Annotated in this window: 219 protein-coding genes, 3 pseudogenes and 3 riboswitches (2 of these 225 only partly in view); of the genes and pseudogenes, 139 read left to right on the top strand and 83 right to left on the bottom strand. The window is 61.9% G+C overall.

Annotated elements, in window-relative coordinates; all coding sequences use genetic code 11:
• A protein-coding gene (locus LMTR3_RS34100; protein ID WP_065749310.1) for a c-type cytochrome crosses the window boundary here: on the top strand, positions 1–600 show its 3' portion. Its footprint begins 333 nt before the window's first position; 600 of the gene's 933 nt are visible here — the last part of the coding sequence; the start codon falls outside the window, past its left edge; it ends in the stop codon at positions 598–600.
• Between the two features lie 15 nt (positions 601–615).
• Here LMTR3_RS34100 and LMTR3_RS34095 read toward each other — a convergent pair whose 3' ends face one another.
• Complete coding sequence (locus LMTR3_RS34095) at positions 616–1,416, bottom strand: J domain-containing protein (RefSeq protein ID WP_065749309.1); 801 nt, start codon at positions 1,414–1,416, stop codon at positions 616–618.
• Between the two features lie 249 nt (positions 1,417–1,665).
• Complete coding sequence (locus LMTR3_RS34090; RefSeq protein WP_065730617.1) at positions 1,666–1,911, bottom strand: Lrp/AsnC ligand binding domain-containing protein; 246 nt, start codon at positions 1,909–1,911, stop codon at positions 1,666–1,668.
• Between the two features lie 132 nt (positions 1,912–2,043).
• On the opposite strand from LMTR3_RS34090, the gene thiD reads away from it, so the two are divergent.
• From thiD to LMTR3_RS34070, 4 genes are all read left to right on the top strand, one after another.
• Positions 2,044–2,844 carry a bifunctional hydroxymethylpyrimidine kinase/phosphomethylpyrimidine kinase gene (gene thiD / locus LMTR3_RS34085; protein WP_065749308.1) on the top strand — a complete coding sequence of 267 codons (801 nt, stop codon included), beginning with the start codon at positions 2,044–2,046 and terminating at the stop codon, positions 2,842–2,844.
• Positions 2,845–3,118: 274 nt separating this feature from the next.
• A complete protein-coding gene (locus tag LMTR3_RS34080) occupies positions 3,119–3,931 on the top strand; it encodes a UDP-2,3-diacylglucosamine diphosphatase (RefSeq protein WP_065749307.1) in 813 nt (270 codons plus the stop codon).
• Complete coding sequence (locus LMTR3_RS34075) at positions 3,928–4,986, top strand: glycosyltransferase family 4 protein (protein ID WP_065749306.1); 1,059 nt, start codon at positions 3,928–3,930, stop codon at positions 4,984–4,986. Before LMTR3_RS34080 ends, LMTR3_RS34075 begins: the two co-directional genes overlap by 4 nt.
• 53 nt (positions 4,987–5,039) lie before the next feature.
• Complete coding sequence (locus LMTR3_RS34070; protein WP_065749361.1) at positions 5,040–6,029, top strand: threonine ammonia-lyase; 990 nt, start codon at positions 5,040–5,042, stop codon at positions 6,027–6,029.
• Positions 6,030–6,100: 71 nt separating this feature from the next.
• On the opposite strand, the gene LMTR3_RS34065 is transcribed toward LMTR3_RS34070, so the two are convergent.
• On the bottom strand, positions 6,101–7,777 hold the full coding sequence (locus LMTR3_RS34065) for a caspase family protein (RefSeq protein WP_065749305.1): 1,677 nt from the start codon (positions 7,775–7,777) through the stop codon (positions 6,101–6,103).
• Positions 7,778–7,948: 171 nt separating this feature from the next.
• On the opposite strand from LMTR3_RS34065, the gene LMTR3_RS34060 reads away from it, so the two are divergent.
• A complete protein-coding gene (locus LMTR3_RS34060) occupies positions 7,949–8,983 on the top strand; it encodes an AI-2E family transporter (protein ID WP_065749304.1) in 1,035 nt (344 codons plus the stop codon).
• Here LMTR3_RS34060 and LMTR3_RS34055 read toward each other — a convergent pair.
• Both LMTR3_RS34055 and LMTR3_RS34050 read right to left on the bottom strand, forming a co-directional pair.
• Positions 8,980–10,752 (bottom strand): metallophosphoesterase family protein, encoded by a 1,773-nt coding sequence (locus LMTR3_RS34055; protein ID WP_065749303.1) that lies wholly within the window; start codon positions 10,750–10,752, stop codon positions 8,980–8,982. The genes LMTR3_RS34060 and LMTR3_RS34055 overlap by 4 nt on opposite strands.
• Positions 10,753–10,871: 119 nt before the next feature.
• The gene (locus LMTR3_RS34050; protein WP_065749360.1) at positions 10,872–11,393 is read right to left on the bottom strand and encodes a DUF1269 domain-containing protein; all 522 of its coding nucleotides are present in this window, start codon (positions 11,391–11,393) and stop codon (positions 10,872–10,874) included.
• 536 nt (positions 11,394–11,929) lie between these two features.
• Here LMTR3_RS34050 and glsA point away from each other — a divergent pair.
• Positions 11,930–12,928, top strand: coding sequence for a glutaminase A (gene glsA, locus LMTR3_RS34045; protein WP_065749302.1), 999 nt, complete (start codon positions 11,930–11,932; stop codon positions 12,926–12,928).
• Between the two features lie 55 nt (positions 12,929–12,983).
• On the top strand, positions 12,984–14,633 hold the full coding sequence (locus LMTR3_RS34040) for an MFS transporter (RefSeq protein ID WP_245320105.1): 1,650 nt from the start codon (positions 12,984–12,986) through the stop codon (positions 14,631–14,633).
• Positions 14,634–14,826: 193 nt separating this feature from the next.
• Here the strand turns inward: LMTR3_RS34040 and LMTR3_RS34035 are convergent, their stop codons facing one another.
• Positions 14,827–15,012: a hypothetical protein gene (locus LMTR3_RS34035; protein ID WP_065749301.1), complete on the bottom strand. Its 186-nt coding sequence runs from the start codon at positions 15,010–15,012 to the stop codon at positions 14,827–14,829.
• A 42-nt stretch (positions 15,013–15,054) separates the two neighbouring features.
• Between LMTR3_RS34035 and LMTR3_RS34030 the strand changes: the two genes are divergently transcribed.
• Positions 15,055–15,618, top strand: a complete 564-nt coding sequence (locus LMTR3_RS34030) for an HdeD family acid-resistance protein (RefSeq protein ID WP_065749300.1) — start codon at positions 15,055–15,057, stop codon at positions 15,616–15,618.
• 150 nt (positions 15,619–15,768) lie between these two features.
• Here the strand turns inward: LMTR3_RS34030 and LMTR3_RS34025 are convergent, their stop codons facing one another.
• Positions 15,769–17,124: a hypothetical protein gene (locus tag LMTR3_RS34025; RefSeq protein ID WP_065749358.1), complete on the bottom strand. Its 1,356-nt coding sequence runs from the start codon at positions 17,122–17,124 to the stop codon at positions 15,769–15,771.
• A gap of 76 nt (positions 17,125–17,200) precedes the next feature.
• Here LMTR3_RS34025 and LMTR3_RS34020 point away from each other — a divergent pair, with 76 nt between their 5' ends.
• Positions 17,201–18,400 (top strand): MFS transporter, encoded by a 1,200-nt coding sequence (locus tag LMTR3_RS34020; protein ID WP_065749357.1) that lies wholly within the window; start codon positions 17,201–17,203, stop codon positions 18,398–18,400.
• Here LMTR3_RS34020 and dgcA read toward each other — a convergent pair.
• Positions 18,370–19,365 (bottom strand): N-acetyl-D-Glu racemase DgcA, encoded by a 996-nt coding sequence (dgcA, locus tag LMTR3_RS34015; protein ID WP_065749299.1) that lies wholly within the window; start codon positions 19,363–19,365, stop codon positions 18,370–18,372. The genes LMTR3_RS34020 and dgcA overlap by 31 nt on opposite strands.
• Positions 19,366–19,504: 139 nt before the next feature.
• Between dgcA and LMTR3_RS34010 the strand changes: the two genes are divergently transcribed.
• The 3 genes from LMTR3_RS34010 to LMTR3_RS34000 all read left to right on the top strand — a co-directional run bounded on the left by LMTR3_RS34010 (position 19,505) and on the right by LMTR3_RS34000 (position 22,406).
• Positions 19,505–20,638 (top strand): MlaE family ABC transporter permease, encoded by a 1,134-nt coding sequence (locus LMTR3_RS34010; RefSeq protein WP_065749356.1) that lies wholly within the window; start codon positions 19,505–19,507, stop codon positions 20,636–20,638.
• A gap of 2 nt (positions 20,639–20,640) precedes the next feature.
• On the top strand, positions 20,641–21,411 hold the full coding sequence (locus LMTR3_RS34005; RefSeq protein WP_065749298.1) for an ABC transporter ATP-binding protein: 771 nt from the start codon (positions 20,641–20,643) through the stop codon (positions 21,409–21,411).
• Positions 21,412–21,521: 110 nt separating this feature from the next.
• Positions 21,522–22,406 (top strand): MlaD family protein, encoded by an 885-nt coding sequence (locus LMTR3_RS34000; protein WP_065749297.1) that lies wholly within the window; start codon positions 21,522–21,524, stop codon positions 22,404–22,406.
• A gap of 163 nt (positions 22,407–22,569) precedes the next feature.
• On the opposite strand, the gene LMTR3_RS33995 is transcribed toward LMTR3_RS34000, so the two are convergent.
• Positions 22,570–27,969 (bottom strand): apolipoprotein A-IV repeat region-like domain-containing protein, encoded by a 5,400-nt coding sequence (locus LMTR3_RS33995; protein WP_065749296.1) that lies wholly within the window; start codon positions 27,967–27,969, stop codon positions 22,570–22,572.
• A gap of 386 nt (positions 27,970–28,355) precedes the next feature.
• On the opposite strand from LMTR3_RS33995, the gene LMTR3_RS33990 reads away from it, so the two are divergent.
• Together LMTR3_RS33990 and LMTR3_RS33985 are read left to right on the top strand one after the other, a co-directional pair.
• Entirely contained in the window at positions 28,356–28,733 is a 378-nt protein-coding gene (locus LMTR3_RS33990; RefSeq protein ID WP_065749295.1) for an Hpt domain-containing protein, read from the top strand.
• 131 nt (positions 28,734–28,864) lie between these two features.
• Entirely contained in the window at positions 28,865–29,185 is a 321-nt protein-coding gene (locus LMTR3_RS33985; RefSeq protein ID WP_065749294.1) for a 2Fe-2S iron-sulfur cluster-binding protein, read from the top strand.
• A 25-nt stretch (positions 29,186–29,210) separates the two neighbouring features.
• Here the strand turns inward: LMTR3_RS33985 and LMTR3_RS33980 are convergent, their stop codons facing one another.
• Complete coding sequence (locus tag LMTR3_RS33980) at positions 29,211–29,666, bottom strand: acyl-CoA thioesterase (protein ID WP_065749293.1); 456 nt, start codon at positions 29,664–29,666, stop codon at positions 29,211–29,213.
• 157 nt (positions 29,667–29,823) lie between these two features.
• Between LMTR3_RS33980 and LMTR3_RS33975 the strand changes: the two genes are divergently transcribed.
• On the top strand, positions 29,824–30,852 hold the full coding sequence (locus LMTR3_RS33975) for an NAD(P)/FAD-dependent oxidoreductase (protein ID WP_065749355.1): 1,029 nt from the start codon (positions 29,824–29,826) through the stop codon (positions 30,850–30,852).
• A 118-nt stretch (positions 30,853–30,970) separates the two neighbouring features.
• Positions 30,971–31,579 carry a DUF2147 domain-containing protein gene (locus tag LMTR3_RS33970; protein ID WP_502686699.1) on the top strand — a complete coding sequence of 203 codons (609 nt, stop codon included), beginning with the start codon at positions 30,971–30,973 and terminating at the stop codon, positions 31,577–31,579.
• Here the strand turns inward: LMTR3_RS33970 and LMTR3_RS33965 are convergent.
• Both LMTR3_RS33965 and LMTR3_RS33960 read right to left on the bottom strand, forming a co-directional pair.
• Positions 31,576–33,561 carry an SGNH/GDSL hydrolase family protein gene (locus LMTR3_RS33965; protein WP_065749292.1) on the bottom strand — a complete coding sequence of 662 codons (1,986 nt, stop codon included), beginning with the start codon at positions 33,559–33,561 and terminating at the stop codon, positions 31,576–31,578. The two genes, LMTR3_RS33970 and LMTR3_RS33965, sit on opposite strands and share 4 nt — an antisense overlap.
• A 97-nt stretch (positions 33,562–33,658) precedes the next feature.
• Positions 33,659–34,714, bottom strand: coding sequence for a lysylphosphatidylglycerol synthase transmembrane domain-containing protein (locus LMTR3_RS33960; RefSeq protein WP_065749291.1), 1,056 nt, complete (start codon positions 34,712–34,714; stop codon positions 33,659–33,661).
• A gap of 385 nt (positions 34,715–35,099) precedes the next feature.
• Here LMTR3_RS33960 and LMTR3_RS33955 point away from each other — a divergent pair, with 385 nt between their 5' ends.
• A complete protein-coding gene (locus LMTR3_RS33955) occupies positions 35,100–35,606 on the top strand; it encodes a YciE/YciF ferroxidase family protein (protein ID WP_065749290.1) in 507 nt (168 codons plus the stop codon).
• 172 nt (positions 35,607–35,778) lie between these two features.
• Positions 35,779–38,181, top strand: a complete 2,403-nt coding sequence (locus tag LMTR3_RS33950) for an EAL domain-containing protein (RefSeq protein ID WP_065749289.1) — start codon at positions 35,779–35,781, stop codon at positions 38,179–38,181.
• 19 nt (positions 38,182–38,200) lie between these two features.
• On the opposite strand, the gene LMTR3_RS33945 is transcribed toward LMTR3_RS33950, so the two are convergent.
• On the bottom strand, positions 38,201–38,635 hold the full coding sequence (locus LMTR3_RS33945) for a hypothetical protein (protein WP_028348602.1): 435 nt from the start codon (positions 38,633–38,635) through the stop codon (positions 38,201–38,203).
• Between the two features lie 71 nt (positions 38,636–38,706).
• Between LMTR3_RS33945 and LMTR3_RS33940 the strand changes: the two genes are divergently transcribed.
• Together LMTR3_RS33940 and LMTR3_RS33935 are read left to right on the top strand one after the other, a co-directional pair.
• The gene (locus LMTR3_RS33940; protein ID WP_065749288.1) at positions 38,707–39,336 is read left to right on the top strand and encodes a hypothetical protein; all 630 of its coding nucleotides are present in this window, start codon (positions 38,707–38,709) and stop codon (positions 39,334–39,336) included.
• Positions 39,337–39,406: 70 nt separating this feature from the next.
• The gene (locus LMTR3_RS33935; RefSeq protein WP_065749287.1) at positions 39,407–40,015 is read left to right on the top strand and encodes a YdcF family protein; all 609 of its coding nucleotides are present in this window, start codon (positions 39,407–39,409) and stop codon (positions 40,013–40,015) included.
• Between the two features lie 2 nt (positions 40,016–40,017).
• Here LMTR3_RS33935 and LMTR3_RS33930 read toward each other — a convergent pair whose 3' ends face one another.
• Positions 40,018–41,358 (bottom strand): aminotransferase-like domain-containing protein, encoded by a 1,341-nt coding sequence (locus tag LMTR3_RS33930; RefSeq protein WP_065749286.1) that lies wholly within the window; start codon positions 41,356–41,358, stop codon positions 40,018–40,020.
• Positions 41,359–41,537: 179 nt separating this feature from the next.
• On the opposite strand from LMTR3_RS33930, the gene LMTR3_RS33925 reads away from it, so the two are divergent.
• Positions 41,538–41,774: a DUF1127 domain-containing protein gene (locus LMTR3_RS33925; protein WP_065749285.1), complete on the top strand. Its 237-nt coding sequence runs from the start codon at positions 41,538–41,540 to the stop codon at positions 41,772–41,774.
• Positions 41,775–42,036: 262 nt separating this feature from the next.
• On the opposite strand, the gene LMTR3_RS33920 is transcribed toward LMTR3_RS33925, so the two are convergent.
• Complete coding sequence (locus LMTR3_RS33920; RefSeq protein WP_065749284.1) at positions 42,037–42,462, bottom strand: universal stress protein; 426 nt, start codon at positions 42,460–42,462, stop codon at positions 42,037–42,039.
• A 157-nt stretch (positions 42,463–42,619) separates the two neighbouring features.
• Complete coding sequence (locus LMTR3_RS33915) at positions 42,620–43,174, bottom strand: SixA phosphatase family protein (protein WP_065749283.1); 555 nt, start codon at positions 43,172–43,174, stop codon at positions 42,620–42,622.
• 94 nt (positions 43,175–43,268) lie between these two features.
• Here LMTR3_RS33915 and LMTR3_RS33910 point away from each other — a divergent pair, with 94 nt between their 5' ends.
• From LMTR3_RS33910 to LMTR3_RS33890, 5 genes are all read left to right on the top strand, one after another.
• On the top strand, positions 43,269–44,753 hold the full coding sequence (locus tag LMTR3_RS33910; protein ID WP_065749282.1) for an NAD(P)/FAD-dependent oxidoreductase: 1,485 nt from the start codon (positions 43,269–43,271) through the stop codon (positions 44,751–44,753).
• Between the two features lie 63 nt (positions 44,754–44,816).
• The gene (gene msrB, locus LMTR3_RS33905; RefSeq protein WP_065749281.1) at positions 44,817–45,317 is read left to right on the top strand and encodes a peptide-methionine (R)-S-oxide reductase MsrB; all 501 of its coding nucleotides are present in this window, start codon (positions 44,817–44,819) and stop codon (positions 45,315–45,317) included.
• Positions 45,318–45,505: 188 nt separating this feature from the next.
• Positions 45,506–47,323 carry a flagellar hook-basal body complex protein gene (locus LMTR3_RS33900; RefSeq protein ID WP_065749280.1) on the top strand — a complete coding sequence of 606 codons (1,818 nt, stop codon included), beginning with the start codon at positions 45,506–45,508 and terminating at the stop codon, positions 47,321–47,323.
• Between the two features lie 47 nt (positions 47,324–47,370).
• On the top strand, positions 47,371–49,251 hold the full coding sequence (flgK, locus tag LMTR3_RS33895) for a flagellar hook-associated protein FlgK (protein WP_065749279.1): 1,881 nt from the start codon (positions 47,371–47,373) through the stop codon (positions 49,249–49,251).
• Between the two features lie 7 nt (positions 49,252–49,258).
• Complete coding sequence (locus LMTR3_RS33890; protein ID WP_065749278.1) at positions 49,259–51,136, top strand: flagellar protein; 1,878 nt, start codon at positions 49,259–49,261, stop codon at positions 51,134–51,136.
• Between the two features lie 69 nt (positions 51,137–51,205).
• Here LMTR3_RS33890 and flbT read toward each other — a convergent pair whose 3' ends face one another.
• Positions 51,206–51,634, bottom strand: a complete 429-nt coding sequence (gene flbT / locus LMTR3_RS33885) for a flagellar biosynthesis repressor FlbT (RefSeq protein ID WP_065749277.1) — start codon at positions 51,632–51,634, stop codon at positions 51,206–51,208.
• A gap of 291 nt (positions 51,635–51,925) precedes the next feature.
• Here flbT and LMTR3_RS39945 point away from each other — a divergent pair, with 291 nt between their 5' ends.
• From LMTR3_RS39945 to LMTR3_RS33875, 3 genes are all read left to right on the top strand, one after another.
• Positions 51,926–52,054 (top strand): hypothetical protein, encoded by a 129-nt coding sequence (locus tag LMTR3_RS39945; protein WP_283809342.1) that lies wholly within the window; start codon positions 51,926–51,928, stop codon positions 52,052–52,054.
• 150 nt (positions 52,055–52,204) lie between these two features.
• On the top strand, positions 52,205–52,570 hold the full coding sequence (gene flaF, locus LMTR3_RS33880) for a flagellar biosynthesis regulator FlaF (RefSeq protein ID WP_057843972.1): 366 nt from the start codon (positions 52,205–52,207) through the stop codon (positions 52,568–52,570).
• A gap of 17 nt (positions 52,571–52,587) precedes the next feature.
• Positions 52,588–52,953 (top strand): hypothetical protein, encoded by a 366-nt coding sequence (locus LMTR3_RS33875; protein WP_065749276.1) that lies wholly within the window; start codon positions 52,588–52,590, stop codon positions 52,951–52,953.
• Between the two features lie 7 nt (positions 52,954–52,960).
• On the opposite strand, the gene LMTR3_RS33870 is transcribed toward LMTR3_RS33875, so the two are convergent.
• The 4 genes from LMTR3_RS33870 to LMTR3_RS33855 all read right to left on the bottom strand — a co-directional run bounded on the left by LMTR3_RS33870 (position 52,961) and on the right by LMTR3_RS33855 (position 55,478).
• Positions 52,961–53,341 (bottom strand): hypothetical protein, encoded by a 381-nt coding sequence (locus LMTR3_RS33870; protein WP_065749275.1) that lies wholly within the window; start codon positions 53,339–53,341, stop codon positions 52,961–52,963.
• 158 nt (positions 53,342–53,499) lie between these two features.
• The gene (locus LMTR3_RS33865; protein ID WP_065749274.1) at positions 53,500–53,997 is read right to left on the bottom strand and encodes a hypothetical protein; all 498 of its coding nucleotides are present in this window, start codon (positions 53,995–53,997) and stop codon (positions 53,500–53,502) included.
• 18 nt (positions 53,998–54,015) lie between these two features.
• Complete coding sequence (gene flgJ / locus LMTR3_RS33860) at positions 54,016–54,354, bottom strand: flagellar assembly peptidoglycan hydrolase FlgJ (protein ID WP_065749273.1); 339 nt, start codon at positions 54,352–54,354, stop codon at positions 54,016–54,018.
• Positions 54,354–55,478: a flagellar basal body P-ring protein FlgI gene (locus LMTR3_RS33855; protein WP_065749272.1), complete on the bottom strand. Its 1,125-nt coding sequence runs from the start codon at positions 55,476–55,478 to the stop codon at positions 54,354–54,356. Before LMTR3_RS33855 ends, flgJ begins: the two co-directional genes overlap by 1 nt.
• A 269-nt stretch (positions 55,479–55,747) precedes the next feature.
• On the opposite strand from LMTR3_RS33855, the gene LMTR3_RS33850 reads away from it, so the two are divergent.
• Positions 55,748–56,161, top strand: a complete 414-nt coding sequence (locus tag LMTR3_RS33850; RefSeq protein WP_065749353.1) for a flagellar assembly protein FliX — start codon at positions 55,748–55,750, stop codon at positions 56,159–56,161.
• Positions 56,162–56,279: 118 nt separating this feature from the next.
• Here the strand turns inward: LMTR3_RS33850 and LMTR3_RS33845 are convergent, their stop codons facing one another.
• Entirely contained in the window at positions 56,280–56,666 is a 387-nt protein-coding gene (locus LMTR3_RS33845) for a winged helix-turn-helix transcriptional regulator (RefSeq protein ID WP_057843965.1), read from the bottom strand.
• 113 nt (positions 56,667–56,779) lie between these two features.
• Here LMTR3_RS33845 and LMTR3_RS33840 point away from each other — a divergent pair, with 113 nt between their 5' ends.
• From LMTR3_RS33840 to LMTR3_RS33825, 4 genes are all read left to right on the top strand, one after another.
• Positions 56,780–57,391 carry an NAD(P)-dependent oxidoreductase gene (locus LMTR3_RS33840; RefSeq protein WP_065749352.1) on the top strand — a complete coding sequence of 204 codons (612 nt, stop codon included), beginning with the start codon at positions 56,780–56,782 and terminating at the stop codon, positions 57,389–57,391.
• A gap of 199 nt (positions 57,392–57,590) precedes the next feature.
• Positions 57,591–57,956, top strand: coding sequence for an RNA polymerase-binding protein DksA (gene dksA / locus LMTR3_RS33835; RefSeq protein WP_141686941.1), 366 nt, complete (start codon positions 57,591–57,593; stop codon positions 57,954–57,956).
• Positions 57,957–58,025: 69 nt separating this feature from the next.
• The gene (locus LMTR3_RS33830; RefSeq protein WP_065749271.1) at positions 58,026–58,811 is read left to right on the top strand and encodes a 2-keto-4-pentenoate hydratase; all 786 of its coding nucleotides are present in this window, start codon (positions 58,026–58,028) and stop codon (positions 58,809–58,811) included.
• 131 nt (positions 58,812–58,942) lie between these two features.
• Positions 58,943–59,755 (top strand): hypothetical protein, encoded by an 813-nt coding sequence (locus LMTR3_RS33825; RefSeq protein WP_065749270.1) that lies wholly within the window; start codon positions 58,943–58,945, stop codon positions 59,753–59,755.
• Positions 59,756–59,759: 4 nt separating this feature from the next.
• Here LMTR3_RS33825 and LMTR3_RS33820 read toward each other — a convergent pair whose 3' ends face one another.
• A complete protein-coding gene (locus LMTR3_RS33820) occupies positions 59,760–60,185 on the bottom strand; it encodes a ClpXP protease specificity-enhancing factor SspB (RefSeq protein ID WP_065749269.1) in 426 nt (141 codons plus the stop codon).
• A gap of 433 nt (positions 60,186–60,618) precedes the next feature.
• Here LMTR3_RS33820 and LMTR3_RS33815 point away from each other — a divergent pair, with 433 nt between their 5' ends.
• A complete protein-coding gene (locus LMTR3_RS33815; protein WP_065749268.1) occupies positions 60,619–60,918 on the top strand; it encodes a hypothetical protein in 300 nt (99 codons plus the stop codon).
• 245 nt (positions 60,919–61,163) lie between these two features.
• Here the strand turns inward: LMTR3_RS33815 and LMTR3_RS33810 are convergent, their stop codons facing one another.
• Positions 61,164–61,523 carry a PRC-barrel domain-containing protein gene (locus tag LMTR3_RS33810; protein ID WP_065749267.1) on the bottom strand — a complete coding sequence of 120 codons (360 nt, stop codon included), beginning with the start codon at positions 61,521–61,523 and terminating at the stop codon, positions 61,164–61,166.
• A gap of 322 nt (positions 61,524–61,845) precedes the next feature.
• Here LMTR3_RS33810 and LMTR3_RS33805 point away from each other — a divergent pair, with 322 nt between their 5' ends.
• Positions 61,846–63,441, top strand: a complete 1,596-nt coding sequence (locus LMTR3_RS33805; protein WP_065749266.1) for an ATP-binding protein — start codon at positions 61,846–61,848, stop codon at positions 63,439–63,441.
• A 115-nt stretch (positions 63,442–63,556) separates the two neighbouring features.
• Here the strand turns inward: LMTR3_RS33805 and LMTR3_RS33800 are convergent, their stop codons facing one another.
• The 6 genes from LMTR3_RS33800 to flgF form a co-directional block, all read right to left on the bottom strand.
• Complete coding sequence (locus LMTR3_RS33800; RefSeq protein ID WP_065749265.1) at positions 63,557–63,820, bottom strand: GlsB/YeaQ/YmgE family stress response membrane protein; 264 nt, start codon at positions 63,818–63,820, stop codon at positions 63,557–63,559.
• Positions 63,821–63,863: 43 nt separating this feature from the next.
• A complete protein-coding gene (locus tag LMTR3_RS33795; RefSeq protein WP_065749264.1) occupies positions 63,864–64,316 on the bottom strand; it encodes a YidB family protein in 453 nt (150 codons plus the stop codon).
• 220 nt (positions 64,317–64,536) lie between these two features.
• Positions 64,537–65,289: a flagellar basal body L-ring protein FlgH gene (flgH, locus tag LMTR3_RS33790; protein ID WP_065749263.1), complete on the bottom strand. Its 753-nt coding sequence runs from the start codon at positions 65,287–65,289 to the stop codon at positions 64,537–64,539.
• 5 nt (positions 65,290–65,294) lie between these two features.
• Entirely contained in the window at positions 65,295–66,377 is a 1,083-nt protein-coding gene (gene flgA / locus LMTR3_RS33785; RefSeq protein ID WP_065749262.1) for a flagellar basal body P-ring formation chaperone FlgA, read from the bottom strand.
• 10 nt (positions 66,378–66,387) lie between these two features.
• The gene (gene flgG / locus LMTR3_RS33780; RefSeq protein WP_065749261.1) at positions 66,388–67,176 is read right to left on the bottom strand and encodes a flagellar basal-body rod protein FlgG; all 789 of its coding nucleotides are present in this window, start codon (positions 67,174–67,176) and stop codon (positions 66,388–66,390) included.
• 18 nt (positions 67,177–67,194) lie between these two features.
• Positions 67,195–67,959 (bottom strand): flagellar basal-body rod protein FlgF, encoded by a 765-nt coding sequence (gene flgF, locus LMTR3_RS33775; protein WP_065749260.1) that lies wholly within the window; start codon positions 67,957–67,959, stop codon positions 67,195–67,197.
• A gap of 387 nt (positions 67,960–68,346) precedes the next feature.
• Between flgF and fliL the strand changes: the two genes are divergently transcribed.
• Genes fliL through LMTR3_RS33755 form a run of 4 tightly spaced genes read left to right on the top strand, consistent with a single transcriptional unit; the run spans position 68,347 to position 71,260 of the window.
• The gene (fliL, locus tag LMTR3_RS33770) at positions 68,347–68,838 is read left to right on the top strand and encodes a flagellar basal body-associated protein FliL (RefSeq protein ID WP_065749259.1); all 492 of its coding nucleotides are present in this window, start codon (positions 68,347–68,349) and stop codon (positions 68,836–68,838) included.
• Between the two features lie 18 nt (positions 68,839–68,856).
• Positions 68,857–70,059: a flagellar motor switch protein FliM gene (fliM, locus tag LMTR3_RS33765; protein WP_065749258.1), complete on the top strand. Its 1,203-nt coding sequence runs from the start codon at positions 68,857–68,859 to the stop codon at positions 70,057–70,059.
• Positions 70,056–70,493, top strand: a complete 438-nt coding sequence (locus LMTR3_RS33760) for a DUF6468 domain-containing protein (RefSeq protein WP_028348637.1) — start codon at positions 70,056–70,058, stop codon at positions 70,491–70,493. The genes fliM and LMTR3_RS33760 overlap by 4 nt, the downstream gene beginning before the upstream one ends.
• Positions 70,490–71,260: a MotE family protein gene (locus LMTR3_RS33755; RefSeq protein WP_065749257.1), complete on the top strand. Its 771-nt coding sequence runs from the start codon at positions 70,490–70,492 to the stop codon at positions 71,258–71,260. Before LMTR3_RS33760 ends, LMTR3_RS33755 begins: the two co-directional genes overlap by 4 nt.
• A 36-nt stretch (positions 71,261–71,296) precedes the next feature.
• Here the strand turns inward: LMTR3_RS33755 and LMTR3_RS33750 are convergent, their stop codons facing one another.
• Positions 71,297–71,740 (bottom strand): hypothetical protein, encoded by a 444-nt coding sequence (locus LMTR3_RS33750; RefSeq protein WP_245320103.1) that lies wholly within the window; start codon positions 71,738–71,740, stop codon positions 71,297–71,299.
• Between the two features lie 5 nt (positions 71,741–71,745).
• Positions 71,746–71,967 carry a hypothetical protein gene (locus tag LMTR3_RS33745; protein WP_028348639.1) on the bottom strand — a complete coding sequence of 74 codons (222 nt, stop codon included), beginning with the start codon at positions 71,965–71,967 and terminating at the stop codon, positions 71,746–71,748.
• A gap of 399 nt (positions 71,968–72,366) precedes the next feature.
• Here LMTR3_RS33745 and LMTR3_RS33740 point away from each other — a divergent pair, with 399 nt between their 5' ends.
• The 4 genes from LMTR3_RS33740 to LMTR3_RS33725 all read left to right on the top strand — a co-directional run bounded on the left by LMTR3_RS33740 (position 72,367) and on the right by LMTR3_RS33725 (position 80,812).
• Positions 72,367–76,119: a tetratricopeptide repeat protein gene (locus tag LMTR3_RS33740; RefSeq protein WP_065749256.1), complete on the top strand. Its 3,753-nt coding sequence runs from the start codon at positions 72,367–72,369 to the stop codon at positions 76,117–76,119.
• A gap of 1,014 nt (positions 76,120–77,133) precedes the next feature.
• Positions 77,134–78,906, top strand: coding sequence for an adenylate/guanylate cyclase domain-containing protein (locus LMTR3_RS33735; RefSeq protein ID WP_065749255.1), 1,773 nt, complete (start codon positions 77,134–77,136; stop codon positions 78,904–78,906).
• Positions 78,907–79,009: 103 nt separating this feature from the next.
• Positions 79,010–80,323 (top strand): hypothetical protein, encoded by a 1,314-nt coding sequence (locus LMTR3_RS33730; RefSeq protein WP_065749254.1) that lies wholly within the window; start codon positions 79,010–79,012, stop codon positions 80,321–80,323.
• Between the two features lie 138 nt (positions 80,324–80,461).
• Complete coding sequence (locus tag LMTR3_RS33725) at positions 80,462–80,812, top strand: DUF1488 family protein (protein ID WP_084029972.1); 351 nt, start codon at positions 80,462–80,464, stop codon at positions 80,810–80,812.
• 33 nt (positions 80,813–80,845) lie between these two features.
• On the opposite strand, the gene LMTR3_RS33720 is transcribed toward LMTR3_RS33725, so the two are convergent.
• The 5 genes from LMTR3_RS33720 to LMTR3_RS33695 all read right to left on the bottom strand — a co-directional run bounded on the left by LMTR3_RS33720 (position 80,846) and on the right by LMTR3_RS33695 (position 86,900).
• Positions 80,846–82,240 (bottom strand): FAD-binding oxidoreductase, encoded by a 1,395-nt coding sequence (locus tag LMTR3_RS33720; RefSeq protein ID WP_084029979.1) that lies wholly within the window; start codon positions 82,238–82,240, stop codon positions 80,846–80,848.
• A 1,191-nt stretch (positions 82,241–83,431) separates the two neighbouring features.
• On the bottom strand, positions 83,432–83,755 hold the full coding sequence (locus LMTR3_RS33710; RefSeq protein ID WP_065749250.1) for a copper-binding protein: 324 nt from the start codon (positions 83,753–83,755) through the stop codon (positions 83,432–83,434).
• Between the two features lie 160 nt (positions 83,756–83,915).
• A complete protein-coding gene (locus LMTR3_RS33705; RefSeq protein ID WP_065749350.1) occupies positions 83,916–84,896 on the bottom strand; it encodes a GGDEF domain-containing protein in 981 nt (326 codons plus the stop codon).
• A gap of 223 nt (positions 84,897–85,119) precedes the next feature.
• A complete protein-coding gene (gene fliP / locus LMTR3_RS33700; RefSeq protein WP_065749249.1) occupies positions 85,120–85,875 on the bottom strand; it encodes a flagellar type III secretion system pore protein FliP in 756 nt (251 codons plus the stop codon).
• Positions 85,872–86,900, bottom strand: a complete 1,029-nt coding sequence (locus LMTR3_RS33695; protein ID WP_065749248.1) for a flagellar biosynthetic protein FliO — start codon at positions 86,898–86,900, stop codon at positions 85,872–85,874. The genes fliP and LMTR3_RS33695 overlap by 4 nt, the downstream gene beginning before the upstream one ends.
• A 435-nt stretch (positions 86,901–87,335) precedes the next feature.
• On the opposite strand from LMTR3_RS33695, the gene flgB reads away from it, so the two are divergent.
• The 10 genes from flgB to atzF all read left to right on the top strand — a co-directional run bounded on the left by flgB (position 87,336) and on the right by atzF (position 97,138).
• Complete coding sequence (gene flgB / locus LMTR3_RS33690; protein WP_065749247.1) at positions 87,336–87,746, top strand: flagellar basal body rod protein FlgB; 411 nt, start codon at positions 87,336–87,338, stop codon at positions 87,744–87,746.
• Between the two features lie 26 nt (positions 87,747–87,772).
• Entirely contained in the window at positions 87,773–88,198 is a 426-nt protein-coding gene (flgC, locus tag LMTR3_RS33685) for a flagellar basal body rod protein FlgC (protein ID WP_065749246.1), read from the top strand.
• Between the two features lie 16 nt (positions 88,199–88,214).
• Positions 88,215–88,526 (top strand): flagellar hook-basal body complex protein FliE, encoded by a 312-nt coding sequence (gene fliE / locus LMTR3_RS33680; RefSeq protein ID WP_065749245.1) that lies wholly within the window; start codon positions 88,215–88,217, stop codon positions 88,524–88,526.
• 122 nt (positions 88,527–88,648) lie between these two features.
• Entirely contained in the window at positions 88,649–88,912 is a 264-nt protein-coding gene (gene fliQ, locus LMTR3_RS33675; RefSeq protein ID WP_057855657.1) for a flagellar biosynthesis protein FliQ, read from the top strand.
• 14 nt (positions 88,913–88,926) lie between these two features.
• Positions 88,927–89,697, top strand: a complete 771-nt coding sequence (fliR, locus tag LMTR3_RS33670; RefSeq protein ID WP_065749244.1) for a flagellar biosynthetic protein FliR — start codon at positions 88,927–88,929, stop codon at positions 89,695–89,697.
• A 71-nt stretch (positions 89,698–89,768) separates the two neighbouring features.
• Positions 89,769–90,842: a flagellar biosynthesis protein FlhB gene (gene flhB / locus LMTR3_RS33665; RefSeq protein ID WP_065749243.1), complete on the top strand. Its 1,074-nt coding sequence runs from the start codon at positions 89,769–89,771 to the stop codon at positions 90,840–90,842.
• Between the two features lie 148 nt (positions 90,843–90,990).
• Positions 90,991–93,555: a cell cycle histidine kinase CckA gene (gene cckA, locus LMTR3_RS33660; protein WP_065749242.1), complete on the top strand. Its 2,565-nt coding sequence runs from the start codon at positions 90,991–90,993 to the stop codon at positions 93,553–93,555.
• A gap of 168 nt (positions 93,556–93,723) precedes the next feature.
• The gene (locus tag LMTR3_RS33655) at positions 93,724–94,710 is read left to right on the top strand and encodes a Tim44 domain-containing protein (protein ID WP_502686696.1); all 987 of its coding nucleotides are present in this window, start codon (positions 93,724–93,726) and stop codon (positions 94,708–94,710) included.
• Between the two features lie 201 nt (positions 94,711–94,911).
• Positions 94,912–95,541: a lectin gene (locus tag LMTR3_RS33650; RefSeq protein WP_245320118.1), complete on the top strand. Its 630-nt coding sequence runs from the start codon at positions 94,912–94,914 to the stop codon at positions 95,539–95,541.
• A 202-nt stretch (positions 95,542–95,743) separates the two neighbouring features.
• Positions 95,744–97,138, top strand: coding sequence for an allophanate hydrolase (gene atzF / locus LMTR3_RS33645; protein WP_065749239.1), 1,395 nt, complete (start codon positions 95,744–95,746; stop codon positions 97,136–97,138).
• Here atzF and LMTR3_RS39690 read toward each other — a convergent pair.
• The 5 genes from LMTR3_RS39690 to LMTR3_RS33625 are packed head-to-tail and all read right to left on the bottom strand — an operon-like array spanning position 97,135 to position 100,504.
• Positions 97,135–97,542 carry a Crp/Fnr family transcriptional regulator gene (locus LMTR3_RS39690; protein ID WP_245320101.1) on the bottom strand — a complete coding sequence of 136 codons (408 nt, stop codon included), beginning with the start codon at positions 97,540–97,542 and terminating at the stop codon, positions 97,135–97,137. The two genes, atzF and LMTR3_RS39690, sit on opposite strands and share 4 nt — an antisense overlap.
• Positions 97,506–97,898: a Crp/Fnr family transcriptional regulator gene (locus LMTR3_RS39685; protein WP_245320100.1), complete on the bottom strand. Its 393-nt coding sequence runs from the start codon at positions 97,896–97,898 to the stop codon at positions 97,506–97,508. Before LMTR3_RS39685 ends, LMTR3_RS39690 begins: the two co-directional genes overlap by 37 nt.
• 41 nt (positions 97,899–97,939) lie before the next feature.
• Complete coding sequence (locus tag LMTR3_RS33635) at positions 97,940–98,698, bottom strand: ABC transporter ATP-binding protein (protein WP_245320098.1); 759 nt, start codon at positions 98,696–98,698, stop codon at positions 97,940–97,942.
• Entirely contained in the window at positions 98,688–99,491 is an 804-nt protein-coding gene (locus tag LMTR3_RS33630; RefSeq protein ID WP_084029970.1) for an ABC transporter permease, read from the bottom strand. Before LMTR3_RS33630 ends, LMTR3_RS33635 begins: the two co-directional genes overlap by 11 nt.
• A gap of 11 nt (positions 99,492–99,502) precedes the next feature.
• Positions 99,503–100,504, bottom strand: a complete 1,002-nt coding sequence (locus tag LMTR3_RS33625) for an NrtA/SsuA/CpmA family ABC transporter substrate-binding protein (protein WP_065749237.1) — start codon at positions 100,502–100,504, stop codon at positions 99,503–99,505.
• A 246-nt stretch (positions 100,505–100,750) separates the two neighbouring features.
• Between LMTR3_RS33625 and LMTR3_RS38225 the strand changes: the two genes are divergently transcribed.
• Complete coding sequence (locus tag LMTR3_RS38225) at positions 100,751–101,026, top strand: hypothetical protein (RefSeq protein ID WP_141686939.1); 276 nt, start codon at positions 100,751–100,753, stop codon at positions 101,024–101,026.
• 183 nt (positions 101,027–101,209) lie between these two features.
• Here LMTR3_RS38225 and LMTR3_RS33620 read toward each other — a convergent pair whose 3' ends face one another.
• Entirely contained in the window at positions 101,210–101,593 is a 384-nt protein-coding gene (locus tag LMTR3_RS33620) for a DUF3606 domain-containing protein (protein ID WP_065749236.1), read from the bottom strand.
• A gap of 204 nt (positions 101,594–101,797) precedes the next feature.
• Between LMTR3_RS33620 and LMTR3_RS33615 the strand changes: the two genes are divergently transcribed.
• Positions 101,798–102,505: a glutathione S-transferase gene (locus LMTR3_RS33615; protein ID WP_065749235.1), complete on the top strand. Its 708-nt coding sequence runs from the start codon at positions 101,798–101,800 to the stop codon at positions 102,503–102,505.
• A 139-nt stretch (positions 102,506–102,644) separates the two neighbouring features.
• Here LMTR3_RS33615 and LMTR3_RS33610 read toward each other — a convergent pair whose 3' ends face one another.
• From LMTR3_RS33610 to LMTR3_RS33590, 5 genes are all read right to left on the bottom strand, one after another.
• Positions 102,645–103,004 carry a GFA family protein gene (locus LMTR3_RS33610; RefSeq protein WP_028348664.1) on the bottom strand — a complete coding sequence of 120 codons (360 nt, stop codon included), beginning with the start codon at positions 103,002–103,004 and terminating at the stop codon, positions 102,645–102,647.
• 16 nt (positions 103,005–103,020) lie between these two features.
• Positions 103,021–103,695 carry a methyltransferase family protein gene (locus LMTR3_RS33605; RefSeq protein WP_065749234.1) on the bottom strand — a complete coding sequence of 225 codons (675 nt, stop codon included), beginning with the start codon at positions 103,693–103,695 and terminating at the stop codon, positions 103,021–103,023.
• 280 nt (positions 103,696–103,975) lie between these two features.
• Positions 103,976–104,161 carry a hypothetical protein gene (locus LMTR3_RS33600; RefSeq protein ID WP_141686938.1) on the bottom strand — a complete coding sequence of 62 codons (186 nt, stop codon included), beginning with the start codon at positions 104,159–104,161 and terminating at the stop codon, positions 103,976–103,978.
• Between the two features lie 159 nt (positions 104,162–104,320).
• The gene (locus tag LMTR3_RS33595) at positions 104,321–104,797 is read right to left on the bottom strand and encodes a hypothetical protein (RefSeq protein WP_065749232.1); all 477 of its coding nucleotides are present in this window, start codon (positions 104,795–104,797) and stop codon (positions 104,321–104,323) included.
• Between the two features lie 84 nt (positions 104,798–104,881).
• On the bottom strand, positions 104,882–105,433 hold the full coding sequence (locus LMTR3_RS33590) for a hypothetical protein (protein ID WP_065749231.1): 552 nt from the start codon (positions 105,431–105,433) through the stop codon (positions 104,882–104,884).
• A 215-nt stretch (positions 105,434–105,648) separates the two neighbouring features.
• On the opposite strand from LMTR3_RS33590, the gene LMTR3_RS33585 reads away from it, so the two are divergent.
• From LMTR3_RS33585 to LMTR3_RS33575, 3 genes are all read left to right on the top strand, one after another.
• Positions 105,649–107,301 (top strand): fumarate hydratase, encoded by a 1,653-nt coding sequence (locus LMTR3_RS33585; protein WP_065749230.1) that lies wholly within the window; start codon positions 105,649–105,651, stop codon positions 107,299–107,301.
• Between the two features lie 34 nt (positions 107,302–107,335).
• Positions 107,336–107,779 carry a MaoC family dehydratase gene (locus LMTR3_RS33580; RefSeq protein ID WP_065749229.1) on the top strand — a complete coding sequence of 148 codons (444 nt, stop codon included), beginning with the start codon at positions 107,336–107,338 and terminating at the stop codon, positions 107,777–107,779.
• Positions 107,780–107,910: 131 nt separating this feature from the next.
• Positions 107,911–108,585 carry a DUF429 domain-containing protein gene (locus LMTR3_RS33575; RefSeq protein WP_084029969.1) on the top strand — a complete coding sequence of 225 codons (675 nt, stop codon included), beginning with the start codon at positions 107,911–107,913 and terminating at the stop codon, positions 108,583–108,585.
• A 13-nt stretch (positions 108,586–108,598) separates the two neighbouring features.
• Here LMTR3_RS33575 and LMTR3_RS33570 read toward each other — a convergent pair whose 3' ends face one another.
• The 4 genes from LMTR3_RS33570 to LMTR3_RS33555 all read right to left on the bottom strand — a co-directional run bounded on the left by LMTR3_RS33570 (position 108,599) and on the right by LMTR3_RS33555 (position 111,632).
• Entirely contained in the window at positions 108,599–108,895 is a 297-nt protein-coding gene (locus tag LMTR3_RS33570) for a hypothetical protein (RefSeq protein WP_065749228.1), read from the bottom strand.
• Positions 108,896–109,021: 126 nt separating this feature from the next.
• Complete coding sequence (locus LMTR3_RS33565; RefSeq protein WP_065749227.1) at positions 109,022–109,579, bottom strand: inner membrane-spanning protein YciB; 558 nt, start codon at positions 109,577–109,579, stop codon at positions 109,022–109,024.
• 42 nt (positions 109,580–109,621) lie between these two features.
• Positions 109,622–110,200, bottom strand: a complete 579-nt coding sequence (locus LMTR3_RS33560) for a hypothetical protein (protein WP_065749226.1) — start codon at positions 110,198–110,200, stop codon at positions 109,622–109,624.
• 28 nt (positions 110,201–110,228) lie between these two features.
• Positions 110,229–111,632: a carotenoid oxygenase family protein gene (locus LMTR3_RS33555; RefSeq protein ID WP_065749225.1), complete on the bottom strand. Its 1,404-nt coding sequence runs from the start codon at positions 111,630–111,632 to the stop codon at positions 110,229–110,231.
• 110 nt (positions 111,633–111,742) lie between these two features.
• On the opposite strand from LMTR3_RS33555, the gene LMTR3_RS33550 reads away from it, so the two are divergent.
• Positions 111,743–112,477, top strand: coding sequence for a TetR/AcrR family transcriptional regulator (locus LMTR3_RS33550; RefSeq protein ID WP_065749224.1), 735 nt, complete (start codon positions 111,743–111,745; stop codon positions 112,475–112,477).
• Between the two features lie 69 nt (positions 112,478–112,546).
• Here the strand turns inward: LMTR3_RS33550 and LMTR3_RS33545 are convergent, their stop codons facing one another.
• Together LMTR3_RS33545 and LMTR3_RS33540 are read right to left on the bottom strand one after the other, a co-directional pair.
• Complete coding sequence (locus LMTR3_RS33545) at positions 112,547–112,897, bottom strand: hypothetical protein (RefSeq protein ID WP_065749223.1); 351 nt, start codon at positions 112,895–112,897, stop codon at positions 112,547–112,549.
• 108 nt (positions 112,898–113,005) lie between these two features.
• Positions 113,006–113,608, bottom strand: coding sequence for a hypothetical protein (locus tag LMTR3_RS33540; protein WP_065749222.1), 603 nt, complete (start codon positions 113,606–113,608; stop codon positions 113,006–113,008).
• Between the two features lie 158 nt (positions 113,609–113,766).
• On the opposite strand from LMTR3_RS33540, the gene LMTR3_RS33535 reads away from it, so the two are divergent.
• A complete protein-coding gene (locus LMTR3_RS33535) occupies positions 113,767–114,465 on the top strand; it encodes an SET domain-containing protein (RefSeq protein ID WP_065749221.1) in 699 nt (232 codons plus the stop codon).
• A gap of 89 nt (positions 114,466–114,554) precedes the next feature.
• Here the strand turns inward: LMTR3_RS33535 and LMTR3_RS33530 are convergent, their stop codons facing one another.
• From LMTR3_RS33530 to LMTR3_RS33520, 3 genes are read right to left on the bottom strand one after another with little or no spacing between them, the layout of a single operon-like run.
• Positions 114,555–115,196: a class I SAM-dependent methyltransferase gene (locus tag LMTR3_RS33530; RefSeq protein ID WP_065749220.1), complete on the bottom strand. Its 642-nt coding sequence runs from the start codon at positions 115,194–115,196 to the stop codon at positions 114,555–114,557.
• A 35-nt stretch (positions 115,197–115,231) separates the two neighbouring features.
• A complete protein-coding gene (locus tag LMTR3_RS33525) occupies positions 115,232–115,522 on the bottom strand; it encodes a DUF6522 family protein (protein ID WP_065749219.1) in 291 nt (96 codons plus the stop codon).
• Between the two features lie 23 nt (positions 115,523–115,545).
• Positions 115,546–115,974 (bottom strand): RrF2 family transcriptional regulator, encoded by a 429-nt coding sequence (locus LMTR3_RS33520; RefSeq protein WP_065749218.1) that lies wholly within the window; start codon positions 115,972–115,974, stop codon positions 115,546–115,548.
• A gap of 84 nt (positions 115,975–116,058) precedes the next feature.
• Here LMTR3_RS33520 and LMTR3_RS33515 point away from each other — a divergent pair, with 84 nt between their 5' ends.
• The gene (locus tag LMTR3_RS33515) at positions 116,059–116,529 is read left to right on the top strand and encodes a group III truncated hemoglobin (protein ID WP_065749217.1); all 471 of its coding nucleotides are present in this window, start codon (positions 116,059–116,061) and stop codon (positions 116,527–116,529) included.
• On the top strand, positions 116,529–116,663 hold the full coding sequence (locus LMTR3_RS39940) for a hypothetical protein (RefSeq protein WP_283807553.1): 135 nt from the start codon (positions 116,529–116,531) through the stop codon (positions 116,661–116,663). The genes LMTR3_RS33515 and LMTR3_RS39940 overlap by 1 nt, the downstream gene beginning before the upstream one ends.
• Positions 116,664–116,792: 129 nt before the next feature.
• Here the strand turns inward: LMTR3_RS39940 and LMTR3_RS33510 are convergent, their stop codons facing one another.
• Positions 116,793–117,191, bottom strand: coding sequence for a hypothetical protein (locus LMTR3_RS33510; RefSeq protein WP_065749216.1), 399 nt, complete (start codon positions 117,189–117,191; stop codon positions 116,793–116,795).
• A 38-nt stretch (positions 117,192–117,229) separates the two neighbouring features.
• Positions 117,230–117,451 (bottom strand): hypothetical protein, encoded by a 222-nt coding sequence (locus tag LMTR3_RS33505; RefSeq protein ID WP_065749215.1) that lies wholly within the window; start codon positions 117,449–117,451, stop codon positions 117,230–117,232.
• A 281-nt stretch (positions 117,452–117,732) separates the two neighbouring features.
• On the opposite strand from LMTR3_RS33505, the gene LMTR3_RS33500 reads away from it, so the two are divergent.
• Positions 117,733–119,118 carry a tyrosine-type recombinase/integrase gene (locus LMTR3_RS33500; protein ID WP_065749347.1) on the top strand — a complete coding sequence of 462 codons (1,386 nt, stop codon included), beginning with the start codon at positions 117,733–117,735 and terminating at the stop codon, positions 119,116–119,118.
• An 8-nt stretch (positions 119,119–119,126) separates the two neighbouring features.
• On the opposite strand, the gene LMTR3_RS33495 is transcribed toward LMTR3_RS33500, so the two are convergent.
• Together LMTR3_RS33495 and LMTR3_RS38820 are read right to left on the bottom strand one after the other, a co-directional pair.
• Positions 119,127–119,336, bottom strand: coding sequence for a helix-turn-helix domain-containing protein (locus tag LMTR3_RS33495; protein ID WP_028348683.1), 210 nt, complete (start codon positions 119,334–119,336; stop codon positions 119,127–119,129).
• A 1,051-nt stretch (positions 119,337–120,387) separates the two neighbouring features.
• Positions 120,388–120,549, bottom strand: coding sequence for a hypothetical protein (locus LMTR3_RS38820; RefSeq protein ID WP_176722050.1), 162 nt, complete (start codon positions 120,547–120,549; stop codon positions 120,388–120,390).
• A gap of 168 nt (positions 120,550–120,717) precedes the next feature.
• Here LMTR3_RS38820 and LMTR3_RS37145 point away from each other — a divergent pair, with 168 nt between their 5' ends.
• Positions 120,718–120,897: a hypothetical protein gene (locus tag LMTR3_RS37145; protein ID WP_084029968.1), complete on the top strand. Its 180-nt coding sequence runs from the start codon at positions 120,718–120,720 to the stop codon at positions 120,895–120,897.
• Positions 120,898–121,205: 308 nt separating this feature from the next.
• Here the strand turns inward: LMTR3_RS37145 and LMTR3_RS38815 are convergent, their stop codons facing one another.
• Both LMTR3_RS38815 and LMTR3_RS33480 read right to left on the bottom strand, forming a co-directional pair.
• Positions 121,206–121,568, bottom strand: a complete 363-nt coding sequence (locus LMTR3_RS38815) for a metallophosphoesterase family protein (RefSeq protein ID WP_065749213.1) — start codon at positions 121,566–121,568, stop codon at positions 121,206–121,208.
• A gap of 252 nt (positions 121,569–121,820) precedes the next feature.
• Positions 121,821–122,339: a hypothetical protein gene (locus LMTR3_RS33480; RefSeq protein WP_141686936.1), complete on the bottom strand. Its 519-nt coding sequence runs from the start codon at positions 122,337–122,339 to the stop codon at positions 121,821–121,823.
• A 219-nt stretch (positions 122,340–122,558) separates the two neighbouring features.
• On the opposite strand from LMTR3_RS33480, the gene LMTR3_RS39935 reads away from it, so the two are divergent.
• The 9 genes from LMTR3_RS39935 (at position 122,559) to LMTR3_RS33435 (ending at position 137,595) form a co-directional block, all read left to right on the top strand.
• On the top strand, positions 122,559–122,687 hold the full coding sequence (locus LMTR3_RS39935) for a hypothetical protein (protein ID WP_283809340.1): 129 nt from the start codon (positions 122,559–122,561) through the stop codon (positions 122,685–122,687).
• 64 nt (positions 122,688–122,751) lie between these two features.
• A complete protein-coding gene (locus LMTR3_RS38810; protein ID WP_065749210.1) occupies positions 122,752–124,170 on the top strand; it encodes a Wadjet anti-phage system protein JetA family protein in 1,419 nt (472 codons plus the stop codon).
• Positions 124,160–124,801 carry a DUF4194 domain-containing protein gene (locus LMTR3_RS33465; protein ID WP_065749209.1) on the top strand — a complete coding sequence of 214 codons (642 nt, stop codon included), beginning with the start codon at positions 124,160–124,162 and terminating at the stop codon, positions 124,799–124,801. Before LMTR3_RS38810 ends, LMTR3_RS33465 begins: the two co-directional genes overlap by 11 nt.
• Positions 124,798–128,298, top strand: coding sequence for an SbcC/MukB-like Walker B domain-containing protein (locus LMTR3_RS33460; protein ID WP_065749208.1), 3,501 nt, complete (start codon positions 124,798–124,800; stop codon positions 128,296–128,298). The genes LMTR3_RS33465 and LMTR3_RS33460 overlap by 4 nt, the downstream gene beginning before the upstream one ends.
• Positions 128,295–129,506, top strand: a complete 1,212-nt coding sequence (locus tag LMTR3_RS33455; protein ID WP_065749207.1) for a Wadjet anti-phage system protein JetD domain-containing protein — start codon at positions 128,295–128,297, stop codon at positions 129,504–129,506. The genes LMTR3_RS33460 and LMTR3_RS33455 overlap by 4 nt, the downstream gene beginning before the upstream one ends.
• A gap of 252 nt (positions 129,507–129,758) precedes the next feature.
• Complete coding sequence (locus LMTR3_RS33450; protein WP_065749206.1) at positions 129,759–132,152, top strand: TerB N-terminal domain-containing protein; 2,394 nt, start codon at positions 129,759–129,761, stop codon at positions 132,150–132,152.
• Positions 132,149–133,483 (top strand): ATP-binding protein, encoded by a 1,335-nt coding sequence (locus LMTR3_RS33445; RefSeq protein WP_028348689.1) that lies wholly within the window; start codon positions 132,149–132,151, stop codon positions 133,481–133,483. The genes LMTR3_RS33450 and LMTR3_RS33445 overlap by 4 nt, the downstream gene beginning before the upstream one ends.
• A complete protein-coding gene (locus LMTR3_RS33440; protein ID WP_065749205.1) occupies positions 133,452–135,689 on the top strand; it encodes a DEAD/DEAH box helicase in 2,238 nt (745 codons plus the stop codon). Before LMTR3_RS33445 ends, LMTR3_RS33440 begins: the two co-directional genes overlap by 32 nt.
• Before the next feature lie 502 nt (positions 135,690–136,191).
• The gene (locus tag LMTR3_RS33435; protein ID WP_245320095.1) at positions 136,192–137,595 is read left to right on the top strand and encodes a Fic family protein; all 1,404 of its coding nucleotides are present in this window, start codon (positions 136,192–136,194) and stop codon (positions 137,593–137,595) included.
• Positions 137,596–137,677: 82 nt separating this feature from the next.
• On the opposite strand, the gene LMTR3_RS33430 is transcribed toward LMTR3_RS33435, so the two are convergent.
• Complete coding sequence (locus LMTR3_RS33430; RefSeq protein ID WP_065749203.1) at positions 137,678–137,989, bottom strand: hypothetical protein; 312 nt, start codon at positions 137,987–137,989, stop codon at positions 137,678–137,680.
• 387 nt (positions 137,990–138,376) lie between these two features.
• Between LMTR3_RS33430 and LMTR3_RS33425 the strand changes: the two genes are divergently transcribed.
• The 3 genes from LMTR3_RS33425 to LMTR3_RS33410 all read left to right on the top strand — a co-directional run bounded on the left by LMTR3_RS33425 (position 138,377) and on the right by LMTR3_RS33410 (position 139,714).
• Entirely contained in the window at positions 138,377–138,592 is a 216-nt protein-coding gene (locus LMTR3_RS33425; RefSeq protein ID WP_065749202.1) for a hypothetical protein, read from the top strand.
• Positions 138,593–138,659: 67 nt separating this feature from the next.
• The gene (locus LMTR3_RS33420; RefSeq protein WP_065749201.1) at positions 138,660–138,977 is read left to right on the top strand and encodes an LvrA C-terminal domain-related protein; all 318 of its coding nucleotides are present in this window, start codon (positions 138,660–138,662) and stop codon (positions 138,975–138,977) included.
• Between the two features lie 428 nt (positions 138,978–139,405).
• Positions 139,406–139,714, top strand: a complete 309-nt coding sequence (locus tag LMTR3_RS33410) for a Rap1a/Tai family immunity protein (protein ID WP_245320116.1) — start codon at positions 139,406–139,408, stop codon at positions 139,712–139,714.
• Between the two features lie 894 nt (positions 139,715–140,608).
• Here the strand turns inward: LMTR3_RS33410 and LMTR3_RS33400 are convergent.
• Positions 140,609–141,298, bottom strand: a complete 690-nt coding sequence (locus LMTR3_RS33400; RefSeq protein WP_065749346.1) for an IclR family transcriptional regulator — start codon at positions 141,296–141,298, stop codon at positions 140,609–140,611.
• Positions 141,299–141,362: 64 nt separating this feature from the next.
• On the opposite strand from LMTR3_RS33400, the gene LMTR3_RS40155 reads away from it, so the two are divergent.
• The 7 genes and pseudogenes from LMTR3_RS40155 (at position 141,363) to LMTR3_RS33370 (ending at position 148,308) form a co-directional block, all read left to right on the top strand.
• Positions 141,363–141,683 carry an ATP-binding cassette domain-containing protein gene (locus tag LMTR3_RS40155; RefSeq protein WP_349643834.1) on the top strand — a complete coding sequence of 107 codons (321 nt, stop codon included), beginning with the start codon at positions 141,363–141,365 and terminating at the stop codon, positions 141,681–141,683.
• Positions 141,684–141,721: 38 nt separating this feature from the next.
• Complete coding sequence (locus tag LMTR3_RS33395; RefSeq protein ID WP_349643833.1) at positions 141,722–142,231, top strand: hypothetical protein; 510 nt, start codon at positions 141,722–141,724, stop codon at positions 142,229–142,231.
• Complete coding sequence (locus LMTR3_RS33390; protein ID WP_065749197.1) at positions 142,215–142,481, top strand: ABC transporter permease family protein; 267 nt, start codon at positions 142,215–142,217, stop codon at positions 142,479–142,481. The genes LMTR3_RS33395 and LMTR3_RS33390 overlap by 17 nt, the downstream gene beginning before the upstream one ends.
• 42 nt (positions 142,482–142,523) lie before the next feature.
• Entirely contained in the window at positions 142,524–143,786 is a 1,263-nt protein-coding gene (locus LMTR3_RS33385) for a CaiB/BaiF CoA transferase family protein (protein WP_065749196.1), read from the top strand.
• A 64-nt stretch (positions 143,787–143,850) separates the two neighbouring features.
• Positions 143,851–144,678: a citryl-CoA lyase gene (locus LMTR3_RS33380; protein WP_065749195.1), complete on the top strand. Its 828-nt coding sequence runs from the start codon at positions 143,851–143,853 to the stop codon at positions 144,676–144,678.
• A 971-nt stretch (positions 144,679–145,649) separates the two neighbouring features.
• Positions 145,650–145,824: pseudogene (locus LMTR3_RS39680) on the top strand (ATP dependent DNA ligase); the annotation flags it as partial.
• 564 nt (positions 145,825–146,388) lie between these two features.
• Positions 146,389–148,308, top strand: a complete 1,920-nt coding sequence (locus tag LMTR3_RS33370; RefSeq protein WP_245320094.1) for a hypothetical protein — start codon at positions 146,389–146,391, stop codon at positions 148,306–148,308.
• Positions 148,309–148,605: 297 nt separating this feature from the next.
• On the opposite strand, the pseudogene LMTR3_RS33365 reads toward LMTR3_RS33370, so the two are convergent.
• The 5 genes and pseudogenes from LMTR3_RS33365 to LMTR3_RS33345 all read right to left on the bottom strand — a co-directional run.
• A pseudogene (locus LMTR3_RS33365) lies at positions 148,606–148,818 on the bottom strand (transposase); the annotation flags it as partial.
• 84 nt (positions 148,819–148,902) lie between these two features.
• Complete coding sequence (locus LMTR3_RS33360; RefSeq protein WP_065749193.1) at positions 148,903–149,487, bottom strand: anthranilate synthase component II; 585 nt, start codon at positions 149,485–149,487, stop codon at positions 148,903–148,905.
• Positions 149,484–150,878: an aminodeoxychorismate synthase component I gene (gene pabB / locus LMTR3_RS33355; RefSeq protein ID WP_065749345.1), complete on the bottom strand. Its 1,395-nt coding sequence runs from the start codon at positions 150,876–150,878 to the stop codon at positions 149,484–149,486. Before pabB ends, LMTR3_RS33360 begins: the two co-directional genes overlap by 4 nt.
• Positions 150,879–150,979: 101 nt before the next feature.
• Positions 150,980–151,339: a Dabb family protein gene (locus LMTR3_RS33350; protein WP_065749192.1), complete on the bottom strand. Its 360-nt coding sequence runs from the start codon at positions 151,337–151,339 to the stop codon at positions 150,980–150,982.
• Positions 151,340–151,512: 173 nt separating this feature from the next.
• Positions 151,513–152,148 carry a GntR family transcriptional regulator gene (locus LMTR3_RS33345; RefSeq protein ID WP_141686932.1) on the bottom strand — a complete coding sequence of 212 codons (636 nt, stop codon included), beginning with the start codon at positions 152,146–152,148 and terminating at the stop codon, positions 151,513–151,515.
• 311 nt (positions 152,149–152,459) lie between these two features.
• Between LMTR3_RS33345 and bioB the strand changes: the two genes are divergently transcribed.
• From bioB to LMTR3_RS33305, 8 genes are all read left to right on the top strand, one after another.
• Positions 152,460–153,455 carry a biotin synthase BioB gene (gene bioB / locus LMTR3_RS33340; RefSeq protein ID WP_065749190.1) on the top strand — a complete coding sequence of 332 codons (996 nt, stop codon included), beginning with the start codon at positions 152,460–152,462 and terminating at the stop codon, positions 153,453–153,455.
• Positions 153,456–153,507: 52 nt separating this feature from the next.
• The gene (panD, locus tag LMTR3_RS33335; RefSeq protein WP_065749189.1) at positions 153,508–153,861 is read left to right on the top strand and encodes an aspartate 1-decarboxylase; all 354 of its coding nucleotides are present in this window, start codon (positions 153,508–153,510) and stop codon (positions 153,859–153,861) included.
• Positions 153,862–153,942: 81 nt separating this feature from the next.
• The gene (locus tag LMTR3_RS33330) at positions 153,943–155,097 is read left to right on the top strand and encodes an 8-amino-7-oxononanoate synthase (RefSeq protein ID WP_065749188.1); all 1,155 of its coding nucleotides are present in this window, start codon (positions 153,943–153,945) and stop codon (positions 155,095–155,097) included.
• Complete coding sequence (gene bioD / locus LMTR3_RS33325; RefSeq protein WP_065749187.1) at positions 155,094–155,726, top strand: dethiobiotin synthase; 633 nt, start codon at positions 155,094–155,096, stop codon at positions 155,724–155,726. The genes LMTR3_RS33330 and bioD overlap by 4 nt, the downstream gene beginning before the upstream one ends.
• Positions 155,723–156,991 carry an adenosylmethionine--8-amino-7-oxononanoate transaminase gene (locus LMTR3_RS33320; protein WP_502686695.1) on the top strand — a complete coding sequence of 423 codons (1,269 nt, stop codon included), beginning with the start codon at positions 155,723–155,725 and terminating at the stop codon, positions 156,989–156,991. The genes bioD and LMTR3_RS33320 overlap by 4 nt, the downstream gene beginning before the upstream one ends.
• A 1,053-nt stretch (positions 156,992–158,044) precedes the next feature.
• The gene (locus tag LMTR3_RS38210; RefSeq protein WP_141686931.1) at positions 158,045–158,245 is read left to right on the top strand and encodes a hypothetical protein; all 201 of its coding nucleotides are present in this window, start codon (positions 158,045–158,047) and stop codon (positions 158,243–158,245) included.
• Between the two features lie 2,380 nt (positions 158,246–160,625).
• Positions 160,626–160,821: riboswitch (cobalamin riboswitch) on the top strand.
• 102 nt (positions 160,822–160,923) lie between these two features.
• Positions 160,924–163,251: a 5-methyltetrahydropteroyltriglutamate--homocysteine S-methyltransferase gene (gene metE, locus LMTR3_RS33315; RefSeq protein WP_065749186.1), complete on the top strand. Its 2,328-nt coding sequence runs from the start codon at positions 160,924–160,926 to the stop codon at positions 163,249–163,251.
• 620 nt (positions 163,252–163,871) lie between these two features.
• Positions 163,872–164,075 carry a cold-shock protein gene (locus LMTR3_RS33305; protein WP_028348719.1) on the top strand — a complete coding sequence of 68 codons (204 nt, stop codon included), beginning with the start codon at positions 163,872–163,874 and terminating at the stop codon, positions 164,073–164,075.
• Between the two features lie 418 nt (positions 164,076–164,493).
• On the opposite strand, the gene LMTR3_RS33300 is transcribed toward LMTR3_RS33305, so the two are convergent.
• The 4 genes from LMTR3_RS33300 to fixL all read right to left on the bottom strand — a co-directional run bounded on the left by LMTR3_RS33300 (position 164,494) and on the right by fixL (position 167,926).
• Positions 164,494–165,183: a helix-turn-helix domain-containing protein gene (locus LMTR3_RS33300; RefSeq protein ID WP_065749184.1), complete on the bottom strand. Its 690-nt coding sequence runs from the start codon at positions 165,181–165,183 to the stop codon at positions 164,494–164,496.
• A gap of 116 nt (positions 165,184–165,299) precedes the next feature.
• A complete protein-coding gene (locus LMTR3_RS33295; protein ID WP_065749183.1) occupies positions 165,300–165,695 on the bottom strand; it encodes a response regulator transcription factor in 396 nt (131 codons plus the stop codon).
• A gap of 85 nt (positions 165,696–165,780) precedes the next feature.
• Complete coding sequence (gene fixJ, locus LMTR3_RS33290; protein WP_065749182.1) at positions 165,781–166,398, bottom strand: response regulator FixJ; 618 nt, start codon at positions 166,396–166,398, stop codon at positions 165,781–165,783.
• Positions 166,388–167,926, bottom strand: coding sequence for a sensor protein FixL (gene fixL, locus LMTR3_RS33285; protein WP_141686930.1), 1,539 nt, complete (start codon positions 167,924–167,926; stop codon positions 166,388–166,390). Before fixL ends, fixJ begins: the two co-directional genes overlap by 11 nt.
• 186 nt (positions 167,927–168,112) lie before the next feature.
• Here fixL and LMTR3_RS33280 point away from each other — a divergent pair, with 186 nt between their 5' ends.
• The 11 genes from LMTR3_RS33280 to LMTR3_RS33225 all read left to right on the top strand — a co-directional run bounded on the left by LMTR3_RS33280 (position 168,113) and on the right by LMTR3_RS33225 (position 179,300).
• Positions 168,113–168,553: a CBS domain-containing protein gene (locus LMTR3_RS33280; protein WP_065749342.1), complete on the top strand. Its 441-nt coding sequence runs from the start codon at positions 168,113–168,115 to the stop codon at positions 168,551–168,553.
• A gap of 1,183 nt (positions 168,554–169,736) precedes the next feature.
• Positions 169,737–170,456, top strand: coding sequence for a cyclic nucleotide-binding domain-containing protein (locus tag LMTR3_RS33270; RefSeq protein ID WP_084029964.1), 720 nt, complete (start codon positions 169,737–169,739; stop codon positions 170,454–170,456).
• 403 nt (positions 170,457–170,859) lie between these two features.
• A complete protein-coding gene (ccoN, locus tag LMTR3_RS33265; protein ID WP_176722053.1) occupies positions 170,860–172,482 on the top strand; it encodes a cytochrome-c oxidase, cbb3-type subunit I in 1,623 nt (540 codons plus the stop codon).
• A gap of 11 nt (positions 172,483–172,493) precedes the next feature.
• On the top strand, positions 172,494–173,228 hold the full coding sequence (gene ccoO, locus LMTR3_RS33260; protein ID WP_065749178.1) for a cytochrome-c oxidase, cbb3-type subunit II: 735 nt from the start codon (positions 172,494–172,496) through the stop codon (positions 173,226–173,228).
• A gap of 11 nt (positions 173,229–173,239) precedes the next feature.
• A complete protein-coding gene (locus LMTR3_RS33255) occupies positions 173,240–173,404 on the top strand; it encodes a cbb3-type cytochrome c oxidase subunit 3 (protein WP_065749177.1) in 165 nt (54 codons plus the stop codon).
• A gap of 6 nt (positions 173,405–173,410) precedes the next feature.
• Positions 173,411–174,280: a cytochrome-c oxidase, cbb3-type subunit III gene (gene ccoP / locus LMTR3_RS33250; protein WP_065749176.1), complete on the top strand. Its 870-nt coding sequence runs from the start codon at positions 173,411–173,413 to the stop codon at positions 174,278–174,280.
• Positions 174,281–174,357: 77 nt separating this feature from the next.
• Positions 174,358–175,821, top strand: coding sequence for a cytochrome c oxidase accessory protein CcoG (gene ccoG / locus LMTR3_RS33245; protein ID WP_065749175.1), 1,464 nt, complete (start codon positions 174,358–174,360; stop codon positions 175,819–175,821).
• The gene (locus LMTR3_RS33240; RefSeq protein WP_065749174.1) at positions 175,818–176,339 is read left to right on the top strand and encodes a FixH family protein; all 522 of its coding nucleotides are present in this window, start codon (positions 175,818–175,820) and stop codon (positions 176,337–176,339) included. The genes ccoG and LMTR3_RS33240 overlap by 4 nt, the downstream gene beginning before the upstream one ends.
• A gap of 11 nt (positions 176,340–176,350) precedes the next feature.
• The gene (locus LMTR3_RS33235) at positions 176,351–178,543 is read left to right on the top strand and encodes a heavy metal translocating P-type ATPase (protein WP_065749173.1); all 2,193 of its coding nucleotides are present in this window, start codon (positions 176,351–176,353) and stop codon (positions 178,541–178,543) included.
• Positions 178,543–178,728, top strand: coding sequence for a cbb3-type cytochrome oxidase assembly protein CcoS (ccoS, locus tag LMTR3_RS33230; RefSeq protein WP_028348734.1), 186 nt, complete (start codon positions 178,543–178,545; stop codon positions 178,726–178,728). The genes LMTR3_RS33235 and ccoS overlap by 1 nt, the downstream gene beginning before the upstream one ends.
• Positions 178,729–178,892: 164 nt before the next feature.
• Complete coding sequence (locus LMTR3_RS33225; RefSeq protein WP_084029963.1) at positions 178,893–179,300, top strand: DUF6455 family protein; 408 nt, start codon at positions 178,893–178,895, stop codon at positions 179,298–179,300.
• 32 nt (positions 179,301–179,332) lie between these two features.
• Here the strand turns inward: LMTR3_RS33225 and hemN (LMTR3_RS33220) are convergent, their stop codons facing one another.
• Together hemN (LMTR3_RS33220) and LMTR3_RS39675 are read right to left on the bottom strand one after the other, a co-directional pair.
• Complete coding sequence (hemN, locus tag LMTR3_RS33220; RefSeq protein ID WP_065749171.1) at positions 179,333–180,685, bottom strand: oxygen-independent coproporphyrinogen III oxidase; 1,353 nt, start codon at positions 180,683–180,685, stop codon at positions 179,333–179,335.
• A gap of 305 nt (positions 180,686–180,990) precedes the next feature.
• Positions 180,991–181,086, bottom strand: a pseudogene (locus LMTR3_RS39675) (universal stress protein); the annotation flags it as partial.
• A 296-nt stretch (positions 181,087–181,382) separates the two neighbouring features.
• Here LMTR3_RS39675 and LMTR3_RS33210 point away from each other — a divergent pair.
• Positions 181,383–181,958, top strand: coding sequence for a hypothetical protein (locus LMTR3_RS33210; RefSeq protein ID WP_065749169.1), 576 nt, complete (start codon positions 181,383–181,385; stop codon positions 181,956–181,958).
• Between the two features lie 2,166 nt (positions 181,959–184,124).
• Here LMTR3_RS33210 and bluB read toward each other — a convergent pair.
• The 3 genes from bluB to cobU all read right to left on the bottom strand — a co-directional run bounded on the left by bluB (position 184,125) and on the right by cobU (position 186,123).
• Positions 184,125–184,757: a 5,6-dimethylbenzimidazole synthase gene (gene bluB, locus LMTR3_RS33205; RefSeq protein ID WP_065749168.1), complete on the bottom strand. Its 633-nt coding sequence runs from the start codon at positions 184,755–184,757 to the stop codon at positions 184,125–184,127.
• The gene (gene cobS, locus LMTR3_RS33200) at positions 184,757–185,545 is read right to left on the bottom strand and encodes an adenosylcobinamide-GDP ribazoletransferase (protein ID WP_065749167.1); all 789 of its coding nucleotides are present in this window, start codon (positions 185,543–185,545) and stop codon (positions 184,757–184,759) included. The genes bluB and cobS overlap by 1 nt, the downstream gene beginning before the upstream one ends.
• A 74-nt stretch (positions 185,546–185,619) precedes the next feature.
• Positions 185,620–186,123, bottom strand: a complete 504-nt coding sequence (cobU, locus tag LMTR3_RS33195) for a bifunctional adenosylcobinamide kinase/adenosylcobinamide-phosphate guanylyltransferase (RefSeq protein WP_065749166.1) — start codon at positions 186,121–186,123, stop codon at positions 185,620–185,622.
• 130 nt (positions 186,124–186,253) lie between these two features.
• Here cobU and cbiB point away from each other — a divergent pair, with 130 nt between their 5' ends.
• Both cbiB and cobD read left to right on the top strand, forming a co-directional pair.
• Entirely contained in the window at positions 186,254–187,195 is a 942-nt protein-coding gene (gene cbiB / locus LMTR3_RS33190) for an adenosylcobinamide-phosphate synthase CbiB (protein WP_065749165.1), read from the top strand.
• Between the two features lie 11 nt (positions 187,196–187,206).
• On the top strand, positions 187,207–188,172 hold the full coding sequence (gene cobD / locus LMTR3_RS33185) for a threonine-phosphate decarboxylase CobD (protein WP_065749164.1): 966 nt from the start codon (positions 187,207–187,209) through the stop codon (positions 188,170–188,172).
• A 10-nt stretch (positions 188,173–188,182) separates the two neighbouring features.
• Here the strand turns inward: cobD and LMTR3_RS33180 are convergent, their stop codons facing one another.
• Positions 188,183–189,631 (bottom strand): cobyric acid synthase, encoded by a 1,449-nt coding sequence (locus LMTR3_RS33180; protein ID WP_065749163.1) that lies wholly within the window; start codon positions 189,629–189,631, stop codon positions 188,183–188,185.
• A gap of 25 nt (positions 189,632–189,656) precedes the next feature.
• Positions 189,657–190,310 carry a cob(I)yrinic acid a,c-diamide adenosyltransferase gene (cobO, locus tag LMTR3_RS33175; protein WP_065749162.1) on the bottom strand — a complete coding sequence of 218 codons (654 nt, stop codon included), beginning with the start codon at positions 190,308–190,310 and terminating at the stop codon, positions 189,657–189,659.
• Between the two features lie 39 nt (positions 190,311–190,349).
• Positions 190,350–190,566: riboswitch (cobalamin riboswitch) on the top strand.
• Positions 190,567–190,656: 90 nt separating this feature from the next.
• Between cobO and LMTR3_RS33170 the strand changes: the two genes are divergently transcribed.
• From LMTR3_RS33170 to cobJ, 7 genes are read left to right on the top strand one after another with little or no spacing between them, the layout of a single operon-like run.
• Positions 190,657–191,028, top strand: coding sequence for a DUF1636 family protein (locus tag LMTR3_RS33170; protein ID WP_065749161.1), 372 nt, complete (start codon positions 190,657–190,659; stop codon positions 191,026–191,028).
• Positions 191,025–192,059, top strand: coding sequence for a cobalamin biosynthesis protein CobW (cobW, locus tag LMTR3_RS33165; RefSeq protein WP_065749160.1), 1,035 nt, complete (start codon positions 191,025–191,027; stop codon positions 192,057–192,059). Before LMTR3_RS33170 ends, cobW begins: the two co-directional genes overlap by 4 nt.
• Positions 192,059–195,307 (top strand): cobaltochelatase subunit CobN, encoded by a 3,249-nt coding sequence (cobN, locus tag LMTR3_RS33160; RefSeq protein ID WP_065749159.1) that lies wholly within the window; start codon positions 192,059–192,061, stop codon positions 195,305–195,307. The genes cobW and cobN overlap by 1 nt, the downstream gene beginning before the upstream one ends.
• Complete coding sequence (cobG, locus tag LMTR3_RS33155) at positions 195,304–196,467, top strand: precorrin-3B synthase (RefSeq protein WP_065749158.1); 1,164 nt, start codon at positions 195,304–195,306, stop codon at positions 196,465–196,467. The genes cobN and cobG overlap by 4 nt, the downstream gene beginning before the upstream one ends.
• Positions 196,467–197,096: a precorrin-8X methylmutase gene (locus tag LMTR3_RS33150; protein WP_065749157.1), complete on the top strand. Its 630-nt coding sequence runs from the start codon at positions 196,467–196,469 to the stop codon at positions 197,094–197,096. The genes cobG and LMTR3_RS33150 overlap by 1 nt, the downstream gene beginning before the upstream one ends.
• A gap of 2 nt (positions 197,097–197,098) precedes the next feature.
• Complete coding sequence (locus tag LMTR3_RS33145; RefSeq protein ID WP_065749156.1) at positions 197,099–197,830, top strand: precorrin-2 C(20)-methyltransferase; 732 nt, start codon at positions 197,099–197,101, stop codon at positions 197,828–197,830.
• Complete coding sequence (gene cobJ, locus LMTR3_RS33140; protein WP_065749155.1) at positions 197,827–198,561, top strand: precorrin-3B C(17)-methyltransferase; 735 nt, start codon at positions 197,827–197,829, stop codon at positions 198,559–198,561. Before LMTR3_RS33145 ends, cobJ begins: the two co-directional genes overlap by 4 nt.
• On the opposite strand, the gene LMTR3_RS33135 is transcribed toward cobJ, so the two are convergent.
• Positions 198,537–199,286 (bottom strand): cobalt-precorrin-6A reductase, encoded by a 750-nt coding sequence (locus LMTR3_RS33135; protein WP_065749154.1) that lies wholly within the window; start codon positions 199,284–199,286, stop codon positions 198,537–198,539. The genes cobJ and LMTR3_RS33135 overlap by 25 nt on opposite strands.
• On the opposite strand from LMTR3_RS33135, the gene LMTR3_RS33130 reads away from it, so the two are divergent.
• From LMTR3_RS33130 to cobT, 8 genes are all read left to right on the top strand, one after another.
• Positions 199,285–200,466, top strand: coding sequence for a bifunctional cobalt-precorrin-7 (C(5))-methyltransferase/cobalt-precorrin-6B (C(15))-methyltransferase (locus tag LMTR3_RS33130; protein WP_065749153.1), 1,182 nt, complete (start codon positions 199,285–199,287; stop codon positions 200,464–200,466). The genes LMTR3_RS33135 and LMTR3_RS33130 overlap by 2 nt on opposite strands.
• Complete coding sequence (locus tag LMTR3_RS33125) at positions 200,463–200,831, top strand: cobalamin biosynthesis protein (protein WP_065749152.1); 369 nt, start codon at positions 200,463–200,465, stop codon at positions 200,829–200,831. The genes LMTR3_RS33130 and LMTR3_RS33125 overlap by 4 nt, the downstream gene beginning before the upstream one ends.
• Positions 200,828–201,610 carry a precorrin-4 C(11)-methyltransferase gene (gene cobM / locus LMTR3_RS33120; protein ID WP_065749151.1) on the top strand — a complete coding sequence of 261 codons (783 nt, stop codon included), beginning with the start codon at positions 200,828–200,830 and terminating at the stop codon, positions 201,608–201,610. The genes LMTR3_RS33125 and cobM overlap by 4 nt, the downstream gene beginning before the upstream one ends.
• A complete protein-coding gene (locus tag LMTR3_RS33115) occupies positions 201,610–202,923 on the top strand; it encodes a cobyrinic acid a,c-diamide synthase CobB (protein ID WP_065749150.1) in 1,314 nt (437 codons plus the stop codon). The genes cobM and LMTR3_RS33115 overlap by 1 nt, the downstream gene beginning before the upstream one ends.
• Positions 202,920–203,648 carry a uroporphyrinogen-III C-methyltransferase gene (gene cobA, locus LMTR3_RS33110; RefSeq protein ID WP_065749149.1) on the top strand — a complete coding sequence of 243 codons (729 nt, stop codon included), beginning with the start codon at positions 202,920–202,922 and terminating at the stop codon, positions 203,646–203,648. Before LMTR3_RS33115 ends, cobA begins: the two co-directional genes overlap by 4 nt.
• Before the next feature lie 48 nt (positions 203,649–203,696).
• A riboswitch (cobalamin riboswitch) is annotated at positions 203,697–203,914 on the top strand.
• Between the two features lie 37 nt (positions 203,915–203,951).
• Complete coding sequence (locus tag LMTR3_RS33105) at positions 203,952–204,629, top strand: energy-coupling factor ABC transporter permease (protein ID WP_065749148.1); 678 nt, start codon at positions 203,952–203,954, stop codon at positions 204,627–204,629.
• A 50-nt stretch (positions 204,630–204,679) separates the two neighbouring features.
• Positions 204,680–205,429: a precorrin-6A synthase (deacetylating) gene (gene cobF / locus LMTR3_RS33100; RefSeq protein ID WP_065749147.1), complete on the top strand. Its 750-nt coding sequence runs from the start codon at positions 204,680–204,682 to the stop codon at positions 205,427–205,429.
• A 52-nt stretch (positions 205,430–205,481) separates the two neighbouring features.
• Positions 205,482–206,537 (top strand): nicotinate-nucleotide--dimethylbenzimidazole phosphoribosyltransferase, encoded by a 1,056-nt coding sequence (gene cobT, locus LMTR3_RS33095; protein WP_065749146.1) that lies wholly within the window; start codon positions 205,482–205,484, stop codon positions 206,535–206,537.
• Here cobT and LMTR3_RS33090 read toward each other — a convergent pair.
• Positions 206,532–207,110 (bottom strand): histidine phosphatase family protein, encoded by a 579-nt coding sequence (locus LMTR3_RS33090; protein ID WP_065749341.1) that lies wholly within the window; start codon positions 207,108–207,110, stop codon positions 206,532–206,534. The two genes, cobT and LMTR3_RS33090, sit on opposite strands and share 6 nt — an antisense overlap.
• Positions 207,111–208,753: 1,643 nt before the next feature.
• Here LMTR3_RS33090 and LMTR3_RS33085 point away from each other — a divergent pair.
• The 17 genes from LMTR3_RS33085 to hemN (LMTR3_RS33000) all read left to right on the top strand — a co-directional run.
• Complete coding sequence (locus tag LMTR3_RS33085) at positions 208,754–209,824, top strand: hypothetical protein (protein WP_245320091.1); 1,071 nt, start codon at positions 208,754–208,756, stop codon at positions 209,822–209,824.
• 588 nt (positions 209,825–210,412) lie between these two features.
• The gene (locus tag LMTR3_RS33080; protein ID WP_065749145.1) at positions 210,413–211,504 is read left to right on the top strand and encodes a hydrogenase small subunit; all 1,092 of its coding nucleotides are present in this window, start codon (positions 210,413–210,415) and stop codon (positions 211,502–211,504) included.
• A 22-nt stretch (positions 211,505–211,526) separates the two neighbouring features.
• Positions 211,527–213,317, top strand: coding sequence for a nickel-dependent hydrogenase large subunit (locus tag LMTR3_RS33075; RefSeq protein WP_065749144.1), 1,791 nt, complete (start codon positions 211,527–211,529; stop codon positions 213,315–213,317).
• A gap of 11 nt (positions 213,318–213,328) precedes the next feature.
• Positions 213,329–214,057 carry a Ni/Fe-hydrogenase, b-type cytochrome subunit gene (cybH, locus tag LMTR3_RS33070; protein WP_065749143.1) on the top strand — a complete coding sequence of 243 codons (729 nt, stop codon included), beginning with the start codon at positions 213,329–213,331 and terminating at the stop codon, positions 214,055–214,057.
• A 12-nt stretch (positions 214,058–214,069) separates the two neighbouring features.
• A complete protein-coding gene (locus LMTR3_RS33065; RefSeq protein ID WP_065749339.1) occupies positions 214,070–214,654 on the top strand; it encodes a HyaD/HybD family hydrogenase maturation endopeptidase in 585 nt (194 codons plus the stop codon).
• Positions 214,655–214,670: 16 nt separating this feature from the next.
• Positions 214,671–214,961 (top strand): HypC/HybG/HupF family hydrogenase formation chaperone, encoded by a 291-nt coding sequence (locus tag LMTR3_RS33060; RefSeq protein ID WP_065749142.1) that lies wholly within the window; start codon positions 214,671–214,673, stop codon positions 214,959–214,961.
• A 470-nt stretch (positions 214,962–215,431) separates the two neighbouring features.
• The gene (locus LMTR3_RS33050) at positions 215,432–216,250 is read left to right on the top strand and encodes a hydrogenase expression/formation protein (RefSeq protein WP_245320090.1); all 819 of its coding nucleotides are present in this window, start codon (positions 215,432–215,434) and stop codon (positions 216,248–216,250) included.
• Positions 216,247–216,462 (top strand): rubredoxin, encoded by a 216-nt coding sequence (locus tag LMTR3_RS33045; protein WP_065749139.1) that lies wholly within the window; start codon positions 216,247–216,249, stop codon positions 216,460–216,462. The genes LMTR3_RS33050 and LMTR3_RS33045 overlap by 4 nt, the downstream gene beginning before the upstream one ends.
• The gene (gene hybE / locus LMTR3_RS33040; protein WP_065749138.1) at positions 216,452–216,982 is read left to right on the top strand and encodes a [NiFe]-hydrogenase assembly chaperone HybE; all 531 of its coding nucleotides are present in this window, start codon (positions 216,452–216,454) and stop codon (positions 216,980–216,982) included. The genes LMTR3_RS33045 and hybE overlap by 11 nt, the downstream gene beginning before the upstream one ends.
• 137 nt (positions 216,983–217,119) lie before the next feature.
• A complete protein-coding gene (locus LMTR3_RS33035) occupies positions 217,120–218,076 on the top strand; it encodes a nickel-dependent hydrogenase large subunit (RefSeq protein WP_349643837.1) in 957 nt (318 codons plus the stop codon).
• Positions 218,069–218,410 carry a hydrogenase maturation nickel metallochaperone HypA gene (gene hypA / locus LMTR3_RS33030; protein WP_065749136.1) on the top strand — a complete coding sequence of 114 codons (342 nt, stop codon included), beginning with the start codon at positions 218,069–218,071 and terminating at the stop codon, positions 218,408–218,410. Before LMTR3_RS33035 ends, hypA begins: the two co-directional genes overlap by 8 nt.
• A complete protein-coding gene (hypB, locus tag LMTR3_RS33025) occupies positions 218,410–219,363 on the top strand; it encodes a hydrogenase nickel incorporation protein HypB (protein ID WP_065749135.1) in 954 nt (317 codons plus the stop codon). The genes hypA and hypB overlap by 1 nt, the downstream gene beginning before the upstream one ends.
• Complete coding sequence (gene hypF, locus LMTR3_RS33020; RefSeq protein WP_065749134.1) at positions 219,360–221,627, top strand: carbamoyltransferase HypF; 2,268 nt, start codon at positions 219,360–219,362, stop codon at positions 221,625–221,627. Before hypB ends, hypF begins: the two co-directional genes overlap by 4 nt.
• A 1-nt stretch (position 221,628) precedes the next feature.
• Positions 221,629–221,865: a HypC/HybG/HupF family hydrogenase formation chaperone gene (locus LMTR3_RS33015; RefSeq protein ID WP_065749133.1), complete on the top strand. Its 237-nt coding sequence runs from the start codon at positions 221,629–221,631 to the stop codon at positions 221,863–221,865.
• Positions 221,862–223,001: a hydrogenase formation protein HypD gene (gene hypD / locus LMTR3_RS33010; protein ID WP_065749132.1), complete on the top strand. Its 1,140-nt coding sequence runs from the start codon at positions 221,862–221,864 to the stop codon at positions 222,999–223,001. The genes LMTR3_RS33015 and hypD overlap by 4 nt, the downstream gene beginning before the upstream one ends.
• Entirely contained in the window at positions 223,001–224,047 is a 1,047-nt protein-coding gene (gene hypE / locus LMTR3_RS33005) for a hydrogenase expression/formation protein HypE (protein WP_065749131.1), read from the top strand. The genes hypD and hypE overlap by 1 nt, the downstream gene beginning before the upstream one ends.
• A 379-nt stretch (positions 224,048–224,426) precedes the next feature.
• Positions 224,427–225,174: the 5' portion of an oxygen-independent coproporphyrinogen III oxidase gene (hemN, locus tag LMTR3_RS33000; protein ID WP_065749130.1), read on the top strand. It continues 587 nt past the right edge of the window; only the first 748 of its 1,335 coding nucleotides appear in the window; it begins with the start codon at positions 224,427–224,429; the stop codon falls past the right edge of the window.

Raw genomic sequence — 225,174 nt, 5'->3', positions numbered from 1 at the left:
CCTGATGGCACGCACTATTTTCCGGCCTTTCCATATACGTCCTACCGGAACGCTACCGTCGACGACGTCCGCGACCTCTTTGCCTACCTGAAGACGCTTGCGCCGGTGAGCGGCAAGACACGCGATCACGACGTTCCGTTTCCATTCAACATCCGCCGCAACGTCGGCGTGTGGAAATGGTTGTTCATGGACGGAAAGCATCACGTAGCCGACGCCTCACATTCGGCGTCGTGGAAACGCGGGGCTTACCTCGTCAACGGTATGGGCCACTGCGCCGAGTGTCACAGCCCGCGCAATTTCCTCGGCGGCATCCTCGAGGTGCAACGCTTCGCAGGCGGGCCCAATCCGGAAGGAGAGGGCTGGGTCCCCAACATCACCCAGAAGAGATTGGCCGAGTGGAGCGCGAAGGATATCGCCTACTTCCTCGAAACCGGGCAAACGCCGGATGGCGACACTGCCGGCGGATCGATGGTGCGCGTTATCAAGAACACGTCGCAATTGCCGCCGGAAGATCGCGACGCCATCGCGGAGTATGTGAAGTCGCTGGCGCCGGTCGAGGGACCGCCGCAGCCGAAGAAGCAGGACGCAGAAAAGTCATGACGGCTTCGCGCGCCGTCAGGGCGTCACGGCCGCGGGCATCGGCTCCCACCTTTCCGGCAGGGTGGGCACGATCGTCAATGGCTTGCGCGGCACGGCCGTGGCGTTTTTGGTCCGTTTCAAATCCGTGGGACGTTTGGCCGACGCAATGTCGGCGAACGAGCGATCGAAATCGCCTATCCGGTACAGCACGACGCCGCGATCGAAATAGGCGGTTGCGAAGCGCGGATAGTACTGGACGCCCAAATTGTACGTGGCGAACGCCGGGACAGGCTCGAAGCGGCCGATGGGGACGGCGCCCGATTCCTTGGCTGCAGGTACTGCGGAGGCGAGCGCGACCGCTCCGCCGGTTGAAACCTCTCCACCGCGCTGGATGCGCGGTTCGTCCTGCGCCGGACCGTCGGGCTGCACGGCCGCAACTTCCTGCGCGCCGCCGGCGGTTCTGTCGGTCAGCATTTCGGCGGCGCCCGGCGGCTTTGAAAACAATCCGAACACGGTGTAGCCGCCGACCAGCACCGCGGAAATGATCGTTGCCGCCATCGTATTGGAGGCGACCTTTCGGACGGTCTCGTATGTCTGGATCGCCTTCGTGGCAGGCGGCTGCAGCGCAATGGCTAGCAACTGATCGTAGGTCGCGCGCTGCTCGGTGTCGGTCAGGATGTCATAGGCGCGCACGAGTTCCCTGAACCTCAGCGCAGCATCGGGATTGTCAGGATTGATATCGGGATGGGTCGCCTTCGCGGCCTTGCGGAATGCCTTCCGCAATTCCTCGGCGTCATCACTCGGAAGCGCTCCGAGCAAATCGTACAGCGTCCCCATGGTGGTACTCGCGACTGTTTCCCCCTCGGAATGTCCCCGCCGCGGAGCTTCCGGTTGACGACGCCCCAGATAATCAAAAATATCAAGGCGGTAGGATGATCCTCATATGGCAAAAGCATGCCATGGTTAACGTCGTTAACCCTCCGTTGCGGTGAGAAGCCCCAGCGATCGGGGGTAGCCTGAAGCGGTGCGCCCAAAACCTCCAGCCATCCGCCGGGCTGAGATAGAGGCGGGAAGGCGGGCCGATGCCTAACCCGTGCCGAACGCCTTGAAGGTGATGATGGTGTGGGTGTCCTGGATCCCTGGAATCACCTGCACCTTCTCGTTGACGAAATGGCCGATGTCGGTGTCCTTATCGACGTAGAACTTGACCAGCAGATCGTAATCGCCGGCAGTGGAATAGATCTCCGAGGCGATCTCGGCCTCCGCGAGCGCATTGGCGACGGCATAGGATTGGCCGAGCTTGCATTTGAACTGGACGAAGAAGGGAACCATCGCTGTCGTCTCCGAATTGGTTGGTCCCAATAGGCCAAAAACCGCTGATAATGGCAAGCCAGCTTGCTGCCCATGCCACGGCGCGATAGGACATTCCATGGCCTTCAACCGACGACTTGCACGAGGCTTGCGATGACGGCGCCGATCGCGCTGACCATCGCCGGCTCCGATTCTTCTGGCGGCGCCGGTATCCAGGCCGACCTGAAGACGTTTGCCGCGCTCGGCGTCTACGGCGCCTCCGTGATCACGGCGCTGACCGCACAGAATACCGAAGGCGTCAGCGGCATCCATCAGGTGCCGGCGGAGTTCGTGACCGCGCAGATCGATGCGGTGTTTTCCGATCTCGACGTCGGAGCGGTCAAGATCGGCATGGTGGCGCAGCCATCGGTTATCGACGCCATCGTCGCCGGTCTCAAGCGCTGGTCGCCGAAGCATGTCGTGCTCGATCCCGTGATGGTCGCAACCTCCGGCGACCGGCTGCTGGCTGCAGAAGCGGTCGAGTCGCTCAGGACAAAACTCATTCCGCTTGCTTCGGTCATTACGCCCAACTTGCCTGAGGCCGCCGCACTGCTCGACGAACCGGTGGCTGCGGGTGAGGCCGCCGTCGAAAGCCAGGGCAGGCGATTGCTGGCCATGGGCTGCAAGGCGGTGCTGATCAAGGGCGGCCATGGGGAGGGCGCCGAGTGCATCGACTATCTGATCGGCACGAGCGGCACCATCGCGCTGGCCGCGCCGCGCATTGCGACGAAAAATACCCATGGCACCGGCTGCTCATTGTCCTCGGCGATCGCGGCGGAGCTCGCGAAAGGCGAGGGCATGGAGACCGCCGTGCGTAACGCCAAGGCGTGGATCAGCGCTGCGATTGCGGCGGCAGATCGCTTCAGCGTCGGCCGCGGTCACGGGCCCGTGCATCATTTTCACAAGTATTATTAGCTGAACTGTCGTCCCTGCGAACGCAGGGGACTCATACGCCGCGGCTCGTCAATTGAAGCAAGCGGCTCGCTATCTTCTCCAACAATAAGCATCGGTGGTCATGGGTCCCTGCGTTCGCAGGGACGACGAAAAGGTATTGCCGAGGCCGTGTCGCTTGCCTGTCGCATCGCGCTGCTATCCGCGAGAGCCAAGGGCGCAGCATTGATTCTCGTGGGGGCTATAGGTCGCGTGAACAGTCATCGCCCTGTCACAGAAATCCGGTAGGTGCACAGATATGGGCAGTGCCTCCTTGAGTGAAGAGAGCCCCGAACGGCGCTTTCGAACCTTGTTTATCTCCGACGTCCATCTCGGAGCCCGCGGCTCGCAAGCCGATCGTTTGCTGGACTTCCTCAAAAGCCACGACGCCGACACCATCTATCTCGTCGGCGATATCGTCGATGGCTGGGCGTTGAAGTCGAGCTGGTACTGGCCGCAATCGCACAACGACTTCGTGCAGAAGATGCTGCGCAAGGCGCGCAAGGGCGCCAAAGTCATCTACGTGCCGGGCAATCACGACGAGTTCCTGCGCAACTACTACGGCACGCATTTCGGCGGCATCGACGTGGTGGAAAACACCATCCACACCGGCGTCGACGGCAAGCGCTATCTCGTCATCCACGGCGACATCTTCGATCTCGTGGTGCAGAACGCGCGCTGGCTCGCCCATCTCGGCGACAAGGCCTACGACTTCGCCATTCAGATGAATCGCCTCGTCAACTTCTTCCGCCGCATGTTCGGTGTGCCCTATTGGTCGCTGTCGCAATGGGCGAAGCTGAAGGTCAAGAACGCCGTGAACTACATCGGCGCGTTTGAACAGACGCTGGCCGGCGAGGCGCGGCGGCACGGCGCCGACGGCGTGATCTGCGGCCACATCCATTACGCCACCATCCGTGACGAGCACGGCATCCGCTACATGAATTGCGGCGACTGGGTGGAAAGCTGCACCGCGCTCGCCGAGCACGAGGACGGCCGGTTCGAGATCATCACCTGGACCGATCCGCAGCGAAGGGCGGCGCCCGTTCCCCGCGTCGCGGCGCGCGCCGCATGACGCATATCCTGGTCGCGACCGATGCGTGGCATCCCCAGGTCAACGGGGTGGTGCGCACGCTGACCGCGATGGCGGAGGCGGCCACGGGGCTTGACGTCGAGGTGAGTTTTCTGACGCCGCAATCGTTTCGTACCTTTGCGATGCCGAGCTATCCCGACCTGCGGCTGGCTCTGCCGCTTCCCGGCAAGGTCGCGCAACTGATCGAAGCGGCAAGGCCCGACAGCATACATATCGCGACCGAGGGGCCGATCGGGCTGTTGGTGCGGCGCTATTGCCGCAAGCGCGGCTTGCCGTTCACCACGAGCTTTCACACCCGGTTTCCGGAATATGTCTCGGCGCGCTCGCCGATTCCGGAATCCTGGGTTTGGTGGGCGCTACGTGCCTTCCACCGGTCGAGCCGGGCAGTGATGGCGGCGACGCCGGCGCTGGCGGCTGAGCTGCGCCTGCGTGGCTTTCGTAACGTAGTGCTGTGGTCGCGCGGCGTCGATACCTCGCTGTTCCATCCGCGCAGCGCCGATCTCTGCCTGCCGATGCCGGTATATCTCAGCGTCGGCCGTGTCGCGGTAGAGAAGAATCTCGAAGCCTTCCTCGATCTCGATCTGCCCGGTACCAAGCTCGTCGTCGGCGATGGCCCGGCCCGGATGGCGCTGGAGCGCAAATATCCTAACGCCGTGTTCCTCGGCGCGCGGCATGGCGAGGAACTGGCCGAAATCTATGCGGCGGCCGATATTTTCGTCTTTCCCAGCAAGACCGACACGTTTGGCTTGGTGCTGCTGGAAGCGCTGGCCAGCGGCCTGCCGGTCGCGGCTTTTCCGGTCAACGGTCCCCGCGACGTGATCGGCTCGGTGCCGGTTGGCGTGCTGAACGAGGATTTGCGCGCGGCCTGCCTGGAGGCGCTGCAGATTTCGCGGAAAGAATGCGTGGAATTTGCCGCCGCCCATACCTGGCAGGCCTCGGCGCGGGTTTTTGTCCATCATGCCCTCAATCTTGGTCCACTGCAGCCGGAAGGCGAGCTGGCCGAATTTGTGGCGGAGGACCCGCATTTCGCCGCCTGATATCACCTGAATCTGTATTGCCCGCCGGTCCGCTTGCGCGATACAAAGTGCGCATGACGGAAAAAGCCTCAACGGCACCGGTCGGTGCTGCAGATATCGATGCGGCGGCGCGCGTAGTTGGCCCGTTCGCGGTGCGGACGCCGCTGTTGTCGTTCCCCGTTCTCAACGAGCGCGTCGGGACCAAGGTCTTTCTGAAGCCCGAAATGCTGCAGCGGACCGGATCGTTCAAGTTCCGCGGCGCCTTCAACAAGCTGGCCTCGATCCCGCAGGACAAGCGCGGCGGCGGGGTGGTCGCATTCTCTTCCGGCAACCACGCCCAGGGCGTGGCGGCGGCGGCGCAGATCCTCAACATGCAGGCCACCATCGTGATGCCGGCGGACTCTCCGGTCACCAAGCGCGAGCGCACCAAGGGCTATGGCGCGGAGGTGGTGCTCTACGACCGCGACAAGGAGGACCGCGAAGCGATCGCCAACGGCATCGCCGGCAAACGCGGTGCGACGCTGGTCCGGCCGTATGACGATCCCTTCGTCATTGCAGGGCAGGGCACTGCGGGCCGCGAAATCGCCGAGGACATGACAGCGCTCGGGCTCGTGCCCGATATCGTGGTAGCGCCGGCCTCGGGCGGCGGGCTGATCGCCGGCGTCGCGACGGCCGTGAAGGCAAAATTTCCGCAAGCGCAGGTGATTGTCGCCGAGCCCAAGGACTATGACGATCACGGCCTGTCGCTCCGCGCCGGCCATCGCGAGGCCCATCACGCTGCCGGCCGCACCATCTGCGATGCGCTGATGGCGGCGATGCCGGGCGAACTCACCTTCTCGATCAACAGCAAGCTGCTGGCAAACGGCGTGACTGCATCCGACGAGGAAGTAGGCGCGGCGGTGGCCTATGCCTACCGGGAATTGAAGCTGGTGGTCGAGCCCGGCGGGGCTGTCGGCCTCGCTGCACTGTTGGCCGGCCGCATCGATGCCAGGGGAAAGAACGTCGTCATCGTGCTTTCCGGTGGCAACGTCGACGCGGACCTGTTCGCCAAACTGGTCGCCTGATCATCACATCTCAAACGGAAGCGGGCAGAGCATGTGCTCTGCCCGCTTTTTTGTTGTTCGGATATCCTTATTCAGCGCCTGAAGCCGCCGCCGAATGACCCGCCGAACGAGCTGCGGGACGGACTTGAGGCCAAGCGCTGGCTGAAACCTCCGCCGCCCATGCCGCCGCTGAACCGACGCGGCGCGGTGGTCATCATGGGCCTACTCATCATGGGCCTGGTCGTGATGGGCTTGGTGACCCGTATCGGATTGTTATGAATCCTGGGCGGCAAGGTCGTGATCTTGCCGACCTTGCTGCTGTTGTTGCCGGCATTGACGGGGATCGGGTTGATCTTGCCGGGCAGGGTCGTGGCCTTTCCGCCAATGCCATTACCGTTGCCGGTGAGCTTGCCGGGCAGGGTCGTGATCTTGCCCGTCTTGCCGTTGTTGATGCCATTGATCGGGTTATTCGTTGCCGTGCCCTTGGCAGGCAGCGTGATGATCTTGGAAGGCACCGGCATGTGGGCCTGGGCACCAAGATTGTGCTTGGAGATGCCGAGGATCGGTGAATTGCCGATGTTGCCCGGCTTGAACGTCGGAGACTGCTTCGCCAGATGCGTGAACTGCATCAGGGGGACGGCCTTCGGTGCGACCTGCAGCTTCAGCGCGGACTTGGCGTAGGGGCTGTTGGAATAATTGTCATGGAACGTCTTGTAGGCGAACGGCGAGTTGGCGACCACCGCTTTGTGCCACGCCGTCGCCATCCGCAGATTGCCGAGCAGCATGCGGATGTGGTCGCACAGCGGATCATGCGGGTAAAGGCGGATGAATTCCTCATAGTACTCGGGCGAGCCTTCCGAGAGCACGTAGTCGTAAGCCTGACGCACCGAACGCGACGGCAGATTCGACGCGGTCTGGATGATCGGGCGGCGATCCGGCGTGCGGCCTGCAGCGACCGCGGTATCGCCGAAGAAATAGAAGTCGGAGGTTAGCGACGAACTTTCCCACGGTGTCTGCTTTCCGGAGGTGGTGTTGTTCACTTCGAGCCGGACGCGCTTGAACAATTGCTCGATCGGCAGGTTCGGCTCGCGTGCGACATTCAGGAAAGCCGACGTATACGGGCTGTGGTTGCCGTCGCCGTCCTGCGCTTCCATGCCCGGCGCGGTCGAGTAGCCGACGATCGAGCCTCGGGGCGCATCGACGATTGCCAAACCCCGCCCGGCGTCGTTGATCTCGGGGAACGGATTGTTGCGGCAGGCATCGAGCACCACGATGCGCATCCGGCTCGGGATCGACTCCAGCGTGCCCATCACATCGACCAGCCGGACCGAATTGCCGTCAAGATCGGACGGCGAAGCGATCTTCGCATCGACTGGAAGCAGATAGTTCTCACCCGCCACCTGCACGCCGTGACCGGCATAGTAGATCATGGCGACGGTGCCGGGGCCGCGCTCGGCGACCCTGGCGGAGAAGTCCTGCACGACCTTGACCATGTCGCCGCGCGTCAGGTCCGTGGCCTGGGTGACCTCGAAGCCGGCGGAGTTCAAAAGCTGCGCCATCGACTGCGCGTCGTTGCCGGGATTGGCGAGCTTTGGCGCGATCTGGTAATTCGAATTGCCGATCACCAGCGCGACGCGCTGGTCGGCCGGCGGCGTTTGCATGCCGTTGCGGATGTCGGCGTTCGGGGCTTCGGCCAGCGCCGCACCAGCGAAGCCGAACAGGCCTGCCAGCAGGCCGGCACCCAATAGCGATGACTTAAAGCGGGACATGGCTGCCTCCTCAGGCGAGACCTCGTTGCGAGCTTTGCTGCTGGCACGCTAGGCCGGGTGCGGGCCGTCGTACGTGACCGCGGTCACGGTTGCAGCGCGCGGCACTTCCACGCTTGCCGCCGCACGATGCCGCTGACAATCTCGGGTTGCCGAACGGTCGAAGGAACCCAAATGGGCTTCGGACTAAAGACCACCACAGGAATCATCGCGGCCGTGTTGGTTACGGCGGCGCTGGCTCAGGCGAGCAGTGTGTTCGCGCCGCTTGCGGCGGCATTGTTCATCGTTGCGATTGTGTGGCCGGTCCAGAAGCAGTTGCAATCCTGGATGCCAAAACTTGCCGCGCTGGCGATCACCATCATCGCCACCGTGGCGGTCTGCCTCGGCTTCGCCTCGCTCGCAGCCTGGGGATTTGGTCGGGTAGGGCAATCACTGCTCGCCGACCTGGCGCGCTACCAGGCCCTATATGCGGCGACCGTAAATTGGCTGGACGGCCATGGCGTCTCGGTTGCGGGGCTGTGGGCTGAACATTTCAACGTAAGCTGGCTGCTGCGCGCCACGCAATATGTCACCGGACGGGTGAACACGACGCTCAGCTTCTGGGTGATTGCGCTGGTTTACGTCATGCTGGGGCTTCTCGAAGTCGAGAGCATCAGGCGAAACGTTGAAAGGTTGGATAACCGCACCGCAGCACGCGTGCTGCTCGACGGCGGCGCAGCGACCGCGGCGAAATTTCGAAAGTATCTCTTGGTGCGGACGCAGATGAGCGCGGTCACCGGCCTGCTCGTCGGGAGCTTCGCCTGGATTACCGGGCTGCCATTCGCGCTCGAATGGGGCGTGATCGCGTTCGTGCTGAACTATATCCCGTTCATAGGCCCGTTCGTTGCGACACTGTTTCCGACCCTGTTGGCGATGACGCAGTTCGAGACCTGGCCGGCGGTGCTCGGCGTATTCGTGTGCCTGAACATCATCCAATTCGCGGTCGGCAGCTACGTCGAGCCGCGGGTGGCCGGCAGCCTGTTGTCGATCTCGCCGGTGGTGGTGCTGTTTGCAATCTTCTTCTGGACGTTCTTGTGGGGCCTGTTCGGGACCTTCATCGGCGTGCCCATCACGCTCGCCATACTCACCTTCTGTGCCCAGCATCCGTCGAGCCGCTGGATTGCTGATCTGCTCGGCGGACCGGAGCCGGAGAAGCCCGGCAAGCTCTAGTCCGCTGTCTCGCCCTCGATCTCTACCCGCTCGGGCGGCAACAGGCCTAGACGCCCATCCTGGCCGGCCGTCAGGGAATGAATATAGAAGTACGTCGCCGCAGCGTCGGTCGCACCCATCACGGGCGACGGAGCGGAGATGATTTTTAGCCCGCCGCATGCGCCGATCCAGTCGATATGACGGTGGCCATGCATCACAACGGCACGATCTCCCAGCGCTTCCAATCTGCGGACGAACCAACTGCCGTTGATCAGCGCCGTCCCGATGCGCTCGGAAAATGCTTTCACCGGCATGGGATATTCCGCCAGGTGGTGGTGCAGTGCGACGATCCAGCGCGCCCGCGGAAAATGTCCGATGGCTGCCTCGAGGCGATGCGCCTGTTCGACGGATACCAGTCCGAGCGCGTTGGTGAAGGAAAAGTGGGTCTTTGCATTCGAGTTCAGGATAGCTATCCCGAGGCCATCTTCCGGTTCCGGCGGCAGGATCATCGGAAACTGGTCGTCGAAGAGGCTGCGCAGCGCGGCGACACGGCGCAAACCTCCAGACTCCGCAACGGCCGCGATCGCGTCGCGGTGCAGCGTCAGCGCCTGTTGCAGCGTAGCGGCCGGTCTTCCGTTGGCGTCGACGACATGCATCCGCTCGCCCTGCACGGCCGCCATCGCCGACAGCGTCCGGATTTGCCGCAGCCGCTTGCCGGTGCTGAACGGCAGGTCGAGCCTGGCCGGATTGGCGCGGTCGACGATGTTGACGTCATGATTGCCCGGCAACAGGATCGTGCGCGCGACAAGCTCCGGGTGGCGCGCCAGTGCTTCGAGGACTAACGCCCATTCGCTGGCGCGACCGGCGTCGGTCATGTCGCCCGTGATCAGAACGTGATCGAGCGGATTGCTGGCGTGGATGGCGGCCAGTCGCGCGAGGATTCGATGGAGCCGGCCATTGCCGCGCGGACCAGCCCGTCCGCTTTCGATGCGAAAGCCATAATGCTCGCCGATCACGTGAATATCCGACAGATGCGCAACGCGCCAAGTCCGGCCTTCGGCCGAGGCGGCATCGAACATGGCAAGATCTAGCGGTTGAGGCATGCTGGCATCGGCAAAACCCCAAACCAGCGATGCGACCGCCAGATAGCCTGCCATCAGTACGACGGCATTCGCGAGCGTGGGCACGGCGAGCCGATGCAACAGGAGCAGATCGCTCCAGTTACCAGCCCAACGCGAGGCAGGCCAGGCGAGCATCGCGATCACCGCCGCGCATGCGGACAACATGATACCGGCGCCAACCGAATTGGCGCTGCGCAAGCGCGCCCGACCGGCAGGGCTAAAGTTTTTTCCTACGATCAGTTCCGTCAGATGACGCAAGGCTTCGCGGGCAAACGCATAGCCGGGCTGCACCGCGAGTGCATTGAGCGACCAGAAATTGATCTCGGCGATCCGAAGCAGCGGGCGCCATCCGATCCATCCCACCGCGACGATCGCGGCCAGCAACAGCGCGGTGCCGATTTCGGTCAGCGCTGCAAGCTGTTCCGACAAGGTGGAAAACCACGCCGAAGCCAGCAACGGCGCCAGACCGAGCAACACCGACGGCAACAACAGCAAGACCGTCCAGGCGAACAAGAGCTTCGGCAAACTGATTTCGACCAGCAGGCTTCCGGCGATTGCCAGCAGCGACCGCTGTCCCGGACTGGCGGCATCATCCTCGATATCGCCGTTGCGCGGATCGACCAGCATATTCTCTGCGGCTTTGGTGACGTGTCGCTCGGAGATCGTCATTGCTCAATACCGCATTGAGCGGAGTGATCGGGTTCATCGGCTCGTCTCCGACACGGTATGGAGCCAGCCGCGGCATCGCTACCGCGGGCCCGACCAGCCGCGCCGCGCTTGACCGCGAGCTACGCCGCGCTGGTTTGTGGCGGCGCCTGCTCGGCACTCGCCTTGGCGAGCGCTTCGCGAAGCTTCTGCTCCTTGCTGTCATCCAGCGAGGTCTTGAGCACGGTACCGCCAGCATCCTGGATCTCGCGCAGCACCTTGTCCGCGGTCATGTTCTTGACGAGGACAAACAGCGCAGCGTTGCCGGGTTGCAGGCTTGTCGAGAGGTCCTTCATGAAGCGGTCATCGATCCCGTAGTCGGACAGCGCACCGCCGAGCGCGCCGGACGCCGCGCCGAGAGCTACGCCCAGTAGGGGGTTGAGAAAGAGCACGCCGATCAGCAGTCCCCAGAAGCTGCCCGATATGGCTCCGATCGCTGTCGTGTTGACGAACTGATTGAGCTTGACGGGGCCGGCTTCCGTCTTCACCGCAATCACGGCATCGCTGATCGTGATCAGGTATTCCTTGTGCAGTTTGAACAGGCGTTGCCGTACTTCTTCTGCCTTTGCTTCGGATGGATAGATGATTGCGATCAGATCTGACATCTTCGTATCCTCCAACTCGATGTGATGGATAGTCCGAGCCATATACGGCGCGCGAGGGATCGATACCTTTCTGCTGCAGCGAAGCAAACAACGCCACTCATCGGGAAAATCGGCCGAACAGCACGATCCCGCAGAGCCGCGGTTTGCCAATGGCACAGCTTCGCCTTGGCGGGGCACGGCATAGTTTTGACCGTATCACAACCTGCGAGCGAGCGCATCACGGTTCGCTGATCGCTCCCACCAAGCCACGACAGCGCTCGGTCAAATTGGTCGCTAGTTCGCGGAGATTTGTCGATGCGGTGGCATCGGCACTTCTCATGATTTGTCACAAAGTTGTGTAGCGGAACACGCCCGACGCAAACGTGCTTTAAGGTTGTATGATTGACTCGATGCACTTTGGAGCGTTACGCTACGTGCAAGTCATATGAAGCTGAGACGGTCGACGCAGATCGTCTATCAGCGTGTAACCCGCGTTGCCGAACGGCCCGATCATCTGCGCGCAGCATGCAGAATGTCGAGCCGGATGGAGGAGTCCGATGGACTCACCTTCGATTTCGGAATCTATAGAACGCCCTTACATCTCGACAGGACACCTGCCAGAACCCGAGTTGGTGCAGAGGTTGGTGTCCGACGCCCATCGGCGCTTCAAGTCGAATGGCGAGGGACAGAATTCGCAGGTCTATCCGGCCCTTGCCAGGGTTCCCCGCGAACTGTTCGGGATTTGCGTCGCCGGCACCAGCGGGCGTGTCTACGAGGCCGGCGACACCGGCTATGAATTCTCGATCATGAGCGTGTCGAAACCGTTCGTGTTCGCGCTGGTCTGCGAGACGATCGGCCCGGAAGAGGCGCGCACAAGACTTGGGGCGAACGCCACCGGATTGCCCTTTAACTCCCTCGCGGCGATCGAGCAGGGCGGTGGCCGCACCAACCCGATGGTCAACGCGGGCGCGATCGCGACCACAAGCCTTGTCCCCGGCCTCACGGTGGATGGCCAGTGGCAATTCATTCACGACGGGCTGTCGCGGTTTGCCGGGCGCAAGCTCGCGCTCAATGAAGAGGTGTACGCCTCGGCGTCGCAAACCAACTATCGCAACCGCAGTATCGCGCGGCTGCTGCAGAGCTACGACCGCATCTATTGCGACGCCAAGCAGGCGACCGATCTCTACACGCGGCAGTGCTCACTCAACGTAAGCGCCAGAGATCTGGCGGTCATGGGCGCGACGCTGGCGGACGGCGGCGTCAACCCGGTTACCCGGCAGCGCGTGGTGGATGCTGCGGTCTGCCACTATGCGCTGACCGTGATGATTACCGCCGGCTTATACGAGACCTCGGGCGATTGGCTCTACGACATCGGCCTGCCCGGCAAGAGCGGAATCGGCGGCGGCATCGTCGCGGTCTCGCCGGGGAAGGGCGGTTTTGGCACCTTCGCGCCGCCGCTCGATGCGGCCGGCAACAGCGTGAAGGGACAGCTCGCGGCGAAATTCCTCTCGCAGCGGCTGGGAATGGATCTGTTCGTATCGCAACCGGAAAACTGAAGCAGATGCAAAGAGCGGCTTGGTCGAGCCGAACCGAGTAGATCGAGAGGACATCATGGCGACGCACTCGATACCGATCGGAGCAATCCGGGAAGAAGCGCGGGAGTCATGGGTGCCGATGATCGCCATCGCGCTCGGCCAGATGATCATGTCCTACAACGTCGCCTCGCTACCAGTGGCGCTCGGCGGGATGGTCAAGAGTTTTGGCGTGCCGCCGACGACGGTTGCGACGGGTATCGTGGCCTATTCCATGCTGGTGGCTGGTTTCGTGATGCTCGGCGCGAAACTCGCGCAGCGGTTCGGCGCGTTGCAGGTGTTCCGATTCGCCGTCATCCTGTTCTGCGCGTCGCAGATATTGATGACATTCAGTCCCACGGCGACGTTGATGATCACAGCGCAAGCGCTCTGCGGCGCGGCCGGCGCCGTGATCGTACCGTCGCTGGTGGCGCTGATTGCCGAGAATTATACGGGACGGCAGCAGGCGACGGCGGTGGGTGCGCTCGGCTCCGCGCGCGCGGCGGCTGGCGTGCTGGCGTTCATCATCGGCGGCGTGCTCGGCACCTATATAGGCTGGCGGCCCGCGTTCGGCATCCTGATCGCGGTTTCCGCGATTGTTTTCCTGTTGAGTTTCCGTCTCAAGCGCGACTACGGCCGCCCGGATGTGCAGATTGATATCTTCGGTGTGGTTTTGGCCGCATCGGCGATCGTTCTCATCAGTTTCGGCTTCAACAATCTGAACGGATGGGGACTCGCACTCGCCACCGCCAATGCGCCATTCGATCTGCTCGGCCTTTCACCGGCCCCGATCATGATCGTTCTCGGCGTCGTGCTCGGGCAGGCATTCCTGATGTGGACGCATCGGCGTCAGGCTGTCGGGAAGACTCCGCTATTGGCGCTCGAGGTGATCGACTCGCCGGAGGAGCGCTGCGCGGTCTATGCGCTGTTTGCTGTTGTCGCGCTGGAGGCGGCGCTTAATTTCTCAGTGCCGCTGTACATTCAGATCGTGCAGGGCCGCTCGCCGCTTGCGACCGCGATTGCGATGATGCCGTTCAATCTGACGGTGTCCTTCACGGCGATGCTGATCGTCAATGTCTACGACCGGCTGACGCCGCGGCAGATCGGTCGCTACGGCTTCATGTTGTGCACGGTTGGTCTGGTGTGGCTGGCCATAGTCGTGCGCAACGACTGGAGCGAGATTCCCGTGCTGATCGGCCTGGTTCTGTTCGGGATCGGGCAGGGCTCGCTGGTCACCCTGTTGTTCAACGTGCTGGTCACCGCCTCGCCCAAGGAGCTGGCAGGCGATGTCGGGTCGCTGCGCGGCACCACGCAAAATCTGGCCGCTGCGGTTGGAACGGCGGTAGCGGGTGCACTTCTGGTCGGTCTGTTGAGTGCGATTGCGCTCAGCAGCATCGCGGCCAGCCCCGACCTGCCGAAGGAGATCCAGAGCCAGGTCGATCTCGACAACATCACCTTCGTCAGCAACGACCGGCTGCGCAGTGTGATGGAAGGAACGACCGCGACGCCGCAGCAAGTCGAAGAAGCCGTACGGGTGAATACTGAAGCGCGGCTGCGTGCCCTGAAGATCGGACTGCTGATCATGGCCGGTCTTGCACTGCTGGCGATCATTCCGGCGGGCCGGCTTCCAAACTACCTGCCGGGCGAGATACCGAGCGATGCGCCCGGCAACCGATTGAGGTCCGGCTGATCAGCACGAGCATGCGAGGAAAGGGGCGTCGCAAGAAGGAGAACAACAATGGATGCAATCGACCGTCGCACTGCGCTGCGGACTCTGGTGTGCGGTGCCGTGACCATCGGCCTGGCCACAAGCCTGCCACCAGGCGTTGCCGAGGCGGCGCCGCTCGCGGTGCAGAAGGATCCTGGAAGGAACGCCGGAGATTTCAAGCTCGAGGCTCAAGGCCCTGGCACGCGGCCGCCTGGATCACCGGCTGGACGGCCACCGGGACGGCCGCCCACGCGGCCGTCGCGTCCTCCCCCTCACTGGCATCGTCGTCGGCGTCGCCGTTGGGTCTGCTGGTGGCACCGCGGCCGTCGCCGGTGCGGCTGGCGATGGCGGTGATGGCCACGCTGCTCGAGGCTGCGATGAGACGTGAAGTGAGGAGGCTGACATGACTACAATTGACAACAGTTCGCCGATGGGCGTCACCAACCTGCCTGCGCCGCCGTTCTGGATCTGTGTTCTGCTTGGACTCGTCTTGATCCTGGCAGGCTTCCTGGTTCTCGGCGACGTCATGCTCGTCACCTTGATCAGCACCATCTTCATCGGTTGGGTTTCGATCGTCGCCGGCGCGTTCGAGATCGTCCATGCATTCTGGACCAAGGGATGGGGAGGATTCGTATGGCAGGTGCTTCTCGGCATCCTGTACATCGCCTTTGGCGTCGTGCTGGTGGGCCAGCCGGTCGCCAGTGCCCTGATCCTCACCTACGTCCTCGGCCTGGTGTTGCTGATCTCCGGATTCGTTCGCATCCTGCTCGGTGTCAGCCATTGGCGAGAGGCGGGCTGGATCATGCTGCTGTCCGGCGCATTCGGCGTATTGGCTGGCCTCGTGATCCTGACGGGATTTCCGATGACGGGCTTGTGGGTCCTCGGATTCGTCCTCGGCGTCGATCTGATATCCCATGGCATCGGGTGGTTGGCTTACGCGTGGCAGCCTACCACCCGAACCGCGTAGCTCCTCCCTGCCTACTAGAGCGAGATGGCTTTTCTTCGAATCGTTATCTCGCTCCTTTTTTTCTGTTGAGGACGTCCGGGCGATGTGGTGCCCCACTTTGCTGCGGACGCGTCATGGAAGCCGGCGCGCTTTCCAGGCGGCGCAGAGCGCTTACGAAAAGAACGCGATCTTCTCGGCTTGGCTCATGCGTCGGATCGGCGCCAGCGGATCGTTGGCCGCCGTGACCGGCTTTCGCAGCATCCCGCTCGCAATGAGGGTCGAGCCGAGCGACACTTCCACCGCTGGCACGGGCGCCGGCGCGGCGGCGGGCGGTGGGGACGGTTGAACCGTCTGTTGAACCGGCGGCGGCGCCGGCGCGGCGACCGGTTCGGGCGCCTTGGCGACGATCTTGGGAGCAATCGGCACAGGCTCCGCCAGACGGACCTGCTCGGCTATCGCTTCGGCGATCTCCACGTCGCTGATCGGATCCGGCGCGCCCATCTCCATCGCGATCATGTCGAGGACCGCCTCGTCTTGCGCATCAGCGTCCCGCGCATCAGTGTCTTGGGCGTCGGCGTTCTGGACGGAGTTGTCTTGGGCAGCAGCGTCTTGGGCAGCACCGTCTTGGGTAGCCGCGTGCCGGACGGTCGCGTCTTGCACAGCGGTATCTTTGGCCGAAGCCTCTGGAGCGGTGGCGCTTTCGGCAGCCAGCGGCGTTTCCGGTTCCGTCAGCATGGCTTCCGCCGCCGCAAGCGCGGCCTCTGCGGATGCGGCCATCGAAGCGAATGGCGTCTCGGCAGCTTCCGGTGCTTCCCGCGCGAAGGCTGGCTCGGCTGCTGGCGGCATTTCCTGCGCGGCCGGGAAGGGCGACGCCGCCTCGGACTCGGCAGCCGGCGCTGGCGACTGGTCCTCGTCCCCGAATTCCACAAGCCGGCCCTGGAGGGCGGCGAAGGCCGCGCGCAGCGCTGCTCGCGCCTCCTCGGATGAGAACTGATCGGTACCCTTTTCGATGACGGAGACCTGCGAATCGATCAGGTCGCAGATCCGCCCGTCATTGCCGATTTCCCGCAACCGCCAGGCGATTTCGCGCAGCACCCGCGCGCCCTTGCGGACCGGCGCCAGCCGCTGCTCCAGCGCGAGGCTGTCGAGTGCCTCGACTGCCGATTCTTCGGCCGCCTCGACGGCGCCGCGGATGGCGGCGAGCGCCTCGGTCAGGCGCTCTTGCGCCGCGGCAGCCGCGGCGACGGCCTCGGCCGCCTGTTGCGCCGAAAGGCCTTCCTCCCGCTGGAGGCTAGCTTCCCGCTGAAGGGTCTCTTCCCGCTGGGCGGTGAGGCTTTGCTCGATCCGCGCCACCGCGTCCAGCACCATGCGGGTGTCGGCGTTGCGGTTGCGCTTGGCGTATTCGGTCAGGAACCAGCGGCCCCGCGAAGTCTCCATGAACGCTTCGGCGATCGCAGCATAGTCCTCCTCGCTCGGCAGCGCCGCGCGTGCTGAGATCGGCGAAAGGGCGAATGCTTCGTCGGCCATGTCAAACTCTTCGCGCAAATCGGCGCGCATTGCGATAACGAAACAACACGATATTGACCGAATCGCAATTGAATTGATGCCAAGCGAATCACAAATCCCCATCGCTTCTCAAGGTGCATCGAAGCGATTCGCGACCCGAGTGGCGCTGTTTTACGGCACGCTGTTCGGCATGACCGGCACCCATCTGCCGTTTTTCACGGTATGGTTGAAGGCGGTCGGGATCGATGCGTTTTGGATAGGGCTGATCACGGCCGTGCCCCCGGTGAGCCGATTTACCACGCTTCCGGTGGTGACGGGCCTTGCGGAACGGCGGCAGGCCTTGCGCCGCGGCATCATCGTGACCGCCTTTGCCACCGCGTTGGGCTTTTTCGTGCTGGGCACCCAGCATTTGCCGGTGCTGGTGTTCCTGATCTACGCGCTGACCTGCTGCCTTTGGACGCCTATGGTGCCGCTCACGGATGCCTATGCGTTACGGGGGGTGAAGCGCTATGGCCTCAACTACGGGCCGTTGCGGCTGTGGGGCTCGGCCGCCTTCGTTTTGGGCGCGCTGGTCTGCGGCTTAATGTTCGACTTCATCGCCGCCCGAAATCTGATCTGGATCATCGCCGGCTCGGCGGCGCTCGGGGCGCTGGCCAGCCTTGCGCTGGAGCCGCTCGACGACGTCAAGGCCGTTCGCCCGGTCACGGGCGACGCGGGCGCGCTGCTGCGCGACGGCGGCTTTATCGCGATCATCGTGGCGTCGGCGCTGATCCAGGGCAGCCATGCCGCCTATTACATTTTCGCGTCGATTGCCTGGCAACAAGCGGGGTTCGACGGACTGACGATCGCCGTTCTGTGGGTGCTCGGCGTGATCGCCGAGATCGTGCTGTTCGCCCTGTCGCCGCGGTTCACCCTGCAGCCGTCGATGCTGGTGGCGATCGCGGCGCTGAGCGCGGCCACGCGCTGGGTGATGATGGCGCAGGACCTGCCGCTCGCTATCCTTGCGATCGTCCAGCTCGCGCATGCGCTGAGTTTCGGGCTGACGCAGGTCGGCATCATGGGATTGATGCTGCATCACGTGCCCGGCCACGTGATGGCGCGGGCACAGGGCTATCTGACCGCCTGCGGCGGCATCGTCGCCGGCCTCGCCTCGGTCGCGTCAGGCACGATCTACGAGACCTGGGGACAAGGCATCTATTACGTGATGGCGGCGATGGCCGCTCTCGGCGGGCTGGTGGTCTGGCTGGCGCGGGACCGGCTCGCGCGTCAGCCCCACAAGGCGGCTTCCGGCGGATAGACCAGGCTGCCATCGTAGCGCAGGCCGCCGTCGCGGTCGCGCGCCAGCAACAGGGGGCCATCGAGATCGACGAATCTCGCCTGCTGCGCGAGCAGCATGGCCGGCGCCATCGCCAGCGAAGTTGCGACCATGCAGCCGATCATGATCTCGAAGCCGAGCGCCTGGGCGGCATCCGCCATTGCGAGCGCCTCCGTCAGCCCGCCGGTCTTGTCGAGCTTGATGTTGACGGCATCGTAGCGCGTGCGCAGACCTTCCAGCGAGGCGCGGTCATGCACGCTTTCGTCGGCGCAGACCGCGACCGGGCGCTTGATGCGGGCCAACGCCTCGTCGCGCCCGGCCGGCAGCGGCTGCTCGACTAGCGTGACCCCGGCGTTGGCGCAGGCGGCGAGGAGGTATTCGAGATTGTCCGCCGTCCAGGCTTCGTTGGCATCGACGATCAATTCGGATTCGGGAGCCGCCTTGCGTACCGCCGCAATCCGCGCGTCATCGCCATCGCCGCCGAGCTTGATCTTTAAGAGCGGCCGATGCGCGGCCTTGGCGGTTGCTGCCGCCATCGCCTCCGGCGTGCCCAGCGAAATCGTGAAGGCGGTGGTGCAGGGGCGCGGCGCCGGCCGTCCGAGCAGGGTCCAGACCCGTTGGCCGGAGTTCTTGGCCTCAAAATCCAACAGCGCGCAATCCAGCGCGTTACGGGCGGCGCCGGCGGGCATCGCCGCCTGCAGCGCCGCTCGGTCCAGTCCCTTGGCAAGCGGTTCCTGCATCGCATTAAGGGCTTCAAGTGTCGCTTCCGCCGTCTCGCCGTAGCGCGGGTAGGGCACGCATTCGCCGCGCCCGGTACGGTCCCCCTGGCTCACGGTGGCGAGGACGGTGACGGCCTCGGTTTTGGCGCCGCGGCTGATGGTGAACGCGCCTGCGATGGGCCAGCGTTCGATGCTGACGGCAAGCTTTCGAGATAGGCTGGAAGTCATTTTAAAATCTGGCAATTTTCTGAACCGCAAGCTTGCCCGCCGCTACCAACTATGGCTGGTTAGGGACAGATTCGACAAGGCAATACGGCGTGCGGAACCCAAGGGATTCGCATCGGTATCGGCCGAGGGGTGGGCATTGGTGAGCGGCGACCCGACATTGGAGCGGATAGCCAGGGGCAACGGGCTGGCGCTGTGTGCAGCCGGCTCCTGGACGGCGCGCTTTGCGCCGGTGCTGGAACGAATGGTCGCCGACGCCGAGAAGCTCAGCGGCACCCGGCCCAACATCTCCATCGACGTCTCGCAGGTGTCCAAGCTCGACACGTTCGGCGCCTGGCTAATCGAGCGGCTGCGCCGCAGCCTGACCCATGGCGGCATCGAGGCCCAGATCGCCGGGCTCTCTGCCAATTATTCCAGCCTGGTCGACGAGGTGCGGCGGGTGAAGGCCGAGCCAATCGTCGAAACCGACCGACTGACGATATCCGGCATGCTGGAACAGATCGGCCGCGCCGTGGCCGGCATCGGCGGCACCTTGATCGGGCTAATCGATATGCTGGGCGCGGTGCTCACCGCGGCCGCCCATGTCCTGATTCGTCCCCGCCGCTTCCGCCTGACCTCGACCATCCATCACCTCGAGCAGGTGTGCTGGCGCGCGGTGCCGATCGTGGTGCTGATCACGTTCCTGATCGGCTGTATCATTTCGCAGCAGGGTATTTTCCATTTCCGCAAATTCGGCGCCGACATCTTCGTGGTGGACATGCTGGGCGTGCTGGTGCTGCGCGAGATCGGCGTGCTCCTGGTGGCGATCATGGTAGCGGGACGCTCGGGTTCGGCCTACACCGCCGAGCTCGGCTCGATGAAGATGCGGGAAGAGATCGACGCGCTGCGCACCATGGGGTTCGATCCGATCGAGGTTTTGATCCTGCCGCGGATGCTGGCGCTGGTGCTGGCATTGCCGATATTGGCGTTCCTCGGCGCGATGGCGGCGCTTTACGGCGGCGGGCTTGTGGCGTGGCTCTATGGCGGGGTCGAGCCCGAGGCTTTTCTGCTGCGGCTGCGAGACGCCATCTCGATCGATCATTTCGTCGTTGGTCTCATCAAGGCGCCGGTGATGGCGGCTGTCATCGGCATCGTCGCCTGCGTCGAGGGACTGGCCGTGCAGGGTAGCGCCGAATCGCTCGGGCAGCACACGACGTCGTCGGTGGTGAAGGGAATCTTCTTCGTGATCGTGATGGATGGCGTGTTCGCCATCTTCTTCGCGTCGATCGGAATGTAACCATGGTGGGTGAGATTTCCGACGCGATCATCCGGGTCCGCGACATCACCGTGCAGTTCGGCAAGACGCGGGTGCTCGACGGACTCAACCTCGACGTCAAGCGCGGCGAGATCTTGGGATTTGTCGGCCCGTCGGGCGCCGGAAAATCGGTGCTCACGCGCACCATTATCGGTCTGGTGCCCAAGCTCAGTGGACGCATCGAGGTGTTCGGCGTCGATCTCGATGCAGCGAGCGCCTCCGAGCGCCGCGGCGTCGAGCGCCGCTGGGGCATCCTGTTTCAGCAAGGCGCGCTGTTTTCTTCTCTTACCGTGCGGCAGAACATCCAGTTTCCGGTGCGCGAATATCTCAACGTCTCGCAGCGGCTGCTCGACGAGATCATGGTGGCCAAGCTCGGCATGGTGGGCCTGCGGCCTGAAGTCGCCGACCGCTATCCGTCCGAACTGTCGGGCGGCATGATCAAGCGCGTGGCGCTGGCGCGGGCGCTCGCGCTCGACCCCGAGCTGGTGTTCCTGGACGAGCCGACTTCCGGGCTCGATCCGATCGGCGCCGGGGACTTCGATGAGCTGGTACGCACCCTGCAGCGTACTTTGGGCCTGACGGTTTTCATGGTAACCCATGATCTCGACAGCCTTTATACGGCCTGCGACCGCATCGCGGTTTTAGGAAACGGTAAGATCATTGCCGCAGGATCGATTGCCGACATGCAGGCCTCACAGCATCCCTGGCTGAGGCAATATTTCCACGGCAAGCGCGCCCGCGCTGTGATGGGCTAGGGCCCCCAAAAGTGTGATCGGTTTTTCGGATCAGACCGTGCTCAAACATGAGATAAATGACGGGTCTATCGGCGACGCTGGATAGATCTGATTTCGGAGTACCTTGAATTATGGAAACACGGGCGAATTACGTCCTGATCGGGGCCTTCACGCTGGCGGTGATCGCCGCCGCATTCGGCTTCGTGCTGTGGTTTCAGAGCCTGCACACCACCAAGCAGCGCAGCCCGATCCGCATTGTATTCGAAGGCCCCGCGTCCGGGTTGCGCAACGGCGGCAGCGTCAACTTTAACGGTATCAGGATAGGGGAGGTTGTCTCGGTCAAACTCGACAATCCGCGGCGCGTGGTCGCACTGGCGATGGTCGAGAACAATGCCCCGATCCGCAAAGACACCCTCGTCGGTCTCGAATTCCAGGGGCTGACCGGCGTCGCGGCGATCTCGCTGAAGGGCGGCGAGGAGACCGCTCCTGCCGTGCCGCTCGATGAGGATGGCGTGCCGATGCTGACCGCCGATCCCGGCGCGCTGCAGGATGTCACGGAGTCCATCCGCGCCACGCTGCAGAACGTCAACCGGCTTGTCGCCGACAATCAGGAATCGGTGAAGAACTCGCTGCGAAACCTCGAGACCTTCACGGCCGCGCTCGCGCGCAACTCCGAGAAGATCGACAACGTCATGCTCAGGGTCGATGGCGTCATCGGCAAAGCCGACAGTCTCATGCTCGGGCTCAACACCATCGCAGGCGGCGCCGCCGGCGGCGAACTGAATCTCATGGTCAAGTCGATCCGCGAACTGGCCGAGGATTTCGACAAGCGGTCGGGCGCGCTGATGGCCGATGGCCGCCGCACCCTCTCCGACATTAGCCGCGCCGTGAACAATTTCGACCGCAACCCGACACGGGTGATCTTCGGCGGGGGCAGCAGCAACAGCCAGGCGGCGGCGCCGCCGCCAGCGACGGCGCCGCCGGCGAGGGCACCGAGCGGGCAGAAGCGGCAGTAGCAGGGGCGAATGGTTCGCCTCACTCTGTCATCGCCCGCGAAACCGCGCTTTCGCCCCGTTGGCTCCTAGGCGAGCGCCGCATCTTCGATTGTGGTTGAAAAACTAAACGGAGGCCGCGAGGCCTCCGTTTTCATTCGCTATTGCCGCGCGCTATTCGCAGCCCTTACCCCAGCCGTCCCGCTGCGTGCGCGAGCAGGGTGTAGACCAGCCCGGTCTCTGAGGTGAGGTGGCCGCGCAGCGCCTGCGGCCCACGATCCTCGCGCGCAACTTCGTCCAACAGCCGTTCGAACTCGGCGATATAGCGATCGACCGTCTGCTTGAAGCTGCGGTCGGCGCGATATTTGCGGGCGACCTCATCGAACGCCTTCTGGCCGGCCGGCGTGTAGAGGCGTTTAGAGAACGCCTTGCTCTCGCCGCGCTGGTAGCGATCCCACATTTCGGCGGCGAGATTGCGATCCATCAGCCGGCCGATGTCGAGCGACAGCGACTCCAGCGGATTGACCGGGGGTTGCGGCGGGCGGCCACGGGGAGCTTCGCGTCCCGTACCTGCGTCGGTGCGGTGGAGCAGATCGGACAGCCATCCGTCGCCGCGTCCGGCATCCTGGCTCACCGGACTGACCGGCGGGGCTTCGGCGCGGCGCGGGGCGGGCATGCCGAGATCCGGCGGCGGCAGCGTCGATGCGCTGCCGGCGTCGCGCATCCGCACTTCGTTGCGGCCGCCGGCGGCCGCTGCCATCACGGGCTCTTCCTGCCGTTGCACGCTGGCGCGGCCGGAAGTCACGACGTCGAGACCGCGGCCATGATGGGCGACAATCCGGTTGAGCTCGGCAAGCGCCTCGATCTGGTCGACGATCACCTTGCGCATCTGCGCGGTGTTGTCGGCCGCCTCCTGCGGCATCTCGAGCACGCCGCGGCGCAGCTCGTTGCGCGTCGCTTCGAGCTCCTGATGCATTTCGGCGGCCATCTGCTTCATGGACTGTACCATCGCAGCGAACTTCTCGGTCGACTGCTTGAACATCGCATCGGTTTCATGCGTGCTCTGTTGGTACAGATCGTTCATGGCGTCGAGGGTCTGCTGCCGCTCGTTCTCGGCCGCCGCGCGCACAGCTTCGAACTGGCGGCTAATCGCGGCCGATCCCGCGCCGGCGGTTTCCGCCACGACGCGCGCGATATCGCGGGCGCGTTCTTCCGCCGCGGCAAGCGATTCGTCGAGCAGGCCGGTGAAGCGCGACAGCCGCTGGTCGAGATCGGTTGTGCGCAGGTCGATGGTGGTCACCAGCGATTCAAGCTGCGACTTGCGGTCGGCGACCGACGTCGAGGTGGAGCGGTTGGCCTGTTCGACCACGCCGGCTGCTTCGACCAGCTCCTTGCCGTGTTTTTCGAACTCGCTCGACAGCGCGCCGAGATCCTCCAGCGCCTTCGTCGTCTTGGAGTTGAACACGGTCAACTGGTCTTCCAGCGTCTGGGTCGCGACGCCGTTGCGGGCGGTGACGTCGTTCATCGCGGATACGAAGTCGGCCACGCGGGTCACCAGCGCGCGTTCCAGCGAGTTGAGATTGTCGTGGGCGCCGGTCAGCACTTCCTGCAGCAGGATGTTGCCTTCTCGCAGCCGCTCGAACAGCGCCACCGTGTCGGTGCGCAGGATCTTGCTGGTCTCCTGCATTTCGGTGACGGCGGCGATCGATACCTGGCGCGACTGGTCGATGGCCGAGCGCGACGCCTGTTCGAGGTCCTTCAGTGACTTGGCTACCGCGCCGGTGGCGAGGTCGCCTGCGGTGGTAATCGTGCGCGCGACTTCCGAACCGTGGGTCGACATCGATTGCGAGAACGCCTGGCCGCGTGTTTCGATCGATTTCAGGGCGTCGCCGGTGACACGGTCGATGTCTGTCGTCAGTTGCGTGGTCCTGGCGCTGAGCGCCTCGACCAGCGAACCGCGGCGGCTGTCGACGATCTGCGCCAGACGGTCGGTCTGCTGCTGGACGTAGGTGACGATTTCGTCGGTCTTGCCGGTCATCGTCGAGCCGAAATTGCTGCTCGCGGCGAGTACCGAACGTTCGATATCGGCCGAGGTCGATTTGACCTTGGAGCTGACCTCGTTCGTTGCGGCGACCAGCACGCTCTGCGCGTTCTGCGCGGTGGTCTGGATGGTATCGGTCGTGCTGGCGGTAACGACGCCGAGCGAACGCTCCATGTCGGCGGCGATCGCCTTGATCTGGTTGGCAGCCTCGGCGGAGGTCGCAGAGAACGAGTTCTGGGCTTCGCGCGCGGTGCCGAGGATGGAGGCCGCAGTGTTGGTGCCGACGGAAGTCAGCGTGCGTTCGACGTCGATCGCCAGCGACTTGACGTGGTTGGCGGCTTCCGTAGACGCCGTGATCAACGCGTTCTGGGCTTCGCGTGCGCCCGACGTGATCGATTCGGCGGTGGCATTGCCGGCCATCGAGAGCGAACGCTCCACGTCGGCAGCGAGCGCCTTGACCTGGGTCGATGCGTCAGCGGACGCGCTCATCAGGGTATTCTGGGCCTCGCGGGCGCCTGCCGTAATCGCCTCGGCGGTCGCCGTCCCGACGAACGAGAGCGAACGCTGTACGTTGGCCGCAAGCGACTTGACCTGATTGGCGGCCTCGGTGGAGGCGGCAACGAGCGTGCTCTGCGCCTCGCGGGCTCCTGCGGTGACGGCCTCGGCGGTTGCCGTGCCGGCGACCGACAGCGAACGCTCGACGTCGGCTGCAAGCGACTTGACCTGATTGGCGGCCTCGGTAGAGGCGGCGACCAACGTGCTCTGTGCTTCACGGGCACCTGCGGTAACGGCTTCGGCGGCTGCCGTCCCGGCGACCGATAGCGAGCGCTCGACGTCGATGGCGAGCGACTTGACGTGGGTTGCGGCGTCGTCGGACGCGGCCACCAGCGTGGTCTGCGCCTCGCGCGCGCCGGCGAGAACCGATGCGGCCGTGGCGTCGCCTGCGGCCGAGAGGGTGCGCTCGACGTCGGCGGCGAGAGACTTGATTTGGGCGGCAGCCTCGGAGGACGCGGACACCAGCGTGGTCTGGGCGTCTTTGGCGCTGGTCAGGATCGAATTGGCCGCGCCGGTGCCCACCGCGGTGAGGGCGGCCTCGACCTCGGCCGAGGTCAGCTTGAGTTGCGCGCCGACATCGGAGGAAACCGTAAGCAGCGCCTGCTGCGCGCTGCGTGCGCCGGTCTGGATGGTCTCGGAGGTATTGACCACGAGGTTGGTCAGAGAACGTTCGGCGTCCTCGACATGCGACTTGATGCCGGAGGAAAGCATCTCGGCGCGCGACATCAGATCCTCGCTGGCCTGGCGGCCGCTGCTTTCGATCCGGCCGGCCACAGCCTCGATGCGTGAACCGAGCAGATCCTCAAATTGCGCCACGCGGGTGTCGATGTCGCCGGCGATGGCGCCGACCCTGGTCTCGACGCCGCTGGCAATGTCGCCGACGCGGGTTTCGATGCCCTGATGAATGTCCAGGAACCGCGCCTGGATGGTGTCGGTCAAATGGGCGCTGCGGCCGTCGATGGTCTCGGTGACGTTGGCAATGCGATGGTCGACCGCTGCAATCGCCTGTGCGGTGCCCTCGGTCAGCGAGGAGGTGAGCAGGGTGAGCCGCTGGTCGATCGACTGGATCGCCTGCGCCGCGCCATCGGTCAACGAGGCTGCCAGCGTGCCGAGGCGGCCGTCGATGGTTTCGGTGACGGATTTGGCGCGGGCGTCGAAGGTGGTTTCCAGCGATTTCAGGCGGCCGTCGATGGTCTCGTCGAACGACTTGATCTTGTTGTCGAGCGAAGCGTCGAGGCTGTTGACCCGGGTGCCGAGCTGGGTTTCGAACTGCAGCAGCCGCTGATCGAGGGAAGCGGTGATCTCGCCGCTGTTCGAGACCAGGCGGGTGTCGAAGGTGTCGACGTAGTTCTTCAGGTTGTCTGATATCTCCTGGGTCCGCTGGCCCATGCGCTCAACGATCTCGCCGCCAAAGGTCTTGACGGTGCGGTCGAACTCGGAGATGTGCCGCGTGATCAGCGCGCCCAGCGTGCCGCTGTCGCGGGCGAACTTTTCCGAAAGCTCCGAGCCCTGGTTCTTCACCAGCTCGTCGAAAGCGTTCATCTGCAGGGCGAGGCTGTCGTGCGCGTTCTCGGTCTGGCTGATCACCTTGGCGACCAGCGTGTTCACGGTCACGTCCAGCGCGTCGCTGGCCTTGTCGCCGGAGGTGAGAATGCGGCTCGCGAGGCGGTTGCCGGCGTCGTCGATCTTGCTGACGAGATCGCCTGAGCGCAACTCGAGTTCGAGCAAGAGCGAGTCGGAGGAATTCTTCAGGGAGTCGTGGACCTGCTCGGTGCGGTCCGAGATGCCGTCGACGATGGTCGAGGAGCGCTGCTCGAATTCGCTGGTGATGCGATCGAGGCGCTCGTTCAGCATCTCATGGACGCGATCGGCAAGATCGACGAACTCGTCATGGACGTGCCCGGTCTTGAAGTTGAGGCTGGTGGTCAGCCGCTCGGAAGCGTCGAGCACGGCACGCGTGGTCTCGGCGCTGGCTTCTTCCAGACGATCGAGCAGGTCGCCGCCGCGCTCGCCGAGCGCGAGGATCATGTTGTCGCCGGCATGGCTCAAGGCGCCCGTGATGTGCTGGCCGCGCTCTTCCAGTGCGCCGGTGATGCTCTTTGCGACCTCGTCGACGCGTGAGGCGATCGCGTCCGAGATCAGCGCGATGTCGTGGCGCAAGTCGATCTGGACGCCGGAGATGGCGCTGCGAACCTGCTCGGCCTGGCCGACCAGATTGTCGCGCTGATGGGCGATGTCCTGCAGCAGCGCGCGAATGCGCACTTCGTTGTCGCTATAGGCGCGCTCCAGCGCTGCGACTTCATTGGCGACCAGCGTTTCCAACTCGCCGGCGCGCGCGATCGCGCGCTCGACACCGTCGCCCATCGCGGCGACTTCACGGCGGATTGCCTGACCGACAGTCACCATCGAATCGGCGGCGGCCCCCTCAGGCTCGGAGAAGCGGATCGCGACCTGCGCCATCGACTGCGCGATCATCCGCATTTCCTGGCCGCGCCAGGCAAGGCTGGCGAGGAAGTAGAACAAGAGCACCGGCGCAAAGAACAACGCCGCAAGCCCGGCGAGCACCAGCACGCCGCCGCTCTGTCCGATCGCCGCCTGCAGCGAGGGCAGGAAGCTGGCGGTCAGAAGGGCGCAACCGAGCACCCAGACGCCGCCAAACACGGTGGCAAGCGTGTAGACGCTGCGGGCAGGATGGTTCTTCTGGATCGCCTGCAGAATCTGTCCGATGGTTTCGCGATCGTCGTTGGCGGCGCGGCGTGGGCCGCGCGGCTCTTCGATCGGATCAAACGCGGGCCGCTCGGCGCCTGCGCGCGTATCGAACTGCGTTTCTGAATAGGGCGGCGCGGCGGAGGGCATGATCGGCTGCGTGAGTTCGCCGCCGATCGAATTTCGGCTGGCGTCGACGGTCGTATCGCTGATGTTGAGCGCTTCCTGAATGGCGGAGAGCGCAACTTCAGTGGGATCTTTGACCTTCTTGGGATTGTTCGCCATGTGCAGTCCGAGCCCTCTTAAACTTACGCATCCGGCCGTTCTTGCAAAAATGCCCCCGCAAGCTCGAAGCCGGATTCATAACCCCCCGCGGACCGCAAGCATGCCCCCGGCAGCTTGTCCGCTACATCCGCGAACATCCTATTGGTTGAGCGATGCGAATGAAATGGCCGTGATTAACACATTCTTAATCATCCTTAATCATCGTTAACAGCTTTGTTCCTTAAGGCCTTAGGGGATACACAAATTTTTGGGATCGGGGCGGGTTGTCGGCAAAAACAAGGCAAAGTTGCGGCGCGTCCCGCGAACGTTCCGTTAACTGCTGTCGTGATTGGCTGACCAAAATGCCCTCCGGGAATCAACGCGGTAGGGGCGATCCGGACCTTGCCATGCCGCTTCATCTCGAACGGGTAGAATGGATGCCATCGCCACCGTTGGTTCCCTGCGACGGGCCGATTGATTTCGAACATCTCGACCGCATGACGTTCAGCGATGCTGGCCTCGAGCGGGAGGTATTGACGATGTTCTCGGCCCAATCGGCAAGACTGGTGCACAGGCTCACCGCCATGCCTGCGGATGCCGGCGCACTGGCGCACACGCTCAAGGGCTCGGCCCGTGCGATCGGCGCTTTTGCTGTCGCCGACGCCGCAGCCCGGCTGGAGGCGGCAATCGCTGGCGGCTCCGACGCTTCGGCGCCGCTCGCCGAACTTGGCGAGGCGGTTGCGCAGGCGCGGGCAGCGATCGAAGCGGTTCTGCATCGTTCCTGAGCGGAAAGCGGTCCGGATCGGCCAAAATCCCGGTAAAATGCTGCCTCAGGTTTTCGTCCCGACCGCTGGCGCTGCGCGGATCGACCCGTTATAGGACTGCGGGACTCCCTATTCCGGCAGCACGAGCGATCATGGCCAAAATCCACTTTGTCGACCACACGGGCGAAAAACGAACCATTGAAGTCGAGAACGGCGCGACCGTGATGGAAGCCGCGATCCGCAACGCCGTTCCAGGCATCGAAGCCGAATGCGGCGGAGCCTGCGCCTGCGCAACCTGTCACGTCTATGTCGACGAGGCCTGGCGCGAGAAGGTCGGCGCGCCGACCCCGATGGAAGAAGACATGCTGGATTTCGGCTTCGACGTGCGGCCGAACTCGCGCCTGTCGTGTCAGATCAAGGTGAGCGACGACCTCGACGGCCTCGTAGTGTCGACGCCGGAACGGCAGGCCTGAACTCCGGAAGACGTCGCCGCGCGCGTTAAGTCGGCTTTGCGCCGCGGCGAATCCAGCGCTGAAAATTGGCCAGAATCTCCGGCGTCAATGGCGTTGGCTTGCGCGTGGTTTCGTCAAGCAGCACCGAAACCGATTGCGCCGATGCAACGCATTTGCCTTCGGAGAAAACCACCTGATCGAAGGTGACTGAAGTTCGGCCGAACTTGACGACGCCCAGTCCCATTTCGATCGTACCAGGCCAGCGCAATTCAGCGCGGAAATGCATGTCGAGCCGGACCATGATCCAGGTGACGCCGTCCGGCATCAGCCCGTAGCTGCGGTCCTTCATCAGCGTGACGCGGCCGGTTTCGAAATAGGTCGCGTAGACTGCATTGTTGACGTGCTGGTTGGGGTCGAGGTCGGCAAATCTCACATTGTCCGACAAGCGGTACGGAAAATCCTCCAGACGCGGGGTCGCGTCGGGACGCAAGTGGGCATTCACGGGGCCATCTCCGAAAGTCTCGTTTCCTTACAGCCCACTTGTCGAGTGACGGCAAGGGGTTGCCGCGGCCAGGAGTGCGATATTTGGCTTTCCTGTTGCCGCTACCTTGGCTAGACAGATGCGGCATTTCGCCAGGTTCAACCGAAAAGAAGCTGATATGAGCGAAGCGATCAAAACCGATGTGCTGATTATTGGCGCAGGTCCGTGCGGCCTGTTCGCGGTCTTCGAATTGGGCCTGTTGGACATGAAGGCGCATCTGGTCGACATCCTCGACAAGATCGGCGGCCAGTGTGCCGAACTCTACCCGGAGAAACCGATCTACGACATTCCCGGCATTCCCTTCGTCACCGGGCAGGGCCTCACCGACGCGCTGCTGGAGCAGATCAAGCCGTTTGGTCCGACCTTCCATCTCAACGAGATGGTGGAGACGATCGAGAAGATCGGCGATGCGCTGTTCCGCGTGACCACCGATGCCGGCAAGGTGTTCGAGTGCAAGGTGGTGGTGATTTCCGCGGGCGGCGGTTCGTTCCAGCCGAAGCGTCCCCCGGTGCCGGGCATCGAGGCGTATGAAGGCACTTCGGTATTCTATGCCGTGCGCAAGATGGAGCAGTTCCGCGACAAGAGCATCCTGATCGTCGGCGGCGGCGATTCCGCGCTCGACTGGACGCTCAATTTGCATCCGATCGCCAAGCGCGTGACGCTGCTGCACCGGCGCGACGATTTCCGCGCCGCGCCGCACAGCGTCGAGCAGATGCGTGCACTGGTCGCGAGCGGCAAGATGGATCTGAAGATCGGTCAGGTGACGTCGCTCGAAGGCGAGGGCGGCAAGCTGTCGGCGGCGATGATGAAGGGCAACGACAACGCGGTCTCGAAGATCGAGTGCGATACGATGCTGCCGTTCTTCGGGCTGACGATGAAACTCGGTCCGGTTGCGAACTGGGGCGTCGCGCTCGAGAACAATCTGGTTCCGGTCGACACCGCGGCGTTCGAAACCAATGTTCCCGGCATCTTCGCGATCGGCGACATCAACACCTATCCCGGCAAGCTCAAGCTGATTCTGTCCGGATTCCATGAGGGCGCGCTGATGGCGCAGAAGGCGCACCGCTACGTCTATCCGGACAAGCGACTGGTGTTCCAGTACACCACCTCGTCGTCGAGCCTGCAGAAGAAGCTCGGGGTCAACTGATCTACCAAAAACGACATTCGCGGAACTTTCTCGGGGCGCACGCGCTCGCCGATCGTCACTGGAACCGTCCGCGAAATGGCCTTAGTCTGCGGCCATTCATTAGGGAATTGATCAGGTGATGACGATGCGCAAGCTGACCGTGTTTCAACTGATACTCCCGATCGTGATCGGGCTCGCGTTTGCCGGTGAAGTCGCCGCGCAGCCGGCAGAACCTTCGGCGGCCGGGCTGTGGGAGAAGGTCGAGAAGGGCAAGCCGGTCGGCTGGTTTCTGGTGGTCGATCGCAACGGCACCTTCGAAGGCGTGTTCGCCAAGTTCTTTCCTCAGCCCGGCGATGCTCCCAATCCGACCTGCTCGAAATGCGCCGACGATCGAAAGGATGCGCCGTGGCTCGGGCTCTCCTTCATCCGCGACATGAAGCGCGAGGGATTGAAGTACGAGAACGGCAACGTGCTCGATCCGCGCGATGGCAAGATCTACAAGGCCAAGATGACGCTCAGTCCCGATGGGCAGACGCTGACGATGCGCGGGTATCTCGGCATCTCGCTGTTCGGCAAGGATGAGGTCTGGACGCGCCTGCCTGATACGGCGTTGGCGCAGGTCGATCCTGCTGTCATCGCAAAATATCTGCCGGCGCATGCTGCGGTCACGAAGCAACCCGCGGCGAAGGCCCCCGCGGCGCCCAAAAAGACCACTGCGCCAGCACCGGCTCCTGCACCCGCGCGCTAATTCAATCCGGTTCTGCCTGGCGGGCGCGGCACGTCCGGTAGAACCGGTATCGGCTGCATCGGCTGCGAGGTGACTTCAGGCACCGCCGCATCGAGCTGCAGCACGGCGGCGGCGGCCGGCACGGCGGCATCCGCCATCGCGGCGTGGCCTTCGGCGCTCGGATGCACCGCGCCGCCATAGACCGCGGACAAGACGCCCCAGGTCGCATCATGAATATCGGATGGCTGCTGCGATGCCGGGAGGCCTTGCGGGTAGGTCATGGCCGCGAAGTAGCTGTCGTTGGCGTCGCGGATCCAGCGCGCGCGCGGCAGATATGCGCGGTACTCGCCGGCGCTGCGGCCGCACAGCATCGGCTGGTTGGCGGCCGTGACGAGATCGGGATCGAAGCTGTCGCCGGTCGCCGAGAAACATTGCCGGTCGAATTCGGGATCGCTTTCGGCGCGTGCGCAGAAGCCGTGGTTGGCAAAACTGGCTTGATGGCTCTCGACGAAGGTCATGCGGTCGGCGCGCGGATTGCGGCACAGGATGCCGCCCTCACAGAGCGCCAGCGCCCGCAACTGCGGCAGGAATTCGCTCTCGACGAAGTTCGACACGGCCGCCAGCCGCTGCGGCTGGGCGTTGAAGGAGGGGTGAATGTCGAAGCCGGCGCGTCCGCCGGGGCAGGGCGCGCCATTCGACAGCGTCGGATTGGCGTAGGCGGTGTAGACCACCCGCGACAGGTCGCCGCCGAGAAGCGGCTTCAGCGCCTCGCGCAGCTTGGCAAAGCCCTGCGGCAGGTCCCGCGTCATCGCACTGCGTGCGTCGTCCACCGAGGCCATCACGCCGCTGCGCCGAAACAGCGCGCGTTCGGTCGCCGTGTCCACGATGACGTCGGCGACAAGGCCGGAAAAGTAGATGTCGTTGGCGCCGATCGACAGCAGCACCAGGTCGAGCTGGCGGTCCGACTGGCGGCGTTTCGCAGCGGTGACGGCTTCACGCAGTTCGGCCAGTTGCCCGTTGACGGTGCCCTGGCACGCACCGCCCGATTTCGACGGTAGGCAGTCGCGGGCGCGCTGCGAGCCGAACAGCCCATCGGCAATGGTGGCGCCGGTGCAGGCCAGCGGCAGATAGGTCACCGCGATGTGCGGATATCGTACGGCAAGGGCCAGTGCGGTCCGGGTCTGATAGCTGTAGAGCGAACGGTGGCAGGCAGGGTTGAACCAGAGCGCGCTCTGCCGCTGCCAGACCGTCAGCAAATCGGGCGCCTCGCACGCGCGCCCGCCCTTGTAGCCCGCGCGGCTCGGCCGGTAATATTGCGAGGCCGCTGTTCCGAGGTAGGAGCGGAAGCAAAAACCTTCATCGGCGAGCGCAATGGGACGGTCCGGATTTCCCTCGCCGGAAGCGATGCTGTCGCCGAGGCCTGCGATGAAGATGTCGCGCACCGCGATCTCGGTGAAGACGCGCTGAGTGCCCTCCGAGCTGGATACGTCGGCGGTCACGACTGTGGTGCGACCGTAGCGGACCCGGAGATTGACCGGTTCGGCGCAGTCGAAGGTGGACGTTTGCGGGCCGTCGCCGTCGTCGACCGTCCAGGCGCAGGTCGCGCCGACCGGCACCGGGCCCGTCAGGCGGATCACGACCGGATGATCGATCGGCGTCAGATAGCTTTCTTTGGTGTTGTCGCGGGTGCAGGGCTCGCTGACGCGGCCCGCAAGATCGATACAGAGCCGGTTCACGGTGTTCCGCGCCCAGCCGCGGCCATCGCTCTGGATCGCCAGCACCTGCTCCGAAGCCAGCACGCTGCGGCCGCGTCCGCTTTCGGCATGCAGCAGGAAATCCCGCTCCTCGCGGAACAGGCGAAAGCGGTTACGCACCTCCCAGGAAATCTGCAGCGGCCCGTAGCCGCCGGCAGTCTGGGCTTCCGCAGCCGACGTGATCATTCCAATCAGCACGCCGGCAAGCAGCGCGGCCGACATTATCGAACGTGGGAGAATTCCAGCCATGGCGTCGTTTGACGTTAGTGGTGAGGCAGAAATAAGAGAATGAGGCAGCTCCGGCCCAAAACACCAGACGGCGCAGATAACGACGCCGTTACCGGCTTCAGGGTTGCCGGCCCTTGATCGGTTGCCGCACCCTGGCCTTGGCCGTACAGGCTTCGCTGAGCCGGCGCCGTTCCTGCCAGGGCTGCACCACGCTGAGCCAGACTTCGCGCGTCCCCATGATCGAAATCGAGATGCCGAAGGGGATCAGGAAGTAGAGGATCCGGAACACCACCAGCGTCGCCAGCAATTCTTCCCTGCCGAACTGCGGCAGCGCCACCAGCATCGCTGCGTCGAACACGCCGATGCTGCCGGGCGCATGGCTGGCAAAACCGAGCAGCGTCGCCAGGATGAATACCACCGCCAGCGAAACGAAATCGATGTGCGGCGCCATCGGCATCAACAGATACATCGCCAGCGCGCAGAAGCCGAGATCGACGACGCCGATGAGGACCTGCAGCAGCGTCAGCCGGGCGGAGGGCAACACGACCTTCCAGCCGTTCTGGCCGAGTTCGCGGCGGCCCTCACCCATCAATAGCCAGATGAAATAGGCGGCGATGCCGGCAAGGCAGCCGATCGCGATCAAGCGGTTCATGGCCGGCGGCAACAGGTCCATCGCCGACGCCGCCTCGGGATGCCAGGCCATGCCCAGGCCGAGCACGAACAGATTGCCGAGCCAGAATGTGAGGCCCGAGAGGAAGCAGATCTTTGCGACATCGATTGCCGTCAGGCCGTAGTCGGAATAGATCCGGAACCTGATCGCGCCGCCGGTAAACACGGTGGCCCCGATATTGTGGCCGATGGTGTAGCTCGTGAAGCTCGACAGCGCGGCGATGCGATAGGGCACATGGGTCTTGCCAATCGTTCGCAAGGCAAAGAAATCATAGAAGGTGAGCGTGCAAAACGCACCCACCACGCAGAGCGCAGCCAGCGCGATGCGATGCGGTGCGATTTCGGTCAGCGCAGTCAGAATGACCCCGGTGTCGACGCCCTTGAGGGTGCGCACCAGATGGGTGATCGCAAGAGCTATGATGAGAAGACTCGCGACAATTCCCAGCCGTTTCCAGCCGATCTTCTCCTTGAAGCCACGCCTGAGCGCGGTCAGCAGCCGATGCATTCATCCTCCCGGCGGGGCGGCAATACGTAAAGATGGGGCCTGTCACGACGGGTGACAGTCGACGGTCAGAGGCACCGTGCGCGAAACCCATAAGCCAAAACCGGGCCGTTGTGCAGCCCTTGACAAGCATGCCTTTTGGCGTCGTTCGCCGCCTTTGTCATACGCCATACATATGTCGCGGCGTTAACGTATTTGAGTCGCAACGAGGTCCGTTCCGCGGGCGCTTTTTGCCGCGCCGTTCCGTCCGTTCCATCGCGGCGTTTTCGCGGCTTTCAGGAACGTCCTTTTCGCAGGCAAGTTAGCCTCCAACAGCACCGAACATGAAGCACGCGCCGGCCAGCACGAGGCCTGCGCCCTGCGTGTTCCCAAATGGAGGAGAACCGCAATGGGACTGTTCACCAAAGACATCAAGACCATGAACGACCTGTTCATCCATCAATTGCAGGACGTTTACTATGCCGAGAAGCAGCTCGTGAAAGCGCTGCCAAAAATGGCCGAAAAGGCTACCGACAAGCAGCTCAAGCAGGGGTTCCTGAGCCATCTCGACGAAACCAAGACGCATGTCCAGCGCCTCGAAGAGATATTCCGCATGCATGGCGCTGAGGTGAAGGCGGCCGATTGCCCGGCGATCGACGGCATCATCGAGGAAGCCGACGATGTCGCGGGCGACATCGCTGATAAGGCCGTGCTGGACGCGGCCCTGATCAACGCCGCCCAGGCTGCCGAGCACTATGAAATCACCCGTTACGGCAGCCTGGTCGCGTGGGCGCGGCAGCTCGGCCGCAACGATTGCGCCAGCATCCTGCAGAAGACGCTCGACGAGGAAAAGACGGTCGACAAGAAGCTGACCTCGCTGGCGGAAGGCAAGGTTAACCTGCGAGCCGCAAGCTGATTCATCGCGCCATTGAGGCAAAACGCCGCGCGGGCAAGTAGCTCGCGCGGCGTCTCCGCGCTGGGCATGCCTGGCATGCCAAAAGCATTTGTTCACCATCCGGGCAACTGAACCGCGGCGGTTACGCCAAATATACCAATAGGACTGCTGTTACAGGCCTTCGGGGGTCTGTATGTACCGCGTCCTAACTTGCCTCACTTCCGAGCATGACTGGCGTCTGGTCGTGCTCGCCGGTACCATTTGCTGGCTCGCCAGCGCAGTCGCCATCAGCCTGTTTCATCGTGCCAGGGCCTCGCACGGCCGTACGCGCGCGATCTGGATCGGCCTCGACGCAGCAGTCGGCGGCTGCGGAATCTGGGCCACCCATTTCGTCGCGATGCTGGCCTACGATCCCGGCGCCGGAGCCGGATACAGCATTCCCGTTACGCTATTGTCGCTGGTCTTTGCGATAGGCATCGTCGCCATCGGTCTGTGCATTGCGCTGTCGAGCGCACGGTGGCCGGTGGTTGCGATTGGTGGCGCGGTGATCGGCGCGGGCGTCGCAGCGATGCATTATACCGGCATGGCCGCACTCGAGCTTCCGGCGTTCATTGTGTGGTCGCCCGGCATCGTTGTGGCCTCGATCGTGTTTGGCAGCGTGTTTGCCGCCATGGCGCTTCTTGTTGCCGTGCGTCGCGACAATCCCGCCCATACGGTGGGCGCCACGGGGCTGCTCACGATTGCCATCGTTTCGCATCATTTCACGGCGATGGGCGCCGTCACGCTGATTCCCGACCCGACGCTCGGGACCGACGGGCTGTCGATTTCACCGACCGCGCTTTCCTTCCTGACAGCGGTGGCGGCGTTCGCCATCCTCGGGCTGTCGCTGCTGGCGGCCATGATCGATCGCCGCGCCAAGGGCGAGCTGCATCAACAGAAAGTCCTGCTCGATACCGCGCTCGACAACATGTCGCACGGACTTTGCATGTTCGATGCCGACGGCCGCATCCTGCTATTCAACCAACGCTACGTCGAGTTGATGGACCGGTCCGGCATGCCGCTGCAAGGCCGGTTGCTGATCGACGTTCTGCGCGAACTGAAGTCGGTCGGCGAATGGGACGGCGATCCCGATGAATTCTTCGCTGCGGTGGTAGCGGATGCCAGGGCCGGCAACACCGTGACCAAGTCGATCGGCCGCAACGGACGTTCGCTCCGCGTCGTCGACCAGCCGATGAAGGGCGGCGGATGGGTCGCGACCTTCGAGGACATCACCGAATGGCAGGCTGCCCAGGAGCAGATTTCCCACATGGCGCGCCATGACGCGCTGACCAATCTGCCGAACCGGACGTTGTTCCGCGAGCAACTCGAAAAGGCGTTGCGGCTCGCCAAACGCAGCGATCAGCTTGCAGTGCTCTGTCTCGATCTCGACCACTTCAAGGACATCAACGATTCGCTCGGCCATCCGGTCGGCGATGCGCTCTTGAAAGAAGTCGCCCGCCGTCTCGGCGAATGCATCACCGAGAATGACACGGTGGCGAGGCTGGGTGGGGACGAATTCGCGATCGTGCAGTTCTGCGACGATTGCGACCCATCCGCCGTTTCCTTGCTCGCCAGCCACGTGGTCGAGAAGGTTTCGGCGCCTTACGAGATTGCCGGCCACCAGCTCGTCATCGGGGTCAGCATCGGCATTTCGCTGGCGCCGGAGGACGGCAAGAACCCCGACGAGCTCCTCAAGAAGGCCGACCTCGCGCTCTACCGCGCCAAGGAGGACGGCCGCGGCACCTACCGCTTCTTCGAGACCGGGATGGACGCCCGCGCGCAGGCCCGGCGGCTCTTGGAGCTCGACTTGCGCGCGGCGCTAGAGCGCGGAGAATTCGAAGTCTATTACCAGCCGATCCGCGATGTCGCCAAAGATGTCGTCGTCGGTTTCGAAGCGCTGGTGCGGTGGAATCATTCGCTGCGTGGCATGATCTCTCCGGCCAACTTCATTCCGCTGGCGGAGGAAACCGGTCTGATCGTGCCGATCGGCGACTGGGTGTTGCGCCGAGCCTGCCTCGACGCGGCCCAGTGGTCGCAGGAGGTCGGCGTCGCCGTCAATTTGTCACCGGTGCAGTTCAAGAATCCCAATCTGGTATCGACGGTGATGGAGGCACTGAAAGCCTCGGGCCTTCCCGCGCACCGGCTCGAGCTCGAAATCACGGAATCGGTGCTGCTGCAGAGCAGCGAGGCCACGCTCTCGGTTCTGCACGAGCTTCGCGCCTTTGGCGTCCGGATTTCGCTCGACGACTTCGGAACCGGATATTCGTCCCTGAGTTACCTGCGCAGCTTCCCGTTCGACAAGATCAAGATCGATCGCTCTTTCGTCACCGAACTGGCGACGCGCGATGATTCGATGGCGATCGTTCGCGCCGTGACCGGCCTCGGCAAGAGCCTGGGTATCGTCACCACGGCTGAAGGCGTCGAGACCGACGCGCAGTTCGACCTCTTGCGCCAGGAGGGCTGCACGCAGGCGCAAGGCTATCTGTTCAGCCCGCCGCGTCCCGCTGCCGAGGTGGAAACCATGCTATCGAAGCCACGGGCGCGGGTCGTCGCTTAGTTTCTCAAGTCTTGCTTCTTCAAGCCTTGCGCAGCGCGAAATGCGCGCCGCAGAATGCCATCACGGCGCCGAGGCATAAGGCCGCAAGGCCGGCGAGCACACCCGACACGGTCGGGACCGGGCTCGGCGCCGAGGCGGCCTGTCCGGCGCCGGCTAGGATCAGTACGCCGACTGCGATCAGGAACTGTCGCATCCGCTGCGGAATTTGGCCCGAGGCCGCGCTGTGCATCAGGTTGGCGGTAAAATAGCCGCCGGAAAAGCCCACTGTCGCGATCAGCCACCACGCGATTGCCGCGCCCGCGGGCATGAATTCGCTTGTGTCGGTTCGCCACAGGCCGCCGAGATCGAGCCCGTAACGAGCGCCCAACATGTGCACGGCCAGCGCCAGCAGCACTCCGGAAACAATCGCGCCGGCCAGGATCAGGCGACGCGGAAAATAAGTCGTATCGGCCATGGCCCGCTTGTAAGGTAAAGCCAGCTCGCGGCGCAAGCAGGCTACATTCAACTCACAACGGGATTTTTGAGTTGCCCCCTTCATTAACGGAACAGGCTACGACAGCAGGGGAGGGCACGCCCGGGACCCGCTACGTTTACAAGGCATCGCTGGTCGGATCGGCGCATCAATTCGAACTCAGGGATGAAGGGCTGTCGTGGCAGGCGAGGGGGAAGTCCGGAACCTGGCCGTATGCCGATATCGTCGCTGTGCGTCTCTCCTACCGGCCAATGTCGATGCAGTCGCGCCGCTTTCGCGCGGACATCGAACACAAAAGCGGCCAGCCCATCACCGCTTTTTCGACAAGCTGGCACACGGTCGTGCTGATGACGCCGCAGGACCGCGACTACCGCGCCTTCATCGAGCAATTGCACGCTCGCCTGAAGGCAGGCGGCACGGTCGCGTTGGTCGGCGGCATCGGGCCGATGACCTATGCCGGCGGCTGTCTGCTATTAGCGTTGGTCGCGATCGCGATCGCAGGATTGCTCGCGCGCGCAGTCGCTACCGGTGAATTCGCGGGCGCCTTGTTTCTGGTCGGGTTCGCCGCCCTGTTCGGATGGCAGATGGGCGGCTTCATCTGGCGCAACAAGCCGCGGCTCTACACGTTCGATCGCCTGCCGGAGACACTGTTGCCGCCGCTACCTCGCAATCCGGCGAAATGAAATGTGACTTCGCCGGACGCCTGACGCGCGGCATCATGACCGGACCGCTTTCGCTATCAGACGAACTGCCGTGACGGATCGAAACAGGCGATCGCCAACCGGGGCCGAAATTGCCGCGATCAACGCGCGGCATCTGATCGAGACGCCGTTGCGGCCGGCCGATCTGCTGTTCGTATTCGGAACACGCGAGGATGTAGATGCGCGCGTCGATGAAGCCTGCAGGCTGTGGCGCGACGGATATTTTCGCTGGGCGATCGTGAGCGGCGGCGTGACGCCGGGATCGGATCTGTCGGAATGCGAGGTCATTGCGGGTGCCATGATCGCGCGGGGCGTTGCGGCCGATATCATCCTGCGAGAGGACCGCGCGATGAACACCGGCGAAAACGTGATCCTTTCGCTGCCGATCATCGACGCTGCGCTCGGCCTCGCCAACATCCGCAGCGTCATCTGCCTCGGCAATACCTGGACCGCGCGCCGTTATCCGATGACGCTGCACCGGCGCTGGCCGGAAGTGGAGAAGATGCTGGTCATGGTCGACAGTTTCAAGACGCCGCGGGCGCTCTGGCACACCGACGCCGAATTCAGCCGCCGCATGCTCCGCGAATGGGGCAAGATCGAGCCGTACAAGGCGAGGGGCTTTATCGCGGAGTGGCCGGCAAGCCCGGCAGGCGACCGATAGTTCTACTCGGTCGTATCGACGTCTTCTTTCGCCGTCAGCATTCCCGACAACGTGCGCAGCGCCAGATCGAGCTGTTCGGTGCTGGGGGCGCCGAGCGCCAGGCGGACGGCGTTGGGGGCGTAGCCTGGACTTACGGCGAAGGTAGTCGAAGGCGTCAACGCGATGTCGCGCCGGGCCGCGGCCGCGACGAATGTCTGCGAGCGCCAGTGCTGGGGCAAGGTCAGCCAGAGATGGTAGGATTTGACGTTGGCCTGAACATCGAATCCGGCGAGGTATTTGGCCGCCATCTGCTGGCGCCGTGCCGCATCGATGCGTTTCAGGCGTGACAGCTCGGCAACGGTGCCATCTGCCATCAGCCGCTGTCCGGCGGCGAACGCAAATCCCGAAGCCGTCCATCCGCCCGATCGAACCGCGGACATGACGCGTTCGCGCAGCCGCGGCGGCGAAACGATGAAGCCGAGGGCAAGGCCGGGCGCCACCTTCTTCGACAGGCTGTCGAGCGTGATGCAGCTATCCGGGGCAAGCGCGGCCATCGGGGTTTCTTCGTCAAGAAAACCGTAGACCGTATCCTCGATGACGGTGAGGCCGAGCTTCTCGACCACGCGCAGCAAATCGGCGCGGCGCGCCGGAGGCATGGTCATGCCGAGCGGATTTTGAATCGTCGGCTGAACGTACAGCGCCGACAAATGCGCTTCGCGGTGAGCCTTCTGCACGGCGTCCGGGCGCAAGCCGTGCTCATCCATCGCAAGCGGCACCAGCGTCACGCCAAGCCTGACGGCGATGTCCTTGATGAACGGATAAGTCAGCGCCTCGACGCCGCAGCGGCCGCCGCTCGGCACCACTGCCGCTAGCGCAGCGGCGATGCATTGCCGCCCGTTCGCCGTGAAGACGAGTTGATCGGGTGCCGGAGACCAGTCCTCGCGGGAGAGAAACTCGGCGGAAATGGTCCGCGCGGCAAGAGTGCCTGTCGTGGTCGAGTGCCGCAACGCGAGATCGAGCACTTCGGGGCGTTCCAGCCCTGCAAGGCTTCTCGCGATCATCGCCGATTGCGTCGGCAATATTGGATAATTGACTTCCAGATCGATACGCGCGCCGCGCGGCTCTGCCGGCATGGCGATACCGCGCCGCGTCTCGCCCGAAACGAACGTACCGCGTCCGACTTCGCCGACCACCAGACCGCGGCGCAACAGCTCAGTGTAGACGCGACTCGCGGTCGAGACCGCGATCTTGCGTTGATAGGCGAAGCTGCGCTGCGGCGGCAGGCGATCGCCCGGCTTGAGCGCGCCGTTGGCGATCTCGGCGGCGACGGTATCGGCAAGCTTCAAATACTCGAACTTCGACATTATTGCACCGAGAGCAATGTTTTCCTTGCACCGAGAAATGTATCGGATCATTTTGAACCCATCAAGCCTGTGATTGCACTGAGAGGGGTGCAAGCAATCAGAACTCAATAGGTGCAAACGCTCGGAAGGCGTTTGCGTCGACGGCGGCGCTTTGCCGTGCGAAAGCAAGGAGAAGAACGATGACGACGATATCCCAGACGGCAGGTCAGCCTGCTTCCAGGAAGGGCCCGGTCGGATTTTTCGGCCTGCTCGGACGCTGGGTGAACCGCATCGTCACCTACTTTGCGCACCGCGAGGCCGTCAAAACACTAAGTGAATTGGACGATCGCGCACTCCGCGACATCGGGGTTGAACGCAGCCAAATTGAAGCGGCCGTGCGCGGCAGCATTGATCCGATGTACGGGCGGATGATGTAAGCGCGTTCGTCCTCATCGATTTGCAATAGCAGCGGCCCGGTCATCGATCGGGCCAAATTGCCTTTAAGCAGACCGGTCGCACCGGGCGGCGATCACCTGCAAGGGCCGTCGTACGTCGTGACCAAAATGACTTACCGCCTTGCGCCCGAGTGCAAGGTCGGTCCTACTTTGCATGGGGTTGTTTTCGATATTTTGTGTCCGGGCCATACGGCGTTCCGCGCGAAGCGCATCTGCACGAGATCGTTAGTGTTTTTCGCTCCAGCTAGTGCCGGACCACCAGCACCGAGCACTTGGCATAGCGCACCACATGGCCGGCGTTGGAGCCGAGAAAATAGGTCCTCATCGCCGGCCGGTGCGAGGTCATCACGATCAGGTCGGCCTTGACCGCCGCCGCCTCTTCGAGGATCTCGTGATAGATGCCGCCTTTCCGCACTGCGGTGGAAATGCGCGGCGCCGCGATGCCGGATTCCTGCGCCACGATCGCGAGCGCTTCCTCCGATGTCGCGCGCTGCTGGGCGTCGAAATCGGCCGGCACGTATTCCGCCAGCATCACCGGCGTCATCGGCAACACATTGAGCAATCGTACCGAGCCGCTCCAGGTTTGCGACAGCGTTGCGGCGGTCGCGATCGCGGGCTTGGCCAGATCGGTATCAGCCAGATCGATCGGCACGAGAATCGACTTGAACATCTGGAGCCTCCCGCTGCAGCCGTCCGTTCTGATTTGTCAGAGCCCGACTCCAGCCCTTTGTTTTGACGCGCCTTCTTTTACGCGAACTTGTTCTTAATTCGCGCGAAAACTGCATCGTGGCGAGCTTAGCACGGGAGAGCCTGGATGTCCGCGCACCTCAATCGTCCAGCGCCTGCTTCAGCAATTTAGGGCTGGTGAAGCGCACGAGCTTGCCGCGGCGGAACGCCACCTCGCTCCAGTCCTCGGTGGCAAAGTCGAGGATCGCCAGTCCCGCGGTCGGCAGGTTGTCCTCGAGCGTCTTCTTCGCCGCCGCGTCGCCGCTGCCGGCGAGCATCAGCGCCAGCTCATGCATGCCGGGATTGTGGCCGATCAGCATCAGGCGCGCGGGGTCGGTGACCTCGGCCATGCGGATGATCCGCAGGAGCTGCGTCGGCTCGGCGCCGTAGAGTTCATCGAGCAGTTCGACCTGCGGCTTCGGCGGCCGTTCCCGCACTGCATCCTTAATCGCGTCGCGTGCGATTTCCCAGGTCTGCCGCGCCCGCACCGCGGTCGAAACCAGAACGGCGTCGGGAAAAGGCGGATGCCGGCCGATCCAGGTTCCGATCGCGACGGCATCCCGCCGGCCGCGCTCGTCGAGTCGGCGGTCGTGGTCACGGCCCGAAGGCGCGTCGTGTTCGGTCTTGGCATGACGCAGCAGCATCAAACGGCGCATTGGCGCGATCTCGATTCGGTCTTAGTCTGGACTAATCTACAAGCTCATGTCTGGGACGAGGTGACAAGCGCTGCAGCCGGCCGTAAGAAACGCCATGCCCGAGACTTTCTCAAGTGCGACCAACGGCCCCGACGACGGCCCTTTTCGCTCGCGTCTTTCGTTCGACCTGGATGTCGACATTTGCGTGGTGGGAGCCGGACTTGCTGGTCTTACGGTAGCGCTGGAGGCCGCGCGACGCGGCGCCAGCGTGGCCGTACTCGAAGGCCGGCATGTCGGCTGGAACGCGTCCGGCCATCAACTCGGTACGGTCATGCCGGGCTACAGTCTTCCGATCGGCGACCTGATCGAGCGCGTGGGCATCGAAGACGCGCGCGAATTGTGGGCGCTGTCGAGGGAGGGCGCCGATTACGTTCGCGCCACCGCAACCGACGAGGCGATGCCGGGAATTGCGCTCACTGAAGGCGCGCTGGAGGTCTCCAACGTCGATGCCGGCGAGACGTTGATCAGTCGGCTGCAGACGCTGAGCGAGGATTTCGAGACCGAAGTCGAGGGGTGGCAGGTCGATCGCGTTCGCGATCAGCTCGGGACGGCGCGCTATTTCCACGGCATCTATTATCCGCGCGCATTCCAGATCGACGGCCGCAAATACATCCATGGCCTTGCCGCGCAGGCAAAGCGGGCGGGCGCGCGCATTTTCGAAGATACCCCGGTCGTCAGCATCGATCCGTCGGGCATTCGCAAGCGCATCGTGACGCCGTCGGCGCGGCTGCGCGCCTCTCATATCGTGCTGGCCGGCAACGTTCATCTCGGCGCCCCGTTACGCCGCCTGTCGGAGACGTTGCTTCCGGTCTGGCGCTATGCCGCGGTGACGGAGCCGCTCGGCGAACGGCTGGGCGAGGTGATCGCCTTCAGGGGCTCGGTGGCCGACAGTGACGGCATCGATCATTTCCGAATCATCGACGGCGACCGGCTGATGTGGGCGAGCCCGGAAACCACCTGGGAAGCGCGGCCGCGCCGCTTTGCTCCCCTCGTTCAGCGTCGCATTGCCACCATCTTCCCGACGCTCGGCAAAGTCCCGATATCAGACGTGTTCGGCGGTGCGGTCGGGGTGACCGTGCACGGCATGCCGCAGATCGGCCAGTTGCGCAAAGGGCTGTGGGTTGCCAGCGGCTTCGGACGCCACGGGCTGAACACTTCGGCAATGGCGGGGCAGCTCATCGCGCGCAGCATCCTGTGGGGTGAGGACCGCTGGAAACTGTTCTCGCCGTTCGAACTGGTCTGGGCGGGCGGCGCCACCGGCCGCGTAGCCGGCCATCTGATCGGCCTGTGGGGGCGGGGCCATTCCGCGGCGGCGGGCGCGCTGGCCCGTTACCGCGAAGGCGCCCGCGCCCGGGAACGGGTGCGCGAGGCGCGGTTGGCGGAGGCCAACCGGCAGGCCGGAACCAGGCCGCCGCGCCGTCCACCGGTCGCGCCGCGCCCCATGCGTCCACAGCCGCCACGGCCGGCAGAGGCCCGCGACGGCGGGATGCCGGTCGCTCCCTCGCAGGAAAGTGAGAAAGTCCGGGACGGATCGGTGTAACTTCGGCGCTTCCGGGCCGTACTTGATGGCGAACCGTTAGGCCCGCCTCGCACGGAGAATTCCATGTTCGACCGCCGTATCCTGCTCGCATCCGTAGCCGGCCTGTTTGGCTTGGCCGCTTTCCGCTGGCTGCGCACCACGCCGGCGCAGGCCGCCGAGAAATTCGAGGTGGAAAAGACCGACGCCGAATGGCGCGCCCAGCTCACGCCGCAGCAGTATGAAATCCTGCGCAAGCACGGCACCGAGCGGCCGGGCTCGAGCCCGCTCCTGAAGGAAAAACGCAAGGGCATCTTCGCCTGCGCCGGCTGCGATCTGCCGCTGTTCTCCTCGGATACCAAATATGACAGCGGCACCGGCTGGCCGAGCTTCTGGCAGCCGCTCGACAATGCCCTGGGCAAGACCGAGGACCGCACTTTTGGCATGTTGCGCATCGAAGTGCATTGCCGCCGCTGCGGCGGCCACCTCGGACACGTCTTCGATGACGGGCCAAAACCGACCGGCTTGCGCTATTGCATCGACGGTTTCGGGATGGTGTTCCACCCGGCGGGGCCGTCGGCATCATAGCGGCCGCCGCTCGGCAATTGTTGCCCGCCCGGCAAATGTGCCCCGGTCTTTGGACCGGGGCTTTTTTCTTAAGGCATTGATTTGTATTGGTTTTGTTGTTTGGCACAACGCTTGCGACATCTTCTCCCGACGCGGCCTGGGTTTACGTGGACCGGCGAGCCGCCCGGATCGAATTTGGAGAAAATGTCATGGGTATCTTCGGCGCTCTCACCACCGCGGTCGGCGGCCTTCGCGCCAACTCCTACGCGCTGGAAAACGTCTCGGGCAACATCGCCAATTCGCAGACCACGGCGTTCAAGCGCGTCGACACCTCCTTCCTCGATCTGATTCCGCAGACCTCGGCAACCGCGCAACTCGCCGGCGGCGTGACCACGCAATCCCGCTCCACCAACTCGGTGCAGGGCGACGTTCAGACGGCCTCGGTTGCGACCTTCATGGCGATCAACGGCAACGGTTTCTTCGCGGTGCAAAAGCCTGGCAACTTCACCGACGGCACGCCGGTGTTCGACGGTGTCGACCGCTACACCCGCCGCGGTGACTTCCAGCTCGACAAGAGCGGCTATCTCGTCAACGGCGCCGGCTATTACCTGCAGGGTGTGCCGATCGACCCGACCACCGGTAACCCTTCCGGCAGTTCGCCGCAGGTTCTCAGATTCCAGAACGACTTCCTGCCGGCGCAGCAAACCACCAGGATCGACTATCGCGCCAACCTCGCCAGCTATCCGCTGACGACCAAGCATGACGTTTCCGTTCCCGGATCGGAATTGATCGTGCCCGGATCATACAGTGCTGGACATAATCCGCTGGCGCTCGGCACGCCCATGGCGCCCTATACCGACGCCTCCAGAAGCGGCACCACCCAGAACAACAAAGCGACGCCGTCGATTGCGAACACGGCCGCGACCCTGCTCAGCGGCATTGCCGGCTCCGACTCGATCTCCACCAATTTTGTCGCGGGCGACACCATCACGGTGAACGGCCAAACCCTCACCTTCATGGCGTCGGGCACCGCCGTCGGCGCCAACCAGATCAACGTCGACGACAGCATCGGAACCTTGCTGAGCAAGATCGACGCGCTCCAGGGAACGTCAGCCCCGAACAATGCCACGATCGCCTCCGGTTCGATCACGCTGCACTCCGGCACGGCCTTCAATCTCTCGGTCTCAAGTTCGAACACCGCTGCCTGGGCTGCCCTCGGCTTTACCGGCACCGTGACGGCAACGCGCGGTGGTGGCGGCGGAGTAGGCACCGGCCAGGTCGTCGGCAACGACAACTCGACGTTTCTTGCCGAGTCGATCGCGGGTGGTGCGGTTACGACCTACGACGTCTCGGGCGCTCCGGTGAATCTGCAGTTCCGTTGGGCCAAGGTCGACAGCGCCTCGCTCGGTGCGGGCCATACCGACACCTGGAACCTGTTCTACCAGGTCAATCCCAACGCAACCGGCACCCAGGTCTCATGGCAGAACGTCAACACCAATTTCACCTTCTCTGCCTCAGGGCAGATGACGCCGGCGATCCCTTCGATCGAGCTCACCAATGCCGTCGTCAACGGCGTCGCGCTGGGCAGTCCCGTCATCAACTTCGGTACCGGCGGTGTTACCCAATTCGCGGATGCCAACGGCAACGTGCAGGTCAACCAGATCCAGCAGGACGGCTTCCCGGCCGGTCAGTTGCAGTCCGTCGGCGTCGGCACCAACGGCCGCATTGTCGGCAACTATTCCAATGGCCGCAACCTCGACCTTGCCGAAATCTCGGTCGCGACGTTCAACGGAACCAACTTTCTCAAGCGCGTCAACGGTGGCGCGTTCGAGGTCACCGACGCGTCCGGACAGGCGCTGTTCGGCAAGGCAGGAACGATCGTCGGCTCCTCGCTGGAAGGGTCCAACACCGACATCGCCGACGAGTTTACCAAGCTGATCGTCACCCAGCAGGCTTATTCGGCCAACACCAAGGTCATCACCACCTCCAACACGATGGTGCAGGATCTCCTGAACGTGCTGCGCTGATCCGCGACGGTTCGTTCGCGAATACGATTTGAGATGGGCAATTAGTCATGGGTTTGAGTCAGGCTCTCTCTACCGCGATGTCCGGCTTGCGCGCGACGCAAGCGGCGATCTCCCTGGTGGGATCGAACGTCGCCAACGCGGAAACGCCGGGTTACGTCAGGAAGTCGATCATCCAGTCCGCTGGCGTGACCGGCGACTACGGTTCGAGCGTTCTGCTCCACGGCGTCGACCGTCAGCTCGACCAATATCTGCAGACGCAACTGCGCACGGAAACCTCCGGCGCAGCCTATGCCGATATCCGTTCGACCTTTCTCCAAAATCTGCAGAACGTCTACGGAAATCCGGCTGAAACCGGCACCATCGAAGATGCGTTCAACAAGCTGTTGACCGCATTTCAGGGCCTGTCCACCAGCCCGGACTCGCAGTCGGCGCGGATCGGGGCCGTCAGCGCCGCGCAGACCATGGCGCAGACGCTCAATGCGACGACGCAGGGGATTCAGGCCCTTCGCGCCAACGCCGAGATGGGAATCAACGATTCGATCGTGACCGCGAATAACGCGATGGCCCAGATCGCGTTCATCAACAATCAGCTCCAGAACAACGGCAAGACGGACGCTGCAACGGCATCGCTGCTGGATCAGCGCGATCAATACATCACCCAGTTGTCGAGCCTGATGGACATCAGAACGGTCGTCAACGACCTCAACCAGGTGACGGTGTTCACGAATTCCGGCGTGCAACTGGTCGGCACCGAGGCGGCGCAGCTCTCGTTCAATCCCCAGGGCACGGTGACGCCCAACACGCTGTACAATCCCGACCCGACCAAGAACAACGTCGGCACCATCACCATCAACTTTCCGCACGGCGGCAGCTACGATCTGGTGTCGACCAACTCGATTCGTTCGGGCAAGATCGCTGCCTATCTCGAACTGCGCGACAACACGCTGGTGAAGGCGCAAGCGCAGATCGACCAGTTCGCGGCGTCGATGGCGAGCGCACTGTCGGACAAGACGACGGCCGGTACCGCTGCTCCGGCGTCCGTGCTGCCGCAGGCCGGCTACGATCTCGATCTCACGGGCCTGCAATCCGGCAACGTCATCCACGTCAGCTACAAGGACAACACCACCGGTGTTACGCACAATCTGTCGATCGTGCGCGTCGACGATCCGAGCGTGCTGCCGCTGAGCAATACTACGACCCTCGATCCCAACGATGAGGTGCTCGGCATCAATTTCGCCGGCGGCATGGCGTCGGTGGTCTCCCAGCTCAACGCCGCACTCGGGTCGAGTGATCTGCAGTTCTCAAACCCGTCGGGATCGACCCTGCGCGTGCTCGATGATGGCGCGCCAAACCGTTCCGACGTGCTGGCGGCGTCGGTCACAACGACCATGTCGTCGCTCACCAGCGGCAACCCACAGCTTCCATTGTTCACCGATAATGGCGGCCTGTTTTCCGGTGCGATCACCGCCAACGGTTCGCAGCAGACCGGCCTCGCCGGCCGCATCAGCGTCAATCTCGGGCTGCTCGGCGATCCCTCGCGCACCATCGTATTTTCCACCAGCCCGTTGACGGCTGCGGGTGATACCACGCGATCCGACTTCATTCTCACGCAACTGCAGTCGGGGAATTATCGCTATTCGCCGCAGACCGGCATCGGCACGACCGGCGCGCCGTTCACCGGGACGCTGACAAATTTCGCTAAGCAGTTCATCAGCCAGCAGGGCGAAGCCGCAACCGCCGCGAAGCAACTCGCGGACGGTCAGTCTGTAGTGCTGAACACCCTGCAGAAGAAGGTAACGGATGCCTCAGGCGTCAATATCGACGACGAGATGGCGCATCTGCTCGCACTGCAGAACGCTTACTCCGCCAACGCGCGCGTAATGTCGTCCATCAAGCAGATGTACGACACGCTGATCCAGGCCATGTGAGGGTATCATGTCGATCGATGGCGTTAACGGCAGGACGTCCTATATCGGGACCTCGATCCTCAATATCCGCAAGCAACTCGATGATCTGACGCAGCAGCTCGCCAGCGGTCGGGTCTCGACGACCTATGCAGGGCAGGGCGCCAATCGCGGCTTTGCCCTTAGTTTGCGCGCGCAGGTCAGCAGCATCGACGCGTTCAAGGACACCGCAACCAACGTCAACACGAGACTCAACGTCGTCAACCTTGCGCTGCAGGGATTGGCCGATATCGGCACGTCGGTAAAGAAAGCGGCCAGCACGTCGACCATCGTGCTCAACGACAACGGTCAAACCTCCGGTCAGATTACGGCGCAGGCGGCGTTCTCGAATGCGGTGTCGCTGCTCAACAGCCAGACCGGTGACCGCTATCTGTTTTCCGGCCGCACCACCGACACATCAGCGACGGTGCCCGCCGACGTCATGCTCGACGGTGTGGGCACGCAGGCCGGTCTGAAGCAACTGATCAACGAGCGCCGTCAGGCCGATCAGGGCGTCGGCAATATGGCGCATCTGACGGTCTCGTCGCCGCCATTGACGACCACCATGACCAGCCTCGCCGAGGATGGTTCATCGTTCGGGTTGAAGCTTGGTTCAATCAGCTCATCGCTGACGGGAGCGACCGTGACCCAGCCGACCGGGGCGCCGCCGGCCGCCACCGTCGATCTCGGCGCCGTCAATCCGAACGATGGCGACAAGATCACGTTCAACTTCAACCTGCCCGACGGCACCACGGAGTCGATCGCGCTGACTGCGACGACCACCAATCCGCCGCCTGCCGGCTCGTTTCTGATCGGCGTCGATACGGTCGCAACCACCGCGAACCTGCAGGCGGCGCTGACTTCTTCGATCCAGACGCTGGGCGACACGGCGTTGGTTGCCGCGTCCGCCATCGCGGCGTCCGACAATTTCTTCAATCCGTCCGCAACCGTCACCGGGAGCCCGGTCAACAACCAGGCCACGGTGCCGGCGCCGATTACCGGTGCCACGCTGCTGTCCGGCCTGGCAGGGACCGACTCACTGGCTGCGAGCTTTGCGGCGGGCGACACCATCACGGTCAACGGTACGCCGATTACCTTCGTCGCTGCCGGCGCGACCGGCAACCAGCTCAATATTACCGACAGCGTGCAGACCTTGCTGGCCAAAATCGATTCGATCACCGGCACCGGCACGCCGTCGACCGTCACCGGCGGCGTGATCGCGCTGCATGGTGGCGACGGCGCGAGCCTGACTGTTTCCAGTTCGAACGCGGCTGCCTTCGCGGCGCTGGGCTTCAGCGCCACAGCGAGCGCAGATCCGGCGCCGCTGCGTGTGAACGGTCCGCCGTTTGCCACCGCTACCAATCTGATCGGCGGCACGACCGCCAACACGGTCTCGTGGTACACCGGCGAAGTCGGCACCGATCCGCCGCGCGGCACGGCGATCGCGCGCATCGACCAGTCCATCACGGTGCAATACGGTGCGCGCGCCAACGAGCAGGCGCTGCGCTACGAGTTGCAGAATATCGCGGTGTATGCCGCGGTCACGACCAATCCCGCGAATCCGAACTCGAAGGCGCAGGTGAACGCGCTGCAACAACGAATTTCGGCAAACCTGGCGCCGCAGACCGGCCAACAGTCGATTCAGGACATGCAAGCGGAGTTCGCCGGCGCGCAGAACGCCATCAAGGCTTCGACCGACCGCCAGACCCAACTCAAGGGAATGGCGCAGACCATGCTCGACCAGATAGAGGGCATCAACCAGGACGAGGTGGCGACCAAGATCCTGGCGCTGCAGACCAGTCTGCAGGCTTCGTATCAAACGACGTCCATGCTTTACCAGACCACGCTGACCAAGTTCCTGCCGATCTGAAGAAAGCTTGTTCGCTTCAAAGCAAAAGGCCTCCTTGCGGAGGCCTTTTTTGTTTGAGCGATGCGATGCCTACGCGGATTTGCGATCGGGCTCATTGAGCGATTGCATTTTCCGGGCGCTTTCCAGGATCTGCTCTTCATGGCCGATCAATTTTTTTGCTTCCTTCAGCGCGTGGTAAAGATCGCCGTTCAGAGTGTAGTTGTTGATGCCCTCGATGAAGGGCCATGCGCTCGGCATTGTCGTGAGGATGTCGCGCACGAGGCTGAAATAGGTCGGATGGTGGGCCATCGGATCCGGCGACAGGTACATGAGCTGCACTGCGAGGTAGACCAGCTTGGCCGGCGTGTCGGCGATCTCGGGTGTGAGAATATCTTTCTCGCGCAGGATCGGAATCCTGTCGCCATCGATCAACAGCCTGGCGCGCTGATCGGTATTGGTGATCACGCATGCGCCGATGATGATTCGCTCGTGCGGTTTGAGCTCGACTTTCAAGGCCATACCTATTCTCCGTTTGGCGCTTCGCGCATTGTCGGTACCCGCCGGCAGATTCGGCATCCTTCCTGATGATGGTTAACCAATGGTGAACGTGCGAATAGTGCCCATTTGGCGGGGCTTTCTTGCGCCTGACCAGTAGGAAATACGGAGCAGATTCCAGCCCGGCGAATTAATTTCACCGGCGTCAGCTTCAACGCGGCCGGTGTCGGTCTCGCCAACCTCCTCGACAACACGGCGACTAACAACGTCGTCCCGGCCAGCGCTTCGACGTTGCTGCGGACGCAGGCGTCAGTCTTGGGTTCGACCCTGTCGATGGTGCAGATCCGTCACGAAGCTTTTCCGCTCGAGAAGAAAAATCCTGGCATGAAGAAAAGCACCGAAGGTGAGAATTTGGGCTTCGATGTTAATTCCATCAGAACCTGACGGCCGGCATGCTGACGAAAATGTGGATTTCTGCCGGGCTACCGACACAATCGGTAACACTTGCTAACCATATTTAAAGGCGCAACCTGTATGAAAGTTGGGCAGTTTTTCTGCAGTCCCGCGGTCAACCGCTCCCATCGAGGTCAGTGAATGTCTAATGCAGCCCAAGCCTACGCGCGTACATCGCAAACGACGACGTCCCCCCGTGAAATTGAAGCGCAGGCGCTGCTGAAGGCTGCACGGCAACTCCAGGAAGTCCAGTCCAACTGGAATGGACCTGATAAAGCCATGCACAACGCGTTGCTGTTCAACCGCCGGCTCTGGTCGATCTTCATGAGCGCCGTGGAAGCGAACGAGAACCCTCAACCGATCGAAGTACGTCAGAACATCGCGAACATCGGCGTCTTCGTGATGAAGCAGACCGTCGACATGCAAATGAACCCGGATCCGGCCAAGTTGAAGTCGCTGATCGACATCAATTGCAATCTCGCCGCCGGCCTCTCCGGCCGCAGCTAACGACCGAGTGTGCCAAGATGGCTGACCTCTGGAGCATCATATCGGCCAACTACAAGACGGTGGGATTGACCGTTCCATCCAAGACTCCGTACGTGGCGGTCGATCCCAAGCTCTACGAAGGCACCTGGACCGGGAAATATGCCGATAACAAGACGTTCAAGTTCACGATCTCGAACGTCACCGGCTTTCGCGCCAAGGTGCAGTACCAGAGCGGCGGCACAAACAAGTTCCAGGAAGTTCTGATCAAGGATCTTTCGTTCCGGATCGGTGACACCAAGTTCACGCTATCCGCTCTTGGGAAAGCGGAGATCAAGAACGTCGTCACCGACCCGTCGAGCGGCCAGACCTATCTCGACCAGGCCTACGCATCGCGCTCCAGCTAAGTTTGGCTCAGGCCTTGCGATCCGTTGCGAGGAGCCGCGTCGGCGCGTCCTTGGTCAGGTCGAGCGTGTGGAAATAGGCCCGCCGGCGCAGCACGGCTTCCTCGGGAAACTGCTTCACGACCTGACTCGTCTTGACGTCGACTACCTGATAGACCACGGCGCGCGCATCGCGGTCGATCACGACCTGGTTCGATACCGCAGGATTCGAAATGGAGACGCGGACCGCGGCGGAATCGGTGCTGGCGCGCGCGCTCGAGTCGACTGCCGAGACGCTTTGGCTCGCCGGCAGTTCGGTTGCGACCGCATGTTGTGCCGCCTCGCTGACGTGCTGAACGATCGGCGCAGCAACCGGTGCCCCCACCGGCTTGATGTTGAAATCTGTACTCATGGCAGCCTCCAGGCTTGCTGCGAGTCAAATCCAACCCCTCATCAATCGCAATATAGCCGGGCACCTCTCAACACGGTGTTAGGGAATACGCTGAATCCCGCTCTGATGCGGGGGCGCAAATTTAGTGAAAATTGTAGCGGACGGAAGATCGCGATCGCCTACAGCGAGCGGCTGACCGAGAGCGGGGTGATGTTGCGCGGGCCCGGCGCGGCGCGTTGTCCCGAAGCCGTATAGGTATTCGGAATGTTCTTGCGCTGGATCTCGGCGTTGACGCCGCGCACGATGCCCTCCGACACCGCGTGCGCGGTCGCGAGCACGGTGAGATTGATCTGCAGCATCGCGCGAAAGGTGTCGTGATGGCGGCGCAACGTCGCCAGCAGTTCCGGCGATACCTGCGCCAGATATTTTTGCCCGTTCTTCAGATTCTCGACCGCGACCATGTAGCGACGCGACAACTCGCCCTTTTGCTCTTCCAGCCGTATCGCTTCGCGCACGTTGCCGGCACGAACCAGTTCGGTTTCGCGCTCGATGATGCCGAGCAGCCCGCTCATCACGTCCATCAGTTCTTCCGCGAGCTTGCGCGCCTCGGCTGGCGTGGAGATCGCTCTTGCTGGGGCGGGGGCCGGTGCGGGCCTGGCTTGAGGACGCTGATTCATGTCGGGGGTTCCTTTGGATCAGCCGACGCGGTTGGCTTGCTGGAGGATCAAGGTGCGGAAGACATCGTTGGAGATGCCGATGCCGCCGGACTTGGCGAAGGATTTCGAATACTCGTCCGTCAGCATCGAGCGCCAGACGCCGGTGCCGGTCGTGTCACCGAACGGTCCTTCGCCTTTGACGCCGGTGGTCATCTGCGAAAACATCGAGTTGAGGAACATCGCCTCGAACTCTTCGGCCTTGGCGCGTGTCTTTTTCCGCGCTTCCGGCGAAATCTTGGTCAGGGCGTCGGCCAGCAGCGGGTCCTTGCGGCCGTTGATCAGCGAGGTCTTGTCGTAGGAATTGGCGATGCCGTTCATCACATCACCTCGATGTCGGCCTGGATCGCGCCGGCGGCCTTGATCGCCTGCAGGATGCCGATCAGGTCGCGTGGACCGATGCCGAGACCATTTAGGCCGTCGACGAGTTGCTGCAGCGAGACGCCGTCCTTCACGACCGCGAATTTCTTGCCGTCCTCGGAGACGCTGACACCGGTGCGCGGCGTGACGACAGTTCGGCCGCGCGACAGCGGATTGGGCTGGCTGACTTGCGGGCTTTCCGAAATCGTCACGGTGAGGTTGCCCTGGGCGACGGCCACGGTGGCGACGCGGACGTCGCGGCCCATCACGATGATGCCGGAGCGTTCGTCGATCACGATCTTGGCGGCGAGGTCCGGGTCGACCTGCAGCTGCTCGATCTCGGTCAGGAAGGCAACGACGTTGCCCTTGAACTCGGCGGGGATCGAAAGCTGCACCGTGGAGGGGTCGATCGGCTCGGCGGTCTTGACGCCGAGGAAGTCGTTGACGGCGGCGGCAATGCGCTTGGCGGTGGTGAAGTCAGCGTTGCGCAGCGCGAGGCGAACATTGGGCAGGCGATTGAGTGCGAATTCGATCTCGCGCTCGATGATGGCGCCGTTGGCGATGCGGCCGACGGTGGGTACGCCGCGCACGATCTTGGCGGCTTCGCCTTCGGCCTGGAAACCGGAGATCGCCAGCGAGCCCTGGGCGACCGCATAGACGTTGCCGTCGGCGCCGAGCAGGGGGGTGACGAGCAGGGTGCCGCCCTGCAGATTCTTGGCGTCGCCGAGCGCGGAGACCGTGACGTCCATCCGCGTGCCCTGGGTGCCGAAGGCCGGCAGGTTGCCGGTGACCATGACGGCGGCGACGTTGCCGGTGCGGATGGTGGCGCCGCGGATGTTGACGCCCATGCGTTCCAGCATCGCCTGCAGCGATTGCTTGGTGAAGGGAATGTTGTTCAGCGTGTCGCCGGTGCCGTTGAGGCCGACGACGAGGCCGTAGCCGATCAACTGGTTCTGTCGCACGCCTTCGATATTGGCGAGATCCTTGATCCGCGACGTCGCGCCCGCGGACGAGGGCGTTACCGCGAGCGCCAACAGCGCGGCGCAGGCCACCCAGATCAGTCTTGCCGAACGGATGCCGGGCATCCTGTGCTCCCCCTCGAGGTCTTCCACCGGACCGCAGGCGCCACTCCCATGACGACGGTCCGGCATTAACTATGCGAGCGCCGTGCCACACTGCATTTCCGATGCAATGCACTGATATTGCTGGATGTTCGTCGGGGGCGCGATGTCGCGGCGGCTTCACCACGATGGGCGAAACTGCCGCATGTCGGCAGATTTTGCCGGGCCGTTTACGCGTCATTAACCATAAGAAGGCGAAGGTCGCTCCATTCTCAGGGCGCGAGATCACCACGATGCGAATCTACGGACCGAACGGCACCACGCTTGGATCGCCCGCAAGTCATACGCGGCGAACCAGTTCGACCGGCTTCTCGCTGCCGGAGACGCCGACCGCGCCCGAGGAGCCGCGCGCGGCTGTAGCGCCCAAAGCCGCCGGTAACATCGACGCGCTGCTCGCCCTGCAGGGCGTCGAGGATCCGACGGAGCGCCGCAAGCGTTCGGTGGCACGGGGCAGGGGTGCGCTCGACGTGCTCGACGAACTCAAGATCGGCCTGCTCTCCGGCAATCTCGATGCTTCTACGGTGAACCGGCTGCGCGATGCCGCTGCCAATCTGAAGTCGTCCTCCGGCGATCCCGGCCTCGATGCGGTGCTGGCCGAGATCGAACTGCGCGTTGAAGTCGAACTGGCAAAGGCCGGGCGGTTCTAGCGCCGAATGTTATTGCCCGGCGGGCAACCCAGTATTCCAGAGACGTTCGTGCTCGACCGAAAGGCCGCGGCGTACTGGATGCTCCGCTTGAAGCGGGGCATGACGGTGGTGGATTGATTCACGCCGCCATATCCTTGCGCGCCGCGTCGTAACGGCGCTGCGCGTTCAGCACCTCCTTCAGGTTCTTCTCCGCCCAGTCCCGCAACGGATCGACCGCGTCGGCGAGCGTCGCGCCGAGCGGTGTGATCGAATACTCCACCGTGACCGGCACGGTCGCGATCGCTCGGCGTTTGATCAATCCGTCGCGTTCGAGCGATTTGAGAACCTGGCTCAGCATCTTCTGCGAGATGCCTTCAATGGTGCGGCGTAACGCATTGAAACGCATCGGCTCGTGCCTGATGAGAAGCAGGATGAGTACGGCCCATTTGTCACCGACGCGATCGAGAATCTGCCGCGTCGGGCATTGAGCCGAATAGGCGTTCGGGGTTTTGGCGCTGGCTTTCACGGCAGTTACTCCGGCGTAATCAGGTGACCCAAAAGTGCTCTCTTAACACTTACATTCATTTCGCTATCTAGTCACCATTGGATACCATATCCGTCAATTTGCAGGAGACCTCCATGAAAATCGCCGTCATCGGCGCGTCCGGCAATGCCGGTTCGCGCATCGCCGCCGAACTCGCCCGCCGCGGCCACAGCGTGACCGCCATCGCCCGCCATCCCGAAAAGATCGCCGCTCAGGCCAATGTCACGCCCACCGCGGGCGATGCCATGGACCAGGCGGAACTGGCCCGGCTGCTCGCCGGTCATGATGCCGCAATCAGCTCGATCCACTTTCTCGCCAGCGACCCGGCCAAGCTGATTGGCGCCGCCAAGGATTCGCAGGTCGGTCGCTACCTCGTGGTCGGGGGCGCCGGCAGCCTTGAAGTGGCTCCGGGCGTTCGGCTGGTCACCACCCCGGGTTTTCCCGTGGCATACAAGGCGGAAGCCGAGAAGGGCGCCGCCTTCCTCGATCTGCTCCGGGCCGAGAAGGAACTCAACTGGACCTTCCTATCGCCCTCGGCCCTGTTCACCGCCGGCGAGCGAACTGGCAAGTTCCGCCTCGGGACCGACCAGCTTTTGACCGCTGCCGACGGCAAAAGCTCGATTTCCTTCGAGGATTTCGCAGTTGCACTCGCCGACGAGATCGAGCGTCCCGTCCACATCCGCCAGCGCTTCACGGTCGGCTACTAGCGCCAGGCGGTCCCGATAACTTTGCCTGTGCAAGGCCTTGGGGGAGGTACCCCCAAGGAGACGGCCTATATTGTCTGTCACAACCCGCCGCTATATAAGGCCCGCGCGGACGGACAATTTTCCGCCCCGCCTTGCACGTGAAGATGGGCTGGCCTTGGAAAAGTTGAAGAATTATCGACCCTCCGAAAAAGAGCCTTTCATGAACGACCGCCAGCGCGAGTATTTTCGCGCCAAGCTGCTGGCGTGGAAGGACGAGATCCTGAGGGAATCGAAGATCACCCTGCAGACGCTTCAGGAAGAGAACGTCAATCATCCGGATCTCGCTGATCGCGCCTCTTCCGAAACCGATCGCGCCATCGAACTGCGCGCCCGCGACCGCCAGCGCAAACTGATCTCCAAGATCGACGCGGCGCTGCAACGCATCGAGGACAACACCTACGGCTATTGCGAGGAGACCGGCGAACCGATCTCGCTCAAGCGGCTGGAGGCTCGCCCCATTGCAACGCTGTCGGTGGAAGCGCAGGAACGTCACGAGAAGCGCGAGAAAGTTTATCGGGACGAATAGGGCAGGGCCTGGCGGCTGACCGCGAAGGGCGGTCAGCGCAGCAGGCTGCAACCATGAAAGCCGCCGCTGATGGACAAGATTCTCGCGGCCGCACAGAACATCGCTACCGCCCGCCGCAATCGCGCGCCGCTGGCCGCGCTGCCGCCTGAGCTAGCGCCTGCCGATGAAGCCGAAGGCTATCAGATCCAACGCGCCGTCCACGATCTGCTGCTGCCGCAGACCGGCGCGCTGGTCGGCTACAAGATCGGCTGCACCAGCCCAGTGATGCAGGAATATCTCGACATTCCCCATCCTTGCGGCGGTGGCGTGTTCGCCAAGGGCGTGCAGGACTCCGGCGCCAAGCTGCGCTTCGGCGACTACGTCCGCGTCGGCGTCGAATGCGAGATCGCGGTGCGGCTGGCACGTAATCTCGCGCCGTCAGAAGCCCCGTTCACCGCGGAGTGGGTGATGGAAGCAATCGAGGCGTATCACCTCGCAATCGAGATCGTCGACGACCGGTACGTCAAATGGGAGACGATGGGCGCGCCGACGCTGGTCGCGGACGATTTCTTCGCCGCCGGCTGCGTGCTCGGCAAGGCGGTGGCGCGCACCAAGGCGCCGGACCTGCTCACGGCCAAGGGCCGTGCCGTCGTCAACGGCAAGGAGGTGGGCCGCGGCACCGGCGCCGACGTGCTCGGCCATCCCCACAACGCGCTGGCCTGGCTTGCCAATCATCTCGCCGAAGAGGGCACGGGGCTGCATGCCGGGCAGATCGTTCTCACCGGCAGCCTTGTCAAAACCGTGTGGCTCGACCAGGGCGATGCCGTGAAGATGGAGTTGGAGGGGTTGGGGACGGTAACCGCGACATTTGCGTAGATCTCGCAGGTGGGCAAAGGCGCGCTTGCGCCGTGCCCACCATTTTTGTGTCGGTGGGCACGCGGAGCCTGTGATCGGGCGCGTTCGCGCGACCCGTTGGCTTTGCCCATCCTACGGTTCGAGTGAGAGTGATGGCTGAGAGCGTTCCGTCGGTTCTCGAATCCGAAGCGAGAGGCGAAATCGCAGACATTTATGCCGACATCCGCAAGGTGCTCGGCACCAGCGTGGTCAACCTGATCTGGCGCAACCTCGCGACCATGCCGGGCGCGCTGGAATGGACGTGGGCGACGGTGCGACCGCTCTATCTCGGCGACGCGCCATTGCATGCCGAAGCCGTCAGGCGAACGCTCGCGCTGCCGGATTGGCCTGGCTTCTCCATCGACACCTTGCTTGCCGCCGGCGTGGACGAGACCGAACGCGCGCTGATTCGTGACGTACTCGAAAGCTATCAATATACCAATGCGCTCGCGCTCGTCGTGCTCTCGGCGGTGCTGGCGCACTACGAGCCGCGCCCGGCCGATGCCGTGACGGCCGCCAATAAGGCGCCAACGGCGGCCGGCACAAAAATTCCGGAGCTGCCGCCGATGGAGGCGCTGGACCCCGAGGTGGCGGCGCTGGTCGCCGAATTGAATTCCTTCGGAGAGGACACCGAACCGCAACTGATTGCGAGTATGTACCGGCACCTGGCGTACTGGCCGTCCTATCTGGCGCTGGTTCGAACGATGCTGGCGCCACTGCAGCGGGAAGGGCGGCTGAACGCGCTGACGCTTTCGACTCGCGCGCTCGGGTACGCGCATGGTGCGACTCTCGCAAAGCAACTGAAGCCCCCGGCGCCGCCGGACACGCTGAAGGGCGCGCTCGCTTCCTGCCGCCTGTTCGTCGAACATCCGATCGCACGGATGACAGGGCTTTGCGCCCTGATCCGGCGCGCGACGCCGGAGTGAGGCATCAGCCGTCGGAGCACTTCAACTCGGACTTATCCCAGAATGATTTGATTGCATGGAAGGGGACGGTGACCCGTTCCCGAGCCCCCCTTAGTCGCAGCAGGACATCGAAGCGGTCATCCTTTACGTTCAACTGCTCGAAGTCACTCTGCAGGATGATGGTCATATCGTCGGGATATTTCGTCTTGAGGCCGATCGATAGTTTCACGCCGTCGGCACCGGTGCGAAACGTGAGATTGACCGGCCGCTGCTCCGAGGCGAGACGGAGTGTCTCGGCAATCTTGGAACGCGCCGTCGGCTTGCTGCACGGCTCGGCGAATGCAGGCGAGGCCGGGATGAGGATCACGAGGAAGAGAAGCGTGGCCCCACAAGCAATGGTCACACCCCGCACTTGCGGGGTAGCCAGTACGCCGCGACCTGTCGTTTCCATCACTGCGGTCTCTGGAATACTCGATCGCCTGCTTCTCGGGCGAATGATGACTGGGTGTGTGCTCGCGTCCCCGCGGCTTGCCGGATCATGCTAACGGGTTCCCTCAAAAAAGAAAGAGGGAGCGGAAGCGCCAGATGCCCGCCGTCCGTGTGTATTGGTAATAAGTATACGTTAATCATCGCAGGTGTGCCGATCACCGGCGGTGCCCTGCGCAATGAGTTTAGCGGCTTATATCGTGCTTTCCCCGGTCATGAATCCATCTCGAATCCATCTTGAAATCCATCTTGCCATCGTCGCCGGCGAATTAATGGTTAATTAAAAACGTTGCCGGGCTCGAAGCGCCTTCGCCGTTCGTCCGCGCGATTGCTCGTTCAGTTGATGCCGCCCTGCGACAAACTTGCGCACCCGAGGTGCTGCTACCGGCGGAGCCGCCATGAACGTCGCAACGGGCACCACGACCACCAACTCCAGGCCTTCATCCAAGAACGCCGGCACGCAGGGCGCGGGGGCTGCAGTCGCCGTGGACAAGAAGGGCGATGCTACTTTCTCCCGCAGGAACCATGAAGAAGTAACGTTCGGGCGGGGAACGATTCTTGGTCGGGAAAATTATGCAATCGTGTTTTTCAACAAGCGGCAATCCTTCAGGCTCTGGCGCAATCTTCCCCCCGAGAGGCGCCGGGGCCTGCTTTTTTGGCGGACCACAGTGGCCGATTCCACGCCAGGCGCTGTTTGATCGAACTGTTTGGCAAGCCGCATCGCTGTCACAGGCTGATGACGTACGCGCTCATCGCCAGCAAGACGGCGACGCTGACAGCGATAATGATCAAGAAGAATTTTCCCATTGCTCCGCCTTTCGCAGATCACAACGCAAGGCAGCAGGAATAGTTCTCTGCTGACAGGCGAACGCGGGCCCTGCGTTCGCGCCTGCCAGGCAAAGAAAAGCCCGCCACTGAGGCGGACCCCAACGAGCAACCACGATCAGATCGCGACGCCGTAGTAGTCGTTGACGGCGCGGGTCCGGGTCGGATCGCTCCAGTTCCAGGCGTTGTCGTTGCCGTAATGCGGTGCGCTCTTGAGCTGCGCTTCCGTCACGCCGGTGACGTAGCCACCGAGCGAGGTATCGTATTTCAACGATTGCCAGGGTAGCGGATAGTGGTCATCGCCGATGCCGAGAAAGCCGCCGAAGGAGAGCACGGCGTAGGACACCCTGCCGCTCTTCTTGTCGATCATGACGCGCTCGATCGAGCCGATCTTGTTGCGGTCGGCGCCATAGACTGCGGTTCCCTCGACCTTGTCGCTGCCGATCAGGTTGCCGGTTTCGTTTGCGTCCAGTGCCATGGGATTCTCCTCCCGCTAGATGGATGAACGAAAAACGAGGGCCGGGGGGAGACGTTCCGGAGTGTGGCAGCTACCCATCGACGCATCGATGTTGATGTGGCGCGTCCAGCCGCATGTCGGTTTGCCCACGAAACCTCCGCCTGGTTGTTCCCGGGAATGCAACATGCGGGTTTAACGGCTCTCTGGCGGGCGCAGCAACATTCGCCGAGGTCAGCGCTGCGCTTGTGCGGGTGGCGAAAAACCTGAATAATTTCCATCGCTCCGACGGACGGATCGGAGGATTGCGGTTGCATGCCTGCAGCCGCTTGTTGGAGCTATCCACATGTCGATGCTCACCGCGCACGGCGCGTGCTTACTGTGGAAGCCGGAACTGGTCTGGCTGAATGTCATTTCCGACGCGATGCTCGCTGGAGCCTTCTTTGCTACGGCGTTCGTCCTCGCGTTCTTCGTGTGGCGGCGCCACCGTGAGCTGATGTTCCGGGGCGTATTCTTCGCATTCGCAATCTTCGTCGCGGTCTGCGGAGTGACCCGCCTGCTGTCGATCTACACAATGTGGGTGCCGGCTTATGAAATCGAGGCCCTGACCAAGGCTTTCCTGGCGCTGATCTCGGTCGCGATCGCCGCAGCACTACTGCTGCTGCTGCCGCGGATCCTGGTGCTGCCCACGCGCATCCAGCTTGCGGGTGCCTATGCGGCACTTGAGGAGGAAGTCAGGCAACGCCGCGAAGCTGAGGCCATGGTCAGGCGTTTTGAAGAGAAAGAGGCCACCGAATCCAAGGTCCGGCAAGCGCAGAAGATGGAAGCCATCGGCCAGCTCACCGGTGGCGTCGCGCACGACTTCAACAACATTCTGACGGTGATCACCGGGACCATCGAAATCCTCAGCGATGCGGTCAAGGATCGTCCACATCTCGCTCAGATCACCAATCTGATTAGCGGAGCCGCAGCAAGGGGAGCTGAGCTGACGAAGCATTTGTTGGCCTTCTCCCGTCGACAGCCGCTGCAGCCGCGCAATACCGATGTCAACGCGTTGGTGATCGAAGCAGCGAGTCTGCTACGACCGACCCTCGGCGAACACATCGAAATTGAATCGATGCTGGCGCACGATTCCGCGCCGGCCCTGATCGATCCCAGTCAGCTCTCGACTGCGATCCTGAACCTCGCCCTAAATGCGCGTGACGCCATGTCTAACGGCGGCAAGCTGACGTTAGAAACCAAGAATGTGGTGCTCGATGAGAACTACGCTCGCCTGAACAGCGAGGTTAGACCGGGCAACTACGTCATGATTGCAGTGAGTGACACGGGGGACGGAATCCCGAGCGGCCTGCTCGAAAAGGTGTTTGAACCGTTCTTTACCACCAAGGAGGCCGGGAAGGGATCGGGGCTCGGCCTCAGCATGGTCTATGGCTTCGTTAAACAGTCGAATGGACACATCAAGATCTACAGCGAAGAGGGCCACGGCACGACCGTGAAGCTATACCTGCCGCAGGCCACGGGTGGTGGCCCGGAGGCACCCGCCGGCGAGACTGGCGGGTATGCGGGCGAACACGGCGATGAGGCTATCTTGATTGTCGAGGACGACCCGCTGGTTCGCGAATACGTCGTGGCGCAGATCACCCGTTTCGGGTTCCACGCGCTCGCCGCCGGCAATGCTGCCGAGGCGCTGGCAATCATCGATGGACCCGAACGCATTGACCTGCTGTTCACTGACGTAATGCTCCCCGGAGGAATGAATGGCCGACAGCTCGCGACCGAGGGGGTCAAAAGGCGCCCAGGGCTCAAAGTGCTTTATACCTCTGGCTATGCGGAGAATGCCCTCGTACATCACGGTCGTCTCGATGCTGGCGTGCTGCTGCTGCCGAAGCCTTACCTCAGCGCCGATCTCGCGCGGATGCTTCTAACCGCGCTGGCATCGTGAGTTCTAGATGAGCGTTTCCTTGACTTCGACGTACGCGCAATGTCAAGCGAGCGCTTCGGACCGGCGCTCCGCTGATCCACACCCAAGCCCGACGATAAAACAATCAGGTCTGGTCTTAAATCGCTCGCCGTTGCCGGCCGGCGAAGAGGCCGTAGACGAAGAGCACAATGATGGCGCCGACTATCGCACCGATCAGGCCCGCGCCTTCTCCGGGGCTGTACCACCCGAGCGACTGACCAAGATAAGTCGCCACGAAGGCGCCGACGATACCCAGTATGGTGGTGAGAATGAAGCCTGAGGGCTCATTGTCTCCAGGCATAATGAGCTTGGCAATTACGCCAGCAATGAAACCAATGATGATCGTCCAAATGATGCCCATTTCGGTGCTCCATTCCTGATTGCCCAAACGTACGTCGATCCACTCATGCTGCCGGCAAACGGCCGTCCGGCGTGTATTTGTCGACGGCTGCCGGAAGCTCGCGAGACAATCTCGCCAGGATCTCTTCCTGCGAAAGTCCGGTCTGCTGTTCGAGTTGTGCCAGAACGTCGGACCCGATCGCTTGCTTCAATTCCGGAGGTGAGACATCCTTGTTCGGGCCTTGGTTGATCCAGGATTCGGCCTTCTCGCCCTGGCCGTTTTGCTTGAAACTTTCGAGCAACTCGCCGATCCCGCCGTTGAGCAGGCCGCCAACCCCGGCGCCGCCCAACATTCCGCTCAAATTGCCGAGCAAGCCGCCCGGCGGCTGCTGTCCCCCGCCTGTGTTCGGCTGGCCCCCAACGCCCTTGAGAAGTTCGGCCAGTTTGTCGCGGTTCTGATATCCCGCAATGGCGAGCAGCCCGAGCAGAGCAGTCATCGATGGCATTCCGCGGCCCATGATTAGCCTCCGTGCAGATGGTTGCTGTCAGGAACGCCGGCGGGTAGGTTCGGTTCCAACACGGGAAGACGACGAGGGGCAGGCGGCTTGCGCTGGAGCAAGCTCTAAGATGCTTGGATCACAAAACGACCACGGCCTCCGCCAGGGGAGCTGACGGAGGCCGCGTTGATACACTTCACCGCGCCTAGGTTCGCGATGGAGTGTGGGAGCTCGGGAGAAACTAGAACGGCAGCAGCACGTCCATCACCTGTTGCCCGTAACGGGGTTGCTGCACGTCGGTGATCTGGCCGCGGCCACCATAGGCGATGCGGGCCTGCGCGATCTTCGAGGAATCGATGGTATTGTCGCTCTGGATGTCCTCGGGGCGGACGATGCCGGCGACGATCAGTTCGCGGATTTCGAAGTTGACGCGGATCTCCTGCTTGCCTTCGACCACGAGATTGCCGTTCGGCAGCACCTGCGTGACCACGGCCGCGACATTGGTCTGCAACGCTTCCTGACGGTTGACCGAGCCCTTGCCGTCGCTCGACGACGTCGAGTCCGTGGTCAGGATCTTGCCGGGCAGGATCTTGTTTGCCTGTGTGATCGTGCTTGACCCAATGAAATCGGTGATCCCCGAGTCTTCCTTGGCGGAGCGGCTGCGTTGGGTCTCGTTGGACAGGTTGGCCTTGTCGGTGATGTTGACGGTCACCGTCAGGAGGTCGCCGATACGCGCCGCGCGCTGGTCCTTGAAAAAGGCACGCGAGCCGTTCCGCCACAGCGAATTGGCGTTGTAGGAGGCCTGCTCCGGCTTCGGCATCGGCATCTGTACCGGCTTGTAGCCGGGCTGCGTGGTCGGGTTTTCGATCTCCGTCAGCCTCGGCTTTTCGCCGATCTGCGACAGACGGTCGATCGAGGAGCAACCGCTCGCCAAGGCGGCCAGCGACAGCATGGCGCCGGAGAGAGCGAGGCGGTTGAGACGGGTGACTGACATTTACATTACTCGGCTTTTGGAGCGACTGGCGAACTGACGGTAGCTACGGCGACGGGTGCGGGTGCTTTGCCGAGCGAGGAGGTAGCATCGCTGGTCTGCGGCAGGCGAGACGCCGGCGGTGAGATCGAGACCTGCCCGCGGCCGGTCACGGTGCCGGACACCGTGCGCTTCGACTGCAGGTTCATGACGGTGACGACGTCGCCCTCGGTGCCGCTGTCCAGCGCCTTGCCGCGCATGGTGAGGTAGATTCCGGGCGTCTCGTAGATCAACATGACGTTCTGGTCGCGCTGTACCAGATCGGGCTTGGCGAGATCTGCGGTCCTGATGGCCTGGCCGGCGCGGAGCTGGCGGCGGGCCTGCATGCCCACGGTGCGATCACGCGCAGCGGCATCGGGGCCGACTTCCGTCTTGGGGCGGCGCTCGATCATCACGTCGGACGACTTGAGGACCTCGTTGCGCTCGACGTTGCGCGCCAGCACCGCGGCCTCGACGGTCTCGATCGCCGTGCCGGTAAAACGCAGCTTGGCAGCAGCGGCGCCGTTCTCGTTGGCGATCTCGAGGGTGACGTCGAATCGGCCGTTGCGATTGTCGTAGCGCACGATGGCCGCCTGCAGGCTGCCGCTGAAGCCGGCATCCAGCCTGACGTCGCCGGGATCGCGGTCGAAGGTCAGCGACAGATTGGCGGCGTCGCCGAGACCATTGCGGCGCTCCAGAGCGCGCGCAACCTGCAGCTCGATGTCCTTGCCTTCGAGCGTGCGGGCCAGACGCGTTACCGAAATTTCCCTGAGGTCGCGGGTGTCGACGCCGATCACGTGATGGGCACGGAGGGTGTTGAGCACCTGCGCTACCGGCAGCGAGCCGGTGGTGCCGAGATCCGGGGCGCGATAGATCGCGATCTGCGCGGCGCTGCCGGCGTTGTCGATCACGTCGCCGATCCGCACGAGGTCGCCCGATACCTGCACGTCGGCACGCAGCACGGGCGCGGCGATCACGTTGCGGTTCGCGAAGCTTTCCCGGGTCTGCGCGACAGCGGCCGTACTCGATGCGGCGATCAGGGCGGCGGCCAGAAGGAGGGCGCGGGCGATCATGATCAGTCCTTTAGCGGAACATGTTGGAGGTGGATTGCAGCATCTGGTCGGCCGCGCTGACCACCTTGGCGTTCATCTCATAGGCGCGCTGGGCGGCGATCAGGTCGGAGATTTCAGTCACCACCTCGACGTTGGCTTGTTCCAGGTTGCCCTGCTGCATGTCGCCAAAGCCGTCAGTGTTGGCGATGCCGTCCTGCGGCGTGCCGGAGGCCGGGGTGTCCGTGAACAGATTGTCGCCGATCGGATTGAGGCCGGCCTTGTTGATGAACCGGGTCAGGCCGATCTGGCCGACGAGTGTCGGCGTGGTCGAGCCCGGCAGCATCACCGTGAGCTGACCCTGCGCGTTGATGGTGATCTGCGAGGAATTCTGCGGGATCGTGATCGTCGGCTGCACCGGGTTGCCCTGGGCGGTGACGACGCGGCCTTGTGCGTCCATCATGAACGAGCCGTCGCGGGTATAGGCATAGGTGCCGTCGGGCACCTGGATCTTGAAGAAACCTTCGCCGCGGATCGCGACGTCGAGGTCGTTGCCGGTCGGCGACAGCGTGCCCTGGCCCATCAGCCGCGGCGTGCCGACGGTCTTGACGCCGCCGCCGATGTCGACGCCGACCGGCAGGATTGTGCCCTGGTCGGATGCCTGCGCGCCGACGCGGCGCACATGGTCATAGATCAGGTCCTGGAACGCCGCGCGCTGCTTCTTGTAGCCGGTGGTGCGCATGTTGGCGATGTTGTTGGAGATCACCTGAACGTTGAGTTCCTGTGCCGCCATGCCGGTCGCTGCTGTGTAGAGTGCGCGCATCGATCTATGCCTTAAGCGTTATGCCGGAACGTCGGCGAGTTTCTCGACTGCGGTTCGGTGCAGGTCGTGCTGCTGCTGCAGCATCGCCGAGATCTGCGTGTAGGTGCGCGTGATCTCGATCATGCGGCTCATTTCGTGGACCGAATTGACGTTCGACTTTTCGATGAAGCCCTGGTGCACCCGCGAAGTGGTGTCGGGCTGGGCGGCGACGCCCTGGCCCGCCGAGTAAAGGTTGCCGCCTTCCTTGACGAGCTTCTGCGGGTCAGCAAAGGAGACCAGGCGCAGCTTGCCGCGAATGGAGTCGGTGCTGCCGGTGCCCTCGAGAACCGTGATATTGCCGTCTGCGGCGATGTTGATCGCCTTGTCGGTCGGCTGGAACACGATCGGGCCGGAGGTCCCCAGCACCGGATCGCCGCTCGCGGTTACGAGCTGGCCCTGATTGTTGATCTGCAGGCCGCCGTCACGGGTGTAGCGCTCGCCGGCGGCCGTCTGCACCACTAGAAAGGCGTTGCCGTCGATTGCGACGTCGAGCGGGTTCTTGGTCTGCTCGGAGGGGCCGGCCGAGAAGTCGTGGAAGGTGGCGCGGTCGTGCACGAAGGAGACGCGGCGGTCGGCGCGCACGAAATTGTCTTCATGCGCCGGCGAGCGCAGATATTCCTCGAACAGCGACCGGTCGGCCTTGAAGCCCGTCGTGTTGATGTTCGCGACGTTGTTGGCAACGACATCCAACTGCCGTTCCAGCGTCATCTGCCGCGAAAGTCCGACGAGAAGCATATTCTCCATCGGTGGATCTCCCCTTGATCGATCCGAAGCAGGCTCTCCCAAGCCCGTAATCCGGATCCGTCGTAAACCTTTGGGCTCTCCCAAGCCGGCGGGTCCACGCCGTTTACTCAGCGAAAGCCGTGCCAAGTCCGGAAGTGCTGATTTTTTAAGGGGTTAGGCATTTTACTGCAGGCGGAGGGGGCGGCAGAAAGGTCTTGTTGACCATGTTTGCCCGGCAGATTTTTCCCAGTTGGGCGCGAATGGAAAGGTTCCGTTAACCATTATTACCCTAGCGTTGCACGTGTAGAGGGCGCGTGTGCGCTGGCGGCTTTTGTTTCGCGTTGTGGGGGCATCGTTACCCAGGCTGGTGGCAACCGCGTTCGTTCCCAGATGGAAGCGGGCGGGGCAATGGCTGACAACGAGCAGGCGGAAGGCGCAGACGGCGCAGAAGCCGCATCGTCGAAAAAGGGCAAGCTCAAGCTGATCATTGCGGTCGCCGGATTCGTCGCCATCCTTGGCGCCGGCGCCGGCTGGTTCTTCCTGATGCGCGGCCACGGCGAGGAGAAGCACGCCGAAGCGCCGCCGCTGAAGCCGCCGTCCTTCATCGAAGTGCCCGATATGATGGTCAACCTGGTCGGCGCCCCGGGCGAGCGGGTGCAATATCTCCGCGTCAAGGTCGTGCTCGAGATCAAGGAAGAGAAGCAGGTCGAGGCGATCAAGCCGAACCTGCCGCGCGTCACCGATCTGTTCCAGACCTACCTGCGCGAACTGCGTCCCTCCGACATCAACGGTTCGGCGGGCCTGTTTCGTCTCAAGGAAGAACTTACCAAGCGCGTCAACAACGCGGTGGCGCCGCAGCAGGTGAGTGCCGTGCTGTTCAAGGAAATCGTCGTGCAGTGATGGGACGGATCTAGCATCATGGCCGGCAACCAAGACCAGATGGACCAGGACGCCATTGCCGCGCAATGGGAAGCCTCTCTGGATTCCGAAGATCCCGCGGCGGCTGCGGAAGAGGCTGCCGCCAATGAACTCTCCGAGAGCATGGCGCTGCAATGGGCGGCCATGGTCGAGGATGGCGGCCGCGAGTTCGGCAACAAGAATTCCGGCGAGCGGGTTCTGTCGCAGGAAGAAATCGACAATCTGCTCGGCTTCACCGTCGGCGATGTCAATCTCGACGACCATTCCGGCATTCGCGCCATCATCGATTCCGCGATGGTGTCCTATGAGCGTCTGCCGATGCTCGAAATCGTTTTCGACCGCCTGGTGCGGCTGATGACCACGAGCTTGCGCAACTTCACCTCCGACAACGTGGAAGTCTCGCTCGACCGCATCACCTCGGTCCGCTTCGGCGACTACATGAACTCAATTCCCTTGCCGGCCGTACTCAGCGTGTTCAAGGCCGAGGAGTGGGAGAATTTCGGCCTTGCGACGGTCGATTCCAGCCTGATCTATTCGATTATCGACGTGCTGCTCGGCGGCCGCCGCGGCCAGACCTCGCTGCGCATCGAGGGCCGGCCCTACACCACGATCGAAACCAACCTCGTCAAGCGACTGGTCGAGGTGGTGCTTTCAGACGCCGAGCAGGCGTTCCGGCCGCTGTCGCCGGTGACGTTCTCGATCGACCGGCTGGAAACCAATCCGCGCTTCGCCGCGATCTCCAGGCCCGCCAACGCCGCGATCCTGGTGCGGCTGCGCATCGACATGGAAGACCGCGGCGGCAACATCGAACTGCTGCTGCCCTATGCGACCATCGAGCCGATCCGCCCGGTTCTGTTGCAGATGTTCATGGGCGAAAAGTTCGGCCGCGATCCGATCTGGGAAGGGCACTTCGCCACCGAAGTGGCGCAGGCCGAGATATCGGTCGATGCCGTGCTGTATGAAGCCGACATTCCGCTCAAGCAGTTGATGAAGCTGAAGGTCGGCGACACGCTGCCGCTGGAGATGCGGCCCGATGCGCTGGTGTCGGTCCGCTGCGGCAACGTCACCCTGACCGAAGGGCGGATGGGCCGGGTCGGCGACCGCGTCGCGATCCGCGTCACCAAGCAATTGCGCAAGCCGAATACCACCTTCGCGATGTTCGACAAGGCCGACGAGCAAACCAAGTTGATGGAGGCACAATGAGTCATTTCCTCGGCATTGTGATCGAGAGTCTGGTGGCGGTTTTGCTACTGCTCACGATCGGTTACTGCATGCTGCTCAACAAGCGGCTGAAGCGGCTGAAGGCGGACGAGCATTCGCTGAAAGCCACCATCGCGGAACTGATCACGGCAACCGAAATCGCCGAGCGGGCGATCGGCGGCCTCAAGCACACCGTGCGCGACGTCAACGAGAATCTCGGCAGCCAACTCGCCGCCGCGACTCAGATGGCGGGGCACCTGAAGGGCATGCTGGCCGAAGGCGACGGCGTCATTCGACGGCTGTCCAAGATCGCGATCGCGGCGCGGCCCTCGCAAGAAGCCGAACCCGCAGCACCCAGGGTCTCAACAGCCAAGGCGGTAGCGGCGGCGGCTGAAGCATTCTCCGAACGCCGAAAGGCCAGTGGCCTCGCCGCATGAAGTCGTTTCGCGATATCCGTGTCATTCCGGTCGTGCTGGTCGCGATCTTCGGCCTTGCAGTGCTGAAGGTCGCCGGCCTCGTGATCGATGGCGGATACGTGTTCGACTATCAGGTCAGCCAGCCGGCCAAGCGCTCGTGGGCGCAGGACAATCTGGGCTATCCCGGCGCCCGCGGGCCGGACCCCGCCGACATCACCGGTTCAGTCAAGAAGGAAGAGGCGCCGAAGCCGGCCGCGCCGGCTACCGAGCCGCCGAAGCCCGACGGGGTCGTGGTGTTTCCCGACCAGAATCCGCAATCGGTGTCGCCGTCGGAGCGCGCCATCCTGGAACGGCTGCAGGCACGGCGCCAGGAACTGGAGCAGCGCGCGCGTGAAATCGAAATTCGCGAAAGCCTTCTGAAATCAGCCGAGAAGCGCATCGAGGGCCGCGTCGAGGAAATCAAGGCCACCGAGGCGCGGATCTCGACAGCGAGCGGGCAAAAGGCCGAACAGGACGCTGCCCGCTTCAAGGGCATCATCACGATGTACGAGGGCATGAAGCCGAAGGACGCCGCCAAGGTGTTCGACCGGCTGGAAATGTCCGTGCTCTACGAAATCGCCTCCCAGATTGCGCCGCGGAAGATGTCGGACATTCTGGGCCTGATGCAGCCGGAAGCGGCCGAACGGCTGACGGTCGAACTGGCCCGCCGCGCCGGCGCCGACAAATCCGCTCCCGTGGCCGAGTTGCCGAAAATCGAAGGCAAGATCCTGCAGCCAAAGCCGAACTGACGCAGGATGCGCCCTCGGCAAGGGTATCGACGCCGGTCAGAACCTGCGCGGCCCTGACGAGACAAACGAGCGGTGGGCCACGGCAAGCGCGCCACGCTCGTTGGTTTCAAGGGCGACTTTCTGCGCCAGCATGACATCGCCGGCGACGAGGTCGCCATCGGGAACAAAGCACCATTTGCAGACATGTTGGCCGGTGCCGCTGATTTCCTCGATGTTCGTCTGCGTCCCATGATGGATCCGGTAGCGCGTCCCGGTGTGGCTGCCGACGACGTCGAAATACCGGAATCGCTCGTAAGAGGCGCGCTGCTTCGGCGACAGCCAATCCTTCAAGAGCGTAAGGGCTCGCGCCTCAGTCTCGAAGCGAAACGATTTGCTGCAGGAACCGGACCGTGCCACTGCCAGCGAAAGCGCCGACAGCAGCACCGTACCGAGTAAAGCTAGGACGAACGAGCATATCGCAAGGACGATCTGCTGGGTCACTGCCGTTAGCCGCCAACGAGACGCGGATAAAACAGCGTTTCTTCCGCCGTCGGATCGAAGGAGCGGATAACCCGTTGCTCGCCGGGCCCCGTTCGGACCGCTGCCGTAAATCCTGCGCCGGTCAATTCCATAAAGCGCCGCTCGGCCTTTTCGACCTCCGCGCGATCATGGACGTCGAAAGTATGCCGGGTGTCGCCAGTACGATCCATCACGATCTGGGTTGCCATTTCACGCACTCCGAATTGGCTGCCTGAGGCAGGTTTGGCGACCCGGGAGCGTTGGTTGATCAACTGCCGGCCCCGCTTCCCGGGTCCACTGTTTCCCTAAGACGAAACCGCTGATGTTAGTTCCCACGCTGCGTGAGATAATAATGCAGACCAATCATGGCACGGGCGTGATGGTGATCGCCGCCGCCCCGAGGCTCGCGACGTCTGAGCGGTGACCCCGAGAAAGGTCCGGATACCGATCCATTGGGATGCGTGATTGCTCGAGGCCGCAGGCCCATCGTCCCTTCAATGAAATCAACTAGTTGACGTTAACAAAGCCTTAAGCCAGCCAATCCAAGATTCAAACGTGCGGGCGAGCGCGCTTCGCCGAAGAATTCATTGAGGCACGAGATCTTCTGGATGGGGCGAAAGGCTGCCGCTGAAACTGGGTCGCCGGGCCGCGCATTGGCGCGGGCGGCGCGGCGTTGCCTTCACAACTATCTTGGCCAGCCCCTTGCTGTTGCTCTGTTATTCGCCGGCCTGACGCTTTCGCAGCCCTGCCGGGCCGACGATCCCGTGCGGGGGGAGGCCACGTTCACGTCCGGAGGCGGCTTCGCGCGGCTGGTATTGAAACTGGCCGAGGACGTCGAATCCGACGTTTCGACGGCGGGTTCGATCATTATCATCCATTTCAAGCGCCCGGTGGACATTCCCGTCGACAAATTGTCGGACGCCGTCCCGGATTATGTCGGCTCGGCGCGGCGCGATCCCGACGGCACCGCGATCCGGCTGTCGCTGGCGCGGCGGGCTACCGTCAACACCATGACGGCGGGGGAGCGGATCTTCGTCGACTTCCTGCCCGATAGTTGGACCGGGCCACCGCCCCCGCTTCCTGCCGCGGTCGTTCGCGAGCTGGCGGAGCGGGCGCGGGCCGCCGAGCGCGCGCTCCGCGCGCAGCTTGCGGTGGCGTCCGCGAAAAAGAAGCCGCCGGTACGTGTCCGCGCCTCGGTGCAGCCGACCTTCGTCCGCTTCGTGTTCGAGATGCCCGACGGCGTCAACGTCTCGTCGGTGCTGAACGATCAGAAGCTGACGCTGCAGTTCAACAGCGTGCTCAATTTCGACCTGGCGGATGCGAAGGTGGCGGCGCCGCCGAACATAGCCTCGATCAACCAGCGCGCCGACGTCGATTCTTCCGCCGTCGACATTCTGCTGATCGGCGAGGTCGATGTGCATTCCTTCCGCGAGGAAAAGAACTATGTGATCGACGTCGCCTTCCAGCAGCCGGAAAAGCCCGCGCTGGCCGAGCCGCAAGCCGCGGCCAAACCGGTCGTGCCGGCCAAGCCAGGACCTGCCTCGCGGATCGCGCGCGACAAGGCCCTGAAGGAAGCGCCGCCACCACAGCAGCCGGTCGAGATTCCGCCCGTCACGTCGGAGATGATTGCCGAACAGGCCAGGATCGAAATCAAGCCCGCGCAGGTGAACGAAGCACCGGCCGCTGCGGAGGCTGCAATGCCTGGCGTCGAAAAGGCGCCGCCGGCCAATGGCAACGCTATCCCTCCGACCGAGAGGGCTGCTGCACCGGAAAAGACGTCGCCTCCGGCGGAAGTCGCGAAAGCCGCGCGGCCCGCCGAACCGGTCCAGGCGGCGGCGGAAGCGCCAAAGCCTGCGGCACCCAAGCAGGCTCAGTCTTCCGCGGAGCCGCCGGAAAGTGGTGCCAACGGCAAGTCCCCCGTCGTCGAGGCAAGGCGTGACAGTGACGGCCTGCGCGTGACGTTCTCCTTTGCCGCGCCGACCCCGGCTGCGCTGTTTCGCCGTGCCGACACGGTATGGCTGGTATTCGACCAGACCAAGCCGGTAGATATCGAGCCGATCCGTAGCAAGGGCGGCGCCATCATCGGCGATGTCAGCCGGCTGCCGCTGGCAAAGGGTCAGGCCGTCCGCATCCGCCTCAACCGGCCGCAGATCCCTTCGCTCGAAAGCGAAGGGCGCGCCAACGGCGCCGAGTGGACGCTGACCTTCGCCGACCGCGGCCAGACGCCGCCGCTGCCGCTGATGGTGCTGCGAAATATTACTGATCCCGCGCTTGCCAATGTCACCGTGCCGCTGGCCAATCCCGGCGCGATGCACCGGCTGGTCGATCCCGACGCAGGCGATACGCTGTGGGTCGTGACCGCGCCGCCACCGACCCGCGGCCTCATCAAGCGGCAGGATTTCGTCGAACTGTCGCTATTGGAATCGGTGCATGGCGTGGTGGTGCATCCGAATTCCGATGATATCAACGCCGAGGTCGGCGCCGACAAGGTGATGCTCGGCCGGCCCGGCGGATTGACACTGTCATCCGCCGACGTCGCAGCCGAACGCGCCACCGCGGCGGTCAGGCCGCTGTTCGACGCCGATGAATGGCGCAAGAACCGGGAAGAAAAATTTCTTGCCCGGCTGGATGCGCTGATCATGGCCGCGGCTGCCGCGGGGCCTGAGCAAAAGACCCACGCTCGCCTCGAACTTGCGAACTTCTACATGTCGCGCGGCATGTATCAGGAGGCGAGAGGGGTGACTAACCTCATCCTCTCCGAAACCAATCCGGGGAACGAAGACGGCGCCGTGCTGATGGTGCATGCGGTCGCCAGCATCTTGATTGGCCATCCCGAGCATGCGCTGAAGGACCTTGCCAGTCCGGCGATCGGAAACGGCTACGATTCCCAATTGTGGAAAGGGTTCGCGTTCGCCCGCCAGGAAAAATGGGTGGACGCGCGTGAAAAGTTCAAGAACGCCGAATTCTCGATCGCCGCGCTGCCGCTGGAGCTGCAGCGCATCATCATTACCGACGCGATGCGGGCCTCGCTCGAGGTGAAGGATTATGGCGGGGCCTCGCGGCGGCGCAGCGAACTGGAAGTGATCGGCATTCCCAACGAGATGAAGCCCGAGATCGCCGTGCTGCGCGGGCGTCTTGCCGAGGCATTGGGGCACGACAAGGACGCGCTCGACGCCTACAGGTTCGCGGCGCAGTCCAGCGACCGGAAGGCTTCGGCGGAGGCGAGTCTGCTGCAGGCCCTGCTGCGGCACCGGCGCGGCGAACTCGGCCAGGCCGAGTTGATGCGTGAACTAGAGACATTGTCGGTGATCTGGCGCGGCGATGCGATCGAGTTGAAGGCATTGAACAAGCTGACGCAGCTCTATGCCGAAAACGGGCGCTATGCCGAGGCGCTCTCCGCCGCCAAGACCGCGACGAAGCTGCAGCCCAACTCCGAACTGTCGCGGCAGGGCCAGGATGCGGCGTCCGCGTTGTTCACGGACCTCTATCTCGGCCAGAAGGGCGACGACATGAAGCCGGTCGATGCGCTCGCCATGTTCTATGAATATCGCGAGTTGACGCCGATCGGCCGGCGCGGCGACGAAATGATCCGACGCCTCGCGGACCGGCTGGCCGCCGTCGATCTGCTCGACCAGGCCGCCGAACTGTTGCAGTACCAGGTCGACAAACGCCTGGAGGGCGCCGCGCGCGCGCAGGTGGCGGCCCGGCTTGCCATGGTCTACCTGGCCAACCGCAAGCCGGACCGGGCGATCACGGCGCTGCGCCTGACGCGGATATCCGATCTGTCCGGCGAATTGCGTCAGCAGCGGCTACTCCTGGAAGCGCGGGCCCAGAGCGATGTCGGTCGCCACGACCTCGCGCTCGATATCATCTCCAACCTCACCGGCCGCGAAGCGATCCGCCTGCGCTCGGACATCTATTGGGCGTCGCGGCAGTGGCGGGAAGCTTCCGAACAGATCGAATTGTACTACGCCGACCGCTGGCGCGACTTCAAACCGCTCAATGCCGCCGAGAAGAGCGACATAATCCGTGCCGTGGTCGGCTATGCGCTGGCCGAGGATGCGATCGGCCTGGCCCGTTTCCGCGAGAAATACGCGCCCCTGATGATCGGCGAGGCCGATCGGTTCGCGTTCGAGACCGCGAGCAAGCCGGCCGCCTCTAATAGCGCCGAGTTCGCTTTGATTGCCAAGATGGCCGCCAGCGTCGACACGCTCGACGGATTCATCCGTGAAATGAGGATCCGCTTCCCGGATGCCACCGCCCGCGCGCCGCTGTCGCCGGAAATCTCCAGGGGCGAGCCGGTTCACACCGGCGCCTTGCCGCCGATTGCCGGCATCAGCCGGATCGGCGGGGCGAAGTAACGGCGGGCCCGACAACGACGCCTGCACCTCCGGCTAGTTAGCCCCAGCGGTTGCGCTAAACCTCCACGCGTTCATAATTCGTGAATTGAATTTGCCGCTGACCGGGTCATGCTTGATCGTCGATTAGTTCGTGTGACCGAATGTGACATCCAGATGGTGGATGCTTGGTTACACATCCCGGCGCACGACTCGCCGCCATGCACGCAACTTTCGAGCCGAGCTGACGCGGTACCATAGGTTATTAGTCAGCCCCACCCTTCATCTTTTTGCGACGCGTCCGTGCCTGCTTGATCGCAGCTACTGGCTTGCTCGCGAAGTGCTTTAGTTCCTCAGGTTCTTGCGGCCGCGCGACGCTGCGACGGCTGCCGATGTCTCGAACTCCGGGACGAAAGACATGCTGAAACGATCACGTATTTTTCTTCCGGCTGCTGCCGCGACCTTCATCCTCATAACGCCGGTTACTTGGTTTGCTCTGGATGCCGATCTGCCTTCGAAGGACGCGAGCGCCGCTACATCAACCGCCGTGCGATCCGGGGCCGTAGCTCAAGAGCCTTTCCAAATGGGCCACGCCGCTAACCAAACGACGAGGGGGCTACTTGAACTTGATCGGGCGAGGCATCTCGCTTTCTGGACCTCCGTTCTGAAAAGTAAGAAGCAGGCTTGTGACGCTGTTGTTCGGACCATCTATCAAGGCGGCACCGAACCCGGGATAGATAACTGGAGCATTAGCTGTCGGAGCGGCCACAAATACTCGGCAAGTATTAGCCCGGACGCGCAGGACTCAGTCTGCACTCGAAACAATTTTGCCGGAAGCGTCGAATAGCGCTCGGTGAATAAGCGTTTCACCGCCACATGACATCGCGACTACCTGCCAGCCGCAATCCGCAGCGGTGGCGGCGCCTCGTCGTCAATGTGCGAGAATGACCATGACCCACGGGTCTCACCGCGAATGACTCCAATCGGGCAGCATTCGATGTTAGTATAAGGATGACCGCACTGGGGAAGCCTGCCCCAATGGCCTCAGATCAGACCAAACGCAAGCTCGCCGCCATTTTCGCCGCCGATATTGCCGGCTACAGCCAACTGATGGGTGCAGACGAGGAGGGCACACTCGCCCGCCTCAAGGAGCTTCGCAGTGAACTGATCGATCCAAAGAACAAGCAACATCACGGTCGCATCGTGAAAACGACCGGCGACGGAATTCTAATTGAGTTTCCAAGCGTGGTCGATTCAGTGCGCTGCGCGATCGACATTCAGCAGAGCATGGTCGAACGCAATGCTGGCGTGCCGCAGGAGAAACGAATTGAGTTACGCGTGGGGGTCAATCTTGGGGACGTGATGATAGAAGGCCGCGATCTCTATGGCGATGGCGTGAATATCGCAGCGCGTCTTGAGGCGCTCGCCGAACCCGGCGGCATATGTATCTCCGAGGCTGTTCTCAATCACGCGCGCGATAGGGTACCTTTCTATATCGAGGATGCGGGTGAGCAGACGCTGAAGAATATCGCCCGACCTGTCCATGTTTACCGCATCATTGTCGATGCCAGTCGGCGGCCTGCGATGCCCAGGTCTAATCCTGCGGCGCTGGCGTTGCCGGACAAGCCCTCCGTCGCCGTACTGCCATTCACCAACATGAGCGGCGATCCCGAGCAAGAGTTCGTCTCCGACGGCATCGTCGAGGACGTGATCACGGCGTTATCGCGCTATCCCTCGCTGTTCGTTATCGCCCGAAACTCGTCCTTCACTTACAAGGGGAGAACGGTCGACGTGAGACAGGCCGGGCGCGAGCTAGGCGTGCGCTATGTGCTCGAAGGTAGCGTGCGCAAGGCGGGTAATCGCATCCGCGTCACCGCGCAACTGGTAGAGGCGGAAACCAGCAATCATGTCTGGGCGGAACGCTACGACCGCGATCTCGCCGATATTTTTGCTGTGCAGGACGAACTCACCGAAGCGCTGACCACCGCGCTGGCTCCCGCCATTGCAGACGCTGAGCTGCGTCGAGCGATGCGCAAGCCGCCGGGGAGCCTTGATGCCTGGGCGGCCTATCAGCGCGGTCTGTGGCATCTGAGCAAAGCCACTGCGGATGACGATCGGAGGGCAGCCGAATTTTTCAGGCAGGCAATCGATCACGACCCGACCTTTTCCGGCGGCTACAGCGCGCTCGCTCTTTATCAGTTGCAAGCGGCTGCAATTTACCAAACTCTGGAGTTGGCGGAGGCGCAACGTTCGGCCGAGAGCTTGGCCCGCCGAGCGGTCGCCCTCGATGGAGCCGATGCGGAAGCCCGTTCATGCCTCGGCTGGGCCTTACAATCCCGCGGCGAGGCGGACGGTGCGTTGGCGGAGATCGAGCGAGCTCTTGCGATGAGTCCCAACCTCGCGATCGCGCACGGCCACCGGGGCGCGACGCTGATCTTCGCGGGACGGCCGAAGGAGGGATGCGCGGCTCTCGAAAAGTGTATCAGGCTAGATCCGCGCGATCCCTATCTGGCAGTACGTTTATTGCACATTGCGTGCGCTCTATATTTCTGCGGCGAATACGAGGCTTCGCTCGAGGCCTCGAAACGGCTGATGAGGTCGTATCCCGATTTTCCGATGATCTACCGCTGGTCCGCGGCGGCGCTGGGCCAGCTTGGGCGCACAGCGGAAGCGAACGAAGCATTGGAGCTGGCCATCTCCCATGCACCGGCGGCTTTCGACATGTATGTACGCAACAGAGTCCCCTGGTTTCGGCCGGAAGACCACGCCCATCTGGTCGAGGGCTTGCACAAGGCCGGCTGGAGGGGTTGAGGCTTCCGTTGAAGGGGCAAAGGCGAGCCCAAGCGTGTCCCATGGCGTGGACCCAATGCCCTCCCGGCACGTTATCGCAGGGCAGGGTCGGTCGAAGCCAGCCATGGAAGCACTTGAGGCTTATCTCGACAGGAAATACGAGGAAATCACGTTGCTGAACGGTTTCCTCGACACTCCTTTGGCGCTGCGTCATCCGACCTCGGTGGTCGAGGTGATTGAACAAAAATTTCACATCGCCGCCGCCCTGAAGGCCCAGCATGCGCTGCACGATTGGGCGTTCACGGAAACAGCCTGGGCACATCCGGGCCGGCTGCGTGCCGGGCCGTTCACGTTCAGCTACGATTATCAGCGCGCAGACCTCGAAGTGCGCGGCCCATCCTTTTACGACCATTCGACATCGGCGAACCAGACCATCTATACGTCCTCGGGGATGGCGGCGATATCGGCACTGCTGCTGGCCTTAGCACGCCTGGTATCCGAGGCGGACATCCTGGTTTTGCCTGGCGCCTATGGCGAGACCCTGGAGCTCATCGAAAATCATGCACGTCAGTTTCGCCTGGTCCCGCTGAAAAGCTCTCCCGACGAGGTCGCCTTTTGTGCTGATCGACCGCGAATTCTTCTGTTCGATTCATGTACGCCCGCTGCCGCATTCGAGGCGACCCTCCGTTGTGCAACGCCGCGCCTCGATCTCGTGATTTTCGACACGACCTGCTTCTCGACGGGCTCGGGGCGGATCCGCCGGGTTGTGAGCTGGGCGCGACGTTGGAAAGTCCCGATCGCGCTGGTGCGCAGCCATACCAAGCTCGACTCCCTCGGGGTTGAGTACGGCCGGCTCGGCTCGGTGGTTTTCGTCGCCTGCGAAAAGCACGTCGCCCCGGCCAAGCAGGAGCGGCTGGAGGACCTCGCCAACGAAACGCGCAATGCTGTCCGACTGTTCGGCGGCGCGGCGGTGCCTGCGCATTTTCCGCCCTACGTCGGAACGAACGCCTATCGGGCTCTGACTGACCGGCGGATGGCGGCCATTTTGCGCAACAGCAGGCGGACGGCGCGCTGTTTTGCATCCGGGCTTGCCGGCTCGTCGGCGGAGCTGCATTTCGCGCACGGTCTCTATGTCACACTGGCGCCGAAGCGAATGCTCGACGAGAAGCAGACGAAGCAAGTGGCGGCGGAATTGTGCGACGACTTGAGAAGAGCCGGATTGCCGCTGCGGCATGCGGGGAGTTTCGGCTTCGATTTCGGCGCAGCGGAGTGGTTTCGCGATACCTCATGCAATCGCCACGTAGTCAGGATCGCGGTGCCCGATCTTCCGACGCTGCTGTGGGACCAGGTCGCTCGGGCCGTGGTGGAATGGTGGTCGGCGCACGAGGGGGAGCCCCAACAAGCCATACCGCGCAGATCACCACACCTATTCCAATGAGCCCGAGGACGAAGCGAGGTAGCGGATTTGGCCGCAGGTTCGGCCAATTTTTGACGTGTTGGCGCATTACGAAAGCTCCGGCGCCCTCTCACCCGCTTCTAGCCACCTCTACTCTAGGCGCTCAAAGCTGATCGTCCGATGCCGTTGACCCGGGACAGAATTGTTGGACATGACAGAGAACGCCTTGCGTTCAAGTTCACCATGCTGAACGGCGGCGAGACGGTCGAATGCCAGATCAGCGATGCCGCGATGGACGAACTCGGAGGTGTCAGGGGCACCGAGAGCATCGCAAGGCAGGCGCAGTTCGTGGCTTTGCGGGACGCGGTGGAGGAGATCGCGTCCGATCTCTTCGACAAGCTGCCGCCCGTCAAAGGCCGCGTCATCCGGATATTCACCAAGCATATTCCGACACAGCCGGCTCCGGACAACCTGCCAGCCGGGCCGCCACCTGCTTCTGCGGCCGACGATCACCTCGGCATCAGTTCGTAGACCTGACGTTCGATATGCGATCGCCAAGCGCCTTCACACCGTAAAAATTCGCCCCGGGTTCAGGATGTTCTTCGGGTCGAGCGCGCGCTTGAGCGTGCGCATGGTTTCGATTTCCTCTTCGGTGCGGCTCATTTTCAGATAGGGCCGCCTCTGAATGCCGATACCGTGTTCGGCCGAGATCGAGCCGCCGAATTCGCCGGTGATGTCGTAGACCAGCTTCTCGAACTCATCGTGCTTGTCAGGCGTATGTTCGTGGTACACGCTGGGATGCAAATTGCCGTCGCCGACGTGTCCCATCACGATGGTGAAGGCTTGCGGATCGATCGCTTTGACGCGTGCATCAAGCGTATCCGCGTATTCCTCCATCCTGTCGATGGCCACACTGACATCGAATCCCATCCGTGCTGCGAATGGAAAGCTGCGGCCGAGTTCGACGCTGGAATCGCGGATGCGCCAGATCGCAGCCACGGACGCGTTCGAGGTCGAAAGCGTAGCGTCGAGGATCAGGCCGTCACCCATCGCCGTCTCGAGCAGCTTCTCGAGATCGGCATGGATACGTTCGGGATCGCTGCCGGAAGCTTCCATCAGAACGTAGAAGGGATGATGGGTCGGCAGCGGCCCGATGACGCCCTTCACCCGCTCGACGGTGAAGCGGTAGTAGGCATTCCACATCACTTCGAATGCGGTCAATTCGCCGTCGAGACTTTGCCGCGCCAGCTTCAGGAATGTCATGACCTTGCCGAACGAGGGCAGGGCGCACAGCGCCACCTGTCGTTCCGCCGGCGCGGGAAAGACACGCAACGCAGCACGCGTCACGACGCCGAGGATGCCCTCACTGCCGATGAAAAGCTGCTTTAAGTCGAGGCCGGTGTTGTTCTTGATGTATTTGCGCAGGCCCTTCAGCACGGTGCCGTCGGCGGTAACGACTTCGAGACCGAGAATCAGGTCACGCGTCATGCCGTAGCGGATGACCCGATTGCCGCCGGCATTGGTCGAGATGTTGCCGCCGATGGTGCAACTGCCGCGCGCGCCGAGGTCGAGCGGAAACATCAGGCCGTCCTGCTCGACACGCTCCTGCAGCTTTTGCAGTGGCGTGCCGGCCTGCGCGATGGCGACGCCGGCGGAGGCATCGACCTCTTCGATGCTGTTCATGCGCTCCATCGACAGCACGATTTCGTTCGCATTCGGCAGCGCGCCGCGCACCAGCCCGGTCATGCCGCCCTGCGTCGTAACCGGGACGCCTTCGCGGTGACAGAGCCGCAGCAGCACGGAGACGTCCTCCGTCGTTCTGGGGCGGACGACTGCGCGCGGTTTGGGTGCCGGATTGCCGGCGAGGTCGTGGTGATAGCGCGCGTCGATGTCAGCGCCTGATAGCACCGCACCCTTGCCGAGCGCGTTGTGCAGTTCGTCAATGAAGCCCTCGGACATGCCCTGCCTCTTCTTCATGTGGAGTTTGGCCGAAGCTATACATGCGGCATTCCCGAGATGAAACCCGCTCCAGCCGCAATCGTGGCGTTTTCAGGAACTGGAGCCTTTCGGTTCTGATTGAATCAGAACCGGGCTCTAGATTCTTGTTTTGACGCGTTTTCTCGACGCGAACCGGTGTCCACCCACGGATCAGGTCCGAGGGCATGCTTCGCTGGACAACGCTCTGGGAACGTCGCGTCCTGAAGCCGACGATCAGTGTGGCTGTCGCCGGGGGGTCTTGTGCGCAGCCTTCTTGATGCGCGAATTCGGCATCGGCGGGGTCACGGTAGGGCTGATGGTGGGACTGTCCTGCCGCTCGGGCTCGATCGAAGTGATCTGGTTGCAGGCATCGCACTTGTAAACGTAGACGAGAGGGCGCAGTCCAATCCGGGGCAGCTTTCCGATCTGGACCGTACCACCGCCGCAGATCTCGCAGCGCGGCGGCAGACCGGTTTCTGAAGGCGGGGCGGGCATATCGGACTATCGCTGAAGCAACAAACGACTCAATTCAGCAATGCTGGTTGCCGATTGCATCCTAATCGTGGACAGAAAGTCCGTAAGACTACGAGGTCGTGCCACTCATTCGCCGCCGGCGTCCGTGTTTTGCCACCAAATCGGCCCCGGCCGGGCATCCAGCCAACACACTGCAGGGTGCAAACTCGCAACGCCGGCGCGTGACCCCATGGAAATTCCACTGGATCTGTCCGGGCGAATTGCAATTTGTAAGGCGTGCAGAAATGTCTTCCACCCACGGTCGCGACACACCGATACGGGCCGCGCTGGCGGCTGTAGAGGCCGCGACGTCTCGTCCATCACCTGTCGACAGATTCAATATTGATCGGGAAGGGCCTGCGAAACGCGCTGTCAAACTCGAGGCGCTGCGGCAACGATTCCAGAAGTTGAACGAGTATTGCGATGAGGCGGCCGCCGAAATTCGCGCTTCGCTCGAGCGGTCGCCGCGCTAAAGGTCGTTTGCGGCTGATCAAGGCACGCCTGCCGGATTGCTTTACAGTATCTTCTATACCGAACGGCTCCTTGTTCCGGACGGGGCGGTTGCTATGACGAGGCCCGGACTGCCCTGGGGCACTCCGGGCCTCGCTGTTTTTGCATCGAAGCGGGACATCGATGGCTGGATGTCGCTTCGCCAATACCTCATTTCTTCTCGATCTTGGTGACCGCGTCCGTCTTGTCAATTTTCGTGATGGTCTTGGTCCCCGGCGTGTCGTTCACGGCGAAGGTGACCCTGTCGCCGGCGTGCAGGGCGTTCAGCCGCGCGCCATCCTGGATCTTGAATTCTTCGGCTGCAGCGCCGGTATTCGCGCCGGTGGTGCCTTCAGGCATATCTTTGATGGTGATGGTGCCGCTGATCCGGTCTATTCTCGTCACCATTCCCGTACGCGGTTGCTGGGCAAGAACCGACGTCCCGGCGATGCTGAGGGCCGCGGCGGCAGCCATAATCATCCCTGCGATCTTCATGGAATACTCCCGGCTGTAGGGCGTCCACGATAAGCCGGGATTGCGGCAATAGTTCCGCGCCGGAGCAGGATAGCGACTTTTTCTCCCGTACGAATTAAGGCAACTCTGCAAACGACACAGGATGAAGGCGCGGTTCTGTTTAATCAGAGCAGATAAAGCCTTAGGCCGCGCCGGCCTCGGGCTCGAGTTCGGTTTCCGTCACCGTGCGGTTGCGGCCGAGTCGCTTGGCTTGATAAAGCCCGCGGTCGCAGCGCTCGATCATGACTTCCGCGGATTCGGCGAGGCGGAATTGCGACACGCCTATTGATACCGTAATGCTGCCGATCTCCTTGCCCGTCGCACGGCGTGTCAGCTTCGCTTCGGCAATGCGCCGGCGAACGCGTTCGGCAACGGCCGTGCAAGCCTGCAGATCGGCGCCCGGCAGCACCGCGATCAACTCCTCGCCGCCGTAGCGGGCGGCGAGATCGACTTCGCGAACGCCTTCCTGCAAGACCTTGGCGACCAGCCGAAGCACCTGATCGCCGACCTGGTGGCCATAATCGTCGTTGAATTTCTTGAAGTGATCGATGTCGATCAGGAAGACGCTGAGCGGCTCGTCCTTTTCCATCGCTGCGATCTGGGCGAGGCGAAGGAATTCATCCATCGAGTGGCGGTTGGCCAGCCCGGTCAGCGCATCGGTGTTGGAGCGTTGCTCGGCCGCTTTGAGCGAGTCGCGGATGCTGTCCAGTTCCTCCGACGTGGCGGCGAAATTCGCCTCCAGCTTGGCGGCCCGGGCCGTCGCCTTTGACAATTCATCAACCAGTTTTGCAATTATCGTCCGGGGATCGCCGGTAGCAGCGGCCTCGGAAGACACTTCACCGAGCGCCTCGATGTGGCTGCGGTTGTCGGTGACGGCAGTGTTGAGGAATTGTTGCGCGGTCTCGATCAGCCCGCCCAATTGATCGGGAAGGTCGCCAAACGGATCGGTACCGGCCTGCGCCACATAGGTGATATAGAGTTCGTGGTTGGTTGCCGGGTCGAATTTGCGCTTGCCCGCAATCAGAATGTCGATGGTCTTTCGCAGCGCCAGTGAACTGCCGAGCGAGTACTCGAACCAGACGGCGAAATTGGTGGGGGTGGGAGGGACCGACTGCTGCGACATTAACCGCATAGCTCGGTCAGCAATCGTCGTGGCGTATTCGACGTCTATGTCGCCGATCGGCTGGCCTGCCATCTCTAATCCGGTGATGCGTTTGGTAAGTCAGTTCGTGGCATCCATTGTGCATGAAGGGACTAATCTCACCTTAAATTCCCTGTGAAACTCCGCTGCAAATACGTAACCAATATTGACCTATTTGCACGCGGGAACCGGCAGAAATCGGCCGCTAACTCCCGCCGTAGCTCTGCACCAGGCTTCCTGCCACTAGCGACCAGCCGTCCACCAGCACAAAAAAAATCAACTTAAACGGCAGCGACACCACGACGGGCGGCAGCATCATCATACCCATTGACATCAGCACGGATGCGACCACGAGATCGATAATCAGGAAGGGCAGGAACAGCAGGAAGCCAATCTCAAAGGCGCGTTTCAGTTCGGAGATCATGAAGGCCGGGACCAGAATCCGCAGCGACAGGTCTTCCGGCGTTGCCGGCGGCGGCTCGCCGGAGAGGTCCACGAACAGCTTCAGATCCTTTTCGCGGACATTCTTCTGCATGAAGCCGCGCAGCGGCACAGAGGCCTTTTGCAGCGCTTCCTCGACCCCGAGCTCGTTGGAGACCAGGGGCTTGATGCCCTCGTCATAGGACTTCTGCAGCACCGGCCCCATCACGAAAGCGGTCAGGAACAGCGCAAGCGCAATGATCACGGAATTGGGCGGGGCGGTCGCGGTGCCCAGCGCAGTGCGCAGCAGCGACAGCACGACGACGATCCGTGTGAACGACGTCATCATGATCAGGATCGAGGGGGCGATCGACAGCACCGTCAACAGCGCGATCAACTGGATCGCGCGCTCGGTCACCCCGCCGCCGCCCTGGCCGAGATTGATGCTGATGTCCTGCGCCAGCGCCGGATCGGCGAGCGATCCGGCGATGGTCAGGATTAAGAAAAATAAAACTCTACGCGGAGAAGTCGCCGGCCTCACGAAGGGTTCTTCGGACGGCCCAGCAATGACGCCATCTCGTCTTCGAGATTCTCGAAGCCGCTCTTCTGCGGAGCGGGTGTGGGAGCGGGGGGTTCGCTGCGGGAGGTACGGGCAGGCGGCGTTTCCGGCGCTACCGGCGGCGCCACCGGTTCGGCCGGCCGGCGCAGGGCGGCTTCCAGCCGCTGCGCCATCTCGGCGAGATTCTGGTCGGCGCTCGACGGCGCGGGGGTTGGAGGGGATGGGGGTGGAGGCGGCGGTGCCGCGGCTGCACGTTCCGGCGCTCGGGTCGGCGCCTCGCGGACGGGCGGCACCTCGCGGATAGGCGGTGCTTCGCGGGCTATCGGTGCCTCGCGGACCGACGCTGCCTCACGAACTGGCGGCGCCTCACGGACCACCGGCGGTGCCTTGGGCAACTCACGCTGCGGCAACTCGCGCTGCGGCCGCGGCATCAGCGGTTCGTTGCGGGTCAGGCGCGGCGGGGCCGCTTCGGGACGACCGGTGATCGATTCCGGCGCAAAGCCCGTCAATGGATCGCTGCGACGCTCCGGCGCCGCGGGCCGGCGCAGATCGTCTGCGAAGGAGGGGCGCGCGGGCCGCGGCGGCGGCTCCGGCATTTGCGGTTCGGCGTGATGATCGAAGCCGTCCGTCGGTCGCAAATCGGCTCTCGCCGCTTCCTCGCTCCAGGCGGCATCGGGCAGCGGCGCAATCCGCGGCGGCTGCTCGCCGACCGCCGGGCGCGGCGCCATTTGATCGCGATTGGGCATTGCGCGCACGATGTTGGGTTCGACCACAATGTCGCTTGGACCGCCGATCATCAGGAGATGCTCGACATTGTCGCGCCGTACCAGCACGAGGCGCCGGCGGCCGTCCACGGCGGCGGCGTCGATCACGGCAAGCCGCGGCATCCGCCCGCGCTGGGTGTTGGCGCCGAGGCGGTTGTTGGCGAAGCGGCGGACCAGCCATGCGGCCACGCCGATCAGCGCCAGAACGGCGATGAATGCGAAGAGGAATGTCAGTGTCTGCATTCTTTAGTCCCCGGCCACGGGCCGTTCTCTTGCTGCTGGCTTCGACGAGTGCGGTCTTAGGTCTTCCGGTCCGAGCATGTTCCCTTGGGGAAAGCGGTTCCCGTTTGCCGGATCATGCCCGGAGCGATCCGCAACCGGCGAATCATGCCCGAGATCAGCCTTATTTCTTAATCCCCACGGCGAACGCCGCCATCCGGGTTAATTAATAGACCAAGAATCGTTTGACCCAAAACGACTTCTGAGCGCCCCACGCCGGGTTGGTTGCTGCTGGTTAACGCAGTTTTCGTGGCGAAAATGCGCTCGTTTTGTCGCTGTCAGCGGGCATTGGCCGACGTCCCATGGCCGCGGGCGTGATTTTAACCAGCCGTTAACCATACACCGGGCAAATTCTGCCTACCTCGCGGCGTCTGCCAGAGGTTAACGGGGAACAGCTCGATGGCCATCAACGATCTTCCGATCCTGTCGGCGCTGCGCACCAAGATGCAGTGGCACCAGGAGCGCCAGCGGGTGCTCGCCGAAAACGTATCCAACGCAAACACCCCGAACTTCAGGCCGAGCGACCTGGTCGAGCCGAAATTCGACAACAAGGGCACAGATATCGGCGGCGCGATGGGCTCGCTCGCCATGATGCGCACCAGCGCCACCCATATCGGCATTTCCGGCGGCCGCCAGAGCTTCAGGGGGGACGGCGGCAGGAGCGGCTTCCTGACCAAGCCTGCCGGCAACTCGGTCAATCTGGAAGACCAGATGCTGAAGGTCTCGGCCAACCAGATGGATTACGCGGCTGCCACTTCGCTCTACAGCCGCAGCCTCGGCCTGCTCAAAACCGCCATCGGAAAGCGCTGACGCGGCGCGACTAGGAGAAACGGATCATGGCAGATGATGGAAGCGATTTCGCCCGCTCGATGAGCATCGCGACCTCCGGTCTGCGCGCACAGGCGGGGCGGATGCGGGTGATCTCGGAAAACATCGCCAATGCGGACTCCACCGCGCCATCGGCGGGCGGCGATCCCTATCGCCGCAAGGTGCCGACATTTTCGTCCGCGCTCGACCGCTCGCTGGACGCGCGCGTGGTGACGCTCGGCAAGGTCAGGGCCGACCAGTCGGCGTTTCGCGTCAAGCACGAGCCGAGCAATCCGGCGGCGGATGCTGCCGGCAACGTCAAATATCCGAACGTCAATCCGCTGGTCGAAATGACCGACATGCGTGAGGCGCAGCGGTCCTATGAAGCCAACCTCAACATCATCAGCGCCACGCGCCGCATGATTCAACGCACCCTCGACATCCTCAAGGCCTGAACAGGAACCATAGAAAATGGCTTCACCGACCGTTGCAGCAAACGCCTACGCCGCGCTTTCGCGCATCATGGAATCCGGCGGTGCCGAGAAGGGCGGCCAATCCGCCGGCGGCCCGTCCTTCAGCGCGCTCCTCAAGGACGCGGTGGGAAGCGTGCTGGATGCCGGCAAGAAATCCGACGCCCAGACCATGGCGATGAGTGCGGGCAAAGCCAATGTCATGGACGTGGTGACGGCGGTCGCGGAGACCGACGTCGCGGTCTCGACGCTGGTGTCGGTGCGCGACCGGGTGATCCAGTCCTACGAAGACATCATGAAGATGCCGATCTGACGTCCCTTGGGACGTCATCCCGGGATGGTCCGAAGGACCAGACCCGGGATCTCGAGATTCCAGGTTCGATGCTTCGCATCGCCCCGGAATGACGGTGCAAGTGAAAGCAAGCGAGAACAACAATGACCGGTGCCGAAACCCTCGACGTGGCGCGCGATGCGATCTGGACCATCGTGGTGGTGTCGTCGCCCTTGATGGTGATTGGCCTGGTGGTCGGCGTCGTGGTGTCGCTATTCCAGGCGCTGACGCAGATTCAGGAACAGACGCTGATCTTCGTGCCGAAGATCCTCGCAATCTTCGTGACGTTATTGCTGGCGTTGCCGTTCATGGCGGATTCGATGCACAGTCACATGATGCGGATATCGTCGCGAATCATAGGCGGTTGATGCATTGTGAATAAATGCGCGTCGACATATCGCTGCTGCCGGCCCTTGCCGCCACCTTCATGCTGGTGTTCGCCCGCGTGGGGGCCATGGTGATGCTGTTGCCGGGGTTTGGCGAGAGCAATATCCCGGTGCGCATCAAGCTCGGCATTGCATTGCTGTTGACGTTGATCATCCTGCCGCTGCACCGCACCGCTTACCAGGTCGACCTGACCTCGATGACGGCGATCGGGGTGCTGCTGGTGCACGAGATCGCCATCGGCATCGTGCTCGGCGCCACGGCGCGCGTGACGCTGGCGGCGCTTGCGGTGGCCGGCTCGGTAATCGCCCAGCAGCTCGGCCTCGGCTTCGTCACCGCCGTCGATCCGACGCAAGGGCAGCAGGGCGTGCTGATCGGCAACTTCCTCTCCATTCTCGGCATGACGCTGCTGTTTGCCACCGACACCCATCACCTCGTCATCGCAGCGCTGAACGAGAGCTACCGCATCTTCTCGCCGGGTGAGCTGATGCCGAGCGGCGACGTGGCGGCGCTTGCCACGCGCGCCTTCGCGACGGCGTTCAAGATCGGCATACAGCTCTCCGCGCCGTTTCTGGTGTTCGGCCTCGTCTTCAATATCGGTCTCGGCGTGCTGGCGCGGCTGATGCCGGCGATGCAGGTCTATTTCGTCGGCGTGCCGCTGTCGATCATGGTGGGCTTTCTGATCTTCGCCCTCGTCCTCACCGGAATGATGGCGACTTATCTCAACTATTTCATCGGCGTGATGCACGAATTGACGCCGCTGAAATAGAGCATGATTCGGAACGGTGGGTACCGGTTTTCCGGGAAGATCATGCTCGAATAAAAGAATAGAGCGCCGCGATGGCCGACGATACCGACGACAAAACAGAAGACCCTACGCAAAAACGTCTCGACGATGCGCTTGCCAAGGGCGACGTTGCCAAGAGCCAGGAGGTCAACACCTGGTTCATCATCGCGGGCGGCACGCTGATATTATCGACGTTCGCGGGATCGATCGGCGGCGGCATTCTGATGCCGCTGCGCAACCTGATCGCCAATGCAGGCCAGCTTCGCGCCGACGGCGCGGCACTGCTCGCGCTCGGCAACACGCTCGGCTATGCCGTGCTCGGCGCGATCGGCGTGCCGCTGCTGATGCTGGCGCTTGCCGCGATCGCCGGCAACATGATCCAGCACCGGCTGGTGTGGTCGTCGGAATCGCTCAAACCGAAGTTCAGCAAGGTATCGCCCGGCGCGGGGCTGAAACGCATCTTCGGCAAACAGGCGGTGGCGAACTTCGCCAAAGGGCTGTTCAAACTGACCGCGCTCGGCTCCGTCATGATGGCGGTGCTGTGGCCCGAGCGTCATCGGCTGGAATCGTTCCTGATGTTCGATCCTTCGGCGATCCTCGACGTCACCACCAACCTGACGCTGCAATTGATGGGTGCAGTGGTGGCAATGCTGGCGGCCGTTGCGATCGCCGATTACTTCTTCCAGTACCGGCAATGGTACACGCGGCAGAAGATGTCGCTGCAGGAGATCAAGGACGAGTTCAAGCAGTCCGAAGGCGACCCCCACATCAAGGGCCGTATCAGGCAGTTGCGCGTGCAGCGGATGAAGAAGCGCATGATGGCCGCCGTTCCCAATGCCAGCGTGATCATCACCAACCCGACCCACTATTCGGTGGCGCTGTCCTACGATCGCGGCATGTCGGCGCCGGTTTGCGTCGCCAAGGGCGTCGACAACATCGCGTTCAAGATCCGGGAGATCGCCAAGAAGCACGACATACCGATCGTGGAGAATGTGCCGCTGGCGCGCGCGCTTTATGCCACCGTCGATATCGACGAGGAGATTCCGGTCGAGCACTATCACGCGGTGGCCGAGATCATCGGCTATGTCATGCGCCTCAAGAACGGGTTTGCTAACCGGGGAATGTGAGGGGAACCGCTGGAAAAACGCCTTGAAATGCCTTCAACCTGTCAAATAACCGCCTGATGGACTTGCGCTTGCGGGTCCGATTCAGGCACTCAGGAGCGGCGCGCGACCCCGCGCGTCACCTCCTTGCCGACGGGCAGTGCCTCTTCAGATGACCGCCGAAACCGACAGCCGTCCGCCCACCGAGCCCTTCGCGGCCCACGAGCCGGCGCGGCGGGGCGGTAGCATCGTGCTGGTGTTGCTGGTGGCCGCCGGCATCGTCGCGGTGGCGGTGGCCCTGATGACCATCGGCCGCGCCCAGGCTCAGCCTTATATTCTCGGCGTGTTGGCACTTTTGGCCATGGTCGGCCTGTTCAATCTGTTCGCTTTTGCCGCCGGTATCATCCGCTTCACCGACCGCGGCACCGACGATCCGGTGATGGGCCGCATCGCCGATCACGCCTATGACGGGCTGGCGGTGACCGACCCTAAAGGCCACGTGGTCTATTCCAACGCCGCCTATCTGGCGCTGACCGGGGCTGCCACCGCGCAGGACGTACGGCCGGTCGAGCGCGTCTTCATCGGTAATCCCGACGTCTCCGAAGCCGTGTTCCGCCTGCTCAAGGCCGCCCGTGAAGGCAAGCGGCAGCAGGAGGAGGTCCGCATCGCCGGCTCCGACGGCGCGCAGGGCCGCTGGCTCCGGATGCGGGTTCGTCCGCTCGGCCAGAGCAAGCGCGAAGCAAAATACGCGGTGTGGTCGATCGCCGACATCACGCGGGACCGCGAGCGTCAGGAAGATGTGTTCCGGGAACTGCAGCACGCGATCGAATATCTCGATCATGCGCCATGCGGCTTCTTCTCGGTCGATCCGGCCGGCGACGTCATCTATGTCAACGCCACGCTGGCGAACTGGCTCGATTACGATCTCGCCGAGATTGGATCCGGCGGGTTGAAGCTTACCGATATCGTCTCCGGCGATGGCGCCTCGCTCCTGACCTCGATCGTAGCGGTCCCCGGCGAGGTCAAAACCGAAGTATTCGACATCGACCTGCGCATGCGCGGCGGCAAGACCATGCCGGTGCGGCTCTACCACAAGCTCGCCTTCGGCGCCGACGGCTCGCCGGGTTCGTCGCGCACGCTCGTGATCAGCCGCACGCGCGACGAGCATTCCGACCCCGAACGTGCCGCCGAAGTCCGCTTCATGCGGTTCTTCGACCATACGCCGATGGCGATTGCGACGGTGGACCGCGGCGGCACGGTGGTGCGCGCCAACGCCCGCTTTGCCAAGCTCGCGCAAAGCCTGAGCTCGGACGGCGCGGCCAACAAGTCGATCTTCCGCACGGTAAATGCGCGCGACCGCGGCCTTCTGATCTCGGCGATCAACCAGGCGGCCGAAGGGCAGGGCGACATCGCGCCGGTGGAAGTCATGCTCGACGGCGCCAAGGAACGCTGGGGACAGTTCTTCGTCACCGCGGTCGAGGAGGACGAGCGCGACACCGAGGCTGCCATCGTCTATCTGCTCGAGACCACCGAGCGGCGCACGCTGGAAAACCAGATCAATCAGTCGCAGAAGATGGACATGGTCGGCCAGCTCGCCGGCGGCATCGCGCATGACTTCAACAACGTGCTGTCAGCCATCATGATGGCGAACGATTTCCTCTTGAACGCGCACAAGCCGACCGATCCGTCGTTCCAGGACATCATGCAGATCAAGCAGAACGCGACCCGCGCGGCGACGCTGGTGCGGCAACTGCTCGCGTTCTCGCGCCGCCAGACGTTGCGGCCGCAGGTGCTCGACCTCGGCGATGCGCTTTCCGACCTCACCATGCTGCTGCGCCGCCTGATCGGCGAGAAGGTCAAGCTCGACCTCGTGCACGGCCGCGATCTCTGGCCGGTCAAGGTCGACGTCTCGCAGTTCGAACAGGTGGTCGTCAATCTCGCGGTCAATGCGCGCGATGCGATGCCCGATGGCGGCAAACTGACGGTAAGGACCGGCAACGTGACGATAGACGAAGCCGCGCAGCTTTCGCACAAGGGCATGCCGGCCGCCGATTACGTGCGGATCGACATTTCCGATACCGGCACCGGAATCCCGGCCGACATCGTCGACAAGATCTTCGAGCCGTTCTTCTCGACCAAGGAGGTCGGCAAGGGCACCGGGCTCGGCCTCTCCACGGTGTACGGCATCGTCAAGCAGACCGGTGGTTTCGTCTATGTCGACTCCACGCCCGGCGAAGGTACCACGTTCCGCATCTTCCTGCCGCGTCATCGGCCCGAGCTGGAAGCGCAGCCGGAGGCGCCCGCCGCCAATGGCGCGGCCAGGGAAGGGGCGGCCGAGCCGCCGAAGCCGCGGCCCGACCTGACCGGGCAGGGCACCATCCTGCTGGTGGAAGACGAGGACGGCTTGCGATCGCTGAATGCGCGCGGCCTGCGTTCGCGCGGCTACAGCGTGATCGAGGCCTCCAACGGCATCGAGGCGATGGAGGCGCTGGACGAAAAGGACGGAGCGGTGGATCTCGTCGTTTCCGACGTGGTGATGCCGGAAATGGACGGCCCGACGCTGCTGCGCGAAATGCGCAAGCGCAATCCGAACCTGAAGATCATCTTCGTCTCAGGTTACGCTGAAGAGGCTTTCGACAAGAGCTTGCCGGAGAACGAACAATTCGCCTTCCTGCCGAAGCCGTTTGCGCTCTCCGCGCTGGTCGAGAAGGTCAAGGAGACGATGACGGCCTCATAAAATCCTGGCCGAGAGCCTGCTACGCATGGTGAATGCCGAGTTTACGGCCAAATCGTCACATGCCCGCGACTGAGGGCCGCAGCCGCCGTTCCCGATATTTGCTTCACTTTTGGCTGGCTCTGCCCATCTTAGGGGCACTTCCCCATGGAGGGGAATGAGGAAAAAGACATGAATTTCTCGCAGACTGCGCGCGGAATTGTACGGGCCATGGCGATCGTCCTGTCGGTGGCGGTTCCACTGGCGATCACAATCGAAGCGGCTGATGCCCGCGTTGGCGGCGGCGGCAGCTCCGGTTCGCGGGGATCGCGGACTTATTCGGCGCCCCCGAGCACGACCACCGCGCCGGGCACGGCGCAACCCATGAACCGCAGCTTTACCCAGCCGGGCACCCCCGCAGCGGGTAATCCGGCCGCGGGTGCAGCCAACAAGGGCGGCTTCTTCAATCGGCCCGGCATGGGCATGCTCGGCGGCCTTGCCGCCGGCTTCCTCGGTGCCGGCCTGCTCGGCATGCTGTTCGGCGGCGGATTGTTCTCCGGCCTCGGCGGCCTGTCCTCGATCATCGGCCTGCTGCTGCAGATCGCGCTGATCGTCATCGTGGTGCGCCTGGCAATGTCGTGGTGGCAGCGCCGCCATACGCCGGCCTCCGCCTATGCCAACGGGCCTGCCGCCAGTGGGCCTGCTGAAGGCCCCGGTGCCCAGACCAGCTTCCGCTCCGGACTGGGTGGCTTTGGGCTGGGTTCGAGCCAGCCGGCGCTGGAAATCCAGCCGGCCGACTATGAGGCGTTCGAGCGGCTGCTCGGCGAGATCCAGGCCGCCTGGTCGAACGAGGATGTCGCCAAACTGCATACGCTGGCGACGCCGGAGATGGTGTCCTACTTCTCCAAGGACCTCGAGGAGAACAAGGCCCGCAACGACGTCAACAAGGTCTCCGACGTCAAGCTGCTGCAGGGCGATCTTGCGGAAGCCTGGCGCGAAGGCGAAACCGACTATGCCAGCGTGGCGATGCGGTTCTCGCTGGTCGACAAGACCCTTGAGCGCGCCACAGGCCGTTTGGTCGCGGGCAGCGAAACCCCGATCGAGGCCACAGAAGTCTGGACCTTCGCCCGCCGCCGCGGCGGCGAGTGGGAACTCTCGGCGATCCAGCAGACGAACTGATCGCCTGCACCAACACAAAGAAGGCGCTGCGGTTTGTTCCGCAGCGCCTTTTTCTTTGCGGGAATGCATGCTCCATTTCGGGCTTCCCTGCCGGAATAATGGTTGCGGCCGCGTGTTGATGCGACACGGCCCACAACAGGGAGGTCCTCAATGAACAGCTTCGCCCGGATCATCTCGCCGGCGTGCTTCGCCCTCGCCGCCATGTCGACTCTCGCAAGCGTGCCTGCGCATGCGCAATCCGCCAATACCAGCTTCTTCGTGACCAGCAACGGCATCGGCAATGGCGGCAATCTCGGCGGTCTTGCGGGCGCCGACAATCATTGCCAGACGCTGGCGCAGGCCGCTGGTGCCGGAGGCAAAACCTGGCGCGCCTATCTCTCAACGCAAGGCGCCGACGGTGCGCCCGCGGTGAACGCGCGCGACCGCATCGGCAAGGGGCCGTGGCAGAACGCCAAGGGCGCCGTGGTTGCCAAGGATGTCGCCGAACTGCACGGCACCAACGGCCTCACCAAGCAGACCGCCTTGAGCGAGAAGGGCGAGGTCATCAATGGCCGCGGCGATACGCCCAATCGCCACGACGTGCTGACGGGATCGCAACCCGACGGCACCGCGTTTACTGTCGGCGAAGATCGCACCTGCAGGAACTGGACGAGTTCGACGCAAGGTGCCGCAATGGTCGGACATTCCGATCGCATGGGACTGCGCGACGACGACGCCTCGAAATCCTGGAATTCGTCGCATCCCTCGCGCGGGCCCGACGGCGGCTGTTCGCAGGCAGACCTGAAGAGCACCGGCGGCGACGGGCTGCTCTATTGCTTCGCGGCGAATTGACGCGAGAGGTGTCGAGGACAACGCTCCGGGACTCCGGAGCATAGGCAACAACGAAAGGCGCCGCGGTTCAGTCCGCGGCGCCTTTCTGCCGAAGTCCGTATCCGGTTGCCGGCTCATCCCATTCGGGCAAGGCACTTAATTGCTTGTTGCCCCCGCAGCTCTCCCGCAACTTCACGGTGCCGATGAAGAGGGAGATATTTCGTTGAACCAGTTGAATGCACGCGTTGAAACGATCCTCCACACCGTCGGGAGTTCCTCCGATCCGCTGATGGCAATCGAGATGGCCTACCAGCGCATCGAGCGCGAGCCCCATCGCAATTGCTGGATCCATGTTCGTCGTCGCGAGGAAGCGCGCGAAGAGTGCCGCAGGCTGATGGCGCGCGCCAGAGCCGGCGAAAATCTGCCCCTGCTCGGTATTCCCTTTGGCGTAAAGGACAACATCGATGTCCAGGGGATGCCGACCACCGCCGCATGTCCGACCTTCAGCTATATGCCGCCGCGTTCTGCGAAAAGTGTGGAGCGGCTGATTGCCGCTGGCGCCATCTGCCTCGGCAAGACCAACCTGGATCAATTCGCCACCGGCCTCTCCGGCGCTCGCTCGCCTTACGGCTCCTGCGCGTCGGTTGCCGATGCGCGCTATATTTCGGGTGGTTCCAGTTCCGGGTCCGCGGTTGCGGTTGCGGCTGGCCACGTCGCGTTTGCGCTCGGCACCGACACCGGCGGCTCGGGCCGTATTCCGGCAGGCTTCAATGAGGTCGTCGGCATCAAGCCCACGATCGGGCTGGTGTCATCGCGCGGACTGGTCCCCAACTGCCCGACGATCGATTGCGTTTCGATCTTCTGCAATACCGTCAGGGACGGGGAAGCGATCCTCGATGTTATCGAGGGCTTTGATCCCGAAGACCCCTACAGCCGTCCGGCAACGCCTTTCACGGCCGCAGGACCTGGCAACGCCTTCCGGTTCGGCCGCATCGCCTCGGCGGATATCGAATGCTTCGGAATGAGCGAATGCGCCGAACTCTATGAGCGCGCCTGCAGACGTTTTTCTCGGCTTGGTGGCAAAGCGGTCGAAATCGACTTTGCGCCCTTCAAACAAGCCGGGGAATTGATGTTCACCGGCCCATGGGTCGCTGAGCGCCGCTCGGTCATCGCCACGCTGACGGATGTCGAGAACGGCGGCTTGCTGGACGTCACAAAGACGGTGCTGCGATCGGCATCCAGCTATTCCGCCATGGACACCTTTGCGGCCATTCACCTTCTGTATCGGCTGCGCCGCGCCACGCAGAACCTTTTTGCCGATCTCGATGCTCTGGTAGTTCCGACGGCGCCGCGCCCGTTCACGCTTGACGACATGCACAGCGATCCGGTCACGCTGAACAACCGGCTCGGCTACTATTCGTATTTTGCCAACCTGCTCGATCTCTGCGCGATAGCGATCCCGAACGCGAAATTGCCCAACGGCATGCCGATGGGCGTCACGTTGCTGGCGCCGGCCTGGCGTGACCGGGAATTGATCGGCCTGGCCCGGCGGCTCGAGCCGAACGGAGGCGGCGCGGCGTTCGAACTCAGATCTGGCACGCCGGAAAGCGAAAGCTAATTCATCTCCTGATCGAGGCTTGCAAGATCGAGGATCGAGATCATGGCCCGGTCGTACCGGATGATGCGCTCCTCCTGGAGCCGGGCCAACTGCACCGTTACCCATTGCCGCGTAGATCCGATCAGATTTGCAAGGTCGCCATGGGTGAACTGGGTGCCGATGACGATCTCGTTGCCTCGCTTGACGCCATAGATGTGCGACAGGAAGATCAGCAAACGGTGCAGCCGCTCTGTCACGGAGCGGGTTCCGAGCATTTGCGCCATGGCGGAGTAGCATCGCGCCTTGAACGCCAGGGCATCGAGCAGGGCGACGGCGATGGAAGAGGATTCCAGCGCAAGCCTTCGCAAAGCGGCCCCGGGCAGGAATGTCAGTTCGCTGCGCTCGACGGCGACCGACGTCCACATGTGCGGCCCCTCCCAAACAGATCGGGGCCTCCGACGAAATTGCCCGCAAACCAATAGGCGAGGGTAACCTCGCGTCCCGATGGTGCGGCGTAGTAGCTGCGGATGCGTCCTGAACCGATCAGGTAGATGCCGGTCTGTTCATCACCCTGGCTCCAGACCAGTTGACCGGGTTCAAGTACCTTTTCCCGGCCGATTGCGCGCAGCCGATTGCAATCAGCTTTGCCGAGACCATCCAGCAGGCTGGGCAGGGGCCTCACCATGATGTCCGATTCCGCCAGCATCACGCCGGCCGCCACCAGTGTATTTGCCCCGTGCATCGCCGCCTCCGTCTCCGAAAGACGGATCAGGTTATTCAAGGATCATGCCAAGCCAGCGTGCGGCGTGAACTGAACGGATTTCAAGGTTCGTCCGACTGGCGGAATGCGCGCAATCCCTCGGCGCGGATGACCTCGAGGCAGTCCTTCTTGAGTGCGAGATAGGACGGCTCGAGCAATATCGCGTTCGATCGCGGTCGCGGGAGATCGACATCGAGCTGGCGAAGAATGCGTCCCGGTCCGGCGCTCATGATCAGGACACGGTCGGCCAGGACAATCGCCTCGTCAATGTCATGGGTGACGAACACAATCGTCGCCTTGATCCTGTCGCGCAGCTCCAGCAAATTGTCCTGCATCACCGCTCTGGTCTGCGCGTCGAGGGCTCCGAAGGGCTCGTCCATCAGAAGCACTCGCGGCTGGTTTGCGAGCGCTCGCGCGATGGCGACGCGCTGCTGCATGCCGCCGGAAAGCGTGTTCGGAAACGCGTCGGCAAAGCGCTTGAGTCCGACCATCGCGATCAGATCATCTGCAATCGCGTTGGCTTCTTGCACCGATTTTCCGAGCATTCGCGGACCATGGGCGATGTTCCGCCGGACAGATTTCCATGGGAACAAATGCGGCTGCTGAAACACCATGCCGACTTCGGGGCGCGGACGATGTACTGGCGAGCCGTCCACCAGGACACTGCCTTCAAACGGAACTTCGAGTCCCGCAATCGTATTGAGCACGGTCGACTTTCCGCATCCCGACGGTCCGACGATGCACACGAATTCACCCTGCGGCACGTCGAACGAAACCCGGTCCACTGCGATTAGCTGGCCGCGCTTGGCGTCAAACGGCAAGGGCTGCAAACATTCGGTCGGCCACGAATGATATGAGCCCGAGCGCGGCAAGACCGCCCATCACCTGGCCGGTTTGCAGATTCTGCTGCGCGATCTCGATCCGGTAGACGATGCCGGCGAATGTGCCGGCAAGTTCGGCCGCCACGAGGGTGTAGAAGGCGATGCTGACGGCGGTGCGCAATCCGACCACGATGTAGGGCAATGCTCCCAACAGAACGATCTCCTGCAGCATTTGGCGCCGCGGCGTGCCCAACATCAATGCGGCCCGGATCAGGCCGCGATCCACCTTCTGTACGCCGATATGCGTGGAGAGCCACACCGTGAAAAACACGCCCCACACCACGAGGAATAGTTTGCCGGTCTCCGAGAGGCCGAACCAGAGGACGACGATCGGCACAAATGCGATCGGCGGGATCGGGCGCAGGATGTGGAACAACGGCGACAGCAGGCTCGAAACGATCGGGAATTGACCGGTCATGATTCCCAGGAAGATCCCGAGCGCCGCTCCCGCCGTGAAGCCGGTCGTCACCCGGTAAAGGCTGGCCGTCAGGTCGAGGAAAAATTGTCCGCTGCGCATCCATTCGACGATGGCAACCGCGACGACTGACGGGGGCGGAAACAGCACGATGTTGACGATGCCGGACCGCGCGATCAGTTCCCAGAGCAGGACGAACAACGGGATGGAAAGCACGCCGATCAGGATATTGAGCCGCTGCAAGCGACCGGCATCCGAGCGCGCGCGGGCACGTTCGCCGCCATCTTCGTGGGCCCTCAAGGCGCCGTCATGCTTCATGGACGAATATCCTATTTCGACGTGACAGTGACGCGTGCGGGGTCGAGGCCCTTCAACGGCTCCGAAACGATCACCTTGCTGAAGTCCGGCATCACAGCGCCCGGCGGATGATTGCCGCTAGCGAGACGCCACGTGGCGTGGGTTTTCAGGATTTCAATTAGCCTGTCATCGATCCGCACGCGGTGCACGTAGTCGGACCAGATCGGCTGAAGGTCGTCGCGCTTCATGCCGACGGCATCCGCCACCGTCGCGATCGCATCATTCGGGTTTGCCTTGACCCAGGTCTCGGCTTCGATCAGCGCCGCGATGAATCTTTTGACGAGGGCCGGGTTGGCATCGAGATAGGCACGCATGACGACGATATTGAAGGTCTCGGAGTAGGTACCCTTCGTGTCGAGTTCGACGGCGGCTGCTCCGAGCGCCTTCTTGGCGTTGGCGATATGGGGCTCCCAGGTGTCGAACGCATCGATGCTGCCGGCCGCCAGCGCCGGCAGCATTTCCTGCGGCCGCAAATTCACCAGCGTAACGTCGTTGGGTGTCAGCCCCGCCGATTTCAGCAGCGTCGCGGTATAGACTTCGCTGCCGGTGCCGGCAGTAAAGGCGATCTTCTTGCCGCGAAGATCGGCCTTGCTCTTGATGCCGGACTTTGCCGCCACGACCGTCTTTAGGTCCGAGTATTCCATTCCGGCCACAAAGGCGATCGGCTGGTTAGCCATGGCGGCGGCGGTGACCGGCGCCTCGGCCGTCGTCGCAATGTCGGCGCCGCCGCCAACCACAGTGTCCAGGCACTGCTTGCCGGACGTGAAATTGGAAACCGTAATGTCGAGCCCATGCTTTTCGAAGATCCCTTTTGACTTGGCGACGATCGCAAGGGCAGAGATGGGTGCCAGGTTTTGCGCAAGGCGAGCCTTGAGCAGTTCTGCGGCCGAAGCGCCGTTTGATCCGACAGCCAGACAGGAAATTGCGGCGTAGCCGGCTAGCGCGGTGATGCGGCTGATTGCGTTCCGGTGCATGAAAACTCTCCCCCTGCGCCGCCGTTTGGGCGGCAAAGCTCGATCGCGAAACCGCCCTGATCGGTTTCCCGCAAATCCCCGCGTCCGCCCTGGCAAGATCGTCATTTGGCGCTTGCTGCGTCTTCCATCATGCTCGCCCGGGGTTGCGCGCGCGGGAAGCAATTAATCGACATAGGTTTTGGCAGGGTCGATTGCGGAACTCCTGAGTGTTTGGCGAGTTGCCAATCGGCATTCGGAGGCCTTGCAATGAAACGAGTCCTTGTCGCGTTGGTTTTTTCCGTCTTGACAACGCCGCTGGCGCTGGCCGGCAACACGTCGTCGAATTCCAGCTCCAACTCGTCGAATGGCGTTCACACCCGCGTCGATACAATCACTACCGATGACGGCCGTGGACGGACAATTTATCAGCGGCCCAGCGTTCGCATCGACGCTGATCGCGGACGACCGACATACATGCGTAACGCCGTTCGCGAACGTTACGGCCCCATGCGCCGCTGGCACCGTGACGATGATGATGATTGAGACCATTTGCGGCCGATCCGATAACTGACGAGCGTATCGGATCGAGCCAACGGGTCGCGCGAATGCCCGACTGATGATCGGCCCCGCCCATAGGCTCACGTAGCGCCGCGCCGTAGCACCTGCGGCTACTAAGACGCCGCTCAGTCGCCGTCGCCCTGGTCGACGACACGCCCAGGCGAGTCGCTAGGCGGCCCTTTTCTTTGCGCTCCTCTTCGCTTTCTTTGGCGCCTTGCGCTTGGCGAGATGTGCGCCGACCGCCTTCGACGAATGCCCGACGGCCTTGATCGCGGCCTTCAGTCTGGCCGGCGTGACCTTGAATTTCTTTGACCAGTAGCTGACCTCATAGGGCTGGCTCACCGCGATCCGTGCCCTGTCGGCAGCCTTGTGCTTCTGCAGCTTGAAGTAAGCTTCGACGTTTTTTGCGGAGCGTCCTGCTTTGCTGACGGCGGCTTTCAGTTTGGCGGGCGTGACCTTGAACTTCTTCGACCAATAGGCGACCTCGTAAGGCTCGCTCAACGCGATCAGCCCGCGATCGGCTCCGCCGCGCTTCTTCTTGTTGTCCGCCATCACATTCTCCTGTGGTATTGTGAAAACCGACGCTTCAAACGGGAGCAACCTAACACGCCAGCTCGCATTCGGACAGATTCGGACCTGTGGAGATCTGCGCGAGGCGTTCCATCCCGCACGGTCGCGCGGATGCCGCGGTTGGGTGACGAACGAAGCGCAGGATGATTTGTTAGGTCGGTCAAACCGGCAGCGGAGGTGTGATCGATGCCTTACGAGCTCTACTACTGGCCAATGATTCAAGGCCGCGGCGAATACGTCCGTCTCGCGCTGGAAGAGGCGGGCGCCGGCTATACCGACGTGGCGCGCCACGGCAACGGCATGGCGGCGATGACACGCATGATGGAGGCGGGGAAGGGAACGCCGCCCTTCGCGCCGCCGTTCCTGAAAGCCGGAAAGCTCGTGATCGGGCAGACGGCCAACATCCTGCTCTATCTCGGATCACGGCATGGGCTGGCGCCGAAGACGGAAGCCGGCAGACTATGGGTGCACCAACTACAGCTCACGATTGCGGATCTGGTGCTGGAAGTCCACGACACCCATCATCCGCTCGGTCCCTCGCTCTACTACGAGGAGCAGAAGGCCCCGGCGAAGAAACGCACCGATGAATTCTGGAAGGCGCGCGTGCCGAAATATCTCGGCTATTTCGAAGATCTGCTGCAGGCCAATGGCGGGACCTATGTCACCGGCCGCCGCCTGACCTATGTCGACCTGTCGCTGTTTCAGATCGTCGAAGGCCTTCGCTATGCATTCCCGAACCGGATGAAGGCATTTGAACCGGAGATTCCCGGCTTGGTCGAGCTCCGCGGCAGGGTGGCAGCGAGGCCGAACATCAAGGCGTATCTGGCGAGCGATCGAAGGATTGAATTCAACGAGGACGGGATTTTCCGGAGGTACAAGGTGCTGGATGGCTGATGTTGTCATTCCGGGGCCATGCGTAGCATCGAACTACGGGGCGCCCTTGCGCACCTGAGAATCTCGAGATTCCCCAATGCGCAATTGCGCATCTGAGGTCTGGTCCTTGCTGACCATCCCGGAATGACGGTGCTCATGATCACATGTTCCTCCCATCCACCGGCGTCATCTTCAACTTCGACAGCTCGATGCCGTCGAAGCAGCTCACATTGACCGCCACCACGTCGGTGCCGTCGGGCTTCTTGCCGCGTGCGAAGACGTCGACGCCGCAATCGACGCAGAGCTGGTGGTGGATCGCGTGCTTGTTGAAGAGATACTCTTTCAGATTTTCCTCGCCGGCGCGGAGATGAAAGCTCTTCGGGTCGAGGAAGGTGAAATGCAGCCCCTTCTTGGTGCAGATCGAGCAGTTGCAGGCGGTCACCATCGCCAGATCGGTGGTGCATTCGAAGCGTACCTGCCCGCAATGGCAGCCGCCGGTATAGGTCTTGCTGTCGGGCATCTCTCCGTCATCCTTCTCACCAAATTCCAGGCACCAGACGATAGCGCACGCGGGCGGCGTAGTCAGCATAGCCCGGAAGCCCTTCGACCAATGCGCGCTCCTCGATGCGGGCGCGGATGGCGAACAGCACGGCGAATAGCGGCGCGAACGCCACGCCCCACCACGATCCGAGGAGCAGCGGTATTCCGATGAAGTACAGCATGACGGCGCTGTACATGGGATGACGAATGAAGGCGTAGGGTCCGCTCGAGATCACGCGTTGGTGGCGCGCGGCCTGCACCTTCACGACCGGAGCGGCAAACGAATTTTCGCGGAACACCCACATGATGAACGCGATTGAGAGTAAAAACATCGCAAGGCCGAGCGCCTGCAGCAGCAGCGGAACATCGGAGGCATCGGCCCGCCGGTCGAGGCCGATTGCGATGAGCCACATCAGCAGCGCTGCGACAAATATCAGCATGAATATCTTGTCGGCGGCGGGCTGGTCGGCCTGAAATTTCGGCCGCATGCGTTCGGCGAGCAAAGCCGGATCGGTCTTGGCAAGCCACAACCCGCAGGCAGGGCCGAGGATCGCACTGACGATCAACATCACCCACGCCCCCGGCCAGTCCAGCGAACCCGCCGCGGCGAACAATAATGCGCCCATGCCGACGACGACGATGGTGTTCTGCAGCAGAAGTTTTGCGATCATGCGCGGGTTCCATTGGCCCCACGCGCAACAGGATCGCGCATTTTTTCGGCAAACTTGCGGCGCCGAGGTGGGGAAGGGTACCCGCTTCTTTCGCCTGTCATACCCGCCACCAGGTCTCGCCTTCGGCGAGCCCGATGACAGGCTCAGGCAGGTGTCCAGTACGCCGCGGCCTATCGGCTCAAGGCGACGTCTCTGGAATACTGGTTCACCCGCTGGAGCCTGTCATCGGGCGGCGCTACGCGCCGACCCGTTGGCGGGTGACGACAACCGGATTGTTGGCTCAAGCCAGTTGGTCGATCCGCGTTCCCTGACCCGGCGGTAGGGGAGCGACCAGCGTCGGCTTCGGCGTGCGGGTGCCGTCGGCGGCTGCGCCGTTCTGCACGTCGGGGGTCTTGTCGGGAGCCTTGAACACGGGGACTTCGGGCGCTTTGACCACCACCGTTGCGGGGACAGCAGAGACATTCATCGGAAGCATCCTTTTGGCTGCCTCCACACTGCCCGGGTTGAAACGAACGGTTGGTGAATCCGGCCCGGCAATCCCGCGCCAACGCCGTCAATCCCGTTCAATGGTGAACAGACGCCTCGCGGAATCGTTAGAATGCGACGGATCGGGAGCGGCTTGGGCCTATTCGTCCTTGCCGCGGGTAACCACGATCGAGGCTTCGGTCTTGGAGCGCGTGCATTCCATGTTGAGCCGGCGGAAGCGCATGGAAACCTTGTCGCCGCGCAGAATGCCCATGCGCTTGATGCAGCGCGAGGAGCCGGTCGCAACGTCGGGCTTCGGAATCGTGAAAATGATGGCGCCAGCCGAGGCCACCAGTTCGAAGAATTGCGGCTTCGGCTTGCGGTCCGTCTTGGCGTAGAGCTCGTTGGAGTAATTGCGGCCGCGGCAGCCGAGCGACAGCTCCTTCGCCGCCGGATGCGTCAGATAGATCATGTTGCCGGTACTGATGCTGATCTTGAGGCCGTCGATCTGGTTCTTCAATTCCTTGGCGATATCGTCGCAGCGGTCGGCGTGTGCCGGCGATGCGTCGACCGTCGCAACCAGCGCCAGCGTGGCAGCAAGCAAGGTCGATCGGCGAAATTGTGGTCCCAAAGCCATCTGAATGCCCCTTTGCGCATATTGAAACCCGCGCGCGGATTTCCTGCAAGGGCCGCGCGCGGAAGTCAACTTGCTTGGTGTGTGTCAGAACCCGTAAATCATGATGCCGATCGCAAAGATGATCACGCCGAGCACATTGACGATCACGGTGAGGACGTCGATCAGCGTGGGAATGCTGACCAGGAGGGTGGCAAGCCCCAGCCGCTCCCTGCGTGCGGCGAGCGCGATGGCGCAGGCAGCCATCAGCGGAAACGCGACGACCTGGACGGGCGTCTGGAAGGCCGAGATGCCGCCGAAGTCGAAGCCGTGCCGCACCACCGAGGGCATGTAGTTCAGCCAGTTCATCAGCACGAGCGCGCCGAGCGCGATGACGGCGTAATGCAGCCGGCCAACTGTGGCAAACCCCAGCGCCGCCAGCGCCAGCACGGGATGGCTCGCCACATACGCCTTGATGATCGCGCCATCGATGCCAGGGCCGGGAACTTCCGACGTATCTCCGAACAGCATCGGCAAATGCGAGAGCCCTTCGAAGGCCTCGATGGCGGCAATGATGATCAGAAACAGATAAAGCCCGAGCAGGCGCAGGGGACGCGGTTGGACTGAAGCTGCGTCAGGCAATGTGGTGGCGGAGTTCATTACAGTCGCAATCGGTTCAGGGACCATCGGAAATCTCGGGTTTGTCTGGAGATGGCCGGGAACGGTTCAATCGCCGATTGGCGGCTGCAATTGCCCGGCTTCGGCCTCGTCTGGCGGGGCCAGCAAAACCTTCCTTTTGTTCGAAAAATGCTTAGAACGGGTCTATCGCTGCGGCGCCGTTCTGGCTGCCGCCGGCTCCAACCCGAGATATCGACATGAACGCCCCGACCGCATTTCCCGACCAGAAACCCGTTCCGCCCTACAAACACACGCCGCTGTTTCCGCTGGGGCCGGACACCACGCCCTATAAGAAGATCACGTCCGAGGGCGTGCGGGTCGAGAAGGTGCTCGGCAAGGACATGCTGGTGGTGTCGCGCGAGGCGTTGCGGGCGCTGTCGGAGGCTGCCTTCGGCGATATCAACCACTACCTGCGGCCCGGCCACCTGAAGCAGTTGCGCTCGATCCTGGAAGACAAGGAGGCCAGCGACAACGACAAGTTCGTCGCCTTCGACTTCCTCAAGAACGCCAACATCGCCGCCGGCGGCGTGCTGCCGATGTGCCAGGATACCGGCACCGCGATCATCATGGGCAAGAAGGGCTGCAACGTCATCACCGATGGCGACGACGAGGCGGCGCTCTCGGAAGGTGCGCGCGACGCCTACCTGCGTCGGAACCTGCGCTATTCGCAGGTCGCACCCTTGTCGATGTATGAGGAAAAGAACACCGCCAACAACATGCCGGCGCAGTGCGAGATCTACGCCGAGGGTGACGACGCCTATAAATTCATGTTCATGGCCAAGGGTGGCGGTTCCGCCAACAAGAGCTTTCTGTTTCAGGCGACGCCGTCGGTTCTGACCAAAGATCGGCTGCTGGCGTTTTTGAAGGAGAAGGTGCTCACGCTCGGCACCGCGGCGTGCCCGCCCTATCACCTCGCCATCGTCATCGGCGGCACCTCGGCCGAGCTTTGCATGAAGACGGTGAAGCTCGCGTCCGCGCGCTATCTCGATGCGCTGCCGACCCACGGCTCGGCCGACGGCAATGCGTTCCGTGACGTCGAAATGGAGCAGGAAATCCTGAAGATGACGCAGTCGCTCGGCGTCGGCGCGCAGTTCGGCGGCAAATATTTCTGCCACGACGTGCGCGTGATCCGGATGCCGCGCCATGGCGCCTCGCTCCCGATCGGGCTCGGCGTCTCCTGTTCGGCCGACCGCCAGGTGCTCGGTAAGATCACCAAGGATGGCGTCTACCTCGAAGAGCTCGAGCACAACCCGGCGCAGTATCTGCCCGCGGTCGAGCAGTCGCTCGGCGGCGAGGTCGTCAAGATCGACCTCAACCAGCCGATGAAGGAGATTTTGGCGACGCTGTCGAATTATCCGATCAAGACGCGGGTCTCGATGACCGGTACCATGATCGTCGCGCGTGATTCTGCGCACGCCAAATTGCGCGAGCGGCTGGAGAAGGGTGAGCCGCTGCCGGACTATTTCAAGAACCATCCAGTGTATTACGCCGGCCCCGCCAAGACGCCCGATGGTTACGCGTCCGGTGCGTTCGGCCCGACCACGGCGGGGCGGATGGATTCCTTCGTCGACCAGTTCCAGGCGGCGGGCGGCTCGATGGTGATGGTCGCCAAGGGCAACCGCGCGGTCGCGGTGCGCGAGGCCTGCAAGAAGCACGGCGGCTTCTATCTCGGTTCGATCGGCGGAGCTGCGGCCAATCTCGCCGAGCACTGCATCAAGAAGGTCGAGGTGGTCGAGTATCCCGAACTCGGCATGGAAGCGATCTGGCGTATCGAAGTGGTGGATTTCCCGGCCTTCATCATCATCGACGACAAGGGAAACGACTTCTTTAGGGAATTGAACCTGGGGTGAGGGCCCATCGGCCGATGGGTCAGCCGAGGACGCGATGATCGAGTGGTTCGATGACCTGAAGATAGGCATGCGCTTCAAGAGCGAGGCGGTGACGGTGTCGAAAGAGGACATCATCCGCTTCGCATCTGAATACGATCCGCAGCCGTTCCACCTCGACGAGGAGGCCGCGAAGAAGACGATTCTCGGGGGCTTGGCCGCTTCAGGATGGCACACGGCGGCGATTGCCATGCGGCTGGCAGCGAACAGTCGCCCGTTCGGACCGCATCCCTTGTTCGGCGCCGGTGTCGACGATCTGCGCTGGCTGAAGCCGGTGCGTCCCGGCGATACCATCCATCTCGAAGGGGAGGTGGTCGAGCTGGTGCCTTCGCGCACGAAGCCGCATGGCGTCGCCCGCGTCAAATGGACCGCCTACAATCAGCACGGCGAAGCGGTCTATACCTTTAACCCGATCGCAATCGTGCCCAGCCAGCCGAAGTGAGCGTGACGCTCGTACTTGGGTCACTCCCCTCGGATTTGCCGGGCATTACTCTGTGTGGTTCGGATTCAACGAAGTGCCAGCTCACGCTGCAGATGGACCGTGGACAAATATTTGTTCGGAAGGTTGGTTAGGTGAAGGCACTCGGCCTCGACGGATTCAGCAAGGGCTGGGTCGCCGTTTCGTTGGACGACGGCCAGCGGAAGATTAGTTTCCATGGCGACATTGCCGATGCGCTATCTACTCCATTCGACCGGGTAGCGATCGACATCCCAATCGGTATGGGCGACGACGGCCGACGCGGCTGCGATCTGTTTGCGCGCGAGAAATTGCGACCGCATACCTGCCGTGTCTTTAGCGGAGCGCGGCGGTGGCTGTGGGAAGAATTCGATCACCCGGACAGGGCGAATGACGAGGCGCTGCGGCGTGGACAGAAGCGCGTGTCTCGCCAGCTCTGGCATCTCGGCTCCAAGATCATGCAGGTCGATGCCTTTGTCCGCGCAAATCCTTCTCTCGATATTCGTGAAACCCATCCCGAACTTGTATTTCAGCGACTGAACGGCGGTGAACCGCTGCAGTCAAAGAAGTCCGAAGCCGGAATCCTGTTGCGCCAAAAGCTATTGAGGCGGGAAGGCTTCGAAGATATCGAACGGTGGCTTACGCGCACCCGCATGGGTACTGGAGCAAAGGCAGATGACGTCTTGGACGCCTGTGCTGCAGCTCTCGCCGCGCATGACCCTTCGGGCAGCGTTCCCGACGGATCGCCGCCCTTTGATGCGCACGGCTTATCCATGCAGATTTGGTTCTGACGCGCCGCAGGGCTCAGGCCCGCGACCCCGTGAACGGAAAGCTGCCCATCGGACCGATGCCCATTTCGCCGGACATGGTGTCGCCGGAGACTGTTCCAGTAAAGGCGAGCGTGAGCGGCATCGGGTTGGTGATGGAGATCTTCCAGGCGACGTCGTCGCCGTTGACGGTGCCGTCAAAAATTTCGCCGGAATTGCCGTCCGCTCCTTGCGTGCCCGTCAGCGCGCCGCCCGCGCTTTTCAGCGATAGCGTTGCCTTGCGCTCGCCCATCGGCGTGCTCATGGTGATATTCCAGTTTCCGTCCACGGCCATCTTTGTCTCCCCGACATTTCGACGGCAGGCCGGAATGGCCTGCGAGATCCGCCAAACTCGTGCGCGGTATAGCCTATCTCGCCACACAAGCCCAATCGTCTCAAGCGCCCTTTTGACGCGTATTTTTCAGGCTTGCTGGGCGGCGGCGCGAAGCCGGCTGCCGACCAAAATACGAAACGCGACGTATTGAATTGCAAAGGCGGCAATCTTGGCGCCGACCAGCACGACGGTCACGTAGAACGTCCACAGCGTCACGTCGCCGGTCATCGCGACACCGATGGTGCCGGCGGCGAGTGCGAAGCACAGTGCGGCCCAGGCATAGCCCGCGAAGGTGACGTATTCGGGAATGGTCTGTGTCACGATGGAGGGCATGTAGCGCAACATCCAGCCGCGCTTGAGCATGATGACGCCGATCGCGAAATGTCCAATTGCGGGTTTCGCCAGCACGAAGCGCGGGTCGTGGGTCAGAAGCGTCGCGCTGCCGAGCACGATGACGAGCCCAAGGCTGGCCCATGTCATGTAACCGAGTTCCTTGCCCTTGATGCGGGAGTAGATCACCTGCGCAATTGCGCCAGCGATCGCGACGCCGGTCGCCAGCAGCACGTTGTCAGTCGTCAGGTAGATCGCGATGAACAGGATGGTAGAGAAAAAATCGGCGCCCAGTCTGGCGAATACGTCCTTCATCGTCTTGCTCTCTGCTGATCGTGCTTCGGTTGGAAATCTGCTTCAGTTGGTGCCGGGAAGGGCGGTTGCAGGCGGCTTACCATACTTCGCCTTGCGATATTGCGGATACCATGCCGTGAAGTAGGCGGCGCTGTTGCGGGCGGCGAACGCGATCGCAAGTCCCGACCAGAGCGGCAGACCCGGTACATAGATCGTCAGCATGTTGCCGATGATCATCAGTACAAACGCGGCGTTCCAGGCCCAGGTGATGAGATAGACGGCTTTCAGAAAGCCGGGCTGCTTGGCCGTTTCGGCATCGACCTCCTCAAGTGCATATTGCAGGACGAACGGCTTGCGGATGATCAGTGAAACCAGCGAGATCGCCAACACGCCGACGTCTACCGTCAGCTTGACGGCCGAATGGCTGAGGTTCGGATCGACCAAGGAGACGTATGCGCCGAGCGCGGCAAATACGACGACCGAGCCCGCGCCGAGCATCTTGACCGAGCGGCCGCGATAAACGTCGATGCCGATGACGGCAAGGCAGATTGCGGCCGCAACGAACAGGCTGATCTCGGCCGAGGTCACCAGCATCAGCAGGGCGAACGAGCCGAACGGGGCGAGGATCAGGAAGATGGTCATGATGATCTCTCGGAGAATGACGGGCTAACTACGTCGCCCCGACCCAGTTGCCGTGAAAACCGTCAGGCACGCGGTGGCCGAGGTGCACCAGCGCGACGGGACCTCCTTCGACATCCTGCGTGTTGAATACTGCGAGATCACTGCGGTTCTCGCGCGCGCGCCAGACCGCGGCGAGAAGCCAGCCATCGCCTTCGGCGGCGTCAGGCCCGCGCTCGACGAACACCGGCTCGGAAATGGTATCGCCGGCGGGCAGCAGATAATGGCCGAGACGTTTGCCGTTGCCGTTGACATGGACAATGCCGGACAGAGCACCGAACATCGGCAAGTCAGGATTGGCGCAGGCGTACCAGCCGTGGCTGTTCGCCTGTCCCGCGCGGCGATCGTCGATGCGCGGGAATTCGCCGGTGAGCTCGTCGAGATAGGTCTGTGTGAATCGGTCGGTATTGCCTGCGAGGTCGAACGTCCAGCGGCAGTACCGCGCGCGCGATTTTTGCGGGTCCGTCTTCGAGCCGTCGGGATGGGGAAACAGCGGCGCTTCCTCGAACTGCATCACGTCGGCAACGATGCGGTTGTTCTCCTCCCACGCGTTCATGATGTGGAAGACGTAGCAGCTCTCGGCGCGGAACCAGACGAGATCCGCAGGTGAGCCGTTGCGCTTCATGACGCCGACATAAGCGCCCTTGTCCGGCTCCCAGGCATAAGGCGGCTTGCCGCGCATCGCGCGATCCATGCTGCCGGTGATCGGCAGGATCGGAAACAGCAGGTGATTTCCGGTGACGATGAAGTCATGCACCATGCTGGCGTAGGGCGCCTCGAAGCGATCGAACCGCGTCACGACGCCGGAAGCGTTGACCGAACCGAAGGAGAGGGCAGGGGTAAGGGGGCCTGCGGCGTTGTAGCCGAAGAACACCATCTCGCCGGTCACAGGATCGATCTTCGGATGCGCGGTGAAGGGACCCTTGATGGCGCCCTTGTAGTCGCAATAGCCAAGGCGGTTGAGCGTTCCGGGCTCGATCTCGGTCGGCAGATGGCCTTCCTCGAGCGCCAGCAGTTTTCCGGCATGGAAGATGATGTTGGTATTGGCGACGCCGCCGTCGTCAGTGGTCCCGACCGGCGCACCCGGCAGCTTGCGGCCGAAGCCGCCGAACAGCGCGCGGCCAGCGTCATGCTCGGCCAGCCATTTCGGGGTGCGGACCCAGCGATTGCGATAGCTGGCGCGGCCGTTCTCCAGATGGAAGGCGTGCAGCATGCCGTCGCCCACGAACCAGTGGGCGCCGGGTGCGTCGAATTGCGGGTTGGGGCCGTTGCGATAGAGCGTGCCGTTAAGCTCGCGCGGTAATTCGCCGGTCACCTTGAGGTGTGGCGCGTCGCATTCCATCGGGATCGGCGCCAGATTGGTCCGGGCCGTCTCGGTCGTTACCTGGTCGGGCATCGCGTTTCCTCCGGCTTGATCTTTACACCGTAAAGATATCAGTAGGGATGTTGCGAGCCGTCGTCAAGCAAAATCTTTACAGTGTAAAAATTGCGGTTATAAGAAGTCGCATGGCAAGAACATCGCGAGAAACCAGAACGATCCGCCCCGCCGCGAAGCGCAGGGCGGCAAAACCCGTAGCGGAGAGGCCGGCCGGCCGGCGTCGTCGTCCGGCCGGCGAGACGCCTTATCATCACGGCGATCTGCACGACGCCTTGCTTGCCGCGGCGGAGCGGGTGCTGGAACGCGACGGGCTGTCGGGCCTGACGCTGCGGGCGGTTGCGCGCGAGGCCGGCGTGTCGCATGCGGCACCGACCCATCATTTCGGCGATCTCACCGGGCTCCTGAGCGAACTTGCCGCCATCGGCTTCCGGCGCTTCAACGAGGCGATGATCGCGGCGGGCAACACCGAAACGCTCCCGCTCATGAAGGCCTTGGCGCGTGCCAAGGCCTATGTCGCCTATGCGCAGGCGCGCCCCGGCATGTACGGGCTGATGTTCCGGACCGAGCGGCTCGACATGACACGACCCTCACTGCACGAGGCGGCGACCGCCTCCTTCGAAGGACTGGCCACCGCGGTGAGCCTCAGCCGCAACGAAAAGCTCACCGGCGAAGCGCTGGAGGCTTTGTCGCTCGATCATGCCGCCGCGATTGCCCGCGCGTGGTCGCTGGTGCATGGCTTCACCACGCTGCTGCTTGATGGAAGGCTCAAGGACATCCTGCATCGGCTGCCCGAGGGGACCGGCGTCGACCAGCTTCTGGATGCAATGCTGCGTTCGACAGTGCCACGACCGTCGGGAGCGTAAGATGGCGGCCGCTCTGCGGGATTTCGCAGGCGGGATGGAGCTGTGCGGCGGTTGCGGCTGGCGTCCCGCTCAGCAGCCCCTGCAAATCTTGGTTTGCCGTGCGAGCCTTGCGTCGGCTTCCGCGTCTTCGTTGGGCTGCCGCGTCCACTCGTCGTAGCGCGCTTTGACGTCCGATCCGGCTGACCTGTCCCTGGAAGACGCTTCGTTCAGCGGCCCCAGAATGATCTCGCGATTGCGCGTCGTCCTCCGCTTCGGCTTGGCCGCCCCGGCTTGTTCGCCATCGGCGGTCGGCGGTTCACCCAACCCGTCCCAGGCGATCGGCGCGCCCGCGGTCTGCGTCGTCGAGCAGCCGGTTCCGGAGGCGCAGCAGCCGGAGAGGGCGACGCCGATTATGAGGAATGCCAGGAGTTTAATGTGCATCGCTGCCCCGAGTGACGACGTGAAATAACTAGGTTTGACAAGGTTCAAGCACTCAAGCCCGAAGCTTTGACGTTAATGCGGCAAGAAAGCGCCCGATTGCGTCTACCATCACCGCCTTGCCAATTCCACCGCGCGGCCGCGCTCGCCAATCACCTTTACTTCGTCCTTGCCGCACTTGAAATCACGTGCAAATTCGTCCGCGGCCTGGCGCGCGAGCTCGTTGGCGTTGCGGTTGGCCTGGCTGTCGATATAGGCGACGTGGCAGACCGGCCCGGGCGGCAGCCGCGTCACCGCGAGCATCGGTTTCGTGATCGGGCTTCCGCTCTTGTCCATGTCGTTGTTATCGGCGATCAGCCAGCGCTGAATGATTGCGAACGGCCTGCCGTCGATCGCCCGCCATTCGACGGTGTGGCCGGTTGAACTGAAGGGGCCGAACCAGGCCTCCGCGGCTGGCTCCTTGGCGGCGGCCTCGCGGTTTCGCCCCACCGAGACGGTTTCACGCAGATCGCCCTCGCTGATCAGTACCACCAGCCCCGATTTACCGGGGCAGACCTGCGTCGTGCTGCCGTCGGATTCGGGCTTGCCGACGGTGTGGCAGTCCTTTGGCGCGGTCGACGTGTAGCTGCTGCTGAAAGTTTGGGCGTAGGCCGCCGAAATCAGGCCGGACAGCACAACCAGGGCCGATGCGATCAATTGCGAGGAACGTTTCATCCTGCCACTCATTTCCTCTGGAACTTCGAAGATCAGACGTGCGCAATCTGGGGAAGGTTCACGGAAACGCCGCGAAACACCTGACATTCGGTTGGAATCGTCCTAGAACGGCGGCTTCGCAACTCCTCGTTTTCCGAGCGTGCAGTCATTCAGTCACCATGCCCTCCATTCCTTCGAATAAACCCTATCGCGTCGGTCGCTCCCGCACCGGACTTGGCCTTTTCGCCACCAAGCCGATCAAGAAGGGCACCAAGATCATCCGCTATTTCGGGCCGCTCCTTGATTCGAAGAAGAAAGAGGAAGACGCGATCGAGAACAAATATTTGTTCGAACTGAACGACCGCTGGACCATCGACGGCTCGGTGCGCAAGAACATCGCGCGCTATATCAACCACTCCTGCAGGCCAAACGCGGAGTCCGACGTCAAACCCCGTAAACGCAAGGTGTTCATCCGCGCCATCAAGAACATAGAGCCGGGCGAGGAGATCAACTACGATTACGGCACCGATTATTTCAAAGCCTATCTGAAGCCGATCGGCTGTAAATGTGCAGCCTGCGAGAAGAAACGCAAGAAGAAGCGTGCCGAAGCGCGGGCGGAGAAGGCGCGGCTGAAGGCCAAGGCCGAGCGGAAGGCGCTGAAGAAGGCGGAAGAGTTGGCCAAGGCCGAAGCGAAGAAGGAAAAACTGAAGGCCAAAGCTGAGCAGAAGTCGAAGAAGAAGTTCAATGGCCATGCGCTGAATGGCAAGTCACTGAATGGGACATCACTGAACGGCAGCAGCCGTGTCAGAGCGTCCGGCAAGAAATCGGCTGCCAGGAAACAGCCGGTTTCCGCGCCGGCGCCGGCCCTCCAGGCATAGGAGACCGCTTCGCCCTGACTGAATCGGAGTAAGGCTCTCGCCCTTTGTTTCGACGCGCTTCTTCAGGAGAAGCCGGGACTCACACTTAGCTAGCACGAAAATGAGCCCGAAGCGTCTGCCTTCACGAAGGCTAAGTTTGTCCAAGTGACGCCGGCGGCGCGATTTCTCTCCTGGTGGGATTCAGAAGCCACATTCAGGACACAGCGCAAGCCGTGTGCCTGCGCGAGCGCGATAGTCTCCTCGGCGGGGATCTCAAACATCCGCCGCGCGGGCGGCACGGGCCCGTGCCGGATCGTCATGGTGATAGTGCCGCCTGACCCAATCAGCGAGGCCAGATTCGGCATCGCATACTGACGCTGGGTTTGGTCGAGATGCATCCACACCGCGGTCAGCATCACGAGATCAAACGTCTCGCCGCGTGCCCGCAGGCGGATCAGATCAGGCAGGCTGTCGTCGAGCCATTCGATCAGGGGAGAGGGATGCAGCGCCATGGCGGGGATACGCAGGGCGTCGGTAGGCTCGACGGCGATAACACGATGCCCGAAGCTTGCGAACCTGGCCGCGTCCCGTCCAGTTCCTGAACCGATATCGAGCACGCGGGCCGGGGTTTTCGGTATCAGATGCAGGACATGGTGGTGATTTTCAGCCGCCCGGACGCTTTCGTAGCGCAGAAACAACTGTTCCGCTTCGCTGGCATATCCTTCCGTGCCGCTGACTTGCGCTGAAGTCATCTGTTTCCTGCACAGCTTTCTAAGCGTGCGGCGGTTTATCCGCCGGGCTTGCGCACCGACTTCGGCAACGACGAATCGCCGAAGTCGACCGCCGATCGTTGAACGATAGTGCCTGTTTCGTCGACCACGACGCGAAACCGCCGATGCGCGGACAGGAAGGTCAGCCGATGCCGGCCTAGGTCGGCATCGACGCCGCGCTCGGCAAAGCTCGTGATCCTGCCCGCCCGCATCTCCTTCTGAAGGAGCGACAGCGCAAGGCCGAGGCCTTCGGCGACGATCGCGGCATCGATCTGCACGATGCCATTCTCGAATTCGATCGGTTTCATGTTCAAGTCCTTCGGTAGGGACCTCACGCGGTCACCGGACTGCGTCTGGGCTGCGCGGGGTAGGCGCATTCCGCCAGCGTCGTGGCGTCGAGCTCGCGCATGAAGGCTTCGCGCGCGGCAGCGAGCCTCGCCTTTAGCCGGCAGCGCGGCTTCAGCACGCAACTGCCGCCGTCCTCACGAAAACATTCGACCAGCGGCGGCCCTTCCAGCGCGCGCACCACCTCGCCGATGGTGATCGACTGGGCCGGGCGGGCCAGCATGAAACCGCCACCGACGCCGCGTTGGGTCGAAATGAAGCCGCTGTCGGCGAGGTCGCGCACCACCTTGGCCAGATGGTTGCGGGAAATGCCGAACTCGGCCGCAATCTCATTGGTGGCGAAAGATCGGTCGGGTTCGCCCGCCAGCCGCATCAGGGCACGCAAGGCAAAATCCGTGAACGACGTCAGGCGCATGGGGGCCCTCTCAAAAGATCTGCTTGCAAATCATCTATAGCCGTCTAAATAGGTATTTGAAATACCTATTTAAGGGCAGGCGAAATGGAAGCGATCGTGGCAGGGCCGGAGCGGCGCGAACGGCTCACGGCCGAGATCACGCAACGAACCGGAATTGACGAGACGATGATCGAGCGCCTGGTGCGCGGCTTCTACGCCAAGGTCCGCGAGGACGCAGTGCTGGGGCCGATCTTCGAGGCGCGCATCAAGGATTGGGAGCCGCATCTGAAGCAGATGTGCGCATTCTGGTCATCCGTCGCGCTGATGACCGGCCGCTACCACGGTACGCCAATGGCCAAACATCTCCCGCTGCCGGTCGATGCCGCGCATTTCGACCGGTGGCTCGCGCTGTTCGAGGCCACTGCGCGCGAGGTCTGCCCGCCGGAAGCGGAAGCGCATTTCGTGGAACGGGCGCGGCGGATTGCGGCGAGCCTCGAGCTTGGCATCGCAGGCGCCAACGGCGTCATGCTCGCAAACGGTGAAAGATTTCGACGCAATCAGGCAGGAGCAGTGTGATGGCTTATCGTGCACATATCGTGACGAACAAGGAGCAGGCCGATCCGTATTCGGGCAGCAGCCTGGTGCCGATGCTGGTCATCGGGCTGGTGCTGACTTTTGCCGGAATGATTGCGGCGGTGGTATTGAGCTGACGCGCTCTCGCGCGTCATTCCGGGATGGTGCGTAGGCACCAGACCCGGAATCTCGAGATTCTCAGGGGCGCAAGGGCGCCCCATAGTTCGATGCTTTCGCATCGCCCCGGAATGACTCTGAGTTATGACTTACGCCGCCACCGTCTCACCGCTCTTCCGCAGCCCGATATACTGCAGCTCGGCGAACACGCCGGTTGCAATCGCCTGCGCCACGATGAAGACCTGACCGAGCAGGTTTGGCGAAACTGTGCCCGAGAACAGCAGCGCGATGCTGCCCAGCGTCCACGCGGCGTTGCCGATGATCACGAACAACACCAGCGCCCTCATCACCGTCGACCTCGTCGCCAGCCAGCCGACCAGCGCGGTGTAGGCGATCAGGAACAGGCCAGTTTCGCGCAGCAAGACTTCCGGCAGGTTGAGGAACGGCGCCAGCGTGCCGGCGCCGAGCGTTAGCGCCACAGCGGCGACGCCGCTGAAGATGGCGTCGGCGAGCAGGGCGCGGCTCAGGAAGGTGGACGGATGGATCATGACGTTCTCCTTTGCTTGGGAATGACTGGTGGCAGGGATCAGCGTTGCAGCAGCGACCGGAGCTGACGCATCAGCCGCACCGGGCAGAGCGCCTTGCCGACCCTGTTCTCGATCGTCTGCACCTGCACGAACACGAAGACACCGGTGTCATGCACCAGGGGCTCGGGCATGTTCAGGGAGCGTGCCACGAGCCAGGTGACCAGATTGCGAACCCAGGGGGTCATGGCGGCGATGAAGCGGAACAGCGAAAGCATCAGCATGGGTCATCTCCTGTGCCGCCAAAATGACCCGACCCCGCGACCCGTTTCGATTACCTCGGACGTAAGAAGGCAGACTGTTCGAAGACGTTCTAAGATGTTCGATCGTGTTCGCACACGCTCGGAAACGCTTGAAAAATAGGGCTTTGCGCGTACATTCATGTTCGTCACTGTTTGTTCTCGTTCGCGTCCAGCCGCCGACTTTGTTGGTATTTTTGTTGGTATCGGAAGAACAAACGTCGCGGCACAATTCCGATCTTCCGAGACGCGAGAAGTCGAAGCAGATGGCACGCAGTCAGGTTGGCGAGCACGCAAACCCCCAGCAGATAAGGACCGACGTCGACTGTCGCGCCGCCAAACCGAAATTCGAGAACGGCGCTTGGACCGCCACGAAAATTTCTGACGTGACAGGCGGCGGTCTCTATCTCTTCATCAAGCCGGACCTGAACAGGCCGGGCAAAGCCGCCTCCAAGCTCTGGCAGATGGCCTATCGCTTTCATGGCCGACAGAAGACCTACTCCATCGGGCCTTACGGCGATGGCAACGACGGCACCTTTTCACTCTCCACTGCACGTCAGAAGCGCGACCTCGCAAAGGCGCTGCTCGCCCAAAGCCCACCAGTCGATCCCTCCGTCGAAAAACAATTCGAAAGACATCGTCAGGCGGCCGAACGCCCTCTGGGCGTGTGGATCGATGAATGGCTTGCAGAGAAGAAGATCGAGAAGATCAAGCGCGGCAGACTTGTCACGGTTCGCAGTCCTGAAACCATCGCGCTGCTCGAAAGATGGGCTGGTTATCTGAAGGGTCGTTTCGGCAAGCTCTGTCGGAAAGACATCAAACGCCCCGACGTTCTCGCTTTCTTTCGGGCGATGCAGGCTGAAGGCAGACTAGAGACCCGTGACCGAGTTCACAGTATCGGTTCGCAAGTTTGCGACTACGCTGACCTCGAAGGGGATGGCTACAATCCGTTCCGTGCCTGCAAGAAGCAGCTTATTGCCAACGTCTCGACGCCGCGGCCCGGCGTCACTGATCCGCAGGATGTGATTCGCCTGTTCAGGCTGATCATGCCGACATGGGCGAAGGCCAGATTTGGTGATGTCGTCGGTGATGCCCTTCGGCTCGATGCACTTACCATCCCGCGCCCCGGCATGATCAACAACATGGAATGGTCAGAAGTCGACTGGGATGCCGAACGGTGGACTATTCCTGCTGCTAAGATGAAGACCGGCTGGGATCATGTCGTGCCCCTGTCGCGACAAGCCGTTGCTATCCTGCGACGCGTGCGGAAAATCAACGGCAATCGGCGCTACGTGTTCGCTTGTGCCGAAGATGCGCCCTTGTCCGGTAGATCGCTTTGTTCTCGGCTGCGTGCACTCGGCATCGACACCAAGACCGAACATTGCGCCCATGGCTTCCGCACTACATTCTCGACCCTTTGTCACCATGAGGAGATCAAGGAAGCCAAGGCGTGGGATGGCGACGTCATCGAGTTGCAACTTGCGCATCTCGAAAGTGACTCGGTGAAGGCGATCTACAAACGGCACGGACCGCTGGCTCTGATCGGCTCGCGGACCAAGCTGATGCAGCATTGGGCTGACCGGATCGATCGCTTTGCCCTCCCAAAAAAGATTGTGCCGATCAAGGAAATCCTTGAAAGCTGTGCGAACTAAGAGCGCCTTCACGTTCTCGGCTCAATGCGAGGGAGGGTCATATGATAGGCCTCGATGGAATCGGCATCGACCATGGTCTGGCCCTCCATTTTGTAGGCGATGATCTTTCCCTTCTTGATCAGCTTGTAGGCCTTGGTCCGGCCGAAACCACCCCGCTCCAACGCCTTTTTCAACGGAATCAGGTTCCGTTTTTGGCGGGGCTCATCCGTCATCGCCATCGATCGCTCCCTGCTCGGTTGTTCGTTCTTCTCCGCCGCCCAATTGAATCAACATCGGCGGTCTCGTGCGGCTAACGGCCGCGCTTTCGGAACAGCGCGCACCTGACATGCCTTTGTGAGTTTGGTTCTCGACACCAGCTTGGTGGCCGCAAGATTGGTGACCGCAACATAAAAACGAGTGGCAGGGAAGAACGCTCCGCGTCGATTCATTCAATCACGGCGTTCGCTCCTCTCTCCAGTGAAAGCTAAGAAAGCTTCGAGTATTATGGGACAGCTGAAAGAGCCGAGGATCATTGAGAGCCGGTGAGATCGGAGAAGAACACAGCGATCATTTTCCGGTGACCGGATTTTCGCATCATTTTTGGGTGTGACCAATTTTGCTGAACGCGCATCAAGCCGTCGCCTTTGTTGCTTTAGCTCGCACAATTTTGGCCATGATGAACTGGACAGGCCGACGGCTGGCCTAGCTGGCTGCTCTTGGATCACGTGAAGTGACGATGTGGTGCGGAGAGATGGCCAAAAAATGCGCGTGATGATTCACCGGCAGAGAATTTGCCCATGGTCGTGTTTGAGAGAGCCAATGCTCCAAGTTGCCAGAGGGGCCGTAATTGTCCTGCTGAGTGCTATTTGGATTGGTCGCTATGTAAGGCTAATCGTAAGGGGGCAGATGGCCCGCCGGGCGCAGCACTAAGGGTGATGGCGCGATCAGGCCAGACGGGAAAAAAGTGCAGGTACAAACAAACTATGCCGCGTCGCAAATTGGCTTATTTAGATCGACTTGAACGGTGACTGGACCGAAATCTACTATAGCCATTTTGAGCTTGTGAAGCGACGGCGCGATATACGGCGCGCGATAGTAAGCACATGGTGCCGGTAAGCGCGCTGCTCAAAATCGCGACTCTGGATACATGCCGCCGGAAAACTTGCCATTTGTTGAGGCAGGTCGAGGTCGCCCATTTTGCGGATATGAATAATTTTCGACCCGCCGTTCGATGCCTGAAGACACTACACAGCAAAAAGGGTCGGCTAATCTGCGGCCCGACTTTCGAATTTAGAACTGCTGGCTTTTTTTCACGTGATCGCGCGTTGTCTGCTTTCGCATGCCGTCGTCATTGTTCGCAAGGCGCAGAAGCCGTTTCTTGACCAAGGGGTCTGCCTCCTCCGCAAGCGCCCGAACGACGCGCGCTCTATCCACATAAAATCGCTCGCCCATGCTGGTCTCCCTTGATATGAGAGGGCACATGCCCGTTTTTGCGCCCGACAACAGTAATCCAAATCTCAGGCGACGAAGTCGCATTCACATTCTCGCCTTGTTCATTGTCGCCAATGCAGACTGTCATGATAGAAGCCCGGCTCTGTCCCAATCCGATTCGGAGAAAGAATGGCAAAAGCAAAGAAAGTAGTTCGCCGCGCGTGGACGAAAGACGATGTTCGAACAATGAAGACCATGGCAAAAGCAAAGTTAGGCGTCGCCAGGATCGCAAAAGCGCTAAAGCGGACTCCCGCTGCCACCACTGCGATGGCAGCAAAGCTAGGCGTTTCATTATCAACGCGCGCTTAGCCTGTAGGCGACCGGCCGGAGTGCGGCCTGTCGCCCATTTCCCGCATCGGTGAATCTGAGCGATTGGTGGCGGTCACGTCGGGGCCAATCAAATGTGAGTCGGCTAAGCTGCCGAGCATTCGGAACCTCGCCGTCCTTGTGAGGCGTTCGTTGAAGTCGGGGTGGTCCCAGGTGCCACAGCCCGTATCCCTTCGCGTTGGATACCACACGGCTTTCGCTGATCGTGGCGTCGAAGGACTCGTGCGTGTGGCCATAGAGCCAGAGGTCGGCCGGGCGCAGCGCGCCCCGTCCGTCGTCACGCAGTCGCGTTAGATCGCTGCGGTAGGCGGCGTCGAGGGCGAGGTCGCTCTCCGGACGCTGCGCTGTGGCGGCATCTGTCGCACCGGCGCATGGTGCATGACGAGGACCAGGCGGTCCCCGCCGCGGGGCTTGCGCATTTCGGCGTCCAGAAACGCCACAGAATTGAGATGCCTCATGAGGGCGTTATGCGGCAGGAAGCGCGGCTCATAGTTTGAAACCCGGATCTTCTTGAAGTCGTTCATCCGGTCGCCGGCGGTCATCATCGCGCGATGCGCGTGGCCGTTGAGGCCGACGTCCGTCCAGAGGGTCGCACCCGCGAACGTGACATCGCCGACGCGGACGGTCTCGTTCTCCGCAACCTGCACCTGCATTCCGTCAGCCGCAGCCCTGGCCTTCTCAAGCGTCCTTCCCAGGTCGTGCCGTAACCTTTGTGATTGCCCATGACGTAGATGTGGGGCCGGTCTGTCATGCGGTCGAGCAACCAGCGGACGCCGCGCTCAGCCCTGGGGACCACGTCGCCGGCGACGATCAGCACGTCGTAATCCGGACGCGCCGCGTCGGACGCAGGTCCCAGCCCCGCGTGAGCTCGAGATGGATGTCGGACATGACCCGCAAGCGCATGGTCAGTCCTCCTCGCCTTCGCGGTCGAGGAGTTCGGCCCGGCTCAGGCTTTCGATGATCTCATACACGAGCTGGTCGGGAGCGCGAACTGCACCTCGCGCGAGCCGCAGCGCGGGCACTCGTGCCGCTTCGGGTCGTAGACGAAATCGCCTTCCTGGCCGCAAGCGCGACAGCGGAATCTGGTCATCCCATTCCTCCTCGATTCCGGCGTAGGCGGGATCGACGTCCACGAACGCATCGTTCTCCCGGTCGTAGCGTCGGCAGGTGGTCCGGCGCTGATCGCCGATGCCGTACCGGACGATGCCAATGTTCTCGAAGCCGGGACGGACCTCGGCAGGGGGCCGGCCCTCGGCGTACCGGTAGCAGCGAGTCGTCAGCCAGCCGCCGCCGCGGAGGACGCCGACCTCGCCGCACACTTCACAGGTGCAGGCGCTGCGGGCCTCGGCCAGATCGATCGCCTCCTCGACCTGGCCGTTCGCGTCAAGAGACAATCGGTCCGTCCAATACAGGGGGCGGGCCATATTCTCTCTGATTTACGTCAACTGGAAGGTGCCGCCGTCGGCTTGGACAGCCGTCCGGATCTGGACGCAGCACCGGTCGATGAGATGCTGCCATCCGGGCCCGCGCCCCCGCTATGGTTAGCGAAAGGCTTCTCGCAGTCGAGGTCAATGGTCGGAAGGACGAGGGCGCCGAAAAAGGGCAAACGAACCCCCATAGGGGCCCGGGTTACGTTCATTGCGATGATGGACAAGGACGTCATCGCGGACATCAAGCAGGTGGCCATCGACGAGCATCGGGCAGCCTGGGATATCATTGAGCAGGCCGCGACGGAGTTTCTGAAGCGGAGGAAAGCAGGGAGAACGCCCTGAAATTCTACTGTTTTTCCTTGCAGTTGAAGGAGCGTAACGGTTCAATCCATCGGCTGAAGGACCGATGATGAAGCTGTTTGGTTATCTTCCGGAGACCCTCTTCAAGCCTCTATCGGGGCCGAAGAAGCACGTCTACGCGCGCCTGCTGATGCGTCTCTACGAGAGGGTCTATTCGGCACGGATCCTCGAGACGCCGCTCAGGGAAGAGGTCGTGAAGCAGATCGAAATCGGCCTCTCGGAGTTCGGCATCGGATCGATGGGCGAGCTTTCCGAGGGCGACCCTGAGGAAGATCAGACCACGAGCCAAGCTCATTACCTTGCCTACTATCGACTGCGCGACACCGGTTGGCTCACGGAAGAGACCGAGAAGTGGCGCACCTACGTCGACATGAATCCGGACGCGTTCATGGTCCTGGGCGCGATCACCGACTTCGGCAACAGCCGGGTGCGCGTCGCCGGAGCCGTTGTCGACGTCAAGAACAACCTTGAGGCCGCGAACCGCGAGCCGGAGACCATGGCCCAAGGTCTGGCTAACGCGCACGACACGGCCCTGCGGTTCGCCCGCAGCATGCGCCGGATTCTCGCCGGCATGCGCGAGATCGAGGACCGCATTCTGGGCAATCCAAACGCGGCGGCCATCCTCCGCACTTTCTTCCAGGACTTTGTCGACGGGCTGCTGATCGCTGACTACAAGCAACTCAAGACGTCCAACAACCCCTACCGTCATCGCCGCACGATCGCATCGCTCGCGGGCGACATGCTTGCGGACGCCCAGTGTCTCGGCAAGATCGCGCGCGCCTACATCGAGCAGGGTGTGATGGCTGCGGGCGCCACGATCGCCACAGCCGAGGAACGAGTCATCGCGGAGCTCGAGAAGATCAAGAGCGTGTTCGAGGACGTCGGACCGTTCATGGACAAGATCGAGGACTTCCGGGACCGCCTCGAGCGCCGCATCCGCACCACCGTCCACTACATGGACGTCATGGGGGAGGGGTCCGCCGAGCGGATCGTCCGGCTGATCGAGCAGATCTCGAAAGTCGACAGCGACGAGGTCGAGATCCGTTTGAGGTCGCCGGATGTCGCACTTCCGATCACATCACTCGCGCTGTACACCCCGCCGCCGCCGAAGGCTCCGCCCGAGCGGACGCGTTTCAAAGTGCCGAAGCAGGATCCCTATCTGCGCGCCTATGTCCAGGCCACGACCGAGTTCGACCGGATGGTGCGCGTGTCCGATCAGAAGCTGCTCGAGTTCGCTCGCCGGCAGATGCAAGGTCGAGATGCAATGTCCTCTTCCGAGATCGAGATCCAGAGCGTTCCGGATCTCTTTGCTTACCGAGCCCTTCCGAATCTGGCGGCGGTGGGCCGCTCTGTGCGTTTGGGTGAATTCACGATCGCGCTCGAGAAGGAGCGCACCTCTAACGACTGGATTGACGTGACCGCATTCCGTATCGAGAGAACGAGGACCTCGGCCGATGCTGCGTGATCTTTCCAAACTGATCGACGACGAGGATTCCGAGGGCGGCGACGGCGACCGGTTGCAGAAGGATCTGCGTCAGGCCGCGCAGTCGCTCTGGCGCGCCCAGTTCATCTATGAAAACGACTGGGGCATGAAGACCTCTTACGAGGTGCTCCGTCGCTACATTGGCTACTTCGAGAACCTGTTTGACGCCCTGGGTTACCGCGTCGTGGGCAGGCCGAACGACGGATACGTCGGCCTCGTGGCGAACGAACTGCCTCCCCGTCAGAGCATGAAACTCGACGAGAGCCTGCTCCTGCTGGTGCTGCGGCTCCATTACGAGGAGGCGTTCACGCGGTTCGAGGCTAAGGAATTCGGCGAGGTGGAGGTCGAGAGCGAGCAGATCCTGCAGATCTACGAAGACCGGACCCATCGGGAGCGACCGAACTTCGGGCGCGTGAAGGAAATCCTAGCCGGCTTCAGGCAGCGCGGGCTCGTCCGGATTGAGGATCGTGACGATAGGAACTTCACCCTGTTCCTGCGGCCTGCCCTGCCGATCGTGGTCTCAAAGGACACCCTCGGCTCTCTGGAGGAGTTTGTCTCGCGCTCCACCGCGGCGACGGCAAAGACCGACGCCGCGAGCGAGGTGCAGGCGTGATCGAACTGCGTCGCATCATCCTGATCGACTGGTACCTGTTCCGGGCACAGCAGGTCGACATGCGCGGCATGACCGCGATCATCGGCCCGAACGGGGCGGGGAAATCGGCGATCATCGACGCCGTGCAGACCGTGCTCTCCGGCGCGAGTATGGCCAGCATCCGGTTCAATCCGAGCGCCCAGAGCAACGTCAGGAGCAAGCGGACGCTGCGAGACTATTGCCTTGGCGTGGTCTCGCTCGACGAGAAGGGCGAGCGGTCGGAGCCGACTCGCCAGCATGCCTACACCTACATCATCCTGGGCTTCGAGAATCTGGAGGACGGCTCGGCGGTAAGCCTGGGTGTGGCTTTTTCGGCATCGGCATCGAGGAGCGACGAGTTCTGCGAGGCGCGATTCATTGCCAAGGGTGCGATGATGAAGGAAGACATCCTCGCTGCGGTTGGCGACGATGAGGTCGAGACGCTGCAGTGGCATGCGGTGCGCACCGCGTTGCGCGCCCGGAATATCGAAGTGGACGACGCGTTCTCCAGCGCCACGGACTTCGTGGCGGAATCGCTCCGGGTCTTATCGCCGACAGGCTTCCCGCTCGACCCGAGGCGCTTCCAGAAGGCGTTCCGGAACGCGCTGCTGTTGAAGCCGGTGGACAATCCCACGGACTTTGTCCGGAACTACGTTCTCGACGTTCAGCCCCTCCAGGTCGATAGGCTTCGGCGCGGGATCGAACATTGGCGTTCGCTGACCCGCCGTATCGAGGAGTTGAGGGCGCAGAGCGCGAGCCTCGCCGGAATCATCCGCATCGTCGGCCGCGCCGTCGAAAACGAACGGATTATCGCGGTCACCAATTGGCAGATTGCCCGCCTTGATTGGGAGAAGTTCCGGCGGGATGCGCGACGTCAGGAAGAGAACATTGCGCAGCTCAAGAGCGCCGCTGCAAAAGCGGAAGTGGAAGCGATCGCTGCGTCGACCCGGCACTCGACGCTCGAAACGGAGCTCAAGGCCGTCGAGTTGTCGATCAACACCAGTGACGGCGAACAACTCGCTCAAATGTATGAATCGGACAAGAATTTCACCATGGGTGAGCGCGCCAATGCAATGGTAGCGGTCAACGAGATCGATGGGCTCATCGCCTCGATCAAAAAGGCCGTCGAGCGCAATCTGCTGGTCCGCCGGAACGATTTATTGCATGCATTGCTGAGTGCAGTCGTGGTCGCTCGGGGAAGAGCGCCACTTTCCGAATGGGACAAGACGCTCCCGGAAGACTGGAAGGATAGCGCCTCGCATCTGGATGCGGCGCTTGCCGCAGTCGATCAGGAACTGCTCGCGGCGGTCCGCAAGACGTTCTCGGATCTCCATTTCAACGCCCGTGTCGCGACCAAGGATCTTCAGGATCGCATTGATCAGATCGACAGCAATCTCAGGCGAATGGACCAGGGACTGAGCCCCATCGAGCGTGGCACGCGGGAGTTGATCGACCAGCTTCGTTCGCATGGCATCGAAGCTGAACCCTTGTGCGACCTGGTGGAAATCCGCGACGATAAGTGGCGGATGGCGGCTGAAGCCGTCTTGGGGCGGTCCCGAGAGGCGCTGATCGTCGACCCTAGTCGGGCGGTGCGCGCCCTCGAAATCTATCGGGAAGGCGGGGAGTATTCGTTTCAGCACGCTGAGGTCATCAACACCACGAAGACCGACAGTACCAGGCCGCCCGAAAAGGGCTCGCTGGCACAGATCATCGGCACGGATAACCGGCACGCGCGGGCCTTCCTCAACTATCGCCTCGGCCGACTGATGATGGTGGAGACCATGGACAGGATGGTTGCCGCTGAGAACGCCATTACGCCCGATCGCATGATGCAGGGCGGCAGGACGGTCCGGCGGCTTCCCAAGCCGGAGTACCTGAAACTCGGTCGCGCCACCCAGGCCCAAATGCGCCGGCAACTTCAGACCGAGCGGGAAGAGCTCGAGCTCAAGCTCGCCGAACAGGCTCGCGAGGTGGGGCGCTTGGAAGAAGAGGCCCGTCTCTTCGAGGGCATGTTCGCGCAATTCCAGAAAGTACAGGGCGCGGGGCTGAGCTGCTTGTTGTGCGGCGCTACGTTGGTCGAATTCGATCGCAAGATCTCGGATGCTGAGAAGAATATCCAGGATGCCAGGCGTAATCGCGATCCCAAGCTCATATCAGAGCGAGATCGTCTGCGGTCTGAAGCGGCGATGGTCGCCCGGCTGAAAAACACGACTCAAGTGACCTTCAACGGGGCACAAACGGCGCGGGACCGCGCCGAGGGCGCATACGAAATCTATGTGAAGGAGAACCGCGACCACTTGTCGTCGGTCCGGCGCGGTCGCGCGCGCCAGATGCGGGATAGCTTTCCGCAGCCGACGGCCATGCGCGAGTACCGGGGGCAGGTCCCTGCGATCGCCACTGAATCTATACAAAACCTCATCGCTGGCTTCGTGGCCGATCGGGATCGCCGCTCGACGGATCGCCGCTCGAGTCTCATGCGCGAAATGACCGGCGCAATGAACAAGCATGGTCAGGAATTCCATGTCGTGCCGCCATTCACGGCTGAAGAAGCGACGCCGGCGGCCGTTGAGAAGTGGGCCGCGGCGGAAAAGCAGCGCCTCGACACACATGAACTGGTCCAATACGAGGAGCAGTGCCGGAACGCCGCGACCGAGATGACCTCGGCATTCCGCGATGATCTCCTGCATCGCCTCGACGACGCCTTCGCCGGCATTAAGGCCACCCTGAACGAGCTCAATCGTCACCTCAAGGATCGTCAGTTCCACGGGCGCGACTACTACTCGTTCAAGGCGCTGGAGGCCCCGACCCATGTCGACATGATCGAGCTCGTCGAGGAATCCAGGAAGCCAGAGTTCAATCTGTCTCTCTTCGGGGATCGCAGCGGCGACGCGAACTCTCCCATGATCCGGGCGGTTCGCCAGATCGAGGAGATCCTGTCGAATGTGGAGGCGCGGACCGAGGATATCGAGGACCCGCGCAAGTATTTCAATTTCGAACTCTACATCCAGGATGCCGAAGGCAAGATCCGATCGTCGCTGACGAGCCGTGCGGGCACGGGATCCGGTGGTGAAGGCCAGTTGCCCTTCTACATCGCCATCGGTGCCTCATTGGCCGCCACATACCAGAACCGGCGCACCGGCGAGAGCGGACTGTCGCTCGCCATCTTCGACGAGGCCTTCAATCGACTGGACACGAAGGCGATCGGTCAGTGCTCGGAATTCATGCGGGATCTCGGGCTCCAGGTCATGCTGGCCACCCCCGACGAAAAGCGTCACGTGTTCATGGAAGTGGTCGACACCGTCGTGAATGTGAACCGGCTCGGCAACCAGGTGATGATCGACACTGAATTCCTGACCGAGAAGGCCCGCGACGCGATCGTTGCGATAGACCCATACCGGAAGGGCTTCGACGTGTTCAAATCCGAGCTGATTGCTGTCGAGAAGGCTGCGGTCATCCCCCAGGACCAGGCGGCGGAATGACCGACGTTCGTACACCGGATGCCGGCGTCGAATTCCTTGACCGGCTCCTGGAGCGGAGCGAGCGCAAACCTGATCGCTCCCGGCCGGCTTCCGCGGCTCCGGAGTACGACAGGCTATCGACCGCGCAGCAGGTTAGCCGCTTCCACGATCAGATGGCGGCGGCGGAGAGGTTCGGCGCCGTCGAACTGCTGCGGGGCAAGAGAGACCGGAGCCATCTGATCGAGCGGGTTCGCGTGCGCGATCCTGAATTGCTGGCCAGACACCTGGGGCGTCCGCCGGCGCCAGCGACCGCGCAGCGCGTCAGGAACGAGCTGCTTCCGGTCGCTACGGCCGGTGAGCCGTGGGTGGTCGGCCTATTGGATGAGATGACGGCTAGGTGGACCCGCAACGAGCCCGCCTATCGCCTGACGGCCGGCCAGGCCGATGCCGCCAAGGAGTTCTTCACGCTGTTGGCGTCCATCTCGCGGCAGGAGGCCAAAGGACTGGACGCGCGAACCTTCTCCCAAAAGGCGACGAACGACACGAAGGCGTTCGATCGGCACGCTTCGCGGCTCGCCGCCGTTCTCGGCGTCCAGATCGGGCAGCCCGGTGCAGCGGCGGACGTAGTCTGGGCGCACATCGGCCTGGAGCGTTTCAGCCACCCTGTTCATCTGAAAGGGCCTATTGCCGTGGACGGGGCCAGTGGCCGCGTGGTCGACGGTCGCGCCAAGCCGTTCGCATCAATCCATCCGGAGATGCTCTCGCAGCTATCGGTCTTGGTGCGGCCGACGGCCGTCCTGACGATCGAGAACTACGCGAGTTTCAATCGGCAGGTTCGCGAGATCGAGGACGGCAGCCTGGTCGTCTACACCGGCGGTTTCCCGGCGGCGGGAGTCATCGAGCTCCTGTCGAAGGTTCTGGTGACCGTGCCGGCCGAGGTGCCGTTCCTTCACTGGGGCGATGTAGATGCCGGCGGTCTGCGGATTTTCAGGTATTTGGAGGAAAACTTGCCGCGTGGGCCGCGGCCGCACCTGATGACCAAGGAGCTGGCCGAGAAGGCCGGGCAGCCGGCCGATCCGGAGCCGAGCCTAGGGTCGATCGCAAGATCCGAAAGCGCTATCCGCAATTTGGCTGACTGGCTGGCGTTTGGATCCGATGTGCGCCACCTGGAGCAGGAGGCGCTGGAGCCGCGGTCCGTCGTGCCAGCTGCGGATCACGGCCCAGGCTGAGCGTCAGGAAAACAGGCGCAAGGGGGAGCAGGTGTGCAGCTGGAAACGAAACGGTTTTGGGGCATGACGGCCGATCGTTCGCGCCTAATCTTCTTATGAAGTCAAAGTCATACATCGCATAGGCCTTCAAAACAGGTGGAAACGGCAGTGGAGTTTCTCGATTGCGCTTGCGACAATCGGCAACTCCATGGGACGGTCTCGTAATTACGGCGCCCATTTGATCGGTGCCTGCATTTATGACGAAACTGAGCGATGGGGCGACGTAGCAATAATTCGGCGGGGCTGGGCCTATTGATCGTTTTGGGTCTCGTTTTTTGGGCCCTGAGCGCGGCGTATCACTTCGTCCTGCAAAATGGCGCTGCCATCGCAGGGTTTGCGATTGTTGTGGGGGTGCTACTCCTGATCTGGGCGATAGGGTCGCGGGCGCTGTTTTCGGGCAAAGCTCCCCCGCCGTTCCCCGCGCAGACCGACCAGGTATCAGTCGCCGCGCCGATGAACCGGCAGGCAGCAAAGCGGGCTCCAGCGCGGTGGGTTGATCCTTCGGAAACTGTGGTCGTGCAGGGCGCGCAGATCCCGGGCGGGTTGTTCTATCTGGGCGATTTCGTGCAGTTGGACGACCGGCGCTTGACGGATCAGTACGCGATCAGTCCGAAGCTCTCCGCGAGCGCAACTCGGCCTGACGTCGAAGGAAGTTCGATGCCCTATTGGCCGTCCTATGCCGCCATCACTCCTGCCGCCCGCCGCGCCTTCCTGAACTGGATGGCCGAAGGGCGCAGCAGCCGAGCTTACGGCGTGGGGCACGTGTTCCTTTTTTTCTACGGTCTGGAGCACCGCGCCTTCATCGAGACGAATCTTGCGTCGTTGCCTGCTCTCATTCAGGAAGTGGAGCGGCTGCTGACTGTGTATGCGGACAACAACTCCTTCCGCGGCTACGCCACGCGCTTTTTGAGCTATGCCAGAATAGCCGCCGGGATTCCGATCTCGCCGCCAACTCCTTCCCCGGAGCGGACAGTCTCCTCGGAAGTGGATGTCGCGATCCGACTGCACCTCGGGCGGGCGCTTCAGCAGGATGGAGCGCTCGGCTCCCACGACGCCTTGCTGTGGGCGCTTGCAATTCCGGACGTCTATCTTCGGACGCCCGCAGTCCGGTGCTTCGAGGAATTCGAGCGGCTCTTCCGCTATCGGTTCAACGAGCGCTATCCCAGCGGCCTTGCGCTTCGAGCAACGGGCAACATCCGCCTCAGCTATAAGGCCGCGAGCGGCGCGTTCGAGGTTCCCATAGCGGGTAGTCACGAGAGATATCCGGACATTTGCCAGACTTCGGGAAAGGGGCCGGCCGATCTGAAGAGGATCGTGCAGGAGTGCACGGACGAACTCGACAGCTTCAGTCGCTTCGTCGGACGGCGTCCCGACTCCCGCGAGTCTATGCAGGCCGCGCTTTTGTTGCCGGAATCGCTGCAACGAGACCCTGCGGATAGCCGCATTCACCTCTTTGGCCAGAAGATGCACCGCTCGATGGGCGAACACAAACGCGCCAGCACGAAGATGCGCAACATGCTGGAGGCGGCGGGCTTCGACATGCCGGCGAACGGGAAAGTCACGCCCACGCTTGCCGACCAGCTCGGCTCGGCTCTGGACCGCATCGACATCGCGATAGAGCCGGATCGCCGCTATGGGAGCGGCGTCCCTCAACTCGAGGATCAGGTCATCATCTTCAAAGCGGATGGCGGCGGAAAGGTCGATTCCGACCGATCCAGCTACAGAGCCGTGAAGGCTCAGGTTGAGGTGGCCGTGTTGGCCGCGGCCGCTGACGGCGATGCCTCCGCCGACGAGCTCAAACGCGTGGTCGCAGGAGTTCGAGACGCCACGGATCTATCACCGATCGAGCAGGCACGGCTGATCGCCTACGCCGCGACCGTGTTCAACAGTCCGCCCAAGCAGGACCGGATAATGCGCAAGCTGGGCGAGCGCAGCCCAGAGGAGCGCACGATCATCGCCGATGCCGCACTAGCGATCATCGCTGGCAACGAGAACGTTGATGCGAGCGAAGTGCGCTTTCTGGAGCGGCTCCATAAGGCGCTCGGTCTTCCAAAGGAACGGGTGTATTCCGCCTTGCATCGCGCAAGTCCAACCCAGGCAGCCGACGAGCCCGTTGCCATCTCACAAGAAGTCCGTGCCGAGGGGGTACCAATCCCCATCTCGGAGAAGGCGCCCATTCCGGCCGAGACGGCTAAGACGCAGGCGGAGTCGGCGCCGGCATCGACGATCCGCATAGATGCCGCCCGGCTTGCACGTACGCAACGGGAGACCCAAACGGTTTCCGCGCTCCTGGCGAATATCTTCGAGGAAGACGCGCCATCCCCGCCCGAACCAGCTCCCGTCCCCTCTGCCTCGGCCGGCTCGCTTGAGGGGCTCGACGCCGCCCATGCCGAGTTGGTCGAACTTCTCGAAATCAAGGGATCTCTGCCGCGGACTGAATTCGAGCAGCGCGCGAAGGACCTCAAGCTGCTGCCGGACGGGGCCATCGAACGGATCAACGATTGGGCCTTTGACCGGTTCGAGGAGGCAATCATCGAGGACGGCGAGGACGTCGTCATGGTAGAGCACCTGCGCAACAGGCTGGCTGAACTGAGAGAAGCGGCATGAATCCATCCACTGCACGCCCGATCAAAGCGAAGGACCGGGACACCATCATCCAGGCGCTCGCCGCCGGCGTGGTGCCACGCATAGGGCTGCCGCACATCCAGGTCGGCCGCGCGGCGGAGATCACCGCGCTGGTTCGCGACATCGAACGGATCTCCGACGGCGGCGCCGGCGTTCGCTTCATCATCGGCGAATACGGTGCCGGCAAGACGTTCTTTGCCAACCTGATCCGTCTCATCGCGTTGGAGCGGAAGTGCGTCACCGTCCACGCCGATCTTGCGCCGGACAGACGCATCCACGCGGGCGGCGGACAGGCGCGGGCGCTGTACTCCGAGGCCATTCGCAATATGGCCACTCGCACGAAGCCGGACGGCGGCGCGCTGGGTGCGGTAATCGAGAGGCTGGTCACTGACGCTGTGAAGGAGGCCGCCGATCGGCAGCTTTCGGTCGAGACCGTGATCGATCAGAAGCTCGCTCCCATTCAGGATTTCGTCGGGGGATACGATTTCGCCGTCGTGCTGAAGGCCTATTGGCGCGGCAGCGAACATTCTGACGAGTCGTTGAAAACATCGGCCCTGAGGTGGCTCCGCGGGGAGTTCTCGACCAAGACGGAAGCCCGCCAGGCGCTTGGGGTGCGGACCATCATCGACGATGATAACGTCTACGACTCGCTAAAATCCCTCGCTTGTCTGACGCGGTTGGCAGGATATGCCGGCCTGATCGTGATGTTCGACGAGATGGTCAACATCTACAAGCTGCAGAATTCCCAGGCCCGCAATCAGAACTTCGAGGAAATCCTTCGCATCGTGAACGATGCCCTGCAGGGCAATACCACCGGCATCGGCTTCATGATGTGTGGTACGCCGGAATTCCTCCTCGACACGCGGCGCGGCCTGTACAGCTACGAAGCGCTTCAATCGCGTTTGTCCGAAAACCGCTTCGCGGCGAACGGGCTGGTCGACTATAGCGGTCCGGTCATCCGACTGCAGAGCCTCACGCCGGAAGATCTCCTCGTGCTTCTGTCCAACATCAGGAACGTCTTTGCTGGCGGTGACCCCGCGAAGTTTCTGGTGCCGGACGAGGCCTTGACCGCTTTCATGGATCACTGCAATCGCCGCATCGGAGAGGCGTATTTCCGGACGCCACGCACCACCGTCCGCGCGTTCGTGCAGATGCTCGCCGTTCTTGAACAGAACCCAGGCGCACGCTGGCAGGACCTGATCGGCGGGATCCAGATTGCGCCCGATGCGCCCGATATCGCCGTCACGGAGGAAACGACGCAGTCCGCGGGAGGGGAGGGCGATGAGCTCACCAGTCTCCGTATCGGCAACTGAAGGGGCCTTCGATCGGCTTCATCCGAAGATCAGACGTTGGATACGCGACCAGGGCTGGGATGAACTTCGCGAAATCCAGGCACGCTCCATTGGCACCATTCTCGACGGAGCGGGGGACGTCGTAATCGCTGCTGCGACCGCCGCCGGAAAGACGGAGGCGGCGTTCCTGCCGATCCTGACTTTGATCGCGGAAAGGAAGGGCGGCGGATTCTCTGCAATCTACGTCAGCCCTCTGAAGGCGTTGATCAACGACCAATTCCGGCGACTGGATGAACTCTGCGAAGCGATGGAGATCCCTGTCGTCAAATGGCATGGGGACGCCTCTCAGGCGGAAAAGCGGAAGGCCATCGCGAAGCCTTCGGGTATCGCGCTGATTACGCCTGAATCGATCGAGGCGATGTTGACGCGGCGCCCGGGCGATGCGCATCGCCTTTTTGCGTCGGCAGAATTTATCGTCGTCGACGAACTCCACGCATTCCTGCAGGGTCCGCGCGGACTGCATGTGGCCAGCCTTCTGAAGCGCATCGACGCGATGGCTCGGAAGCCAGCCCGCAGGGTCGGATTGTCGGCTACCATCGGTGATCTGACCCAAGCTACGACCTGGCTTCGTCCGTCGGCTCCGCAAAATGTCGATCTTCTTGTCGCGAAGGCGGATTCTCCAGAGTTGCGGCTCCAGATACGTGGCTACGTCGAGCCGCCGGATCTCGACGATCCCGATCATGCGGAAGGAGGCAGCCAAGACGCTCAACTGCCTAAGCGCATCGCGCTGGACGCGATCTGTGACCATCTATTCTCGACTTTGCGCGGCACGAACAATCTGGTCTTCGGCGGGTCTCGGCGAACCGTGGAGTCGGCCGCCGACCGTCTCAGGCGCCGATGCGAGAAAGCGGGCGTTTCGAATGAGTTTTATCCTCATCACGGCAGTCTTTCGAAGGTTCTCCGAGAGGATCTCGAGATTCGGCTGAAGGACGGCAACCTGCCGACGACGGCGGTATGTACGTCGACGCTCGAGCTTGGCGTCGACATCGGCTCCGTCAAATCGGTCGCCCAGGTTGGCGCGCCTCGCTCTCTTTCGTCTCTGCGACAGCGTCTCGGCCGAACTGGTCGGCGGCGCGGGACCCCGTCGATCCTACGCGTGTACGTTCGCGAGCCCTACGTCGACGTCAAGTCGGGGATTCTCGACCAATTGCGTCCGAATACTATCCGGTCGGTGGCTGTGGTCCGCTTGCTGCTAGCTGGGTTCGTCGAGCCTGCTGCGCCCAGCCCGGAAACGACCTCCACACTGATCCATCAAGTTCTGTCCGTCATCGCCGAACGGGGCGGCATCCGTCCGAAGCCGTTGTTCGATCTGCTGTGCGGGCCGGGACCGTTCAACTCGATCGATACGGCGGACTTCGCGCAGCTGCTGCGTCATCTGGGATCCGGTGAGGTCCGGATGATCGAACAGGCGCCAGACGGCGTCCTGATGCTCGGTTCGGAGGGCGAGAAGATCGTGCAGTCGCGCGATTTCTTCGCTGTGTTCGAGAGTTCGGAGGAATGGCGTCTCACCGCGGCCGGGCGCACGCTCGGTACTCTCCCGATCTCGTTCCCGGTTCATAAGGACAGCCTGGTGGTCTTCGCCGGGCAACGGTGGATCGTTCTCGACGTCGACGAGGCCGGAAAGGTCCTGTCGGTCGCTCCGCATCCGGGAGGCATGGTGCCGCGGTTCGAGCCATCTCACGGTGAGGCCGCGCACGACCGATTGTTGGCCGAGATGAGGGCGGTCTACCTCGACAACGATGTTCCGGAATACCTGGACAAGGCAGCCCAAGAACTGTTGGCCGAAGGGCGCGATACCTTTCGGGCGCTCGACCTCGATCGGCGCTCCCTCATCCAGGAAGAGCGCGACCTCCACCTCTTCGTCTGGAGGGGCTCGCAGACGACGGCCGTCTTCAGCGCTGCGCTCGGAATGGCCGGCTTGGAGTGCGGTGTCCACGATTTGGGAGTGACCGTGCCCGAGACCACGCCGGCGCAGATGGTGCCCATTCTCGAGAAACTCGGCTGCATGTCCGCGCTCGACCCTATGGACGTCGCAGCTTTCGTGAAGAACGTACGCTCAGGGAAGTTTCAGGACTTCGTGCCGGAGGCGCTCGCTCAGAAGCAGTGGGCACTTCAGAACGGGCAGTTCGTTGGCACGGCCACGGCAATCGCCAAGACTTTGCGCTGACCATCCGCCGATCCTCACCGGACGCGTGTGTAGCTCCGGGAAAGGAGATCGAATTCCCCGGAACCCCGGTAAAACTGTAGGGCTGGCTTTTCGGATTCGGGCGGCATGTTTTTACCGATCACGGCGTCGAGTCCTTAAAAGTGGTGGAAACGGGCGCCTCCTTAATCGGGCGAAGTTGCCGAAGAGTTCAACCACTGAGAGCATTTCACGCTTTTCAAAGATTCAGACTGCGCCAAAATACTGTCAACTCGAGGCGCATCAAAGGCGGAGCTTTTCGTCGGGCAGATGCAAGTGCGCAGAACGGTGCTCGCCCATACGACTCTCGCCGGTCACATGGTACGGGTACATGCCGCGCGTCACAACGAAGCCGGTGTGCAGGTCATGACGATGGGCCAGCTTGCCGCGAGGCTTGCAGGTGGCCCTCAGGACGGCCGGCGGGGTAAGGATCGTGCTGCGTGACCGGGTGGGGCAGATCCCGGAGCGCTGAAGGGGACCGGCAGGCATGTTGCCGCTTGCGGTAGCCTTCGTTAATGGAACGCATCGGGAACAGAGCCCGGCTGAAACTTTCGAAAGCCAAAACAAGCGCCCTCGCGATCGCAGCCTGTTGTGGCTTTTTGCAGGAACCCAAAATATAAATACAAAAATACGATCTTTATTTTGGGTTCCCATGAAGCGCAGCGACCTCAGCCATACGATTCGCGAGACCCTTAAGAAGCTACCGCCGCCCTACGACTCCCATTACGGGATCGTCCCGCCTGCCCCCCCGGAGGACGGCGTGTTCGTTGGAGGAGCGACGAAGGCCTTGGAAGCCGCTCAAGCGGCCTTCGGCAAGGTCGACGCCATCGCGGCCCAGATGAAGGACCCCTACATCGTCAGTCGGGTCCTTACCAGACGCGAGGCAGTCAGTTCCTCGTCGATCGAGGGTACCCAGAGCACTCTCGACGAACTGCTTTCCGTCGAAGAGTCGGGTGACGACGGCGCCCGGGACGAAGCGCGCCAAGTCCGTAACTACGCCGTTGCCTTGGACGGATTCATCCCGAGAGCCGCCAAGGACGGCTACAGCGTCTTCACGATGGACCTGATCAAGGATCTCCATCGCGCCGTGATGAAGGACGACCCCGACTATCAGGACGTTCCCGGCGACCTCCGCACGCGCGTTGTGTGGATCGGCGGAAACAAAGACATCGCATATTCTAGTTTGAATCCTCCCCCTCCTGCCGACGTCCCCGACTGCCTCGCCCAAACGGTCGATTACCTACGGAACGAGGGGATGCAGCAGATGACGCAAGGGTTCATCACGCGCATGGCGATCGCGCACACCCATTTCGAGGCAGTGCACCCCTTTCGCGACGGCAACGGACGTGTCGGTCGCCTTCTACTTCCGCTCATGATGGCGGCGGAGAAGCATGTGCCGCTGTACCTTTCGCCTTACATCGAAAGCAAAAAGGGCGCGTACTACGCTTCGCTTAAGGATGCTCAACAACGGCTCGACTGGGAGCCCATCATCACCTTCATGGCCGACGCCGTGACCGGTACCGTCGAAGAACTCATCCGAACCCGGACGGCACTTTCGGAATTGTCCGAGCGCTGGAGGCAGCGCCGAAAATTCCGAAAGGGATCTGCGGCCATGCGAGCCTTGGACGAACTTCATAACTATCCGGTCATGACTGCGAAGCGGCTCGGCCAACTGCTCGATATCTCGCCTGCACAGATAAATCAGGGCATCGCGCAATTGCAAGAAGCCGGCATTCTGCAAGAGAGGACCGGATACGCGCGCAATCGAATCTACGCCGCTCCCGAAGCTCTCGCTATCATCAACCGTCCGTTCGGCGAGGAGCCAATCTTTGCCGACGTCGATCCGGACGAGATTGAATCGGAGGTTTCGGCCGGCCCAAAAGGGCCGTGATCCGCGTTACATTCGAGGACCAGACAGTCGATCTTCCCTGCGTTCCACGTACTTCGCATAGGCCCGGCGGATCCGATCGTAGTCATGCCCGCGGATCTCGATGTTCTCGCTGCCACTTCCGAAGTGGGCCACCGCGATCGCGGTGTCGAGAACGCTCTGGACGGTATCGCCGTCGCGCACGGGGGACGGCGACCTCGCCGATATATTCTTCTCTTTTTGCCTTCTCGCCGAACCACATCTCGTATTTGGTCGAGACCGGAACGTGGACCGTGTCTTCCGCGACCGCCGTGGGCTCTATGGTGTAGAAGAAGTGGTCGTCTTGGAATTCGACGTCGATCTGGATGGGCTTCGCGATCTTCTTCGTGAAGTAAGCTGCGATATCGACGGCTCTCATCTTCGGCTCCTCTAATGCCGAAGATTCTACTGCCGGGTTCTGCAAGACGCGATGGGCGCGAAAAACTCAGCCTAGAGCGAGCCGACGAGGGCGGTACCTGCGGCGACATAGTCGTCGGCGGATCCGCAGAATGTCCGAGATGCGTCTGCTGCGGCGACAAAGAAGATCCGTCTCCAAATCGACCGCGATCGATGCCAACCGGTACGCTCCCCCGACCATGCGCGCGACTTCCTCGTCCGTGATCGGACCATCGAGAGATGATCGGCAATCCGAGCCGTACCGACGAACGTGCCGGTCTCGGCGTCGATGCAAGTGACAGTGCCCGGGCTCGACGGATCTTCGGTTCCGGAGACGATTACGTCGCAGTCCCGATAAGGCAGTCTCCGCTTGCAGGCGCTCGATCGGGCCGAGGACACGTCGCACTTCCTTCTCGGCGCGCCGGATATACACCTTAGTTCTTACCCCTTAGAGAAACACCTTAAAGAAGAAGATATATATAGCTCCGCCATAGATTCAGAATTGAAGAATGCCGCCCGTAGAAATTATTCAGGCGGCAAACCTGATTCCGTTGCCAAGATTATTCTGGCTGTGATGGGTTTCTGATGGCTGAAGCCATCCCAGCAATCCTTCAGGCGGAGACCTTAAGGCAGAAGGCGAGAGGCCCGCGCCCATGGAAACCGTGCGGCCCCGCGCTGCACCGCCCAAGGTTGAACCCGCCGCCTTCGATGGATTCTGGCGGGCCTATCCCAAGAAAGCAGGGAAAGTCACGGCGAAGAAGGTTTACGACAGAATCATCAAACCCAAGACGGCCACCACCGCTGAAGAATTGCTGGCGGGCGCGGAGCGGTATGCCGCCGAGCGGCAGGCCGCCATCGCCAACATAAAGGACGAGTCTCCCACCTTCACAAAGTCGCCCGACAAATGGTTGGCAGGCGGCCACTGGATGGACGAGGCACCAGCGCCCAAACAGAAATGGTTCTCGGTATGAGGTGACTCAGCAGCGCCCGCCCATGCGTTCAATCGTTCAATCTAAAAGCCGGTGTCCGGAGCCTGAAGCTGCCAAAACAAATGGGCGAGTCTAGGGAGGCCGGAAATGCCATCGAGCATAATTCAACACGCCCTCCGGGCATCGCTGCTTGGCCGTGAGATGGAAATGATCCGCTCTCTAATCGACAGCGAGAACGATGCCGCAATAAAAACCGCCAGCGAGGTCTGGGCCTATGGCGAGCAATGGGAGATTCGGTTGCCGATGAAGGTGTGGCGACACCCCTGACCCTCTTATACGCCGACCCCCAGGGCATTTTTCATCGGTTGGCCTATGAATTTTTTTCTTTCCCCGCCCGCCACTAAATGGCCCCATTTTGAGGGGGCGCGATGAGGTGTATTTGGGTCCTGTTTTGGCTGTTTGTGTTGACCGTGCCGGCGATGGCCGAATTCGATAGCGGCAACGATCTGTACCGTTTCTGCAATTCGAACGATGGGTTTGAAAAAGGCCTATGCTACGGCCTCATTTCAGGCCATTTCGACAATCTTCACTTGGCCTACCAGTGCAAACACAGCAGCGCACCGAACATTTCCCGGCAACAGGTTGTGGATATCGTGATGCAGGCTTTGCGTCAGAATCCGCAGGAGCGACATCTGCCGGCCTACCTACTTTCATCGCGGGCAATGATAAGAGCTTTCGATTGCGAAAGTTGGGTAGGTAGCGGACCGGCTAAGCGGTGACTGGAGCGCGGCGACGGCCTGCCGTTGCAGCAGATATGTAGATGAAATATCGAATAGACCGTTCCTTTGTTGATCCTGAGAAAGCAGCACGGCGGATCATGGAGCACGCCCGCGCGTTCAAGCCGGTACAAGATGGTCGCATTTTCAGTCCGGAAACGAACTGTTCGCTTACCCGTAGCGGTTTGGGAGCCGAAATGGTGAGGCTGAAGAGAGATCGGGCACGCGTGCTCCGGCGCAACCCCGCGTTGCGAGCCGCGCGAATCATGTATTCTAGGCTCCGTTGCAGCGGCCAGCTGCATGATCGCTTCTAATTGAATAAGAGCCAGTGCTCCGGCCAGCCGGTCTCAAGAACGAAGGCGGCACTGACGTACAGCTCTGCTTTCGAGGGCAAAGCGGAATTGTTGTTCTTGATCTGAGACTCACCGGTTTTGAGGCTGACCTTCGCCTGGTCCAGAAGTGCCGAAAGATCCCGATCAGAGGAAACTTCGGAATCTGGCGAGTTCCGTGATGTGATCGGCTAACAAGATTTCCGTTACGAGCGGAGGCTGTGGCGCTGTGTGGATCTCGTAAAGGTGACGTGTGACCTCAGGCTTCGTCATAAACTCTCGTATGCAATCGTCCAGCGTGCCTTCCGCCAGCAGATAGGTGCTTCTGTCTACACGACGTTCGTTGTTTATGGACGGCCATTTGCGAAGCATGGCGGGCGCATCAAATCGCATGTGAATGTCATTCGCCTCCATCATCTCTGTTGTCGATCGTTCAACGTGGCTGCTCCGCCTTGAACAGTCGGGAACTGCCTGATTGCCTCATGCTGCGCCATAAGACATTGCCAGCCTTTGCCGAAGCCCGCGTCTGCTTCTTTACAAAACGGCGCAAAGCGGACGCCCTCAATGATCAGCATTCGCTTGCGGGCAGTAACCCCGCTAAGGCCTTGGCTTCCGATTTGAGAGCATCGATTGCCGCCTTGCGGGCTTCAGCATCGAATCGCGTTTTGATCGCTGATAGCGAAAGGGCGCCCCTCAGTTTGCCGTGTACGTCCATCAACGGCACGGCCGCCGCGGCGACCTCCGGATCCCGCTCTCCGATCGAAACATAAAAGCCTCTATCGCGGATCTTCTTCCCTTCTACGTTCGTTGGCTCGCGGTATGCAGTGAGAATTCGACCGGCGGCGCCGCAATCAATCGGCAATCGCTGGCCTTCTTCGAGATGGTGTCGAACTGAACGTGGAGAATTGACGCGGTAAAGACAGATGCGTTCGTCGCCATCTGCAACATAAAAGGATGCAGTTTCTCCCGTTGCCTCAACCAGACGCCGAAGGGATGGCCGGATGACTTCGCCAAGATCCAGACCGCGCTGATAGAGCGCCCCAAGACGCCACAATTCCGGTCCCGGTCGAAACAACCGGTCCGCGCCGCGGACGAGAAAGCCATCAGCTTCCAAGGAAGAGGCCAATCGGAGCACTGTGCTCTTGTAGAGGTCTGTCATTTCCGCAATCTGCGTCAGCGTCATCGCAGACTGCTCCGCGTCGAAACTTTTCAGGATCGCGAGCGCTCTCCTGACCGCGTCAACTCCTATCTTGCTCATCTCTGCTCCAGGGTTCTGAAGAATAGAAACCATTATAAAATTGAGGTGTTAGAGGCTATCAGATATGGAGCAAGGTGGTTCTGTACACCAGAACAGATTGACTCTCTTCACACGCACGACTATGGGTGCACATAACAGAACGAGTTCTGAAATGCGAGACAATGGAAGGCCACCAACGCTGGCCGTTGACTTGCGCGAGGTAATGATCCGCTTCGGCGCATTCATCGCTGTCAAAAGCATGAACCTCCAGGTAGGCGACGCGGAGTTCGTTGCGGTCGTGGGCCCAACCGGTTGCGGCAAGTCCACCATCCTGAACACTGTCACAGGTCTCTTCAAACACTCGTCGGAGACGTTCAGATCTTCCGCAAGCCGCTCACGGGACTGAATGATCAGTCCGGCTACATGCTCCAACAGGGGGGCCTAATGCCGTGGAAGATCGCGCAGGACAACATTGGGCTCCGGCTCGTTCTTCAGGGCAAGTCAGTCGATGAGGCGCGCGCCGAGGCTCGGTTCGGCCTGACGGGGTCTGAGCAGCGTTATCCGCATCAGCTATCAGGCCGGCAACGCAAGCGCGCGGCGATGCAGACGCTCATCACGGAGCCGAGAATTGTTCTTCTGGACGAGCCCTTCTCGGCACTCGACGTTCACACGCGCCGGCTGATGCACCGCATCCTGCTCGATCTCTGGCAGGCCGAGCGCCGCTCCTTGATCTTCATCACCCATGATCTCGATGAGGCGATCACGCTGGCTGACCAAGCCGGCGTGACGTCCGCGGGGCCTGCAAGCGGGATGGTCGGCGAGGTCAGGATCACGCTGCCTGATCGCCGGGACGTCTCCGCGCTGCAGACCACGGACGAGTTCGTCACGCTCTATCGCGAAATGTGGTCGCTGCCTGGCGCTGAAGTGGAGAAGAGCTATGCCGCCTGGAACTAAGCTCGTTGTCACGCAAGTCGCCATATTTGTCGATCTTGTCCCGATCTCGGAGCTCGGAGTGCGACCAGGCGTCATCGACGCCTTCTTGTTTCCGGCGCCGTCGACCCTTGTCGGCAGGATGAAGAAGTGGACGTCGACGCCGGATTTCCGGGGCGATGTTGGCATAACGCTGGTCGAGACGATCCTATCGACTTCAGCCAAAAACTTCACCAATCGCTTCGCCGAGCGTGCGGCCCAGCAACTGAAGTAGCAACCGCAGCGGCCGAAGATACCGCAAAGAAGGCTTCGTCAGATGTCCCTGCCGCTCACCGGTATCCGTGTCCTCGACCTGTCGAACGTATTGGCAGGCCCGTTCTGCGGCTACCATCTCGCGCGCCTCGGCTCGGAGGTTATCAAGATCGAAAACTCCAATGGAGGCGATCTCGCGCGGCGCCTTGGCGCAGATCCGCAAAGGGCAGAGCGCCTTCAGGGGCTCTCGTTCGTCGCCGTGAACGCCGGTAAGCAGTCGGTGGCGCTCGATCTGAAGTCTGAAGCGGGCAGAGAAGTGTTTTTCAGGCTGGTGTCCAAGGCCGACGTCCTTCTCGAAAACTTCCGGCCCAAGGTCATGGAGCGGCTTGGTCTCGGTTTTGACGCGTTGTGCCAGCGCAACCCGCGGCTCATCTATTGTGCGATCTCAGGCTTTGGGCAAAACGGTCCTTGGTCCGCCCGCCCGGCCTACGACCAGATCGTCCAGGGCCTTTCCGGCGCGATGAGTATTACCGGTGATGCAGCCACGGCTCCGCTGCGGACCGGCTTCCCGATCTCTGACACCATCGCCGGGCTAACGGCCGCCTTTGCCATCTCCGCCGCCCTCGTCGAGCAGCAGCAAATGGGCAGGGGCCGGTTCATCGACGTGTCGCTGCTCGAGGCGACAATCGCAGCCATGGGATGGGTCGTTTCCAATCACCTGAACGGCGGAGTCGAGCCGCGGCCGATGGGGAATGAGAATTTCACGGCCGCACCCTCCGGCACGTTCCGCACCGCGACCGGCCCGCTGAATATAGCCGCTAACGAGCAGAAACAGTACCGGACCCTTTGCGATCTGATCGGCCGGCCGGATCTGAAGACAGATCCGCGCTTCGCTAAGCGCGAAGCACGTAAAATGAACCGCGGGGCGCTTAGCGATGAGTTGAATGCGGCCTTGAGCTGCAGGCCTGCGGAGGAGTGGGAGGCACTGTTGAATGCCGCCGGCGTTCCCGCTGGCTGTGTGCTGACCGTTCCGCAAGTTTTGCGCGAGCCACAGTTGCTGGAGCGCGGCTTTGTCGAGACGCTTGCGCTCGACAGGGCTGGCGAACCACCATTACGCATTACGCGCCCTGGTTTTCGGCTGGATGAGGCGTTTCCTGTCCCCGCACTCCCTCCGTCGCTCGGTGCGGACACAGAGCGATGGCTGGCTCGGCTCGGTTATACCTATCCGGAAATTGAGCACCTTATCGCAAGCGGTGCCGCCGGAACTGCACGTCAAGGAGGAGCGGATTTTCCGCGGGTCCGCCCGGCGACGGATGGAGCAGCGTGACGGGCAGGGAGTTGCGCGCAAGCAAGCTTCGGCCGGACATAGCCTGACGAGATTGGAGAACAGAATGAGCGAAACGCAGCTGCGAGAGCAGGCCGCCCATTGGTGGCGGACCTCCATATGCGACATTGCGCCCGGGCGGATCGCCTACCGCGGATACACGATCGAGGAATTGATTGATCAGATTTCCTTCCCCGCAATGATCTGGTTGATGCTGCGCGGCGAGCTACCCACACCGGCGCAGGAGCGGCTGTTGCAGGCTGCACTTGTTGCATCAGTGGATCATGGCCCGCATGCACCTTCTATCGCCATCGCGCAGATGGCTGTCAGTTGTGGGCTGCCGCTCAATGGCGCGATGGCTTCCGCGATCAACACGCTCGGCGACCTGCATGGCGGAGCGGGGGAGCAGGCGATCGAGCTCTACGACGAGGTCCTACGACGGAGCGAGACCAAGGATATGAATGAGGCTGCCGCTGAGGCAATCGATCATTTCACCACCACGCGAAGCAAATATCTGCCCGGCTTCGGTCACCGGTTTCATCCCGTCGACCCGCGCGCTGACCCGCTGCTCGCACTAGTCGATGCCGCGGTTAGTGATGCTGCCGTCAGCGGTCGCTACGCCAGCGCTGCGCGCGCGATCGAGCGCGTCATGCGCGAGCGCAAAGGCAAGCTCATCCCGATGAACGTCGATGGAGCCACTGCAGTCATCTACGCGGAGCTGGGCTTTGCTCCACCCTTAGCCCGCGGCATCTTCTGCTTGTCACGCGCGGTAGGCATCCTGGCGCATGCATGGGAGCAGACCGGACGCAAGGACCGCAATAAAGGGCCAATGCCCAAGCAGTTCGCCTACAAATATCAGGGGCAGCCAAAGCGCAGCCTGAAGGAAGCGCCATGATGTACCTTGAGGGACTGCCGCAGCTCATCCAAACGCGCGTCTTTTCGGTCGTGCCCGCCAAATTTCGCCGGCCCGGAATCCGCTCCGATTGGATGGAGGTCAACCGTGGAGGCAACCCCGGCTGACTGCTTCATCGAGGGGACGTCGTTCGGTGCGTCTGGAAATCTCTATCTGGTCGATATTCCCTTCGGCCATCTTCAGGATTGCACCCGATAAGGTCCTCGATCGTCAATAACGCTCGGCGGAATTGCCTGGCCGCATTCTCGCATCCAACAACGTCTGGGGCGTGCCCCTGATGAAAGATGGTGCTGCAAGATCGGCAGGTTTAGTCATTCTTCAGAACGAGCGGTTCGGACGTGCTGGCACTGGACGCCAGACGCTGTTCGTAGCTCATGCATAGCTGGACACGTCTTCGTCCTGGCATCGGATGGCGAGTGCATCGCTCGGCGTCAGTCCTGCGCTGGCTCGACGTGTTCTGCCCATGACGGGGAGGCTCTCTCGACCTTCTTCGCCGCTGTTACTGTGCGGGGATGTGCGCCAGGATAAGCGCGGCAATGGTGAGTCGAGCGATCGAGGGCGCCAGATTGCCCCTAGAAACCTTGCCCTGCAGATAGTTGCTGAACTTGCCACCCTCCATATAGACATCCTGCAACCATTCCCGATACGCGCCAAGCGCGGCGAGAGTAGCACAAGGATGGCTTGCGGATTCGACTTCAATTGCGGATGGCTGGCGAGGTAGTGGTGAGGATATTATCCACGCTCGCCGTGGTCGCGGCCAATCCGTCGTCGCACCAGTCTTTCGGCCAATGCTGTCCGATCGAGATATCAATGACGTTCTTCTCCCGATATCGGCACCGGCCATGATCAGTTCGTAGATGACGGTGGGGCCTCGTTGAAGACGTGGAAGAACCCCTTTGGCGCGGACTGAAAATTGAGCACGATGCGCTCACGCCATTTGTCGAATTTCTTCGAGAAAGCCCCTGACGCCGCTGATCCGGAAGACGCAGCCCTATACCAAGCGCGTCGCGCACAGGGCATTTGGGGTCGAGCCGAAGCTGCTGGCCGAAATCGAGTACCGCGCCAGATCGGCCAAAGGCAAGGATGCGACAGCCGGTCTTCAAAGGCTTGCGGGAGGACATGCAATGAGATGGTGCCCGCGCTGCGATAACTGCCGGTGGGTTTGCGAAATCATTCGGACCAGCATTCCCCGGGGCATCCATGGGTGCACCTGCGGCGGCGCCGGTGTGCCGTGCCCATTTTGCAATAAGAGCGATGACGAGTCGTCGGCCCCGGCGCTGCCAAAAGGATTTGTTAGCCGCGACGACGAGGCATCCTTAAACGCAAAAAAGGCCCGGCGACTTATCAAGGACCGCTGGGCATTCTCATTTTGGTGATTGGGGGGAATTGCTTCACGGGCCACGGCCTCGTCAGCTTCTCGAAAGCTTTGCCCGAGTATGATCCTGCTCAGGTGATATTGGACGCGAGGCTAGCGTGGACCCGAAAAATTTTGACGCATCCAATTTAACAGCGTGGCCCCAGGTGCAATACGCTGCGCTGCAAGAGCATCAAGCGAACCGACCCGGGCAAGAGGCCTTTGAGCAGCAATTGCACGAGGCGCGTCAGGCCGATACCGCGATGCCCGACGAAGGGCCGCGCCATAGCCCCCCTCCCAATGTGTCTAGTGACGGCCCGCAGTCCTCGGACGAACTGATGGGTGCGCTTGCCAGGAGCAAGCTCTTGCCAAGCGAGGAGGTCCTCATCAACGATGAGCATGACAAAGCTGAGTTGAGAGCAGCGAAGAGGCCGAGGACCGTAAACAATCCGCAAGTCGTTGCCATTCAGCTGAGCGAGACCGCCAATTCAGGTGGAGGTGGTGAAGCAATGCCGACCGCCACGGCGCTGCAGCCGGCTCAGTCAACCGGGATTGTCATAGGGCACGACAAGCGGGCTCTTTATTCCGAGGATGCTTCCGCTATCTTGGGGCTTCAGGAGGCCCTCAGCAAGGCCGGGATGGTTCGCAAGGACCTGGTAGGTGCTCTGCGTGGGTTTAGCCGTTGGCTCTTCGCAAAAAACAAACCGAGCCTTGTTGCTCGGCTCGGCAGTAAGTCGCTGAGCGATGGCGGTGACGTATACGAGTTCGTCGGAAAGGGTAAGCCAGAGAGACTCCTTTCAGCATTAGACCATTTGCGCAGCTTTCGGTCGACGGGCGAAGTCATCGTACGCCCAAGGAGCGGTCGCGCCAAGGATGCTCCCGTTGTCCTGGGGCTTGAGGAGGCCCTCATCAAGGCCAGGACTAGGCGCCTCGACATCGCCGCTGCGCAGCCTAGCGCGTCCTCGGCGCTGCGTCCGACTGAATCAAGGGGGGTTGTGACAGGGTCGGACAAGCGGCCTCTTTATTCCGAGGATGCTCCCGTTGTCCTGGGGCTTGAGGAGGCCCTCATCAAGGCCGGGACTGCGCGCCTCGACATCGCCGCTGCGCAGCTTAGCGCGTCCTCGGCGCTGCAGCCGGCTCAATCAAAAGGGGTCGTGACAGGGTCGGACATGCGGCCTCTTTATTTCGAGGATGCTCGCGATATCTCGGGGCTCCAGGAGGCCTTCATCAAGGCCGGAATGAGAGCCTCCGCCTACAAGTTTGCAGGTCCTCTTCGTAGCTTTAGCCGTTGGCTCTTCGCAAAAAGCAAACCAAGCCTTGTTGCTCGGCTCGACAGTAAGTCGTTGAGTGGTGACGTGTCCGGGTTCATCGGAAAGGGTAATCCCGACCGACTCCTTAGGGCAATAGACGAGCTCCGGACCTTCCGGTCGACAGGCACGATCGCACTCCCCAGCGCCCAGCCCAATCCTCACCCCCCGGACGTGGCTCCCATTCATCCCGAAAGCGCGGTGCTGATGGAACCGAGGCTCATCGGCGACGCCGCTGCGCAGCACAGGCACGAAGCTAGCAGTCGGCGAGAGGAGCTTCGGGAACGGCAGGAGGATCAACCCGCCCCGTTGGCTTTCGTCCAAGGGCACTTCGCGTTCGATCCAGAGCAGATTCCTCAGGGGGAGCTTTGGCGAGCGCTGGATCATGTGGATGGTCAATCCACCTCCTCGGCGGTCTCCGTCGATTCAGAGGGGCTTGACCGACTGGAAAAGGAGTTGCTTGACGAGCTTCACGGACGACGGGACAATCACCCTGCCCAGTCGTTCTCCGTTGATCCAGAAGAGTTTACTTTCAATCCAGAGCAGTTTTCTCTAGACGAGCTTCGGCGATTGCTGGATGATCAATCCATACCGTCTCCAGTCCCCCTCGATCCAGAGGACTCCGCTCTAAATTCAGGGCGTTCCCCTCCAAACGAGCTTCGACTACTGAATGATGAACCCGCGCCGTTGGGAGTGGCATCTAGCGCAGGCCCGGCAGATCAGTCGGCTTACGAGCCGGGTCCGCTGCCAAATCTATCAATGTACCTCCCCCTGGACTTCCAGCACGGCCCCCAATGGGCGTCGGAAGACTTCATGCAAGGAATGAGCTTCCACAACCTGCTGCCGAGCGCGTCTCAGCCGGAGACAAATTTTCCTCTCAATGGCGTGAACTACACGGCCACATTAGGGTCGCCAGGCCATGAGGATCAGGTTTTTCTGCGCCCAACATAGCGGATTGTCGCACGGCAAAGAGGATGTAAGCCCTCGGCCCCGAGACCGGGAAATGCCCTCCCAACCGGCTTTCTCCCATAGGTACGTAGAGCCATTGGGAACGAGTCGCACCGGCCCAGTTCGAGAGCGGCAGGTGCTGGTACTTCATGATGAAGGAAGCGAGGAAGCCCGCGTTTGCGGCAATCGCAAGGATCATCCACCGCACGCCGCGCGCTTGCATCAGAAGATCATGCATCGCGCGGACCATCGGAGCAACGGCGTCCTGCTCTGGTACATCACGCCAGCATCGTCGTTGAACGCGCAATAATGGATGAAGTGCCGAAAAACGCTCTTCCAATCCCAAACACCTTTTGGGATATCGCGCCAGGGAGCGCCCGTACGCACAAGCAACGGGATGCGCTCCACGAACATCCGATTGTTGCGTTCCGTCGATCCCATTTGGTCGGGCCGGCCGATGATCAGTGGCGCTATCCAATCCCGGGCCGCGTCGCTCAAGACCAAGCGTTCCATCACACCCAAGACTGCCTCCCAAAAGCAACCTTTGACGAATTCGCTTGTCCGGCTGGCAGTTGTGCGACCCGCTCTCCGATATCCTCATCGTCGACAAGTCTCTGCCAGCCGCAAGAAGTTCATCAGTAGCACCTGCCCTTGTTGGGTAAGTATCGATTCCGGGTGGAACTGTACGCCGTAGGTCGGGTGAGAGCGATGCGCGAGGGCCATGATCTCGCCCTCATCCGAACGCGCTGTTACCGTTAGTTGCAGTGCGCATGACTCGTCGAACTCAACAACAAGAGAATGGTAGCGGCCAACGCAAAGTGGGGAGGGGAGGTCCTTGAACAGTCCGCGGCCGTCATGGGTGACGTATGAGGACCGGCCGTGCATCGGACGAAGGGCACGCGCGACGCGTCCGCCGAACACGCTCCCAATACACTGATGTCCGAGGCAGATGCCGAGAATTGGGAGATGACCTGACAGCTCGCGGATTACGGTCGTCGACAGTCCGGCCTCCATTGGCGTGCAGGGACCGGGGGAGACGACCAGGGCGCGCGGCTTGAGGCAGGCAAGATCGCTGACGCTGACGACGTCATTCCGGATCACTGCCGTTGCGGCACCCAGCTTGCGAAAATAGCGGGCAATATTGAAGACAAAAGAGTCGTAATTGTCGATGATGACAATCAAGATGCACCAGGTGTGTCAGCACGAAACGCGTCAAATATGCGCTGCGCCTTGGCGAGCGTCTCCTCGTATTCGGCTTCTGGATCCGACATGGCCGTGATCCCGCTCCCTGCATGAAACAGAGCCAAGTCATCGTCGATCGTGACCGTGCGGATCGCAATATTCGTATCCATGTGCCCGTTGAAGCCGATAAAGCCGATCGCCCCGCAATAGACCTCTCGCGCGACCCGCTCGATCTCCGCAATGATTTCCATCGATCGCACCTTGGGCGCCCCGGTGATGGAGCCGCCGGGAAAGCAAGCTCGCAGTAAGCTGACAGCATCTTCATCTCCGGCAAGTTCACCCGTCACGGTCGACACGAGGTGGTGCACTGAGGCATAGGATTCCAGGGCACACAGCTCTGGAACCTCGACCGACTGCGGCGTGCAAACGCGTGACAGATCGTTGCGCAGGAGGTCGACGATCATCGTGTTCTCGGCACGGTCCTTTTCGGACGCGAGGAGGAGTTCAGCGCGGCGCCGGTCGTCTTCGGAATCAGCGGAGCGCGCGATCGTGCCCTTGATCGGCCGCGTTTCGACCTGCCGTCCATCAAGCTTGAGGAATCGTTCCGGCGAGCTCGAGGCAACGGTCAGCTTGCCGTACCGCAGGAGGGCTGCAAAGGGAGCCGGGTTCAATGACCGCAACTGGCAATAGAAGGCCAGCGGATCAAATGAGCTCGATAAGCGGGCGCTGAAGCGCTGCGCAACGTTCGCTTGGAAGACGTCGCCAGCCAGAATCAAGTCGATGACGCGCTGCACCGCCGCAATGTAGCCCTCACGGCTGAAGTTAGAATGCCATGCGCCCGCTGTGGCGGGGAAGTCATTCCGCGGCGCCCTTGGGCGGTCGAGCAGCGCTGCAAACTCATCGGCTCGACGACGCGCACGCTCGCGCCGTCGTGCGGGATCCTGCTCCGGCCATCCGGTCGAGACGATCCAGCATCTGTCGTCACGGTGATCGAAGCTGATGACCACGTCATAGAAATGCAGGATGGATTGCGGCAACCTCTGACCGGAGATTGCCGGCGCGGGCAGTCGCTCCAGTGTCCTGTTCAGATCATAAGCAAAGAAGCCGGCCGCACCGCCCTGGAACGGCGGCAGATCGGGACGATGCTCTTCTGGGTACCTCGCGAGCAGGGTGCGAAGAGCTCGCCACGGATCGCCCGCGAGAGCCTCTGTGTTGTAATTCGCCTGTCCGTCCGTGACCGTATACGTGCTGAACGGCTCGCAGCTCAGATAGGAATAGCGCCCAAGCAGCTCATGCGTTGCCGCGCTGTCGAGAAACGTCAGGTGCGCTCGATGCGCGAGACAGCGCATCGCGGTGACAGGCTCAATCCACCGCAGTTCGCGGACGTGCATCGCCTTGTCAATCACTGACAAAGGCGTGGTGCTGGGACGCGCTGCGATTGCGAATCCCACCCTCGTCTGGCACCCACAAGCTTTTGAGACCGATTGCCAGATTAACCCCCGCCAGTTGAACCGAAGCGCTCACTAACTTCGCTTATCGCTGCCGTCGAGGCGAACCGCGCATCGGCTGATACATTATAGTCGGCCGCGAACCGTAGCTCCCGAAGGGGTCGTACCCGCCTGATCGATTCCTGATACAGATCATGCGCTTTGTACGCTGCCAGCTCCTTCTCGTTGTCGAACTCACCATACACCACCACGTCGATCTCGTTACCGAGCTGGTCGGTCTTGCAATTGCGCGCAATCTCGAGCCGACGTGCATGCGGGATTGTGGTGAGAACCGATAGGCCTTCGATGATTCGCTCGATATGGGCCTGATCCTTGGCGCTGAACAAGACGATGTGACGAATCATGGGTGGCCTTAAGGAGTGATGTCGCAAGGAGGTCGCTTTACTATCTTGGGACCGAGCCCGCTGCAACGGGGGCGCAGCCGCAAGCCGCGTCGCGCGGCAAAAAGGTCGGAGGTTTGGCGCTCTTGCGCTTTGCCCCGGGGGTTGCAACGGACCTCGCCAGATCTCGTTCGCGGTCATGACGAGGGAAGGGCAAGGCGCTCAATGGTTTGAATGTGGCGCGCGAGCAGACTACAGGCTTGATCGACGTTGCGCGCCCGCAGGGCTTGCAAAATCAGGCGGTGATCCTGATTGGACCGCGGTCGCCAGCCGCTACTGCGCGCCATCGCGAACACGAGTCGTGAATTTGCAAGCTGTAGTCCGTCAAGGCTCGCGAGCAGGCGCGGCATCGCGCAGGGCGCCACCAGCGCGTGGTGAAAAGCGCGGTTGGCCATTTCAAACTCCTGAATGGTCTGGGCGGTGTCTCCTTCAATCAGGGCGAGCTCGATCCGTGCCAAATGGCTAGAGGTGAGCTTTGGCGCCGCATTGCGCAACGCGACCACTTCGAGCGCGGCGCGCATCTCGGCGATCTCCTTCACGGAATTGATATTAAGTGGGGCAACTCGCACACCGCGACGGGGCACGGCGACGACAAGATGTTGAGCCTGAAGTTGCCGAAAGGCCTCGCGCACCGGGACGTGGCTGGAATTGAATTCTCGCGCGATATGGTCCTGGCGGAGTGGGGCGTCCGGCTGCAGCTCGCCGCTGATGATGCGCTCGCCGATTGCCTCTGCAATGCGCCCCGCGGTCGTCGTATTCTCATCGTTAGTCATTATAGATTATCTATCATAAACGGTTGCACTAGGGAAGCAGGCGAGTGCCCGGCCATGCGCATGGCCAGGCGTCAAAATCTAAGAGGTGCCCTCATTTTGCGGCATTTCTCCAAACTTTGGCTGATTTCGCGGTCTTTACGCGCCAGCACGCGTTACACCATGCGTTGAGCGCTAATTGGGGCGCCTGCGCGCCGCTCCGAGAGTTCCTGAAGGTCATCTCCTGGAATGTCCAAGTACCGTTGCCATGAGCAGTTGTTATAGATTATAGCTTCCATTATCTACGGTAATCGCTGATGGGAAAGCAAATCTTAATGGTTGGTGGAGTGGGAGCGCAACGGAACGAAAACGGCAACAACGCGCCGGTTCGCAGTAACTGGGAGCGGGCCGAGGCCGAAGCACTTTATGGCCTGTCGTTTGCCGACCTGATGTTTCGGGCGCAGAGCGTTCATCGCGAGAACTTCGATCCAAATCACGTCGAAACCGCAAGCCTGCTCAGCATCAAGACCGGCGGCTGTCCCGAAGACTGCGGCTACTGCGCCCAGAGCGCGTATTATGACACTGGCCTGAAAGCCAGCCGCCTCAAGGCTCGCGCCGATGTGGTCGCCACCGCCCAGCGCGCCAAGGACGCCGGCGCGAGCCGCTTCTGCATGGCCGCCGCCTGGCGCAGTCCAAAAGACCGTGATCTCGATCAGGTCTGCGAGATGGTTAGCGCGGTCAAGGCTCTAGGCATGGAGACCTGCGTCACGCTTGGCATGCTGACGTTGAGGCAGGCCGCGCGGCTCGCTGAGGCCGGGCTCGACTTCTACAATCACAACGTCGACACCTCGCCGGAGTTCTACGGCAGAGTAATCACCACTCGCACCTTGCAAGACCGCATCGACACACTGGCGCAGGTGCGCAAGGCCGGCATCAAGGTGTGCAGCGGCGGCATCATCGGCATGGGCGAGCGTGTCGAGGACCGACTCGGCATGCTTGTGCTGCTCGCCAATCTCCAAAAGCATCCGGAAAGCGTGCCGATCAACCTCTGGAACGAGGTCAAAGGCGTACCGGTCTACGCCACCGCCGAGCGCCCCGATCCGATCACGCACGTGCGCCTGGTGGCGACGGCCCGGATCATGATGCCCAAGAGCGTGGTGCGGTTGTCCGCCGGACGGCAATACATGACCGATGAACTACAGGCGCTGTGTTTTTTGGCCGGCGCGAATTCAATCTTCATCGGCGATGTGCTGTTGACCACCGAAAACCCGAAAGCCGACCGGGATGCCAATTTGCTGAACCGGCTCGGTATCACGTCCGGGCTTGCTTGAGTAAAGCAGACCAGCGGCGAGCCCCCCGCGGAAATTTCAGTCTAGGTGAACAATGCAGATTACTTTGATGAAAGGTAAAATCCATCGCGCGTCGGTAACCGAAGCCGATCTACACTATGACGGCTCGATATCGATCGATCGTACGCTGCTGGATGCGGCGGGATTTTTGATAAACGAACGCGTTGAAATCTATAATATCGAAACCGGAGCGCGCTTTGCTACCTATGTGATCGAGGCGCCCAAGGGCTCTGGCACGATAAGCCTCAACGGTGCGGCCGCTCGAATCGCGATGCCCGGAGAGAAAATCATCATCGTTGCATATGCCTCCTTCGATGAGGCGGAAGCGAAAATCTTCAGACCACGCGTTGTTCTGGTTGATCAAGAAAATCGCATCTTACCAGGTTGAAAACATGAAGGCCGATGGATGAAGCCTTGTTCTTGGCTGCCAATGGAATTTATGCGCGTAAATGCGACGTGGGAGTGAAGGATGAGCTCGACCCATGCGGCCAAAATGAGAAATTTTGCTACGGCCCTGCATGCCTTAAAAGAAGACGACCAGCTGCGCTGCCTCAAGCCACGCGCTGGCGTCGACTTTTCTTCGAACGATTATCTTGCGCTGGCGAGCGCGCCTCGTATGAAAATGGCCGTCGTGGCCGCGCTCGAAGCCGGCACCCCAGTAGGAGCCGGCGGCTCGCGGCTCTTACGCGGCAATTGCGAGGAACACGAAAGTCTGGAAGCAGAAGCAGCTCAGTTCTTTGGGGCGAAGACGGCTCTTTTCTTTAGCGGCGGCTACTTTGCAAATTTTGCCGTCCTGACAACGCTGCCGCAGCGGGGTGATCTGCTCGTTCTCGATTTTCTTGTGCACGCGAGCATTCATGAAGGCGCGCGCGCTGGCCGGGCGGAGTTTCGGATAAGCGATCATAACGACGCCCAGTCGGTCGAAGACAAAATTCGTGACTGGCGGGTCAAGGGCGGAACGGGCCGGGTCTGGATCGTGGCCGAAAGTCTCTACAGCATGGATGGCGATTTCGCGCCACTTAAAGATTTGGTCGCCATCGCGGACCGGCACGACGCCTTCCTGATCGTGGATGAGGCCCATGCCACAGGCGTCTACGGCAGGCAGGGACGGGGGCTCACCGCGCCGTACGAGGGGAGCGAAAATCTCCTGGTCGTTCATACCTGCGGCAAGGCGCTGGGCGCTGCCGGTGCGCTCGTCACTTGCACACGCGTGCTGCGCGACTTCTTGGTCAATCGTTGTCGCCCGTTTATCTTCGCCACCGCTCCCCCACCGTTGATGGCTGTCGCCGTGCGGGAAGCACTCTCAATTCTGCAGGAGGAGCCTGAGCGTCAGCAGCGTCTGGCCAAGCTGGTCGCCTTCACGCATCGGGAGATTCGTTTGCGCGGTCTGCGCAGTCCTTCGGACTCGCAGATCGTGCCCTACATCATTGGTGACAACGCCCATACAATGCGGCTCGCCTCTGCACTGCAGGCGCGCGGCTTCGACATACGTGGAATCCGGCCGCCAACCGTGCCGGCGGGAACGGCACGATTGCGAATTTCACTCACGCTTAACGTCAGGGAAGGTGATGTATCCGACATGCTTGATGCGTTGGTCGAAGAGACGTGGGGCGATTCGCGATGACTCAGCGGATCGTGGTGACAGGCACAGATACCGGGATTGGGAAATCGGTCTTTTCCGCAGGGCTCGCCAATCTCCTCGGCGCGAACTATTGGAAACCGATTCAGGCCGGCCTTGAAGGAGAGACCGATAGCGAGCTCGTGGCGCGGCTGGGCAGTCTCTCACCCGATCGCATCGTGCCGGAGCTTTACCGGCTTCGAACGCCCGCTTCGCCCCATTACTCAGCCGAAATCGACGGAGTTCGCATCGACACAGATGCGATCGATGTGCCGGACAGTGGGGAGCGTCCGCTCGTGATCGAGGGCGCCGGCGGGCTAATGGTCCCGCTGAGTGGCGGCACACTTTTTGTCGACGTCTTCGAGCGCTGGCGGCTTCCCGTCGTGCTTTGCGCAAGCACGCGAATTGGCACCATCAATCACGCGCTGCTGTCGATAGAAGCTCTGCGAAAGCGCCAGATCCGCATTCTCGGAATCGCATTCATTGGCGAACGAAATTTTGAGCCTGAGAGGGCAATTTGCGAAATCGGACGCGTGCGTTGGTTGGGGCGATTGCCTTGGCTTTCTCCTCTCACGGCAAACGCGCTGCAGGCGGTCTTCAAAGACTCGTTTGTCCCTTGGGACTTCAAACCATGATCAAGACGAAGTCGAAGTCGCCGATCTGGCATCCGTTCACGCAACACGCGCTTCAGGATGAGATGATCAAGATCGTGCGTGGTGACGGCGCTTATCTCCACACCGCGGACGGTCGCCGTATCATAGATGCAATCTCATCTTGGTGGGTCGTGACCCATGGTCATTGCCATCCACATATCGTGCGCGCGATTCAGAAGCAGGCAGGCAAGCTCAACCAGGTGATCTTCGCCGGCTACACCCATGATCCAGCTGAAGAGGTTGCTGCGCTAGTTTTGAAACTCGCGCCTCGTGGCCTCGACCATGTCTTCTTTTCCGACAGTGGCTCAGCCAGTGTGGAAGTAGCTTTAAAAATGGCACTCGGTTATTGGCATAACATCGGCAAGCAGCGAATACGCATTGTCGTGATGCAACATTCCTATCACGGCGACACGGTTGGGGCCATGTCGGTAGGTGCTAGAAGCGTGTTCAACGCGGCGTACGGGCCCCTTCTATTCGAGGTTACCTCAATCCCGTTCCCCGCGAGAGGTCGTGAGCAGGTGACGCTTGATGCGCTCGAGTCCGTTTGTCGAAACGAAATTCCGGCCGCCTTTATTGTGGAGCCTCTGATATTGGGTGCGGGCGGAATGCTGATGTACCCAACCTGGGTGCTAAAAGAGATGAAGCGAATCTGCGAAGCATCCGAGGTTCTGTTCATAGCCGATGAGGTCATGACGGGCTGGGGCCGTACCGGAACCTTATTCGCCTGCGAGCAGGCCAATGTGACGCCCGATATTGCCTGCTATTCGAAGGGGCTCACGGGAGGAGCGCTTCCGCTCGCGGTAACACTCTGCCGCGCGGATATTTTTGACGCTCATTATTCGAAGGACCGTACACGTACGTTCTTTCATTCGAGTTCATATACCGCCAATCCAGTTGCGTGCGCCGCCGCAAAGGCCAACCTGGATCTCTGGCAAAGTCAGGAATCTCGTCAGCTCGTGGCGTCGGTTGCCGCCATGCAAGAGCGGGCCGTTGAGCCATTCCGCGCCGACCCGCGCTTTGCAAACGTCCGTCGGGCGGGCACCATCACAGCACTCGATCTGCAAACGAGCGATGCCGGCTATCTCGCTAGCACCGGACCGAAGCTTCAGGCCTTCTTTAAAGACCGAAATCTGTTGCTGCGCCCGCTCGGCAATACGATCTATGTGATGCCGCCTTACTGCGTCACGGCGACAGATCTTGACCAAATCTATGCCGCCATCAGGGATTCTGCTGATGCGCTGGCTTGAGGATGCGCTTGGTGCGTGTAGCCACTAGCTAGGAGCTTTTAACCGTTTCGGCGCTCGGCCGATCGTTATCTAGCTGAATATCAATCAGAACCGATCTGAGAGAGTGTTGCTGATACACCAGATACCAAACGCACCTGTAGATGGCGTGAATTCTGCTAGTGTTGGTAGCGCTCCCACAGGGTGTACGGCAGCGCGACCCAAAGACGCTCCCCATGAGGAAAGCGCGGCTGAGAAGTTCTTATTCGATGGTCCGCGGTCAAAACGTCTCCGCACGTTCTTATGAGGAACGCGAATACCTCGGCTCCCCAAGGCAGCCGCAAAATCTACATCTACCCAGCTTACAGTAACCATGCATTTCGAGCAGCAGGACGTAAATATCGGATTGCCGCCCTTTGACAGCGCAAAAGGATGAGGTGGCAGTCACGAGAGCTCGGCTGCCACACGCCCCCCTCAGTTCGGGTAGTTGAAATTCGTCGAAGGAAGTCGTTCGATCGCAGGATTTCACCGCCGACGCCCCGCTCATTGCATTAATCAAGACAAATATATTCGTTACAAATTGGAAATCTCAGCGAAGCACTGCGATTGAGCGGTCGCTTCACCAAGGCGGCGCACATCAGGGTCAAACTCTTGCGCCCAGTGCCCGTACGCTACCGGGAGACTTGGTATCGCCGACGCGGCATTTCACGTGCGGGCGTGGTGCTGAGGCGAAGAAAGTGCAGGGGCTATCCACAGAACTCCGACAGGAGGCGAAATGCGCAACAGCTCCCATATTCCCTACCACGGTCCAGTGAGGTGCTGTGCGATATGCGGCGGAAAGTTCGGGCTGATCCGCTACTACTGCTGGCGAACGGCCCTTTGTTCCATGAAATGCGTCGACCGCTTCAAGGCGCGGCGGGAGGCCGACCACAAATGGCTTCGCTGGTTGCGAGCGGCTTAATACGTGACACGAGACGCCGCGGGAGACGGGCTCGGGGCAGAAGCGCATTAGCGGAGTTGAAAAAGTTGTCATTAGAATTCGGTGTGACGCGTTAAAAAGTAGCATGGAAGTATCAAGTGAAAGAGACGTCGGCAACAATCATCGACTTTACTGCTTACAGGATGAACAAGCGTGCTGCGGCTGACCTGTCGCGCGACAATATTTGGTTGACCGCGCCGTATCCAGCGGTCGCATCCTTCTATTTCTTCTGGCCGTTTCTGGCCTGGATCCCGTTTGGTTTGCTGGATCCGTCCGTGTCGGAGCAGGAGACTTCGTGAGCAGTCCCCGGACGCGGCGCAGGGAACTAGCGACGGAGATGGATGCGCGACTGTTAACGTGTGCGTAGGTCACCAATTTTGGAGACGAGATCGTTCTTGCCACCATTGACAGTTTTCTCTCGACTTCCATAGGAAGCATTGACTGCATGGATACGGGGCAAGCGATCGATCGAGATCTAAAATGAGTCACAGTTAAGAGCAGCCTCCTTCAACATGTCGCGATTCCAATGCTGCAGCGGTGGACAATGGAGGGACGTCGTGTCGCCTGGGCCACCGCGTACGACACAATTTCCGCACGCATGGCCGATACCATCGTCGAAGTATCCTGGTCGGAGATTGCGTTGGCAGCGTCGGCCTGGGATTCGGCAACACAGCGCCTGTCAGCATGGCCTAGGGAATTATCACTTAGATGCAGCTGCCGCGCAGACAGCCAGACCCATGCCTTGCTTTCTGGCGGAACGCCGGAGGACCATCTCGATCTCACCCCCGGAGCGTTAATGTCATGCGTAGATCCGAGGTGCAGGGAATGAAAGCCGATCAAACGACTGAGTGTGCTAAGATATAGGTAAACTTACACTCAATAGGTGTTTTCGTGGATGAGCAGTTTTTAAAGGACCGGGCCCAGATCATTCGCGATCTAGCGGACAAGGCAGACCCTTTCACTAAAAAAAGGCTGCTGGACCTGGCGGACCGGTATGACAGACGTATGAGATCGACGGTCTCAGATGACAAAGCGCGGCGAAACTAATTGGGTCGTGGAAGTGTTCCGACCGATCCGGCGGCTCACCATTGATTGCACGTGGCCGATTTCGTGGTCGACATGAGCGACGCTCTGGAGTCCGCCTGAAGAAACCCGACCGCACCTTTTCTTGCTGAGCCGCTCGCCTGAAAGACGCGGAGCGGCTTATTACATTACGAGGACGTCAATCGCCGGTCTTGCGGAGGCGTCCTCTTCTCGAAATTAGGATGGGTGACCGTGCGCCGGCATTTATCAACAACTGTTCGCCGAGGCTAATGACCCTGTATCTGCGCGAGAACCTACTCGCACCATGCGTTTTTGCGTTCAAAGCCCATTAAATCCTGCAAATCGATCTCTTGCCGGATGCAGAAAAAAGGCCGCGCGAACGGTGCGCGCGGCCAAGTCAGGGAGGAACGCCCCAAGGGGCCGCTGAAGGAGCATCGAGATGAGTAGATCGATCACTCATCGAGAACTCCAAGCTTGTGAGAGCATCAGTGCTACGAGATGCCTTTTTATTCGTCTCTAGTCGCGCGAAGTGATCGAATACCTGTGTTCTTGCGCGGTTTGGCGGTATTTTTTGTGCATGTCTCGCATCTTTTGTGCAAAGATGATCAACTGGACGCAGCGTGCAGCTCAACGTATCGGTCGGTCTACTGCGATAAGCCCTAGGGAGGTCACCGTTCCCTTCTTTGTTCAGGCGGGATGTCGTTTCGGCGACACTCATCACGGGTTTCGGTGATCTATTATAAGTCTGTACGTGACGTGCATTGCGCGTTCAAAATCGTGAGCAGCTACAGGCGATGGGAATGTCAACGTAGCGCATCGATGGCTCGTCGCGTCCGCCGGACCGAGCTGGTTCGAGGCTGACAGGCAAGCCGCAAGCACTGCCGATGTCTGCTCCACGGCCTGCAACTGGCGAAGCGTCATGGCGCGGGCAAAAAGGGTCGTTTCGGAGTGCGACGGTGGACGGTTCAAGTCCGCAGACGACAGAATGGATGACATGCCGCTCGAAGGCCACGAGATCGGAATTGCCCGTAACTTTCGAGCAAGGGCCCGGAAGGTGATGCGGCAGTCATGCCTGGATGGCGTTTTTTGGCCTAGCTGGTCGCGGAACGGATGCAGGGGATAGATATGCGCGCAGGTGGGCAACCCTCGGGCATTGGGCATGGGTACGGCGATGCGACAGTAGTTTCGGCAAGATATGGGTGTGACTCGCGATACAGCACATAAGCGCGTGCAGAGTTGAAGGCGGGCGCCTACCGAGTTTCCTGGCGCGCTCAACACCGCGGAAATGGCCGTGCCTTTGCCGAGCTGATGCCGGGCGTGCCGCTGCTCGCCAAGATGACCGTTTTTCGACAAGACGCCGCTTCCTGGCGGTGGGAGAATTCGAGGTAACTATTCAATGGTGATCTCACCGGTGTCTGCGCTGCGGGTGGCGAATAAGGCGCAGGAAGATGTGTAAGCTGCGATCGAGTCACCGCCGCACCCACAAGATTGTCGATCGAATCCAGACGTGCGCCAAATCTATGCCACGATCGGGCCGCACGACGACGAGGCACTAGATGCCTCCGTTCTCCAGACAATCGCTCCCGAGAACCGCACAAGCAATTATCGAGAGGTTGACGGAACAGTCCTCTTGCAGGTAATCGGAGATGTCGAGGTTCTCCGGATCAATCCGGAGCTAAGAGGGAAGCCGGTGCGATGCCGGCGCTGCCCCCGCAACTGTAAGCGGCGAGCCACTGTCCAATAGAAGTCACTGAAGCCACGCGGCTTTGGGAAGGCCGGATAGCGGCGACGACCCGCGAGCCAGGAGACCTGGCCCGACAACATATTCGTCCACGGGCGGGGTGTCCCGGTGGTGCGCCAAGCAGTTGCCGCTTCGGCGGCTTTTTCTGCACGCGTCCGCCATGGCCTTTGCTCCCAACATGGAGTTGAAGCTATGTCTCTTCTCTCGATTCCTGTCGCTACACTCGGCACGCCGCGCATCGGTCCGCGCCGCGAACTGAAACTCGCGCTCGAGAGCTATTGGGCCGGAAAGTCTGACGAAACGCAGCTTCTTGAGGCTGCGGCCGCGCTTCGCGCCGCTAACTGGTCGCGGCAGAAATCGCTCGGCGTAACCGTTATCCCTTCAAACGACTTCTCGCTTTATGACCATGTGCTCGATACCAGCGTAATGGTCGGTGCCATTCCGGAAATTTACGGTTGGAGTGCAGGCCCCGTTTCGCTCAAGACCTACTTTGCGATGGCACGGGGCGCACAGCGCGATGACCATGATGCGAATTGCGGTCACGCCGAGCACGGCGCGGCAGCGCAGCAGATGACCAAATGGTTCGACACCAATTATCACTACATCGTGCCGGAATATCACAAGGACCAGACCTTCACGCTTTCCTCTCGCAAGCCGATCGAGGAGTATGAAGAAGCGAAAAGCCTGGGTTATCAGACGCGCCCGGTGCTGGTTGGCCCAGTCACCTTTCTCAAGCTCGGCAAGAGCGCCGATCCTGCATTCGATCCGCTGTTGCTACTCGATAGGCTGCTGCCGGTCTATGTAGATGTTCTCCGCGAACTCACCTTAAGGGGCGCCGAGTGGGTGCAACTGGACGAGCCATGTTTGGTCCTGGACCTCGATGATGCCACACGCGACGCGCTGCGCCGGACCTACGCCCATCTGGCCAAGGAGGTTCCCGATATCAAGATCATGCTCGCTACCTATTTTGGAACGATCGGCGACAACCTGGAAACCGCTTTGACGTTGTCGGTCGCGGGCCTTCACATCGACCTGGTCCGCGCCCCGGAGCAGTTGAACGCGATTGTCACCGACGCTCGAAGGGATCTTGTCATCTCCCTCGGCGTCGTCGATGGCCGCAATGTCTGGCGTTCGAACCTTCCAGCGGTGCTCGATCGGCTCGAACTTGCCATCGCAAAGCTCGGCAAAGACCGCGTGCAGATTGCACCCTCATGCTCGCTGCTTCATGTCCCGATCGACCTCGAACTCGAGATGGATCTTGATCCCGATGTGAAAAGCTGGCTTGCTTTCTCCGTTCAGAAGATCGGAGAACTCGCAACGCTGGGGCGCGTGCTGGCTAAGGGTTGGGAGGAAGCGGCGGATGTACTTGAGGCCTCGGAAGGCGCGGCCATCGCGCGCGAAACGTCACCCAACGTTCACAATGCGAACGTCGCCAAGCGAATGGCTGCAATCGATGACAGCATGCGGCGTCGTCACAGTCCTTTCGCCCGGCGCGCCGAGGTTCAGCGCGCGCGGTTCGGATTGCCGACATTTCCCACGACGACGATCGGATCGTTCCCGCAGACGGTGGAGGTTCGCAACGCTCGCGCAGCCTATGCGCAGGGAAGGATGAGCGACGCACAATACGAGCAGTTTCTCAAAGTGGAGACGGCGCGCGCGGTGCGCTGGCAGGAAGACATTGGTCTCGACGTTCTCGTGCATGGCGAGTTCGAGCGCAATGACATGGTGCAGTATTTCGGTGAGCGGCTGTCCGGCTTCGCATTCACCAAACATGGCTGGGTTCAGTCCTACGGCTCGCGTTATGTCCGGCCGCCCATCCTGTTTGGCGATGTCTCCCGGCCGAAGCCGATGGCGATGGAGTGGTGGCGCTTCGCGCAATCGCTGACCAAGAAGCCACTGAAGGCGATGCTGACAGGGCCGGTGACGATCCTGAACTGGTCATTCGTCCGTGATGATATTCCACGGAGCGAAGCATGCCATCAGATCGCGCTAGCGATACGTGACGAGGTGATCGATCTGGAGAGGTCCGGCGCGATGATGATCCAGATTGACGAGGCTGCGCTCCGAGAAGGACTGCCGCTGCGCAAGTCACAATGGAAGACCTATCTCGGCTGGGCCGTAGACAGCTTCCGCATCTGCTCGTCTGGCGTGGCCGACGAGACCCAGATCCACACGCATATGTGTTATTCCGAGTTCAACGACATCATCGATGCGATCGCGGCAATGGATGCCGACGTCATTTCGATCGAGACGTCGCGGTCAAAAATGCAACTGCTTGATGCCTTCAAGAGCTACAAATATCCAAACGAGATCGGACCCGGCGTTTACGACATCCATTCGCCGCGCGTGCCGGACGTAGCCGAGATGAAAAACCTCATTGCGCTGGCGCGGCAGCGGCTTTCCGATGCGCAGCTCTGGATTAATCCCGACTGCGGCCTGAAAACGCGCCGATGGGAGGAGGTGCGTCCCGCGCTCATCAATATGGTCGCGGCTGCCCGTGAATTGCGGATGGCGTCCTGATCCCGAGGCAGTCGCCGATCTCCGACCTCTTTTCACAGGGAGCCCCGATGCGTTTCTGAATCAAATGCACCCGCTTTGGAAAGGAGGAGCCCTGTTGCGTGAATTTCTCGCTTGTCAGGGCGATGTGGCGTGACGGCGAGAAAACGATCTTGGAGTTCGTCGGAAGCAACGCCCAAACGATCGACGAGACGCCGGGACGAAATCTCTCGATCCGTCTCAGTGGGGTTATTGAGTCGATTGTTGCAGACTTTGGGAACCGGAACCGGCGAAGCGTCGGTCGGTCTGCGAACGGGCGATGCGCATCCGGACCATTGGCATGCTCTTGCCTAGTCGCGTGAGATCAGGCCGGAGAACGGTTGTTGCCCCTCGTCTCGCGAGCGAACCGTCGTCGTTCGCCTGATACAGGGTGATCTGTTCGGGCTGGAACATCGCTGCGCGTATCGGCAGGTGCCATTGTCGAAAAGCCTTGTCAGAACCGGCTGCATTGCTGCTATCACGGCTCAACGCGGCGGAGCTGGCGCACCAAAGCTAATCCTAATTCCGCAAATCACTTGAGGCGAGCAGGTCTGTCGAGTTTAATGATCTGATCCGCCGTTAATTAGTGATTCGGAGAGAAGAACATGCCCCAAGGCAAGGTGAAGATGTTTAAGGACGATAAGGGTTTCGGCTTTATAGCGCCTGATACCGGCGGTGAAGACCTATTCTTCCACGTGAGCAGCTTGTTGCCCGGTGTAACGCCCAAGCAAGGAGACCGCGTCAGTTATGAAATTGGTGTAGACCGCAGGAGCGGACGTAGTCGAGCCGAAAAGGTCGTGATCGGTTGATCATAGAAACTCGGGCTGATTCATTCCCGGCCGCCATACGAAGGCTTTCTTATCATCGCTGGCGTTCCAAAGCGCCTCTAGCTTCTCCCACTCCATGAACCCGCAATCCCGGTCGCCCCGCAATCACGCCTTTTCATCAGGACCGAGCAAATCATTATATTTTCGGATAGGCATTAGCGGTTACCTCGCAAGGTAAGTGGCCAGGTCTGGGCAGGCGGTGCAACATCAAGCCCCTGCTCCCGGACCAAGCGGGCGGAGGCGAGGCGGCGGTGGCGTAATTTCGATCTCCCGTCGGCCGCGCTCCCGTTACCTCGAGCCGGTCGGATGCAACGTCCAATCGCGGAACGGTTCAGGTTGGATTGACTGCTTATTCACATCGACCAACCTGAATTCACTCGACTTGGCGATATGAGGCCGATCAGATATCCATGTTGCGCAGGCGCTGGCGGTTGCGCAGCATGATCTGGCGGGCGCCGGAAAAGCCCAGCACGCCTTCGTCGTTCAATTGCGACAGGGCACGTGACACCGTTTCCAGCGTAAGCCCGAGATAATCGCCGATGTCGCGGCGGCACATCGGGAGCGCCATCGTGCCGGCCACCGTAAGGCGGCGATCCATCTCCAGGAGGAAGTTGGCGACTCGTTCGATCGCGCTTTTGCGACCAAGCAGCAGGATGTGCTCCTCGGCGCGCTTGAGGTCATCAGCCGTCATGGTCCAAAGCTTGTGGGCGACACGGACGTCGGTGCCAGCCGCCTGTTCGAGGCTGCGGCGCTTCACCAGGCGCACGGTGCTGTCGATGATGGCTTCGGCGGCCAGGCGGTGCTTGGTGCCGGACTCCAGCCCGAACACGTCGCCAGGCAAATGAAACGCGCCGATTTGACGACGTCCGTCGGACAGCAGCTTGTAGGTGCGCACCGCGCCGCGAACGACTTGGTAAACATATTCCGCCGGCTCCTCCTCACCGTAGATTTCCTCGTCCTTGCGGTAGGTGAACTCCGCGGCGATCAGGCCAGCATGGCCTGTGATGCCGAAAAACGGTTCGACAGGCCCAAAAGCGCCGGGAGCGGCTCGGTTGACGTTGAGGGACGGGGCAGTCGATCGATTGAGCATGGGCCATCTCCTGTGCAGCGGATGGCGAATTCGTAAGTGGAACAAAATGGCTGGGAAATTTCGCTCCATGCCTTAAGGGCAATGCCTTACGTAGGATCCCGGAGCTGTGCCGGTTTTCAGGACGCAGAGGGCCGCTCCGTATTGATCGCGTCCCAGATATGGGAGGAAAGGCTGTCCTCGACATGCGGCTTGACCAGCACATGGCGAATACCGGCAACTGCTGCTTTGGCCGGAATGGACGCGTCGGGGTGACCGGTGATCAGGATGATCGGCGTATCGATATCGCGCCGGCGCAAGAGACTGGCAAGGTCGATGCCGCTCATGCCCGGCATCTTGTAGTCGATCACGAAGCAGTCGGCGCCGCTCATAGTCGTGGCGTTCAGGAGCGCCTCGCCGCTGCGGAAAGTGCGTACACAAAAACCGTCGGCTTCCAGGAGAAAGCGCAGCGATCCGAGCACGTCGGTGTCATCATCGATGACGTAGACAAGGGGCGTTCTGTTAAGTGAGGGCATCACAGGTTTTATGCGGCTTTCTGATCAGCCATGCGGTCGATCAGAGCATCCATAAGGTCTTCCTGCGGGGCCGACTTGATCCAGCTCAAGCTTTAAGCGCCTCGGCTCGCATGGCGAGGCGGACGAGTTCCGAAAGATTCGAAGCCTGCATCTTGGTCATCACGTTGGCTCGGTAGACTTCGATGGTGCGCGGGCTGATATTGTAGTCGCGTGCGATCATCTTATTGGACAGGCCAGCCACCAATCCCTCCATCACCTGCCGCTCGCGCGGGCTCAGCGAGGCGACCCGCGCGGCGATGTCCTGCGTCATTGCTTCGTCGCGGGCGCCGGCTTCAGCCTGCCGGAGCGCGGCGTCGATCATCGCAACCAGGCGGTCATCCTCGAACGGCTTCTCCAGGAAATCGACCGCACCGAGTTTCATCGCCTCGACGGCGAGGGGGACGTCGCCATGGCCGGTCATGATGATGACGGCCAAGGAGGCGCGGCTCACCTTCAGGCGCTTTAGCAACTCGACGCCATCGATGCCGGGCATGCGGACATCCGAGACCACACAGCCGAATTCGATGCTGGAAAGGTGATCGAGGAATTTCTGCGCCGTCTCGAACAGACTGACCTCAAAATCCGCGGAATCGAGCAAGAAGTGCAGCGAGTCACGCATCGCCTCATCATCGTCGATGACGTAGACATTTCCTCTAGTTGCCATCTGTCAAACTCTCGTTGGGTGCAGCCGGCAGGGTGAAGCGAAACGTCGCGCCGAATGCGTGATTGGATTCGGCCCACATCCTGCCGCCATGGGCCTCGATGATGGAGCGGCTGATCGACAGCCCGACCCCCATGCCGGTTTCTTTGGTCGTAAAGAAGGTCTGGAACAGGTGCTTCTCCACATCTTCGGGGAATCCGTGACCGGTGTCGAACACCGAGACTTCTATCATATCCTCGTCGATCGGCCGGTTAGAGACGATGAGCTCGCGCCGTGCGGACTGGGCCATGGCTTCCAGCGCGTTACGAAACAGATTGACCAGCACCTGCTGGATCTGAACGCGGTCGACCAGGACATGGTCATGCTGCGGGTCCAGGCTGAAGCGGATCCGCACGTCCTGTTCGCGCGCACCGGCCAGGCCAAGCGCGCCGGCTTCTTCAACCATCTTCGAAAGGCTCTCGACGCGCTTTTCGGATTCGCCGCGGGCGACGAAATCGCGCAGCCGCCGGATGATCTGCCCGGCGCGGATCGCCTGTTCCGCCGCGCGATCCATCGCGTTCTCGATTCTTGCGCGGTTCGGATCGGGGCTCGTGGCAAGCAGCCGGCGCGAGCCCTTCACGTAGTTGCTGATGGCAGCAAGCGGCTGGTTAAGCTCATGTGCCAATGCAGAACCCATCTCTCCCATCGCGCTCAGCCGTGACATGTGGACGAGCTCCGACTGCAATTCTTGCAGCCGCGCCTGGGTCTGCTGATGCTCGGTGAGGTCACGGACGAAGCCGGTAAAATAGGGCATGCCGCCGGATTGCATCTCGCCGATCGACAGGTGCATCGGGAAGGTGGTACCGTCCTTTCGCTGACCGGTGACGATGCGGCCGATGCCGATGATGTGCCGTTCGCCGGTGGCGACGTATCGCGCCATATAGCCGTCATGGCGTGAACGGTCGGGCTCGGGCATCAGGATGCTGACATTCTGCCCGATTGCCTCGCTCTGGAGGTAGCCGAACTGGCGTTCCGCCGCGCTCGAGAAGAACTGCATGATGCCGCGGCTGTTGATGACGATCATCGCGTCAGGGATGGTCTCCAGTATCAATTGCAGGTGCCGTTCGCGCGTGCGCAGGTCCTCCTCGAGCCGCTTCTCCTCGTCGAGGTCGAGCACGACGCCGGAAAGGTGGGACGGAATGCCATCCTTGTCCCTGATGACGCTGCCGCGGGCGCGGACCCAATGGCTGCTGCCGCCGTCCTCGGGTCTTAACCGGTAGGAGAGGTCAAACGAGGCACCGGTCTCGAGTGAACGGGAGATCGCCTGCTCGGTTCGCTCGCGGTCCTCAGGCTCGAGTAGCGAAAGGAACAGATCGTAGCTGACTGCAGCGGCATTGGAAACGCCGAACAGTTTTCGGGCGGTATTCGACCAGAACAACTCCCTGGTCGACAGATCGATATCCCAGCCGCCTACGCCAGCGCCGTCGGCACCCAGCCGAAAGCGCTGATCGTGGCTGCCGTCGTCACACGGGAAGGGCGCTATGCCGCTCAATTGTCCTTTTCCAATTCCGGAGCGCGGATTCGGTTGAGATTTTCCCGATTATGGGCCGAATGCCCAACCCCACTCAAGGGCGAGAAAATGTGTACGATCGCGCTGATTTCATCCGTTTGACCTCGCTCAATGTGCGCGGCCGCCCCGCGTGCTTTAAGTGGTGCCGTCGACAGCGAGGATTTCGCCTTGTACAAGTTTCTCGAGCAGACGGTTGCCAATTACATGACGCGCGAGCCTAGGACGGTTGCCCGCGATATGACGATGTGTGAACTCGGCGATCTCTTCGAGAAGCAAGATTTCAACGCCTATCCGGTCATGGACGAATCGCAGGTGGTCGGCGTCATCTCGAAGTTTGACTACCTGTCCTGCTTCGTTTTCACGCCGCCGCGCATCATCCCGCGCTACCGCGACCTGATGCAGCGGCCCGCCGTTGATCTGATGACAGCGGAATTCATTTATGTCGCTCCCGAAACTAGGCTGACCCGCGTGCTGGAGCTGATGGTCAACCACCGGCTCCGCAGCATGCCAGTGCTCGACAACGAGCAGCGGCTTGCCGGCATTATTTCGCGGAAGGACGTGATGCGGGCGCTGCAGGATTGCGCCGCGGCGGACGCTGACCGAGTCTGATCGCAGCAGTGCCGCGTATGACCGGCAGTCGCTTGAGGTCAATAAGTTGAGCAGCGTTCGGATCGGGCGCGCCATCCTCCGAACTATCCCGGCGGCGAATGTGGGCCATCCGGATTGTCGTCTTGAACTGCGACGTCTGGTGGAGCATTGGTTCGTATGGGTCTATAGGGGCCTTCCCTCTCCGGGGGCCAGGAGTTCAGTCGATTCCGAGCAACGCAGCCAAACGTTAGCGCACTCCGGTGAGCACGAATCGGGTGCTCGCCAGGCATGCTTGATCCGTCGTTTCTCCCAAGAGGTGCTACGCTGTCGATCATCCAGTACAACACCAGGGTGACTGGAAGCACCGGTAGCATGGCCTCGAAAGGATACTCGCGTACTGGCTGGTGACTCCAACACGAAATCCGAAATTGGATTGATCCGGACAGTCCAAGCCAACACAAGTTCCACAATTCGGATTGGTGAGGTGGAACGGCACTTCCGCCTTCCTTGCTCCTCGCGGATCCGGCAGGGCGGCGACCCGATCAGACCGTCGATCGAGGCATATTCGCCGGGAGCGAACGCTCGTCCTCGAATGAATCGGACTTCGTGGGGGCCGGCGGAGTGAGAAATCATAGTGCAACACCAGCCGCCTCCTTGACGGCGAACGAGTTGGCCGAGCGCATTTGCCAACGATCACATGGCCCGAGCCCTCACCGCCTTCGGGGTGACCCGGCTGTTGCCCAGGCTCCAGCCGGATGTTGCGAAAACTGCAATGGGAGGGAGGATCAAGAATCGGCTTCAGGGAGGGTTTCTTCGTGGCGATCTTGCTCTGTTCAACAGGCAGCTTAAGTGGGACCTTTAGTGGGAGCTGGCTAGCTGCGGGCTTGGTCAAGCCTTGATAATGATGCTGACCAGCGGCACGAGCAGGCTGACCGTCCGTTCAAGGGACGGTGCAGCAGGCCCGAGACCCGCGATAGCGGGGCGCCTCGATCTGGAGCGCGTCAAGGGAGGTGCCGTGGATCTCATTGGCAAGCTCGAGCTCGCGCCCTTAACGACCTCCGCGGGGCGCGGAACGACGCAGCCTCAGGGCGTCTCCGGCGATTGATCTGCATCAACAACATCTCATCCCTACGGACGCTACACTGCATCGACCCGCAGGGAAACGCGCCCATGAGGCGCCTGCAGGCGGCAATCGGAGGGACGTGTGAAGATTTCGGTTTTGGGGGAAGGAATGCATTGTCGATCGTGTCACGATTGCACGGCGAGGGGCTTTGCCATCTGCGCAGCGCTCGACAAGACCGAATTGCGCGAATTGGCGCAGCTGTCGCGGCATGTTCGTTTCGAATCAGGCGCCACCGTATTCGCACAGGCAAACATAGCAACGTCGTTCTTCAGCGTGCATGCGGGTACCCTGCGCCTCTACAAGCTGTTGCCGGACAGTCGGCGGCAAATCGTCGGTTTTGCATTGCCAGGCGATTTCCTCGGGCTCCCCGGCTTGCCGCACCACGAATTCTCCGCTGACGCGGTCGGCCGTGTCACGCTGTGTCAGTTCCCCAAGGAGTCATTCGCGACATTCGCCGAGAAGCGGCCGCAGTTGCTACGCCGCATGGTCGAATTGGCGGGCCACGAGCTGGCCCGGGCACAGGAACATATGGTCTTGCTCGGACGGCGCTCCGCCGAAGAGAAGATAGCGAGCTTCCTGATCAGCTGGCGCGACCGACTGAGTGGAATTGGACGTGGCGGAGAAATTCTGCCGCTGCCGATGAAAAGGCTGGACATCGCGGATCATCTGGGGCTCACCATCGAGACGGTGAGCCGTACCTTCTCGAAGCTCGAACGTGATGGTGTGATCCAAACCTTTGCGAGTGGCGTCGTCCTGTTGGATACCCCGCGCGCCGAAGCGTTGTCTGCGGGCGTAAGTTGAAGCGCGTCGCGTAGGGTTCTTTTGTCCTGGTTTGATCAAGGTCAAAGACGTCTCTGTTGAAACGGAGATATATTCGCATCAGCTTCAATGGAGGTCGTCATGCCCGCCGATGCGCTCTTGGTTTCTGCAGCCGTCATCTCGGTCTTCATGATTTTCGCCGCTGCTCTTGCTTGGGCCAGTGTCCAATCACCAAGGTCACATCAGGCAACACCGGGAGCGCGCAAGCGTCGTCCATTCTGATTCCTTCAGGCAGCTGCTGGAGCTGGTGCAAAACGCTCGCCGGTCGCAGGGGTAGCTGATCGGGTTGATCTCAATCAAGGACAACACAGCGAGACCCGGGCTGACGGGGCAGGCGTCCATGCAAAGAGAATTACACATGCAGCAATCTCAATGCACGAAATGGATGACCCATGGCGAAGCCGGGCTGATGCTATTCTTCTCGATGGCAGCCTTCGTCTGCGCGTTCGCAGCCGCCAAGGCGCTGGACGCGCCGTTCGCGTTTCATGCTTCGCTCGCTGCAGTGGCAAGCGGCGTCGCCTCCTTCGCCATCATGAATCGGTATCTCGACCGCCCCGCGTCGCTGCCGCCGGAGGAGATCAACGGGAAGCCGAACTATAATGTCGGTCCGATCAAGTTTGCTTCCTTCATGGCGATGTTCTGGGGCATCGCCGGCTTCGCCGTCGGACTCTTGATCGCATCCCAGCTGGCCTGGCCGGCGCTGAACCTCGATCTACCGTGGACCAGCTTCGGCCGGCTCCGGCCGCTGCACACCTCCGCGGTGATCTTCGCCTTCGGCGGCAACGTGCTGATCGCGACCTCGTTCTATGTGGTGCAGCGGACCTGCCGGACGCGGCTCGTGGGCGATCTCGCGCCATGGTTCGTCGTACTTGGCTACAACTTCTTCATTTTGATCGCGGGCACCGGCTATCTACTTGGCGTGACGCAATCCAAGGAATATGCCGAGCCCGAATGGTACGCCGATCTGTGGCTGACGATCGTCTGGGTCGTCTATCTCGTCGTGTTCGTGATGACGCTGGTGAAGCGCAAGGAGCCGCACATCTTCGTCGCCAACTGGTTTTATCTCGCCTTCATCGTCACCATCGCCGTGCTGCATCTCGGCAATAACCCGGCGCTGCCGGTCTCGGTGTTCGGCTCGAAGTCCTACATCGCCTGGGGCGGCGTGCAGGATGCGATGTTCCAGTGGTGGTACGGGCATAACGCAGTCGGCTTCTTCCTGACGGCCGGCTTCCTCGCCATCATGTACTACTTCATCCCGAAACGCGCCGAGCGGCCGGTCTATTCCTATCGACTGTCGATCATTCACTTCTGGGCCCTGATCTTTCTCTACATCTGGGCCGGCCCGCACCATCTGCACTACACGGCGCTGCCGGATTGGGCGCAGACGCTCGGCATGACCTTCTCGATCATGCTGTGGATGCCGTCCTGGGGCGGCATGATCAACGGCCTGATGACGCTGTCCGGCGCCTGGGACAAGCTCCGTACGGATCCCGTGCTGCGCATGCTGGTGGTGTCGGTCGCCTTCTACGGCATGTCGACCTTCGAAGGGCCGATGATGTCGATCAAGGTCGTGAACTCCCTCAGCCACTATACCGACTGGACCATCGGCCATGTGCATTCCGGCGCGCTGGGCTGGGTCGGCTTCGTTTCCTTTGGCGCGCTGTACTGCCTGATTCCCTGGCTATGGGATCGCAAGGGTCTCTACAGCTTGAAGCTGGTCAACTGGCACTTCTGGACCGCCACCATCGGCATCGTGCTCTATATCTCCGCGATGTGGGTCTCCGGAATTCTGCAGGGCCTGATGTGGCGCGCCTACACATCGCTCGGCTTTCTCGAATATTCTTTCCTCGAGACGGTGGAAGCGATGCACCCGTTCTACGTTATCCGTGCCGCCGGCGGCGCGCTGTTCCTGATTGGCGCGCTGATCATGGCCTATAATCTATGGATGACGGTACGGGCAAGCGAGGCGGATGTCGGCACAGAGCTCGCGTTGCAGGCGGCGGAATAAGGAGCGATCGGATGTCCTTCTGGACCCGCCATCAAATCTTCGAGAAGAATTCGGTCATCCTGATCGCGGGCATTCTGGTTGTGATTGCGATCGGCGGCCTGGTCGAGATCACGCCGCTGTTCTACCTGAAAAGCACGATCGAGGTGGTCGATGGCGTCAGGCCCTACACACCGCTCGAACTAGCTGGCCGCAATATCTATGTCCGCGAGGGCTGCTATCTCTGCCACTCGCAGATGGTCCGGCCGCTCCGCGATGAGGTTGAGCGCTATGGCCACTTCTCGCTGGCTGCCGAGAGCATGTACGACCATCCATTCCAGTGGGGTTCGAAGCGCACTGGGCCGGATCTCGCGCGGGTCGGCGCAAAGTATTCCGATGAGTGGCACGTCACTCATCTAACCAATCCGCGCGCCATTGTGCCGCAGTCGGTGATGCCGGGCTATCCGTTCCTCGCCCAGACCGAGGTCGACATCGCTGTTGTCGCCGATAACCTCAAGGCCAGCCGCGTCGTTGGCGTGCCCTATTCGGACGAGCAAATCAGGAACGCGGTCGCCGACCTGAAGGCGCAGGCCGATCCGGACAATCTCGGCACCGATGCGTTCGCGAAGCGCTATCCAAAAGCTGTGATCCGCAATTTCGACAGCAAGGCCGGTGCGCCGACCGAGATGGATGCGCTGGTCGCATATCTGCAGATGCTCGGCACGCTGGTCGACTTCAAGCTCTACAACGAAAAGGCCAATCTTCGCTGAGAGGCAGGACGATGAAAGCAATCTTGACCGTGCACAACATCGCGTCGGACCTCGTCACCAGCGTGTGGACGCCGATCTTCGTCGGCCTGTTCATTGCGATCGTGATCTACGCGCTTTGGCCGCGCAACCAGGCGGTTTTCGACCAGGCGTCTCGGATGCCGTTGCGGGAGGACTGAGAGGTCATGGCGGAAAGCGAACTCGACAAGGTTTCCGGCAAGACCACCACCGGTCACCAGTGGGACGGCATCAAGGAACTCAATACACCGCTGCCGCGCTGGTGGCTGATCACCTTCTACGCCACCATACTGTGGGCGATCGGCTATTGGGTTGTGTACCCGGCCTGGCCGCTTCTGTGGAGCTACACCAGGGGCGCGCTCAACTATTCGACGCGCGCCGCGGTCGCCGTCGAGCTTGCCAATCTGCAAAAGATCCGCGGCGACAAGATGATTGCGCTGGGTGCGGCTTCGCTCGCCGATATCGAAAAGGATCCGGCGCTGTTGGCGCTGGCGCGCGCTCGCGGCAAGGCCGCGTTCGGCGACAATTGCGCGCCTTGCCACGGCTCGGGCGGCGCCGGCGCAAAAGGCTATCCCAACCTGAACGACGACGATTGGTTGTGGGGCGGCTCGCTCGACCAGATCGTGCAGACCATCCAGTTCGGCGCGCGCTCGGGTCACACCAAGACCCATGAGGGCGCGATGCTCGCCTTCGGCAAGGATGGCATCTTGAAGCCGGACGAGATTGGCACGGTCGCCAACTATGTGCGCTCGCTCTCGGGCTTGTCGACGCGCCAGGGTTACGATGGCGCCGCCGGCGCAAAAATTTTCGTCGAGAATTGCACGAGCTGCCATGGTGAGGCGGGCAAGGGCAACCAGGAGCTCGGTGCGCCCAATCTCAGTGACAAGATCTGGCTCTACGGATCGGATGAGGCGACCCTGATTGAGACCATCACGATTGGTCGGGCCGGCGTGATGCCGGCGTGGGTGGGCCGGCTTGATCCGTCCACCATCAAGGCGCTGGCGGTCTACGTCCACACGCTCGGCGGCGGCAAGTAGCGGAGCAAAGGGAAGCGGCGTTGGGTTTGCGCTGGATCAACCCGGCAGAGAGGAGGAGACTAGGAGAGCGCGGGCCCATGAACAAGATCGTCCAAATAAACTCCGACCAAGTCGAAGATGTTGGGTCGCTTTACGCGGCCCGCAAGAAGGTCTACCCGCAGAGTGTTTTCGGGACCTTCCGTCGGATTAAATGGAGCCTGATGGCGTTCTGCCTGAGCGTCTACTACTTGTTGCCTTTCGTGCGCTGGAATCGCGGCCTTGGCGCCCCAGATCAGGCGGTGCTGATCGATCTGCCGAACAGTCGCTTCTATTTCTTTTTTATCGAGCTGTGGCCGCAGGAGGTCTATTACTTCACCGGCCTCCTCATCATCGCCGCGCTCACACTGTTCCTGATGAATGCGGTCGGCGGCCGCATCTGGTGCGGCTATCTCTGCCCGCAAACGGTCTGGACCGACCTGTTCTATGCGGTAGAGCGCCTGATCGAGGGCGACCGGCGCGAGCGCATGAGGAAGGCGGCTTCCGCCGATCCCCTAAAACTCGAGCGCATCTCTGAAATCATGCTCAAGCATTCGATCTGGCTCTTGATCGCCTGGTGGACGGGCGGCGCCTGGGTGCTCTATTTCACCGACGCGCCGACGCTGATGAAGGAGCTCGTCACCTTCCAGGCGCCGGCGATCGCCTATATCTGGATCGCAATCCTCACCGCGACGACCTATCTGCTCGCTGGCTTCATGCGCGAGCAGGTCTGCGTCTACATGTGCCCCTGGCCACGTATCCAGGCGGCGCTGACCGACGAGTGGGCGCTGAACGTCACCTATCGCTACGACCGCGGCGAAAAGCGCAGGTCGGTAAAGAAGGCGAACGAGCTGCGGGCGCTCGGCCTGCCTGCCGGCGACTGCGTCAATTGCTATCAATGCGTGGCGGCCTGCCCGACCGGCATCGATATCCGCAATGGCCCGCAGATCGATTGCATCCAGTGCGGCCTGTGCATCGACGCATGCGACAACGTGATGAAGAAGATCGGTCGGCCGACTCGGCTGATCGGCTATGACAATGACATTAATATCCAGCGTCGGATGGCCGGAAAGCCGCCGATCTACGGTATCGTGCGGCCCCGCACGATCATCTACACCGCGCTGATCGCACTCGTCGGTGGGATCATGCTGTATGCGCTGCTCACCCGTTCGCTGCTCGATATCAACGTGCTGCACGATCGCAACCCGGTTGCGGTGAAGCTCAGCGACGGCTCGATCCGCAACGCCTACACGGTCCGTTTCCTCAACAAGCGCGGTTTTGACCGCGTGGTGACGATCGACGTCGATGGTCCGCCGGATGCTGTGCTGCACGTCGTGGGCGACGATTCGATTACACCTGATAGGCCGATGGTCGTGCTCGGACGCGACAGCACCACGGAATTGCGCGTGCTGGTGACCGCCCCCTCTGAAAAGAACTCCGAAAGATCGATCCCGATCAAATTCCGGATCACCGATATCGGCCTAGGCGAGGTCGCTTCCGCGATCGACAATTTCGTCTTGCCATGAAAACAAGTGGAGCTGTCGTGAACAGAGCCAGTGCATCGCCAAAGCCGCTCACCGGCCGCAAGGTGCTTTTCATGCTGCTTGCGTTCTTTGGCGTCGTCATTGGCGTCAACCTCACCATGATAAGGCTTGCTTCTATGACGCTGCCCGGCACTGACGTCGAAAGCGCCTATGCGGCGAGCCTTGCCTATGAGAAGGAGATCGCCGCCGCACGCGAGCAGGACGTGCGCAGCTGGAAGGTGGACGCGCATCTTGTGCGCAGTGCGGACGGCGACACCGCGCTGGAAGTCAAGGCACGCGACGGGAGCGGAAAGGCGCTGACCGGACTGAAGTTCACCGGTCGCCTGGAGCGGCCGACCGACCGGCGGGCGGACCGGGTGATCGCGCTGTCGGAGGTGAGGGGCGGCGTTTATCGGGGCAGCGGCGGCGCGGTCGGGCCGGGACAATGGAATCTGGTGCTGGAAAGCGAAGCCGACGGCCGGCGTCTGTTCATGTCTAGGAACCGCGTGGTACTGAATTAAGGGAACTCTTCATGCAGGCGACGCGGGACTTTTCGCACTATGTCAAGCATCTCGGCTCCGGACTGGCGCATATTGATCTCGCGGTCGAAGGCGTCAGCTGCGCCGGCTGCATCTCGAAAATCGAGCGTGGCCTTTCAGCCATCCCGGACGTGACGCTGGCGCGCGTCAACCTGACCGACCGCCGTGTCGCGCTGGAGTGGAAGGAGGGCGCGCTCGATCCGGCGCGCTTCATTGATCGCCTGGCCGAGCTCGGCTACAAGGCCTATCCGTTCGAGGCTGTCACCGCCGAAGCAGTAGAGGCCGAGAACTCCCGCTTCCTGCTGCGCTGCCTGGGTGTTGCGGCATTCGCGACCATGAACGTCATGATGCTGTCGATCCCGGTGTGGTCCGGCAATGTCAGCGATATGCTGCCGGAGCAGCGAGATTTCTTCCACTGGATCTCGGCGCTGATCGCGCTGCCCGCGGCGGCCTATGCCGGCCAGCCTTTCTTTCGCTCGGCGTTCAACGCGCTGCGCACTGGCAACGTCAACATGGATGTGCCGATCAGCATCGGCGTGATCCTGACGCTTGCGACCTCGATCGTCGAGACCATCGGCCATGCCGAGCACGCCTATTTCGACGCCCCGATTATGCTGCTCACCTTTCTCCTGGTCGGGCGATACCTTGACCAGAACATGCGGCGGCGGACCCGCGCGGTGGCCGGCAATCTCGCCGCGCTGAAAGCCGAGACGGCGACCAAATTCGTCGGTCCAGACGAGATATCCGTGGTGCCGGCCGCGGCGGTCATGGCCGGCGACATTGTGCTGCTGCGGCCGGGCGAGCGTTCGGCGATAGATGGCACGGTCATCGACGGCAGGTCGGAGATCGACCAGAGTTTGATCACGGGTGAAACGCTGCACGCGGCGGTCGAGCCGGGCAGCGAGGTCTATGCCGGCTCGCTCAACATCTCCGGCTCCTTGCGCATCCGTGTCTCGGCCGCTTCCGAAGGCACCCTGCTTGCGGAAATCCAGCGGCTGCTTGACCATGCCGTGCAGGTGCGCTCGCGCTATGTGCAGCTCGCCGACCGCGCCTCGCGCCTCTACGCACCGGTGGTTCATGTGACCGCTTTCCTGACCATGATCGGCTGGTTGATCGCCGGCGCAAGCTTCCATGACTCCATCATCACCGCGATCACGGTGCTGATCATCACCTGTCCTTGTGCGCTTGGGCTTGCCATCCCGACGGTGCAGACGGTGGCGTCGGGAGCAATGTTCCGCGCCGGCGTGCTGCTGAATTCGGGCGACGCGATCGAGCGTGTCGTTGCGGTCGATCGTATCATCTTCGACAAGACGGGAACGCTAACGTTGCCTGAGTTCGATGTGGTGAACTCGGCGGCTGTTCCTGCCGACGTGGTTGAGCTCGCGGGCCGGCTTGCGTTGGCAAGCCATCACCCCGTCGCCGCTGCGCTGGCGCGTGCGGCCGGTGCGAAATCGCCGCTGCCCGGGATCACGGAACAGCCGGGGCAGGGCGTTCGCGGCATTCTTAAAGGTGAAGAGGTGAGGCTTGGAAGTCCAACTTTCTGCAAGGCCGATGGTCTCGCGAACGAAATCCTAAGCCGCGATCCCGAGGCTTCCGTCGTTGCCTTCGCGCGTGGCGAGAAACGTTATGTGTTCGCGGTCTGCCAAAGCATGCGGCCGGACGCGCGCGCGGTCATCGCGGCGCTACAGAAGCGTGGCGTGGCGGTAGAAATTATTTCCGGTGACCGCGAGCCGGCGGTGCGCGCCGCCGCCGAGATGCTTCAAATCCCCGAATGGCGCGCCGGCGTCACGCCCGCCGACAAGATCGCCCGGATCGAGGAACTGAAGCGGCAGGGTTTTAAAGTCATGATGGTCGGCGATGGGCTCAACGATGCGCCGTCGCTGGCGGCGGCGCATGTCTCGATGTCGCCGATCTCGGCGGCGCATTTGAGCCAGGCGACGGCCGATCTCGTCTTCCTCGGCAACCGCCTCGCGCCGGTGATTGCCTCGCTAGACCATTCGCGGAAAGCGCTGCACCTGATGCGGCAAAACCTCTATCTCGCCGTTGGCTACAATTTCCTCGCCGTGCCGATCGCTATTCTGGGCTTCGTGACGCCCCCGATCGCGGCTGCCGCAATGTCGGGCTCATCGATTCTGGTGATGCTGAATGCGCTGCGGGGCCGCCATGTCCCGCAGGAGACTCTGTGATGGAAGTGATCGTGTTCCTGGTGCCGCTGGCGCTCTTACTCGGATTGTTCGGGCTGCTCGGATTTCTGTGGTCATTGAAGAACGGCCAGTATGACGATCTGGATGGCGCGGCCTGGCGGGCGATTTCTGACGACGACGGAACGCCGGCTCGCCCCGTCGAGCTGAGGTCGGAATCGCGACCGTAACGCCTCACCGTAACGCCTCGTCGTCGCGCGTCCTGGGATGCTTCCAATTTTGATCTGACGCAATACGGTCGGCTATTTCGCCCCGCATACTTGACGTGCTCAAACTGTACCGGAAGGGTACTATGGCATCGGCTATAAGAACGGAATCCATCGGCGGTAGGCTCATGGGCAAGTTTTCGGAATGGCTCGGCCGGCTCGGTGATACCGCCGAGCTCCGCGCTCTTGGAGCCGCCAAGCTCGATTGCATCGCGCGCGACCTTCGCGTCTCACGGACCCAGCTCGAAACCCTCACTTACCATGGGCGGCGCGGCGCTGATGAGCTGTCGGGACTACTCAAGGCGCTCGGCCTCGACGAGACGGCCATTACGCGCAAGGAGCCGGGCGTGCTGCGCGACATGACGCTGGTATGTGCATTGTGCGCCGAAAAGATCCGATGCAACCGCGAGATAGAGGCGGAAACAACGGCGCAGCACCTTCATGAATACTGCGCCAACAGCTACACGATCGATGCGCTCCGGACGAAGCCAAAGCCAGATGCGATGGATCTCTTTCGTGGTCCGAGCTGCTGCTGACAAGCTACAATGGTCTAAGGGCCTCTCGGGCTTTAAACCGCGCGACTGTGCACGCCTGTTGACCGCGAAAGGTGCGCATCAAACGCTGAGGCGACGCTACGCACCAGGAATTCCGATCCTTCGCTGACGGTTAGCCGACCTTGAGACATTGTCGCAACTCCGTCGGCTAAAAGCCGGTCCATGCGCGCGCGATCGACGACTGCTGTCCGTGGATCCCGACGATGGATGCGGGATATCTGCTCCAGGTCAACGGTCAAATCGCACATGATCCGCTCGATGATGTCAGCGCGGAAAAGATCATCCTCGGTGAAAGCATAACCCTTCACCGTGGCTAGCCGGCCCTCCGCGATGCGGTTCAGGTAGTCGCGGATGGCCACCACGTTTTGGACAAAGCCGTGTGGCATCCGACCGATCGCGCTCGCCCCGAGGCCGATGAGAGTGTCAGCGCCGTCATCGGTGTAGCCCTGGAAATTGCGCCGCAATCGGCCATCGCGCTGCGCCGTCGCGAGCGCATCGTCTGGGAGCGCGAAATGATCCAATCCGATGCGCACATACCCCGCGTCCTGAAGGGCCTCTGCGATGGTCTCGGACTGAACGTGTCGCTCGACAGTGTCAGGTAAGCTCTCCTCCGCGATCTTGCGCTGATGCTTCTTGAATGAGGGGACGTGCGCGTAGCCGAAAACCGAAAGCCGGTCGGGGCGCAATTCGACGCACTTGGCAATGCTGTCTAGACAAGAGCTTACCGTCTGAAAGGGGAGACCATAGAGAAGGTCGAAGTTGATCCCCCGCACACCTGCCCGGCGAAGCCTTTCGACTGCAGCTGCCGTCTGATCGAAGCTTTGCAATCGATTTATTGTGCGCTGCACTCTTGGGTCGAAGCTCTGAACTCCGAGGCTCGCGCGGGTGACCCCGCAGTATTTAAAAGCCTGCGTCAGGTCATTGGTCAGAGTTCGCGGATCGACCTCAACGGCAATCTCGGCATCCGGAGTTACGAAAAATATATAGCGCAAGGCGTCAGCGAGATCGACGAGCAGCTGCGGAGCCATGATGGTCGGAGTGCCCCCGCCGAAGTGCAGATGCGCGACCGGCAGGCTTTTCTCTATCATGTCCGCGACTAGTTGCGCCTCCCGACGCAAAGCTGCGACGAACGCGGCGATCGGCTCATCGTGCTTGGCCACCGATGTATGGCATCCGCAGTACCAGCACATTGAGCGACAGAAAGGTATGTGAAGATAGAGCGAGACGGGTCGGTGGACCGAAACCGATCTGAGCCAATGCTGATACACCTTCTCGCCGATTGCAGAAGAGAAGTGCGGGGCTGTTGGATAACTGGTGTACCGTGGGAGCTTGTCTTGCCCGTAGATGTCAGCCAAATCCGATCGCATATTCGAGTTCCCCCATTCCTAACCCACATAACAGCCTTGGCGCCGACTGGACTTTGCGCTGGGTCAACTGGATTCCGAATTAGCGGGGCGGCTTCGGGCCCCGCTTGCCGCGGAGCTTCCACTGCACCCGACCTGCAAAGTCAATTCGCTATGATCGCTAAGCGTGCCGTCCTCATTCATCACCGCAGGCTGCTGATGTGACAGCGCAGCATGTTATTGGCGGCGTCCATGATGGATGTATGTGAGATCTCTCTCTCTCTCTCTCTCTCTCTCTGGTATCGGACGCAACCATTAATAGAAGGTGAGTGGGACATCAGCGTCGGCACGGTCATGGACTGAAGCATTGCTCGCGTGACAGCGCCGAGCACGGTTTCCTTGAGGCGCGAATGCCCGTAGCCGCCGGACGGATTCAACATGGCAGCGCGATCCCAATTGTTGACCCACATCAAAGCCGCCGGCCTTTCTTGCGTTATTTGGCAAAGATGCAGGTCACGAAGACAGGAGAGAGATTGGCATGGCACGCATTGCATTGGATACGGGCAGCATCCGGGGCATCGGTGCCGTAGTTGCCCGGGGACTTCAATCCGCGGGCCACCGCGTGGCCGTCGCCTGTGCCGGCAACACCACAGCCGCCGGATTGCCAATGCGCACCGCCGACATGGCCCTGCGATAAGGAGCCCGGTGCTGGAGGCGAAAAATGCCGGATCTGAGAGCAAAACAGCCGTTTTCGGCTATCGTCCGGGCCGCGATCAGCGCTCCCGTGCGGTTCTTGATTGCGCATTCTCTTGTAGAGAGGCGGAGAAAGCTAAAGTTTGAAATAGAAGAGACGCTGGATCTAACGCGCGAATTGCGAAACCAATTTAAGAGCAGAGAGCTAGGAGTTGGATTCGACGGAGGCACGCTTCGGTCGCTGACCCGCGTAATCATTCGGGTGCGGAACGACGGCAATACGGCTATCGAGGAATTCTCATTTGAGATTGAAATCCCGGGTGAGCATCACAATTGCTTAACATACATTGCAGCGCGCAGTCGCGAGCCGGATCGAGTGGCTTCCATCAGCTTCACTAGGAAAGCGGCCAGCAACAGCATGACCGGCGAGATCAGCGATTCAAAGCCAATGGGCTTGATCGTCAAGGTTGTGGTTGGTAGCGTTCTAAATCGACGGGAAATTATCAATTTGGGAATGTTTTTCGATGGCTCCCCAACGGGTTGTCTGGTGCATTGTCGCATCCCGGATACGAAAATCCGGATACGGAGCAGCGTGCACTTCTAATCGGATTGGACGCTACCGAAAGACCTATTGAAGGTGATCAATCTAGGGAACTCCACTTTTCAGCGCCGCGACGCTCTGGCGCAAGCGCTGCCTCCTGCTCACCCTGAGCGTTACCGCTGCGTCTGGCGAAGGAAGTGGACCAAATCTCGGCGACCGTAATGCCGCTGGTCGCCGAGAGCATCGCCATGCATCCGGTGTTTGGCGCCGACATGGATTCGTTCGGCGTCTCCTAAAATGTGCGCGTATAGTTCATCGGCGTTCCAATTTGCATTCACCGGAGGACAGGCAGATGTGTGGAAACTTGCAAGGACGTGTCTGTATGACGACCGAAAAAGCCCGACGCACTTTGCAAGAGAGGACCAAGAGGTGCGTCGGGCTGCAACCTTTAGGGTTGCGGGCATCGGCACGGGTGACCATCCGTGTCCACGCCCAACATCATCTTTGCAAATGACGTGCCGCTCGAAGGCTGCCGATGATGTGCGTCTTGTCGGCCCGGGGCACGGCCGCGCGATATTCTTGGATTGAGAATAGTGTCGCAATTACTACATTGCTGAGTGAGACTTTGTCCGCCATCAAACAATCTGCGCCATGATGAGCCGGGTGCCTCGCCGTTTGCGAGCCGTGTCCGTGCAAGCCTCGCTGATTACCTTCGCCGCACCAGCCGTTGGCCAACGCGGCCTCTCAGCGGTCTTCCGAGATCGACGCCCTAAACGCGCAATTGTGAGGTTTCCGCGGTGTGCCCTAGCTGATCCGTAAAAGTAGCGCAAGCCTCGCAGCGGGTCTTGCAGGTGGGAAAAGCGCCGAGGCCGCGTAAAAAAGTCGGCCACCGCGAGGTCTTGATAGAATAGATTGCTATGCGGCCAGAGCTTACGCCGGGTCATCAGAGCGTCCGGCACGAATGACGCGACTTAGATTAAGGCCGCTGAACGCATGTCTTTATGTATCAACAGTATAGATATATCCCATCAAAACAATCGATTTCACCAATTTTACGGAATGCTGCATAGAAAAAGCGCATAGGCTGGTGCAGATGGCGCGCACACTCGGCGGATTTTCGTCGTGGATGACGATCAATCGATGGGTGAAGCATTGACGGACAGCCTCTTTTCCGTGGGGTTCATCTCAGAAGCATGATCTTTGGCGACCGTCCTAAGATTACGTGAAGGGAAGAACTGACGCCGTTGTTGATCTTCCCGCGAGCGTTGGGCCGAATTCCCTGAAGAGAGCAGAAGGAAGCGAAACCAGATTTCGTTTGGAACGGATATCGGCCTTCCCGTGGCTAAAGTTAACGGCGAATGCCCTCGCCGTAAATGAACCGTCGGCACCCTCCCTCTGCCGACGGAAGCTGGTGCGATGTGTAGCAGCGTCGCTCCTCCCAGACTGACTTAGGCCCGGCCGCCGAAAGGTGGCCGGGCATTTTTCACTATGGCGAGTATTGAGCGCCAGCTTGCAGATCTTGCATTTGATCTAACTCACACCCATGAATTCAGGGGTTGGCCGCGTCCTCGCACCAATCCATCGCTAAATCAGAACGGCCCATCAGATTAGTTGATGTGTGTCACCGGCCTATTACTTCGCAACGATACTGGGCCGGCAGAAAAGCGTTTTGAGGACAGGCATGGCATTACCAGTTGTGGCCTCGTATAGCTGAAGAGGCGACCGGGCATTATTCTTTCCCGTCGAATTGCGAGCACATTGATCGATCGTCGTGCGAGCGTACTCTGTAGATGGCTGTGGGTGCCTTCTCACGCGCTCTACCCATCATTGCTGGGCATCGTGTCGGTTAGCGCCTAGCCTTAAGCGGCGAGGCCAACCGGTTTCGACGGCAGCCAGCAACAGGGGCCGCATCGATCGCGCCGATCCGGGGCCTCAACCAGAGCGAGTTTCTCGCTTCTTAGCTGCGCACGGGGTATTGCCAGCGAACACAGACGTCCGGAACTGGAAAATTTCCCTCTCTCTCTCTGGAAAAACATCGCGGTCCGGGTCTGCAGTGCCAAACAAACCAGTGTGGGGCCAATATCTAGCCGAGAGGAATCTAACGTTGCCCTTCGGCCAATCGCCAGGTCGTTAGCATCATGATGCACCGCGACCAGCATCCTGGTTGGTTGACCTACACGACGTTGACACGCGACGAAGGCTCCGGATGGAAACTTGAAATTCTGGGCGCTAGCGTCGAGTGGTAAATTCCTTCGCCGATCGCCGATATTCCCAGTTGGCGCGCTCAAGTTCGGGTCGATCAAACTCTTTCTGGGGATAACCGACGCAGAGATAGCCGACGAATTTCCAGGACTCCGGCACTTCAAGAACCTCGTGGATGCGAGCCGGGTTAAGGATCGATACCCAGCCAAGTCCGATGCCGTCTGCACGTGCGGCGAGCCACATGCAGCAGATGGCGGCGGCGACGGAGTATTCGACCGTATCCGGCATGGTTGCACGCCCGAGGCGATGCCCCATATCGTTCGTTTTGTCCGCAAACACGGCCAGGTGACCCGGGGCCTCTTCGAGGCCGGCGAGCTTGAGGCTCGCGTACCGCGCCGCGCGTTCGCCTGAATAAGAATGCAACGCATCGGCGTTGCAGGCCCTGAAATCCTCGACCACGGCACTGCGCCTTGCGCTGTCTTCGACGATCACAAACCGCCAAGGCTGGCTCAAGCCGACCGACGGGGAAAGGCAGGCGATCTCAATCAGCCGCTCCATGGCGCCGCTCGGCAGAGGATCAGGACGAAAGCGCCGCACGTCGCGGCGCCACACGAAGAGCTCGCGCAGTTGCCGGCGAAAGGCTTCATCGAAAGCGACCATCAGGGTCCTGGTTCCGTGTGGAGGAGGGCGGCTATCATCAGCAAAACCACGATCTCGCCAATCTGTTCGAACGCACCCAATATATCACCTGTCTGTCCGCCGACCTGCCTTGTGGCAAGCCACGCCAGCACCAACCCGGCCAGTGAGAGCAAAATCACTCCGATCATCGCCTTGCTTGGCCCGGCACCGAAAACAAGGCAAAGAGCCCCGAGAGCAAATGCAATGGCGGCGGTTCGCCCCGGCGGCCGTCCGGCTCGGGCCGAAAGCCCATCCGATCGCGCCGGCGGAATCAGCCACATGAAGGCGGGCATGCCGGCGCGCGCCGCCGCATGTGCAACTGAAAGCGCCGCCGCAATTGACTTTGGCTCGGCGATCGTTTCGAGCGCGCTCCATCGCAAGATGAGCGATGCGATGAGCGCGCACGCACCGTATGTACCGATTCGGCTGTCGCGCATGATCTCGAGCTTGCGCTCGCGCGTCCGGCCGCCGCCGAGCCCGTCGGCGGTATCGGCAAGGCCGTCCTCGTGCATCGCGCCGGTGACGAGAACCGTGGCCGCCAGCGCCAGCATGGCTGCAGGGCTTGGCGTCAAGCCCACCTCACATGCGATCCAGTAGACCGCCGCACCGGCAAAGCCAACCAGCAATCCTGCCACTGGCAACGCCCAGCTCGCGCGGGCAACATCGCCATCGCCGACCGGCGTCGCCGGCCCAAGAGGCAGAAGCGTGGAGAGCGAAATGGCGATTCTCAGGTCCGCGACGATGCCCCTGAGAAGCTCGGAATGATACATGTGTCTTCAGCCCTCGAACCGTCAACTCGCTCGCGCTCACTCCACGACGCGTCGCAATTCCGCCAAGCGCGGCATTACTTCAGCTTCATCGGCAATCCTGCCACGACGAATTCGACCTCATCCGCAACGGAGGCAATCGTCTGGTTCAGGATACCCGCCGCGTCCCGAAACGCGCGCGCCAGCGCATTGTCCGGCACGATACCGAACCCGACCTCGTTCGTGACGATGATGACCGGGCTGCGCTGGCGGGCAAGCGCGTCAGCGAGTAGCGAAGCCTCATGCGACCAGTTGCGTTCCGCGTGGAGTAGGTTCGATAGCCACAGCGTGAGGCAATCGACCAGCCTTGCGCCACCGCCATCGGTTTCGATCAATGCCTGCACGAGATCGAGCGGAACCTCGCGCTCGATCCAGTCCTTTCCTCGCCGCGCGCGATGCTTCGCTATTCGCTCGCCCATTTCCTCATCGAGCACCTCTGCCGTGGCGATATAGACGGGCTGTTCCGGAAAAGCGCGGGTGCGGACTTCTGCGCGTAAGCTTTTGCCGGATCGGGCGCCGCCGGTGATGAGTATGATGGCCATGACATCCTCCAGTTAAGGCCAGCACTAATCACCAATCTTCGACAAAGACAAAGGTGAAATCACGCGATATGGGGCTTGCCATGATACGGAATTCTTGTGCATCAGGGCCAGGCACGACGGGAGATGATGCGTGGTCTTTGCGGGAGCGATGGTGGTGGCAATGACGGTGGACGCCCTGTTGGGCTGGCCCAACGCGCTGTTCGTCCGAATTGGTCATCCCGTCACCTGGCTCGGGAGGCTCATCAACATTCTCGACATCAGCTTCAACCGGCCCATCGATCCGCCTGCAGTTAGGCGGATCGCTGGCGCAGCCGTGGCGCTTTTCGTGATTGGAGTTTCGGCCGGAATTGGATGGTCGGTTCAGGCCGCGCTCGCCTTTGAATGGAGCCGCATCGTCCTCTTGGGAATTCTCGCATGGCCCCTGGTCGCGCTGCGTTCGCTCTATGATCATGTCGCCGCCGTTGCGAACCCCTTGCAATCGGGTGATATCGCAGCCGCGCGTGCCGCGGTCGCGCACATTGTGGGACGCGATCCCGCAACTCTTGATGAGGCGGGCATTGCGCGCGCAGCCATCGAGAGCCTGGCCGAGAATGCTTCCGACGGCATTGTGGCGCCCGTGTTCTGGGGAGCGTTGTTCGGGCTGCCAGGCATTGTAGGCTACAAGGCAATCAATACGCTCGACTCCATGATCGGCCATCGCACGATGCGCCACGAATCCTTCGGTTGGGCCGCCGCGCGCATCGACGATCTCGCCAATTTCGTACCGGCGCGCCTCACAGGCTTTGTGCTTGTAGTGCTGGCGACGCGGCCTTCGAATGCGTTGTCTTGCATGGCGAGGGATGCGCACCGCCACCGCTCGATCAATGCCGGCTGGCCGGAAGCAGCCATGGCCGGCGCGCTCGGCGTGCGGCTCAGCGGGCCGCGCATCTATCACGGTGACACCGCCAACGAACCTTGGCTCAACGAGGGAGCGCGCGATCCGTTCGCTGCGGACATCCGGCGAGGGTTGAAGCTCTACGTCCGCGCCATGGTTCTTTTGGCCGGTGCGCTTGCGATTCTGGCCTTCGCGTGACGGAGAGGGCAATGCTCGAGCATGGTGGAAATCTCGATCTCGCCGTTCAGCGCTTCGGCGGGCGTGCGCAGGACTGGATCGACCTCTCAACCGGGATCAATCGGCAGCCCTATCCGGTGGGTGAGGTCGAGCTTAGGTACTGGAGCGCGCTGCCTTCGCGATCAGATATCGCGTCCCTCCACCAAGCTGCCCGAGAGGCCTACGCTACCCGGGCGCCACTCGTGGCGCTTACTGGCGCACAAACGGCCATCCAATTGTTGCCGAATCTTTCATCGTACGGCCGCGCGCGAATTCTTGCGCCGACCTACAACGAGTACGCGGCGGTTCTTTCAGCCGCAGCCTGGGACGTGGCCGAAGTTTCCGAACTCGAAGGACTGGCGGGAGCGGATCTTGCCGTGGTCGTCAATCCCAACAATCCAGATGGTCGGCGCCATAATCCGACCGAATTGGTGGCGCTCTTGCCGAAGGTCGGTCGGCTCTTGGTTGACGAGAGCTTCGTCGATGCCGTCTCCGGCCTGTCGTTGGCACCGGAGGCGGGACGGTCAGGGCTGTTGGTCCTGCGCTCGTTCGGAAAGTTTTACGGGCTTGCCGGACTGCGGCTCGGTTTCGTGCTCGGCAGCGAGGCTGACGTCGCGGCGCTGGCGGCGATGGTGGGTCCGTGGCCGATTTCGGGCGGAGCGATTGCGATCGGACGGCGCGCCTTGCTCGATCGCGAGTGGGCAAGGGCAACCGCGACGCGTCTGGCACGCGATTGCCTCCGGCTGGATGTCGAGGTGCGATTGCAGGGCTGGCAACAGGTCGGCGGCACACCGCTGTTCCGGCTCTATGAGACCGGGGACGCGCAGGCTGCGCAGGAGAAGCTCGCGCGCGGCCAGATATGGTCGCGTGTTTTTGAGCAAAAGCCGGGATGGCTCCGCCTCGGCTTGCCGGGTAACGGGGCGGAATGGTCGCGGCTTGCTGCCGCGCTCTCGCGTTGATCAATAATACTCAGCGCGCGAGCGCAAGCAGCCCATTTACATCGAGATGGTTGTCGATGTGATCGGCAAGCGCATCGAGCGCGCTCTCCACCCTGGCGCGGTACTGCTGGTCTGCGGCCGGAATGTCCAGTTGCGCGAGAAATGCGCTGCGGAAATTGTCTGAAGCAAACAGGCCGTGCAGGTAGCTACCGTACACGCGTCCGTCGCTGGAAACTGCGCCTTCCGGCGCGCTGCCAACCAAAGCAAATGGCCGTGCACGGTCCGGCCCGTCGGTATGCCCGATGTGAATCTCGTAAGCCTCGATCGGCCGGTCCGTCGCGGCATGGACCGCCGCAACGCGCGTGAGAGTCTTTTGTGACGTCATCACCGTCGTCACGTCGAGAAGTCCGAGGCCGGGCGTTTCTCCCGCCGGTCCCTCGATTCCTGTCGGATCCGCCACACTGCGTCCGAGCATCTGGTAACCGCCGCAGACGCCGAGCACATGGCCGCCGCGACGATGATGCGCGAGAAGATCGATGTCCCAGCCCTGCGCGCGCAGGAAGGTGAGGTCGCCGCGTGTCGACTTCGAGCCGGGAAGGATCACGAGTTTTGCATCGCCCGGGATTGCCTCTCCAGGCCGGACCATCACAAGGTCGACATCAGGCTCGAGCTTCAGCGGATCGAGGTCGTCAAAGTTCGCGATCCGTGACAGTGCGAGAAAGGCAATCTTGCACTTGCCTACCTTGCGGGCGTCAGCAAGCCCCAGCGCATCTTCAGCCGGAAGCTCGCTAGCGCGGGCGAAATAGGGGAGAACCCCAAATCCCCGCCAGGATGTGCGTGCTTCTATCAGCCGGTAGCCGTTGTCAAACAGCGTCGGATCGCCGCGGAACTTGTTGATGACGAAGCCGCGGATCATGGCCGCATCGTCGGCATCCAGCACGGCCTTAATGCCGACGAGCTGCGCTATCACACCGCCGCGATCGATGTCGCCGACCAGCACGACTGGCACGTCGGCCTTGCGGGCAAAACCCATATTGGCGATATCGGCGCTCCTCAGATTAACTTCGGCTGGGCTGCCAGCGCCCTCAACCAGAACAAGATCGGCACGATCCTTCAGGCGTCCGAAACTTTCGAGGACCGGCTCCATCAGCGACGACTTCATCGCAGCGTACGCGCGGGCTCGCAGCGTCGCCACGCGCCGTCCCTGCACGATGATCTGGGCGCCAACATCTGTCTCCGGCTTGAGCAGGACGGGATTCATGTCGGTGTGCGGCTCGACACCTGCGGCCTGCGCCTGCAATGCCTGCGCGCGTCCGATCTCGCCACCGTCGATTGTCACGGCCGCATTGTTCGACATGTTCTGCGGCTTGAAGGGCAGCACCCGATAGCCGCGCCGGGTCGCGGCGCGCGCAAGGCCGGCGACGATGAGCGACTTGCCCACGTCCGATCCCGCACCTTGGATCATCAATGCGCGCGCCATCGAATCGGATTCCGCGGTTGATTCGTCAGTACTCGACGCCGGGCTGCGCCTTGATGCCGGATCGGAAGGGATGCTTCACGAGCGTCATCTCTGTGACGAGGTCGGCGGCATCGATCAATTCCTGCCTGGCATTGCGCCCCGTGAGGACGACATGCGTCATCGGCGGCTTTGAATTGCTCAGGAACTCGACCACCTCGCCGATCTCCAGATAGTCGTAGCGAAGCGCAATGTTGATCTCGTCGAGAACGACCATGCGCAAGGCTTCATCGGCGATCAGCTGCTTGGCCTTTTCCCATGCGGCGCGCGCCGCGGCGATGTCGCGGGCGCGGTCCTGTGTTTCCCAGGTGAAGCCTTCACCCATCGCGTGGAATTGGCATAATTCACCAAAATGTCCGGTCAGCAGGCGGCGCTCGCCAGTTTCCCACGCACCCTTGATGAATTGCACGACGGCACAGGGAAAGCCATGCGCGACGCACCGCATGATCATGCCGAAAGCCGAGGAGGATTTTCCCTTGCCCGCACCGGTGTGGACGATGACGAGACCCTTCTCGCCGCTCTTGGCGGCCATCATCCGGTCACGCGCGACTTTCTTCTTCGCCATTTTGGCCGCATGGCGGGCATCCAGTGAGGTCTCGGAGATCACGATTTCGTCCTCAGCGGCATCAGGTTCGGAAGTCATCTGCACGTTCCTTTGGCTTGACAAGTTGCACGCTTGGGCAAATGGTGGGTTGGCGTTGGTTCCTGTCCTACGACAGGCGAAGAGGGAATGCGATAGGGGTCTAGCCTTGAAAGCTTGAGCCTGAAACGCAGCCGCCCCCGCGACCGTGACCGGAGAGATCTCTAGGAGCCACTGACCCGTGAGGGTTGGGAAGGTTGAGATCGAAGGGAAAACCTGCTCCGCAAGCCGGGAGACCTGCCAGCGCAGAGACTTGAGACCGGCGGACGGGGTGCTCCGCGACGGCAACGAACCCTTATGTCTGTGGTTCGTGCGCCTCATCGCCTCCGCCAAAACGTCGAGGAGGGCGATGACCGTCACGCTTCATGTCTGCATTACCTGCCGTGCCGGCCAACCCGTAAGAGAAGGCGAAATCACGCCAGGCGCGCGTCTGCACAGGGCCATTCTCGCCGGCGTGCCGGAAGACGTCCACGTGGTTCCGGTCGAATGCCTGTCCGCTTGTAGCCAGGGTTGCTCGGTCGCGCTCAGCGCGCCTGGACGGTGGTCTTACGTCTACGGCCGCCTGTCAGACGTAAATGCGCCGGACGTGATCGCCGGTGCTGCGGCCTATGCGGCGGCGCCCGACGGCATCGTGCCGTGGCGCAGCCGGCCGGAGATCTTCCGCAAACAATCGCTTGCCCGCATTCCACCCATCACCATCCTGCCGGAGCCCGCAGAATGAACACGCTCGCCAAGGTTCCGGTCACGGTCGTCACCGGCTTTCTCGGTTCGGGCAAGACGACGCTGATCCAGCACCTGATCGCCAACGCGAATGGCAAGAAGCTTGCGGTGCTCGTCAACGAGTTCGGCAGCGAGAGCGTGGACGGAGAGATCCTGAAATCCTGCGCGGATGTCAATTGTCCCGCCGAGAACATCGTCGAGCTCGCCAATGGCTGCATCTGCTGCACGGTCTCTGACGACTTCATTCCCGCCATGGAGCAGCTGCTCTCGCGCCGCGTGAAGCCCGACCATATCCTGATCGAGACATCGGGATTGGCCTTGCCAAAGCCGCTGCTCAAGGCGTTCGATTGGCCGGAGATCCGCTCGCGGATTACGGTCGACGGCGTGATAGCGCTTGCGGATGCCGAGGCTGTGGCGGCCGGCCGCTTTGCGCCCGACCCCGTTGCGGTGGAAGCGCAGCGTGCGGCCGATGAAAACCTCGATCACGAGACGCCGCTGTCGGAAGTGTTCGAGGATCAGATCGCGTGTGCTGATATCGTGCTGCTCACCAAGGCGGACCTTGCCGGCGATGAAGGACTTGAAGCGGCCAAGGCGGCGATCGTCGCCGAAATGCCGCGTCGCGTGCCGATGTTGCCGGTCGTCGACGGCGCTGTCGATGCGCATATCATCCTTGGTCTCGAAGCGGCGGCAGAAGACGATCTCGCTGCGCGCCCCTCTCACCATGACGGCGAAGAAGAGCACGAGCACGACGACTTCGCCTCGGTTGTCGTTGAGCTTCCGGAAGTTGCTGACATCGATGCGCTGGTCGGATCGATCCAGCGGCTTGCGCGCGAGCAGAACGTGCTGCGCGCCAAGGGATATATCGCGGTCGCGGGCAAGCCGATGCGATTGCTCTTGCAATCGGTCGGGGAGCGGGTGCGGCATCAGTTCGATATGCCCTGGGGCACGCGGCCAAGGCAGTCGAAATTGGTTCTGATCGGTGAACACGACGATATCGATGAGGCCGCCATCAGGGCGGGACTTGGCGTCTGATGCACGTCGTGTTTCGCGAGAGCCGCGGCCTTGAGGAGACCGCGATCCCTAGGGATCTCGGCCAGGACCCGGCCGACCTTGTCGTGCTCTCGTTCTCGGACAGCGATCTGGCCGCGTTCGCGTCCGGCTGGCGGCGTGGGCGTGCTTGCCTGCCGTCGCTGAGGCTCGCGAATCTTGCGGAACTGCGTCATCCGCTGTCGATCGACACCTATATCGAGCGGACGCTGTCGCATGCCCGCGGCATCTTGGTGCGCCTGATCGGTGGCGAGTCCTACTGGTCATATGGGTTGGCTGCCCTGCATCAACTGACCAAGGATCGCGACATCGCGCTTGCGGTGCTCCCCGCTGACGGTCGCGATGATCCGCGCCTGGATGCGCTCTCGACATTACCCCCCTCAATGCTCCGACGGCTGAAGGCGTTGTGCGACAAGGGCGGAGCAATGGCGGCGCAGGCTGCAATCGCCCAGCTCGCACTAGCCTCGGGCCTTTACGCGGGGGCTGTAGCCGGCGAGATCGAAATATCCGAGATCGCTTTTTATGATCCGGGTCGTGGCGCAATCGCGGCGCTGCCAAATTGCGACCAGCGGCCGCGCGCGCTCGTCACCTTCTATCGCTCCTATCTCACCGCGGCAGATACCCTCCCGGTTGACGCGCTGATCACAGCACTGCGGCAAACGGGTTTTGATGCCTATGGCGTATTCGTCAAATCGCTAAAGGCCGCCGGTGTAGCGGACTGGCTGAAGGGGCAGTTCGAGCAATGCCCGCCTGCAGTGATCGTCAATGCAACCGCCTTCTCTGCGGCCGCCGACGACGGCACGACGCCTTTCGATGCCGCCTCCTGTCCGGTGTTCCAGGTTGCATTGTCGACGGCCCGGCGCGAGGATTGGGCAGAGTCGCTTCGCGGTCTCTCACCGGGCGATCTGGCGATGCATGTAGCGTTGCCGGAGATTGACGGCCGGCTATTTGCGGGCGTGGTCAGCTTCAAGTCGGCGGGTGAGCGCGATCCCGATCTGCAATTTGCGCACCGGGCGCACAGGCCTGACGACGAACGTGTCGGTGCTGTCGTGGATCGGGTGGCGGCCTGGCACAGGCTCGCGGACAAGCCGGCAGGCGACAAGCGGCTGGCGATTGTGCTCTCGAACTATCCGGGCCGTCGGCACCAGCTCGCGCATGCGGTCGGGCTCGACGCGCTCGCTTCGGTAGAAACGCTGCTATCTGATCTCCACGCTGCCGGTTACGATGTGAAAGCGGCAGGAGCGCTAGGTGAAACTCTCCTGCGGGAGCAATTGACCTTTACCGTTGCGGATTACCGCACGGAGCTGGCGAGGCTTCCGCGCCCGTTACAGGATGACCTTGCGCGCGCCTGGGGCGCGCCGGAGAACGATCCCGCTTGTCGTGGTGGCGAATTTCATTTCGCGGCGATCCGGCGTGGCAAGGCGATTATCGCCGTTCAGCCTGAACGCAGTGATGTTACCAATCGTGACGCCGAGTATCACGATCTCTCGCGCACGCCTCGCCACGCCTATGTCGCATTCTATCTCTGGCTCAGGCAGCAAAAGGTCGATGCGGTCGTCCATATGGGCGCTCACGGAACGCTGGAATGGCTGCCCGGCAAGTCCGTGGCGCTGTCCGCTGCCTGCTGGCCGGAAGCGCTGATTGGCAGCGCGCCGGTGATCTATCCTTTCATCGTCAACGATCCCGGCGAGGCGGCGCAGGCCAAGCGGCGCATCGGCGCGGTCACGATTGGGCATTTGCCGCCACCATTGGCTCGGGCGGCGTTGCCTCAAGTCCTGCGCCGGCTCGAGCAACTGCTCGATGAATATTCGACGGCCGATGGTCTCGATCCCGCGCGCCGCCAGCGCCTAATCGCGTCGATCCGCGATGAAGCGCGTGCCGCGGGACTGGAAGAGGATCTCGGGCTTGGCGCCTCGGCTGCGGCGGCTGAGGCAATTCCCCGGATCGATCGCTTCGTCTGCGACCTCAAGGAAAGCCAGTTCGGCGATGGCCTGCATGTGTTCGGCCGCGGGGCTTGCGGCGAGGCGGAGAAGGCCGCGCTGCTTGACGCTCTCTCTGGTAGGCGCGTTGCTCCGGGGCCGGCAGGCTCGCCCTATCGCGGGCGGCGCGATGTGCTGCCGACCGGACGCAATCTGTTCGCCGTCGATCCCCGCGCAGTGCCGACACCGTCCGCGCATGTACAGGGGATCAAGCTCGCCGAGGAATTGCTGCGCCGTCACCTGCAGGATCACGGCGACTGGCCGAGGGGGCTGCTGGTTGATCTCTGGGGATCATCCACCATGCGCACCGCAGGCGAGGATTTCGCGATGGCCCTGCACCTGGCAGGCATCGCGCCGCGCTGGGACCACGGATCGGGCCGGGTGTCGGGTTATGAGATCATCGCACCAGCGGCTCTTGGTCGGCCGCGCATCGACGTGACGCTTCGCGTGTCGGGACTGTTTCGCGACGTCTTCTCATCCCTTGCGCAATTGTTCGAGTCAGCGACCCAAGCGCTTTCGGAACGCGACGAGGAGGGCGACGAAAATCCCTATCGTCATCGCGCGGCGCGTGTGTTTGGACCCCGTCCGGGGCAGTATGGTGTCCGTATGGCATCGATGCCGGATGTCTTCACGGCGACGACGCGCAACGCGGCCGGTGAAGCCTGGCTGTCGGCTTCGTCCTGGGCATTCGCGTCCGACGGCACGATGCGGCCTGATCGTACAGGTATCGAGGCAAGGCTCGTCGCCGCTAATGCCTTCGTCCATGTTCAGGACCTGCCGGAAACGGATCTGCTGCTCGCCGCAGACTATGCCGTGCATGAGGCGGGCCTTGCGGCCGCGGCGGCGCGCCTGGGCGCGGCCACACCATCGCTCTACCACCTCGACGCGACACATCCCGATCAGCCGCGTGCTCGCTCGTTGATCGAGGAAATTTCGCGCGTCGTGCGTGCGCGTGCGGCCAATCCAAAATGGATCGCCGGCATGATGCGCCACGGCTTTCGGGGCGCGGCGGAAATCGCTGCCACGCTAGAGCATATGGCCAGCTTTGCACATCTTGCCGATGCGGTGCCCACGCATCTCTTCGATCTCTATTACGACGCGACGCTTGGCAGCGACAACGTGCGCACTTTTATGGCGCGCGAGAATCCGGCGGCGCTCGCGGCGATCGAGACTTGCTTCACCCGTTTGCATCAAGCTTCGCTCTGGAGGACACGGCGCAATTCGATTGCGGCCGCGCTGGGGGAGGCTTCATGAGCGCTGTTGCGATCAAGGGCCGGTGTCCCGGCGCCTTGCGGCCGATGCGGTCGGGGGATGGGCTCGTGGTTCGCATCCGGCCGCACGGTGGCCGGCTCGATCCGAAGCAGGCAGCGGGAGTTGCGGTGCTGTCCAAGCGCTATGGCAACGGCCTGATCGATCTGACCAGCCGGGGCAACCTGCAAATCAGGGGTGTCAGTGATCAAGGTCATCGGCCCTTGATCGAGGAACTCTCGCGGCTGCACTTGCTCGATTCCGATGCGGAGTCGGAAGCGCGGCGCAACATCCTTGTCACGCCCTTCTGGAGCGCAAGTGACGATACCTGTTTTCTCGCAGCAGAACTTGAACACGGGCTTGTGATGGGACCGCCCGGCCTGCCGACCAAATTCGGCTTCGCCGTTGATTGCAGCACAGAGCCCGCGCTGGCCGGCGCCTCCGCCGACATCCGCATCGAGCGCAGCATCGCGGGAGAGCTGATCGTGCGTGCCGACGGTGCGGAGCATGGTCGTCCCGTCTCGCGGAGAGAAGCGGTAAGCGTTGCGCTCGCGCTTGCCGAGTGGTTCGTCGATTCGGGCGGAGCCAGGGAGGGCAGAGGGCGAATGAGAGCGCATGTCGCGGCTGGCGCAAAACTGCCCGACGCGCTTCGTGGCAATGTCAAGCCGGCTTGCAGGATCGCGGAGCCGCGTCCCGGACTTTATCCGCAAGGCGCGATGGTCGCTGCGGCTTTCGGACAGCTGACACATGCCGCCCTCAGCCATCTTGCCGGATGCTCGCAAGGATTACGGATGACGCCCTGGCGTATGATTGTGGCGGAAGAATTGCGCGAAATGCCCCACTGCGAGGGCCTCGTCACCCAAGCGGACGATCCGATCCTGCGCGTCGTCGCCTGCAGCGGTGCGCCCGCCTGCTGTGAGGCGCATTCCGATACTCGTGCACTTGCAGCGGCGCTTGCGCCGCATATTGCCGCGGACGAGAGGCTTCACGTCTCTGGCTGTGCCAAAGGCTGTGCCCATTCGGCGGCTGCCGCGCTCACCCTTGTTGCGACCGGCGAGGGATTTGATGTCATCCGCAGCGGCTCAACGCGGGATACGCCTAGCCAGCGTGGAGTAAGCGCAGGCCGAATGATCGCGGATCCTTCCGTTCTAACGGGAGCGCACTGATGCCGCACGTCTATGAAACCGATGGTGAGGCGATCTACCGTCAATCCTTCGCCACCATTCGCGCGGAGGCGAACCTTGAGCGCTTTTCCGCCGACGAGGAGCCGGTCGTCGTTCGCATGATCCATGCCGCTGGCATCGTGAGTCTCGAATCCTGCATCCGCTTCACGCCCGGCATGGCGTGCATCGCGCGGGCTGCGCTTCAGAACGCCGCGCCTATCCTCTGCGACGCACGCATGGTGTCGGAGGGAATTACGCGTGCGCGCCTGCCGGCCGGCAACGCCATCATCTGTACGCTTGACGATCCCGCGGTTCCCTCCCTCGCGCAATCCATGCGCAATACCCGCTCAGCCGCAGCGCTGGAATTGTGGAGGCCGCATCTGGACGGCGCGATCGTCGCTATTGGCAATGCACCGACCGCGCTATTTCACCTGCTCAACATGCTGGAGGATCGCAACTGTCCAAGACCTGCAGCGATCATTGGTTGTCCGGTTGGCTTTGTCGGCGCGGCTGAAGCCAAGGTTGCGCTGATGGCTGACCAGCCTGCGCCGGCGCTGACGGTCGAGGGGCGCCTTGGCGGCTCGGCAATCACGGTCGCCGCCGTGAACGCGCTGGCGAGCCGGAACGAATAGCCATGGGGCGCATCATCTGTTGCGGCCTCGGGCCAGGAAATCCGGACCTCATGAGCGTGCGCGCCGATCGTGAGGTCCGTGCGGCCAAGCACGTGGCCTATTTCCGGAAGAAGGGACGGCCCGGGCAGGCGCGCCGCATCGTCGAGGGACTACTAGCACAGGACGTCTGCGAATATCCGATGGAGTATCCGGTCACGACGGAGATCGCCTTCGACAGTCTGGAATACGTTCGCCTCCTTGCCGGCTTTTACGACGAGTGGGCGGAGCGTCTTGCGCGGATGGTCCGCGCGGTCGACATCGTCGTTCTCTGCGAGGGCGATCCCTACTTCTACGGCTCCTTCATGCACCTACGTGCACGTCTGCAGGGCCGTGTCGAGATTGAGGTGATCGCCGGCATTCCCGGCATGGCCGGCTGCTGGAATTCGGTCGGCCTGCCGATCGCCCTCGGCGACGATGTGATGACGGTGCTGATGGGTACGCTGTCGGAACACGAGCTCGAGCAACGCGCGCGCAATTCCGATGCGCTCGTCATCATGAAGACCGGGCGCAATCTGAAGAAGGTGCGCCGCGCGCTTGCCGCCGCCGGCCGCCTTGGCGAGGCATGGCTGATCGAGCGCGGCACCATGCCTGGCGAGCGCGTCGCGCCGCTGAAGGACGTGGACGCGACCGAGTGTCCCTATTTCGCGATCGTGCTCGTGCACGGGCAGGGGCGCCGGATGGAGGCGGCCGAATGACGGGCATATTGACCATCGCGGGACTTGGGCCGGGCGACCAGGCGCTAGTCACGCCGGAAGTCTCCGCCGCGCTCGCCGCCGCGACGGACGTCGTGGGCTATGCGCCCTATGTCGCGCGGGTGCAACAGCGTGAAGGACTCACGCTGCATCCATCAGACAATCGCATGGAGTTGCAGCGCGCAAGCGATGCCTTGCAGCTGGCATGGGAAGGACGCCGCGTTGTCATGGTTTCTTCCGGCGACCCGGGTGTTTTCGCCATGGCAGCGGCTGTATTCGAAGCCCTTGAAGTCTCGCCGCAATGGCAGGGGCTTGCAATCCGCGTTCTGCCCGGCGTGACTGCAATGCTGGCAGCGGCCGCGCGCGCCGGCGCGCCGCTCGGCCACGATTTTTGCGCGATCAATCTCTCCGATAATCTGAAGCCGTGGACGATGATCGAGAAGCGCTTGCGGCTTGCTGCCGAAGCCGACTTTGCGATCGCGATGTACAATCCGCGCTCAGTGAGCCGGCCCGAGGGTTTTGGGCGCGCGCTCTCGGTTCTGAAGGAGGCAGGTTGGGACGAACGCCTCGTGATCTTTGCCCATGCGGTCAGCACAGCCGCGGAGCGAATTGAAACGGTGATGCTGCGCGAGGCACGGCCCGAGATGGCCGACATGCGAACCCTTGTCATCGTCGGCAATTCGGCAACGCGCCGCGTCGGCCGCTGGGTCTATGCACCGAGGCATGCCCGATGACGGAGCCATTGCATGACCTCCGTCACGCTTTCGACCCGCGGCCTGTCAGGCAATTCGGGCCGCTTGAGCATCACGACGGGAAGGCCGAGCTCGCGCGCGGCGTCGATCTTGGCGCGCGCGCCCGCTCCACCGGAGTTGCGCGCAACAACCCATTCGATGCCGCGCGCGCGCATCATCTCCAGTTCGCCGGCGAGGGTGAATGGTCCGCGCGACACGATGACATCGCCATCCGGAAACGGCAGTGGTCCATCGGGGGGATCGACAAACCGCAAAGTGTAGGCGTGCTGCGGCCTGGCGCTGAAAGCTGTGATGTGCTGCCGTCCGATCGCAAGAAATACCCGCGCGCGATTGTCCGGCAACGCTGCGGCAGCGGAGGAGATATTCGCGGCCTCGATCCAGGTGTCGCCGGTCCCTTTTGCCCAGGGCGCGCGCTCGAGCGCGATCAGCGGTATTCCGGTCGTCTCGCACGCTGCAACCGCATTGCGGCTCATCTCGGCCGCGAAGGGATGGGTTGCATCGACAAGGTGCGTTATTCCCTCGCGCCGAATGAACTCGGCAAGGCCATTCACGCCGCCGAACCCCCCGATTCGGGTCGGCAGCGGCTGGTTCGCGGGGGCGCGGGTGCGACCTCCATAGGAATAGATCGCATTACACCCCGCGCACGCCACAGCGTCCGCGAGCAGATTGGCCTCGCTTGTTCCGCCCAGAATGAGGGCGCGCATCATGCATGATCCCTGGCTGACGATTATGGGTATTGGCGAAGATGGCCTTGCCGGCCTCTCGGATGCAAGCCGAAAGGCGCTTGCGGAAGCCGAGACGGTGTTTGGCGGCGAACGGCATCTCGCGCTGGCAGGGATTGCCGACCGCGGCCGTCCCTGGCCGGTGCCGTTCGAGACAGATTGCGTGCTGGCCTGCCGCGGTCGTCCGACGGTGGTGCTCGCCTCGGGCGATCCGTCCTGGTACGGCGTAGGAGCCAGTCTCGCGGAACGGCTCAGCAAGAGCGAATGGATTGCGCATCCCGCGCCCTCGACATTCTCACTTGCCGCGGCGCGGCTCGGATGGCGGCTCGAATCTGTCGTCTGTCTTGGACTCCACGCGGCGCCATTCGAACGCTTGGTGCCGCATCTGACATGTGGAGCGCGCATTATTTGTCTCGTGCGCGACGACAAGGCGCCCGGCGATCTGGCCAAATGGTTGACGGCGCGCGGCTGGGGCGATTCACGGCTGTGGACGCTCACCGCGCTCGGCGGTGCCCGCGAATCAGTGGCGCAATATCGGGCCGACAGCTACGCCGCCGATAGCGGCGCGGGTCCGGTGACAGTTGCGCTGGAAACCAATGGAGCGCACGGCGTTCCGCGCAGCTCCGGCCTTTCGGACGCGCTCTTCGTGCATGACGGCCAGATCACCAAGCGGCCGATGCGCGCGCTCGCGCTTTCGGCGCTGGCGCCGAGATCCGGCGACAGATTATGGGACATTGGCGCCGGTTCAGGTTCGATCTCGGTAGAATGGGCTCTCTGTGGTGGCACGGCGATCGCCATCGAAGCGCGGGCTGATCGCGTAGCGAATATCCGCGGCAACGCGGCAACCTTCGGTCTGACGCATCGGATCGCCATCGTTGAGGGAATAGCGCCTGATATCCTCTCACGCCTTGAGACACCGCAAGCCGTCTTCATCGGCGGAGGGCTCGACGCCAGGATGTTCGATGCGGTGTGGTCGCGCATTGAGCCGAGAGTACGGTTGGTTGCGCATGCCGTCACGCTGGAGACCGAGGCGCTACTCTCGGACCTTCATCAACGCCACGGTGGCGAGTTGATGCGAATCGAGATTGCACATGCGGGTCACCTCGGCCGCTACCGCTCCTGGGAAGCGGTGCGGCCGGTCGTGCAATGGAGTGCAGTCAAGTGAAGGTCGCAGGTCTGGGGTTCAAGCGGGAGGTCACACTGGCTGCGCTGCGCGAAGCTCTCGCCGCCGCGGGCGGTCCTGAAGATCTCGCGGCAGTTGCAACGGTAAGCGACAAGGCCGAAACCGCCGCGCTCAAATTGCTGGCGCGCGAACTCAACGTGCCGATCCGGCCTGTTTCGGCCGATGTCCTGGCCGGCATTGCCACGCCCACACAGTCAGAATCCATCAAGGCGAAGTTCGGTACGGGCTCCGTCGCCGAAGCCGCAGCGCTTGCGGTCGCCGGCCGTGGTGCGCGCCTCGTTTCGACGCGGGCCGTTTCGCAGGATCGGACGGCGACCGCAGCGATCGCGGAAGGAGACGCCGAATGACGGTGCACTTCATCGGCGCCGGACCGGGAGCAGCTGATCTGCTCACCTTGCGCGGTCGCGATCTGATCGCCGCCTGTCCGGTCTGCCTCTATGCCGGCTCTCTCGTACCCCAGGGCGTTCTTGCCCATTGCCCAAAGGATGCACGGATCGTGAACACCGCGCCGCTGTCGCTCGACGACATCATGTCGGAGATCGTCGCCGCGCATCATGAGGGCAAGGACGTCGCACGGCTACATTCCGGGGATCTCTCGATCTGGTCGGCGATGGGCGAGCAATTGCGCCGCCTGCGCGCGCTTCAAATCTCCTATTCAATCACGCCCGGCGTGCCGGCCTTTTCCGCCGCCGCCGCCGCGATCGAGGCCGAGCTGACGCTGCCGGGTCTTGTGCAATCGGTCGTGCTGACGCGGATGCCGGGCAGGGCGAGCGCGATGCCGCAAGGCGAGAAGCTCGCCACCTTCGCCGCGACCGGTGCGGTGCTCGCCATCCATCTTTCGATCCATCTGCTTTCCAGGGTGATTGATGAGCTGATGCCGCACTACGGACGAGACTGCCCGGTCGCAATAGTCTGGCGCGCAAGCTGGCCGGATCAGCGCATCATTCGCGCTACGCTCGGTACGCTGGATTCTGCTGTAAGCACCGAGCTCGAGCGCACGGCCGTTATTCTGGTTGGCCGCACATTGGGTTCGGAAGATTTCGGAGAGAGCCGCCTGTATGCCGTCGACTATGACCGCCGCTATCGGCCGCTCGGGCCGACGCCGCGCTTTCCGGAAGGCTCGTGATGACGGCGAGCCTCGTCATCTCCGCGCCTGCATCCGGTGTCGGCAAGACGACGCTGACGCTGGCGTTGGCGCGCGCCTATCGCGATCGCGGGCTGAAGGTCCAGTGCTTCAAGAGCGGGCCCGATTATATCGATACCGCCTTTCATGCGGCCGCCGCGGGGCGCACCTCCGTCAACATCGACAGCTGGGCCATGCACCGCGAAGCGATCGAGGCGCTCGCTTCGCGCGGTGCGAATGCGGATCTCGTTCTGGCCGAAGGTTCGATGGGCCTATTCGACGGCGTTGCCACACGGGGCCTCTCGGGGACCGGCGCTACCTCCGATATCGCCGAGATGATGGGCTGGCCGATCCTGCTTGTGATCGATCCCTCCGGACAGGCGCAAACCGCCGCGGCGGTGGCTGCGGGACTGCGCGATTTCCGCGCAGGCGTGCATCTTGCCGGCGTCGTTCTCAACCGCGTCGCCAGCACCCGGCACGAGGACCTGGTGCGCCGTGCGATGGCAGGCGCCGGCATTGCCGTGTTCGGGGCGTTGCCCCGCCACGCCGCGATCAGCTTGCCGAAGCGGCATCTTGGCCTGGTGCAGGCTGAGGAGCAGGGCGAGGTCGACGGCCTGATCGCGGAAGCCGCCCGCTTCGTCGCCGAGCATGTCGATCTCGATGCAGTGTTGCAATCGGCGGCATGCGCCTCGACGGCGCCATGCGCCGCACACGGCCCGAGCGTCAAGCCACCCGGCCAGCGCATCGCTCTGGCGCGCGACGGCGCATTCTCGTTCGTCTATCCGCACATGCTGGAGGCCTGGCGTGCCGCCGGTGCCGAGATCGCGACCTTCTCGCCGCTCGCCGACGAGGGTCCTGATGACAGTGCCGACGTCTGCTGGCTGCCCGGCGGCTATCCGGAATTGCACGCCGGCCAACTCGCGGCAAATCGCCAATTCCGCCGTGCGCTAAAATCCTTTGCCGAGACACGGCCGGTGCATGGCGAATGCGGCGGTTACATGGTGCTGGGCACCGCCTTGACCGAGGGTGGCGGCACACGCCACGAGATGACCGGACTGCTCGGCCTGGAGACGAGTTTTGCCCAACGTCGCATGCATCTGGGCTATCGACTTGCGGAACTCGCTCTGCCAATGCCCGGACATCAGGCCGGCACTCGCCTGCGCGGGCATGAATTCCATTACTCCACGATTGTCTCGCAGCCCGATACACCTCTGGCTATCGTGCGCGACGCGACTGGCGCGGTCGTTGCGGAGACGGGCTCGCGGCGCGGCTACGCCACCGGCACGTTCTTCCACCTCATTGCGGAGGACAGGTGAGCGGCTTTGTTTCCTTTGTCTCGGCCGGCCCAGGCGATCCCGAGCTCCTGACGCTCAAGGCGGCTGCGCGTCTGCGCGCTGCTGATGTCGTGCTGTATGACGACCTTGCCTCGGGCGCGGTCCTCGATTACGCCCGAGCCGGGGCCAATCTGGTAGCGGTTGGCAAGCGTGTGGGCCGGCCCTCAGCCAAACAGGAGCACCTCAACCGGCTGCTCATCGACTACGCCGCCGCAAACGCCCGCGTTGTACGTTTGAAATCGGGAGACGCCGGCATCTTCGGCCGGCTTGAAGAAGAGATCGAGGCGCTGCGCGCGGCGGGCATCGACTACGAGATCATTCCAGGCGTCACCTCAGCCTGCGTTGCGGCAGCGCGCGCCAGCATTCCACTCACCCGCCGGCGCACCTCGCGCCGCGTCCAGTTCGTGACCGGCGCAGATGTCACCGGGCGGTTGCCCGCGAATCTCAATTGGGCGGCACTGGCCGATCCGGAATCGACGACAGCGGTCTATATGGGCAAGCGCACATTCCCGGCGCTCGCGGCAAAGCTGATAGAGCACGGCATGGCTCCCGACACGCCGGCGCTATTTGCGGAGTCTGTGGGCCGCGCCGAGGAGCAGATTGTCCGCACCACGATTGCACAGCTCGCAGAGCAGCTCGCGCAAGCGACCGCCGCAACGACGGCGGCGGTCATTCTTTTCGGCGCGCTGGCGGGAGAGACTCTATGAGGATGCCGTCGCCCGATCTCGCCAGTCCCTTGACGTCTCCTCGGAAGGAGCACACAGAACAGGCATGGTGCTCGAAGCGGCGGAAAGCGCCGGAGCATAATCGGGAACGGGCAAGGGCGGACGTGAATGCGGCGCCCAAAGCTCCGGCCGCGCCCGCGCCTGTAAGCGGTGAGGGGCTCCGATCCGCCACTGGGCCGTCAAGCTTGGGAAGCCGGGACCCGTTTCGAACCGCGAGCGAGGAGACCGGCCCTGCAATTTTTAATACCAGCGCCGTCGGGTGTGACGGCAGAAGGGACGTAAGTCATGCATATCGAACCAGGTATCGTTACGGGCGCCAAGCTCGCGCTGAGTTACGCGACGGGAGCTGTTGCCGCCGGCTGCGCTCTCAAGCTCACGGTCGAAACCGTGCGCGAGCAGGGGGTTGTTTCATTCGTGGTGCGCACCATCGCAACAACGGTCCTGGTTTTCTCGTTCTTCGAACTCCTGCCGCATTTCCGGATGGGGGTCTCGGAGGTGCATTTCATTCTCGGCTCGACGCTGTTTCTCCTGTTCGGCGCAGCGCCAGCCGCGTTCGGGCTGGCGCTTGGACTGCTGCTGCAGGGGCTGTTCTTCGTACCGACCGACCTGCCGCAATATGGTATGAACGTGACCACGCTGCTGGTGCCTTTGTTTGCGATCCAGGCGCTGGCCGGGTGGATCATTCCTCGCGACACCGCCTATGTTGACCTGCAGTATCGCCAGGCGCTTGCGCTTTCGACCGCCTATCAATTCGGCATCGTGGCGTGGGTCGCCTTCTGGGCGCTGTATGGTGCGGGCTTTGCGGCCGAGAACCTCGCCTCCATCGCGTCTTTCGCCGCTTCCTACGCGCTCGTCGTAGTAATTGAGCCGCTGGCCGATCTAGCCGTGCTGGCTCTGGCGAAATCACTGAGAGCTGTGACGGCCGATGGTCTTGTTACTTATCGGCTTCACAACGCCGCCTGAGATGGCGTAAGGGCGGTCGCAAGTCGCGGCCGCCCCCGTTTCATAACGCGATGCTGACACTCTCCCTGATAGGCATTGGCTGCGGCGATCCCGAGCAGCTCACGCTTGCTGCGATCCGCGCAATCAATGCGGCTGACCTGGTGCTGATTCCGCGCAAAGGTGCCGCGAAGTCCGATCTCGCCGACCTGCGCCGGCTGATTTGCGCGCAAGCCTTGACGAACAGCCGTACGCGCGTTGCCGAGTTCGACCTGTCCATTCGCGACACGGCGCAGGAGGGCTACCGCAAGGCAGTGGACGAATGGCACGACGCCGTCGCAGTGACCTGGTCCCGAGCGATTGCGGCGCATCTCGGTGATGACGGACGCGTTGCCCTGCTGATTTGGGGCGATCCTTCGCTATACGATTCGAGCTTGCGGATCGCACGAAAGCTTGATCCGTTGCCGATGATCGAGGTCGTCCCGGGCATCACGTCGATCCAGGCGCTTTGCGCCGCACATTCACTGCCGCTGAACGACATTGGGGAGCCTTTTCTCGTCACCACCGGACGGCGGCTGCGCGAAGGCGGTTGGCCGTCCGGCGCCGACACGGTGGTCGTCATGCTCGATGGCGGCGCCGCGTTCCAGTGGCTCGAGCCGACCGGACTACATATCTGGTGGGGCGCCTACCTCGGGATGCCCCGGCAAATCACCATGTCAGGTGCGCTCGCAGAAGTGGGGCCAGTCATCGTCGCCGCCCGACAGGAAGCACGCGCCAGGCACGGCTGGATCATGGATAGCTACATCCTCAAGCGCGTGTCGTAGCACTCGTGGGAAGGCCGCTGGCATCTTGAACAATCACCAAGGGCAGGACGACATGCTACCCGAGTGGGTCTACCAGGAGTGTCCGGGCGTTTCGACCGTCCATCGCGATGCTGCCCTGGCCCGTCAGGCCGAGCTCACCAAACCGACCGGTGCGCTGGGTCGCCTCGAGCACCTCGCGATCGAGCTGGCCGGTCTGCAACAAACCGACCGGCCTCGCGCCGAGGGTGTGCCGATCATCGTCTTTGCAGGGGATCACGGCATCGTCGCGCAGGGCGTATCGGCCTATCCTCAGGAAGTTACGATCGCGATGATGTCGAATTTCGCATCAGGCGGTGCAGCAATTTCGGTTCTCGCGCGCGAACTGGGCTTAAGTTTGGAGATCGTCGATGCCGGAACGCTCGCCGAACAGCCCATCCCGGGCGTCGCGACAGACAAGCCGCGCTGCGGCAGCCGAGATTTCAGCAAGGAAACGGCGCTCGAGCTGGGGGAGGTCGCCTTCGCCTTCGACTGCGGCAAGCGCGCCATCGCGCGCGCGGCCTCAGCAGAGCCAGATCTTCTGATCCTTGGCGACATGGGGATCGGCAACACCACGACTTCTGCGGCAGTCGCCGCCGCCCTGCTTGGCGTCAGCGCCGAGCAGGCGGCCGGCAATGGCACCGGGATCGATGCGGACAGCCGTGCGCGCAAGGCGCACCTGATTGATGCAGCGCTGGCTCGTCATGACCTTACACGACCAGGAACTTCTGCCGAGCGGATCCTGTGCGCGGTCGGCGGTCTCGAAACGGCTGCGATTACGGGCGCGATCATCGCCGCCGCACAGCGTCGCCTTCCGATCCTGATCGATGGTTTCATCGTGTCCGTCGCGGCATTGACGGCGGTGCATCTTAATCCATCGTGTCGGCCCTTTCTCTTGTCCACGCATCAATCGGCCGAGCAGGGGCATCGCCTGGTTCTTCAGTCCCTGAATATGCAGCCGTTGTTCAATCTGGACCTCAGATTAGGGGAGGGATCGGGCGCCGCGCTTGCATTGCCGATCCTGCGGCTTGCATGCGCTCTGCACAATGGCATGGCGACCTTCGCACAAGCCAGTGTTCCGAATCGCTCATAACGCGACATTCTGATTGACCGACACAATCCGCCAATTGTTCCGTAGCCGATCAATTCGGGTGATCGACAGCGGATCGATAACGAAGCGCAACGCTGCTTGCGGTGCGATGTCGAGGGCCAAGCAGAGCGCGGCGCGAATAGTGCCGGAATGCACCACGAGTGTTGCTGGACCAGCAGCTATTTTACGAAGTCCATCTTGAACCCTCGCAATTTGATCTTCGAAACTCTCGCCGCCTGGTGGGCTTGAACGAGCGGGATCCTTCCAGAACTCGGCGTACCCTTCATCTCCGAGATCGGCGAGATCGTCGTGACGTCGGCCTGTCCAATGCCCGAAGTCCTGCTCCCGAAACTCAGGCACGAGAATCGGATCAAGCTCGAATGCGCGCGCGGTATCAAGAGTTCGTTGAGACGGACTCGCATAGCTTGCGGCGTCCCGCGGTAAGCGCCTTCGCACGGCTTCCAAATGCGCCCGACCGCTGAGATCAGCCGGAGCGCCCGACGGGGAGATCGTTCCTTCGATAGTATTGACGACTACCGCATGCCGGACCAACCAAAGAAAGGCTTCCCCTTCCATCCCTATATCTCCGATGCTTATCAATACGAAAAAGTTCTTTAACATTCGCCCGCGGAGGCTTTACCGAAGGACTGATATCACGGCCGGAGAAAAATGCGTATCTCAACACCTCCGCGCGCCGCCCACCTGCAACGAAGGCGCGTTGCCTCGCGTCAGGCCAATTTCTCATGATCGCGCTCATCCCTTCTCGTTAGTACGACGGCGATGGGCGCTCGCGCCGAATGTAGCAACTCGTTGCGAGCGTGGCGGTCGTCTAACCGCCTGCGCAAGCCAATTTCCGAAAGAATTGCCGGGGTGTCGCCACAGCGGCCGCCGAGAAAAAAAGGCCGCTTGTAATGAACAAGCGGCCCAAGTCTAGGGAGGAAACGCCCAAGGAGGGCTGCGATAGCGCATCGCGCTACCGTGGTGCGTATATGCGTTGGCGGTGCACAAAACGCAAGAGTTGACTTCCGGATCGGCATCAAGAGTGCTTCTTCATCTTTCTCCTTATCCACTCGGCAACGACATCCCTGTTGATGCTGCCTTGAAATTAAGGCTGGTGGCGAAACTGAGGCGCCAGCGGCTCAGACTTCAAATACGAAAGGAGACGGACGATTCCTGGACAAACAGCGAGCGAAGAGCAGATCGTAAGCCGAAAGTTCATACAAATTTTTGCGAGAACCCTCAGGTGAGACTTGAATCGCACGTAGCGTCAGGTTGTACGCTTTCGAAGCAGTGTTTCCGAGTTAGCGAATGCGGCCGCCGAGAGGGGTCGGGCTTCTTTACTGTCGCGCGTATGAGCGCCCGCTTAGAGATCTTACATTTGATCTCACACCCCTGAAGTCAGGGGGATGCTATTCCCAAGACCGTTCGGCAACTGGCACGGCGCTCCGGAAAGTTGGAAAATGCTGCCAGAGCCCGGTAACGCCCAAAACTCTGGCACCGCCGTGTTGCGAGGCTTTCTTTATCGCTGTTATGCCCACTTCAAGCAGTTCTGGCCCTAACCGGTTCAGGGCGAGTTCGACATGCGCATCGAAACGGTTGCGAAATCGACGGATGCTACGATGGCGGTGTCGTATTCGGCGTGTCCGGTTGCAGACGCGTATGTTCGAAAGCCGACGCCGAGGTGCAAATATTCCCTCGCCGCGGCGCGAAGCACATGGTTTTCACGCTTCAAGCAAGGCTTGCACGACGTGCTTGATGGCACGTCCATTGCTGGGAAAGACCCGCGCGATCATGCCGCTCTCCCAGTCGTAGGCGCAGGAGTTATATGAAACCTACTCGATTGATCCAAATCAGCACCCGAGACGCCGTACTGAGTGCGGTCTGGCTTCGCAACGCACGAAGGCGCATTGGCCGCGATATCTGCCTGTCCTCGACAAACTGTCCTCATCCCGCGCGGCTCGCCGGCGCATCGCAAGGTGCGATCTGACCTGCGTCGAGTGAGAGACGAATGCAGTGCGCTGACCGAAATCCGCTTCTCAGCAAGGAGCCAAAGAGGAAATTGATGTGACGGCGGCCGCAGCTGTCATCGGCTTGACACACGAACATTAATGGGAGTCCGAAAGCATGAACGCGCCGAGCTATCGGGCGCAGATATTTTCTCATCTGACCGATAGTATTGATCGCGGGCAAAAAAACGCCCGCTTGGGCCTCTCAGCAATTTGGTCGCCGATCAGCTCCCGCACTGCATTGCCGAGATCAAACGCAGTAAACGGCCAGATGAAGGGGTCAAGGATCTTGGACGCAGCATTAACGCGATGATTGCATCGGCCGACTATGAGGTACAGCTGCTGAATCTGCCGCAGCCCGAGCTCGCGATAGCCAAGACAGACATCCACTATCTCGTCAACTGTGCTTATCAGATGTCAGCGTTTGCTGGTCTTCATCCCATAGAAGCGGAGTTGGCCGTAGGAGAGGAGCTGAGCCGTCTTGCCCGATTAAGTTGTGATCGGAAGCCTAGCATTGAGGTCCTCTCGTATGAAGATATGATCCTTGCGAACCCGGTGCAGAGCGATCCACGCGTATATTGCCTCGGCGCGGCCGGGGTCGAAGAGCGAGATTTTTGCTTGGGTCACCAACTCATCGAGAGCGATCTACAGCTAGCAATCGATGCTCTACTTGAATTGCGTGACACGGCTGACGCTGACGCTCGCCAATGTCTTGCGGTGTGCTTGGAACGCCTTAAGTCAGCAAATTATGTTCTGACGCGCTTTTATGAGCATATGTCACCCGACCTATTTGGCCAATTCCGTGTGTTTTATGGAAAAAACCCCTACACGAATAGGCTTGGCCCGAGCGGCCGGTTCTCTGCGCGGGTCGTGGCGGTCTCGGTGCTACTGGTCGGTGAAGATCTCTTCCAACAGAAGCCGCAATTCTATTGGGACGTATATCGGCTTTCCGAATACTATCCGCAGGGATGCATCAACGAGGTGTTCCGCTGGTTGTCACCGGGCAATACAAGCGCGGAACCCACGCCAACTTGGCTAGAAGGGGAAGCGGAGTTTCCCAGGACTGCGACCATTTCGCCCGTCATCGAACGCCTTGGCGATGAAATCGCAAAGCTACGCGCGTCTTGTGTTGATGCGCTGGATCAGTTTACCCGGATGCACCGTATTACTGCCTTAAAACATATGGTTGAACCGGGGCGTCCAATTATCGGAGTTGAGGGGTCCGAAAGTGTTGAGGCTGTTCTTTCACAGCGGCTGTTAACCCGCGGCGCGTCCCTAAGCTGACGGTATGTGTCAGACGTGTGGTGTCCGACACTGGTCGAAGGATTCTTAATGAATTGAAATTGCGAGCCGGTGCTCTAAGATTCAATTGGATAATTCTTCACACGACAAAGATCCAAGTAGGGCTCAAAGACGTCACGACATGGCTGGCTACGGTCGCCGTAAGGAAGGGATGTTGCACGGATATGCTGTGATCTTCTAGCGGCTGACTGGCCGCGATAAGCCACCTGACGAGGTTGCGAACCTGGAAATCCAATCTAGTCCTGAGAGGCCAGCTTCGTGAAACCAGAAGGAGGTCGAGCCGCCGGATTGCGGCATGCGACGACTTGATTATGTAGACGCTGCGAACGCACACGTGCGTTCGTTCCGCCTGGCGTGATTTGAACGGCAGACTGGTCGCAAAGTCACCGAGCTCTAGCCGGCAGCTTGCTTGCGCTTCCTATCGATGCTTCCTCAGCTCTCATGGCCCCACGTGACAATTTGAACGCTTTTTCTGGAAATTCGTTGGCATCTCTCAAGTGTTTCAGGTGGTGTTGGCCTGCTTCTTGCTCAGAGCCTCAGTAAGTCTCAATAACAGCTTGGAAGGGGTTTATGGGTGGGGCAACGGAAACGTTTTACGGCGTCATCAGACGTCAGGGTATCACGCGTCGCAGTTTCCACAAATTCTGCAGTTTGACGGCAACGAGCCTCGGGCTCGGTCCGCTCGCGGCAAGCCAAATTGCCAACGCGCTGGAGACAAAGCCGCGTGTACCCGTGATCTGGATGCACGGGCTCGAATGCACCTGCTGTTCGGAAAGCTTTATCCGCTCGGCCCATCCGCTGGTCAAAGACGTGGTGCTGTCGATGATCTCGCTGGATTATGACGCCCCAATCATGGCGGCGGCAGGACACCAGGCCGAAGCTATCCTCGAGGAGACCCGCGCCAAGTACAAGGGCCAGTATGTGCTTGCCGTTGAAGGCAATCCGCCGCTGAACGAAGGCGGCATGTTTTGCATTGATGGCGGCAAGCCGTTCGTCGAAAAGCTCAGGGCGATGGCGGAAGATTCCATGGCGATCATTGCTTGGGGTACTTGTGCGTCTTGGGGTTGCGTGCAGGCAGCCAAGCCCAACCCGACTCAGGCGACGCCGATCGATAAAGTGATCACGAACAAACCGATCATCAAGGTGCCCGGCTGCCCGCCCATCGCAGAGGTCATGACCGCCTTGGTGACCTTCATCACCACGTTCGGAAAGCTTCCCGAGCTCGACCGCCAAGGGCGTCCAAAGATGTTCTATTCCCAGCGGATCCACGACAAGTGCTATCGGCGTCCCCATTTCGACGCCGGCCAATTTGTCGAGGAGTGGGACGACGAGTCCGCGCGCCAGGGCTATTGCCTCTACAAAATGGGCTGCAAGGGGCCGACCACCTACAACGCCTGCTCGGCCGTTCGGTGGAACGACGGCGTTTCCTTCCCGATCCAATCCGGCCACGGCTGCTTCGGCTGCTCCGAAGATGGCTTTTGGGACAAGGGCTCATTTTACGATCGACTGACGACCATCAAGCAATTCGGCATCGAGGCCAACGCCGACCAAATTGGCATGGCCGCTGCTGGCGCGGTCGGCCTAGCCGTTGCCGCGCACGCGGCGATCACGGCCGCGAAGCGGCTGACCGGTAAACCGGGCAGCGTAGCTCAGGAAAAATAATCGAATTCAGGGAAGGACAACGATGGGCGCCCAGACACCGAATGGGTTCAAGCTCGACAATTCCAGCAAACGCATTGTCGTCGATCCGCTGACCCGGGTCGAAGGCCACCTCCGGGTCGAGGTCAATCTCGATTCCGACAATGTGATCTGCAACGCGGTCTCATCCGGAACTATGTGGCGCGGCATCGAGACGATCCTGCGTGGACGCGATCCTCGCGACGCGTGGGCGTTCACCGAGCGGATTTGCGGCGTCTGCACCGGCACGCATGCGCTCACCTCGGTGCGCGCGGTGGAGAACGCGCTGGGTATCAGTATTCCCGAGAATGCTAATTCGATCCGCAATATCATGCAGCTCTGCTTGCAGGTGCACGATCATCTTGTGCACTTTTATCACCTGCACTCGCTGGATTGGGTCGATGTGATTTCCGCCCTCAAGGCCGATCCCAAGGCGACCTCTGCGTTGGCGCAGTCGGTCTCCCCCTGGCCGCTATCATCGCCAGGCTATTTCAAGCATCTGCAGATCAGGCTGACCAAGTTCGTTGAATCAGGGCAGCTCGGCCCGTTTAAGAACGCCTATTGGGGGCATCCGGCCTACAAGCTTCCGCCGGAAGCGAACCTGATGGCCTTGGCGCATTATCTGGAAGCGCTCGACTTCCAGAAGGACGTCGTCAAGATCCACGCCATCTATGGCGGCAAGAACCCGCATCCGAATTGGCTGGTCGGTGGCGTGGCCTGCGCCATCAATGTCGATGGTACCGGTGCAGTGGGCGCCATCAATATGGAGCGGCTAAACCTGGTATCCTCGATCATTGGCCGTTCGATCGAATTCGTCGAGCAGGTTTATCTGCCCGACGTTACCGTGATTGGCTGCTTCTACAAGGACTGGCTCTATGGCTGCGGTCTCTCGGGTAAGAGCGTAATGTCCTATGGCGACATTCCCGAGAATGCCAATGACTATTCCGCGAAAAACCTCAAGCAGCCACGCGGCGTGATCCTCAATGGCAATTTCAGCGAAGTTCTGCCGATCGATCACGGCGATCCCGAGCAGATCCAGGAGTTCGTCGCTCATTCCTGGTACAAGTATCCCGATGAAAGGAGGGGGCTGCATCCCTGGGATGGTATAACCGAGCCGAATTTCCGGCTCGGGCCCAACGTCAAGGGCACCACGACCGACATCAAGGAGCTCGACGAAGGCGGCAAATATTCCTGGATCAAGGCGCCTCGCTGGCGCGGCAACGCCGTCGAGGTGGGACCGCTGGCGCGATACCTCATAGGTCACGCACAAGGCAAAGAGGAGTTCAAGGAGCCGACCGAGAAGCTGCTGAAGACACTCGATCTTCCCTTCGCTGCACTCTTCTCGACGCTCGGCCGCACTGCGGCGCGTGCGCTCGAATGCCAATGGGCCGCGCACCAGATGCGCTATTTCCAGGACAAGCTTATGGCGCATATCAAAGCGGGTGACACCGCTACCGCCAACGTCGATAAATGGAAGCCGGAGAGCTGGCCGAAGGAAGCCAAGGGCTACGGTTTCACCGAGGCGCCGCGTGGTGCGCTCGGGCACTGGATCAAGATCAAGGAGACCAAGATCGACAACTACCAATGCGTCGTGCCGACGACATGGAACGGCTCGCCGCGTGATCCAAATGGCAATATCGGTGCATTTGAGGCCTCGCTGATGGATACGCCGATCGCTGATCCGGAGAAGCCGCTGGAAATCCTGCGCACGATCCATTCGTTTGATCCATGCCTGGCCTGCTCGACACATGTGATGGGGCCGGATGGCCAGGAAATGGCAACGATCAAGGTCCGCTAGGGGAGGCGGCATTGTTGGACAAATCTCCGCAAGCGCTAACTGCCACTGTCGCGGTTGACCCGGTACGCTCCGGCCGCAGCGAGCGTGGCGTCGTCTACGTCTACGAGGCGCCGGTGCGGCTGTGGCATTGGATCAACGCCGCGGCAATCCTGGTGTTGGGCCTCACCGGTTATTTCATCGCCAGTGGGATACCGACCATGCCGGGAGAGACAAGCGACAATTTTCTGTTCGGCTATATCCGTTTTGCGCATTTCTTCGCAGGCGACGCGCTCACGCTCGGCTTCCTCTTGCGCATTTACTGGGCGTTCGTGGGCAACCCCCATGCTAAGCAAATTTTCTACGTGCCGCTTTGGCGCAAGAGCTATTGGCGCGAGGTGTGGCACGAGATTCGCTGGTACGCTTTCGTTGCGGCCGAGCCAAAGAAATACGTCGCGCACAATCCGCTGGCCCAGCTTGCGATGTTCTTCATGTTTACGCTGACGATCGCGTTCATGATCGTCACCGGCTTTGCGCTGTACGCGCAGGGCACCGGCAACGACAGCTGGCAGTACAGGCTGTTCGGGTGGGTGCTTTCGATTTGGCCGAACAGCCAGGACGTCCACACCTGGCATCATCTCGGCCTGTGGATGATCGTGACGTTTGCGCTCATCCACATCTATACAGCGGTTCGCGAAGACATCGTGTCGTCCCAGAGCATCGTCTCCTCGATCATTTTCGGCGAGCGCGAATTCCGCGATTGATTGACAATGCAGATGCCAACTCCGGAGAACACGAAACGGATCCTGGTGCTCGGCATCGGCAATATCCTGTGGGCCGATGAGGGGTTCGGCGTGAGGGTGGTGGAGCAGTTCCACCGCCGCTACGCCGTCCCTGGCAATGTCACCATGCTCGATGGCGGCACGCAGGGGCTCTACCTCGTCAACTTTCTACAGGAGGTCGATTGCCTGATCGCGTTCGATGCCATCGATTATGGACTCGCGCCCGGGCACTTGAAGCTCGTGCGAGACGAGGAGGTGCCGAAATTCACCGGCGCCAAGAAGGTGAGCCTGCATCAGACCGGCTTCCAGGAGGTCTTAAGTGCAGCCGACCTGCTTGGCCGCTGCCCGCGACAGCTCGCTCTAGTCGGCTGTCAGCCACTTGATCTGGAGGATTGGGGCGGACCGCTGACGGCTCCGGTGCGCACTCAGATTGCGCCTGCGATCGAACTGGGTTGCGAACTGCTGGCGCAGTGGGGTTCTCCGGCAAAACTGCGGACCACGCCGCTACCGGAGTCGGAGCGTCTGCTCGCGAACGATATCGACCACGCAAACTATGAGAGGAGGGCGCGACCGATCTAGCGGCTCGCAGATTAGCATGTGCCTTGGCTTGCCAATGACGATTATTGAGACCGACGGCATGTCGGCGCTTTGCGAATATGCCAATGAACAGCGGCACGTCTCAGTCATGCTGCTCTCCGAGCCGCCGGTCGGTGCCAAGGTGCTTGTCCATATCGATACCGCGGTGCGGCTCTTGGATGACGACGAAGCGCGGCTGATCGCGGACGCGCTTGAGGGCCTTTATGCGGCCCTCAACGGCCACGATTGTGATCGTTTCTTTGCGGACTTGATCGGTCAAGAGCCGCAATTGCCCGAGTACCTGCGCTAGCCCGGCGCCGCCTCTCGGAAACTGCCTGCCCATCTTTGCCCATATCAGCGGAAACCAAATTTGAAGCCGAAACAAGCTTCACGAGGAATGTCTCGAGCGGGTGCTGATCCGAGCGGGAATGCAATCGCGAAAGAGCAACGATTGGCACGTCCCTTGCTACACCTCATCCAGCAGAACCATGGACTATCAAAGAGGCGGCTAATGGACTTTCAGTCCGGGAAACATGATCTGACGCGGCTCCGTCTGTTCGAGGTGGGGACCGCAAGCGTCCCACAAGCGAAAGACACTCGGCATGATCGCCAAGATCCGGGAGATCTCTATCGACCGCATTTCGAAGCTCATTGATCGCCCGCGCTCCAATGGCGCGTCCGTGGACATAAGTATCATCCCTCAGCACACCATCGGAACGTCGTATCATGAAACAGGTTTCCGGCTCGCGCCCAATAGCGCCGAGAAAATGCGAGCAGCCGATGAGCGTGTTCCCTATAGCCGCGGAAAGTCTCGACGCAGCCCGTAGCGGGCTAATGGCTGCGGGGGCGCTCGCGAAGTCCGCTGCGCTCAATGGCATCGAGCTGGCAAGGAACTGTCCGGACGCCATCGCGCTGTTGTATTCCGTCGCGGCTGCCGTTGCCGGCCAGAAGAGTGATCTGCCGACGCAGCTGTTCAGGATCGGAAATCTCAGCGATCTCGAGCGCAGGCTGATTGCGGAAGTGCTTGGGGAGGGCGATCTCGCCGGCGTCGTTGCGCTGCCGGGTGGCCGCGTGGCGCAAATCCAGGAATCGGTACTTGCGGGCATCTGGCGCGTGCGCATCGAGACCGACGCCGCACACGAATATGTCGAGGTCGGTGCGATCCCGGAGATCGTGCGGCGCGCCGCAACCGACCTGACGTCAAGCGATCTCATGATCGGCGCGGCACCCGACGGCGCGATGAACGTGCTGCCGGTGCTCGCGGAAGTCCGCGAGCGGGCACTGGCCTGGCAGCCGGGCATGCGCTCGCAGATCATCAACTTCACCCTGCTGCCGATGAGTGCGGTCGACCTGGCGTTTTTGCAGCAAAGCGTCGGAAACGGTCCGATCCAGCTCATCTCGCGCGGCTACGGGACTTGCCGAGTGCTTGCGACGGGCATCCGGAACGTCTGGTCGGTGCAGTTCTTCAATGCCATGGACACCATCATTCTGGATACGCTGGAAGTCGGCGGCGTGCCAATGGCTGCCTTGGCCGCCGAGGAAGATTTCTGGGGTTCCGCCGAACGCCTGCAAGAAATCATCAAAGCTTACGTCGAATGACGAGCTTCGAGAATTTTGGAGTCCGGAAGGATATCGCAAACGGCGCGCGCATGGAGTGCGGCATCTGTTGGATCGTCTACGATCCGGCTGAGGGGGATGAGGCGACGCAAATTGCAGCGGGAACGCCTTTCGCCGGGTTGCCCGAAAATTGGCGTTGTCCAAACTGCGATGCGCCCAAATCGAAGTTCATGGCGATTGAAGATGACGCCTGACCGCGAACAGCATTCCCGCAGGAGCATGCACCCCGATGCGTCGGCGTGGGGCGAGATGCTCGCGGCAGCCTATCGGGATATCGCCGATCGCACGATGCGCGACCTGCCGATCTTCAACGAGGCCTTGAGCGTCGAAGCCATCGGATTTCGCGCGCGCGAGGGCAGGGTCGTCGGCATGATGATCACGCCCTGGTTCATGAACGTGGTCACACTCATGCGTGACAGAACTTCGCATTCGCCTCCGAGCCCGGGATCGAACCTGCGCTTGCGATTTCCGGCCGGCGAGATCGAATTCACCGTCAGCGAGATGGCGCCCGTGGGCTCGATCGCGAGCTACTCACTGTTCTCGCCGATGTTTGAGTTCGAGCATATGACGTCCGCGCGCGCCACCGCCGAAGCAGCGCTCGCGGCGCTGATGTCACCGGCCAATCGCGCGGCCTCACATGGGCCCGATGCGCGACATGATTCGATCGACCGCCGGCATTTCTTACGCGGTGTACTGACGGAGCGGCGCGCATGAGCCTCGCCGTCCGCAACCAGATCGATGTTACCGTATCGCTTGCTGGCGACGCAATTGCCGCGGTCGAGATTCTGCCGCGCGTCCGGCCGCCACTGGGGCGGCTGTTCGCCGGTAAGCCGGCCGCTTCGTTGCTCAACGTGCTGCCGCGAATCTTCTCGTTGTGTGCCGCCGCGCACCAGGTGGCATTCCTGTCCGCGATCGAGGCGGCGCGCGGCGAAACCATCAGCCTTGCGACGCGACAGCATCGTATCGTTATGGTCGTTGTCGAGCGGCTGGCGGAATTGCTGCGGGACCTGTTTGTCGGGCATTTCGCGCTGGATACTACCAGCGCCGCAGCGATCCGCGCCCTGATGGAGGGGGTATCGGAACTTCTCAGCAGCGCAGAGCCCAGCTGCGGCCAGGTTCGACGCGAGGTAACAGCGCGGGTTGCGATTGCGCTGGCAGCGCTTGGCATAACGAACGAAGACGGAGCGCCGAGGCTCGGTAACCCACTAGCGCTTCGCGTTGCTGCTCTCGAGGAAGACGCGTTGAAGCCAACGTCGATGCAGCACTCGTTTTTGTCCGTTGCCGACGATCGCGACGTCATCGAACGGCTGATCGTGGATGATGCAGAATCTTGCCGTTGCCCCGACCTTGAGGGCCGGATTCCCGAAACAGGTGCGTGGGCACGCCAAATGATGCGTGATCAGCTCACGCTAGGCCGGTCGGGGCCGGCCGAGCGGCTGAAGGCGAGGATCGCGGAAATCGTGCGGCTGCACGATTGGCTCGGCCCCGGTGCTCATGTTGAAACAGCGGAGGATGGGATCGTCGAAAGCTACAGGCTGGGGCCGGGCCGTGGTGCGGCCGCGGTCGAATGCGCCAGGGGACGTCTCTATCACGCGGTTGAGCTTGATCGTCAGGGGCAGATGTCGCGTTTCGAATTTCTTGCCCCGACCGAGTGGAATTTCCACGCGCGCGGACCGCTTGTCCGCAGCCTGCAAGGCGCGGTCCTGGCCGCGAAACCGCAGGCACAGGGTGCCGTTCGCGCGATGGTCGGATCCTTTGACCCTTGCGTTGGGTTCACTCTGAATTTTCGCGAAATTGGCGATGCATGAAATGGCGCTTTGTGAGGGCATCGTCGAGATCATCGAGGAGGAGGCGCGCCGGCGACCATTTTCCAGGGTGAAGACCGTGCGTCTGGAGATCGGGGCGCTGGGCCATGTCGCTCCCGAAGCGATGAAGTTCTGCTTTGCGGCCGTTGCCGCGCGGACCATCGCCAATGGCGCGGTTATTGAGGTCGTCGAATTGCCTGGTGTCGCCTGGTGCATGGCCTGTTCGAGGAGCGTTGAGATTGCGCAACGCTATGAGCCGTGTCCCTGCTGCGGCAGCTATCAGCTGCAGGTGACCGCGGGCGAAGAGATGCGGGTCAAAGAGCTGGAGGTCGACTAATGTGTACCGTATGTGGCTGTAGCGAAGGAACGCCCTCCATCGAACGCGCCGACGCGCAAAGTGCGCAAACCCAGAGGCATCACCATGATCATACGCATGATCACTACGGTCACCACCATGATCATATGCATTGCGGTCAAAAGGTGCACGATTCTCACAACCATTACCATGATCACCATCATGATCATAGCGGTCAACATGCTCAGCGCGGAGGGGGGCTTGTGGATTGCGGCGCCGACCCGGCCGGCTTGAAGATTGGGAGTATGAGCAGCGAGCGAGCCATTCAGATCGAGCGCGACATCCTCGGCAAGAACAACAGGATCGCCGCCGACAACCGCGCGCGCTTCCTGACCGATGACCTGCTCGTGTTCAACCTTGTTTCCAGTCCGGGCGCGGGCAAAACCTCGCTGCTCGTCCGCGCCGTCTCCGAGCTCAAGGGTAGCCGCCCGGTTGGTGTCATTGAGGGCGACCAGCAGACCTCGAACGATGCCGATCGCATTCGCGCAATCGGCGTTCCCGCAATCCAGATCAATACCGGCAAGGGCTGCCATCTCGATGCTGCGATGGTCCGCGAGGCTTATCACCGCTTGCCGCCGCTCAAGGGCGGTATTCTCTTCATCGAGAATGTCGGGAATCTAGTTTGTCCCGCGGCGTTCGATCTCGGCGAGGCCAGCAAGATCGTGGTGTTCTCGACCACCGATGGTGAAGACAAGCCGCTCAAATATCCGGATATGTTCGCCGCATCGTCGCTGATGCTGATCAACAAGATCGATCTGGCGCCGGTGATCGACTTCGATTTAGCCCAGACCATCGAATATGCGAGACGCGTCAATCCGAACATTGAGGTGCTGACGGTTTCGGCGCGTACGGGCGAGGGCTTTGCCGCGCTCTACGCTTGGATCCGGAAGCAGGCTGCGTATCGGAGGCGTCCGGTCCAGGACACATTGCGATGAGCGCGAGCAGCGACGCCATCATCCGCGGCGGAACGCGGCTGCGGGTGCGCATCAGTGGCGCCGTGCAGGGTGTCGGCTTTCGTCCGTATATATATGGACTCGCTACCCGCTATGGATTGACCGGGTTCGTCGCCAACGATCCCAATGGCGTGATCATTGAGGTTGAGGGCGACCGTACGTGCGAGTTTGTGGCCGCTTTGCCACTCGAAAGGCCTCCATTGGCGCGGATCGACCACATCTCCGTTCAGGAGATTGGCGCGCTTGCAGCGAAAAAATTTTCGATCCGCGCCAGCGAACACGGGAGGGTGTCGACCCGGATCGTCGCAGATGCCGCGACATGCCAGGAATGTCTTGATGAGTTGTTCGACCCGAACAGCCGCCATTACCTCTATCCCTTCATCAACTGCTCTCATTGCGGCCCTCGCTATACCATCGCCGAACGGCTTCCCTACGATCGCCGCAATACAGCGATGAGGGAGTTTGCGATGTGTGCCGCCTGCGCGCGCGAATATGCCGATCCGGCGAGCCGCAGGTTTCATGCGGAAGCGATTGCGTGTCCGACGTGCGGTCCTCGGCTCAGTCACGGGATCAACGACATTGCCGCGGCGATCGACGGCGGCCAAATCGTCGCGATAAAGGGAGTTGGCGGGTACCAGCTGCTTTGCGACGCTCGCAACCATGACGCCGTGCAGCGTTTGCGCAGGAGGAAGCAGCGCGACCAGAAGCCGTTCGCCGTCATGGTTGGTTCCGTAGAGGAGGTCAGCGAGATTGCGGAGGCGAATGCCGCCGAGCTCCAACTGCTCGAATCCGTCGCCCGCCCAATCGTTCTCCTGCCGTCGCGCAACAATCTAGCGCCGGCGATAGCCCCCGGCCTGTCGCGCGTAGGCATCATGCTGCCGGTGGCCCCGTTGCATCACCTCATCTTCCATGCGCTTCGTTCGACAGGTGCATGGGATGGGGTTGAAGGTCCGGTCATTGTCAGCACCAGTGCTAATCCCGGCGGCGAACCGCTCCCGATCGACAACGCGGAGGCGTTGCGGCGGCTCGCGGGCATCGCCGATCTTATTGTGACCCATGATCGCGATATTCTGACGCGCGCCGATGATTCCGTGGTGGCGGTAGTGGCGGGCCGGCACCAATTCATTCGTCGCGCCCGCGGCTATGTTCCCGAACCGATCCGGCTTGCGAGGTCTGTGCCGCCCGTGCTCGCCGTAGGCGGCGCGTTGAAATCGACCGTCACGGTTACACGTGGCAATGAGGCCTTCGTCTCCCAGCACATCGGCGATCTCGATACGGCTGAAGGCATTCGCTTCTTCGAGGAGACGATCCGGCACCTCACATCGACCCTCGACATCGATCCTGTCGTCATTGCCCATGATCTGCATCCCAACATGGCGACCACCCGCTTTGCGGAAGCAAGCGGCCGCGCGCTGATCGCGGTCCAGCATCACCACGCGCACGCTGCCGCCGTCATCGCGGAGCATGGCCTTGGGCGGCGTGCGCTCGCCCTTCTCCTCGACGGCTATGGTTATGGCTCCGACGGCGGCAACTGGGGTGGCGAGCTATTGTTGTGCGAAGGCGCCGGGTTTCGACGGATCGGGCATCTCGCGCCCTTGCAAATGCCTGGCGGAGATCGCGCAGCCCGCGAGCCTTGGCGCATGGCGAGCGCAATATTGCACTTGCTGGGGCGGGAAAACGAAATCAGGCTGCGCTTTGCAGCACAGCCGCAGGCCGAGCGTCTGCAGTCATTGCTCGCTCAGCCCAGCGTGGCGACTACGACCAGCGCGGGCCGGCTGTTCGATGCAGCAGCGGCGCTGCTCGGGATTGCGACTTTGCAGAGCTATGAGGGCGAAGCCGCCATGAAGCTCGAGGCGCGTGTGCGGCGGACTGCGGTGCTTGAAGCGGGCTGGATGATCGATGGCGACGTGCTGTCCTTTCATCCGCTGTTTGCGCGTTTGATTGCAGACAACGTCGGCGCGACGGAGGGAGCGGGGCTGTTTCATGGCACGTTCGCCGCTGCCTGCGTTGACTGGGTCGCGCGCGCGGCGCGGACAACGGGCGTTGCCACCGTCGTTCTGAGTGGCGGCTGCTTCCTGAACGCGGTACTCGCGGAAGAAATCCAGCGCGGCTGCATTGCGGCTGGCCTCACTCCGCTGCTCCCACGGCAGGTTCCGCCCAATGACGGTGGCTTGAGCCTCGGACAAGCCTGGATCGCCGCTCTGCAGGTTGCAGAACGGCCGTCAGTCCTGGAAGGAATAGCCTGATATGTGTCTCTCGGTACCAGCTGAGGTCGCGAAGATTCTTCCCGATGACCTGGCCATCGTATCCATCGACGGCATCAGCAAGGAGATATCGATCGCGCTCATCGACGATCTAGCGGTGGGGGACTACGTCCTTGTCCATGTCGGCTACGCCCTGGCTAGAATCGACCCGGCGGAGGCCGAGCACACGCTGCAGCTCCTACAGGAGTTAGGCAGCATGGGGCAGGACCTCCAGTCATGAAATATGCCGACGAATTTCGCGACAAGACCATCGCGCAGGGGCTCGCGCGTGCGATTGGCGCCGAAGCCGATTCGCAAAGGGATTATCGGTTCATGGAATTCTGCGGCGGACACACGCATGCGATTTCCCGTTATGGCCTGGAGGATATGTTGCCTGCGAATGTTCGCATGATCCACGGGCCGGGTTGCCCCGTCTGTGTTCTCCCCGCCAGCCGGATCGACATGGCGATCAGGCTCGCCGAGCTGCCGCAGGTCACTCTCTGTATTTATGGCGACCTGATGCGCGTGCCCGGCTCGCAGCGAAAATCCCTGCTGAGCGCCAAGGCGTTCGGCGCCGACATCCGGATGGTCTACTCGACGCTCGATACGATAAGGATCGCCGAACATGCGCCGAATCGGGAGGTGGTCTTCTTCGCCATTGGATTTGAGACCACGACACCGGCGACAGCAGTGATGATCCGGCTTGCCGAGAAGAAATGGCTGAAGAATCTCAGTGTATTCTGCAATCACGTGCTAGCTCCCGCCGCGATTCATAGCATTCTCGAGAGTCCGGATATCCATAATGGCGGGCGGATTGAAATTGATGGCTTCCTCGGGCCTGCGCATGTCAGCACCATCATTGGCACGAAGCCTTACGAGGTCCTCGCAGAACAATTCGGCAAGCCGATCGTGATCGCAGGATTTGAACCGCTCGACATGATGCAGGCAATTCTGATGCTGGTGCGGCAGGTGAACGAAGGCCGATATGAGGTGGAGAACCAATACAGCCGAGCGGTGACGCGGAAAGGCAATCGGCGCGCCCAGGAAGAGGTGTCCGATATCTTCGAACTGCGTGACCAGTTCGAATGGCGCGGGCTCGGGCTCGTCCCCTATAGCGGACTGAAGCTAAAGCGGGCTTACGCTCAATTCGATGCCGAGGTGCGTTTCGCGATGCACGAAGTACGTGTCGCCGACAATCCGGCGTGCGAGTGCGGCGCCATCCTGCGCGGCGCGAAGAGGCCGGTCGACTGCAAGCTGTTCGGAACCGTCTGCACGCCGGAAATCCCAATAGGATCCTGCATGGTCTCATCGGAAGGCGCCTGTGCCGCGCATTGGACGTATGGACGGTTTCGCGATTATCAGTTGAGGCGGGCGTGATGAGGGCAACGGCCTATCAACGCAAGCTCGACATCCAGAACGGGCGGGTCGACCTGTCCCACGGCGCCGGGGGGCGCGCGATGGCGCAGCTGATCTCCGGCCTGTTTCACGAAGCCTTCGGCAATGAATGGCTCGCCCGCGGCAACGATCAGGCGGCCTTCGATGTTGGCGCTGGCAGAATGGTGATGACGACCGATGGCTATGTCGTTTCGCCGCTGTTCTTTCCCGGCGGCAATATCGGATCGCTCGCGGTCCACGGCACGATCAATGATGTCGCGATGAGCGGCGCGCGTCCGCTCTATCTGTCGGCGAGTTTCATCATCGAGGAGGGCTTCCGCTTCTCGGATCTGAAGACGATTGCGGGTTCGATGGGCGAGGCCGCGCGCGCTGCCGGCGTTTACATCATCACAGGTGACACCAAGGTCGTCGAGCGCGGGAAGGCGGACGGCCTGTTCATCTCGACGACGGGGGTCGGAGTTTTGGCCGATGGGCTCAATCTCTCCGCGGAGAAGGCCAGGGTCGGCGACCGCGTGCTGGTCTCTGGCAGTCTCGGCGATCATGGTGCGGCGATCATGTCGAGGCGCCAGAATCTCGATTTCGAGACCGAGATCGTCTCGGATTCCGCAGCGCTGCATGATCTCGTAGCCCTAATGGTTGCGGCCGGCGGCAGCAGCATCCGGGTGATGCGCGACCCCACGCGCGGCGGTCTTGCGGCGATGCTCAACGAGGTTGCGCATCAGTCAGGCCTCGGGTTCCATCTGCAGGAAGAGGCCATTCCGGTGAAGCCGGCGGTTGCCGCCGCCTGCGAACTCCTTGGGCTTGATCCGCTACATGTCGCCAACGAGGGCAAGCTCGTTGCCATCGTGGCGCCTGACATGGTCGATGCCGTGCTTGCAGCCATGAAGGCGCATCCGCTCGGGTGCGATGCGGCTGATATCGGCGAGGCCGTAGCCGACAATCATCGGTTTGTGCAGATGTCAACCAGCTTTGGTGGCGGGCGAATTGTCAATTGGCTATGGGGAGAACAATTGCCGCGGATCTGTTGAGCACAATCGCAAGCTTCTGCCATTTCGTTGTGGCTTTGAGCAGATCGCCCGAGCACCTCATGAAGCACTCGTTCGCCTCGAGCGCATCTATCAAACCGAAGATGCGGGATGGGCCTCGAAAGAAAAATGGCGCACACGTCAATCCTTAATATCAAGCACTGCTTCAACATCAGTCGTGTAATAAAGTCCTTCTCTTCACAAACATCAAACGAGTGTCAGGGAGTGGCTATCGCTCCCGCTATCATGCTAACCAGTCACCTTAGCAGAGACTTTGACGGAATGCAGATTTCGCAGCTAACGCCGGTCGTTTGATATGGCGCAAAGACACAGGGGAGCGCAGCGATTAGGGTGATTCTATATCGTCGTGGGAAAGTAACCGTTGCAGGCCTCAATCCTGAAAAAGTACTGCGATGCCCGCCTGCCTTGGTACACCATCTATCCAACTGTACCGGAGTTCTCCGCGGAGGTCGGTGCACAGGATTGTGAGAAATGGCTGAGGCGCCTGCCGCCTGACGAGCCCGTGTCGCTCTATCTCCACATTCCGTTCTGCCGGTCGATCTGCTGGTATTGCGGCTTTCCTACGGCCATCAGTCGCCGGGATGCGCCGATCCTCAATTATCTGTCGGTGCTGCGTGAGGAGATCCGTTTGGTCGCGGAGCAAGCGCCGCAAGCGCTGCCCGTGAGCGACGTGCACTTCGGCGGCGGAACGCCGACCCTCATCGCGCCAGCGGAGTTCCTGGCCTTGATGGAACTCCTGCGCCGCCGCTTCGCGTTCAGGAAAACGGCTGCGATCGCCGTCGAGATCGACCCGCGCACGTTCACGGTCGAGATGGCCGAAGTCTTAGGAGCAGCCGGCGTGAACCGCGCGAGCCTCGGTGTGCAGAGCTTCGATCCCATCGTTCAAAAGGCGATCAACCGGATCCAGAGTAAGGCGCAGACCGCCGCTGCCGTCGAAAATCTTCGCCAGCACGGAATAAGCCGTATCAATTTCGACCTTATTTTCGGTCTCCCACATCAGACGGTGCAGTCCTGCGTTGAGAGCGCGACGACGGCGGTCGCCATGCGCCCGAACCGGCTTGCGGTTTTCGGCTACGCGCACGTTCCTTCGTATATGAAACGTCAGCGCC

Source organism: Bradyrhizobium sp. LMTR 3 (assembly GCF_001693485.1).
GTDB lineage: Bacteria > Pseudomonadota > Alphaproteobacteria > Rhizobiales > Xanthobacteraceae > Bradyrhizobium.
Note: the sequence above shows the minus strand (reverse complement) of the source record. Positions and strands in the feature narration are given on the sequence as shown.

Coding starts and splice junctions, on each gene's coding strand:
- fliR (WP_065749244.1), top strand. CDS start 88,927: ATGCGCGTCGACATATCGCTGCTGCCGGCCCTTGCCGCCACCTTCATG.
- LMTR3_RS33970 (WP_502686699.1), top strand. CDS start 30,971: ATGACGATGCGCAAGCTGACCGTGTTTCAACTGATACTCCCGATCGTG.
- flgK (WP_065749279.1), top strand. CDS start 47,371: ATGGGTTTGAGTCAGGCTCTCTCTACCGCGATGTCCGGCTTGCGCGCG.
- LMTR3_RS33420 (WP_065749201.1), top strand. CDS start 138,660: ATGGAAACCGTGCGGCCCCGCGCTGCACCGCCCAAGGTTGAACCCGCC.
- LMTR3_RS33850 (WP_065749353.1), top strand. CDS start 55,748: ATGCGAATCTACGGACCGAACGGCACCACGCTTGGATCGCCCGCAAGT.
- LMTR3_RS38820 (WP_176722050.1), bottom strand. CDS start 120,549: ATGGGCGAGCGATTTTATGTGGATAGAGCGCGCGTCGTTCGGGCGCTT.
- LMTR3_RS34055 (WP_065749303.1), bottom strand. CDS start 10,752: ATGACGATCTCCGAGCGACACGTCACCAAAGCCGCAGAGAATATGCTG.
- cobN (WP_065749159.1), top strand. CDS start 192,059: ATGCACGTCGTGTTTCGCGAGAGCCGCGGCCTTGAGGAGACCGCGATC.
- hybE (WP_065749138.1), top strand. CDS start 216,452: ATGACGCCTGACCGCGAACAGCATTCCCGCAGGAGCATGCACCCCGAT.
- hypA (WP_065749136.1), top strand. CDS start 218,069: ATGCATGAAATGGCGCTTTGTGAGGGCATCGTCGAGATCATCGAGGAG.
- LMTR3_RS33655 (WP_502686696.1), top strand. CDS start 93,724: ATGAATTTCTCGCAGACTGCGCGCGGAATTGTACGGGCCATGGCGATC.
- bluB (WP_065749168.1), bottom strand. CDS start 184,757: ATGGTCGCTTTCGATGAAGCCTTTCGCCGGCAACTGCGCGAGCTCTTC.
- cobT (WP_065749146.1), top strand. CDS start 205,482: ATGCTACCCGAGTGGGTCTACCAGGAGTGTCCGGGCGTTTCGACCGTC.
- LMTR3_RS33240 (WP_065749174.1), top strand. CDS start 175,818: ATGAAAACAAGTGGAGCTGTCGTGAACAGAGCCAGTGCATCGCCAAAG.
- LMTR3_RS33695 (WP_065749248.1), bottom strand. CDS start 86,900: ATGCAGACACTGACATTCCTCTTCGCATTCATCGCCGTTCTGGCGCTG.
- LMTR3_RS33300 (WP_065749184.1), bottom strand. CDS start 165,183: ATGCTCAATCGATCGACTGCCCCGTCCCTCAACGTCAACCGAGCCGCT.
- LMTR3_RS33815 (WP_065749268.1), top strand. CDS start 60,619: ATGAACGTCGCAACGGGCACCACGACCACCAACTCCAGGCCTTCATCC.
- LMTR3_RS33745 (WP_028348639.1), bottom strand. CDS start 71,967: ATGGCAACCCAGATCGTGATGGATCGTACTGGCGACACCCGGCATACT.
- flgH (WP_065749263.1), bottom strand. CDS start 65,289: ATGTCAGTCACCCGTCTCAACCGCCTCGCTCTCTCCGGCGCCATGCTG.
- LMTR3_RS33395 (WP_349643833.1), top strand. CDS start 141,722: ATGCCGTGGAAGATCGCGCAGGACAACATTGGGCTCCGGCTCGTTCTT.
- LMTR3_RS33440 (WP_065749205.1), top strand. CDS start 133,452: ATGAGCTCACCAGTCTCCGTATCGGCAACTGAAGGGGCCTTCGATCGG.
- flgJ (WP_065749273.1), bottom strand. CDS start 54,354: ATGAACGGCATCGCCAATTCCTACGACAAGACCTCGCTGATCAACGGC.
- fixJ (WP_065749182.1), bottom strand. CDS start 166,398: ATGGCAACTAGAGGAAATGTCTACGTCATCGACGATGATGAGGCGATG.
- ccoP (WP_065749176.1), top strand. CDS start 173,411: ATGGCGGAAAGCGAACTCGACAAGGTTTCCGGCAAGACCACCACCGGT.
- LMTR3_RS39940 (WP_283807553.1), top strand. CDS start 116,529: ATGGCTTATCGTGCACATATCGTGACGAACAAGGAGCAGGCCGATCCG.
- LMTR3_RS33385 (WP_065749196.1), top strand. CDS start 142,524: ATGTCCCTGCCGCTCACCGGTATCCGTGTCCTCGACCTGTCGAACGTA.
- cobJ (WP_065749155.1), top strand. CDS start 197,827: ATGACGGGCATATTGACCATCGCGGGACTTGGGCCGGGCGACCAGGCG.
- LMTR3_RS34030 (WP_065749300.1), top strand. CDS start 15,055: ATGACTACAATTGACAACAGTTCGCCGATGGGCGTCACCAACCTGCCT.
- panD (WP_065749189.1), top strand. CDS start 153,508: ATGCAGATTACTTTGATGAAAGGTAAAATCCATCGCGCGTCGGTAACC.
- flgB (WP_065749247.1), top strand. CDS start 87,336: ATGGCCATCAACGATCTTCCGATCCTGTCGGCGCTGCGCACCAAGATG.
- LMTR3_RS33545 (WP_065749223.1), bottom strand. CDS start 112,897: ATGCACATTAAACTCCTGGCATTCCTCATAATCGGCGTCGCCCTCTCC.
- LMTR3_RS33305 (WP_028348719.1), top strand. CDS start 163,872: ATGCCCCAAGGCAAGGTGAAGATGTTTAAGGACGATAAGGGTTTCGGC.
- LMTR3_RS33435 (WP_245320095.1), top strand. CDS start 136,192: ATGTTGCCGCTTGCGGTAGCCTTCGTTAATGGAACGCATCGGGAACAG.
- LMTR3_RS34070 (WP_065749361.1), top strand. CDS start 5,040: ATGACGGAAAAAGCCTCAACGGCACCGGTCGGTGCTGCAGATATCGAT.
- LMTR3_RS33805 (WP_065749266.1), top strand. CDS start 61,846: ATGTCGATGCTCACCGCGCACGGCGCGTGCTTACTGTGGAAGCCGGAA.
- LMTR3_RS33890 (WP_065749278.1), top strand. CDS start 49,259: ATGTCGATCGATGGCGTTAACGGCAGGACGTCCTATATCGGGACCTCG.
- LMTR3_RS33255 (WP_065749177.1), top strand. CDS start 173,240: ATGAAAGCAATCTTGACCGTGCACAACATCGCGTCGGACCTCGTCACC.
- LMTR3_RS38225 (WP_141686939.1), top strand. CDS start 100,751: ATGAAACGAGTCCTTGTCGCGTTGGTTTTTTCCGTCTTGACAACGCCG.
- fliQ (WP_057855657.1), top strand. CDS start 88,649: ATGACCGGTGCCGAAACCCTCGACGTGGCGCGCGATGCGATCTGGACC.
- flgG (WP_065749261.1), bottom strand. CDS start 67,176: ATGCGCGCACTCTACACAGCAGCGACCGGCATGGCGGCACAGGAACTC.
- LMTR3_RS33170 (WP_065749161.1), top strand. CDS start 190,657: ATGACCGTCACGCTTCATGTCTGCATTACCTGCCGTGCCGGCCAACCC.
- LMTR3_RS33965 (WP_065749292.1), bottom strand. CDS start 33,561: ATGGCTGGAATTCTCCCACGTTCGATAATGTCGGCCGCGCTGCTTGCC.
- LMTR3_RS33505 (WP_065749215.1), bottom strand. CDS start 117,451: ATGCTGATGCTTTCGCTGTTCCGCTTCATCGCCGCCATGACCCCCTGG.
- fliM (WP_065749258.1), top strand. CDS start 68,857: ATGGCCGGCAACCAAGACCAGATGGACCAGGACGCCATTGCCGCGCAA.
- ccoO (WP_065749178.1), top strand. CDS start 172,494: ATGTCCTTCTGGACCCGCCATCAAATCTTCGAGAAGAATTCGGTCATC.
- metE (WP_065749186.1), top strand. CDS start 160,924: ATGTCTCTTCTCTCGATTCCTGTCGCTACACTCGGCACGCCGCGCATC.
- LMTR3_RS33075 (WP_065749144.1), top strand. CDS start 211,527: ATGGGCGCCCAGACACCGAATGGGTTCAAGCTCGACAATTCCAGCAAA.
- LMTR3_RS33450 (WP_065749206.1), top strand. CDS start 129,759: ATGGGGCGACGTAGCAATAATTCGGCGGGGCTGGGCCTATTGATCGTT.
- LMTR3_RS34065 (WP_065749305.1), bottom strand. CDS start 7,777: ATGTCCCGCTTTAAGTCATCGCTATTGGGTGCCGGCCTGCTGGCAGGC.
- LMTR3_RS39690 (WP_245320101.1), bottom strand. CDS start 97,542: ATGTGGACGTCGGTCGCCGTCGAGCGCAGCGAACTGACATTCCTGCCC.
- dgcA (WP_065749299.1), bottom strand. CDS start 19,365: ATGACTTCCAGCCTATCTCGAAAGCTTGCCGTCAGCATCGAACGCTGG.
- LMTR3_RS33800 (WP_065749265.1), bottom strand. CDS start 63,820: ATGGGCATCATTTGGACGATCATCATTGGTTTCATTGCTGGCGTAATT.
- LMTR3_RS33330 (WP_065749188.1), top strand. CDS start 153,943: ATGAGCTCGACCCATGCGGCCAAAATGAGAAATTTTGCTACGGCCCTG.
- LMTR3_RS33370 (WP_245320094.1), top strand. CDS start 146,389: ATGGGTGCGCTTGCCAGGAGCAAGCTCTTGCCAAGCGAGGAGGTCCTC.
- fliE (WP_065749245.1), top strand. CDS start 88,215: ATGGCTTCACCGACCGTTGCAGCAAACGCCTACGCCGCGCTTTCGCGC.
- LMTR3_RS33390 (WP_065749197.1), top strand. CDS start 142,215: ATGCCGCCTGGAACTAAGCTCGTTGTCACGCAAGTCGCCATATTTGTC.
- fliL (WP_065749259.1), top strand. CDS start 68,347: ATGGCTGACAACGAGCAGGCGGAAGGCGCAGACGGCGCAGAAGCCGCA.
- LMTR3_RS33465 (WP_065749209.1), top strand. CDS start 124,160: ATGCTGCGTGATCTTTCCAAACTGATCGACGACGAGGATTCCGAGGGC.
- LMTR3_RS33225 (WP_084029963.1), top strand. CDS start 178,893: ATGGGCAAGTTTTCGGAATGGCTCGGCCGGCTCGGTGATACCGCCGAG.
- LMTR3_RS33755 (WP_065749257.1), top strand. CDS start 70,490: ATGAAGTCGTTTCGCGATATCCGTGTCATTCCGGTCGTGCTGGTCGCG.
- LMTR3_RS33345 (WP_141686932.1), bottom strand. CDS start 152,148: ATGACTAACGATGAGAATACGACGACCGCGGGGCGCATTGCAGAGGCA.
- cobM (WP_065749151.1), top strand. CDS start 200,828: ATGACGGTGCACTTCATCGGCGCCGGACCGGGAGCAGCTGATCTGCTC.
- LMTR3_RS33530 (WP_065749220.1), bottom strand. CDS start 115,196: ATGACTTCAGCGCAAGTCAGCGGCACGGAAGGATATGCCAGCGAAGCG.
- cckA (WP_065749242.1), top strand. CDS start 90,991: ATGACCGCCGAAACCGACAGCCGTCCGCCCACCGAGCCCTTCGCGGCC.
- LMTR3_RS33925 (WP_065749285.1), top strand. CDS start 41,538: ATGACGACGATATCCCAGACGGCAGGTCAGCCTGCTTCCAGGAAGGGC.
- LMTR3_RS33730 (WP_065749254.1), top strand. CDS start 79,010: ATGGAAGCACTTGAGGCTTATCTCGACAGGAAATACGAGGAAATCACG.
- hypE (WP_065749131.1), top strand. CDS start 223,001: ATGAGGGCAACGGCCTATCAACGCAAGCTCGACATCCAGAACGGGCGG.
- LMTR3_RS33555 (WP_065749225.1), bottom strand. CDS start 111,632: ATGCCCGACCAGGTAACGACCGAGACGGCCCGGACCAATCTGGCGCCG.
- LMTR3_RS33320 (WP_502686695.1), top strand. CDS start 155,723: ATGATCAAGACGAAGTCGAAGTCGCCGATCTGGCATCCGTTCACGCAA.
- cobO (WP_065749162.1), bottom strand. CDS start 190,310: ATGACTTCCGAACCTGATGCCGCTGAGGACGAAATCGTGATCTCCGAG.
- flhB (WP_065749243.1), top strand. CDS start 89,769: ATGGCCGACGATACCGACGACAAAACAGAAGACCCTACGCAAAAACGT.
- LMTR3_RS33705 (WP_065749350.1), bottom strand. CDS start 84,896: ATGTCGCAGCAGTCGGTCCCTCCCACCCCCACCAATTTCGCCGTCTGG.
- LMTR3_RS34040 (WP_245320105.1), top strand. CDS start 12,984: ATGGCGACGCACTCGATACCGATCGGAGCAATCCGGGAAGAAGCGCGG.
- LMTR3_RS33650 (WP_245320118.1), top strand. CDS start 94,912: ATGTCGACTCTCGCAAGCGTGCCTGCGCATGCGCAATCCGCCAATACC.
- pabB (WP_065749345.1), bottom strand. CDS start 150,878: ATGCACGTCCGCGAACTGCGGTGGATTGAGCCTGTCACCGCGATGCGC.
- LMTR3_RS33920 (WP_065749284.1), bottom strand. CDS start 42,462: ATGTTCAAGTCGATTCTCGTGCCGATCGATCTGGCTGATACCGATCTG.
- LMTR3_RS33865 (WP_065749274.1), bottom strand. CDS start 53,997: ATGAATCAGCGTCCTCAAGCCAGGCCCGCACCGGCCCCCGCCCCAGCA.
- LMTR3_RS33710 (WP_065749250.1), bottom strand. CDS start 83,755: ATGAAGATCGCAGGGATGATTATGGCTGCCGCCGCGGCCCTCAGCATC.
- LMTR3_RS34020 (WP_065749357.1), top strand. CDS start 17,201: ATGCCAAGCGAATCACAAATCCCCATCGCTTCTCAAGGTGCATCGAAG.
- LMTR3_RS33350 (WP_065749192.1), bottom strand. CDS start 151,339: ATGATTCGTCACATCGTCTTGTTCAGCGCCAAGGATCAGGCCCATATC.
- LMTR3_RS38815 (WP_065749213.1), bottom strand. CDS start 121,568: ATGCAGGTGCAGGTTGCGGAGAACGAGACCGTCCGCGTCGGCGATGTC.
- LMTR3_RS33795 (WP_065749264.1), bottom strand. CDS start 64,316: ATGGGCCGCGGAATGCCATCGATGACTGCTCTGCTCGGGCTGCTCGCC.
- LMTR3_RS33630 (WP_084029970.1), bottom strand. CDS start 99,491: ATGAAGCATGACGGCGCCTTGAGGGCCCACGAAGATGGCGGCGAACGT.
- ccoS (WP_028348734.1), top strand. CDS start 178,543: ATGGAAGTGATCGTGTTCCTGGTGCCGCTGGCGCTCTTACTCGGATTG.
- LMTR3_RS33445 (WP_028348689.1), top strand. CDS start 132,149: ATGAATCCATCCACTGCACGCCCGATCAAAGCGAAGGACCGGGACACC.
- LMTR3_RS33210 (WP_065749169.1), top strand. CDS start 181,383: ATGCCGGATCTGAGAGCAAAACAGCCGTTTTCGGCTATCGTCCGGGCC.
- LMTR3_RS33535 (WP_065749221.1), top strand. CDS start 113,767: ATGCCCTCCATTCCTTCGAATAAACCCTATCGCGTCGGTCGCTCCCGC.
- LMTR3_RS33115 (WP_065749150.1), top strand. CDS start 201,610: ATGACGGCGAGCCTCGTCATCTCCGCGCCTGCATCCGGTGTCGGCAAG.
- LMTR3_RS33015 (WP_065749133.1), top strand. CDS start 221,629: ATGTGTCTCTCGGTACCAGCTGAGGTCGCGAAGATTCTTCCCGATGAC.
- LMTR3_RS33065 (WP_065749339.1), top strand. CDS start 214,070: ATGCCAACTCCGGAGAACACGAAACGGATCCTGGTGCTCGGCATCGGC.
- LMTR3_RS33585 (WP_065749230.1), top strand. CDS start 105,649: ATGAACGCCCCGACCGCATTTCCCGACCAGAAACCCGTTCCGCCCTAC.
- hypB (WP_065749135.1), top strand. CDS start 218,410: ATGTGTACCGTATGTGGCTGTAGCGAAGGAACGCCCTCCATCGAACGC.
- LMTR3_RS33235 (WP_065749173.1), top strand. CDS start 176,351: ATGCAGGCGACGCGGGACTTTTCGCACTATGTCAAGCATCTCGGCTCC.
- LMTR3_RS33540 (WP_065749222.1), bottom strand. CDS start 113,608: ATGAAACGTTCCTCGCAATTGATCGCATCGGCCCTGGTTGTGCTGTCC.
- flbT (WP_065749277.1), bottom strand. CDS start 51,634: ATGGCCTTGAAAGTCGAGCTCAAACCGCACGAGCGAATCATCATCGGC.
- ccoN (WP_176722053.1), top strand. CDS start 170,860: ATGACCCATGGCGAAGCCGGGCTGATGCTATTCTTCTCGATGGCAGCC.
- cobG (WP_065749158.1), top strand. CDS start 195,304: ATGAGCGCTGTTGCGATCAAGGGCCGGTGTCCCGGCGCCTTGCGGCCG.
- LMTR3_RS33900 (WP_065749280.1), top strand. CDS start 45,506: ATGGGTATCTTCGGCGCTCTCACCACCGCGGTCGGCGGCCTTCGCGCC.
- LMTR3_RS34095 (WP_065749309.1), bottom strand. CDS start 1,416: ATGGGGACGCTGTACGATTTGCTCGGAGCGCTTCCGAGTGATGACGCC.
- flgC (WP_065749246.1), top strand. CDS start 87,773: ATGGCAGATGATGGAAGCGATTTCGCCCGCTCGATGAGCATCGCGACC.
- LMTR3_RS33820 (WP_065749269.1), bottom strand. CDS start 60,185: ATGGAAACGACAGGTCGCGGCGTACTGGCTACCCCGCAAGTGCGGGGT.
- LMTR3_RS33950 (WP_065749289.1), top strand. CDS start 35,779: ATGTACCGCGTCCTAACTTGCCTCACTTCCGAGCATGACTGGCGTCTG.
- LMTR3_RS33725 (WP_084029972.1), top strand. CDS start 80,462: ATGCCGTTGACCCGGGACAGAATTGTTGGACATGACAGAGAACGCCTT.
- LMTR3_RS33605 (WP_065749234.1), bottom strand. CDS start 103,695: ATGATCGCAAAACTTCTGCTGCAGAACACCATCGTCGTCGTCGGCATG.
- LMTR3_RS33145 (WP_065749156.1), top strand. CDS start 197,099: ATGGGGCGCATCATCTGTTGCGGCCTCGGGCCAGGAAATCCGGACCTC.
- LMTR3_RS33500 (WP_065749347.1), top strand. CDS start 117,733: ATGGCACGCAGTCAGGTTGGCGAGCACGCAAACCCCCAGCAGATAAGG.
- LMTR3_RS33090 (WP_065749341.1), bottom strand. CDS start 207,110: ATGGAAGGGGAAGCCTTTCTTTGGTTGGTCCGGCATGCGGTAGTCGTC.
- LMTR3_RS33825 (WP_065749270.1), top strand. CDS start 58,943: ATGGCTGAGAGCGTTCCGTCGGTTCTCGAATCCGAAGCGAGAGGCGAA.
- hemN (WP_065749171.1), bottom strand. CDS start 180,685: ATGCGATCGGATTTGGCTGACATCTACGGGCAAGACAAGCTCCCACGG.
- LMTR3_RS33945 (WP_028348602.1), bottom strand. CDS start 38,635: ATGGCCGATACGACTTATTTTCCGCGTCGCCTGATCCTGGCCGGCGCG.
- LMTR3_RS33830 (WP_065749271.1), top strand. CDS start 58,026: ATGGACAAGATTCTCGCGGCCGCACAGAACATCGCTACCGCCCGCCGC.
- thiD (WP_065749308.1), top strand. CDS start 2,044: ATGACGGCGCCGATCGCGCTGACCATCGCCGGCTCCGATTCTTCTGGC.
- LMTR3_RS34060 (WP_065749304.1), top strand. CDS start 7,949: ATGGGCTTCGGACTAAAGACCACCACAGGAATCATCGCGGCCGTGTTG.
- LMTR3_RS33590 (WP_065749231.1), bottom strand. CDS start 105,433: ATGAACTCCGCCACCACATTGCCTGACGCAGCTTCAGTCCAACCGCGT.
- LMTR3_RS33625 (WP_065749237.1), bottom strand. CDS start 100,504: ATGCACCGGAACGCAATCAGCCGCATCACCGCGCTAGCCGGCTACGCC.
- LMTR3_RS33400 (WP_065749346.1), bottom strand. CDS start 141,298: ATGAGCAAGATAGGAGTTGACGCGGTCAGGAGAGCGCTCGCGATCCTG.
- LMTR3_RS37145 (WP_084029968.1), top strand. CDS start 120,718: ATGGCAAAAGCAAAGAAAGTAGTTCGCCGCGCGTGGACGAAAGACGAT.
- flgF (WP_065749260.1), bottom strand. CDS start 67,959: ATGGAGAATATGCTTCTCGTCGGACTTTCGCGGCAGATGACGCTGGAA.
- LMTR3_RS33610 (WP_028348664.1), bottom strand. CDS start 103,004: ATGCCCGACAGCAAGACCTATACCGGCGGCTGCCATTGCGGGCAGGTA.
- LMTR3_RS33050 (WP_245320090.1), top strand. CDS start 215,432: ATGAGCGTGTTCCCTATAGCCGCGGAAAGTCTCGACGCAGCCCGTAGC.
- LMTR3_RS33740 (WP_065749256.1), top strand. CDS start 72,367: ATGGGGCGAAAGGCTGCCGCTGAAACTGGGTCGCCGGGCCGCGCATTG.
- LMTR3_RS33570 (WP_065749228.1), bottom strand. CDS start 108,895: ATGGCCGTGGACGGAAACTGGAATATCACCATGAGCACGCCGATGGGC.
- LMTR3_RS34080 (WP_065749307.1), top strand. CDS start 3,119: ATGGGCAGTGCCTCCTTGAGTGAAGAGAGCCCCGAACGGCGCTTTCGA.
- bioD (WP_065749187.1), top strand. CDS start 155,094: ATGACTCAGCGGATCGTGGTGACAGGCACAGATACCGGGATTGGGAAA.
- dksA (WP_141686941.1), top strand. CDS start 57,591: ATGAACGACCGCCAGCGCGAGTATTTTCGCGCCAAGCTGCTGGCGTGG.
- cobD (WP_065749164.1), top strand. CDS start 187,207: ATGCTCGAGCATGGTGGAAATCTCGATCTCGCCGTTCAGCGCTTCGGC.
- LMTR3_RS40155 (WP_349643834.1), top strand. CDS start 141,363: ATGGAGCAAGGTGGTTCTGTACACCAGAACAGATTGACTCTCTTCACA.
- LMTR3_RS33560 (WP_065749226.1), bottom strand. CDS start 110,200: ATGACCATCTTCCTGATCCTCGCCCCGTTCGGCTCGTTCGCCCTGCTG.
- LMTR3_RS33455 (WP_065749207.1), top strand. CDS start 128,295: ATGACCGACGTTCGTACACCGGATGCCGGCGTCGAATTCCTTGACCGG.
- LMTR3_RS33615 (WP_065749235.1), top strand. CDS start 101,798: ATGCCTTACGAGCTCTACTACTGGCCAATGATTCAAGGCCGCGGCGAA.
- LMTR3_RS33515 (WP_065749217.1), top strand. CDS start 116,059: ATGGAAGCGATCGTGGCAGGGCCGGAGCGGCGCGAACGGCTCACGGCC.
- LMTR3_RS33840 (WP_065749352.1), top strand. CDS start 56,780: ATGAAAATCGCCGTCATCGGCGCGTCCGGCAATGCCGGTTCGCGCATC.
- LMTR3_RS33495 (WP_028348683.1), bottom strand. CDS start 119,336: ATGGCGATGACGGATGAGCCCCGCCAAAAACGGAACCTGATTCCGTTG.
- LMTR3_RS33130 (WP_065749153.1), top strand. CDS start 199,285: ATGCATGATCCCTGGCTGACGATTATGGGTATTGGCGAAGATGGCCTT.
- ccoG (WP_065749175.1), top strand. CDS start 174,358: ATGAACAAGATCGTCCAAATAAACTCCGACCAAGTCGAAGATGTTGGG.
- LMTR3_RS34005 (WP_065749298.1), top strand. CDS start 20,641: ATGGTGGGTGAGATTTCCGACGCGATCATCCGGGTCCGCGACATCACC.
- LMTR3_RS33580 (WP_065749229.1), top strand. CDS start 107,336: ATGATCGAGTGGTTCGATGACCTGAAGATAGGCATGCGCTTCAAGAGC.
- LMTR3_RS33550 (WP_065749224.1), top strand. CDS start 111,743: ATGGCAAGAACATCGCGAGAAACCAGAACGATCCGCCCCGCCGCGAAG.
- LMTR3_RS39935 (WP_283809340.1), top strand. CDS start 122,559: ATGATGGACAAGGACGTCATCGCGGACATCAAGCAGGTGGCCATCGAC.
- LMTR3_RS33430 (WP_065749203.1), bottom strand. CDS start 137,989: ATGAGAGCCGTCGATATCGCAGCTTACTTCACGAAGAAGATCGCGAAG.
- LMTR3_RS33720 (WP_084029979.1), bottom strand. CDS start 82,240: ATGTCCGAGGGCTTCATTGACGAACTGCACAACGCGCTCGGCAAGGGT.
- LMTR3_RS33045 (WP_065749139.1), top strand. CDS start 216,247: ATGACGAGCTTCGAGAATTTTGGAGTCCGGAAGGATATCGCAAACGGC.
- LMTR3_RS33135 (WP_065749154.1), bottom strand. CDS start 199,286: ATGATGCGCGCCCTCATTCTGGGCGGAACAAGCGAGGCCAATCTGCTC.
- cobF (WP_065749147.1), top strand. CDS start 204,680: ATGCTGACACTCTCCCTGATAGGCATTGGCTGCGGCGATCCCGAGCAG.
- LMTR3_RS34050 (WP_065749360.1), bottom strand. CDS start 11,393: ATGTCAGATCTGATCGCAATCATCTATCCATCCGAAGCAAAGGCAGAA.
- hypF (WP_065749134.1), top strand. CDS start 219,360: ATGAGCGCGAGCAGCGACGCCATCATCCGCGGCGGAACGCGGCTGCGG.
- LMTR3_RS33080 (WP_065749145.1), top strand. CDS start 210,413: ATGGGTGGGGCAACGGAAACGTTTTACGGCGTCATCAGACGTCAGGGT.
- hypD (WP_065749132.1), top strand. CDS start 221,862: ATGAAATATGCCGACGAATTTCGCGACAAGACCATCGCGCAGGGGCTC.
- cobS (WP_065749167.1), bottom strand. CDS start 185,545: ATGTATCATTCCGAGCTTCTCAGGGGCATCGTCGCGGACCTGAGAATC.
- LMTR3_RS33985 (WP_065749294.1), top strand. CDS start 28,865: ATGGCCAAAATCCACTTTGTCGACCACACGGGCGAAAAACGAACCATT.
- LMTR3_RS34000 (WP_065749297.1), top strand. CDS start 21,522: ATGGAAACACGGGCGAATTACGTCCTGATCGGGGCCTTCACGCTGGCG.
- LMTR3_RS33875 (WP_065749276.1), top strand. CDS start 52,588: ATGGCTGACCTCTGGAGCATCATATCGGCCAACTACAAGACGGTGGGA.
- LMTR3_RS33620 (WP_065749236.1), bottom strand. CDS start 101,593: ATGGCGGACAACAAGAAGAAGCGCGGCGGAGCCGATCGCGGGCTGATC.
- LMTR3_RS33960 (WP_065749291.1), bottom strand. CDS start 34,714: ATGCATCGGCTGCTGACCGCGCTCAGGCGTGGCTTCAAGGAGAAGATC.
- LMTR3_RS33760 (WP_028348637.1), top strand. CDS start 70,056: ATGAGTCATTTCCTCGGCATTGTGATCGAGAGTCTGGTGGCGGTTTTG.
- LMTR3_RS33525 (WP_065749219.1), bottom strand. CDS start 115,522: ATGAAACCGATCGAATTCGAGAATGGCATCGTGCAGATCGATGCCGCG.
- LMTR3_RS38810 (WP_065749210.1), top strand. CDS start 122,752: ATGATGAAGCTGTTTGGTTATCTTCCGGAGACCCTCTTCAAGCCTCTA.
- LMTR3_RS33595 (WP_065749232.1), bottom strand. CDS start 104,797: ATGGCTTTGGGACCACAATTTCGCCGATCGACCTTGCTTGCTGCCACG.
- LMTR3_RS33930 (WP_065749286.1), bottom strand. CDS start 41,358: ATGTCGAAGTTCGAGTATTTGAAGCTTGCCGATACCGTCGCCGCCGAG.
- LMTR3_RS33105 (WP_065749148.1), top strand. CDS start 203,952: ATGCATATCGAACCAGGTATCGTTACGGGCGCCAAGCTCGCGCTGAGT.
- LMTR3_RS33810 (WP_065749267.1), bottom strand. CDS start 61,523: ATGGCACTGGACGCAAACGAAACCGGCAACCTGATCGGCAGCGACAAG.
- LMTR3_RS33520 (WP_065749218.1), bottom strand. CDS start 115,974: ATGCGCCTGACGTCGTTCACGGATTTTGCCTTGCGTGCCCTGATGCGG.
- LMTR3_RS33995 (WP_065749296.1), bottom strand. CDS start 27,969: ATGGCGAACAATCCCAAGAAGGTCAAAGATCCCACTGAAGTTGCGCTC.
- LMTR3_RS34025 (WP_065749358.1), bottom strand. CDS start 17,124: ATGGCCGACGAAGCATTCGCCCTTTCGCCGATCTCAGCACGCGCGGCG.
- LMTR3_RS33150 (WP_065749157.1), top strand. CDS start 196,467: ATGCCGCACGTCTATGAAACCGATGGTGAGGCGATCTACCGTCAATCC.
- LMTR3_RS34075 (WP_065749306.1), top strand. CDS start 3,928: ATGACGCATATCCTGGTCGCGACCGATGCGTGGCATCCCCAGGTCAAC.
- flaF (WP_057843972.1), top strand. CDS start 52,205: ATGTCTAATGCAGCCCAAGCCTACGCGCGTACATCGCAAACGACGACG.
- LMTR3_RS33295 (WP_065749183.1), bottom strand. CDS start 165,695: ATGCCCTCACTTAACAGAACGCCCCTTGTCTACGTCATCGATGATGAC.
- cobU (WP_065749166.1), bottom strand. CDS start 186,123: ATGGCCATCATACTCATCACCGGCGGCGCCCGATCCGGCAAAAGCTTA.
- LMTR3_RS33180 (WP_065749163.1), bottom strand. CDS start 189,631: ATGGCGCGCGCATTGATGATCCAAGGTGCGGGATCGGACGTGGGCAAG.
- LMTR3_RS33480 (WP_141686936.1), bottom strand. CDS start 122,339: ATGGCCCGCCCCCTGTATTGGACGGACCGATTGTCTCTTGACGCGAAC.
- LMTR3_RS33910 (WP_065749282.1), top strand. CDS start 43,269: ATGCCCGAGACTTTCTCAAGTGCGACCAACGGCCCCGACGACGGCCCT.
- msrB (WP_065749281.1), top strand. CDS start 44,817: ATGTTCGACCGCCGTATCCTGCTCGCATCCGTAGCCGGCCTGTTTGGC.
- LMTR3_RS33955 (WP_065749290.1), top strand. CDS start 35,100: ATGGGACTGTTCACCAAAGACATCAAGACCATGAACGACCTGTTCATC.
- LMTR3_RS33975 (WP_065749355.1), top strand. CDS start 29,824: ATGAGCGAAGCGATCAAAACCGATGTGCTGATTATTGGCGCAGGTCCG.
- LMTR3_RS34090 (WP_065730617.1), bottom strand. CDS start 1,911: ATGGTTCCCTTCTTCGTCCAGTTCAAATGCAAGCTCGGCCAATCCTAT.
- LMTR3_RS33870 (WP_065749275.1), bottom strand. CDS start 53,341: ATGAGTACAGATTTCAACATCAAGCCGGTGGGGGCACCGGTTGCTGCG.
- cobW (WP_065749160.1), top strand. CDS start 191,025: ATGAACACGCTCGCCAAGGTTCCGGTCACGGTCGTCACCGGCTTTCTC.
- LMTR3_RS33380 (WP_065749195.1), top strand. CDS start 143,851: ATGAGCGAAACGCAGCTGCGAGAGCAGGCCGCCCATTGGTGGCGGACC.
- LMTR3_RS33510 (WP_065749216.1), bottom strand. CDS start 117,191: ATGATCCATCCGTCCACCTTCCTGAGCCGCGCCCTGCTCGCCGACGCC.
- bioB (WP_065749190.1), top strand. CDS start 152,460: ATGGTTGGTGGAGTGGGAGCGCAACGGAACGAAAACGGCAACAACGCG.
- LMTR3_RS33735 (WP_065749255.1), top strand. CDS start 77,134: ATGGCCTCAGATCAGACCAAACGCAAGCTCGCCGCCATTTTCGCCGCC.
- LMTR3_RS33600 (WP_141686938.1), bottom strand. CDS start 104,161: ATGAATGTCTCTGCTGTCCCCGCAACGGTGGTGGTCAAAGCGCCCGAA.
- LMTR3_RS33915 (WP_065749283.1), bottom strand. CDS start 43,174: ATGCGCCGTTTGATGCTGCTGCGTCATGCCAAGACCGAACACGACGCG.
- LMTR3_RS33060 (WP_065749142.1), top strand. CDS start 214,671: ATGTGCCTTGGCTTGCCAATGACGATTATTGAGACCGACGGCATGTCG.
- flgA (WP_065749262.1), bottom strand. CDS start 66,377: ATGATCGCCCGCGCCCTCCTTCTGGCCGCCGCCCTGATCGCCGCATCG.
- LMTR3_RS33855 (WP_065749272.1), bottom strand. CDS start 55,478: ATGCCCGGCATCCGTTCGGCAAGACTGATCTGGGTGGCCTGCGCCGCG.
- LMTR3_RS33990 (WP_065749295.1), top strand. CDS start 28,356: ATGCCGCTTCATCTCGAACGGGTAGAATGGATGCCATCGCCACCGTTG.
- glsA (WP_065749302.1), top strand. CDS start 11,930: ATGGACTCACCTTCGATTTCGGAATCTATAGAACGCCCTTACATCTCG.
- LMTR3_RS33565 (WP_065749227.1), bottom strand. CDS start 109,579: ATGAAGGACGTATTCGCCAGACTGGGCGCCGATTTTTTCTCTACCATC.